Here is a 230,686-nt window from a genome sequence, read left to right as displayed (position 1 = left end):
AAATAAATATATTAATAATATAATTATTACATTATTTATAATTATTATAACTAAAAGAAATGGTAAAGTCTTTAGTGCAATATGCTATCATTAACAATGACCTCTTCTTTTTATTAAGCGTTAATTTAAAAATATCTAAAATAAAAATCATTTCCGAACTTAATAATCTTATAAATTCTATACATGGTATTGTTTAACTGAGTAGATAAAATATATACTGAAACGTTTATATATCAGGTATTTTGTACATAGTTGTATATTTATGAAATATTTTATTACTAATATACTTCCAAGTAATTTTCTCAGAAAGAGTGATATATATAATATTGTAAACTCTTAGACAGAGAAATATTAAAAATTTATCTTTTTAGATAAAACGTTACAATTTAGTTCACGAAACTTATTTAGGTAATCTTCAAACCTTGAGAAAATTTTATGATGATCGATGTGAAAAGAACTAAGAGTACATATACATGCGTTCGACAGTTCATGAAAATCTTATTATGCGAGTATAAGTTATACAACATAAAGCTATATATCTCGATAAACAATCAAGGTATATGCTATGAAAGTATAATGTAACGTATAAAATATTATTTATAAAAAATGATCTTAATAACTATAATTTTGTACTACAAAATTACTTTATATATAAAGTATATTATTAATAAATACTAGCTATAGAAATTTAAAATATTTTCAGATAGTGTATATAACACACTGTGTGCAATTTTATAATCGCAAAATTATACTTTCAATGTAATGTTCAAACATTAATTTATTGAATGTTTATTTAGTTGGCGTGAAAAAACTCGTTGAACCTCCTAACTAATAATGAGGGGTATTTTAATTTCTACTTGTAAGTTTGTCAATGTAGAATTTTGTGTTTTTCTGTCAACTAACAACACAATAATATTCTCTAATATGTAATAAGTTCTAAATAGACTGAAATGTAGTTTAAAAAATGTTTCTTAACAATATAAATAGTTGTAATAAAGAGTTTTACAGTTTATATTATTCGTTTATTCTTTAGCTGTAATAAATAGTAACAGGATAATTATGCCGTATTTATAATTATAATAATTTGTAGATGTATAGTTATTTTATTTTTGATTATGTCGGATTTTCTTCATAAGAAACTTATATAAAAATAGTTTTCTGATTTACTACTATTATTAAATATTTAATTATATAATAAAGTTCAAGTTACTTTTTATGATGTGAACGGACTAGTTTATAATCTAATATTATTATATTAAGATTCAATATTTATTAGTATGTCATTTTTTCTATATACTACCTCAGTGGTAGTAGTTGAGCACCTATTATTTATACATTTTGATCATTAAGTTAACGTAATGAAGTTATTGTGTTATCTAAGTGTATTACTCATGGGGCTGTCTATAGGGCTGTCTAGTGACATTAACATGATATATATAGTGGTAGGTATTATTTAGTTATGTTGTGCTTTTTATATTCATATTATGACATATTTTTAGATTTCATTTATTGACCACGAGCTTAAAAATAAAACTTTAAAATCTATTTTATATGTATTATCTTATGATAATCGTCAAAGTTAATAGGCTTATGCACTAAAATTAGTGTCATGTTACCTTAATATTATGTATAAATTTTTTATTTATATAGATAATATTTTCAAATAAAAACGGTAGTGATAAATATGCATTTATATATGATAACATGGTGTGTTTACATTATTTTATTTTATATATTTCTTTTAAAGAAAATAATAAAACAGTCGGATAGTTGTTCTCGTAGAGCAATATTATTCTTATAATAATTTTTACGAACTATTTTACAAAATAACTTATATTATCTTTATTATATAAAATAAATGTATCTAAAAGTTTATTCAGAATGATTTAAAATCAACTGTGATCATATGTTTGATTGAACAAAGGTCTATATCTATGATCATACGCAAATAATATTTGAATATGTTGCATTAGTGTTCAAGTAATTTAAAATACAAATGTCTTTTGGATAACTTGATGTGTATAAATTGTTCTTTAAACTATTATATACCCTCAATAGCTACTGTCAATAACAGATGTACGGAATCGTTTCTTAGAAAAGAAATGTATATTATTGACGCACAATAAAAGAATTAGAATGATGTGAAGCTAGCTAAAACGCTATAATAATGTGATGAGCATTTACTATAATACGGCTAAGCATTATTTGTATCCCTAATAGCTGATAGCACTAATAACAGATACTGCAAAAAATCATTTGCTTTTTTAAATGTTTGTTAAAGAATAGTAATGATTATAAGAAAAAAGGATTACTAGATACTATTGAGTATATATTCGCTTTATTCGTTAAAATAATGCAACGTAATGAACTGTAACATTTAATATCACCTTCAAATATTAAGTTTTGAAATGTCTATAGATAAATTATTAAAAAGTCAGTGAATGAAAAAGAATAGTGCAAAATATTTTAGCACCTGATTTTCAGGTTTTAACCTAATGTTTAGGGTCTTGTCATTTCGAAGAAAATACTAAAGATATTATAAATATTAATTAATCATTTGCATTCTAAATCATTCGTTTCATGCATATCAATTATTGCTCGGATTACGAATAATTTTAATATATTTTGTTATGTATTGACCTTAAAGTGAATATAAATTTTATTTATTACTTGCAAATTTATTGAATAATTTCTTAAAATATTTAAAAACAAATGAATTAATCTAGTAAAGATATTCGTTATAATAACATAGTAAATATAGTGAAAATAATCGCTTAGTTTATTTTAGGTGAATTACTAACTATCTTAAAAATAAAATAATGAATAAATATTAATCTATTTTTTTATACTACTATGATTATAAAATAACAGCATAGTGCGTATCTTACTATTTTAAAATAGTATTATACGATAATACTAATTAAATCATAAATTTTTTCTCTACAATCATTATTAAAATTATAAATTTTGTAATGATTATTATTATTGATAATATCTCTTTAAGATACATAAAAATCAATAATAAAATAAATCTTTTATAAAATAAAAGATTGTTATATATAAATTATAAATAATGAAATTAATTATAAAATAGTATTTTATACAATACGCTTTTATAAAAAACTTCAGAAAGTTAAAGTTAATTAAAAATGTTTTAAAATATGAATAAAATCGATAAAAATAAAAGCGACATAACAACTATAAATCTCAGAAAAAGTTAATAATAATCTTAATTCAAGAGAGAATCTGAAAGATTTCTCAAGAATTAAAATATCAAAGACAAGCGCCCTTCTTTATTACATAACTCAAGAATTGGACGCTTATGCATAATTATTGATTACCTGGTTGAATCTTTTCATCTTGGATTCGTTGATAAATTTCTTCACGGTGAACAGAAACTTCTATTGGGGCGTTAATACCAATACGTACTTGATTTCCTTTTACTCCCAGTATCGTTACTGTTATCTCATCGCCTATCATCAGTGTTTCACCTACCCGACGAGTCAGAATAAGCATTCTTTTCTCCTTGAAATATTAAAAAAAGTCAAGTCTTTAACTTGCCACTTGTTCTTGTCCATTACACACTGTGAAAACGTGAAGCAATAATATAACACACCTACATCTTTAATATCATCAAAGATGTAATTTTATTTATATAACTAAAAATGATAATATTACATATCATATATTAATTGTGTTTTAACAAGAACAATTACTTCAAGGTATAAAAGTAATTTTGTGAAGTTTTTATAGCTTTGAGCTTACCCATTTTTCTACACTGATCATGGCAATTGGTAAGGCGCTTACATTTGTACCTCCAGCTTGTGCCATATCAGGACGACCGCCACCGTTACCATCTATTTGCTGTGCAACATAAGATATTAAATCACATGCTTTTATTTTAGTTGTTAAATTATTAGTTACACCAACAATTATACTGACTTTCTCATCATTAACTGTGGAAAGAACAATAACAGCAGAGTGTAGCTGACTTTTAAGTTTATCAACTATTTCTCTTAAATTCTTAAGTTCTGTATTGTTAAGTTGACTAACAAGTAATTTCACTCCTTTAATATCTTTTGCTTGACTAGTTAGTAAAATACTTTGTTGTGATGCTTGTTGATTTTTTAGTTGTAAAATTTCTTTTTCTAATTCGCGAGATTTATTTAACATAGATTTTACTTTTTTAGCTAAGTCAGAAACATTTCCTTTCATTAAATGAGAAATAGTCATTAACTGATCTAATTGATTATGTATTTTTTCAATAGCATATGCACCTGTTATCGCTTCTATACGACGTACGCCAGAAGCGACTCCTACGTCACTTAGAATATGAAATAAACCAATGTCTCCAGTGCGGTTAGCATGAGTGCCACCACATAACTCAATAGAAAAACTACCTATAATTAAAACACGTACACGTTCTGCATATTTTTCACTAAATAATGCTATTGCACCTTTCGATTTTGCACATTCTAAATTCATAATCTCCGTTTTGATTAGCATATTCTTACGAATTTGTGCGTTGACAATATTTTCAATTTTATGCAGTTGTGGTGGTGTTATTTTTTCAAAATGTGAAAAATCAAAACGGAAATATTGCTCATGTACTAAAGAGCTTTTTTGTGATACATGCCCACCAAGAACTTGACGCAGTGTGGTGTGTAATAAATGAGTCGCAGAGTGATTTAAACGAATAGCCTCACGTCTTTCTACATTAATTTTCGCAACAATACTATGGTTGGTAAATAATATACCTGATTTTACTTGACCTATATGACCAATAGCTTGACTATATTGTTGAGTGTCTGTGACAATGAATCTACCACTATCATTACATAGAACGCCTGTATCACCAACTTGACCACCTGATTCTGCATAAAATACTGTTTTATCAAGAATGACGAGGCCTTTTTCTCCAGATTGCAAAGAATTAACTAGGTGACCATTTTTATAAAGAGCTGTGATAGTTGCTAACTGTTTATTGTTAGCATATCCTAAAAATTCGCTGCATTCTTTGATTTTAATTAATGTATTATAATCAGTGGTAAAGTGACTAGATTTTCTAGCACGACGACGCTGATCTTCCATGGCTTGATCGAAGCCTTTTTTATCAATTTTAATATTCTGTTCATGACACACTTCCATTGTTAAATCAATTGGAAAACCATAACTATCATATAAACGAAATACTGTTTCACCTTCTAGCGTATCACCTTTAAGTAAGGTTAACTCTTTATCTAATATTTGAAGTCCACATGCTAATGTTCGAGAAAACTGCTCTTCTTCTTTCTTTAAGATTGTTTCAATATTAACTTGTTGATCTTGTAGATCAGTTGCGGTTGACCCCATAACTTTAATGAGTGGCGAAACCAGTTTGTGGAAGAAGCTATCCTTTGCGCCCAGTATATAACCATGACGAATAGCACGACGAATAATCCGACGAAGAACATAACCTCTACCTTCATGTGAAGGGATAACACCTTCACTAATGAGGAATGCACAAGATCGAATATGATCTGCAATAACTCGAAGTGATTTATTAGACGCGTCATTTGAACCTATGATATTGTTTATTTCTATAATTAAATAATGGAAGATATCTATATCATAATTAGACTTAACATGTTGCAAGATTGAAGCAATACGTTCGAGCCCCATGCCTGTATCAACAGATTGTATGGGTAATGGTGTCATGTTACCATTAGATTGATGATTGAATTGCATGAAAACAATATTCCAGATTTCAATATAACGATCACCATTTTCCTCTAAACTCCCAGGAGGTCCTCCATAAATATCATCGCCATTATCAAAGAAAATTTCTGAACATGGACCACATGGACCGGTATCTCCCATCTTCCAGAAATTATCAGATATATAAGGTACATCTTTTTTATCACCAATGCGGATAATGCGTTCGAGTGGAATACCGATTTCTTTGTTCCAAATTTCATACGATTCATTATCATTTTTATAAACTGTGACACATAATTTTTCTTTTGGTAAGCTAAACCATTTCTGGCTTGTTAGTAGTTCCCAAGCGAAGTTGATTGCATCATGCTTAAAATAATCACCAAAGCTAAAGTTTCCTAGCATTTCAAAAAATGTATGATGGCGGTTAGTATAGCCTACGTTTTCTAAATCATTATGTTTACCACCTGCTCGCACGCATCTTTGTGCGGTTGCAGCTCGAGAATATACTATTTTATCTAAACCAAGAAATATATCTTTAAACTGATTCATTCCTGCATTCGTAAACAATAAAGTTGGGTCATTTTTTGACACTAGCGAACTACTCTTTATCACCTGATGACCTTTTGTATGAAAAAAGTCAAGAAACGCTTGACGAATCTCAGCAGTGCTTTTACTCATATTTATCCTAATATCAAGCTAAAAACTGGAACATGAATTGTTGAGATTATTAATAGTGTCAACTCTGATAAATGCTCCAATTCAAAAAGTAACTGAGAAAATATAGTATTCTTGTATGCGAGTGAAATTAAAATATGTCTATTATGATTATGATTATAAAGTGTTTAAATATGTTCTGAAAGTATCTTTATGTTTTGAATTGGCAGTTTTTTTTGCAAACAACTACCCGGACTTTTATTAAATAAACAACAATAAAAACAGCACACATTTTTCAAGATCTTAATCTTGATTCTTTACTATATAAATGAACATTATAATTTCTATAGTGATTTCTACTTAATCAAAGTAAAAGATAAAACCCCTTGTAGAACAATCATTCACATTATTATTGAGAATTAATTGAAATGTTTATTGAACAAATAAAAAGTTAATAGTCAGAGGTTAATATTATTTTTGGCAGCCTATCATTAATCTGTAAAAATTAAATCTGATACTACGTCACTTCACAGACCATGCATATTAAAATTTTTTTTGATAACATTAACTCCTTTTTTGAGTAATCATTACGTAGATCGTTAAGTAATAAATAAAATCTTTGTTGTCGTCATAATGATTAATCTTTCGTTGTAAAATGCTAACTCTCCCTTGTAAGACTTTACAAGGTATAAATATAACTTAAGCATGTTTTCTTCGATTCAGAGTATCTAAGTTTGATCCATTTTTAGCTTATCTATACTTAATATACTGTTGCATAATATACCTTAAGATATCGTAACTTAAATAACCTCCGATTAGAAAGTAAACTGTACTAATCTTCAGAATTACAAGATTAATAAATGAAATAATTTCTAAACAACTATTCGTAAGTCTAACAGACTATATCGATAATATCCAATGTGTAACTCATTTCTTATGATAGAATCAGACATAAAAGTTATTATATACTATTTTATTTAATTTGTTCAGTGCTAGGACTACCTCTCTTTATTCGTGAAAATAATAGATTTTTTTCAGTAAATAATCCTGTATTGTTTTTTATTATAAGAACGACTGACTCAGAAGTTTTAATGTATCGCGATAAAGTGCAATATCGCTAAATTTTAGTATATCGACTTATCAAGGACTGTAGAAGAAGATTTGTATATTGTGGTTTGATACTACTAGATCAACTTTTCTAAGCAACGCTTACTATATAGTAGATTATGTTTGGCAATTAAAGTGCTGTAAATTATATGAATGTGAGATTGCATTTACTTATAGTAATAATAAATATATTTTGTAAGAGGATGACATATCAGACTGATTTTAAATACGATATTTAAAATATTCTAAATTTTTATGAAATATCCACGCATAGTACATTTAAGATAATCGTTGTGTATAAAACAAATGATTTTTTAAAGCTCACAGAATTTTTTTCTTGAGAGATTTCATATTATTAAGTTTTTCTAGTAGAATAATTTGTTAATTCTAACATTACATGAAACATGTAACAGTATTTTACTTTAATGCACTTTTTAACTATGTTGACAATATATATTTAGGGAAATTTTATTAAATATCATAATATATCTCAATAAAAGAAATGTTATCATTTAAATGAAGATTGATCATTAGGAAAGAGCTAATGCAATACTGATTGCATAATGCGGATATGACTTACTTAAATCATCTATTCTTCTAATGAAAATAGATTCATTATCCAAAAACATCGTAGTAACGTTGAGTGTTATTTACGTAATACTAGTGAAGGTTAAAATTTGAATAATAAAAAAGGTAGCTAGATATTGGTTAACATTTAGGAAAATTACTACATAAAAATAACATCAGTTAATAAATGGCAATGATATAGTTAAATATTTTTAAATAGTATATTTATACAATAAATATAACAGTTTAGATAGAATTATAATGCTTGTAATACTTTTAGTATAATAGTTAATCACTGTGTAGTTTTCTGTTTATTAAGTTCGTGGAGACTATGCAGCTAAATGTGAAAAATTATATAAGTATTTAAATATCTTACTTTAGTTTTTGTATTTAAAATAGATTTTTTAAATTATATAATACTTAATAGACATTAACATAAACTTACTCACATCGACTAATTATTAATAAAAGTAATATTTCATATTTTAATTAAATGAACATATAAAAGCAGCTTAAGCTGTCTTTATATGTTCGGTTGTACATTAGTTAGCATTTGCAGAAATAAGATTTGAAATCTTATTGGCTTCTATGTTTAATCCCATTTTATTATAAGCTATTTGCATATATTTCAATGCATTATGAGTTGATTTTGTATCTGAGTAGTCTTGAAGCATTTGTTTTACACGATTGACTACTGCAACATAAGCGCGACGATTGTTATAATATTTAACAATAGAAAAATCGAATTTTGATAAACGATTTTTTAAATAAATAAGTCGTTTATTAGCATCATTTGCATAAAAACTATTAGGATAGTAGCGTGTCAATTGACTAAAATCCTTGAAGGCTACTTGAGCGTGTTGAGGGTCACGATCTGAACGGTCTATGTCAAAGAAGTCTTGCAGTGCACTGTCATCTAAAGCCATTGCTGATAAGCCATGCATATATAGCACATAATCAATGTTAGGGTGAGTTGGATTAAAACGCATAAAACGGTTAATTGTCGCTATTGCCATTAGCATATCTGCTGACTTATAATAAGCATAAATTAGGTCTACCTGTACTTGCTGAGCGTAAGGACCAAATGGGTAACTATTATTTAGCACTTCCAATTGTTTAATAGCTTCTTTGTAGTTTCCATCTTGTAATTTTTGTTGACTAATATTATATATTATGTGAGGCGGTGTTTTGTCAGTGATTACGTCGTTATTACTAGAGCATGCAGTGAGCGCTAAGCTTAACGTGATAGTTGTCATTATATAATTAATACGTTTCATTATGTGTAATTATCCTCATCAATATTTTTAAGGAATACTATTATACTTAGATCTTTTAGTAGAAAAGATCTTTTAGTAGAAAAATTAATTTGCAATAATATTTATTTTAAATAAACCAAACTTCTGGTGACAATGAAAATACTAAAAGTAGATAAATTTATGGCTCAACAAATCAAACTTAATGCGACTGTTTTTGAATCACAGCTTGGTGAGCGTTTGGATCAAGCTTTAGCAAAATTGTTTCCTGATTATTCACGATCAGATATTAAAAAGTGGATTTTAGATTATAGAGTGCAGATTAATGGAAAAATAATCAATAAACCAAAAAAAAAGTTTTAGGTGGGGAAAAAATTTTAATTTATGCATTGATTGAAAAGAATAATAGTTGGGAGCCGCAAAATATTCCCCTTAATGTGATTTATGAAGATAAAGAGATTCTTGTTATTAATAAAACACGAGGTTTGGTTGTGCACCCAGGATCAGGAAATAGAGATAAGACTATTTTGAATGCACTACTCTATCATTACCCTGATCTTGTGAATGTTCCACGTGCAGGCATTGTGCATCGTCTCGATAAAGACACAACAGGGCTAATGGTTGTGGCAAAAACCTTTCTAGCACAAACTCAATTAATAAAATCATTACAATTACGTGAAATTACTCGTGAATATGAAGCGATTGTCGTTTTTCGAATGACTACTGGGGGGGTAATTGACAAACCAATTGCGCGGGATCCAATAAAACGAACTTGTATGGCTATTCACCCAATGGGAAAACATGCTATTACACACTATCGGATCATAGAACATTTTAGAGACCATACACATTTGCGTGTACGTTTAGAAACAGGTCGCACTCACCAAATTCGAGTACATATGGCGCATATTCATCATCCACTCATTGGCGACTCACTCTATAATAAACGTTCTTGTTCATTCAAAGGTGTGAGTGATGCATGCTTTAAGATCATTGATAAATTTGATCGTCCTGCTCTTCACGCAACAATGTTACGTTTATATCATCCTATTTCAGGAATTCAAATGAAGTGGAATGCAACTTTACCTAATGATATGATTGAACTAATCAGCGCTTTAAAAGCGGACTTTCAATTACATAAAAATAATTGAATTAATGATAAATTAATTGATTCTTTTAACTATTCAGTATCTGAAAATATATTAAAATATGAGAGACCAATAATTTTAATCATGTAATCTTCAAAGTGTTACTAGTTTTAGTGATATACTCATAAAACCTGTTCTCACTTAAATAAATTTATCATACTTTTGCGTGAGGTTTAAAAGTCAATATTCTAAAATATATAGAGTAATATAATTTTATTAATTTACGGTATGAGTTTGTACGATTATTTCAATAAATTATTTATTTTATTTCTATTTTTTAGTAAAATAGTATTAAAATTGCATCTTTTTATTCTGTTGTTAGAATAATGCCATGCTAACTCTATTTAACTCTCGAGTGCATGTATAAAATTTTCATTTAGTACGAAGGTAAGAGATGTATTTTTAATGACTTGAACAAGTGCATTTTTATTATTCATGGTGATCAATTTCTAGTAAAAATCCATTTATTCACTAATACAATATAAGAAATTAATTTTTATTTATTTAAAATGTTATTGTGTACAGTAATTGAAAATCAATGCTTTTTCTATCATTGTCAGTTTAAGATAGTACGTATAATTCCATTGATATAAATACTAATTATTAGAAATGTATTACGAAAAACGTATATAAAAAAAATAATTACATCTTAAACTTGAATAACTAAAAATAGACCTTATTTTTAGCATGCAAAGTTTTATATTATTCCCAGTGGAGGTATTATGCACTTAGATCGCTTTACTAATAAATTCCAGGAAGCTCTTTCTGATTCGCAGTTGTTGGCTTTTCAGAACAAGAATCAATTTCTAGAACCTATTCATTTATTAAGTGCACTGTTTAATCAAGAAACTGGATCGATTCGATTAGTTTTAACTAAAATCGGTGTAAATACAGTCCAGTTTCAACAAAAAATTAGAGATGCACTTGCTCGTTTACCTCAAGTAAAAGGTAATACTGGAGATGTAAAACCATCAAGTGATTTCATTCTACATTTAAATCTATGTGATCAATTAGCAAAAAAACAAGGGGATGCATTCATTGCTTCTGAATTGTTTCTTCTCGTAATTTTAGAATCTAATACATCTCTTTCAGATATGCTTAAAGCATCAGGTGTGAATAAAACTAATTTAAATAAGGCAATAGAAAATATGCGTGATGGAGAAAAAGTAAACGATCAAAATGTTGAAGACCAACGTCAAGCGTTAAAAAAATTTACTGTTGATCTAACAGAACGTGCTGAACAATGTAAACTAGATCCAGTTGTTGGTCGTGATGAAGAAATTCGTCGTACTATTCAGATATTGCAACGTCGTACAAAAAATAACCCTGTACTTATTGGTGAACCTGGAGTTGGAAAAACAGCTATTATTGAAGGGCTTGCACAAAGAATTGTGAACGGTGAAGTACCTGAAGGGCTAAAAAATAAACGTGTTTTATCTCTTGATATGGGATCTTTGATAGCAGGTGCAAAATATCGTGGTGAGTTTGAAGAACGTTTGAAAGGTGTATTAAACTACATTTCTAAACAGGAAGGTAATGTCATTTTGTTTATTGATGAATTACATACAATGGTAGCTACCGGAAAAGCGGATGGAGCCATGGATGCTGGTAATATGTTAAAACCTGCATTAGCTCGAGGTGAATTACATTGTGTTGGTGCTACAACGCTATATGAATATCGCCAATATATTGAAAAAGATCCTGCCTTAGAGCGTCGTTTCCAAAAATTGTATGTTTTAGAGCCAAATATTGAAGATACTATCGCTATTTTACGTGGATTAAAAGAGCGCTATGAATTACATCATCATGTACAAATCACTGACCCAGCAATTGTTGCAGCAGCAACATTATCACACCGTTATATCACTGATCGTATGTTACCTGATAAAGCTATCGATTTAATAGATGAAGCAGGTGCAAGCTTACGTATGCAAATGGATTCTAAACCAGAAGCACTAGACCGACTAGAACGCCGTATTATTCAGCTAAAATTGGAGCAGCAAGCACTAAAAAAAGAATCTGATAATGCAAGTAAAAAACGTCTTGAAATGCTCGAAGAAGAATTGTTAGAAAAAGAACACGAATCTTCTTTACTAGAAGACGAGTGGAAAACAGAAAAAGCTTCATTAACAGGTACACAAGATATTAAAGCAGAATTAGAAAATGTTCGCTATGAAATGGAAAAAGCACGTCGTAGTACTGATCTAGCGAAAATGTCTGAATTACAGTATGGTCGCATTCCTGAGTTAGAAAAAAAACTAGCATTAGCAACAAAATCAGAAAATAACAGTATGAAATTGTTGCGTAATAAAGTTTCTGATATAGAAATTGCTGAAATCCTTTCTCGTTGGACTGGTATTCCCGTATCGCGTATGTTAGAAAGTGAAATAAAAAAATTATTACATATGGAAAAACAATTACATCAACGTGTAATTGCTCAAGATGAAGCAGTCTTTTCAGTTTCAAATGCGATACGTCGTAGTCGTGCAGGTTTATCAGATCCTAATCGTCCAATAGGATCATTTATGTTTTTGGGACCTACAGGGGTAGGTAAAACTGAGTTGTGTAAAGCACTAGCAAATTTTATGTTTGATAGTGATAATGCAATGGTTCGTCTTGATATGTCTGAATTTATGGAAAAACATTCAGTTTCTCGTTTACTAGGCGCTCCTCCTGGCTACGTAGGTTACGAAGAAGGGGGGTATTTAACTGAAGCTGTTCGTCGCCGCCCTTATTCAGTAATTTTATTAGACGAGATTGAAAAAGCGCACCCTGAAGTTTTCAATATTCTTCTTCAGGTTTTAGATGATGGGCGTTTAACTGATGGGCAAGGAAGAACTGTTGATTTTCGTAACACATTGATAATTATGACATCAAATCTTGGTTCGGATTTAATTCAAGAACGTTTTGGAGTGATTACTTATGCAGAAATAAAAGATATGGTGATGGATGTGGTAATACATAGCTTTAGACCTGAATTTATTAATCGTATTGATGAAGTGGTAGTCTTCCATCCATTAGGAAAAAAACATATTGCCAATATTGCAAATATTCAACTTCGTCGCTTATATAAACGTCTTGAAGAGCATGGATTTGAAATTATAGCAACACCAAACGCATTAGATAAAATTAGTGAAGCAGGATTTGATCCAGTATTTGGTGCACGTCCGTTGAAACGTGCTATCCAGCAAAAAATAGAAAATTTACTAGCTCAAGAAATATTGTCTGGTAAATTAGTTCCAGGTAAAATCATAACATTAGATGTTGAGAATGAGAAGATTATTGTTAAGCAGTAATAAAATAATTATTAATAATAAGATTAAAAAAATTTTAAATGTTATCTTTTTGCTAAAGTCTACATTAGACAGGTATTTTATAATCAATCACTAATTAAGGAAAATAATCATTTACATTATTAAACATGTATTAGAATTGCCTTTCCTTAGGATTTATATCTACTAATTTATCATAATTGCACTCAGAATACTAAGACTCATTAACAACTTTTCTTTCAGTTTAGTGAAAAACATTTAAAAGATCAACAAAAAATAAGACTGACGTCTTAACAAAGAAAAATAGTGCGTGACAGCTTAAACGATTATTTAAAGTTTATCTTATAATTTATATGATAGCAAAAACTATCAACAATATTTAGAGTGGTGAATTAATTAATTTATATACATTCATCAGTAAATATTCGATTTGTTAAAAACAAATAATAATATTAATTTTTATTTAAATATCTAATACTTTTAATTAATAGTAATAGAATTTAATTTAATTTAAATTACATTGCTAAATGACATTATAATAGTTGATTAACTATGCGTCTTTCTAATAAAATGATATTAAGTACTAAATTTATAAAAAACAAGTAAATAGGTAAATATATTTTAGAATGTTTGTAAATTTAGATATATATTTTAGTCAATTCAATCTTCTTTCAAGAATCTTGAAAGAATCTTGCATGTATTGACTATATTAAAATCGGCTATATTTTATATTTTATTATCTAAAAATGTCATTTAATATTTAAGAAATAATATCTGCTATCTACTAATATATTTTCACAAATATAAATAATTTTATTATAATCTAAAATGATTAAAACGCCTTTCTATCTTGTCTTTTGTTATAATCTTTTTACCTGTCCTAACTACAATAATCTCATAGGATAAACTGTAAGCATTTATAAAATATATTATTTTATACCGGAAACCTTTTTTGTTTAAATTATGGATCTTTATGGATCTTTTTACGAACGTTATTAGTTTTTTTATTTTTTTCAAAACTTGCAAAATAAAAGCAGTATTAGTATTGTGATTTCTACTGTAACGTCTTGCAGTAACTATATTTTAAGCCCTTTCTTTAATACAATAATTATATTTTTAATTATTTTTAAAGCTCAAAATAGTCATACATGTTATTTTTCTGAAAATCATTGTACTATATCATACTTACAACTATTTTAAAGAATATATAACAGAAGCATATAAAATACTTTATATAAAATTAACTACCTAGTTCTGCAGTACGTTTGCAATGGTAAAAAGTAATAATGAATTTTTTAAAATAGTTATCAAAATTAAAGATTACTATTGTAGACTATACTTATTTCGAGAGAATATATAAAAATATTTTCTTCTAGAAAACATTTTTAATAATGAATTTGGTAATAATCTTAGAGAAATTATTATCAAATTCATTCTCTAGATTTCATGATTTACTACTCTTAAATATCTTTAATACTTAACTTAACTATATTATGTTATCATTGTCCTTACTCTTTAATTTAGTCTTTGATAAACCTATTAATATTTTATTTTTCTATTATACCGGCAAATTACGATGTATCCATTCTTTGAATTAAAAGATTTTAATAGTTTTGCTATTTCAGCTAAAGCGAAAACAATATCTACCGCTGAATCAATAAAATTTCTTTATCAACAATGCCTATATGCAAAAAATAATCAATTGCCAAGCTTGATTCTTGGTGAAGGTAGTAATGTGTTATTTACTGAAGATTTTGATGGAATGGTAATTTTAAATAGAATTAAAGGTATTCATATTAGTAATCAGTTTAAATATTGGCATGTTTATGCAGCATCAGGTGAAAATTGGCATCATTTTATCGAATTTTTAATGAATAATAAAATTTATGGTGCTGAGAATTTAGCATTGATACCTGGTTGTGTAGGTTCAGCACCAATTCAAAATATCGGCGCATATGGGTTGGAATTAAAAGACTTATGTGAATACGTAAATGTTTTAGAGTTATCTACTGGCTATATATTAAAAATTCAAGCTAAATCTTGTCGTTTTAGTTATCGTGATAGTATTTTTAAACACGAATATCAGCGTACACATGTCATAATTGGTGTTGGTTTTAAATTTGCTAAACAATGGTCACCAAGGTTGACATATGATGAATTAGCATTATTTAATCCTAAAACAGTCACACCACAACAAATTTTTGATTTTGTTTGTAATATACGTCGGAAAAAATTACCAGACCCTATCATAACAGGCAATGCTGGAAGTTTCTTTAAAAATCCAGTGATTTCAAAGAACAAAGCAGAGAAAATTAAAAAAATTTATCCAAAATATTTTCCTCAATATCACCAAGTGAATAGTGGAGTAAAATTAGCAGCAGGCGCGTTAATTGATCAATGTGGTTTAAAAGGTTTTAAGATAGGCGACGCAGCAGTCCATATGCATCAAGCCTCAATTATTATTAATCAAAATCGAGCAACAGGTTCTGATGTTGTAAAATTAGCGAAACATGTTAGCCAAACTGTTGCTAAATATTTTAATGTAGTACTTGAACCAGAGGTTAGGTTTATTGATAGATATGGTGAAATGAATCCTATGGACTGCATGTTATGAAAAATTCTGGCATTCTCTTAAAGTTGATAAATATTTTATCAACTGCTCAAGTCTATTCAAGACAACAACTATGTAATAGATTGGGGGTAACGCACGCAGAGATAAATAAACATATTCAGATACTACATTCTTGGGGTATTGATTTACAAACAATAGCGGGGAAAGGATATCAATTGCCTCATCCTATGCATTTATTAAACGATAAATTAATTAATAAATACCTTAAAAATAGTAAAATAGTTATTGAACCTATCATTGATTCAACAAATCAATACATCTTAGATCGAATAACTCACTTTTCATCAGGTGATACGTGTGTAGCAGAATATCAAATTTCAGGGAGAGGACGTAGAGGACGTCAATGGATCTCACCATTTGGTTGTAATCTTTATTTGTCAATGTACTGGAGACTTAATCAAGGTTCTTCAGCAGCAATAGGTGTTAGTTTAGTTGTAGGCATTATAATCGCAGAAACATTGAATAAATTAAGCAAAGAAAAAGTAAAAGTTAAATGGCCAAATGATCTTTATCTTAATAATAAAAAACTAGCAGGAATTTTAGTTGAATTAACAGGAAATACCGGTAGTGCTGCACATATTATTATTGGTATTGGAATTAATATTAGTATGGAAAACAATAATATTCAAACATGTAAATTAATTAATCAAGAATGGACATCATTATCTGATGTCGTGAAAAACATTGAACGTAATATACTTTCTATTAATATCATTAATGAATTAACAGAAGCCTTAATGATTTTTGAAAAAAAAGGATTGTTACCTTTTATTAATCGTTGGTTTAAACTTGATATTTTTTTAGAAAGAAAGGTAAAATTATTTATTGGTGCTAAAGTGATTTCTGGTATTGGAAAAGGTATTAATCAACAAGGAGCGTTATTATTGCAGAAAGAGAATGGTGAAATTATGTCTTATATTGATGGTGAAATATCATTAAGAGAGAATGAAAAATAAGAATATCAATTAGATTGTTGTAGATCATATATTATTTTCTTAACCTAATATTTTTTATTGAATGGTTTTGATCTTTTGTTATTATTAAATTCGCTCTTTCTTTTGTCGGTAGAATATTTTCTTCAAGATTTAATCTGTTAATTTCCTCCCAAATTAACCCCGCAATATTAATAATCTCCTCTTTACTAGATTTAGAATAATGATGAAAATAAGAATCAGGATCTAAAAATCCCTCTTGACAAAATTTTAAAAATCTGTCGATAAACCATTTTTTTAATAATGCATATGTAGCATCAATATATATTGAAAAATCAATAAAATCAGATATGCATACATGATGATAATTACTTGGATGTTGCATATGATTTTGTAATATGTTTACCCCTTCTAAGATTAAGATATCAGGTTGATCGATAACTTGTATTTTTTCAGGTACGATATCATAAGTAATATGGGAGTACACGGATACAATGACATTACGAGCGCCAGATTTTATTTTTGAAATAAAATTTACAAGCTTACACATGTCATATGATTGAGGAAACCCTTTTTTTTTCATGATATTGCGATCTTGTAATAATTGATTAGGGTATAAAAAGCTATCTGTTGTAATTAAATCTACTTTTCTATGTTTAGTCCAGTGAGTTAATAAAGCTTGTAATAAGCAAGCCATTGTACTTTTTCCTACTGAAACACTGCCCGCAATTCCAATAATATATGGAACTTGAATTTCATTTATGTCTAAAAATTTTTCTAATACTGATTGGCGTGATAATTTAGAACTTATATAACAATTAAGTAAATAAGATAAAGGTAGATGACTTTTAATAACATTGTCTGTATAAAGTTCTTTGTTAATACTTTTTAACTTTAAAATGTCATTATCTGTTAATGTCACAGGGGCTGATTTATATAATTCAGCCCAATGTTCTTTATTAAATTCTAAATATGGCGTAGTAATCACATCGTCTGTCTGTTTCATAAACTAAAAATTTTCCTCTTTTCTATAGGTTAGATTAATTATATGAATATGCATATTCATATAATAAAATATAGCATAGAGCATAAAAAAGAGTCGGTTTAACACTTTTATCTTATATGTAATTTTAATAGAATAATAAAAATCAAGTTATTAAAAGAGTAGAGATTATGCATATAATTTGTTAATTACTATATACTATAAAAAGACAACAAATACTCAGTAAGTAGACTTAAGGCAGCATTTATATATCTATTGATATTTTTATATTAAGCAAAAAGTTTTTAGTCAATTCATGTCAGTAAAAAAACTTAGTATATAGCAATTATTCTTAACTTTAACATTCATAGCATTTTACAATCTTAATAATTAAATAGTATACATGATACATACTATATGTAAATTTTTACTTAAATAATTTTATTTAAATAATTTTTATTTAATTATATATCGATATGTTTAATTGATTTTTCTGTAATTTAAGATCTATCAAGAATTTTTCCGTTTGTGAAATTCTTTCTTGTTAATACAATTTAATATACTAACCTTTGAATTATCTACTGAGATATTGCATTTAATATTAAATACGTATTAGTGAATACATATTTATTCATATCATAGATGTTAGGAATCTTATATTCGTTTAAACAATTTACACACATAAATAATTACTAAATTTTTTGTATTTAAACTATTTTTAATGTATTATTATCTTTTAACTATATTTTATATATTATCTTCATAAGCTATGTCTGTTTTTATTATTTTTCTTTCCAATGTTTCATATAGTAATGTATGGTCATGTTGTTGGGAAAATCTCTAGAAAAATTTTACTAGAAACACTTTTAAAATCTATAGAAGCAGTATATAAATATTTTATCTATATTCAGTTTTCTGAAATTAGTGCGTTTTCAGATGCTGAGGGGTAAGGTTTGAAAGATTTTTTGTGATTGATGTCAATTATGCAGTTTTATTTTAAAAAAAATACATGCATAATGATCATTCAAGAAACGTGTCAATATGTTTTTTTAAGATAAATTGATAAAAATTTATTTTTATTTTTAATAAAAAATAGTACAATTATTTTTTAATGCAACATGTGTTGTTATTTCTACAATGTACAGAGCTCTTAATTCTGCGCATATCTTAAAGTATTAAATAACCAACTGATTATTAGTGAGTTATTGAGTATGAAGTATTACTATTTCTAATAGCAATAATTATAATTTAGGTAGGTGGGATACCCAAGCGGCCAAAGGGAGCAGACTGTAAATCTGCCGTCACTGACTTCGAAGGTTCGAATCCTTCTCCCACCACCATCTCTATAATGATGTAAAGTGTCATTTAGTAAACATATTAACAGCTAAGAATTAAGTCTTTTATTGTATCGCGGGAATTGTATAATGGTTATTACCTCAGCCTTCCAAGCTGATGATGCGGGTTCGATTCCCGCTTTCCGCTCCAATATACGCTGATATAGCTCAGTTGGTAGAGCACATCCTTGGTAAGGGTGAGGTCGGCAGTTCAAGTCTGTCTATCAGCACAATTTCTGTTCAAATTCTGAAATATCTCTATAATTTTCTTTTTAAAAATCAATGTTTTTATTACTAAATATTAAATGATTATTTATGCTATGCCTTAGATATTATTAAGATTTTTAAAATGTTATTGTTTTTACATATTTTTTCGAACTCACAAAGTTTGTAATACATAAATGTACATACTCTTAAGAATTAATACGTACAACTTGTACTGTTCACTGCAATACATACCATTAAAAAATTACTCATAGCATATATTTTGTAATGATTGTTCTAAAAAATGCCAGATATAAATTTATCTAAATTTTAAAATATACAAGTTTAAAACAAAGAAGTGAGTTAAATAGAAAAGTGAAACATTCTAGTAAGAACAGTATACATCTAAAGTAATTGCTCGGTTGAAGGTAACTGCCTTAATTACTAATGCTTCTGTAGCTTTGGAAATACAAATACGATTTGTAAAAATATTACAATATGAATAAAATATTTTAGAATTAAACGACATATTTTATGCAAAAACTCAAGGTATACTATATGCAAAAGCACATTTTCCTACTATTTTACCAGGAAAATATTTTAATGATTTTGCCTTTAAACATTCATTACATATATAAAAATGTGTAAATAAGTATAGGTAGAGAAAATATTATAAAGTCACATGTTTATTAAATTAACTAAACGAGATAAGAAAATGTAAAAACTTTTTAAGAAGTATTTTTATAAATTTTTATTTTATAAAGTTAATATTAATTGGGTAATTTTGTATAGAAAATATTAAAAACCTATTATGTACTTTATGTTATTTTATTTTGTTCATCTAAAATTTATACTTATTGTATTATTTCTATAAATAAAGCCTATAATAATCTATTAGAATTTTCTTGCCTCTATAATTACATTTTATTACATTTCTTTATATGTACCTACTGTATGAAATATCGCGATGTCTTAATCTATTAGTGTAGAAATAGGGTCGAAATGTCTTCGTGTATTTTGGGAAACTATAGTTGAATAGTTTTATGTAACCTAAATTTTTAAGGATTTTTCTTAACGATTGAAATGTTTTAAATGTTCTATAAAATTTGATATACTCATGGAAATAACAAATACACTGTATTAGTATATGGGTAATAACGCTATTTTGGTGGATAATGTTCTATTTTTTCAATGTGTTACGACAGAGTCATACTATTGATCAGTGGAATAGTTCTATCATAAACTCTATTATGATATATATTTTCATTTTATGTTCAATAGTATTGAGAGATATTAATTATAATTTTTATGTCAAAAGTAGTTAAGTTAAATTTCATCAATATCTTAAAAATAATTTTATTAAAATTCTCATTATAAATGATCAGCTAGATTACATTAGGTAACATTACGTTACATAAAATAAAAAATTAACGAATAAGCTTTCTAAAAAAATTATCCAGTGATACTGAGATTAGAAAAAATAAATTATAAAAATTGACTGAGTGAACATAAAATTATATGTAATTAGTTTTAAATCTCTCTAGAAGACAATCTAAAAGAAACTCAGAAAATACTTAAGAAGATAAATTATTATATAATAACTGAATGATTTAAAAGAACAAGCTCGTTTTTAAAATTATAGAAATTATTTTTTAATTTTATTAAAATAATATCGTCGGTAATAAAATTTACTAATTATAATCTAAAAATAAACAAAATAGTGACGTTAATTTGCTTAATTAGAATTAGTATTGAAAACAATATAAGCACCTTACTATTAATATTTCATTAAATATTACAATATTTTTCATAAAATTAAATATCATCTCATCAATGGAATTGTATAATTAAATAATATTAATTTAGCACTTATATATATTGTAATAAAATTACTAGAGCTATTAGTATGACCGGTAATATGTTCCAACATATGTCATATATTATCAGAAAGTTATATAAAAATATACAGTATCTAGCAAAGAGTATATTGAGTATTTTTTTCGTAATAGAAAGATAATCAATGAATCATTTTATATACATATTCAAGATAAATATTAAAATATTTATACAGATTTTAATATTTACCATAACTATTCCATATAAAAAATTAAATATTTAATTTACCTTACACTTAATAGATAATATTTCAAGTATAAAGTTAATTTCGTTTTTGATTTGAACAATGTATCTAGACATCTTATCTAAGATATGTTACATACATATAACCATAATTTATGTGCATATTTTTATGTATGTAAAATGATTTTTTAAATAAAATTATTCTACATACATGAAAATATGCGATATATAGATTTCGTTATTTTTTTAATTATAAAAATTTTTATTTCTTTTATTTCTAAAAAAAAATTATAGATAATATTTTATACTGTTCAAGGAAATTTATGCTGATCATAATGGTACTCACTCTATTTTATAGTAACTGTTATAGAAATAATTATATAGAATATTATACATGAGGTATTCTATCGTTATTTTGAGAATTATAAGATTATATTCTGTATTTCTTGATATTAGTTTACGAGATTATTTTAGAAATTAACTTATTTTTGGTAGTTGATTGTATTTATTTTATCTGTTAATAAGAAGAAAAATGCAAATTAGCGACTCATGACTCAAGCAACACTTTGGATGTATTATGTTTTGTACTATATAATTAAAACCTATTTTAAAAATACTTTAAAATAATTGATTGATACATACTTTTCCTTAATATCAAATTTCTTTCAGAAAAATATTAACATTTTTAATAATGAAGAATTACAGTGATTATGATTTAAATATTTGTAATAACTAGTGCAGACGAGGAGAGATATTAAAAAATTGCAATTAATTTTTTATTTAATAGCGAGATTTTTCTGACCTATTATTATAGGTATTACGATGTTTTATGTTGTTGTTCTTATTATTTCTTATATTTATGAATATTGAAAATTTATTATAGCATTATTTAAAATAATAAATCCACAATTCTGTTATTAATTAGAATAAAAATATTTAGTAACGAAATTTATTTCTTACAGAAAAATTACTACAGCACGAAATAACATGATCTTTCTAGAAGAGATGTTTTAAACAGTTTGTGCTGTAGTTGTATTAAAATTTAACTTTACATATATCCAAATGCTGTCAAATCTCATAAAATAGATAAGATCTAGCATTTTTTTTGAATACATTTTTGTCTATTAGAAGTGTGTTTTTAAATAATGTTTATTATATTCTATTATAATAAAATTATATAGCATATATTATTCAATAACATTAAGAAATAAAATTAAAATTTTTTAGTGTTCGTGCTTAAAAAATCTTCGCTTTAGAATAATTAAATACACTATAATATATCACAATATATTTATGATAAAATTTACTTTACACTAAATACTTAAGAAATTATTCTATTGATTTCTCATTGAGTTAGTTATTTTAACATCAGTTTTTAATCATATTGCAAGAGAATGTTTCCCCATAAATTTTATTTTTAGAATGACGTATATACAGTGTATACTCAAAGTAAATACAATTAGTATTTTAGTTAATACTCTATATTTTGTTTTTATGAGAATAGATTAGAGATTAATCCCTAAAAATATTTAGTAGTTTTGATCAACCTTTTTTAAAATATTCAACACATCAATTTATAATTAACTTGTTTTTTTGATCATGTTTATTTTCAAAAAAACAGTTTCTAAAATTAAATATTTCAAAATAAACTAATGAATTTATTAGTTATACTTATCGCTCTAGAAACTGTTCTATATTTTCTGCACAAGAAAAAGACAATATATTCTAGGCTGTACATTCATAACGAGTATTTAAGTGCTGCTCGATACTGTTTAATAATGGTAATATTTTCAAGCTAACTCAGTATAAATTTAACGACTGAATGCTTTAAAGTTACATTAAAAACATCAAGTATATGGCGTTTATAATCTTGAGTGTAATATTAAATAGTATAAATATATATCATATAAAATATTTAACATACATAATTTTCAATCTATTAATACATTAATTATGTATTTTAGTTACTATTATTATAAAATAATAAGTTATTAAGACATTGTATGTCTGTGATCTCCCCATATAACTACATTGATATGGGGTACACTTTGAATGTATATATTTATATATATCATCGTCTGAACCGAAAAACCTATCAAGCTTACATTATAAGTATTTTTCAGAAGCAATATCCTTATTCTTTATATTTTATGTATCAAAAAATTATGACATTAGTGTTCACGTTCCTAATTTATACTAAGACAGATCTTTTGATAAATATTTTAACACTGATGTTAGTGAACTAAGATAGGTTTGTTATAATATTTTATTGTTAATAATTTAACATATTAATATACTGTATTGTTTAAAACAATTCCTAGAGTGTATATTATTACTAATAAACACTTTAAGGAGGTATAGCGATAATATACACAAAATTTATATATACACTTCTCAGAGTTGATTTGTTTTAATTTTTTAAAATATTTTTAATGAATCATAGTATTGTTAGATATGATTATTTTCATAAAATATATAAATAATCACTACAATTGAATAAGATTTTAAGTAGATTCTTAGTGGTGATGTATTAAACCTTATTAAATTAATACACTAATATAAATTAATTTATATTACAACATAAAATTTCTTGTTGTTTATATTTATTAATTTTAACTAACATATAGTGTCATGCAGGTATTAAAAAATACCTTTCATCACTACATTATTCAACTAAGTTGATAAGTAATAATATTACCTACAATAGTTATGAAAACTAATAGTGTAGATTTTCATATAGCATAAGTATATTAAAAACTAAGTTAAATTTTAACCACACTAGTAATGCGGTTACTATATTGCATAGTGTCCAATAATTTGTGTAGGTTCGCTTATTTCTGAAATTTTAAATACACAAAAATATACAATAGTTTGAAGGACAATCACTGAGATTATCAATTAAAATACTGGAATTCTCAATAAAAGCAAGTAGATCTGTTTTCTTTAATATATGACACATTTTTAAAATAGTGATTTTGATAAAATCATTTTAGTTTTTCTTGTAGTTTTAATAACTAAAAAAGTGCTACTAAGAACATGCATCAAAATATGTGACATACTAATCAATGAATCAACTTTTTGTGCAGTTACTATCTAAACTATTTTTAAATTATGAGTACTTTCTTATACAATACCGAGGGTATTTAATAGTTTTGTTAACGTAGGATCAACTATCATTAATACATCTAGACGTAAGTAATGTAAAGTAATTAAAATAAACATTACAATCATCGAAGAGAAATCTAACCCCCCAACTCTTGGGATAATTCGACGAATGGCTAACATTAAAGGTTCTGTCAATTCATATAACAGCTGATCAATAGGATTATGAGCTTGTCGGACCCAACTAATTATTGCTCTCATTAATATCATCCAAAAAAATAATTTACCAATATAGGTAAGTAGTAAAATAATTCCAATTGGAATGATGCTAATTTTTAACATTAATAAGGTATTAGTTACCCATAAGCTAAAAACAACATTAGCAATGCATAAGATTAATGCAACAATAACTGTTGAGATATTTACAGAACCAATAACAGGAATTACACGACATAATGGTCCTACAATAGGTTGAGTAACTTTGAATACAAATTGAGAAAATGGATTATAGAAATCTACTTGTACACATTGCATCCAAACACGTAACAATAAAATAAAAATATAAAGTTGAATAATCGTTGTAATAACAAAAAATACGGTATGCATACTTTCCTCCTTGTTGTGAATTAAAAAAATTTTTAGTTCCTCGATCTTTAAGAGAGAACTCTCTGTATAACATAGATTACTATATTGAAAAATATTTTACTCATAACATTTTGCCAACGTTATTTTCTATTATAAGATCTGTAGATATAATTGTTACTTAATAGTACACATGAGTTTATTTTATTGTGCACTAAAAGACAATCAGAAGCATATTCTTACATTGAATATTAGTTTTATGTATGTATATTAAAGAATAGAATTATTGTTTAATTAATAAAAAATACGCAAGCAATGCACCAGAAAACCTAATAATACTATTAATATTTGTAATAATATTGTATGATGAATCACTACTGAAAATTCACACTGATGTTTATTGACACTCAATAGATTTTTTTAAAATACATTTTCAGCGCATTATACTTTAGTGATTAGAGATTAATAACAAAAAAATAGTAAGCATGCTTGAGAAGCTCAGAATGCAATAAACTTAGTTATTTATTACAACACTTGTAAACGTGAGTTTTAGATATTTTATGCTATTTCTCTGTAATTTCTTCTAATGAATAAATATTAAAAATCATAATAACAATTAAAATAAAGTATAATCGAAAATAAATAGTAGCAGTTCTATTGATGTACTATTCTTTTTATGGAAATCTATACATTCAAAAAACTGTGAACTACGTTAATGATTAATAAAACATTATTCTATTTTAAGAACAGCGCATTAGTAATTACGTAATTTTCTTGAAATATATAAAATAAACATCACAAAAGACGAAGTTAAATTTAGTATTGTATTAACCTAACATGACTTATTTATATAGCGCTTAACATTACTAACTAAATTTCTAGTTTTATTAAAAAGATTAATTTCCATAAAGAAATTAAAATTATGCTTTATATTATTTTAAACTATTCGTAAAGACATGAAATAATTAATTTTATGAATCTATAAATTAGTACAATTTAAGAAGGAAAGCACTAATCTTGAATTATAGTTAGCTAGTAAAATAATAAGTAATATAATCTGTCTCGAAAGAATTAATTTTTAATATCGTATTTAGAATAATGATTAACGAATTTACTCTGTGTTTTATCAAGTACATTTTAAAGGAATTCATGAAGATTAATTTTACTAACATAAAACAATATGTTATCTCGATTAAGAGTGATCAAACCAAGTAGTCATTTTTTTTTAATATAATTTTACATTAAAAAATTATTTTGAATAGTAATGATGATATGAAGCTAATAATCAACAATGTTCATAGAACATAAAAAAATATTACTTAATCGCAATATCTATTATGAATAGATAGATAAATTAACATTTAATAATAAAATTACGATTTTAAATCGTGTCGTTTAAAGTAGCTCTCAAAGATCACTATAGTAAAAATAAAATAAACTTTATCTTTTTTAGTATGCAATAATTTCCTGCGTTGAATACTTCGACTTTTATATCAATGAAAGTAATTACGATATCCTTTAGTTTTTATATTAAATCTATTATTCATATAACTTAGAAAATTATGAATTTTCCTAATAACAAAGTCTTCTACAGTTTCATGTATATTCAAAATTCAAATAAGTAAATACCTAATTAAGCTTATTAAGCTTTAATAAATCTTTTATTTTCGCTAAATTTTCAGAATGATCAGTTTTTATAAGATAACCTAGACCACAGTTTGATACTTTTTATTTAATAGATAATACCAATGTTTTTGTATTAAAAAATCAATACAATAAGACTTTCTTTGATAGTATTTGTCTGTTATAGTATAGAATATAAAGTAAAATTAATTTTTAAAAATTTTAAGAAACTTATCAAAGATCTTTTATAAATGTATTAAGAATTAGTTCACAACTAGTTTTGATAATTCATTAACTGTTTACTATCATCTTAGTACTTAACGAATGAAATTTTTAGCTTAATCATATCTCAGATACTAATAAAAATATATTCAATATTTTTTGCTATTTAAATGATATTTCATATTTTTTATCAAAAAGATAAATATAACCTATTAAGATAAATCAAGAAATATTTTAATAAATTAATCTTGTTTATTAAGTAGTCGAAACTACATATTTACTAAAAAATTTATGTGTATGCAATATTTTTTTTGAATATTTGTGTATTTTAAAATTACTAATCAGTGGTGCATAAATTCTAAAAATTTTTCTATAAAGTATTACATATATTAATATTTTAATATCTACAAAAGAAACTTTAATAAAACAGAATAAAAACTATTACAGTGAGAGTGAACAAGGTAATTGAAAATCTGTATTAATATTAGTCAAAATTTTAATACTACTTTTAAATCATTACTTTGTTATCAACATTAAAAATATAGACATATTCCATATAAAACGAGTATGATAGCGCAAAAAATTCTAACCTAAAACGATATATCAGAATTAATTTTCAATACTTTGTTCATGAAATTTTAGAAACATGAACTATTCTCACCGAGAAAATAATTTCTTGAATAGCTTTTATCTAGTATATGCATTACTTTCTTATATGAAAATATATTTTTAAATGAAAATATAATATACTATATCTATCTTTTAAGATAACAAAATTCAAAGAATTGTATATTTTTAATATACAGTGAATGTTTTGTTTTCAACTATACATTTTTACTTAAAAACATATTATAAATTATCAATGCGCACTACTTTCTCTATTGACAAGTTCATAATCTGCCAGAATAATTAGAATTCAACTGAATTATGATGTACTTATATTATGCATACTAATAAATAACGACAAAATTATTTTGAAATGAATATCACGCTATTTACTAAAAAAAATTTTTCTGTACACAAATAAAATTATGAAATGAATTTTAAATTAATTTAATGAAATAATATAAAGTGGATCTTATATGTATATTTTTTATTATTATAGTGATTTTAAAATTTATGCTATCATGTTACAGTTATGAACTGAGTCAGTTAGGTTATATATCTGTTAATTATAAAGCTATTATCATGGTTCTTTACTTATAGAGTAATACTTTATGCTTAATGACGAGACTGTAATTTCCAACAAATGAGTAAAATATTAAGCATATATATTAGAAATTTTATAAAATCCTAAAAAGTCTACTGAAAAAACATAGCGTATGAGAAAAGATTCAGTTATATAATAGTAAAATTATAAGGTATTTAAGAGTACAGCTAGTATTTTAATAAGAACAATTAATTTAAGAGTGAATTTATTCACACTAGTTAATAAGGTAACTCATCATTCATTTAAAGAATATCATCGGTAAACATGACTAAATTAACTCTGCTTGTACAAGGTTTTCTAAACTAATCCTATACAACTGAGTCAGAGTAAATATTAGTTATACGTATCTTTATTATAGTTTCTACTTTTGTATTTTATAATGACCTACAACAACTATAAACAAAAGGATTTTTAGGGAAATAAAATATTGTCGCTATTTCATCTTGTTCTTTCATATAATACAAATAAAACCTACATAATGATTAGAATTAATTATAAATATTATAATTAATAGCTATAAATACTGTTAACTAATAAACGAGATATTGTAGTTATATGATATATATACTTATACATTGTTAATATATATACCTAAAATGAAGATTTTATCTGAGGTATTTTTTTATTGAAGATTTTAGTAAGATTCAGTTAACTATATTAAATTACAAACAGATCATCGTAAAATATGTATAGTATTTTTCAGATGAAGAAAATTGTAACTTACTAAAGAATTAATTGATTAATAATTCTATAATCTTAGTAATTTGTATTAGTCAATCGTTCTATATTTCAGAAACAAGAAATTATTTTTTTCAATTATTTTTTTAAATTAAAAATCTCCGAAAACAAAAACAGAAAATCAATGCTTTATTAATTAATATAAATATAAAGCATAATTACCTACCAACAAAAAATAATTATATACCTTTAAATAATCGTTACCTTATTTTTTGATTTATGAAAAATCACTATGCTTCAGAAAATTACAAAGCAGTATAGATGATCATAATACTTTTTATTTATTTTAATTAATTCATAGACTTTAAAAATATTTAAATTCGAATTACTGCACTTAATTATATGATATTTTCGAGAGAAATGTGTTTGTATTTTATATTTTAATTTATTATAGCATATTATAAATATTTTATTTTTACTGACAAGTAAAACTTTAAGTATTAATATTAATGACAGTAAATAGTGTATATTTGTTTTAGTGGTTAACTTAACAGTAAACAGAGTTGATGCATATACTTCTAGTCGTTATATAGATCTAAAATCTAAATATATTTTTTATTATATAATTTATACCATGCAATAGTAAATTATTTTAATTATACTCAATTATTGGAAGAAACACTATTTAATTTATTATGTATAATATTATTTTTTTGTTAATAATTATCAAAAAACTACTGAAATTTTTATGTATTTTAAAATTAGTATTGACAACTTAGGTGAATAAGATTTTATTCTAATGAATATAAATCATTTATAAAACTAATTTTAGTGTCTTTTAATAAAGAATTTAGTGATTTATTTATAATCAATCTAGTTTAGAATTTTAGGTAATACAAAGAAAATGTTCTATATAAACTAAAAAATATTTAAATATTTTTAAATTTAGCAATATTGTGACTTATTTTAATGACTAAATATTTAAAAAGAAGTTTTAAAGTATAAAGTTTATGACATTGTTGTGATCTTAATCATGATTGTGTTATGTTATTATATTATATACACTATGTGTCAACAATTCATCCATATAATAATTATTTACTAATAAATCCTGACATAAATAAGCAATTTATTTGTGCACACTCAGAAGAAAATAAGATTGATTTTTCTTTTTAGAATAAGTATATGATCACATCAATTAGATGAATAACTATTAACATCCTTACTGAGAGGTGTTCTTTTATCTCAAAAACTTTTATCTAGATCGTAGATTTTTTATGATATATATCTATTTCTAAAGATTTTGATATTAAAACTATTTTAATATTCTGACTTCTTTTTTAGAGAGAATTTATTAATCAAATTTAAACGTTTCCTCAAAAAATCTTTTATTTTAACAATGTTGTTCAGTCTACAATAGGAATAATAAGAAGACTTTTTAATAACAAATTAACAAGAATTAGTATTATTAACAAATTATTTTAAATATATATAGATAAATACATCAAGCGACTTATATACTACCTTTAGTGATGAAATATATTATTTTTGTATAAGAAATAAATGTTTATTTTATTGCAGTATTTTTAGATCGATCTCATTTCTGCAAGAAGTTCTCATTCTAATAGGATATAGAAACATCATTTTTCTTGAAAAATATTCTGGATAAACCTTATGACAAAGAAAAGTTGAGAAAATATATTGTATTGAGATTGTCAATGTTTACCAGAGAAGACAGTGAGACCCCATTTTACTTAGAAATAATCTTAGTAACACAACAACAGTTAGAGATTAAAATATATCAAGCAGTTAATTATTAATTTTATTGATGAATAACTGAGTAACAGATGTTATCGTGATTATACATTTAACATTCCAAAATTACTGTAGCATATAATTAAAAATAGCGTATTAACTATTTTTCGAAGGTTAGTTACTAATCTAATTAATGTATTTGTTTAAATACATTATTATATTGTGCATCTGAATCTTCAAAATAAGTACCCCAACCATCATAATGACTCCCTATTGATTCAGCTAATTGCATTAGTTGATTAACTTGTAAATTAATTAATGTTGCACTTAATGTGCATTCTATGATGAAGTCATAACACATTAATGTAATCCCAAGTTCTAATTCAATCTCTTCAGTATTACTGACTCTGTAGCCTAATTTATAAGCTTCTACTAATGCCTTTTGAAGTAATGCAAAAGTATTTGCTGAAAAATGATGCTCAATAGCATACAATGCATCAGGATCACTACCATCATTCAATAACTCTTCAATAATTAGACTAGTTTTTTTGTACTGTGCTTTTAATTTTACTTTATCTATCATATTCATGCCTATTTTTAGTATCACTATGTTCTCATAATGGTTGGTTAATAGAGCTTTCTGGTAATGTATATTCAGATTATGCATTATTTTTTAATAAAGTTTATTTTAAATTTTTTATAAATACAAAGTAAATATTCTCTTCAATCATAACAATTTATATTATTATTACTTTGTATAAAAGTAATTTTCTATAGTTGTAAACTTTACACCTGAAAATTTCAAACTGATTACTATTAAACTATCTAGATTACTGAAAGTAATAAAAAAAAATTGAAAGCTACTCTTTTCTAAAAATATTGTCTTAATATTTTGACAAAATTTTACACGAATAAGTTATGATTTTGATATAAACATTATGAAAGATATAATAATATTATCGTGAGTAAAAGAAAAGAGAATTCAATATCCGAGATTTAAAAGTTATTTAGTATTTTTTAGAAATCAGAAGAAATAGATGCTATATTAATAAAATGCAATCATGCATTTCAATACTTTTCAGATTTTTTATGAAATTCAATTTTCTGCATATGAGTAAAAATACATTTAATGATATAATACTTTAAAACAAAATTAACAGTATGAGTTCATTTTTTATTTATACACATACCTAGTACATTATGCAACACTATATGAAAGTAATATGTATATTGCTAATTTTATATATACTACAAACTATCACGTAAAATTTTCTATTTTTAATACTATTCGTCACGATTTTACTCTCAATCAGGTTCTATTAGACTTGTACCTCTACATATTATTTTACATCTAAAAATTTTATTCATCTCAATATTTTATAAGAAATATTGATATCTTTAAAGCTATGTTCTTTAATAATTACGCAATGTTGTGTTTTATTCTAATTAATACTAAGCTGACTGTTTCTAACCGTCATTTTAACGTATAATCTATGCAGACTTTTTGTTTTTATAGTTTATTTTTCTAGATCTTGATCTAATAGTATATGAGACTCTGTCTTATTATATTATTGTGAAATTAACAGTTTCACTAAAAAAATAATTTTAAGTAAATTAGTTAATACATAAATATCTCATATATGTTAACTACTTAAAAGCCTCTTAATTATTAGATTTTGAGAAAAATAAATTTATTAAAATATTTCTTGACTGATGTTATTTATTTTAGATTTTTTATCTCAAGAAAATATATACAAGAATTATGTTGAAAATTATAAATGAATTTTTATAATAAAGAAGTGAAATAAAATTCCTGGAAAGTCGCCTATAAAGAGCATACATACGATGTATCTTCAGTGATACACTGGTTTTAAATTATTTATATTGTATATATAAAATAATAAATTATTAAGATTATTTTACTTTTAGCTTTTATATATATTTTTTGAATTTCTCTGAGTACAAACTGTATATTTATTCTGAATTATCGGTACATGAATAAACATTTAATACATTATTTTTATTATTTTTCTCTTTTGTATTGGAAATTTCATCGTGCTCTATTTCAGCGATACGTTGCAAACAGACTACTTTTTCATTTTCAGAAGTTCTAATTAAGGTTACACCTTGAGTATTACGACCAACAATGCTTACTTCAGAGACACGTATACGAACTAATGTGCCAGCGTCTGTAATTATCATAATTTGATCAGTGTTATCGACTTGGATAGCACCAATTACATGACCATTGCGCTTATTAACTTTAATCGAAATCACTCCTTGAGTGGCCCGTGATTTTTTTGGATACTCTTCTTCAGATGTTCGCTTACCATAACCATTTTCAGTCACAGTAAATATATGACCTTCGCTGCGTGGAATGATTAATGAAACTACTTGATCGCTTTCCATTAAGCGAATACCACGAATACCTGTTGCAGTACGACCCATCGCACGAACAGTATTTTCTTCAAATCGCACTACTTTACCTTGTGCAGAAAATAACATAACTTCATGAGAACCATTAGTCAAATCAACACCAATTAATTCATCACCCTCGTTAAGATTAATAGCAATGATTCCAGAATTCCTTGGACGACTAAAGTCTTTTAAAGGGGTTTTTTTAACGACACCACTTGCAGTAGCCATAAAGACAAAATAACCTTCTTTATAATTGTGCACAGGTAGCATGGCAGTAATTCGTTCATTTTGTTCCAGCGGTAATAAATTAGCAATTGGACGACCACGTGTATTACGGGCGGCTTCTGGTAATTGATATACCTTCATCCAATAGAGGCGCCCGCGACTTGATAAACATAAAATAGTATCATGCGTATTTGCCACTAACAGACATTCAATAAAATCCTCTTCTTTGATGCGTGCAGCTAACTTTCCTTTACCACCACGGCGTTGTGCTTCGTAATCAGTTAATGGTTGATACTTTACATAACCTTGATGAGACCAAGTAACAACTACATCTTCTTGGCTAATTAAATCTTCAATATTGATCTCAGACAAATTTTCAGAAATTTCAGTACGACGCGGATCATTATAAGTATCGCGAATCGTTTCAAGTTCTTTACGAATAATTGCCATTAAACGATCTGGGTTACATAAAGTAAATAGTAACTCTTCGATTTTTTTTACAACATCCTTATACTCTTTTAACAGTTTTTCATGCTCAAGACTAGTAAGTTTTTGGAGACGTAAATCTAACACAGATTGTGCTTGCTGTTCAGTTAGTAAATACTTTCCATTATGCACACCAAATTTATTTTCAAGCCACTCAGGACGCGCAGAATTATTTTTCACATCCTCCAGCATCACTACAATGCCTCCTAGTTCCCAAGGGTGGGTTATTAAATTAGCTTTTGCTTCTGCTGGTGTTGTTGCTTGACGAATTAATTCAATAATTGAGTCGATGTTAGTTAAAGCAATAGCAAGTGCTTCAAGAGTATGTGCACGGTCACGAGCTTTATGTAATTCAAAAATAGTATAACGTGTCACAACTTCACGGCGGTGTCGAATAAATGCGGCAATCAGATCTTTTAAATTTAAAATTTTTGGTTGGCCTTGGTGTAAGGCAACCATATTAATTCCAAAAGAAACTTGAAGTTGTGTTAATGAATAAAGGTTATTCAAAACCACTTCACTCACTGCATCGCGTTTAACTTCAATCACAATACGCATACCATCTTTATCGGATTCGTCACGCAGTGCACGAATACCTTCAAGACGCTTATCTTTTACAAGTTCAGCAATTTTTTCAATTAATCGAGATTTATTGACTTGATAAGGAATTTCATACACAATGATAGATTCTCGATTATTTTTTTTATCAATATCAATTTTAGTACGTGCACGAATATATATCTTTCCACGACCAGTGCGGTATGCATCAACAATGCCATGACAACCATTAATAATTCCAAAAGTTGGAAAATCAGGTCCTGGAATATGTTTCATTAGAGTTTCAAGACTAATATCTTCATCATCTATATAAGCCAGACAACCGCTGATGACTTCCCATAGATTATGTGGAGGGATATTAGTTGCCATTCCAACAGCAATACCGGATGATCCATTAACTAAAAGATTTGGAACTTTCGTTGGCATAACTTCTGGAATTTGCTCTGTACCATCATAGTTGGCTACGAAATTAACAGTATCTTTCTCTAAGTCTGAGAGTATTTCATGAGCAATTTTTGCCATACGAATTTCTGTATAACGCATTGCTGCTGCAGAATCTCCGTCAACTGAACCAAAGTTTCCTTGACCATCTATTAGCATGTAACGCATAGAAAAAGGTTGAGCAAGACGAACAATTGTATCGTAAACTGCACTATCACCATGCGGATGATATTTACCGATAACATCTCCAACTATGCGTGCAGATTTTTTATAAGATTTATTCCAATCATTTCCCAATATATACATCGCGAATAAAACTCTTCGGTGTACTGGTTTGAGTCCATCTCGAACATCTGGAAGAGCGCGTCCAATAATAACAGACATCGCATAATCCAAATATGAACTTTTCAATTCTTCTTCAATATTGACCTGTGTGATTTTTCTAGCAATGTTACTCATAAAGCCAGTATTCCTCATGACTGCTGATGCAAAAAATTAAAATTATACCACAATTTATTGATTTAATAAAAAACTAAAGAAGTAAGTAATGATCTTTTAAGAGATATATATATTAGCTAAACAATATCTGATATATCGTTAACCTGTGACTTTATTATAGCATAACAGAAAAAACATTCGGTGACGACTCACTATGATACCTTAAGTAATTTAAGTAGTATGTAAATTAATAGAAAATCTATTGTATATAATACAAATCTAAAAGCACCAAAAGTCTATAATTTTACATGTAGTAAATACAACAGTGATGCAACTCAAAAGATAACAGGGTATAATCTTAATTAAGCTATAATTATTTATTTTATTATAGGAGTTCTACTTATGAATAATGCTCCACGACCTGACTATCAAAATTTCGATAAACAGGAAATTGAAAAATTTGAAACTGTCGCTTTACGTTGGTGGGATCTCGAAAGTAAATTTTCACTACTACATCGTATTAATCCTTTACGCTTGAGTTATATTATGCAACGTGTAGATGGATTGTTTTCTAAAAAAATACTGGATGTTGGTTGTGGTGGTGGAATTTTATCTGAAAGTATGTCTCGTGAAGGTGCGATAGTCACTGGAATTGATATGGGAGAAAATCTGTTAACGATGGCTCGTTTACGTACATTACAGTCAGGAATTCCTGTTAACTACATACAAGAAACAGTGGAAGAGCATGCTGATAAATATTCACATACTTATGATGTCATAACCTGCATGGAAATGCTTGAGCATGTTCCTAGTCCACAGTCGGTTGTACATTCTTGTGCTAAATTAGTAAAGCCTGGTGGAAATGTAATCTTTTCCACTATTAATCGTAATATGAAGGCATGGTTAATGGCTGTTATTAGTGCAGAATATATAATGAAAATAGTTCCAAAAGGTACCCATAATGCAAAAAAATTTATTCGTCCTTCTGAATTAATTGGTTGGATGGACAACACTGTTTTAAAAGAACAACATATTATTGGATTGCATTATTCTTTAGTAAAAGATATGTTTTATTTCAGTCCAAATGTAGACATAAACTACATACTTCACGCATGTCGTGAATAAATAGAAAGTGTTACATTTAAGAGTTTATGTAGTATTTTTTTATACAAATAAAATAGTTTTGCATGTAATATTAATTTTTATTATGGAAATTGTATTAGTTAAATTAGATACTATTTAAAATTAAAGCATGATTTAATTTTGAATACTGTTTTGATAGTCTTATAGCTTTTCTCAAGAGTTATATCTGTAGTCTTCGCTATTTTTTTATCAAATAATTATAAGATTAGCATACTGCTCTGAATAATGTTATCCTGAATAATTAAGCACTCAAATGTTTAAAAATTATTTTAGAAGCTGTTTAGAAGGTGTAATGCTATTTATTATGACTTCTTTCCTGGAAATTTATAATAGTAATATATGCAATTTTTTAAGGTAAAATTTACTAACATGTGTCTTATGAAAACTCATTTTGAAAATATATTGCAATTTTATAACTAAGTTCATGGACATTAATATGCCTATTCTTATATATTGTTTGAATTTCTTAATAAGGATAATTGAATCTATTGCATTTTTTTTGAACAATGCCTAATATTATAAATTTATTATTTTGATCAAATGCATAAACAATTATGATGTTTTAAAAGATTCTGATAAATTTTAAGAAAATAACAAATTATCTTATTATTATAAAATAAAATTTTATCTTAATTTTATTTTTTTTCAACTAACAACATTATTTTTATAATGCACTTACTATAATAATATGCTCACCGTTTATTTATGAATTATCTATGAAGTTTCTACAAAAAATTCTGATTTACACACTTGCTAAAACCGTATATTAGCATTATCTTGCTATTGTAGAATTAAGAAACTAATACATATAAAATATTTTTTAACTTTAATACTATCATCCTTATGGCATATATTTGTGGTGTGTTTATTGTAGCCAAATTCTATATTTTTGTAGGTTTAACAAGGTGTATTGATTCATGAACAATGGTTTATTAGTTACTAAACGTGATGGACATAAAGAACGAATTAATCTCGAAAAAATCCATAAAGTAATAACTTGGGCTGCAAAAGGCCTGTGTAATGTATCTGTTTCACAAGTGGAATTACATTCACAAATTCAATTTTATGATGGAATAAGAACGTCTGATATTCATGAAACCATGATCAAAGCGGCAGCTGATCTCATTACTTCTGAAACACCTGACTATCAGTACCTTGCTGCTAGACTTGCGATATTTAACTTGCGAAAAAAAGCGTATGGTCAATTTGAACCACCACCACTGTTTAAACACATTAAGCATCTTGTTTCTATCGGTAAATATGACCAGCAGTTGCTGGAATATTATACTCAAGAAGAATTTGAGAAAATGAATAGTTTTATTGATCATTGGCGTGATATGAATTTATCCTATGCTGCCGTTAAACAACTTGAAGGTAAATATTTAGTACAAAACCGTGTAACCGGTGAAATATATGAAAGTATACAGTTCTTGTATATTTTAGTTCCGGCGTGTCTGTTTTCTGATTACCCGAAAGAAACGCGCCTACATTATATTCACCGTTTTTATGATGCCACTTCAACTTTTAAAATTTCTCTACCAACACCCATTATGGCAGGTGTACGTACACCAACACGTCAATTTAGTTCTTGTGTACTAATTGAATGTGGTGATAGTTTAAATTCAATCAATGCAACCTCTAGCGCTATTGTTAAATATGTTTCTCAACGTGCAGGAATTGGTATAAATGCTGGTTGTATTCGTGCACTAGGCAGTCAAATTCGTGGTGGTGAGGCATTTCATACGGGTTGTATTCCTTTCTATAAACATTTCCAAACTGCTGTTAAATCTTGTTCACAGGGTGGTGTACGTGGTGGTGCAGCGACACTATTCTATCCCATTTGGCATTTAGAGGTTGAAAGTTTATTAGTCTTAAAAAATAACCGTGGTGTTGAAGGGAACCGTGTCCGTCAACTTGATTATGGTGTTCAAATTAACAGATTAATGTATGAAAGACTAATCAAAAACCAAAATATCACTTTATTTAGTCCGTCAGATGTGCCTGGCATGTATGATGCATTTTTTGCTGATCAGAATAAGTTTGAACACCTATATATTATGTATGAGAACGATGAAGATATCCGAAAAACGACTATCAAAGCTGTGGAATTGTTTTCATTAATGATGCAAGAACGTGCTTCCACTGGTCGTATCTATATACAAAATGTAGATCATTGTAATACACACAGTCCATTTGACCCACGCATTGCGCCAATACGTCAATCAAACCTATGTTTAGAAATAGCGTTACCAACTAAACCGTTAAATAATATTAATGATGAGAACGGTGAAATCGCATTATGTACTCTATCTGCTTTTAACTTAGGTACAATTACAATTGAGACTCTAGATGAATTAGAAGAGTTAGCCTTACTTACTGTTCGTGCACTAGATGCTTTACTTGACTATCAAGATTACCCAATTCTTGCAGCAGGAAACGCTGCAATAGCTCGTCGTAATCTCGGTGTTGGTGTGATTAATTATGCGTATTATTTAGCAAAGCACGGTGTACGTTATTCTGATGGTAGTGCAAACCATTTAACACATAAAACTTTTGAAGCAATTCAATATTATTTATTAAAAGCTTCTAACGAATTAGCAAAAGAGCGAGGTGCTTGTGCTTGGTTTAAAGAAACTAGATATTCTCAAGGGATTTTACCTATTGATACCTATAAGAAAGAGTTAGATCAGTTAATTAATGAACCATTGCATTATGATTGGGAAACTTTACGTAAAGATATTCAAGAATATGGTCTACGTAACTCAACACTATCTGCATTAATGCCGTCTGAAACCTCTTCACAGATTTCAAATGCTACAAACGGTATTGAACCGCCTCGTGGTTACATTAGTATCAAAGCGTCGAAAGATGGTATTTTACGTCAAGTGATTCCAGATTATGAAAACCTGAAAGGTGCCTATGAATTATTATGGCAAATACCTTCCATGACTGGTTATTTGCAATTAGTTGGAATTATGCAGAAATTTATTGATCAAGCAATTTCTGCTAATACTAACTACGATCCCACTCATTTTGCTTCTGGGAAAGTACCAATGCATCAATTACTAAAAGATTTATTACTCGCATATAAGTTTGGTGTTAAGACACTCTACTATCACAATACTCGTGATGGATCAGATGATAATATTCAAGATGATTTGAAAGAATATATTAAGTCAACTGACTCTAATTGTGAAAGCGGTGTATGTAAAATTTAATAGGATTATTATGTCACATATTTACACTACTTTTTTTCAAAAAAAGAATAATCAATTGCAAGAGCCAATGTTTTTAGGAAAACCTGTCAATGTTTCTCGTTATGATCAACAAAAATACCCAGTTTTTGAAAAATTAATTGAAAAACAACTTTCATTCTTCTGGCGTCCAGAAGAGATTGATGTATCTCGTGATCGTATCGACTATCAGTCACTATCTAATCATGAAAAGCATATTTTTATTAGCAATCTAAAATACCAGACACTTCTCGATTCAATTCAAGGACGCAGTCCTAACGTGGCATTACTACCACTAATTTCAATTCCAGAACTTGAAACTTGGATTGAGACATGGTCATTCTCAGAGACTATTCATTCACGTTCTTATACGCATATTATTCGTAATATTGTTAACGATCCAGCAATCATTTTTGATGATATTGTTGAAAACGAGGAAATACTTAAACGTGCTCGTGATATTTCTATTTACTATGATAAATTAATTGAAATGACGAATTACTACCACATACTTGGTGAAGGTATTCATATTTGTAATAGTAAAAAAATAACAGTTTCGCTACGCGCATTAAAAAAGCAACTTTATCTATGCTTAACAAGCGTTAATGCTTTAGAAGCTATTCGTTTTTATGTAAGCTTTGCCTGTTCGTTTGCTTTTGCAGAGCGTGAGATCATGGAAGGTAATGCTAAAATAATCAGGCTAATTGCACGTGATGAATCACTTCATTTAATAGGTACTCAACATATGTTAAATTTGTTACGCTCTGGTCAAGACGATCCTGAAATGGCTGTAATTTCTACTGAATGTGAGGAAGAATGCTATCAGCTATTTTTTGATGCTGCAGAGCAAGAAAAAGAGTGGGCAGATTATTTATTTAGCAAAGGTTCAATGCTCGGGTTAAATAAAGACATTCTTTGCCAATATATTGAATATGTTACTAATATACGTATGCAAGCTGTTGGGCTAAAGCGACCATTTAAATCTCGTTCTAATCCAATTCCTTGGATTAATTCATGGCTTACATCTGATAATCTTCAAGTTGCACCACAAGAAGTTGAAGTGAGCTCTTATCTAGTCGGACAAATTGATTCTGAAGTTAATACCAGTGATCTAAGTAATTTCAAACTTTAATTATAGAATATTATCAAATCACCTTTCGCCTGACGAAAGGTATCTCAATTATTTACTATACTGAACTTTATATTTTAATTTCTGTGTTTTAAAAGAGGTGCATCCTTTATTGGAGCTCAGTATGTAAAGATTTTCTGACGTATCTGACATCATATTTTTAAGAAAATTCAGTGTGTAGTTATCTAGAAAAACCTTACTAAACTAAATCTCATTAAACTATATTCAGTTAAAAGATTATTTCAATTATTATTTTATGTTTTTTGGCACTATGAACACAAGAGATAACAGAGTTAATCATTGGATTTAATATCATTTCTTAATTAGATTAAGATAAAACTATAAATCTTGATACCCCTAATGCATCCCTACAAAAATTAGGAAAAATCTAATTTTAAAATTCATAATAAAAAGTATAATATTCTGTGAAGTGATGTTATTATTAATACTAAGCAGATTTCTCAGTGAAATAAATCCTAATTTTCACGATTAATTAAGAAAATACTTTAACGGCTTTATTTAATATATTTTTTAACAATACTCATTACTAGACTTTAAATTCTTATTTATGTAAGTCATTAACTAATAACTCAGATTTTTGTTTTTTATAATTGTTTAACTTTCTAAATTTGAATTTTAATCTTATTACTGAGTATTTGACGTTACTTTTGTAAAATTTAAGAATGGTAACTTACCTACTTTTCAGTTAAACTAGTTAAAATATAATAAATTTCTGAGTTATATATACTCAATGTCTTGTTATGATCGACGTTAAGAAATCATTTTTCGCTAAATTTTATCACGTAAATAAATCATTTTGATATTTTCACATAATATTAGTGCATATCATAAGCTACATATTTTTGGTAAGTATAAATAACGATCGTATAAGCTTCAAGCTTATCACTACAACAAACTAAATATAAGATGAATTTTATGGTATTTATTCGATTTATAAAGAACTCATACCGTAGTATATTCGTGAAAATTTAGATTGAATTTTAGTAAAAATAATTTATTTTTCTCTATTTTATATCTACTGTTCTATTCAAATATATAAACTGTTTTACGTTTGTTGAAATTTAATTAAATATTATCATGATGTCAGTACATCGACCTAAAAATAAACTATTCATACATAAACATACTTTAATAACCATGAAAGTAAAATTTTTGTAAATTATATTTATTAAGTTTCAGCATCTGTAGATGCTTTTATGAAGTGTTATATGTTTATAGTAAACGTAGTGCATATTGTATAGTTTTGTTCTTGTTTATACTAATTCCTTTTTTATAATACTTCTTAACTCTTCCGAGTTTTCCTCAACTATATCAATGAAGTATATCATTTTTATAATCAAAATAATATTCCAATTAAAGATATAAATTTAAATTTTTCATGGAAAATAGTAAAAATTTTAAGTTTTGATTATTTCTGAGATAGAAAATGTACTCAGGATGTGTTATTATTTAGCTGTATATCAGTTATTGAATAAAAATTACTATTCATATTATCATTATAATTTCTTCTTGTAGGTATACAAATTTTACTTTTAAATAACATTTCATGAATAAAATTGTAATAGAATTATGTGCATTAGTTAAAATTATTAAGAATGATTTATCTTAATCTATTTATATTATAAATATAAAAATTATAATTTTAGTAATAGACTTTTCAAGTCAAAACGAAAATTAATATTAACGATCATATTTATACAATATGAAGAGTAATATTTTTCGTTAAGTACTGATAATAATAACTAATAAAACTGAAATTTAATAACATTATTTTCATTATGTTGAGGATATTTAAAATATTATTAGTATATAACATAGTACAGTTAATGTTACTGATATTAAATAGAGCATTATAATTGTATTACTTTTCTGATTATAAAAAATAAATTACACTTCACTACTTAAGTATCCGTATGTTAAACATATCTGATTATAATTAATAAAGGTTATAAATAGATTTTTGACTCATCAATACATATTTAAATCATGTCAATTAAGCATTGATTAAAATCATAACATATGAATATAAATTATTAATTATTTTAGAAAAACTCTAAAAGAAACTGATGAAATACTTTAGAGAATCAATGACATGTAATAGTGAAATACGTAACATTAGAGTATCTTTTTAAAAAAAATAAAAAACATTTATTCGGAGAGTGAATTTTAAGATATTTGTGAAAAGAAAAAATTTTACTATTATCTTATCTTATTAATATTTGTTAAAAATATAGATTAAATTTTAGTGATTTTTTGTTTTTATGTTATTATAATCTGTACAAGTATAACAAGTATCATAACCTGCACGGAAATTGAGCATGAAATTAATTAATAAGTAGCTTATACAAAATAGAAAAGAAAGCAGCATAAGATTAGATTTAACAACAAAGTTATCTTTTTAGTTATTAGTTATAAAAAATTTTATATTAATAGATGATAATGACAAATAATACTATGAATTAAAGAATTTTTATTTGTGATTAAATATTTATAATAATTATCAGAGCATCAAAAATAATTTATGAAATATTTCGCAAAATAAAATAAGATAATGACTAAGATAATGCAAGATATGAAGTGCTGTGGTTTATTAAATTAAAGTTGATACATCAAATGATTATTGAGATTGTTTTCGCAACGAAAATAATCTCATGCAAAATTAATAAACTAAATAAGTATCCAGCTAACTTGTATTATCTTTCAAATTTAGCCATATATTCTCGTTTAAGTTTAACGCACAGTTGATATCTAATTATACTGTAAGAATAGGCAATATTGTATTGTACGATCGTGATGATGTGTTTTATATTTATAATATATCTAACCTGAAAAATTGCATTTATGTATAAACTGTTATCTATTAATACATTGCATGCATATAAGTAATTTTTCTAAAAATAAAATTTATTTAATTATTTTTTTATATGTGGTATTTTTGACGATATATTGGAATTATATGAGGTAAATTATTAGTACTATTCTACTACATGTTATTAATAATAATTTGAAATTTTTATTTACTTTGCAGACTTTTATAAACTGTATTCCATATTCTAAGGATATTATTTTATATTTAATGATCATGAAATGTATATTGGTGTTCTTGGAATGCATTACGCCGCACTCAATAATCATATTTTAATGTTTAGACGTTTAGTTAAAATCTATTTCTAACAATTTCTTTAAATAAAGTTTAAAATAGTCATACACATTATTTTCTAAGAGATATTAAAAATCATCCCTGAGTAAAAATGTTATTATTCTGATAATATATATAAAATCATTAGATTTTAAAAATATTTATATAACTTTTAGAGTTTTTAACAATGACGGGAAAAATAATATTTATCAACATTATAAGATAGTTAGCTTTATATACTAGCTTAATTTGATTATATGTGTTTTGTAATCAAAATAATTAATCAACGCCATAATTTATAAAAATTAATCAAATTATTTGTTGAACTGTCATGCCTATTAATAACATCATTATTCTCTAATTCTGGCAAGATATTACTTGCTAACTGTTTACCTAGCTCTACTCCCCACTGATCGAACATAAAAATATTTAAAATCGCTCCTTGTGTGAAAATTTTGTGCTCATACATTGAAATTAATGAGCCTAAAGAAAACGGGGTAATCTTTTTAAGTAAGATCGAATTGGTTGGACGATTACCTTCAAAGATTTTATATAATTTAACAGATTCTATATTTTTTAAATTTTTTTCTATTTTTGAATATTCTGATTTAACTACTTCTTGAGCATTACCAAATGCAAGTGCTGCAGTTTGAGCAAACACATTAGAAAGAAGTTTGATATGATGATCATTTAATGGATTATGAGTTACTGCTGGTGCAATAAAATCACAAGGGATCATTTTTGTGCCTTGATGAATTAATTGATAAAATGCGTGCTGCCCGTTAGTGCCAGGTTCGCCCCAAATAATAGGACTAGTTTGGTAAAATACTTTCTTACCATCACGGTCAATATACTTACCATTTGACTCCATATTACTCTGCTGACAGTACGTCGCAAAACTATGCATATATTGATCATATGGTAAAATTGCTTCAGTTTCTGATTTAAAAAAATTATTATACCAAATACTAATGAGAGCAAGAATAACGGGAATATTTTTTTCAAAATCTGTCTCGATAAAGTGCTTATCCATCGCATGAGCACCTTCAAGAAGCTGAACAAAGTTATTATAACCTATAGACAAAATAATAGAGAAGCCAATTGCAGACCATAATGAATAACGCCCTCCTACCCAATTCCAAAACTCAAACATATTATTTGGATTAATACCAAACTTTACAACTTCTTCAGTATTAGTAGATAATGCAATAAAATGATTAGCGATATATTTTTTATCTTTTGCTGTTGCTAACAGCCAATTACATGCAGAATGAGCGTTTGTCATGGTTTCTTGCGTCGTAAATGTTTTCGAAGCAATTAAAAATAAAGTTGTTTCTGGGTTGAGTGGTCTTAACGTTTCAACAATATGTGTGCCATCGACATTGGATACAAAGTGCATATGTAAGTGATTTTTATAAGGACGTAAAGCTTCAGTTACCATAAAAGGACCTAAATGAGAACCACCAATACCAATATTTACAACATCGGTAATAACTTTACCTGTAAAACCTTTCCATTCACCTTGAATAATGCGTTCACTACATTGGTGCATTTTTTTTAGTACTCTATTTACATCTGGCATCACATCTTTTCCATCAACATAAATTGGCTGATTATCGCGATTACGAAGTGCAACATGTAACGCTGCACGATCTTCAGTACGGTTAATTTTTTTACCTCTAAACATACTCTCCATTGCATATTTAAGCTCAGTTTCTTTTGCTAATGCGATTAATTTATTTAACGTTTCTGTAGTAATGCGATTTTTAGAATAGTCTACTAAAATTTGATTATTGAATATTGTAGAAAATTTAGTAAAACGCTCATTATCTTGTTTAAATAAGTCGCGTATATGAATATTTTTCATTTGAGAAAAATGCTCTTCTAAGACTAACCATGCTACTGTTTGGGTTGGATTAATACTTTTCATGTATAGCGCTCTTTAAAGTATTGCAAATAAAGAATTAGAATCTACGAAGGAAATTCTACTGATTTATTTTACATTTTAATTCTTTTAAGTAATTTTATTACATTGTTATATTGAATGAGAGATTTCTCAGAATTTATTGATACCTTATGATTTTATATCTCCTATAAAAAAATGATACAATCTCTCAAGAGTTAGAGTAATTGCAAAATATTTAAACAAATACAACTTTTATTTTTCAATAATCAAAAAAACAAAAAATATCGCTAAATATTAAAATGATAATAGTGATACAATTCTTGACAAACCCACAAGTATCGATTCATATTAATAAGATTATAAAGCTTTTCTTAGAAAAGTATTGTATATTATTATTTTAAACTTTATAAAGAAAAATGATCAACAATAATATTGAGCTCTTAATAGAAAAATATTACAAATATAGTTGACGTGATGTATGTTAGTATTTCTCTAAATGATAATATAACTTTAACGTTTTTAAATGTGTCAATAATTAAGAATAAAAGATACTTCTTATAAAAACCATGATCTAAATAGATAGTTCTGATATTTAACAAAATATTACAATAGATAAAAAGTTTACCCATACAATCTTGCACAATAGTTAAAGTATCACAACAATGCAATTTAATAGTTTGAAACTTGTATAAAAATTATTTGCACATATCAATATGTGTTATTTTATGTTATTGAATATATCAGTGAAATATTCTCGGATTTTATGTATGAACTAATAGTGTAATAATGAAAATTACAAACGCATTTCACTTAATCTTGGAAATATAAGTTTGAATTATTAGATCGTTTTATTTGCATTATATTTTAGACATATATGGGCGAATATAGGAAGAAACATAAGACGTGTTTAAATACCTATCTTTAATTTTTACGCACTTTAATTGTGATCTTTTTATTACATAAAAAAATATTAAGTAGGTTTTATGAATATTGAAAGTATTGTAATAATATTATTTATACAATCATGAGTATCAGTATATCTAACAATAACTAATAACATAAATTTTATATTAGCATTTTTTTGGTATCTATTTTATTATTTCATAATAATTAGTTAATATTAACAATATAAATCACAGATTATAAAGAGAGTTACATAGATAAAGGATTTTTCTAAGAATTTCGCATTCATCATTTTATGGAGTTAATTATTATAGATAATAAATATTGCAAGATCATTTGTACAATATGTAAATACTCAGTTATGTATTAAAACCTTCTCAACTAAATGAAATTTTGTTGTATAATAGGGTATTCTCTCTTTGAGATTGATAATGAAATTTTTTATAAAAATCAAAATCATATTACAAGATATGTTATTTTTAAGTTAAAAAATTTTTTCTTGCGAAATAAGCTCAAATAGATTAAATATTATAAATATTTTTATTGATAAAAATTAAGACAATATCTCATTTAAATTTATTATTATTAATACTTAGCAAATATCACTAATATATTTTACTCATTACGTTTAAAGCTTTCTTTTCTAATTATTTTTAAATTTTCTTGTTTGAAATCTTATTTTTTTCTTAATACCTTATGGATCTTTTTCGGTTGGTACGTTTTGTATAAATTTAATAGATTTTTGACGTGTTATATTACAATACAACACTTGCGTAATGACGATTAGTATATTATGACTAACATAGTTTTTAGTAGAAATCGATCACTATTATCATGATACAAAATAATGAATGTAACAAACTATATCGCTCAGTTTGTTATTATAAATAACAATATAATAAAACTTAAAAGCATTACTAAAATACATTTATATATAATCTTTTCTTGGTTTTTTTGTATCTAATTCATATATTAATCGCGTTATACTTTTATTCACATAAAAATGACTAATACTAAAAATATTGCATTCATAGCGCAATCATGTTTTTACTTTATATAAAATATTTAGGTAGCACTTGATATACTTTGACTAGATATGAAATATTATTGCGATTTAACATATCAACTTAATGAGATCAAGGCGTAGTGTATCTGTATATTTATGTTGATTATATAATAAGTATTTAAAAAACCAGTAAGACTATTTTTAACACTTTCAATCTTCGTAGCGATGAAATCTATATATTGTATAATTGTATTTTTAACGAAGTCCCACCACTTGAGTACAAGTTTATCACAGAAGAATTAAGTTTTTGAACTACAACCAACATCTATATGTGTTATAATCTCTCCTATTAAAATAATCATACTAATCAAAAGTTCAAATTAGTATTAATTATTATACGTGGAAATTTTAAATAATAATCGTTTGTTTTCTATAATACATGGAGTAAAGATTAAGTAATATAATTATATTGTTTAAATATATTTAAGTGATATAAACTATTTTTTCGTCTATAACTCTGACAATAGAGATAAATATATCAGTATCTCAAAAGAAAATTTCAATTTTATCATGAGATAGATTGCAAAAAAAATTAACTATGATCAAGTAACAGATCTATTTCAATAATACAACAAAAAAATTAACGAAAGATTATTAATAGATGCTTACATTTCAACATAATTATAAGTAAGAAAAGTTGTGAAAATCAGTACGAAAAACAAAAGCATGTTAAATAATTTTTTAGTTGTTGTTTAAAAAACTACAACTAACTAAAGTAAATGTTCTAGAGAAAATTTTATATAAAAAATTTACTGTGTAAGAAGAATTTTTATTTTTAACATCAAAAACATCGCTAAATTGAGAGATGTTGTATCATTTTAATACACGTAAAAAGGTAATAAAAGTAACTCATTGAGATATAATTTTGAACAAAACCGTCATTATGAAACTATTATTTTAATATTTGAAAATATTCGTTCATATTAGTTTGTTAGTGCATACCATAGCATGTTTAAATACGATAAATATTTATTCCTAATACACATTACAGGCTATCTCATAATTTGTATAAGTACGTTTCAAATATATTAATCACTGTTTAGTGATCTTGGAATTTTAAATTTTGTAGTAATAAACATGTCATTAATATATACAATATCTTTCTACTAACAAAACTATTTTAGGCGTATTTTATTAAGAGTATTACTCACTTTCTTTTAAAAACTACAATAATGATTATGAAAGAGTTTTTTAAAAAATTGTACTTGAAGATGACTGTGTCAATAAAACATATTATACTCTTTCTTTCAGTAAAACTACTTACATTATAAACAATTTAAATAGTATATTAAGGTTAATATAGTATTAAGTAAAAACATTAAAGATATTTTAGTTTTGATGTTATTAAAATAAAAAATTATAGTAAAACAAAAATAAGGTTTGGGGAAACCTAAATTAATTAATATAATAATCCTTCGCGTATTCTGTAAATTAAAAATAAAAGTTATTTTTTTAATAACGACTAATTTTAACATGTTAAAAAAGTCTATTTTAATGACATTTCCCAACTGCTAATAACAACAGTTATTAACATAAAAAAGATACTTCGTATATTCTAGATTAGCGTTGTTGTACAATAGCAACCTGCTATAAGTTTCTAGCATTATTAAATGTTTAAAGACAAACAAATGATAATATGGACATTATATGTGTAATACTGCAATGACTGTATATTTTAGTGAAGTAGACAAAGTAATTAATTGTTTAATAAAATCAAGTAAAAGTGAAATAATACATAGTATTTTTGTTTAAAATTTTTATAAAACTGACATTGATTTTGTGCTAGTCCTTGTGCTCTATTAGTAAATCTTATTACGAATCTAATTAAAAAAAATTTCCAGATAAATTTTTTACATGATATTGAACAATGTGGATTTTGTAAAATCCTTGGTGGATAGTATTTTGTATCTTACTTTTTTATGTAAGATATGTTAACATTTCTTATCAAGATGTACCAATTCTTATATGAAAATATAGTCTAGTATGCAATTAAAAAAGTGCATGCCGTTATAATAATTAGCAATCTTCAAGTAGTCTATAATACGTATAATTTTACTTAATATTCTGTGACTATAGTTAAGATAGTGGCAATCATGATGATGTTGTTCATACTGTATCGAATGATTTTTGTAATCTAGTGATGATATGTGGTTAAAAATAACGTATCAAATATTTTAGAATTTAATTTTTAAATTTATATTATTCATAATTTATAACAAGCATTATTAAGTCAATAAAATAATTACATTGTTAACAAGTCTGGATATAATAAAATTAGTGAAATTTTTCTTTAAGAGAAATTAATGATTAAGATTTTATGTACTGATCATGGAAGTAATAAAATAATATATAATTAAAATATAGAGTTACATCTAGTCACTCTAATCACTCTAGTCACTAAGAAAAATTATTATCTCTTTTAAGTACAAATAAAAGGTTTATAATGAAAAACATAATCTTACTATTTATTTTCACTGTAATTTTAGATGTCAACTCAGTACTAGCTAACGCTAGCCAAGAACTTCAGAATCGCTTGAATAAGATAAAAAGCTTTCATTCCAGTTTTTTGCAAAAAGTAATTAGCCCAGAAGGTGATATTATACAAGAAGGTTCTGGTGAGTTATGGCTGCAACGTCCTAATCGCTTTCACTGGAAAATGATTTCACCAGATCAAAATATTTTGGTTTCTAACGGTAAAATTTTATGGTTTTACAGTCCATTTGTTAATCAAGTAACGGTGACTAACCTATCAGACGCAACGCAAGATACTCCGTTTTTATTGATTACACGTAATAATCCATTAGATTGGGAACAATACTGTATTATGCAGCATGGTGATACTTTTGATTTAAAATCTAAATGGATTAACGGAATAGTAAAACATTTTTCAATTACAGTCTCTCCGAAAGGAACGGTCGAAAAATTTTCTGCTATAGTTCAAGATGGACAAACAAATGATTTTCAACTAAAAGAACAAAAAAATTGTAATATAGATAAACGTAAATTTTTATTTATTATCCCAAAATCAGCAAAGCTTGATGATCAACGCGCTGCTAAAAAATAATAAATAATAATGTGTAGCTTATACTCTATTGTTTATACAATTAATTTTATCTATGATAGTATCTTATATATCTGAAAATTCTTAAATAACATATTATTGTAGAATTTCTTTTTAAAAAAGAAAAAACCATTAAATTATTTTTGAAATATCTAAGAAGAAAAATCCACTAAGTGATAAAATAATATTTATTTCGCATTAATTTTATCGTTACTTTTGAAAAAAACTTGTATTTTTAAATTCATAAAATTATAGTGATATTTAAAATATATTATGACAAACTATAAAAATAAGATATGTCACTAAGATATGCATGTTATTATTATAATACTCATAAATTAATGGTTAAACTAGTTAAATAACATACGAAATTCACTCTGAATATTTTAGAAATTACACTCAATATATCAGTAACTAATTTCTATGAAAATGTACTGAAAACTAGAAAATGATTACAAAAAAAGTGATTAACTTATTGTGTGTTATTTATAGTAAAAGTTATTGCTATTATGATTTAATTTTTTATATACATGATCATTCGGTTGAGTATATAGTAATTTACTATCATAATATGTCTAGATTATAAAGAAAGTAACTATTATTTATGTATTGTTTAGTATTATTAACAATTTTCTTTAAAGATATTAACAAATTTTCATCCTCAAATTACGCGCGTTGTTTATTAACGTATGAGGCTCTCTTTTCTTATGTTGGTTTTTTTAGAAAGTTAACTACTAGTTATATATTTCGTTTTATTCTTATCAGAATATGAACAATAATAATATAGATTTGACTGTTTATAGAACAGTGCTAGCAGTTGATAGAATATAATTTATATTAAACATTTCTAAGTGTTAAAATATATTAACACAACTTCTTTAAGCATTGAAAGTAAAGAAAAAATAACACATTTATCTATCATCCACGAAAGATTGATATTATTAGTGAACTATTTTTACTTGAAATATAAGCAATTAAATATTAGAATTTAACGCACAACGCTCTAAAAGTAGTTAGACAATTCAACTGCTTCATAAACAGAATCAAATAGTTTCACACAACACTATTACTGATTTAAACGATACTTACATTAGAATAATTCTATATTTACTAACATACAGATGTAATAATTTAATATATATTATAAGTAACGAATATCATAACCCGACAAGTATATATTATTAAGTAAGTCAGACAAAGAAAATTCAAGTATTATAGATATAATATAGAAGCAAGTTATATTAGGTGATATTCATTATTACAATAATAATTACAGGATAAACATGCTTGATCCAAATTTATTGCGTACAGAATTAGAAAAAGTTGCTAAAAAACTAGCTCGTAAAGGCTACATTCTTGATGTGAAACAATTTCGTGCATTGGAAGCACGCAGAAAAGTATTTCAAGTTAAAACTGAACGTCTACAAGCAGAACGTCATCTACACTCTAAAACTATTTGCGCTGCTCAGTCGCGTGGTGAAGATACTCACACTCTGCGTCAAGAAATGAACGAATTAGCTAAAAAATTAAATGCTTCTAAATTAACGCTATATAAGCTGCAACAAGAAATCCGCGATATTACTTTAAACATCCCAAACATACCTAATGATGACATACCGGATGGTAAAAATGATTCTGATAATATTGAAGTTTTGCGCTGGGGTAAGCCACGTCAATATGATTTTGAAGTTAAAGATCATGTTAGCCTTGGTGAATTAATAGGAGGTTTGGACTTTCCAGCAGCAGTTAAACTTACCAGCGCAGGTTTTGTCGTTATGAGAGGAAAAATTGCTCAACTGCATCGTGCACTTGCACAATTTATGCTGGATTTACATACAGAGCAGCATGGCTATGAAGAATTGTATGTTCCTTATTTAGTTAATCATCATACTCTCTATGGTACTGGTCAATTACCAAAATTTAGTGAAGATCTTTTTCATACAACACTAATCCAAAAAAAATCAAAAAATGCTTATGCATTAATTCCAACAGCAGAAGTTCCTATAACTAACTTAGTCAAAAATACAATTTTAGAAGAAGATAGACTGCCTCTGAAAATGACAGCATATACTCCTTGCTTCCGTTCAGAAGCTGGGTCTTATGGTCGTGATGCGCGTGGTCTTATCCGTATGCATCAGTTTGATAAAGTAGAAATAGTACAAATTGTTCATCCAGAAAAATCGACGGAAGCATTAGAAGAATTAACTGGTCATGCAGAAAAGGTTTTACAATTACTAAACCTACCATATCGTAAAGTAATCTTATGCACTGGTGATATTAGTTTTTGTTCACATAAAACATACGACCTAGAAGTCTGGTTGCCTGCTCAAAATACTTATCGTGAAATATCCTCTTGCTCTAATATGTGGGATTTCCAAGCGCGTCGTATGCAAGCTAGATTCCGTAGCAAAAAAAATAAAAAACTTGATCTAGTACATACTATAAATGGTTCTGGTTTAGCTGTTGGTCGCACATTAGTAGCTGTACTTGAAAATTCACAATTATCAGATGGTCGCATTAAAATTCCGGATGCGTTACATCCATATATGAAAGGCTTAAAGTATATTGGTTAATTTCTACTACAAAGCCAGATAAATTATAAAATTATTAGTTATACAAATTAATCTTTTGAATAAAATTAAATAATAATTTAATACTCAAATTTTACATTAAATATTAGGTTGTGTATTTCTATTTAAAATATATTAAGATTTTTAAATATTATGATTTTTCCTATATTTGATTTAAATAATAAAAGTTTACAATCGTGCATTTAATCAAAAAAATATTTTAATAAATTAAATTCTTTTTTATTTAAAATTTAAAAAGACATATACACCTCAGTAATTAATATATTCATAAAGTATTTTTAAAACTATATATCTTTGAATATGAATAAATAGTATGCTATTTACTCTTGAGTATTCTACTCCAAGAAAAAGAACTTATATTATTCTTTTAAACATAGAAAATAGAAAAATTGTTAGAAGTATAGGAAAACCCGCTAACACTATGTTATAAAATATGTTTAAGAGATTCGTATAAAAATGTTAATAGTGTTTGAGTGAATACTGAATATTTTGTTCTGCGCAATGACAGAAAAGACACGTAACATTAAGAATAAAATATGCCTGCACACACTTTTATTTATAAAACATTATTTGTATGAAACATTTTTAGTAAATAACATTTATACTGAACTGTCGAAAATCTATACATTGTGTACAACATATACTACACTAAAATGCTTATGATAGAAAAAATCATAAACTTTATCAGTTTAATATAATTCTTTAAACATAAAATTCTCATTTGAACATTAAGTGATGAAGAAAATCTTGCTTGATATAGACGAAAATGTCAAGATATATCAATATCTCTTAAATTTTGCATTTAGCCTTGATTGTTTTTGTATGTTTAGAAAATATATTGATTATCAATCATCATATACATTTTATTTAGACGATATATTATTTTATATAATTTCTTATGTAATATTCACACTTTTATCCGAATATCAATTACCTTTGCAGACATTGCTTTTGTATCCCTAACGTTTTATAAGTTAATAATAACAAAAATGTTATTAGTATATAGACCGCTTCTAAGGCGACTTTTAAGTAACTACCTTATTGTCACTCCGGATTCTTCACGTTTAATTTTATTGTTAATTATTTTCTTTTTCTAAAGTTTAAATAGTAGTATAAAACATTTTTTACAAAATCGCTGTATGTTTGAATGAAAAAGTGTTTCGGATATATAAAGTATACACAACATCTTTGAGAAATATTAAATTTTTTTTTGCACTGTGTGAGTTTTTGAAAATTCTGAATAATAAGGATTGCAGTTATTAAAAGATCTCTTAATTAATATCACTGAAATAACTGTATTTTATTCCAATATCATATATAAAATATATGATATTGGAAAATTATCAATAGACTTTTTAGTAAAAAATATGGTCTGAATAACCATGTTATATTTTAATAATATTTTTCATGTTCTAAATACTTTTATTAATGATCTTCATATTTCCTTACTGGCTATTAAGATCGTGAAATCACAATAAACTAAGTTGATTTTCAGTACAGTGTTCATTATAATCATCTAATTAATAGTTTTACAGTATTATAGTTTGAAGCTAACAATGCTAATATATCTTATCTTGATAAGATAAAATTCTTGTATCCATTATAAAAAAATTTATTTTTATTAGCGTAGAAATTTTGATTATGCATTTTACCTGCATTAGTCTACTGACTAGACACTTAATAATAACCCGAGTACTCTAAAAATAATTTGCAAACTTATTTTCCTTTGAAAAGTGTTTTACTTTATAAAAATATTTTTAATTTTTCTTATTTTTTTGAACACACTTACAAAATGTGTTATTTTTAAAATTTTATCATATCATGTATTATATTAATCTTAGTTATATCTTTTATTCTTAATGTTATCTTAATTGATGAAACTTAGATTTTTAAGATCTATGTAATTCTTGAAAAAATCATTACACTATAGATATATCATAATCAATTTAATTATTATTCAATCTGAAGTCTGGATTAATAGTAGTGTACTTAAAGTTATATCTTTCATATCATCTAAATATTTTAGATATTAAAATGAATAAAAAAAAGTATTTTGATACTGTGTTTTTCTTATTTTCGATTTCATATTCTGAATATAGACTTATTTTTAACTTAGTATGATTATGTGAAACGAACTTTATAAAATATTTTTATTTCAGGTGAATTTTATTATTCATGCTTAAAATTTACATTAAGTAAAGCTTTACAACTGAAGATGTGATAATAGCAACATGCATGCATATTACGTTCAGTAAAAAGAAAAGTACAAATAAACAGTTGATATATAATCTCACTTTTAGATACGATAAATGTTATTTTCTAAAAAAATAAAATAAATAATATTTTTTATTTCAGTAACTATGCAGAAGGATACGGTGAAGTGTCCGAGAGGCTGAAGGAGCACACTTGGAAAGTGTGTATACGTGTGAACGTATCGAGGGTTCGAATCCCTCTTTCACCGCCATAATTAATGTATCTAATTTCTTTGTTTTTTAATGTCTATTTAGCTGTGAATTTGTAATAATTTATTTAGTTCATATAATGAATATATTTTGTTATAGTATATATACAATCTTTATTATCTCACAAAACGATTTGAGTTAAAGCACTCAAATTTAAATGAGCTTATTGTGTAGTTTATTATCATAAAAAAGAAATGTAGATTTCAATAAAATTATTATTCTTAAATTAAGATCATCTTCATAAGATTGCTACGTTATTATAATAATCAATTTTGCAGCGTAAAAATACATACAGTTTGCTTGCAAGTTATTTAGTATTTTAAATACTAAAAATGATACATACTAAATTAGTATACTTAAGATTATTATTTTAATGTTTTTACTTTCCAATTATTTTTAAAAATTTTATATCAACTAACTTCATACGCGTTACATTATTAACTTTTTGAGTTTTTTATTAAAAGTGATGATATATATTATCTAAAATATTTTTCTTGTATCGCTTTTATTGAATAATATATGCTTTTCTGTCTATAAAGTTATCCATTATTACTAATAGTTTGATAGAGTCAACAACGTTGAGATTCTCGCATAATATTCCTTTGGATGTTAAAAAGTGTAGCGATCTATATAATACTCTTAACCGTGTAAGTCATTCATGTTATTAAAATTATTTATAATAATGATGAAGAAGTGATATGAATATTCTGATCACTATTATCGAAGATAGTTCTTACTTTTTTAACAATTACTGCTGTAGGAAATTTAACTCTATTTCTTATGTTTTTGTTTTTAAAATTAAAAATAGTAATAGTAAATTTTCTATCACTGAGAATTTTTAAGTAGTCTATCTCATTAATAACTATTTTTAAAATATACACTAATGCATAAAACATCAAAATATATCGATTTTAAAAAATATTTTATATTTTCATTTTTTTTTGAGGAAAAATTCAATTTATGATATATATGTTTTTTAACTGACATTACTATTTTATACTTTTAATTTTAAGCAATAGTGTAAAATCGTTATATTCTAAAAAAATCTCAATAAAATTTCGAAATTAAAGTAAAATAGTAATACCTGATTATTAAAAGCTAACTGTTAATGCTTGTTATTGAATAGATGATGCAATCTAACTTCATTTATATATAATATAAAAATTTACTATTTCTAACTTTTAATTAAGTTTATTTTGAATAATACTATTCGAAGAAGTTTTATTTTTATAAAAATAGCATAGTCACGTATAAAAATTTAATAGCTATTAATATTGTTAATGAATAACAAATTTATTTGTTATGCATTTTAGTATATAACAAACATTATAACACATCTTTTATGATAAAAATTTAATCTACACATCTATTAAATAAAAATTAAAAAAATGTGTTTTGGTTTATCAAAAATAATATTAATTTTACTTATTAAAGTTTTTTGATTTGAACTTATGAATAAATAAGTAGCACTTTTTAGGTTTAAGTATTAATCTAATTATTAAAATATTTAATTACAATCTTCAAATCCTAAGGTATTAATCTCATGGTTACACATTTTTTTACTTCTGAATCTGTATCGGAAGGGCATTCAGATAAAATTGCTGACCAAATCTCTGATGCAGTACTTGATGCCATTCTTAAACAAGATCCAAAAGCTCTTGTTGCCTGTGAGACATATGTTAAAACAGGTATGGTAATAGTCGGAGGAGAAATTAGCACCAATGCTTGGGTAGACATTGAAGAAATTACACGTAAAACAGTTAGTAAGATTGGTTATACTAGTTCAGAGATGGGTTTTGATTCTAACTCATGCGCAGTATTAAGTGCATTAAGTCAGCAATCACCGGATATCAATCAAGGTGTCTATCGTAAAGATCCGCTAGAACAAGGTGCTGGCGATCAAGGTATTATGTTTGGTTATGCAACAAATGAAACTGATGTTCTTATGCCAGCCCCTATTATTTTTGCACATCGTCTAGTACAACGCCAAGCAGAAGTTCGTAAAAATCATATTCTACCTTGGCTACGTCCGGATGCCAAAAGTCAAGTGACTTTTCAGTATAACGATAATAAAATTATCGGTATTGATACTATTGTCTTGTCAACTCAGCACTCTGAAACAATTACTCAAAAAGAATTGCATGAAGCAGTAATGGAAGAAATTATCAAGCCAGTATTACCTCCTTTATGGTTATCTTCAACAACAAAATACTTTATAAACCCAACAGGTCGGTTTGTAATAGGCGGACCAATGGGAGATTGTGGATTAACTGGACGTAAAATTATTGTTGATACCTATGGTGGAATGGCTCGTCACGGTGGTGGAGCATTCTCTGGTAAAGATCCATCAAAAGTTGATCGTTCTGCAGCTTATGCTGCACGTTACGTTGCAAAAAATATTGTTTCAGCTGGTCTTGCTGACCGTTGTGAAATTCAAGTTTCATATGCAATTGGTATTGCTAATCCTACTTCTATCATGATAGAAACATTTGGTACAGGTAAAATTACAGAAGAGAAATTAGTGTTATTAGTGCGTGAATTTTTTGACCTACGCCCATATGGTTTAATAAAAATGTTAGATTTACAACATCCAATCTATCAAAAAACTGCATCATATGGTCATTTTGGTCGCACTGAATTCCCATGGGAAAAAACAGATAAAGCAGTAGTTTTACGTGATGCGGCAGGTTTAAAATAATGCGCTAATATATCGCAGTGTTTTACAATCAGACACTTTATTCAAATAGAGATATAATGTTATAATTTATTAAGTGACATGTTTTTCTATTTTCAGTGTACTATCATGTTTATCACATTCTTTTGTCATAGTGATATTAACTATGCAAAATATAAATTATAAATTATTTATACTCTCAATAATGTGAATGATTTTTTTAGAAAATCAGTAGCTTTTTTAGAAGAAACACAGAGGGTTTAGCATTGACTGAAAATTTATTTTAAACGTAATAATTTTATATTTCTTATCGAAATACGTACATCTTACAGTAGCAAGAATATCAATTCAAAAATATTTTAATATATTAAACTTTGATCACTTAGTAACTAAATCGCATACCACTTCTAGAAAGCTATGTATATGAAATTTTTGTATACTGCTTTGTATCCTAAAATCAATTGAAAAGAGAGCCGATCCTTCCTTGTTAATTTTACCAGAGAAAGTTGTGCTTATGACTATTTTTGAATTTTAAAAACATTAAAACAAAATTCAATGCACTAGAATCAGTTTTTCAAAATAAGTATTATGATACTTCTTAAAGTAATATTCAAAATCTCATATCTGTATTATAATATAATACAGATATAAAGCTTGAAAAACCATAATTTTAATAAAAAATTTTCAGAATTAAACGACATATTCATTCAGATACTTAAAGTTTATTTTTAAAATATCAATATTGATAAACAATATCACAAACCAAAAATATCTTGATAATTTTTAATTCATACAATACAGCACTTACATGAACAAAGAATATATCAATAGACGGTAGTAATAAGTACAAAACATTGTAAATTATATATATTTTATATTTGATATACAGTTTTATGAAGTGTAGATAATGTAATATAATGTATACTGTTAATATCATTTTTAAGATTTTTTATACAAAACTAATATTTGTTTTTCAAAAAATGTCACTAGATATTAGCTAACCAATGAGATATATTGAAGAGTATTAACCGTTAGTTTATTACACAAGTATTTTTATTTTATTTTATTTAGTACAGTCTAAAATAGACTGATACAATTTGATATAACGAATATAAATTTAATCTAATACATTATAATCAATGTAAAGATAAATAATGAAAATGAATAATTATATAACGCTAAAAATAAACAAAAATAATCTTAGTCTTTTAAAAAAATGTACATCGTTAATTTATTAATTGAATACCATCATCTATAGTATCATTAATTTAAGTAATTATTCAATATATAGAAAATGATAATGCTCAAAATGTAATTAGTGCAACTACAACAATAATTATAAAAATCAAATAAATATTTCGCACTCAAAAATGTTATCGCTAAGCCAGATAGAATAGAAAAAATAAATCTTACATTTTTGAATATTATATAGCGAATAAATAATTTGAAATTATATTAGAAAAGTATTATACAATTATGTTAATATGATTTATAATTATAAATTATACACATATTATTTTACTTACTCATCTAATTTCATTTTAAAAATTACAACGTAATAATAACTTTATTATTTATATATAAATAAAATATTTAATTTATTACATTATTTAATTCGCACAAGAAAATGTATGAATAAATAAGTATGCTTATTAAGAATGAGATAATCTATCTATATTACTTTCAGGGAAATAGAATTTAATTGTCAGTTTTAAAAAAATATAAGAGCTTTATTGTGTAAACATTAAAAGGTATTCTCTAGTTTGTTTTACTTAAAAGAAAATCAATATTTCTTCTTGGTTTTTTAAAGACAGACGGAATCTCTTATAATACCTTTCAGTGAAAGTGTTTCGGAATAATGTATAACTACAATAAAACACAACATGCTAATGATATTTATATTTTCTAATCATATTATTTATCATAGATGTTGAAAATTATTCTACAGTATACTTACTTTAAAACTAATTAGCTAAATTTAGATGCCTAAAATGTTAGTACCCAAACTTCAATCGATTTGATTAAAGTGATGATTATTTTAAAATAATTATTAAATATTAGTAAGTGAAGTGAGCAGACACATAATAATGTTCTAAAACGCTATTATAATGTTACCTTGTTCATTCCATGCTGGTTAAAAACTTGTTGTTATCAGGAAATTTCATGGAAAATCAACCTAAGTTGAATACTAATAAAAATATTATTATTTTATTGTCTGAACGTTTTCCACGCTGTTTTATCGTGGAAGGTGAAACACGTCCTTTAAAAATCGGAATTTTTCAAGATATTGTAGAATGTTTATCAGAGAAAGACGGTATTAGCAAAACGCAATTACGTTCTGCTTTGCGCATGTATACATCTAGTTGGCGTTATCTTTATAGTGTAAAAGAAGGTGCTAAACGCATCGATTTACATGGTAATGTTTGCAGTGTATTAGAAAAAAAACATGTTATCCATGCACGAGAACGATTAATAAATGCAAAATCTAGAGTTCAAGCACAACATATAGAGAAAAAAGAAAAAAAACAACCTATTAAAAAAAGCAGAGATTATGCAAGTACCCATAGTTTTAGAATAACAAAAGAAAATTTTTCACACCATAACCAGTTAAAAAATAAAGAACGACTACAGCATGCATCTATTAAATATACTCACTGTAATGATAGCAAAGCTCTAAATACAGAACAAAAATTAGAATCAGTTACTGATATCTCTACATTACAGATCGGCCAAATATTAAAAGTGAAAATTGGTAAAAGTATATTAGACGTATCTGTACTAAACATTTCAAAAGATGGTGTCAGAGTGCAGTTACCAACAGGAATTGCAATGATTGTATTTGCAGAACATTTAAAGTTCTAATTAAGAAATCAAGAAAGACATAACAACATTTTTTAACATTATATTACCTCTATGTTAAATAATTTTACTAATGCACACTGTTATATGTAAACAAGTACCTTCAGTGACTACTATTAGTTATATATTTGTAAATATAATATACCCAATATAGTACTGTAAGTTAAAGCATCATATTAAAATTTTTTCATTCTGATGATGGTAAATTAAATAACACTTAAGATTTTTTTAAAAATTTTAATCGTTATTTGAATATACTCAATGATATCTATCATCTTTTACTTTTTTAAAGTTCATCAATCGGTCATAAATAGAGGTTAAAATAAGGAAAAGACATGATAACATTTCATTAGAGAAACTTTATCGTCATGTAATCTATCGAAAAAAAAGGCTTTCAGTATATATTGCCTGATCTTGATCAGGTAATAGATTTTTAATGATTGTATGGAAAATAATCATTTTAAAATACTTTGGCTAAAAATAATGCACATTTGAATAAAATTTAATATAAAATGCAAGAAGTAATTAGTTAAATCTAACACTTTTAGACAAAGAGATAATATATATCAAGAACACACTAACTCAGCACTACCATTATGCGTTATAACTTTTTTTTAAAAAAAAGTCAAAATGTATTCTGATGTATGTGAAATATTTTTCATTAAAAATAATATTATAATACACCCTAGCTTTCGACTAAAATATAGAATGAATTTTATTCTAAAATTCATGATATTGCAAGGGATTGGAGTGGTATTACAAGTAAGAAGATAAAATATAATAATTAATGCATTTTTCTGTAGTACTCTTATAGGGAAAATACAATAGTTAAAATTTTAAATAAAATCATAATCGTTAGTTACATTGAAAGTCTTATAGTAAATATGATGAATTTTTAACTTACTATTATGGTTACGCTAACCAAAAAACCACAAAGAAGTAAAGTTCATGTAACAATTACAACTCATATAAAAGTGCTAAATTAAATACGGTTACTATGATATATAAATATTTTAATTTAAAATATAAATTTCTAAAATTAATTATCAAAAATATAAATACAAATAGCGTAATATAAAATATTTATAGCTGCTATTGTAATTTAACAGACCCTATTAATAGAACTAAAACAGAAAAATATTACTCTTTTCGTTATCTCTTTTAGAGACAATATGAATTTTGAAACTGCAACTTGTTCATTATCTAATCCGTTAAATTTCAAAAGTTAATTTTTTATTTTTTAATAATATTAAAAGCGTATTAAAATATTGATAATAATCATATTTTTATAAAAAGTTATTTATTTATACTTTTGAATCACTTAGTGTGTCTAATTCTGCAATTTTTTTTAGTGTTATGTGAGACCATAAACAAATATTAATAATTAATAAAATTATTTTAGTCAAGTAATTTTTGACTCACATACAGTGTAGTTCTTATTTGTTACTACATGATATAACGTCACTAACTGTTTTCAGAATGTATCAATCTATAATTCAAAAAATTTTCATATTCATCATCATTATAAATAACGTAACATTTTGATCAATAAAGTAATTACGAGATAAAGTAAAATCTAATTGAAACAAGTAAAAAATTTTACAGATAATTAATTACGATGGCATAACATCTTATACTATAAACTATTGTAACTACTTAATACTTGAAGCATATGTATCAAGATACTAAATTTCAGTATATTAATAAATTGATTTTTTATTATACAATGAATGAAAATAATAAAATCTTATTTCTTTAGATTATCATTATTTTTTAAAAACTATAAAATTGAAGTGATAAAATTGAAATACTAAATGAACGTAATCAAACAATGAACGCTATTTTAATTTATTGATAATACAATTAAAAGTACAATATACCAGACTCTCATGTAGATGATATAATTAGTTTACAATTCATAATTAAAAAAATTGGCATTACAGACTTAATAATTAAAATTTCTAATTTATTTTTATTACAGTATTTTTTATTTTTTATATTAAAGTGATAATAAGCATCTTCAATAAATATTAAAGTTCTTCCATCTCTAAGTAAGTCAATTAAATCCTTTTTAAGGACTAAAATTATTATTCATTATAATTAATATAATAAGAATTTAAATGCTAAAATGATCACTGTCTATGTCTCAAAAAAACATGAATGTGTATTCAACAAAGTATATGTCATCACGTGTTATAAATGTCTTCCATTAATAAACCGGCTAAAAAAACATAGGCACCCATTTAGAAAAACTTTTTAATTATTTATAAAATTAACAATATAGAAAACGTATGAAACCTTCATACAATAATATTAAAATCTTATCAAGACTTTTAAATATTTACTTTATGTAGTATCAGTGAATTTTTAGGAACCTTTATCTTTAGTGATAATAATAAAAAGAAAATAGAATAATTATCTAATAGAATATTTTCAGTATCTTTAACATGAGAAATTGTGTTCACTATTTGAACTAGCATGATGATAAAGTTCTTTTCTCTTTGCTATGTATTTGTACAACTATATCTTTTATCATATTGATAAGTCAATAAAAAACTTCTATGCTAGGTTGAACAACCAGCTGTAAGCTTTAAGAGTCAAGTCATGGATCACACTTCTTTATTAAAAATCATTAAGTTTTTAATAATCATTTCGTTCTCATTCATTTATTAATAAAATATATTAAAGCTCTATATACCAACATATTCAGAGCATGTCTATATTTTAATATACAATGGTCACAATGATAAATTAACAAGATTATTATTATCATATTCTATGATAGTAGTATGTTACTTAAATTTTTAGCAGTACCTGTTATAAATATCTTATTTTTATAGATCTTAATATTCACAAATATTTTTTAATATTTATTTAAAATGATATTTATCATCTTTAAAAGCATAATTTTTTTAATATTCTCTCATAATGAGAGAAATTTTTAGCAGTGACAAAAAGCGCCAATGACTTACACTCTCTCTGTAAGTCATTTATGTCTAAGATATTCTGTTTATTGATAATATATCCATAGAAAAATATTAGTAAATAATATTACTCAGCTAGTAATGTTTTTAAAAAAGTATTAGAGATTGCTCTTGCAAAATCTTGCAAAAAATCTATTAAAATAAACTCACTTCTTCTAGAAAATGTTAAAACGTACTTACACGTTTTGTGTCAAGATTATTTTTTAAACATAACTAACATTTTTTTGTAATGATTGATATTGAAAGCTTTAAGAATATAAATTATGATATAATGGTTATACCATTCTAGTAGAAAAGATACATTGTAAGCCAATACTCACATTATTGCATAGTGCAATAAGAATGATCCTAGAAAAATTACAAAAATTCTCTTGGAAAAATTGCATTCTATAATGTATTACTCACATGTTAAATGATCTAGCTTCAAAAACATTATCAAAAATATGTGAGTACTAATTTGTAATTTATTAATATGGTATAATTATTTTTTTATTCAGAAGCTATATTGAATAGGTTTGAAAGTAAATTGAAAATTACTGCTTAACGATATTACTCAATCTAACTCTAGTAAATTTCTGATTCAATTTTCTCAGAAGACACATTAAGATCATTTTTTTTATTTATTTGAGTAATTTTCTAAATAAATACTAGAAATAGTAGTAGGAATTAATGTCACATAAAAAAACTAAAAATATCTAATTTTTCAATAATTATAAAAATATACATATTCTATTTAGTAAGATGATTGTAAATGCTTAGTTAGCTATAGGTAAGATAAATAATTAGTTCTAGCCATTGCGAATTAAATAATTAACAACTTACGTAAGGCGCTTTTAATAAAACTGATAACTTGGTATTCAGTAGAGATTACAGATTGTAAAATTAAAATTAAACATGAATGTTAATCGTTAAATTTTTAAAGATATAATAGCTAAAATATACGTGCTGATATTTGACACAATAAACATATTACCTTTCAGTATTTTATAGCATTGAACGATTATTCTAAGTAAATAATATTGTAGATAAAACTATTAGTATCTTAAAAGATAAGTAAGATTTTATTGAAATATGAATTGAATAAGATAAATCAGGACTCACTGCGTGAGTCGATTTTCAGTATATCTATAACAGATTAATGAATACTCTTCATCAATTTTTCGCACTCTATATAAAAGAAACAAAAATACATTACTCTAATGAGGTGAAAAATGAATATAAGATAAAATGCAGTTAGTTTTTTTTAGTTTTTCGTTGGAAAAACTCAATATAATTAAATATAATACTCTAAAGAGTAAATTTGATATAATAATCTTATTATATAGTAATATGCTCTTATTTATAAATAAATTATAAGTCATTCTCTGTCATTTAACGTTATTCAGGTTGTATCATTAGTAGAAGTCACTAATTTCACTATAATCATAAAGAAAAAACACACACTGTTAATGAATTTTTCTAGGTATAGTAAAAGTATACATTCAGTATTACTATTTCAATTACAGACAGTAACACCTTTAAATAAAATAAGAACTATAATCTGAGTAAATATTGATAATTAAATAACATTTATTTTTTATTTCTTATCTGATTAATCAATAAGTATTTATTTCTCAATACAGATTCACTCATATTATTATTTTAGGTTTTTATTTTAATAGGACATATGAAAATCATTACACTTGAAAAAAATAAGAATAGGTTATAATATTATATATAGTATAAAAAGTAGTTGTCAAATTATTGACATATTTCACTAAAAACAAAGTATAATTAGTGTATTGCTATTAAAATTTTCCTACGATCTCATCAAAGAAACGTTTCATAACCATGTTTAACGAAAAAAGAGTTAAATATAATTTTTTAAAAGGGCATATTTTGAACGGAGAATTTCTATGGGTATTAAGCCTGCTTCTAGTTTCAATGGTATTGTTTACTACAAATAAAATTCGTATGGATGTAGTTGCACTACTTGTTATAGTAACATTTGTTTTAAGTGATACTTTAACATTAGAAGAAGCAATATCTGGTTTTTCGGATTCTAATGTTTTATTAATAGCAGCATTGTTTGTAATTGGTGATGGTTTAGTACGTACTGGAATTGCCCTTCAAGTGGGTAATTTTCTATTTAAGATTGCTGGTAGTAGTGAAAAGAAAATGTTAGTGTTCCTAATGCTTACAGTTTCTCTCCTTGGTTCTTTTATGAGTTCAACAGGAGTGGTAGCAATCTTTATTCCTGTTGTGCTCAGTATTTCTAAACGTATGAATATTTCTCCTAGTCGTTTCATGATGCCATTAGGGTTTGTTGGTTTAATTAGTGGTATGATGACGTTAGTTGCAACACCTCCTAACATGATCATCAATAGTGAGCTGGTTAGAAAAGGCATAACAGGTTTTCAATTTTTCTCAATTACTCCGATTGGTATTACTATTTTATTGGCTGGTATTGTGTATATGTTGATTACAGGCCGCTACTTAAAAAGAAATAAATTAGATAAATTAGCAATACGTTATCAACGAACTTTCTGTGATTTAATTAAAGATTATAAATTAACCGGCAATGCTCACCGCTTAAAAATTCAAAAAGGTTCTCCGTTAATTGGTATTTCCCTTAATAAAGCGCGTTTGCATTCACGTTACAAAGCTAACGTAGTAGGGATTGAGCGTTGGCGTAAATTTCGTCGTGTAATGATCAGTGCAACTGGAGGAATAGAATTAAAAGAACAAGATATTTTGTTCATTGATATTAGCGTTAGCGATCATCAATTAAAATTATTCTACTTTGAACAAAAGTTAAAACCAATGATTTTAGGTGGTCACTACTTTTCTGCGCATTCTCGTTATATAGGCATGGCAGAAGTGTTAATAAACCCAGACTCTGATGTAGAAGGTAAAAGTTTACGTAATATCAAGTTTCGTACTTGTTACGACTTAAACGTTGTAGGGATTCGACGTAATGGGAAAATTCTTGAAAATAAACTCATTGATCAACCTTTGAGACTCGGTGATATTTTGCTGGTAATTGGTTGTTGGAAACTTATTCAAATGTTATCGACAAAAACCCATAACTTTATTATTTTAAATATAGCAGAAGAATTTGAATCTGTTACACCCGCATCTTCTCAAGCTCCTCAGGCATTACTGTGTCTTTTTCTTATGATTGTTATGATGGTAAACAACGAAATCCCTAACTTTATTTCGGCGCTAATCTCTTGTTTATTAATGGGGAAATTTCGCTGTATTAATCTGGACAGCGCTTACAAGGCAATTCACTGGCCAAGTATTATTTTGATTGTTGGAATGATGCCATTTTCATTAGCCTTACAAAAAACAGGAGGGATATCATTAGCGGTGAATTTTTTAATGAATATTGCTGGTAATATGGAACCACGCATAATGTTGTTATGTCTTTTTATACTTTGTGCATCGATTGGCTTATTTATCTCAAATACAGTAACGGCCGTACTAATGGCCCCTATCGCAATTTCAGCAGCTAACCATATGTCGTTATCGCCATTACCTTTTGCTATGATAGTAGGTATCGCTGCGTCATCGGCATTTATGACGCCCATTTCATCGCCGGTAAATACTTTAGTTCTTACTCCCGGTAATTATAAGTTTAGTGATTTTGTAAAAATAGGTGTGCCATTTACAATGATTGTAATGCTTATTAGCGTACTTATCATACCTATCTTATTTCCTTTTTAAATCTTATTGATAAAATCAATGCTACTATACTTATAGTAAATTTATATTTATTTTGATAAAATTTTCTAATATGATAATTTTACTTTTTAGTTAAAGTTAATAAAAAATATGTAAAATATAAGTTTATATCTCATTGATAATAAAGTGATACTCAAAAATGATTTTATAATAATATTAAAAATTTTTAATTAAAATTACTATTTTGTTATATATTAATATAATAATTAATGATAAAAATGTAGTTCAGTATATTATAATGAATAAAATATTATTAAATAATTTTAAATTTTATTATCAATTAAATAATATATATATTTTATAGTATAATATAATATATATTACTGCTAATTTTAATAAAGCATAAGTAATTTTTAAAATTAATTATTCAACATCAATATGTAATACAAAATTTATATTGTATTTTTTTATTATATTAATAATATTCATAGAATTCATTCGAAGTAAATTAGAAATATAATATTTTAATTATGATTTTAATAATTTTAAGATCTTCCTATATATTAAAAATTATTCATATCATTTAATATAATTAAATTATTAATAATAACATGAATAATAAAATAGTGTAATTCTCAGTATGGATGCTGATATATATAAAAATATATATTTTGCATGCTATTTTATGATAAAAGTACAATACATTCAATTAATGTACTAATCGTAGGAATGATTAATCACTCCTACGATGATAGTAGTTAATAATTAATTACTAATTTCATCCAATGAAAGTTTAAATCCGGAAACAAAATTTTCCATAAAATAGCTTATTTCTAAACTGTCGCTGTCAGAGAGAGTTTTTTCAAGACGTTTTTTGGCTAATTTAAATTCATTATTTCCAGCCGATAACTCTTCTAGACATTTTAAATAAGCACATAGCGAATCTGCTTGTTTAATTATTTCATATTCTTTATTATTCTGCAAAGAATTCATAACCAGCTGTTTAAAATCCTCCAGTAACTCTTCAGGCAACATATCTAATAATTTTTTCTGAGCAAACTGCTCAATTTTTTTATATTCATGCGCTATTTGTGAATTATGGTATTTGATTGGTGTGGGTAAATCTCCAGTAATAACCTCGCTAGCATCATGATATATCGCTAATAATGCAATACGTTCAGGATTGACATTACCACTAAATTTTCGGTTTTTAATAATTGCAAGTGCGTGAGCAATCATAGCAACTTGTAAACTATGTTCTGAAACATTTTCAATACGTACATTACGCATCAAAGGCCAGCGATTAATTAGTTTCATTCTGGCAAGATGGGCAAAAAAATAACTCATATAACCTCATAAATTTAAAAAATAATTTTAATAAAACTAGTAAAAATATATCTGATTTAATTTTTAAAAAATAATAACAATGTTTTAAAAACAAATAATAAAACTGTGTATTTATCTATAGATTTATTAAATTTTTTATAATTATTATAACATGAAAACAACTTACATGGTTAAGTATAACATATTACTATTATTAATATAAATAAAATTAATTAAAATTAATAATATTAATACATATCAAAAATAAAATACTTAAAATATATGTTAAGATAAATTATTAGTTAAGTATAAATGTTTTAAAATACTTTATATATATTAAATAATAAATAAAAGAAATATATATAATAAATTTATTATTTTAATTCATTTCACTTAATTAAATATTAATAATATAACAGTATTTGAATATATATATCAAATATAATTAATTAATATTTTTATATAAAAACATATTTTTAATTATTCATTTATAATTCAACATAGATCATAACATTATGTTGAGTATAGATAGTTTTATTATATTATTATTTAACAGGTAATTTAAAATTAATATCATAATTCAAATTATCATGATAATATTAAATAGAATTCAAGAATGATTTTTAAATATTCATCCTATTTATTGTGAATAAAAATAAATTCTGTTTGTGTATTAGAATTAATTAAATAAAAATATCATCTATTTTAAATGTAATAATTTTTATATATAATATCGATATACTAAAATATCAAAATAATAATGTAAGTTGATGCATATTTTACACATTCAATGCTTATTACTAAAAACTAAAATAAAAACACTTAGAGTAGTCTACAGATGCATAATGTTTAGTATTTACGATATTCACTAAAAGTGATTTTTAGGATAGTAATCCCTAGTACTTTTTCTCAAAAAAGCAGTAGGGATTACTATGTAAAACTTTTAAAAAAATTATCAGTAAAAGATTTTTGTAACTAGCGTTAAAAAACTGATAGAAAATTTATATGAAGAGTAATTACATATATAAAACTTTATTTCTTATTGATTAGACAAGTATCAAGAAATTCAGCGATCACCAAACTTACTTAATTACTAATTATTATCCAGTGAATAGCATGTATTTTATTTGAAGGTATCATAATATCTACTAAAAATATTAAAACTTAGCAAGTATTTCACACACTACAAAACAAATTACGGTAACCATTGCGTTGTTCAAAATGATATCGAAGTAGTAACCTTTATGCATTGTAATAAAATGTTAACAAAATTAAAACTCGAAGAAAATTATTCACTGTTTTTTAAAATAACGCTAAATCAGCGTACAGTAACATTCCTATAGCCTATTCATTATTTATATTAATTAGCAAAATACAAAAGACTGCATTAACAAATCTAAAAAATCTTTAAATACCTTTTACCATACTTCTGAATTTAAAAAATTTCCATATAATGTAATGTACTTATTAACGAGAAAATACTTAAGATTTAGTTGAAAACTATACAATATATTGAGCTTCGATATACTTAGTAATTTTATTAAAGATACAAATTTATTATTTATTTAATAATATCTGACCTATAATAATAGTTATTTATTATATAGGTAATTTCGCAGAAAATGTATAAATATCTAATATAATATTTTTTTGATTGTAAGATTTTACTGTAATAAAGAATTTTACTAAAACATTTATATTTTAAACAATTGAATACATTAATGAGCATGATAGTAGCGTTAATGTCCTGAATATTACTGAGACAAATCTCACTAACACTTATTTTAACGCATACAACTGTGTATAAAACATTTAGCATATACTGAGTTCTAAAAAAACTGTAAAACTACAGCTATTAAGTAGCCAGGCTTCAATGTACTAAATCTTTTTAACTAATTATTAATAATAAAAATTTTATTTAAATAATATAAATAAAAGTATGATTAAAAATATCTTAAAATTATAAAAAGATTTTTAAGTGCAGAGAATGTTGAAACTATTTTAGCCTATACTGTTACTAATAGTAATTCTTAATACAACAACTCAATTTATTAATAAAGATTTCAATATTATTTTTTTAATGCAAATTATTAATACGCAAATTAGTTTAACTTAGAGCAAATTAATCACAAGAATCAATACATCAGCTTTTTTTGTATTAATACGTTAAACATTGTTTTTGTTAAAAACATTAATTTTTTTATTGAAACATCTTAAAAAAATAAGAAATTATCATCTAACAAATTGAAATATAATTGAATATAAATATAATAGTTTTTTATTTTTAAAGATTTATGTTAAAATAATTTTAATTAAATTCAATACTTTATTATCTAGAAATTTGTTTAGACTATCTTTAAATAAAAGTTATTTAAACGGTTTTTGAAAAAATTTCATCTATCTTCCATTAAATACAATCTCAGTAAGATATTTTGAACTCGACAGTAAACATAATAAATATAAATCTAAATACAATACGCATATATAATAAATTATTTCAATAATTAGGCAAGCTCATTACAAAACGGAATCAAGAAGCACTAAGTGTTATAACATTATATAATAGAAAATCAATGATGATTCATTTTGATTATCTTATAATAAATCTAAATTTAGATTTTCTGTGCACTTTTATTACTATAGTCAATCTGTATACATTTTTCTGCAGTCTTGATGATATACTAAATTCAGTTCGCACTATTAATGAATAAATTAATCGTTTGAAATTAATTATAGGTCACAAGTGATTTTCTCCTCAATAGCCTCAATCAATTACTTACTTGATATGATTTTCAAGAATTAAGTGATACAAGAAAACTTCTTTATGCAAATAAAGATGCAACAACATCCTTACCTTATCAAGATGTTAAAACGTATTTAAAATCAGTGTATCTGACGATATTATTGATATTTTACTCTCCTACTGATTAAATCTTATTACTTAATATTGTCCTGCTTTTAATATTGAACTACGCATGAAGAAAAGTATGTTTATCTAATCAATGTTAAATCATTATAAAATTGACTTAGTATGGTGATCAATGCACACATATTGAACATTATGCAAAATAATCCTACAAACTTACATTAGTACAGTACTTATAATAACTACACATGATTTAGTTACGCTCAAATACGTTCATTGTACTTTTGCAAGAGATAAAAAAATTTATTCCATCAATAAAACTTGGATATATCTGAGAATGCAGATTGAGTGTGGTATATCAACCTATAAAGTAACTTCTTTGTCTATAAAAATCAGTTACGTCTAAAGTTGTAGTGATATAAAAGCCAGTAGAAATACAGAATATTCATCTGAATATTATAAACGAAAATAACAATTTTTACGTTTACTAGATGTTGAATATTAATTATATAAAAACACAGATGACAATGTGTTCTAAATATGTTTAATATTATTAAGAACAAAAAATTTTTATGCAATTAGTCTTTATGAATAAAATACAGTAGGTTAACAGGACATCGTAAACATTTATTTTAAATAATACATGATTAGTATATACTGTATAAACTTTTATATCTTTAAAATATACTATTAAAAATAAAAATAACATTAATAAATACGGTAAAACTCAAATTAAACACTTTAATTTAAGTCGTCATATTTACAATTTATAATCCAGCTAGCAGACATGCCCATGCTTAATATATTGAGCAAAACACGTTAATAATGTTAGGATTCGATTGAAAATATTTTCATACTGAATAATTGTTTGATGATTTCTTAATAACAAACATTAAAATAATAATATTAATCTAGCAATATTCAATACATTATTTTTTTGCTTTAAAAACACTAAAAGATCTTAATAATTTAATCTCTCTAAAGTACGTTTTTTACTATTACCTATCTGCATCATCGATTTTTAGTCAAACATAATTATGAATAAATTTTCTCAAACAGTACCATATATTATTTTTAAAATTTTTCAAAGATAAATCACTCACAACAAAGCTCAGCATTGTTATGCAATAATCTATAATATTAGTCAAAATTTTTCACTATCGAATAGTACATTAAATAGATACTAACACTTTACCAATGATAATTAAAATTAAGACTGACAGATATCATAAAAACAACTTCATTACCTCTAATACCCGAAAATTGCTTATATACATTAAATATGCGTTCATAGACATTGATTATAGGGGTTCAGCATTTTCGGATAGCGTATATATCTTAAATTTAGTATTATCATTAAAATAATAAAAGATGATAAATTGAGTATTTTTAATATTATTTCAATTCTAAGTCTATAAACATTAAAAATTTTCAAGAGTCATTTAAACTCTCGTGATGAGGTAACAAATCCAGCAATAATTATTTGTATTGTTAAGACAAACTAAATAAACTCTATATAAAATGCGTTTAATTATATTCAGGAGCATTAGTACAGTATATTAAATTGACTTTCGTATATTGATACACGACAAACAGTAGTTAAATAGTCAAAATAAGAACACATGTATCTAGTATTGTGTTCTTTAGACGAACAATAATATAAGAAATTAAAATTATTTTTTTAATATAGAACGTATCTTATAAAGAAAAAATTATTATTAACACTAGAGTAATATTCTTTCTGAAAATATTGAATATTTCAAACATTTTAGCAAAAATAAAAAATTACTGCGTGAAATAGATTTTTATATGTAAAATAAATACTGTTCACTTTTATTTCTGAAAATATATAGAAGTGTTAATGTGTTATTCTGTATAATCATACTTTCGAATAAAATAAATAACGTAACTCAAATATAATTTAATAAATCTTTTAACAAAGCTAGGTAAGCACTTATATATTACAAAATATTTTTTAAACATATTTTAAATAACGACAAAAAATAATGTTTTTAAAAGTTAACCAGTGAACTTACTAAACAATATAAAATAAATTATAGAGTTATGAGTGGTGTGAAATCTTGTTTAAAGATGATAAAGAATTTATTTCATTAATATTAATTTCAAAAATAAGGTATCGCATATAACAATAAAACATTTATTATTTTCTATAAAAAATAATAAATGTTTTATTGTGAAAATAAGTAATTAAAATAAGATTAATGATAAAAATGCTATTAAATGTATTGAGAATATTAAATAAATTTCAAATGAAATTTTAAACCAATACAACACCTATTCATAATACTAATTCACAAGATATCACATATTTTATAATGATCGAGAAACAACTGATATTACCAGTATAAAACTTAATCTATAGTATATTGTACTTTCAAAATACGAAATAAAACTACGTATCACACTTAAAATATTTTTATGATTCATCATCAACCGATTCTTTTATTTATATGAAAGAACTAAAAAAAAGAGAGATGATATATAATGAAGATTATTAGTATTATCTTTTATCTAAAATATTTTTAACGTTTTAGTTTGTATCCAATGACAAAGTTTATAACGCACAGCATTAATAATCACTAAAATAGTGTTTTATATAGTTGATTAATTTAAATATCTTTCATTACTTAATATAATAGATAACAAACGTATCTAACAGATCAATGACCTACTTTTGTGCTACTCTCGTGTGAATACAATGCTTTTATTTTACTATTTCATCTTTAAAGTTTAGCTGTTAACTCTATATTATTTGAATAATTTCATATAAAGATGCGCGTAATAAAAATATTTAAAATATCTTCTAGAGTGAGAGATATTCAGCATTTTTCTAAAAATCTTTATTTTAATATTATAAAGATAAAAAAAGTGTTGTAAATTTATATAAACAATTTAGATAAGTAAAAATCATTTTTAATAACAATACAGGTTAGGAAGAAGCCAACTCTTATAATATTTTAAAAAACTATTATATAAAATTTACAATTTAAATTGTACAATTTTATAAATAACTTTAATATCTCCTTAAATAAACTATTATATTCAATAATAAAACATCTATAATCAATTAAATTTTCATTAAGTTCTAATATTCTAACATAATAATATTTCTTATAAAGAATATTTTTTAGTTTTGAGAGAAATTAAACGTTTATTTTTAACAAAAAAATAATACAATATTTTAATTGTTATTACATTTCATGCTATAAAATTATTATTAAATTAAAACAATCGTAATCGCTATTTTTGTAAAAAACATCTTTGATAATATATACAAAATAATATAAAAACATACTCAAGAAATTACATTGTTATTCAAATACATAAAATACTTTTACTCATACTCTGGCTAAAATATATGTAGTTTAATGAAATTACTATTACTCTTAGTAAACACTTAAATTCTTCATATGGTTTGATTTAAAAAAGATTGCAGTATTTTTTTAGATTAGTATACTAAAAACTTTACTACCAATAAGAAATCTTATGACAATAAACTATTACATTAATTATATGTTAGGTATAGTTAAAAATCGCTCAGAAAAATATTATAATGACTTGGTATCTTTCTAACTACTAGAAAAAATTCTTAAGCACTTTATTACCTTGTAAGGTGCAATAATGTTGCAGATTATTAATTATTAAGTATTCAGTTTGAAAATGCTTTGAAGTGTAAAATGATAGCTAAAATAATAGTAAAGATTAATATTATTTCAATGAGAATGCTCAGAAAATAATAGTTCTGCTAACCGAGTAAAGATACATCTTTTTATTTAACCGATAATAAAAAGGTAAATATATTCATTGAATAATATGATTATTAACGCTTAATGGACTATATTAATATAATTTAATAATTTCGATCATTAGAGTCATACAAGTACTTAACAGCTTACTTTAATTATTGTTGAACAATATTAACTATTGAATATAAGTAACGATTAACATACCTTAATCAACTAATTGATAAAATTATGTTTTTAATAATTATATTAATTTTTATATTTAAATTTTGGTTTTCTTATTTAATAACGTGTAACATTTTGATAAAATAATTTTACTTTTAACTCAATTTTTTAGGTATTGTTAGATTTCAAAAAAAATTTACTTACTTATATACTCAAAATTCTACTGATATAATAACTAACACTAAATAAAAAACCGTGATAATCACAATAATTTTGTTGAATGCGACAAATTTTACCACTCAGTCAATCAACCATAAAAGAAAAAAGATTAACCGTGAAATGATCACAGTGATATAAATTTATATAAAAGTGATTTTTAGCATTGATTTTTCTTCAAAAAAAATAAAAAACTACACAATCTCAATGAATAAATATACTATTGAAATACATTTTATTATTTTTTCAACATTGAAAGCGTTTTTCTAAGCATCTTAATATATTCTTACGCTTATCATATTGATTATATTGAAAGTATTTGGTCTATTACATTGCACCGTCTTAATGATGATGTTTAGTATATTATATATACCTTTTATCTAAAAAAATTTTTACTTATATATATCGCTATCCGCTAATATATACTGTATACATATAAGCGATTTTTATACAAGTTAAAATTGTGCAGTTATTTGTTTGATCCTTGAAAGACCCCTATTTTATTATACTTAAATAAAGTAAACATTTAACATTATTTATCATAATATATTCATCTAATACTGCAAACCTTTTCAATGGAATTATATTTTTTATGATGCGTACGTATGTTCTGAAATACTTTATATTTTATAATCATTACGACAATAGTTCTTCGCATAGTAAAACTACTATACAAATTTTTCTAACAACATTTTAACAGATAATTTAACAGACTTAGATCTCTTTATATCAATTTTTCTTTTTAAAAATTTAAAAGAATAATATACAGAATTTTTTCTAAAAAAATTACGGTAACATGCTCCAGTAGAAATAAATAGGAAGAATAGATAATAGTACAAAAACAACTTAAACCACTTTATTTTCTCTGAGTCTTTTGTGATTAAGAATTTTAAGCAATAAAAACTCAATCTATTGAAATTTTTTTAACTTTTGTCATTATTGAAAGCGTGTATAATTCTGATAGAAAATATGAAATAATAATATTTGAAATGTGTGTATAATTTTTTAGTGTTCATATAAACTATCTCATAAAAACTCTGAAAGGTTTTTCAAAAATACTGTATAGTAAATCAAATAAAAAAATAATTTTCATCTAGTACATCAGTGGTTTTTCTGAAACAATGACGTAGTAAAAGTTCATAACGAGTGAAACTAGTTAGTGCATTGTCATGTTAATATGTTTTAGCTGTTTTATAAATGTAAGTTTTATTTTTCATTATTATTTTTCATATTAATAAAATGTACAAATATAGTTAATGCGCTTCACTAAAACTCAGTAACTAGTCAAAGACAGGACAAATCAACTACAGGTCTTGAGTTATTTTAAGCGTAGTGACCATTTACGTTTTGCTTTTTGACTAATTAAGTAATTATAATATTCAGACTAATTAAATATTAAATAAGAACAGATTTACGCGCTATCTGTAATGAGTGATTAATAAATATGTCTACATCTACACTAGCTTTAGCCCATAATTGGGGTTTTGCAATATTCATTATCGGTATCATTGCTTTTTGTTTCGTTATATTGCTCATTAGCTATTTCCTTGGCGGCCGAGCCAAAGCAAGAACAAAACACGTCCCTTATGAATCCGGTATTAATTCTGTAGGAAGCGCACACCTTCGCTTATCAGCTAAATTCTACATGGTAGCTATGTTTTTTGTTATTTTTGATGTTGAATCTATATTTCTATTCGCATGGGCAATCTCCGTGCGTGAGGTGGGTTTTTTAGGTTTGATCGAAGCAGCTATTTTTATTCTGGTATTATTATCAGGGCTTTTTTATCTGAACCGAATTGGTGCATTAAGCTGGACGCCTATCGGTTCACATAGCGTAGTTAAAGGTCCTAGTGAAATTATTAAAATTAGGAATCGTTATTCGTAATAAAAAAAAGTGAGGAATTATACAATGAATTATACACTCACCCGCATAGATCCACACGGAAAAAAAGACCATTACCCTCTACAAACTCAAGAAATCGTTGACGATCCACTTGAGCAGCAAGTTAAAAACAATGTCTATATGGGGAAGCTTTCCCATACATTACATAACGTGGTTAACTGGGGACGCAAAAACTCTCTCTGGCCATTTAACTTTGGTCTCTCATGTTGCTATGTAGAAATGGTTACGTCATTCACATCAGTTCATGACGTAGCCCGTTTTGGATCAGAAGTACTGCGTACATCACCTCGTCAAGCGGACTTGATGGTAATCGCCGGAACCTGCTTTATTAAAATGGCCCCTGTTATTCAACGACTTTATGATCAGATGCTAGAACCTAAATGGGTTATTTCCATGGGTGCATGTGCCAACTCCGGTGGTATGTATGATATTTATTCAGTTGTACAAGGTGTAGATAAATTTCTTCCTGTAGATGTTTACATTCCAGGATGCCCACCACGTCCTGAAGCTTATATACAAGCACTATTGCTATTACAGGAATCTATTAGTAAGGAGCGTCTTCCTCTCTTATGGAGCATCGGTGATCAAGGGGCGTATCGTCCTAAGATGCAATCAGAAAAAACAAGAAAGTACGGTGAACGCATCGCAATAAAAAATCTACGTACTCCAGACGAAATTTAAGGCTTAAAAGCCACACAGCGTAACAGAACAATGTGTTGCGAAATAATAAAACTGACCAAGCATTATGGTAAAGAATTATGACAGATCAGATAGCATACGTGAATAAATTGTCTGAATGGCAAACGCAAGATCACTTAAATGATCCTGTACTCTTAGAACTTCGTAATCAATTTAATCCTGATGACTTTTCTGTTCAAGAAACACGTACTGGTATGCCGGTGATCTGGATAAGACGGGCACAATTATTAGAAATCGTAATTTTTTTAAAATCACTATCCAAACCATATATCATGCTATTTGATTTACATGGAGTTGATGAGCGCCATAGAATTCATACACAAGGTTTACCAAAAGCAGATTTTTGTGTTTTTTATCACCTAATTTCTCTTGATCGTAATCGCGATATCATGTTGAAGGTTGCGTTAAACGAAAAAGACCTCAATATACCATCTATGGTATTGCTATTCCCAAATGCCAACTGGCATGAACGTGAAGTATGGGATATGTTCGGAATTACTTTTCAAGGTCATCCAAATTTACGTCGTTTACTCATGCCTATAGACTGGGAGGGTCATCCACTGCGTAAAGACTACCCAGCACGCGCAACTGAATGTGACCCATTTAAACTGACAAAACAAAAACAAGATCTAGACATGGAGGCTCTTACTTTTAAACCAGAAGAATGGGGTATGGCACGTAAAAAAGAAAATGAAGATTTTATGTTTCTTAACTTAGGTCCTAACCATCCATCATCACATGGCGCTTTCCGTATTGTGTTACAACTCGATGGTGAAGAGATAGTGAACTGCGTTCCTGATATCGGTTATCACCATCGTGGTGCTGAAAAAATGGGCGAACGTCAATCATGGCATACCTATATTCCTTACACTGACCGAATCGAATATCTCGGTGGGTGTGTAAATGAGATGCCATACATCTTAGCAGTTGAAAAACTAGCTGGTATTGAAGTACCAGATCGTGTCAAAACGATTCGCATTATGCTTTCTGAATTATTCCGTATTAATAGTCATCTTTTGTATATCAGTACGTATATACAAGATGTAGGAGCGATGACACCTGTATTCCTGGCTTTTACTGACCGCCAAAAAATCTATAACGTCATTGAAGGTATTACTGGCTGTCGTATGCATCCGGCTTGGTTCCGTATTGGTGGAGTTGCACATGACCTACCACGTGGTTGGGATACACTACTGCACGAATTATTAAATTGGTTACCCAAACGAGTAGAATCTTATGTGACTATAGCGCTTAAAAATTCTATATTAAAAGGACGTTCAAGCGGCGTAGCTTCTTATACTAAAGAAGCAGCATTAGCTTGGGGTGTGACAGGTGCAGGTTTACGCGCAACCGGGATTGATTTTGATGTACGTAAATGGCGTCCATATTCTGGTTATGAAAATTTTGAATTTGACATTCCTATTGCCCAGAACGGTGACTGTTATGACCGTGTGATGATTAAAGTTGAAGAGATACGTCAAAGTCTTTGTATTCTTCAGCAATGTTTAAAGAATATGCCAGAAGGACCTTTTAAAGCCGATCATCCGTTGACTACACCGCCACCCAAAGAACGAACATTGCAGCATATTGAGACTCTTATTAACCATTTCCTTCAAGTATCTTGGGGACCAATTATGCCTGCCAACGAATCATTCCAGATGATTGAAGCAACTAAAGGAGTTAATAGTTATTACCTGACCAGTGATGGAGGTACCATGAGTTACCGTACTCGTATTCGTACGCCCAGTTATGCACATTTACAACAAATTCCTTCGGTAATCAATGGTAGCTTAGTTTCTGACTTAATTGTCTATTTGGGTAGTATTGATTTTGTAATGTCAGATGTGGATCGCTAACCATGTATAATAAATATAATAACCAGACTCATCTTAACTGCATAAAAATTTTTGAGAAAAAACCAAAGGCGTATTATGGTTTTACCTTAACTGAAATTGAACGTTCAGAAATTGAAAGCAAAAAAAAACATAATGAAAATTCAGCTGCTGCGTCAATTGAAGCATTAAAAATTGTACAAAAATATCGTGGATGGGTTGAAGATGGGGCTATCTACGCTATTGCCGAGGTTCTAGGGATACCCGCAACTGATGTTGAAGGTGTAGCGACATTCTATAGCCAAATATTTCGCCAACCTGTTGGTCGACATATTATTCGCTATTGTGATAGCGTTGTTTGTCATATCACAGGTTATCAAAGTTTGGAAACTAAAATGATTGACCACCTCAAAATTTTCCCAGGACAAACAACATCCAATGGTCAATTTACACTATTACCAACTTCTTGTTTAGGTAACTGTGATAAAGGTCCCACTATGATGATTAATGAAGATACTCACAGCTATGTACAACCAGAAGATATTGAACGTTTATTGGAACAGTATCCATGACATATTCTTCCGTAAAAAAAGTGATTCGCTCTGCTGAGACACATCCTTTAACATGGCGTCTACGTGATGACAGACAACCAGTTTGGTTGACTGAATATCGTTTGACTAATGGATATGAAAGTGTGAAACATGTACTACAACATACAACACCGGATGAAGTCGTTAAGCTTATTAAAGATTCCGGGTTGAAAGGTCGTGGTGGCGCAGGATTTTCTACTGGTCTTAAATGGAGCTTAATGCCAAAAAACGAAAATATTAAAGTGAGATATTTTTTATGTAACGCAGATGAAATGGAACCTGGAACTTATAAAGACCGTCTATTAATGGAGAAATTGCCCCACTTATTAGTTGAAGGTATGATCATTGGAGCATATGCGCTAAAAGCCTGCCGTGGGTATATATTTTTACGTAATGACTATGTTGAAGCAGAAAAAAATTTACGCCGAGCCATCAAGGAAGCCAAAGATGAAGCTCTGCTTGGTAAAAACATTTTAGGTTCAGGTTTTGATTTTGAATTATTGATTCATATTAGTGCAGGACGTTATATCTGTGGTGAAGAAACAGCATTAATTAACTCTTTAGAAGGTCGCCGTGCTAACCCACGGGCTAAGCCACCGTTTCCTGCTACATCTGGAGCTTGGGGTAAGCCCACCTGTGTTAATAATGTTGAAACCATCTGTAACGTACCCGCAATTCTTGAGCATGGTGAGAGATGGTATATTAATCTTAGCGCCGGGAAAAGCAAAGATGCTGGGACTAAATTAATGGGCTTCTCAGGTCGTGTTAAACATCCCGGCTTATGGGAATTGCCATTTGGCACAACAGCACGTGAAGTATTAGAAGATTACGCTGGAGGTATGCGGGATGGTTTAGTATTAAAAGCATGGCAACCAGGTGGTGCAGGTACCGCATTTCTTATGAATGATCACCTTGATTTTCCTATGGATTTTGAATCTATTAGTAAAGCAGGTAGTCGCTTAGGTACTGCACTTTCCATGGCTGTTGATAATGAAATTAATATGGTCTCTTTAGTCCGAAATCTTGAAACTTTTTTTTCACGTGAGTCCTGTGGCTGGTGTACGCCTTGTCGTGATGGATTACCATGGAGCGTTAAAATTTTACAAGCTTTGGAAAAAGGAGAAGGGCAACCGGGTGATATAGAAATACTTGAAAAAATATGTCACTTCTTAGGCCCAGGGAAAGCTTTCTGTGCTCACGCGCCTGGTGCAATTGAGCCATTACAGAGTGCAATGAGATATTTTCGTAAAGAATTTGAATCAGGTATTTCATCAAAAGATTTACGTAATATTGTCCAGATTGCAGGTATTCAACCTAATCTAATGAAATAAAGTTGCGAATATTCTTGTACAGACGTAAACGTAAAATAGATATTCACAAAGAATATATTTTGATGCACAACTCCTCTTTAGCGGGTTCTTAGGAAACATTCTGATTATGGCTATTATATATGTAGACGGAAAAGAATATAATATAAACGGGACTATGAATTTATTACAAGCTTGTTTGTCTCTAGGTCTAGATATTCCTTATTTTTGCTGGCATCCTGCGCTAGGAAGTGTTGGAGCATGTCGACAATGCGCGGTTAAACAATATAAAAATGCAGATGATATCTGTGGTCAGCTTGTCATGTCTTGTATGATTCCAGCGAAAGAAGGTACTTATATTTCTATTAATGATCAAGAAGCCAAACAATTTCGTGAAAGTGTTATTGAATGGTTAATGACAAATCATCCACACGACTGTCCAGTCTGTGAAGAAGGTGGCAACTGTCATTTGCAAGATATGACAGTCATGACTGGTCATAATATCCGAAAATACCGTTTTACAAAACGTACTCACATCAATCAGAATCTAGGGGGATTTATTGGTCATGAAATGAACCGTTGCATTGCATGCTATCGATGTATACGTTATTACAAAGATTATGCAGATGGTCATGATTTAGGTGTGTATGGTGCACATAACTATATCTACTTCGGTCGTACTGAAGAAGGTGCACTTGAGAATGAGTTTTCAGGTAACTTAGTGGAAGTGTGTCCGACAGGAGTCTTTACAGATAAAACTCATTCTGAACACTATAATCGTAAATGGGATATGCAATTTTCACCAGGTATCTGTCAGCAATGTAGTATTGGCTGTAATACAATCCAAGGTGAACGCTATGGAATATTACGCCGGATCGAAAATCGTTATAATGGTTCAGTAAATCACTATTTCCTCTGTGATCGTGGACGCTTTGGTTACGGTTATGTTAATCGTAAAGATAGACCACGCCAACCTATTTTTAAAAAAAATGGTGTCAAACATACTATTTCTGCGATTGAAGCAATAGAAACTGGAGCTCAGTTAATTAAACAAGCAAAAAAAGTTATTGGCATTGGTTCTCCGAGAGCAAGTGTCGAAAGTAATTACGCACTTCGTGCACTAGTTGGTGAAAAAAACTTCTACTCCGGCATATCAACTAATGAAAATCATTGTTTAAATTTAATGAGTAATATTCTACAAAATGGTGGTATTTATACGCCCAATCTACGTGAAGTAGAGAGTTATGATTCAGTGCTAATTCTTGGTGAAGATTTAACTCAAACAAGTGCTCGTATGGCTCTTTCCGTACGACAAGCAATAAAAGGCAAAGCACGTAAAATAGCTGCAGAACAAAACATTGCTGATTGGCAAAGTGAAGCTATCATGCATATTAGTCAAAACGCAAAATATCCACTATTTATCACTAGCGTTGATGAAACTTGTTTAGACGATATTGCAGAATTTAACTATCGTGCACCGGTCGCAGATCAAGCGCGATTAGGTTTTGCTATTGCTAACATGATTAATATTAATGCACCAATAGTTGATAATCTTTCTAATCACTTGAAAAATAAAGTAAAAACTATCGCAAAATCTCTATCTATCGCGAAGAAACCATTAATTATCAGTGGCAGTCACTCTGCAAGTACTGCTGTCATCCAAGCAGCTGCAAATATTGCATTTGCACTCAAAGAAAACGGTACTGATGTTGGTTTATCTTATTTGCCTTCAAACGCTAACAGTTTTGGCTTAGCGATGATGAAAGCACAACCGTTAAACAATGCTTTTTCTTGTATTAATTCTAACGAAGCTGACGTTGCTATCGTAATGGAAAATGATCTGTATCGCAATCACCATAGCAGTAAAAATGTGGTTGATAGTTATTTGGAAAAACTAAAACATCTCATTGTTATTGATCACCAGTACACTACTATTATGGACAAAGCAACAGTAGTGTTGCCAACAGCAAGCTTCGCTGAAGCAAACGGTACGCTGATTAACCAAGAAGGCCGAGCACAACGATTTTTTCAAGTATTTGACCCATCTTTCTACGATAAATCTATTGTTATGAATGAAAGTTGGCGCTGGTTACATGCACTAAAAATTACAGTGCAAGGAAAAAGTGTAAATTGGTCACAGCTTGATCATGTTATTGCTGATTGCGTAACTGCACTACCACAATTTGCAGGTATAGTTAACGCAGCACCAAATGCCTCTTTCCGTATTCGTGGACAAAAGTTAGCACGTGAACCACATCGTTATAGTGGACGTACTGCAATGCTATCGAATCAAACTATTCATGAACAACGCCAACCACAAGATATTGATACACCATTTACTTTTTCAATGGAAGGAAATAACAACCCAGACGCACCGCGCCAGCAAATTCCATTTGTATGGGCTCCAGGTTGGAACTCACCGCAAGCTTGGAATAAATTTCAAAACGAAATAGGAGGACATCTACGTTATGGAGATCCAGGTGTTCGTTTATTTAATTCAGTAAAAAGAGAATTACCTTACTTCTCAAATATTCCACCTGCTTATAAGGCGTTAAAATCAGAGTGGATTATTGCACCTTACTATCACTTATTTGGTAGCGAAGAAATGTCTCAGCGTTCGGACGTAATCCAAACACGCATGCCAGAGCCTTATATGATGCTTAATATGCAAGATGCAGAAGTACTAGGAATTACAGCAGGAACAAACGCAAAATTTAACTATGATGGTCAAGTGTTTAACCTAATAGTTCGTCTTAGCACACATCTGTGTTGTGGTCAAATTGGTTTACCATTAGGTATGCCAGGTATTACTCCCGCAATGGCTGGTGTATCAGTCAATAATCTGCGAAGAGGTGCATGATGGATTGGATACCTCCATGCGTAATAGAAGTACTGATTTCTGTATTTAAATCAATTGTTATCTTATTAATTGTCTTAACCTGCGGTGCATATATGAGTTTAGGGGAACGCCGTATGCTTGGACTATTTCAGAATCGTTATGGTCCCAACCGAATTGGTTTATTTGGCACAGGGCAATTAATTGCTGATATGTTGAAGATGTTGTTCAAAGAAGATTGGATCCCAAAATTTGCCGATAAACAAATTTTTACGCTCGCGCCAGTGATTGCATTTTGTTTATTGTTTTTTGCATTTGCAATTATTCCTATTAGTCCGACATGGTACGTTGCTGATTTGAATATTGGAGTCTTGTTTTTTTTAATGATGGCAAGTTTGTCTGTGTACGCTATATTGTTCGCGGGCTGGTCAAGTAATAATAAATACTCTTTATTAGGTGCAATACGTGCTGCTGCACAAACCTTAAGTTATGAAGTATTCTTAGGTATCTCACTAATGGGAGTTGTTGCTCAAGCAGGTTCTTTTAACTTAATTGATATTGTGAATTCTCAAGAAGATGTATGGAATATCATTCCACAATTCTTTGGTTTTATCACTTTTGCAATTGCGTGCGTTGCTGTATGTCACCGTCACCCACTAGACCAACCGGAAGCAGAACAAGAAATCGCAGATGGTTACCATATAGAATATTCAGGTATGAAATTCGGCTTATTCTTCATTGGTGAATATATCAGCATGATCACAGTTTCTGCACTAATTGTAACACTCTTCTTTGGTGGTTGGCATGGACCAATCTTACCACCTTCTCTCTGGTTTATTATTAAAACTGCCTTCTTCATGATAATGTTTATTCTAATTCGTGCATCTTTACCACGTCCACGTTATGATCAAGTAATGCACTTTGGTTGGAAAATCTGCCTACCGTTAACTTTGCTTAACTTGCTTGGAACTGCGGTAATAATTTTATACAACGTTTAAGTAAAGGAGTGATTAAACCATGACATTGAAAGATTTATTAGTTGGTTTCGGAACTCAAGTACGCAGTATTTGGTTAATTGGTTTACACGCATTTCAAAAACGTGAAACGTTAATGTACCCAGAAGAACCAGTTTACTTATCACCCCGCTATCGTGGGCGTATTGTCTTAACACGTGATCCTGATGGTGAAGAACGTTGCGTTGCTTGTAACCTATGTGCAGTTGCTTGCCCTGTTGGTTGTATCTCACTAGAAAAATCTGAGACGAAAGATGGGCGCTGGTATCCTAAATTTTTCCGTGTTAACTTCTCACGTTGCATATTTTGTGGTCTGTGTGAAGAGGCTTGTCCAACAATGGCAATTCAACTAACACCTGATTTTGAAATGGCTGAGTGGCGTCGTCAAGATCTTGTTTATGAAAAAGATGACTTATTGATTTCAGGCCCAGGAAAATATCCTGATTATAGCTTTTATCGTAAATCAGGTATAATCTTTACAAGTAAAAATCAAAGTGAATTGGATAATGAAGCTAAACCTATTAACGTTAAAGATCTATTACCATAAGGAGCGATATTAATGGAATTTACGTTCTATATCGCCGGTTTGCTTGCTATTTTAGCAACTTTAAAAGTAATAACTAATACTAACCCGGTACATACTTTATTATATTTTATTATTTCTCTTCTAGCACTGTCTATGGTGTTTTTCTCTCTTGGTGCATATTTTGCTGGTTCATTAGAGATTATAGTGTATGCAGGTGCCATCATGGTACTCTTTGTTTTTATAGTGATGATACTCAATCTTGGGGAACCTATACAAAAGAAAGAGAAATGGTTAAAACTAAAAAACTGGATTGGACCTGTAATTTTATCCGCAGTACTATTAGCTCTCTTTGTGTATGGTATAACAACCTTATCATATCAGAATTGTATTTCTGATATAGTTATTCATTCGAAAAACGTGGCAATTACTCTATTTAGCTTATATATATTTGCTGTTGAATTAACATCTTTATTACTACTAGCGGGTCTAGTTGTTGCATTCCACATTGGACGTGATCGTCAACAAACCTATACTAATATAGTAAGTAATATGAAAACAGAGAAAGAATAATGATACCTCTTGAACACGGGCTGATTTTAGCAGCAATTCTTTTTGTAATGGGATTCAGCTGTCTTGTTATGCGCCGCAACTTCTTTTTCATATTAATCGGACTAGAAATTATGATTAACTCAACTGCTTTAGCTTTCGTTGTCGCAGGTAGTTTTTGGGGGCAATCAGATGGTCAGATCATGTACATTTTTACTATTGCACTCGCTGCCGCAGAAGCTAGTATCGGATTAGCATTTTTACTGCAACTCTATCGTCATCGTCAAAATCTGAATATTGATAAAGTCAGTGAGATGCTTGTATGAACTTACTTTATTTAATTATTTTTTTTCCACTATTAGGTTTTGTGATACTCGCACTGTCTCGTGGTTACTGGTCAGAAAATATTACTGCAATAATTGGTGTTGGATCTATAGGGATAACTGCTATAGTTACAAACTATGTAGGTTTTGATTTCTTAGAACACAAAGCATTGATTTCTAATACAGAAAACACTTTTGTTTACAAACAACTTTTATGGACTTGGATCTCAATAAGTGATTTTATAATACCCTTTACTTTACATCTTGATGGTCTCTCATTGACAATGATAAGTATTGTTACAAACGTTGGTTTTCTGATCCAGATTTATGCTTCTTGGTATATGCGTGGTAAGGAAGGATATTCGCGTTTTTTTACTTATACTAACTTATTTATCGCGAGCATGATAATTTTAATTCTCGCAGAGAATATGATGTTAATGTATCTCGGTTGGGAATGGGTAGGGTTATGCAGTTATCTGCTAATTAATTTTTACTATACAAAACCAGATAACGGCACGTCAGCAATGAAAGCCTTTTTTATAACACGTTTAGGAGATGTATTTCTTGCTATTGGCATGTTTATTCTCTGGAATGCACTGGGTACACTGAATTTTAATGATATAGCAGTCTTGGCTCCACAAAAAATCACACAAGATAGTACAACTATCATATGGGCAACCGTAATGATCTTGATTGGTGCAGTTGGAAAATCAGCGCAAATTCCACTTCATACATGGTTAGCAGATGCAATGGTAGGTCCTGCGCCAGTATCTGCGCTAATTCACTCAGCAACCATGGTAACTTCTGGAGTTTACCTTATTGCACGTACTCATGTATTGTTCTTAATGGCACCAGATATTTTGAATTTAGTAGGAATTATAGGTGGAATCACCCTTCTACTTGCAGGTTGTGCAGCACTGGTTCAAACTGATATTAAACGTATACTCGCTTACTCAACTATAAGTCAAATAAGTTATATGTTCTTAGCACTAGGTGTTCAAGCTTGGGATGCAGCAATTTTTCACTTAATGACACACGCTTTTTTTAAAGCTTTACTTTTCTTGTCAGCAGGTTCTGTAATTATTGCGTGTAATCATGAACAAAATATTTTTAAGATGGGCGGCTTATCTAAACAAATCCCTTACATTTATATTCTAATGTTAATTGGTGGAAGTGCATTATCTGCTTTACCATGGTTCACTGCAGGTTTTTATAGTAAAGATGCTATCTTATGGGGTGTAAACATTAATGGACAATCTATTTTGTTATGGTTAGGGCTCATCGGAACACTACTGACTGCAATGTATACTTTTCGTATGATTTTTATTGTTTTCCATGGTAAGAAAAAAATCAAAGCTCAGAAGGTTAAAGGCTTTACTCACTCTATACCACTAGGCATCTTAGCTATCTTAGCAACATTCATTGGTGCTAAAATTAATCAACCATTAGATGGTATATTTCCTTTAAATTCAATAGATTATGTATCTAATAAAGTTAAATTAGAAATTCTTTCAGGTAGTCTTGCGATTATAGGCCTGCTAATTGTAGCATTTATTTATCTATTCAGATATTCGATAGTTAACACACTTTCTAAAAATACAATAAGTCGTTTTTTTTTAACATTATGCTATCATGCGTGGGGCTTTGAGTGCTTGTATAATATAGTCTTTATTAAACCATTCAAATCTGTTGCATGGTTGCTAGAAAGTGATCCTGTTAACTCTTTAATGAACCTTCCAGTTTTTTTTTGTCGTTGGGCAAATAAAGGATTAGCAGTGAGTGAAAACGGACAGGTCCGTTGGTATACAGCCTCATTAGGGCTGGGTGCAGTGCTTATTCTTGCTCTGCTACTTTTAGTTTAATTAAGAGACACATAGTGCCATGTTATTACCCTGGTTAATACTCATTCCCTTTATCGGTGGAATACTAAGTTGGCAGGCTGATCGGTTGAGTCATTGCTTACCTCGTTGGATTTCTTTAGCTGCAATGGGATTAATATTTATATTATCAATTAACTTATGGTTACAGGGATATGACTCTTTAGTACAACCACAAAGTGCTCCACAATGGAAAATGGTTTTCTTTATCCCATGGATCCCATCAATGGGTATTAATTTCCATCTAGCTATTGATGGTTTATCTTTATTAATGATTGTGTTAACTTCGATTATGGGCAGTTTTTCTGTGCTTAGCTCTTGGAGTGGAAACGAAGCTAATCAAGGCGCTTATCACTTTAACTTACTGTGGATTATCTCGGGTGTAATGGGAATCTTCACTACTGTTGACTTGTTTTTCTTTTTCTTCTTCTGGGAAATGATGTTAATTCCAATGTACTTTTTAATTGCAAACTGGGGATATAAAAAGACAGAGAATAAACAACATATCAACGCAGCAATTAAATTCTTTATCTATACACAAGTCAGTGGTTTAATTATGTTGGTCTCAATTATTGGATTAACATTAATGCATTTTTCTGAAACTAATGTCTGGACATTTAGTTATAATAGTTGTCTACATACAACGATGTCTAATACCTGCAGCTTTATGTTGATGCTAGGATTTTTTATCGCTTTTGCGGTTAAAATGCCTTTAGTTCCTTTTCATGGATGGATAGCGGATACACAAGAGTATGCACCAACCTCTGGAGCTGTTGATATCTCAGGTATTATGCTGAAAACCTCGGCTTATGGCTTGCTACGTTTTACATTGCCACTATTTCCTGAAGCATCTATCCGATTTACTCCAATCGCAATAACTCTTGGTGTAATAAGTATTTTTTACGGTGCGTTGTTAGCTTTTCAACAAACAAATATAAAACGTCTGATAGCATATAGTAGTTTATCACATATGGGATTGGTAACTCTAGGAATTTATGCAAACTCCGTTCTCGCATATCAAGGCGTAGTAATTCAAATCATCACCAATGGCTTATCAGGTGCGGCATTAAGCATTATCAGTGGACAACTATACGAACGCACAGGTACGCGTGATATGCGAATGATGGGTGGTTTATGGAAACGTATTAGATGGTTACCAGGTCTATCTTTGTTATTTGCTTCGGCTACTTTAAGTATGCCAGGTACAGGTAATTTCATTGGTGAATTCATGATTCTGTTTGGTTCTTTTAAGCAGTTTATGCTTTCAACCTCTATCGCAGTCTTCTCTGCAGTATTCGCATCAATCTACTCATTGTGGATGATGCAACAGATTTATTATGGCACACCAAAATCTAACAGTGACATGAAAGGGTTAACGATACGAGAATTTATGTTACTACTATCTCTAGCTATTTTATTGGTGATCATTGGTTTTTATCCTCAACTAATTCTCAATACTTCAACAAACGCAATGTATACATTACATAACTTATGCAACACTTAACTGAAAACATTTAAGAGGGTAATATGCTATGGTAATAACACCTCAAGAATTTATCTCAACACTCCCTCTGTTAATCGTCGGATTAACTACAATAATTGTGATGTTATCTATTGCGTGGCGACGTGATCACTTAACAAGTGTTATATTAACTATCTTTGGCTTCTGTCTTTCATTACTATCTTTATTTTTTATTTCAAATGATTTTCCAAAATCAGTTACCGCGTTAATTCGTGTTGATAATTATGCGGTATTTTATAGCACACTAGTTCTGATTTCAGGCATAGCGACTAGTATCTTTGCTTTTCATTGGTTAGAAGAATTTCAAGACAATAAAGAAGAGTTTTATCTACTTCTAACGATCTCAGTTACTGGCGGTATTTTGCTATCAATGGCTGATCACATGGCGTCTATGTTTATTGGTATTGAGTTGGTATCCTTACCATTATTTGGTTTAGTCAGTTATACTGTTGAACATCAACATTCCATTGGAGCCGGTATTCAGTACATGTTATTATCTGCAGTATCGTCTTCTTTTTTACTATTTGGTATTGCTTTGCTGTACGCGGAATCAGGTAATATGAGTTTTTCTGCAGTTGGAAGCAGTTTCTCTGATAACCATATGCATGCGCCATTAATTTTAATTGGTTTAGGTATGTTAATTGTATGCTTTGGCTTTAAGTTATCACTGTTCCCATTCCAGCTATGGACTCCGGATGTTTATCAAAATGCGCCGGCACCAGTCTGTGCTTTCTTAGCATCAGCCAGTAAAATTAGCATATTCGCAGTATTAATGCGTATATTTATTGAAACATCAATAGGACGCAATAATGCAGTCCTGAGTCTCATTACTGTAATGGCTGTTGCATCAATTTTTTTTGGTAATTTAATGGCCATTACTCAAAAAAATGTCAAACGTCTTTTGAGTTATTCCTCAATTTCGCATATGGGATATTTACTGATTACACTAGTTGCGCTACGGATTGACCCAATTAGATCACAAATGACTGTTGCTATTTATTTAGCAAGTTATTTATTAGCCAGCTTAGGGACATTTGGTATTATTAGTATTATCTCTAGTCCATGTTGTAGTAATGACCAGGGTAATTTTAACATATTTCGCGGCCTATTTTGGCATAAACCAGTATTAGCAATTGTGCTAACTGTAATGATGTTGTCTTTAGCAGGTATACCGATTACATTAGGTTTTATTGGCAAATTCTATGTAATCTTTTCTGCTATAAATGCAGAATTATGGTGGTTAACAGGAGCGATAATTGTAGGTAGCGCGATTGCTCTATTTTATTACCTACATTTTATAACGAGTCTTTACAGCCATGACACAAAACATACAGATAATTTTTTTCGAAAAGAACAAGCAAAATGCAGTACGATCGTTTCTGTGGTGTGTGCTATTATTGTTATTCTGATAGGAATATGGCCACAACCACTAATTACTATCGCGTCAACAGTGTTAGTGAATTTTTAGCTGATGAATAATCAACTAAAAATTATATAAATAAAATAATATTAAATGCTATTGTTTTATGAACTAATCTACTAAACGTTTATTTGATATTCATTTTAATGTTTAGTTTTGATGTAAGGTTCTTTCACTTTACTTCATTAGCAAACATAATTTGTATGATCATGTTTAATGTCCAGTAAGTCTCGTAATGTTGAATAAAAATATTCTATATTTAATATTATATCACAATTAGTGGCTATTACTACTGATAACAAAATTTAAGAATAGTAAGTTACTTGAATGACAGTTTCTATAATTTTACAAAAAAGTAGTTGGTTTTTATATGATTCAGTTGTTATATTAGATTTATCTCTACAGAACTTTTGTAAATATCTATAAAGTTCACTACTACAACAACACAACTTATCTGAATACACCATTTTATATACATGCCAAGTTTAACTATTTATTTTATTTTAGTTATAAAATATATATGAAAATTTATACATCATTATACTTGATTATTTAGAATATATCTAAGACATATCTACTCAGTAAATCATGTATTTTTACAAAAAAACTTTTAATAAAAATAAAATGTTTTAGAATAACAGTAGCTTTTTACTTTATTATCTTCTACTAAAACATAGTGTTAATTTCTTAAACCTATAAAATTATGCTATTTATCTTAAAAGTTTTAAATTGATTCATTATAATCATTACTTAATGTTGAAAATAAACATAATTATATATTATAAAGTACTGAAAATTAACGGTGATTTCTGATCTGCATTTTAACTTATGCAATTCTTTATGTGTTGCAATATCTTGTGATATTCATTAGGCGACAAAATAATAACAAACTATCCTAAGAAAACTTAATGACTAACAATAGTTTATTGTTATAGCTGTTTAATAAAAAAACTAGTTAAAATAAGCTTTTATTTTTAAATGTAAGAAACGATAACGCTAAAAATTAACATTAATATTAATATTTAGTTCAGAAATTGAATCTTAATAAATCTAATATTTGAATCATTCCCTGATATTTACTAATCTATATTTTATATTTTCTTCTAAAAATACAGATCATTTAGAATATTATTTAGTATTCGCTTTGATAATTTTCTATATAGAATACAGAAATAATGGTACTCATTAATATTACATGTAAAATAGTTCATTATCATTTTTTAAAGATTAGTATTAAATATGTCTTTTAAAAAGATTAAGAAAATTAAATTTTTAACGCATGGTAGAAATTTATATTCTTTTGATAATATTACGTTCCATATTTAGCGAGCCATAACTGATATGGATTTTTTTATTTTATTTATGAATTAACTCAATACTTAACTTCTTACTCGAGACACTTGTCAATTTAAGTAAGTTATGAATTTTTTATTGTTGTTATTGTTATTGCCTTTCTAAATTTCAATTCTGCTTTATTACTCAATATCATACAATATTTCGATATAATATCAAATTTTTACAATTGGCTTTTTTGCTAATTTTTTTTGGAATTCAATACATTGTAGATGTATATATACAAAAATGCTATTTTCTTGATGAAGATTAAACTATCGTAACCCGCGTAGTAAATTTTAATGTAATAGCAGCACTAATCACCTAAATATTAATGAACGCAACTATTGCTATACATCTTAGTAAGTGATTGTAAACTCTTATAAAATCATACTAAAACTCACTGAGAATTAAATACAGATAAATATCTTTCATAATATTTTAAAACTGTCATTGCTTGATATATCTTTTGTTATTTACAAAATCTATAATATTAAAATGAATCAAAAAAAATACTACAATGAATGTAAGTATTTGTTCTTAACAATTGAAAACTCAATTTCTTTCTAGAAGCTAGAATATATTAGTTGTTTTATATATTTCTATATCTTTTAAAAAGTAATTGTCAATGAGCCTAGATTCTTAGTTTGCATCCTAAATTAGGAGTATCATCGATTAGTCTTAAAAGCTCAAGAAAGATCAATTGTAAGAAGAAAAGTAAAACTGGTAAGTAGTATTTTAAAAAATATGTAGTAAACACAATAATTGTCAGTAAGAGAATCTATAAATGAACATAATCATTCGTAATAATTAATTTTACCATCGTTAAGAATATTTAAAAAACTAGTGAACAGATATAATATTAGTAAAAAGCTTTAGTTGTTAAATGATATACTGAGATAGATATTTAAGTTTTTTCTATTCTACCTTAAAAAGGTTGTTTGGGACAAAAAATAATATTAATAGCGTTTAAACTGCATCAAAAATACTTTCTTGTTTCTGTATGCAATATATATTCATGTATTACAGTTATACCAGTGAAATATTTTTGAAAAACATATTGTATTATAATCTTATGGATGAATATGAAAACACTCATATGCAATAAAATTAATATTTTATTGCACACAATAAGTATAGTATGATGTAAAATAAATATTGTTATTAAATAATCTTATTAAATACTAAATATAGAAAATTTATAAAACATTTTTTTAATATGGACTTTTATATTAATAATATAGCGTTATTCATTTTTTATAACTAATAAAATATTTTATATGCTTGATAATATACTTTATTTTTTATTTGATTTATGTAGAATTTATAGTATAGTTATTACATAATAAGATTAAAGTTTAATCATGAAATAGTGTACGCTTTATTTACGATGATATCTATTATATTAATTAGATCGCTATATACACTACTAGTTTAGTAAAAATAACTCAAATTAATTTAATATCAACAGACTTTAAAAGTGTTGATTAAGTAATAGAGCTACACAGTGTTATTCATCACCTATTCAAGAAATAGACTTCACAACTTTATCAACATGAAATTTCGTGAATGGAACCGGTAGCATCTACATCATTAAGAGATGTTTTTTGAATTACTATGTATACTGATAGTTATAAGAGATATATTTTCATTCTTATTATATACTAAAGTATTTTTTAGTGAGATAGATGTAATCTATCTAAGTTTTGTCGTCATGTTTATGCATTAGATAATCTTAGGAGTCATAATAACGTATATTGAAAATATTAATTTTTATGTTTAGAAAAAAATGATCAATACAAAAAGTGTAGAATATTTTATTATACTGAATGCAATTCTATAAAAGAAGTTATTGCTTTGTTCATTCTTATTAAAAATATTTTTAAAATTTCTTATAATGCTTAAAAAAGCATTTTACTTTACTTGTTTAAAGTTTCTGAACTAGAAATAAGTATTACTTTTTAACAATTTTATCTTTTCCTACTCTACTGAGTAGTCAACATTTTTTGTTTAAAAAAATTTTTTCTTGATTTAATGTCAATAGTATTTTTTAAAGTTATTTAATATCATTAGGAAAATTGTATCTATGTTTTCGTAAACATCATGAGCATAATCTAATATCTAAAAAGATTATTTAACTTTAAAGTGCTTGCAGCATTAACCGCTATTATTGTATCTTTAAAGAAGATAATAGATTGTTTATAATCAATATACAATCCCGATTAAAAAGATTCTTGAATTAAAATTACGTAATATAATCAGTATTATTTTACTAAATTTAAAGTATGTAAATCATTGTTTAGTTGATGATAGTTGAGAAGAAGCACTATCATTCTCAAATAGTATTTCAATTTTCTCGTTAGAATAATCAAAAACAATAAATTAGCCTTTATTAAATAAATTTATTTTCAGCATATTTAAGAGAATTCATAAAAGACTATCAATAAATTGCATATATATAATGAAAATTAAGTAAATGTCTGCGCGAAATATTAATATTAGAGCATATTTATCGAGTTATTTAATGATTTTACAATACATCTAAAATTACTAAATGTAAACTTTCAGCCTTTTATTTAATACAATAAAATAAAATATAAAATATACACTGCACTTTTAAAATCATTAGAAGATATCTCTCAAATGACTTAATATTATTAATTTTTTATCGTTAGTAGTGACAGTGATTCACTTATTATACAGCTTGAACGAAACAACACTGTTATTGCATAATAACTTTATAATTAAGTACATTTAGTTGAGCACTTATATTGCATACAGAAACTTTAAGTTGTTATTATAGTAATGTGCTTATCGATTACTACGTAAGTCACAATAGTTTCACGCTGATGAAATCAATCTGATAATAGTTCATGCGCATCATAATATATTTGAAATCTAAAAATAGACAAAGAAAAAGTGAGATATATGAGAAAACTTAAATTTATATCAAAATGCTATATGCTATTAAACAAGAAAGGTAAAATTTCAATCTAAAAGTTAATAATGCAATAAAAAAAATCATGAGCACTTATTTAATGTGTATTAATTACTATCTAAAATCAAAGCCTTAGTATTATTAAGAAGTATGTTGAGTAAAAAGTATATCATATTTATTAGTGAACAGATAAAAAATACATCACCTATCTTAGTAATACTTTTTAAGTATTGATAAGATATCACTAAATAGAATTTATTACATCTTTACTGTAGAGTTAAAGCTCTATTTGTTGATTAATTCAGACAAAGCTTATTACGAGAATGAATCCTGTAGCTTTCTAATAACTTTTCATACAAATAATATTCAATTTTATGTTTTTTCTACTATCGGTTCAGTAAATCATGAAATAAAAACTAAATAATAATCTGAATAATCATCTACCTAATAATATTAGATTAGGTCAAAATAAATACAATATCATTGTATAATGAATCGCTTATATCATTACTGAAATTATATCGTATCAATCTTAAATTTTATTTACTGTAATAATTTTTTGATATTAAAATTTTTAGCTGAATACAAACATCATTTATAATCCATCTTTTTATTATTAACTCTTTTGAATATCAAAAATAAAAAATTGCATGCATTGTTAAATAAGTTTTGATATACACAGTACCAAATGGATTGTTAAATTTTCTTGAGTATAAGTTTAGTCTGATATCTCCAGATTTTATCTATTAATATATAATGATTTTTCTAAAAAATATTTAAAAACATATTCTGTCACAAACAATTTTGATGATATATAACGGTGCATAAAACATCTCATATGCATCAATATCTAGCGAGATAACGGGTGCATTTTAGTTGTGAATCACAATTGATTTACTGTGTTGACATATTCTTCAATCAAATTTTGATATTAAACTCTCATTACTTAATTAGTTATATTAAATATATATAACGTTTAAAAATATTTAAAAATAGATCTATAGCCAAATAATAGCTTATTAATTGTAAAAAAGTTCTTAATAACAATATGTTATTACATCGTTGATTTACGTGATTTAATCTTCTGTAAAAAAGTATACATAATATTATATAAATACTTTAACAATTGACATTCATGAAAATTGCTTCATCTTTTCTTAAAATTACTCTTTCTGATAAATTATATTTTTATATTATTAGTTTTAAGTCTGGATTGATATAACAATATTTGTTTTACCATCAACTAGTTCTTTTAATGGAATCTATATAATGCGTACTACTAAATATCTATTACTAACTCTAAAAGACACTCCTGCAGATGCTGACGTAATTAGTCATCAATTGATGGTTAGAGCAGGCATGATTCGTAAACTTGCATCTGGTCTTTATGATTGGCTACCAACGGGTGTCCGCGTTTTGCGCAAAATCGAAAATATTATTCGTGAAGAAATGGAAAATATAGGTTCTATTGAAGTTTCTTTACCTATAGTCCAGCCAGCAGATCTCTGGCACGAGAGTGGTCGTTGGGAAGAATATGGTCCAGAATTACTACGTTTTACTGATCGCGGTAAGCGTTGTTTCGTTTTAGGTCCAACTCATGAAGAATTAATGACTGATTTAGTGCGTCATGTAATTACTTCATATAAACAATTGCCAATTAATTTATTTCAAATTCAAAAGAAATTTCGTGATGAACTTCGTCCTCGATTTGGAATTATGCGCTCACGTGAATTTATTATGAAAGATGCATATTCTTTCCATGCATCACAAGAATCGCTTCAAGAAACTTATGATCTAATGTATAAAGCTTACAATAATATTTTTACTCGTATTGGCTTAAAATTCCATTCAGTATTAGCAGACACAGGCTTTATGGGAGGTAGTAAATCCCATGAGTTTCAAGTGCTGGCTCAAAACGGTGAAGATAATATTGTCTTTTCAACATGCTCTGATTTTGCAGCTAATATCGAAGTTGTAGCAGCTAGTACGCCATTTGGATCACGCTTAACACCAACTGAAGAGTTGCGTCTTGTTAATACGCCTAACGTCAACACTATTCTCGAGCTAGTGATAAAATTTAATTTACCTATCAAAAAAATTGTTAAAACACTAATTGTTCATGCAAAAAAATATTCGGGCCACATATTAGTAGCTTTATTAGTTCGTGGCGATCATGAACTTAATAAAGTTAAAGCAGAAAAACACTCATTGATTGCAAACCCACTAAAATTTGCCTCTAAAGAAGAAATTATAAATACTATTAATATCACTTCGAATTCATTAGGCCCTATAGATATTCAATTACCTATTATCATTGATCATAGTGTTGCAGTGATGAGTGATTTTGTTGCTGGATCAAACATTGATGGTCAGCACTATTTTGGAATTAACTGGGAACGCGATTTACCTCAGCCAGAAACCTTCGATTTACGTAATGTCGTTAATGGTGATCCCAGTCCCGACAATAAAGGTACATTATTTATCAAACGTGGTATTGAAGTGGGACATATCTTTCAAATAGGTACAAAATATTCACAATCTATGCAGGTATTTATACAAAATAGAAAAGGTCATAACCAAATCGTCACCATGGGTTGCTATGGAATTGGCGTGACTCGTATTGTTGCAGCAGCTATTGAACAAAACCATGATGATCGAGGTATTCTTTGGTCAGATGCAGTTGCACCATTTTGCGTGGCGATTTTACCAATTAATATGTATAAATCTTACCGTATTAAAAAAGTCGCAGAGCAGCTTTATGATAATTTAAAAGCACAAAATATTGACGTCATTTTAGACGACCGTCAAGAGCGCCCTGGTGTAATGTTTTCTGATTTAGAACTCATTGGTGTACCATATATTGTTGTTATTAGTGATCGCAATCTAGACAACAATCAAGTGGAATATAAATCCCGCCGAAATAATGAAAGTATATTTATTCTTCTTGAGAATATTGTAAATTTTTTAACAGAGACGCTTTCTAAGAGCACCAATTAAGTATCTCTTCATAAAATATAAAATTATACAATGAGCATTACAGAAAAAAAGATATGTTTACTTGTTAAGTATATACCATTTTAATTATTATAAATATAAATAAAAGTACAAATATAATCACTCAATAAATTTCAGCTAATAAATTAGACTATTTTTAAAAAGTAATACTTGTTACTCGAATTTGTCATGTTATTCAATAAAATATTGACATTTATCGTATATTTTTAAGAAATGTAATAAAACTAATTAATGTTAGCTGTTTTGTATTCAAGATCATCATAAAGTTAGTAACGTGCATCACTAATCAAAAAATCTTAATAATCTTAAATGATCTCATAGCATACTTAATATATTTTTATAAAATTATAGTATTGTTATCTAGCATAAGATATTACTTTGAGTTGATCTTTTAAAGATTTTAATTATTGATTTTTAAAATTACTTTCCTGCAATAACTATAAAACTTGATGTAATAGTTTTTATGTTAACACCTACCCTTACAAATTATTTTATTTCTAGTTATACATACATCTATAGATTTATTGATGATATATTGTAGATTACCTAATGAATATACTAGACATCTATTCATTCAATATAGTGCATTTTATTGTTCTCTCAATCAAATCTAAAGATTATTTAAAAATAACAATGACTTTTCTTTACTAGAATCGACTAAAATACTGTAAATATTTTTAATCCAGAGAAATTATACTGATTATATCACTCAGTTTCAGCTCAAGTATCTTTATAATCAGGATTCAATATTGAAAATAAGTAAATTATTTACCTCAAAAAAATAAAACTACAAAAATTGAAACTGCACAACGATTTTGATTGAAATGATCTTTTGCGTATCAAATTGTTATTATAATCCTAATAAAAAACAGATAATAAAATTCTCTTTATGAGCTTAATCATTTTAAACAATACTATTCATTCCCATTGGTAATAATGTTATTAAAATAGAATTTTGATTCTCAATGAAGAGAAATATAATAATTCTTAACAATCAATATTAACTGTTAATTAAGTAGAACAAACTTAGTAAAACAAAATACTCCCACGCACAGTGAACTAATTCTGATGAACATATTTAATATATCTAACCACTAATATATTACATATATTTTGTAAATAAATAGAATAACAGGACTACAGATACTCCCTAAAGTTAAATAAAACATCTCATAAAGTCACTTGAATACACTGCACTATAAGTGTTTTTAACTATAAATTTTATCAATCTAGCATGACAATTAAAATAGTTTACATTTCTCACTTAAAATCCGTTGTATATAATATAAAATACAAAATATAGTTATTCTTTTCGTGATCACACAAAACTTTACAGTAAAATCTTCGCAATACTAAAGAAATAAACTTGATCTCTAAAAGTTTAATTTTTAGTATTGTTCGTCATATCATTATAAGTATTGAAAATTAAGATTGTTATACTGCAAAAATATTGTAATTTAAATATTGCATTCAGTCGACAAGTCAACTTGTTTAATAATGAGATATAGCTAGAGAATAAAACGGATTGTATAATGAAAATATTTAGTATGTTAACTAGAGAAAACCCTATTCTAGGACACTTACATGATAGTAATATAACTAAATGAACGCAGTAAAATAATATAAAATAATTCTTGCATACTCAGTTTATCGTATTAGTTAGTATAACATATATCTTATCGTTACTAGAAATGATCAACCACAATGCAGAACCTCTTAAATCCATAAATTTTCAATATGTATAACACCTACTTATTGAGTAGCCTCTAGGTAGGTTAGAGGATTTTTATTTCCTTTGGCTAGCGGAGTTTTAAAATATATATATCAAAAAATTATTAAAATCTTCACTAATTAATCTTAACGAAAAGATAATGTAAAAACATCCTTAATTTATATTAAGATATTATATAATATTAAAAATATAGATTAAAATACGCAAAATCGTCAACTATGATAGTAATAAAACATCAGAAGTTAGTTAAAATTAAGAAATTCGTATTACTACAATAACTTTGGTGAATAAATAATGAAATCAGTTATCTATGTTATAGATAATACGTTGAATGTTAGAAGAGTATTATTAAACAGAATATTGTTTATATGTAATACAAATATAAAATAATGTTTTCTAATCTATTAATTAGGAAAGCATGAGTACTAATTTTATAGTTTTATGCTTATTGTTTCTGCTAATAATATGCAGTTTGTACGGGATTACGATATCCGTTTAGTAATAATACCTAAAAATATAAAATAATCATCTGAACTATCTTGATGCTAAAAGATAGTGTTAAATTAATCGATTGAGACTGATTACAGACTTCAGTATTTAATCTTTTTTTAAAAGAGTCTTTTAATTGATGTAACATTCATTTTTCAAACTTCTTTTCTCTTTACGAGAAGATATTGATTTTTTTAATATCACAATAATAAATAAAACTTGGGTGAGATATAGTTTTCATAAAAAACTACTGTATTTGAAATATTCAACTATATCAAAAATAACAAATTCAATATAGTATCACTAGCACTTAATCTTGTCAGAATTAGGAAAAAACATTAGCATACAAGAGTCTTGATGCAATATCTAATAAATTCATAAATATTATAAAATCATATATTTTATAAATTAACTCAGTCATTAAAAATCATGTGTTTAAGTTATGTATCATAATAATACATAACAGTAATATTACTGTTAGTTTTTTCTATTTCTTATGTGTCTACATGATGCTACGAATACTTTTACTACAGTATTAGTTTTTTTAATACTTTATGTAAACTTCGAGGAGTACGATCAACATTAAATGTGATCATTTGGTACTTTATACATCAGATAAGTATATTCGATGAATTTTTTCTAACACTTGCGAGTGTATAAAATACATTTTAATATTTTTTTTAAAAATATAAAAGAGTAATTAAAATAAAATTGTCCTTTATTAATAACAATCATTGTTTAACATAAAAGAGAAAATGAGCACTGAATTTACAGAAACATCATATTTTTAAAAGATTTTAAGAGAAAATTAGTATAATATATATAATTTTTATTATAAGAATTAAAGTATGTTACAAACATGTATTTTTAAATACATAAGATGATCATTATATAATCTTAATTATATTCATATAATGTAAAATATTTGCGATCGTAAACATCATTGTATGATCTAATATATATGATTTATTAATCTTATAATTTATTTTGTCTTCAGAGGTTAATAAGATAGTGCTGAGAATAAGTTGTATTGTTTTATTTATCACTTTTCCATCTCAATGATCAGTATTACACTCAGTTTTCTTGAGAAAGGTAAATTATATCAGCAGTAAAAGTTGTTACAACACCCAAAAGCATAATTTTTATGTATTATTATGTTCATAAATACATTGTATGTAATATTAAAAGTATAGATGATAAAATTATAAAAAATTAAAAGATTAAAGATAGCAATTTAAAGTACGAATTAGATTTGAGTCAGACTTTCATATGACACAGAATAATTATTAATATTATAATCAAATTCTTACATCATAAATAAAGTTATAGTACTGTATCAGATCTAAGGCTTATTTTAAATCAAAATAGAACAAACTTTTTCTAAAAATTTTTATTAATTTTATTTACTTAATTCAAGAATTGGAATCTATTTTTTTAAAAACCTATCTAAGTGTTCACGATCTAGAACGCTAACTGAAATTAATGAGTACTTATTCTTATTAAAAAGCTAATAATCTAACATTTGTAACTTAACATATAAGTAATTATCATCAGTTTATTTCCTAAATATTAATGTTGAAGTATATAAAATATAACAATGGTTTTATTTTTATAAGTATAAAAGAATAGTTACAAACAAAGATATAAAATATTTAACAAAAAAAATTTTAATTATATTGAAAATATGTTTTACAGACCACAGAAATCTGACGTATTGCTCAGTCAGAGATATTTAAATATATTTTTATAATGAAATCAATAATTTAAAACAAATTATTAATTAGAAAGATGGCATGTTATTCATTCTACATATTTCTACTGAAGCACAGTTATCTTAATCTATTACTTTTTTGATTAAGATCAGCTTAAATTTTTATGCACCGCATGTTTTAAATAATTTAATTCGTCGTTTAAAAACATAAACCAATTCAAAATTATTACTTTTCTAAATATTGCGACTATCTCTTGATAATGTGTATTTCTTTAATATATTCACTTCACTTATCATAATCTATTTTGAAAGACTATTCTTTATCTGAAAAATATGAATGATACTTGTAAGTATTCAGTTTCTACAAAAATAAATAAAAATAAAATATTTTACTCATAAATAAATACGAACATCTTTAATAATCTTCTTTCTATAAAAAATATGTTTTTGTTACAAAAATACATATTCTGTACGCATTAAACTTAAATGAGTTTGGTGTTAAATCGTCACACGTTTTGAAATTTTCTATTCTTCAGATATATTTTTAAAACTAACGTTAATTTTTCTATATTTTTCTGAAAATATTTTTATAATAATAACTTACAGTTTTAATTTCTGAATATTAAATTTATAAAGATTAAATCTGTAAATATTAAATACACATTGAATCTACATTATTAAAAGAACATACTAATTATTAATCTATCTATAGTAACTTAATTTTTTATCGAATCTTTAAGATGTTTAGAAAAATATTAATACTAAAATAATCTTTAACAATATTTTTTATTGTTATTTTCAATATAATTAACTGCACTATTACATAGATTAGTAGAATATTAGCATACAAAAGAAATAGTAATGAGAAAAAAATATATACAACATAAATACATTCAATTTAAAAAATTCATTAGTAAACAACTAATATTTAAAGTTATTTTTATTGTTATTGGTTTGAATACTATTTTTTTTATGATTGCATTAATGAGTTTTACATCTTCAGATCCCAGCTGGTCACAAACAACATGGAATACAACAATAAAAAATTTAGGGGGTAATGTAGGGTCATGGAGTGCAGATATTCTTTTTTCAGCTTTTGGAATTGTTGCATTTTCTATACCACCGCTATTATTATTTGGGTATTGGATAATTTACTATCATGTAAATCAGCGAAATTATATTGACTTCTTTTCTCTCTCATCACATCTAATTGGCAGTCTGTCACTCATCTTGTCCTCTTGTGGGTTAGCTGAAATTCACTTTAATGATTTGCCACATTTTTCTTCTGGTGGTGTCATTGGCAGTATCTTCAGTAATCTTATCTTGAGATGGTGTAATTCTTTCAATGCTACGCTAACATTATTATTACTGTTGTTAATTGGTTTTACATTACTTACTGGTTTATCATGGTTGACTATTTCCGAGAAAATCGCTGCTATAATTTCGTTTCCTATTAACTTGACAAGAAATCGATCTAATCGTAATAACATTAGTCAGTATGATGTAAAAAAAACTGAGCATATGCTGAAAAAATCACAAAAATCTGAGCACCAAACTAATAATAAAATGTATTTTAACAAAGAAGATTCCTGATATTCTGTAGGCAGTATTAATGCATAAAGAACTATAAAGATAAGATCTTGTAGCCAATCAATACTTAGAATAAAAATCATTAAAAACCACTACAATGCATGACTAACCATATCAGGTGTGCTAAAACTTAAAACTAAATTTGCAATATTTAATCGTATTTTTATCTAAAGAAAAAGTGATCACTTTATAAGTGCCTAATAATGATCAGAGTGCTCTATATAATAAAGTTTTTAAAAATCAAGATAAAAATATCTAATTACCTAGTTCTACATACTGGATACTGATTGTGCTCTATATAATTAACATGCTCTTATATACACTCTGAAAAAATAAATTTTAGTAATTAGTAATTTTTGGTATGTAGGAAACACTAAATGCTGCAATACTTAAATAAATAACACTGTAATAAAAATTCATATTATATCTCGTTCTGATTGATCAGAACGAGAACTGACTCTATAACGCTAACATTACTCTAATTAGTGAAAGCATATCTTTTATTAACACGTACTTAATGAAAAAAAGTATTTTAACTAAAAATATAGTTCTAATGTATCTTCATAAATAAATGTTGTAATATACTCTCAGTTCAAGAACTATTGAGCTAGCACAGGTTGACTCTCTAAAATGACTCCTTTCTAGTATACTCATTTTTAATGTAAATAATTTTAACTTATCTACCGCTATGAGTAATTAAATTATTAAGACTTCTTTTATTGATTGATATATAAAAATTATAAATACAGATGATAAATATTTAATATTTTCTAATTTTATTATGGAACATCTTAAGTTAGTAGTTTGATGTAGTCTATTTTAATGAAATAATAAATAATAATTATTAGATGGGATTCATTGTATAGAATAGAAAATTAAATAAGCAGAGATAGAATATTTAAAAAAATTAAACATTATTCAAGTGGAATACAATCTTTTTGATTATTATTATTTTGATTATTATTATTTTATTTACGCTTAACGAAATAAGAAATATCTATGTTAATAATATTGCTGTAAAATGTTTCAGTAAATTGCATGCTTTTTGATACTCTAAAACGCACACATTCCTCAGGAATTTATTGTATATTCAATGCATCTGCTTGCTATATATACTGATCATCGATTTTCAGTGGAAAATACCACAATGATTTTCTCAGAAATAGTGTTTATATGTGATGATTTTAAGCCTTAAAAAATTAACATAAATATAATTACTAATACCTATCTCGATAATTATTGAATATCAAAAAAACTTCTGTCAGGACAGATGAGATAAACATTAAAAATATAAATTCGATTTCTAAAAAAATTATTATTCAGATAAAAAATTGCTAAAAGCATAAATTATAAATCGTTTTAAACACCTAAAATTAACTTTATGAACTTCCAACCATAATACGTAAAATAACTTCTAAAGCATATTAATCACTTGAGTTTATACAAAAATTACTAGAGTTCTTAAAAAATATCTTAGAAGATAAAGACTATGATAAAATACATTTCAAATAGTTTATACTATTATATTGTAAACTCTTATTAAGATAACGATAACGTAATCAGTACAATTTCCACACCTTAAATTGTTAAGGTGAGGTGTATTTGATTAAAAATACACTAAATCTAAACACTCTTCAAAATATTAAAATAGAATACTTTTCCACTTCTTCGCAATAGCATTATGTTGTATAATAATATCATAACAATACTCAATCAATTGTTAGTCTTAGTTTTTTTACGTTATTTCTTCCTAAAAATTTCAATTCGTCATGTATAGCATTCTAAGTGAAAAATTTTTTTACAGAATATTTTACTAGAAATCACGTGTCAATATACACCGAAGTTCACAAAATACTTCATGTATATCGATTTTGTATAAAAATATATTTTTACTTGGTAAGAAATGAAAATGCAACTTCTTGAAATATTTTAACTAATTTTATTGTTATTTTCTTTTATTATTCTAATAAGATACATAAAATAATAAAAGTAAAAATTCTAAATAAACTTGTAAATATTATTTTCTAATCATCGTCATGAAACATGTATTTCTTTAAAAATAAATTATTTAATGTCATATACTTAAGTATGGTGATCACTTGTAGTAAATTGATTTATTTAAAATTTATCATTCAATACTGACATGAACAGAAATAGAAACTATTCGTTCTTAAAAATAGTTCTATGAAAATTGCGTAATAGTAAAAATCATCTACTAAAAACTATTGAATTGTATAAAATAAATTGCTTGTTTATATTGTATTTTAAAACTTCACAAAAGATTGTCAAAAAGTAACTTATTTTTAAATAAAAACCACTGAAGTATCTTAATATTTATACGATAATATAAAAGACAACTAGTTATAAGAAACTTTAATGACATTTACAAATTCTAATCTTTATATGCTCGAAAAACCATATTTTTATATATAGATTGGATATCAAATAACTTTAATAATAATTAACTATAAGTTATTTTGGAAAACAAAAAACATACAATCACCGCATGAGCGTGATTATAATTCAAAATGAAAATAGCTATTAATCTGATCTTAGATTTAAAAGAAATACAATCTAAAATATCCTCATGCAATGCTCTAGAAACGCTCTTAATAAGTAAACTAAGTTTATTATATCTAAGTATTATTTTTATTATTGCATGAAAAATAACAACAGATACACTACATATGAACAGAGTAAAAAAAATAAATAAAACACTCAGGTAATACATCTTTATTCTTTAACGAGAAATCTATAATTAGATTGCGCAAAGATCGCTAACATAATATCTCATTATAAACATATATTCATCAGTGATAAGTTAACTATCTATTATCTATAACATAATTAATTTCATCTAAATAAAAGAAAATCTGTTACAATAAAATCATTTACATAATAGATGTAAGATACTTATAGTAATCTACTATTAAAGTTAAATTAATATCTGGATTTTTTAAACTTTAACAAATGCATCTTTTATCATATTTAAAAAATTTAACGAAAACAGAAGTTGATACCGTTTTAATCTTTATAAATAACATATAACTCTTTTTTTAAAAAAATGTACACATATCTATATTTAGTATATATAATATGAGTGTTTTAGTTTAAACTACCGTCATAGGTATATTCTATGAGACTTAACTCTCTATTAAGATCTTGTAGAATATAGTTAAATATTATAAAATGATATTTATGTCATTTAATAAATTTTATTTTATATTATTAGATAAAGTTTTATATTGGTATACAATATAAGCATATCCGCTTATACATTGAATAAAAAGTTCAATATATCACCGTCTTGAACAATATAATCTTTACCTTCTATACGCATTTTTCCTGCTTCTTTAGCGCCTTTCTCACCATGAAATTTAATAAAATCATTAAATGCAATAACTTGCGCGCGGATAAAACCTGTTTTAAAGTCAGTATGGATTTTACCTGCAGCTTCTGGTGCTGTTGAATTAATAGAGATTGTCCAAGCACGCAGTTCTTTGACTCCAACAGTGAAATAAGTTTGTAAGCTTAATAAATCATAACCTGCATGGATCACACGGTTAAGGCATGGCTCTTTATTTCCAAGAGTAAGCATAAATTCATCACGATCTGTATCATCTAATTCAGTAATATCAGATTCAATAGATGCACAAACAGGAACAACCATAGAGCTTTCTTCTTCAGCAATTTTATAGACCGCATCTAAGTATAAGTTGTTTTTAAAGCCATCTTCATTAACATTTGCAATGTACATTGTTGGTTTGAGAGTTAAAAAACTTAAATAACGTATAATTGATTTTTCTTCTTTACTACAGTTTAAAATACGTAGCATTCCTACTTGTTCAAGGTGAAGTAAGCATTTCTCTAAAACTTTTAATTTTTCTTTAGCACCTTTATCACCACTTTTTATGCATTTTTTCATTCGAAAAATAGCACGTTCGCAAGTATCAAGATCAGCCATTATTAGCTCATTATTAATAATCTCAATATCTTCTTCTGGATTAACTTGGCCAGAAATGTGAATAATATGATCATTTTCAAAACAGCGAACAACATGACAAATCGCTTCAGTCTCACGAATGTGAGAAAGGAATTGATTACCTAATCCCTCACCTTTAGATGCACCTTTTACCAGACCTGCAATGTCAACAAATTTCATCGTAGTCGGTATAATACGTTGTGGTTTTGCAATTTCAGCCAATTGTTTGAGGCGTGAGTCTTGTATTGTTACAACACCTATATTCGGTTCAATTGTACAAAAAAAGAAGTTTTCTGCTTCGATGCCTGCTTTAGTTAAAGCATTTAATAAGGTAGACTTACCTACATTAGGTAAACCAATGATCCCGCATTTAAAACCCATATATCCATTACCTCAATAATAAGAGTTAGGGAAGCTTTACTATTACATCTTGAAAAAATACCATTACTTATACATAAAAGTTCATTTTTATAAAATCAACGCTAACAATTGATTGATAATATTTTTAAATATTATTATATTTAATTTATCATATCGAAGTAAGAAAAAAGACTATAGTAATAATATAAGTTAAACAATATCATAATACATTGAATACTGCATTACTCACTAAACAAAACTAAAAGGAATTTTATAAAATAAATCTGTCTGAGGAATTTTCAAACTGATATGTTCCTGAGAGTGAATTTATAGTAATCCTGTTTTTAGTGATCAAATTAACAATAAAAATCTACATGACGATTTTAAATTTTTCAAATAGCATAAATAGAATCAATTCTGCTAGAAAAATACTACAATGTGATTAGATAAGGACATATTAAAAATCTTCAAAATACCATTAAAACTGTTTTAATTATGTATGCACTAGTTCTTACATCAAATATATTTAATCAACATACTATGATATCAATAAAATTTTTCTTATATTTAATATAATATATCATAATTTCTATTTATCAAACGTCACATTAAGGCTCGAAGAAGATTGTTCATAACTTTCCTCTTGAACAAAAAGAGTTTCAGGTATGAAATATGTGTTAGCAGATAATTATGATAAGTATAACATATATACATATAATTTTATCACATACTAAATGAAAGCATTTATATAACAAAATTGCAATACATTCTATAATATTAAATGTAATTATTAAATTTTGTTGCAAACCATGTGTTCAGTTAATTAAAAAGATAATGTACTCACATTTAAAAAAACTAAAGATATTTTTTGATACTCTTCTTTAATTTGTAATCTAGTATTTATTATTTTTTATTTTTCAATATATAATACTACATAAACTGTAATTCTTATTTTTTTCTATTATATATGATTTATTTAACACTAGTCTATTTAGTTATTCTAAAAATATGAGAGTGTCTGTTAGTTAATAGTACTTTCGTCACTCTACAAGTTAATATTATATTTAACGTCTATCACGCAAACAGAATAGTCAATACATATATGTTGTAAAATACATTAAAACCCTAAATACTAAACTAATAAATAAACGAGTAAACAATACTAAGTTATATTAAATGTTCTAGATATAAAACGAAAGAACTCCAATTACATCATAGAATATCAATAACAATTTAAATAATGAAAGATTACTAGTTATTGGATTAGGTTCATCAACGGCTACTTAAAAAGTAATGCGCTAATACTGTAAAAACAACTATTCATTAATATATGTATTCATTAGTGATTAAAATTAAATTAATTTATATTGGTTATAATGAACTGGATATTGACAAAGAATGTAGCTTAAACTGATTGTTTTTAGTGTACTCTCAGCTGAGAAAATAAATGATTTTCAATCCGTCAAAGAGCCTTCGCAAGTATGAAGCTTAATAATTTAGTAATGAACTATTGTGAGAATAATATCAACGCTTATGATTACTCTGCTAGCTTTTTAGAAATTACCAAAAACAAAAGTAAATAATGCATTGAACGATCTTTTACTCTAGAATATAATTCTAGATTAAATTAAGTCATCTTTGACTGGATAATAAAATTATGTTGAGTGTTATTAGATTTAGCGCTACTATTTTACATACTGTTTAATATCCATCTTAACTCATATTAATCAATCACTACTTAAAATAATACAAATCCATTTACTTAATACCTTGCAACAAATAAACGACTATTTTAAAAGTAATTAAATATATTATAGATAAGTTTAAAATAAATGATAAAAGATCATAAGCTATTGTTATTGAATAAAACTCCTAATGTGAATATAATATAAATCTCTGAAAAATTTTTTAAAAATACCAACATAATTATAAAATACTTATAAAATTACATCGGGTCTTGGTGCTAGTTATTAAAAAATTATATAGTTCTTATCGTGTGTTCATAAAATCGCATAAAATTATTTTACACATTGATAAAGTTGTAGTGTTTATACTTAAAATAATAAAACTTTGTAGCACTTAAAACTAATAATGTCTCACAACAAAGCACCTTTATAGTATTAAAGTGGTGAATATAAATAATGCTCAAAAAATTTTGATATAATCTATATTATTTGTGTGCTCTATAATTATCAAGCTTGTAGAGCTTATAAATATTTTTAATAATACTCATTAATTTATAATAGTAAAATTTTTTAAAATAAAAATAAATTTTTATTTAACGATATAATCCTACATATATTTTTCACTCAAATCCTATGTATATAAAATTTTCAAAATATAAACTTTGACATGGGAACTGATATAAACGTAATATACATACTATAAATTTATACTTAAATTTTTCCTGATTAGATCACTACTTATATAACTACTATTCTTTGAATATAATTATCTTTGTATTATTGATAATTAATTAAAACCATATATTAGCATACTATTAGCATTAAACTGACTAAACTATTATCAGTATCATTTATTTAAATTTTGTTATAAAGATTCTATAATCAAACTAAAATATTATTATGTTATAATTTAGTTTTATAAGAAAAAAAATCAATGACTAGTATTTAATTCAGGAAGACTCTTAACTATGTCGTCAACTGCTTTAATTTGTCTTAAGAAAGACTCTAATTTATCAAGAGGTAATGCTGATGAACCATCACAATATGCATTATCAGGATCTGGATGAGCTTCAAGGAATAATCCAGCCAAACCTACGGCCATTCCTGCTCTTGCTAATTCAGTCACTTGATTACGACGACCATTAGAAATGGCACTAAACGGATCACGACATTGCAATGAATGCGTGACGTCAAAAATTACTGGGCAACCTTTTGATGCTTTCATCATGATACTAAAACCTAGCATATCAACGACTAAATTATCATATCCAAAATTAACACCACGCTCACATAAAATTATTTTATTATTTCCGCTATCTATAAATTTATCAACAATATTAATTATTTGCGTTGGACAAATAAATTGTGGTTTTTTGATGTTAATAATAGCATCTGTTTTAGCCATCGCTAAAATAAGATCAGTCTGACGAGCTAAAAATGCTGGTAATTGAATAATATCGACTACTTCAGATACAGGTTTTGCTTGAGATGGTTCATGAACATCAGTAATAATTTTAACGCCAAAAATTTTTTTCAATTTTTGAAAAATTTTCATTCCTTCATTAAGGCCTGGACCGCGATATGAATGAATGGATGAACGATTAGCCTTATCAAAAGAAGCTTTAAACACATAAGGAATACACAACTTTTGTGTAATATTAATATAATGCTCGCACACTCTTATTGCCATATCGAGGGATTCAAGAACATTTATTCCACCAAAAAGCACAAAAGGTAAATTATTTGCAATTTTTATATCACCAATGCTAACTATTTTTTGTTGCATACTATTACCTTTTATATCAAGAGAGATTGCTTTCTCTAGAGAAATGTATATAATACTAAAGAGTTATATAGCTAATATAATATAACTGAATCTAAAATCTTTTTTAGAAATAAGATTTTCCAGATTATGTTGAATTAAAATAACTTCAATAACTGAATATCATTGCATTATAAATTAATAGAATTTATTCATAATAACGGATTGTGTAAGGATTTTTTCAATCCACTACTTTTCAGCTAAAAAAAAGACAACTTATTATAAGAAATATCTCACCTCCTCAAGAGATAAATAAAAAAATTGTAAAAATTATGTTTAATTAATAATAAAAATGAGTTGAGAAATAACATATTTAATATTGATTTTTAATTTTTTTAAAATATAGATAAAAGTAACATTCAGTAAACTAGTGTATTATATTTTTTATATATTAATATCTTATCGTACTAAAGAATATTAGATAATGTACAGAAACTAATTTTTCTGAATGATAATTGATCACAAAAAATCTTCACTGCTTAACTAAATGTTATTATTTTATAAAAATATCACTCTGATATTAGTTAATTACATCAAGCAATTTAATTAAACGAACACTTGAATATTCACTTGCATATAAATTTAATTTTTATCAAAAGATTCATCTACTTAATAAAGAGAAGAAATTATTATAATATCTTCGATATAAAGTATATTGATAGTTTATATTGCTATTTTATTTCAATGAATCAATACCATTGACCAAGTATAATTCTGTCTTGACCACTGTAATCTTGACAACTTTCAATATTTTTATATCCATAATGTTTAAATAATTTATGAATTTTAACGCTTTGCTGCCATCCATGCTCGACAAGTAACCAACCTTTAGATTTTAAGTATGATCTTGATTTATCTATAATATGTGATAGATGAGAGATGCCTTGTTTATCCGCCACTAATGCAGTCAAAGGTTCAAATCTTACATCACCTTGCTGTAAATGACAATCTTTTTTATCAATATAAGGAGGATTGCTTACAATTATATCAAAATATTGACCTGACAGTGATGTGAACCAATCACTTTGTAAAAAATGTACATTATTGATTGCAAGACGTTGCTGATTCTTCAGTGCTAAAGATACTGCATCAAAATTAAAATCAAGACCAACAACTTTACTTTTTTGACATTCAGAAGCAATAGCTAATGCAATTACCCCTGTTCCTGTACCAAGATCCAAAACACGACTAGTGTATTTTGGTAAACGAGCGAGTGCTTGTTCAACAAGACACTCAGTATCAGGACGTGGGATTAAGGTAGCAGATGACACGTAGAAAGGCAAGGACCAAAACTCACGCTCACCAATTAAATAAGCAATGGGTTCTCCTAATTCACGACGCTGTAACAATAATGCAAGTTTAACTTCTTCCTTTATATTAATCTCAGTTTCTGGGAATGCAAAAATAAAAGTACGACTTTTCCTAGTCACATGCTGAAGCAAAATTTCAGCATCACGTTTTGAGCTATCACTAGCTAGCAATTTTTCTACTGCGAAGTTGATCCATTCACTGTATTTCATTAGTTTTTTTCTCAGAGAATACAGACAATTGATCAGCTTGATATTCCTGAATAATCGGCTGAATTAAAGTGTTTAATTTTCCCTCCATAATTTCATTCAAACAATAAAGCGTTAAGTTAATACGATGATCCGTTACTCGTCCTTGAGGAAAATTATAAGTACGGATACGATCAGAGCGGTCTCCTGTACCCAAAAGATTTCGACGTTCAGATGCTTCTACTAATTGTCGTTTATTTATTTCTGCTTGACGAATACGGGAACCTAATACAGACATTGCTTTTGATTTATTCTTATGTTGCGAGCGCTCATCCTGACATGCAACAACAATCCCCGTTGGAATATGGGTAATACGAATTGCTGAATCTGTAGTATTAACGTGTTGCCCCCCAGCACCAGATGAACGGAATGTATCAATGCGTATATCTACAGAACTAATTTCAGGTAAATCAGATTTTGGCAGTTCAGGAAGTACAGCGATAGTACATGTTGAAGTATGAATACGCCCTTGCGATTCAGTTTCAGGGATACGCTGAACTCGATGCCCACCAGACTCAAACTTTAATCGTTGATATACACGATCACCAGAAACTTTTGCAATAATTTCCTTAAAACCACCGCGTTCACCATCACTAGTATTCATCAGCTCTATATTCCAGTGATTAGCTTCTGCAAAGCGACTGTACATACGGAATAAGTCACCCACAAAAATAGAAGCTTCATCACCACCTGAACCAGCTCGAATTTCTAGAAAACAATTATATTCATCATCAGAGTTTTTAGGCAGTAACAGCAGTTTTAATTTCTGTTCAAAGTCTTGATTCCGTACTTTTGCATTTTTTAGCTCTTCTTGAGCCATTTCTTTCATTTCAGGGTCATCTAGCATCATTTCTGCTGTTTCGATATCTTTCTGAACACTACACCATGCACTAAAACATTGTGACACATTTGCTAATTGAGAATATTCTTTTGATAAAGCAAGAAAACGCCCCTGATCAGAAATTACACTTGCATCAGCTAGGTGTGCTTGAAGTTCTTTATAGCGTTCTTGTAATGCTTCTAGCTTTACAACAATAGAAGGCTTCATTAGTTATATCAGACCTATAATTAAATGTTGGTTAATGACAATTAACTCCAATCTGTATCTAAGCAACTATAAACATTCTAAATCACTATACCACAATCATTTGATTGGTAATGTTACCAGTGAATAACTTAAAAAGTTAGTCAATATTTAAATCAATAATGTAATAATTTATTCAGAATCAGTACTCTGTCCCATTTCTGTTAATGCTAATTTAGTCCCATTTCTGTTAATGCTAATTTAGTCATTCTCTCATAGATTTTTATTCTTTTTCTATAAGTGTAAATTATAAAAACTACAGATTAGGAACGCAACTCATCCTATAATATCTATTCTCTTATTCAACAATAAATTTAGCTTTCATAGTTTAGGCTTTAGATGGAAAGAGTTTTGTTAAATAATGTATACAAGATCATTTGACAGTATAAATAATAAATATTTTTAATTTTTAATATTTTGTTTTATCTTTCAAGATAAACGATATCATTTTAATAAAGTTGGTTTGTTTCACTATGTTTTCATCATATATTTAACTATGGATTTATTAATAATCATAATAAAATTGTTGTCATGCTCATAATATCATATTAAGATATTTTTTTAACAATATTCAATTATTTAATCACTTCAGTATTTACTCTATATTTTAAATATTCTTGCCACTTCTACATTCAGTTTTCTATTATTTTATGTACCGTTCAAGTCACTAATTTTTGAGAAATTCGATTATTTTCCTTCTTTTATTAAAAAAATATTTCACTATTTAAGTAATTCAAACACTTTCTTTTTCGGTTTACAAATATAAAACACAACTGATATAATACGTTATAAATATTTATTTTAAGATACAAAGATTTTTCCATGATAAATGATTTTTAAAATAAACATTTTAATTTACTTAATAGAAAATAATTATTGAAAAAGCACAAATATAATTTTAACTTATCTGAATATTTGTGATTCGCCAATACTAAAGAATCTTCTTTTCTTTCAATACATATTAAAGAACTTACTAATTAACCACCGTGTGTTAATTATACACTTATTTAATTTTGCATCAAAGATATTATAAAACCACATCACTATTAAATGCATTACTCTTACACTTTTGCTTCTCATTAAGACTCAAATACCATGTTATTTTTTTATATGTAGACTATGCAACACCACTGTAAACTTGAGATTTCTTTAATAAATCTTGACGTGAATGCTTGATTTTCAGAACTGAAATTTCCTATTCACAAATATGATACTAGCTATTTTATGATTAGTGATGCGGGCTAATAAGATTTTTATGTTTAATTATATTTATAAATTAAAAATTATTTCTTTTATAGAAATATACTGTTATTATCTATTTACTAACTATTATAAATAATTAAATTATAACTTTCTGTTCTTTAAAAACGAAAAATTCAAAAAAATAATGCCTATAAATATTTGATTTTACATCTACATAAATAAGATAATGTTAATAACATACTTAATTTTATTTACACTATTTATAAAAATATATTATTCTGATTCAGACTAAGACATGCGCAGCTATTATAAATAATAAGTATAAGATATAGCTATATAGCTTGTTAATAAATAATTATTAAAGAATACAAACTATATTAATTAAATTACTGAAATCTGATTTATAATTTCTACTTCAGTCTACTAATAATTTTAAATCACAGTATTAAAGACGAATATTAACGTACTTTTCTATAACAAAGTAACACATTGTACTTCAATAAGTATTAATAATAAAATATTATTTAAATTTTTTAAACTGAATTATTTATATACATTCTATTACAATTTGATAATTCTACAATAATAATATTAGCTAAGAATGCTTTTAAAAATGTCACTGTATTTTTTCATAAATCTGCAAAATAAACATTCATAACAAATTAATATGTATCTAGAAGCGTTAGATAAAATTATATATCTTGAAAATGTATTAGTAATGAGAAATATTCTCCTAGAACTTTTCTTAGCAAAAATTCAATATAATGACTATTGCACAATTCAGTAATTTTTAATTTAAACATTATAAAAATACTAATATAAATCGTAAATATAACTATAATACAGGTAGAAGTTTATATAAATTAAGCAATCGATATCAGTAGACACTTAAAATATCCTCATCAAGTTATAGTAATGACAGAAGAAAACTTTACAAATATAAAATACACCTTAATAACTTTTAACCTACACAACATTGCTTACATTTTTGAAATATATTAAGAGATCTAGATTATACAAATTAACAATATAAGTGGTATCTATCATATATGCGTTTCAATTATTACAATAACAAAAATGAAAAATGCTCTATACGTATGATTTAATCTCCCAGAATTCAGTGTTTGAACATATAATGATATTGACTGAAAAATATTTTTACATGCAGAACACGCTATAAGGTTTTTTAAAAACTTGCTTTTAGCTTGTTCATCTAGTATTTACTTCATTTTTTGCAAAAAAAATACTGAATAAACTCTAAGAACTCATTATTATATTATATAATAGATTATATTTGAGAATAATTATGCAGATTTCTACTATTTTTTCTTCATATTACTCTTTAATCACACGTACTTTTTGGTTTCTATTTCTTGTATCTTGCCTGTTATTGACTAATTGTGTAAAAAATGAATACAAAAAATCTAGTACAGAATTAATCTCTGATCCACAATGGGAAACGCATCAAGCAAAACTAAATACACTTCATGAATATCAGATTCGTGGTTCTTGCATGTATCAAGAAGATCAAAAAAAAATTTATGCAAACTTCTTTTGGCATCAATATTCGCTAAAAAAATACCGTTTATTAATAATTAATCCATTAGGTATTAAAGAGTTAGAAATTATTGTGAGACCTAATATATCATGTCTAAAAACTAAAACTGGACAGAAACATATAAGTCATCTTTCTTCTGATCTAATGCATCAATTCACTGGAATGATAATTCCTCTAGATGATTTAACAGCATGGCTCATTGGTTCTCCTGGGCGCGCAAGAGAATTCGAACTTGATAAAAATCATTTACTAAAATCTGTTACTTTTGAAAATAACAGTGGAAAATGGCAACTTAGTTATTTATCTTATAATAAGAATACTATACCAATATTACCGAAAAGCTTAGAGCTATATCAAGGAATTCGATTAATTAAGATAAAAATAGATAATTGGACTTTAAAAAGATGACGTTAACTTGGCCCTCACCTGCAAAATTAAATTTATTTCTCTATATTATTAGCCGTAGATCAGATGATTATCATGAATTGCAAACATTATTTCAATTTCTTAATTATAGTGATAAAATAATGATAACAACCCGAAATGATAGCCAAATTAATTTGTTAACATCTATGCAAGATATTGATCCCAAAAAAAATTTAATCATCAAAGCTGCGAGATTGTTACAAAAGTATTGTTATGATAATAAACTAGGCTATCAAGCAAACCTGGGTGCTGATATTCGGATTCGTAAAATATTACCAATAGGAGCTGGTATCGGTGGAGGTTCATCCAATGCAGCTACAATTTTTATTGCTTTAAACACACATTGGGAGTCTTCAATTTCTGATGATATTCTAGCCGAACTAGGTATCAGTCTAGGGGCTGATATTCCTATATTTATTCAAGGAAAGGCAGCCTTTTCTGAAGGTATTGGGGAAATTTTAACTCCTGTCTTTCCTCAAGAAAAATGGTATTTAGTTACACACCCTAAAATTAAAATTTTAACATCAAAAATCTTTCAAGATCCAGAATTAAATCGAAATTCCGAAAAACGCTCATTAGTCTCATTACTGCAGACCCCGTATTTTAATGACTGCGAACCAATAGCCAGAAAGCGTTTTTATAAGATTGAACAACTGGCTTCTTGGTTGCTACAATATGCTCCTTCTCGTTTAACAGGAACAGGAGCTTGTTTTTTTTCTGAATTTAAAACACAAGCTGATGCTCTGAAGATATTAAATAAGACCCCATCGTGGGTGCATGGTTTCGTCGCACAAGGAATAAATGAATCACCTTTGCACAAATTCCGCGCTGGGATAACTGATATATCACACTAATAAGTATACCTTTAGTTATATATACTATAATTGGTCAAAAATATATCTCTAGACGTAAGCCTGAGGTTTTTCTCATGCCCGATATGAAGATTTTTTCTGGTAATGCTATACCGGAACTAGCAAAACGTGTTGCTAATCGTCTTTACACTAGTCTTGGAGACGCTGTTGTGAGTCGTTTTAGTGACGGCGAAGTTAGTGTGCAAATTAATGAAAATGTTCGAGGCGGAGATATCTTTATTATCCAATCAACTTGCGCACCAACTAATGACAACCTTATGGAATTAGTTGTTATAGTGGATGCATTGCGCCGTGCATCCGCTGGTCGTATTACCGCAGTTGTTCCTTATTTCGGTTACGCAAGGCAGGATCGTCGCGTACGTTCTGCTCGCGTCCCAATCACCGCAAAAGTTGTCGCCGATTTTCTGTCTAGTGTTGGTGTTGATCATGTTCTGACCGTTGATCTCCATGCAGAACAAATCCAGGGGTTCTTTGATGTATCTGTTGATAATGTTTTTGGTAGTCCTATCCTTTTAGAAGATATGTTACAAAAAAAATTAGACAATCCAATTGTTGTCTCTCCAGATATCGGAGGTGTGGTACGTGCTAGAGCAATCGCTAAGCTCTTAAATGATACTGATATGGCTATAATTGACAAACGTCGCCCACGAGCAAATGTTTCTCAAGTGATGCATATTATTGGTGATGTCTCTAATCGTGACTGTATCTTAGTTGATGATATGATCGATACTGGAGGGACGTTGTGTAAAGCAGCTGAAGCTCTAAAAGAACGTGGTGCAAAACGTGTATTTGCATATGCAACTCACCCAATTTTTTCAGGCAATGCCGTAAAAAATATTACAAATTCAGTTATTGATGAAATCATTGTGTGTGATACAATTCCACTTTCATCTGAAATTAAAGCATTAAATAAAGTTCATACATTAACACTATCCGGTATGTTAGCTGAAGCTATTCGACGCATTAGTAATGAAGAGTCGATTTCAGCGATGTTCGAGCATTAAGGATGTCTTAACAAAATATCTCAACATTATCTTTTCATATAAACAAAGCTTCTATAGTTGAAAGCTCACTATAAAAGCTTTGTTTATATTTATTTTAATAAATATTCATTTTTAAATTTCTAGTGACATTCATTTAAAATAACAAACAATACAAATCACTTGAAAATGACTAATATTCTCAAATGTTCAAGAAGCTACAGGGTTTAAAAAATATTTTTGCTTTCCAATAGAAAAATAAATACTAAATGCATAAACTAAAGACGCTCATTTAAATAAGTATCATGTTTACTACATTTGGAGATGTTATCTTTGATACGTCAAATAATAAAACTCTCTAAAATGACATTAAAAACATAGATTATATAAATTTCTCATCTTAATAAGTACATTAAAATGTCTAAAATATATCAAAGTGTATTTTATTCCTGATATAAATCATGTATGTATATAATTTTATAGAGTAAATATTTTATATCTTTCTATCGCTATATTTTATTTTATGTTATAATACTTTTATTCATATTATAATTTTTAAGCTGGATCTGTATTTTATGTATTGATAATCACGAAAATTGTGTTAACATTTCGATAAGTTCTGATAAAATTTTTTCTAACCACATTGTTTTCTACCTCATCAAGTAAGCTTAGGTATATTGTTGACGATGTTTTAAAATTTTCAAGATAGTATATCAGTACCGTTTCTAAGGTACTGTATAACATACTTTACTAATCCCTGCTGTTAAGCATTTATACTCGTATAAAATAAATTTATACACATTTATTCCTCAGTAGTTTGTCTTTAGATCTTGAGTAATAAAAGTTGCATTGATTGAAATTATCTGTTGAATATTACTATATAGTTCTTTTCTATTTAGCAAATAATATATAAAATGATCATATTTAAACAATTTTGACAAGTTCCCTTAAATAAAAAAATAAAAGCAATTTTATATTATAGTCACATCATTTTTAAAATTAGTAGCTTTTACTAAAAATTAATACTGAATCTTAATTTAAAGCAATATTAATTTTATTTAACATCATTATACTTTTAGTTGTTGATAAAACTTAACTATTTTAGTATACATTTAATTAAGACATAAATAATTTTTCTAACATTATAGATAAAAATGACACTTCATACATTACTTAAATTTATTTTGAGTATTTTATATACAACTATTTGAAATAATTAATATTATTTGTAAAACAATGATTATCTTTTTAGTTGAAATGAAAATATTATAATATTAACTTATGATAGTCAATATTTTTTCGCACACTCATTTTTATCAAAAAATACAATTATTGCACTAATAATAATCCTAAATATATACTGACCTTAATAGAATTCAATAAAGAATCACATAAGCACATAAAATAATCAAATGCAATACTAAATTTTTAATTATAAAACTAAGTCATACTCATTAAATATTGAGTATAAAATAAGCTATTTTATTTTTTATATTTACTTTAATATTACCCAGATTAACATGTTGGCACATTTAAAAACTTTAGAAAATTATTTTTTATTTTTATTGATAGTATAAAAATATTATTTATAATAAGAATTATTTTAATAAACTTTATTTATGATTTGTATATAAGTATTAATTTTTTAAAAATATTCATCTTAACCATTTACATCAATATAAGTAATGTTGTTTATTTTTATTTTACACACTCTACTCTTATACAGTACACTTAAAAACAGTTTTTTATTAATTGTGAAATATATTCCATGAGTAAAATTAAGTTAATTGTTGGGCTTGCAAATCTAGGTGTGGAATATGATAAAACGCGTCATAACGCAGGTGCATGGTATGTGACACTTCTCACTAATCGCTATCATAAAAAACTTAAAAAAGAAGTAAAATTTTTTGGTTACACTTCTTGTATTCATATCAATAGTAATGATGTTCATCTTCTTATACCAAATACTTTTATGAATTTAAGTGGTAAGTCAATTTTAACAGTTGCTAATTTTTATCATATTAACCCTCATGAGATTTTAATAGCACATGATGAATTAAATTTTCCTCCTGGTGTAGCTAAAATAAAACTAGGCGGAAGTAATAATGGTCATAATGGTCTTAAAGATATTGAAAACAAATTTAATAATACAAATTTTTATCGCTTACGAATTGGTATAGGTCATCCTGGTGATAAAAATAAAGTTGTTGACTTTGTTCTTAGCAACCCAACTATTTTTGAGCAGAAATTGATTAATCAAGCTATCGATGAATCCGTAAGATGTACCGATATTTTTCTGACTGATAGCATGGATAAAGCAATCAGTCGTCTTCATAGCTTTAAAGTATCTGCTTAAAATAAAAAAAACCCTAAAACCTATTGGATATATTTCTAAAAGAGTCAGACAATAATACTAGATGAAGCAATATAAAAACAAGTATCAAATATTTCTTAAAATTTTTATATTTGACAGTCTTTAGCTTTAAATGATAAATTTATTAAATAAAATTAATCTTTTAAAATATTAATAAGTATCTAGAAAATGTTTTATTATCGCGACTCACATTAATAAATGAAATTATTTATTAATTTTTCATTTCGTAATTCTTTTTTTAAGTTCTAACGTTACTGATACAGAAATTTATTAATGATACTTTTGATTTTCTCGAATTCATTTAAAATATAGATATTTAATAATTCTGATTAATATCATATAGTCAATCTCATCATTAAATCTATTTTTACAATATCAATAATATTTATACTATAAAATCAGTATCTATAAAAAATAATTAAAACAATTTATATCTATTAAAAAGTACGTAATTTTATACAACTAGATTTTAGTTATATAGTTATAATGAAAGAATTATTTAAGTATAAATAAACTAACACGCTACTAAAATAGCGAAAAGTATAATTCATTAATACTGAGTATTACTTTTAATTTAAATATTTTTTGTTATTACATCAACTGGCATCATCATGTTCATGATCAACACAGATACATAATAGATTTTATTAATTATATTATTGTAATATCAGTAAAATAACAGCTTAAAATAGATTTTTACAATTACACAAAAAAATCATAACATCACATAATGTTCAATTTTATTTAAAAATCTTAATCATGAGTTAATGTAATAGTTTTCTCGCTATCTAAACCATGGTAAAAATCATCGTTAAATGTTCTGAGTCAGAAATAAATTATTAAAAATTTCTGAATGGTTACAATAAAATTTTCAATGACAGTATGACAGGTATATAATTGAAAGTGTATTTTGAATGTAGATCACTATTAATATTCTAATTATTAAACTTATTCATATAGATTATAAAACTTTAAAGAATAAAGCATTATATTTATATCTTAATAATTAATTTAATACTTAATGAATAGAGAAATATACTTGTCATCAATATGAGTATTTTAAGATTACAGTAAAATCTTCACTCCACTACATAGTGCTAAATATAATCTCAATTATCCTAGACTACTAAAAGCACATTCATTTAATCGCCACATCGAGGCACATTTAAACTTCATCACATACATTAAGTAACTCTGAATGCGTACAAACTATAATACAACAGGTAGTATTTTAAAAAGAAGACAACAATATTTTACTAGAACAGTTCTTCTTTTCCTAAATGAAATCTCTGGAATTCTTCAATACACTACGTACACGATATTAAGTAAGTTATATATTAATGTATCATCACGATAAGTATAAAAGTCATCATATCATAATTTACAACGATAACTAGCCAAGCTTAAATAAAATTTTACTCATTAATTGCTGAGTATAATTATAATCATTGTTTGTAATAACTAGATTAATTTTCGATACATTTTGACGTTCACTTTATAATTAAGATACTAGAATATATAGAGATTTAAAATTCATTCTAACTTAGAAACTAAACTAAAAAAGTTTGTAATATAAAAGATCTTCATTATATCAAAAATTATACAGCCTTAAAATAAAACAACGGATTTTAAATCCGAAAACTTATGAATTACTATGATCATTACAAACTCAGCCATTATTTTATAAGTTAGATTACGTTTCATGCAAAATTAAAATATTAGTTTCAGATAAACATTATTTAAGTAAATGTCTCAACTATCTTATCAATTAATATTAGAAATAGCGATATATGTTAATTTATAATAATTGAAATATCTATGATCATGTTAATATGCAAAATTATACTGCTTTTGTCACAACATCAAAATTGTTAATATCTAGCATTTATAGACGAATATGCTATGAAAATAATTTCAATCTTTACGAATACTGTAACTATTTGCTTAAAATATTAAGAAATACTCGATACTGATGTAAATAATCTGGCACTCTAGAATATAAAATTTAGTTTAATTATATCAAAACATAGAAGATGATTTGGAAGTTGATAATAACTCAAAGTTATGTTAACATAAATACATTTAGATAATTATTATATTTCTCTACAATATATAGAGTATATCAACAATTTTAAAAATTGATTTAATATAACAACTTTATTATTTAATAACTTACATTATTATTTCATACAAAATTCAGGAAGCTATCTTGTAGGCTTATTAATGTTCTTGAATCTTTTATTACTATTAGTAAAATCACTCATTTCGATATAATGTTCAATAAAAAAACTACAATAATCATAACTTATTTTCTTGAAATTGAAACCAATACATATAATAAGTTATAATATTTTTATTTAGTGTTATCATACTTCTAGTAACTATAATGCTGCTCTTTAAATAATAATTAGGATTAAAAGTAATTGCTTTCATGAAATTTGTTTATATACATAACAAGTCAGTGTCAGTTATAAAGTGCAACTAGTCAATCTTAATAACAATAATTAGTCATTCATTTTTGGAATATTCTAGTTGAATATTTCATTTTATTATTTTTATTAATTTAAAATATTTTCACACTGTGTTTATTTTCTTATTAAATCAAATACAATAAAATCAATTACATATTTTAAATATTACTATGATAGTAATATTTAAAATATACAACTGAGAAATATTTAATTTATTAATCTGTTATCAAAAAGAAATCTTTATAATATTTTCTACAGGATCGTACTGAAACTATTTCTATACTAAACATTATATTAATGATTTCATAACATATAATATAATGAAGGTATTATTAAAATTATAATATTATTTATAAATCTAAAATACGATAAAATGATAGCTTACCTAATTACTACTATATACTTTTAATGATGACGATCATATAGATCTCTATATCTTCTAATATTTAATATTAAATGAATATTTAACAAGTATTTTAGTATTTGAAATACTATTATTTATAATAATAAAATATTTTACATATATAATATTAAATTATTTAATCATAACATGATCAATAAACTTATTATTTATATAATCTATATAATTATAAACAAACATGTAAATCTATGTATTTATCGTTTTTTAAATATATATAAATAAAATTATGACTTATATTATTGCTCTAACAGGTGGCATTGGTAGCGGTAAAACAACAGTGACTAATGAATTTACTAATTTAGGGATACGCGTTATTGATTCCGATGTTATCGCTAGACAACTAGTTACATTTGGCTCCCCCGCACTTAATGCTATTGTAAACCAATTTGGCGTCAATATTATTCATTCTGATGGTTCACTTAATCGAAAACGTCTTAGAAATATAATTTTTTTTGAAAACAATAAAAAAAAATGGTTAAATAATCTACTTCATCCATTAATTCATCAAGAAACACAAAGACAATTACGGGAAAATGATACCAATTATATTTTATGGGTTACACCGTTACTCATTGAAAATCATCTATCCCATTTGGCTAACCGTATTCTTCTTATCGATGTGACACCTAAAGAACAAATTTCACGTACTATGAAAAGAGATAAGATTAGCAAAAAGCATGTAATTCAGATTTTAAAATCGCAAGCACATAGAGAAAAACGTTTATTGTATGCTCATGACATTATACATAATTACAATGGTAGATTCAATATCTCTCATACAGTAGCTAAATTACACAAAAAATATATGTTATTATCTCAACAGAAATACAGAAACCTACTGTAGGTAAATGAAATTCTATACACTTTATCAATTATGAGTATTTTAAATGCACATCAATTTATAACTTCAATGCAAAATACTATTATAAAAAGTTCATAAATTTACTAGATTATCTTTTTATATTCAGAGATTGTTGTTTCTATTCTATTACTGAATTAATTAAAATAGTTCACAGAGATGATTTGCATGTGATTATATTAAAACATGAAAAACACATACACAAGCTTTAACCATATATGACAGTTTATAATATTAACAATTCATTCATTTGTATTTTTAAAAAATAAAGCGGGAAATAGAAAACGTTAATTTAGCAAAATATCTTAATATTCTTGTCAAATATTGTAGCCTTAAATTTCTAAGAGCTAAATTATAGTCTATATGTGTTTAAAAAGAGAATATTCAGCCATCATTAACAAAATGGACTTGATAATTCTCAATATATCTTATAATTATGTTATATTTAATTATAATAAATAAAAATTTAGAATTTAAAAGTAAAATTTCACATCATAGATTGTACTAAAATAAATTTTTTATAATAAACAACTACTAAGATCTGATGCGATACTTTCCTTAAATAATATAAATATATGTTAGATTGATCATTTAAAAAATAAAATTCAAACACTTGATACGGCTCTTTCGCGTACTGTGAATTTTGTTTTGCTAATTTTATGTATACAAGTATGTTTCTGTGCGATTTAGGAGATATAAAGACATTTTTCTCTATATCTATTACTATCAATTAGTATGATCACATAAGACAAACTATCAATGTCTAATACAACGTATCGTTTGATACTAAAGAGTATCAACACTTATATAATAGTTTTACAATCTGCATCTGCGAATTAAGACTTTATGCATTAACACTTTAAAATAGTATATCTGCTCCTAAATACTGCTGATAAAAACTCAGCAACCATATGCATTCTATTAATTATAATTGAGTTAACTATTTTTCTGATAGTTTCTCTTTTAAACTTACAAGATAAATATACAATATTTTTATTAAAAAGTACTGAGAGAATCTTAATCTTGATAAGTAATATTTCGCATATGAAGTAGCGAACAAATACGTATATATTAATTTTCGTGTATGCATTGTTTTACTTCTAAGAAATACGTTTTTACATTATTATAATTTTTTGACTAAAATTACTAATAAATGTATTCTACCATTCTAGTGAAATACACACAATAATCATACTTAATAAAAGACCTAAATAAACTTTAGTCTAATTATTAGACTATCTAGCGGAATAATGACATTTCAATCATTTAAAATTTTACCTATCTAATCTCTATCAATAATAAAAATATTGATAATATATTAACTAACTCTTCTCTTCAGAACAGTGTTAGTATCTAGAGTTTTTTATTTACAAAGTAACTACCTAATAACATAAAGTTTTAGACTTATCTTTACGATTGACAGTGTGTGTCATGCGGTTTATAATAAAACAAAAATTACTAACGCAAAATTATATATAATAGATATCCATTGTTACTAAAATAAATTTCTATTGAAAATTCTTATAACGTATTATCTGCAACATTACGTTTTAAATAAATGTAAAATTTTTAACTGAGTTTATAATGATAAGTGTAAAATAGAAATTAATGATTATAAGCAAGAAGTAATTCAAATATCTAGATTATTATCTTGTCTCTAAGTACAGAAAAAATATAAATAACAAAACAAAACATAACACACAAAAGTTCCAGAAAATTATTTTAATAATTCTGAAATATCCAATATTTGCTCATGAAATATACTGATTAAATCAGGTAAACATCAGTCTAAAACATGCTACATTCTTCCCATTATTTTTCAAGAGAAAAATTTAATGAAAATATTAGACAAGTAAGTAAAAGATATACAAGAAAATCTTATATTTACCGTCTATATTATAGCTATATCAGTAAAACTATTATTTCTTGATTTCCTCAAAATAAAAGATATGCTTTAATGACTCTGACTAAGTAAGAAAAATAAGTTATACAAACATTTTTGTAAACAGATCTATTTGATCTTTTGATATCTAAAATAAAATGGTTTCTAAAAATAACAAGAATATTTCAAGTTATTTTATAAGTATCAATATAAAAAGAGCAAGAATTTTCGAAATATGCGTAATGCATTACTATAATCAGATAAACATAGCGGAACTGTATATTATGCACAGTTTTTTAAAAAAGATATTATTTAATTATATATTTAAATATATCTATTAATATTAATGAATCATTATTTAAGATCAATTACTCATACTGAAATAAGGATATCTTTACTTTAGTAACAAGATTTTATATTCTCAATTATTTAATGATAAACGCTATGGTATCATGATTACATTACATAACAAGAGTAAATAATAATCAAGAAAAATAAAAACATTTAAAAATTTTATTAAAAGTTCAGAACATTAAATAACAACATGAAAATCTTTTTATTTAATTGTCTTTATGAATGTTACACTTAACTAATAGTTTTTAGCTTAATTCATATATTTATAGTTTGTGATTGTTTTAGTTAGTAGACTATTGCAATATCTGTAAAATACACAAAACACTCAGCATTATACATAGCTTATATAATATATGTTTTTAATCACAAACGAGATAATATAAGTAAAATTTATTTATAACTAGAATAGATTATATTTACACAAAACAATGATCTTCTTTTTTAATCAAAATCTATCAAAATCTTTTGATTCCTCTTACAATTATTTCAATATAAGAAGTTCATTAAAGATAAAAACATAGCAGAGCTGTAATAGTATTCAGAATTTTTAATTAATTTCATTAATAAAACATTACACATCTAATACGTTTCTTTATATTTCACTGAGGCGATCAGAAAGTGTCTGTAGTGGTAATAATTTATTTATTGCTGAAAATGTGGACCATGCAAACATCATATATATATTCATATATTTATTAAAAAAATAAAATAAAATTTTTTTTGATAAGTTATTCTCATGAATCATGCACATTTTCCATATAGCGTTGTTTTATATTTAAGCTGTAAAAATTACTAAATCTCTCATTCAACATCAGTAATGTATTGAAGTTTTTAAATGTATGATTTAAAAAGTGAATTATGCTTTTTAGAAATTTTAATAACTTTTAAAAGTACTCTGTAATTGTATTAAAATTTATATATCAATACAAAATAAGATTGAATAATGATGAGTAAAATACACAATCGATCACCTTTTATCTCATTAATTTAACAGCATTTTATTATAAATAATAAAACAATTATTTTATATAATATATTGTAAGAAAATCTAAAAATAACTGTTAGTGATTTTCACAGTAGTACTTTCTAATGCAAGGATATAGGTCATATGATTTCAAATCAACCTCTGATATTGATATTATTGCGAACTAATAACAAAGTTAACAGCAAGCAACATTGATAATAAATTTAATAAATTAATAGTATATTCATCTTTACAATCTAAAATCTGAGGTTTTACTATAGTTTTGTCAAATAGTATTATATTAAAAATTTTAGACAATTTAGTTGATTTATTCTTTTCATTTTAAGTCTATTTCGCATAATTATCGTATGATGCTGATGATCAGAATTTTTATACTGGGAGAGTATACTACTGACGCATTTCTTTTAACTAAGGATGATAAAGATAATTTTATAGATTTAGTACATATTTAAAAATATCATAAGAATAATATCTTAAAGAATAAATGGTATATACATTGTAGTATGTATTAATTAACATAGACTATATATTTTAAAATATAATAAATATCTTGTCTAAATTAGTTCTGTCTATAAACTTTAATACCTTCAATATAAATACCCTACGTTATCTATTGTAGTAAATTATACTATAAAATATACATTATTATGAGAAATAAAAGCATAGCATACATTTGCATTTTAAGAACAAAATATAACCTTTAATAATTCAGAAAGTTTAGCTAAAATTTACGATTATTTATATTGCATAAATAATCGCGTGTATTAGTATAATATAAAACTTATAATATTGCAAATGACTCTCAAGAAAATAAAAAAATAGGTGTATATTGAAGTACTAAGTTATATAATTTAAAACATAAGAAAAGAAATATCAAGTAGTAAAAAATTATTTTAGCATTAAAGAATAAGATACTTAGCTTTATGATTATAAACTCGTAAAATTATAAGTTGTATATTTGAGTCACGATGATGATGAGATTTCTACAAAATAAAATGCCTTATTTATTTTATGAGTATTAATAAATTAGTAATTATTCAGACCTCATTTATACTCACGATCACTATAGAAAAAGTGAAAATGATATTATGTAAGTAAATTTATAAAATTGCTCGAGTGAAACATAGGCATTGAAAAACGTATCTCTTCTTTTAAAGAAATCTACTAACGTATTTCGCTGAATAGCAATTAAGAATATTAACTTTTTACAAATATTTACATCGTTTCTAGAAAAATTATTTTTCATAACAAACTTTGTTTAAATGACTTGTATAATAGTTAAAAAATCTTATGCTGATATAAAATTCTTACAAATATTGTAGCATCATGAAAAACTATTTTATAACTATCTGACTAGAAATAAGTGACTCCTATCGGCGATAAAACCTCAAAATATTTTTGAGTCAATGGGATATTATTTCTGTTATTAGATACAAAATTTAGTTACTCAATCACTTAGTGGTGCTTAATTCGTTATCATCAGATTACTGTTTTTATAATTATAAAAACGCATTCCATTTTAAAACTTTATTAATTTCAATGTTTTGTGGATTATAAATCCTAACTATTAAATATTAATACTATTTTATAGTTAATCATATTAGTAACTTGCATCTCAAGAACTAATATCTTAGACAATTATTCATGATCAATATAATTTATAATATCCGTTATTTTTATCAAGATTAGATGGTGACTTTAATACACTATTAATTAACTACAGCTATGATTCTCACTGTAATAGTCTGTACTAATTTTCTTACACATTATTTATATCATAGAATCAAAATAGTATAACTCTCATTGAGAAAAGCATTTTTTAATAAACTTAGTTTCTTATTTCATAATATTAAAACATTAAACAATGATCATAAAACTTTTTAACAAAGCGATTGAAGAACATTTACTCACACCACTCGATGTGCAATTTGCTTACAACATCACAAAATGTAAAAATCCAGCATTACTTTTAATCACTGCACTCTTGAGTGCAGAAACGATCTCTGGGCATGTTTGTTTAGCATTGTCAGACATTGTCCCAGACAAATTATTCTCTGGTCGTTCTTCTGAATTAGCAAAAGAATTTTGGTGTGCGATAGGAGCACTAGATGCTAAAGAAATATATTTAACTGTTAAAAATGCACAATCTGTAGCATTAGCCGGTGAAAATAAACTTTCACCTCTTGTATTGTCAGGAGACTTTTTGTATTTCCGACGTCTTTGGCAGGATGAGCAAAAAGTTTTTAAATATTTTTCATATCCTATTGAACAGAAGTATGATACGCAAGCTATAAAATTAATTTTAAATTCTCTCTTTCCAAAACACGATAAAGAAATTAATTGGCAAAAAATTGCTACTGCTATCGCTGTTACTAGTCAAATATCTATAATATTAGGTGGTCCAGGTACAGGAAAAACAACAACAGTTGCACAAATATTAATTATTTTAATTAAACTATCTATTAACAATAATAAAAATATTAAAATTGAATTAGCAGCACCTACAGGTAAGGCTACATCTCGCTTAACAGAATCTTTAGGAACTGCATTAAATCTTTTATCATTGACCCATCAAGAACGTCAAATGTTACCTAATAAAGCTAAAACATTACATAAATTACTTGGAGCTAAACCAGAAAGTCAACATTTTCATTATAATCGAGAAAACCTTATTGAAGCAGATATTTTAATTATTGATGAAGCCTCTATGATAGATTTATCAATGATGGCAAATCTTATTGAAGCTTTGCATGTCAATACAAGACTAATCTTTTTAGGTGATCAAAATCAGCTAGCTTCTATAGAGTCGGGTGCTGTTATTAAAGATATCTGTGAGTGTACGAGTATGGGATATAGTTTTCAACGTACTCAAGAACTTACCCAGCTAACAGGCTATTCACTTAATAAGTTTATAGCAAAGAAAGGACCGTTAATTAGAAATAGTATTTGTTTTTTACGTAAAAACTATCGTTTTTCGTCTTCTTCAGGTATTGGTCAGTTAGCTGTTTTAGTTAATAAAGGCAATGCAAAACTCGTAGAAAGGTTTTTGAAAAAAACATTCAGTGATATAAATAGTTATGTACAAAATGATGAACATAATTATTCTCAGATGCTATTAACAGCAACAGGATTGTATCATAATTATTTTTTGAAAATCAAAGAGAATAATTCACCTGAAGAAATTTTACGTGCATTTAACCATTACCGTTTACTTACTGCGTTAAGAGAAGGCCCTTATGGGATGATAGGACTGAATGAAAAATTAGAAAAATTACTTTGTAAACAAGGATTTATTTACTGTCCTTTTAATAGATGTAATAAATATTATGCGGGTAGGCCTATTATGATAAGCGGTAATGATAACGCACTTAGTTTATTTAATGGTGATATTGGAATTATTTTACCTGATAATGAAGGTGTACTTAAAGCATATTTTCAGTCTTCAGATGGTAAAATTAAGGATATTCAATTAAATCGTTTGCCTTTACACGAAACAGCTTATGTAATGACGGTACATAAATCACAAGGTTCAGAATTTACGCATGCCGCATTAGTTTTACCAAAATCATATTCCCCCATCATTACTCGTGAGCTTATATATACTGGAATCACAAGAGCAAAAAAAGAACTTTCTTTGTACTATAACTTAAAAATATTACGTCGAGCAATTGAAACACCAAGTAAACGACGTAGCGGATTAGTAATGCAACTAAACAGTTTAAACTGAGCTTGATCACGCTCTTAACATCAAATACCTAAATATTAATGTAAACTAAAAATTATAATAATATATATACAGAACAATACAACGATAAGAATAACGCTAAAATCGAGTATTAAACTAACAATACTTAATAATTTTAAGTATTTTACTACATATTATGTCTAAAGATGAAAATATTTTAGTATGTTTAGAACAATAAGTATTTCATTAGATACCAATAAAAAGTTTACGTATGTAGTGAAAAATAAAATATCAGACTTATTATTCAACTTATTTTGTGCAAAATACTGTCTAAAATTTTTATATTTAACTATGTATAATGAGGATCTTTTGACTCTATTGAATTCTCAAAAATTGTAACACAGTAATTTACTTAGTACTAAATAAATGATGTGCATAATAAAATAATATTAATACAATTGATGATAAACTTAATACAAAGAATTAATATATTATAGTTATCTATATTATTAAAATAAAACTAATTAAATTTCTATCATATTATTCTAAAGAACGTTATCTAGAAAATATTTATACAAGTACTACCTTTATAGAGTGGTAATGAATAAAGAAACTCATTTAATATAGAGAAAGATGGTGATCATTCAATTATTCATTTAGAACTCTTATTCTAAAAAAATTTTTTCTAATTTTATTTATTATTAGTTTCAGTAATTTCTATATAAATAATAGCAATAATAGTAGTTGTTAATATCATTTTTTCGAAATGTTTATTACTAAATTTTAATAATGAGTAATTATAATTTAGTGCCTAACATAAATACATCGTCAAACATTTTATTTTAGTTCTATAGTAAAAATAAACGATCTCATTTCATTCACATTACTATTGATAATCACTTAATGATTACCAATGCGGGCTAATAATTCAATAATTTATTAATCAAACAATAAATACCTGTAACTAAATATTTTTCATCATAGTAGTTACTTAATGACCAGTAGAGATTTATGAAATTTACTAAAATACTATATCAGATTATTTTTCCTAATTATTTGAGAAATGATACATTGAAATTTTAAGTTTTTAAATTTAACGTCTTGAGAATACCATCTGATATAATTTTTATACGAAAACATTTATTATTATTGAGATACCTCATTTAGCTTAAATTAATTTTTTAACTTACATCTTTTTAACATTTTTGAGAGAAATTAAAATACCGTAACTCTCGTAGGTATTAATAAATCAATAGTAATTGTTCTTCATCAATAAAATAAATCGATACAATAATTAACACACTCGTTAATAATGTATATAACATTCAAATAAATTTTACACTTATCGTTGCATCGATATCTTAAATATATAACTCAGTGATATTCAGGGTTTATGCCGTTGTTTAATACTCGATAATAATAGCTATCTTTAATCTATGGCGATTTATCTTCTTTAAAATAATTCTTATTTTACTAAACTTTAAAGAATTATTGTCTAACTACATCACGGTTGAGTTATCTCAACTTAATGATAGAGAAACAATATATATATTGTTGATCAGAAAAAAATAAAGATTACTCTCAATCTTAGACCCTTCTCGAAATAACCTAAGAAGTTTTATGTTATAATATTTCTCTATAATACTCTATATCCTAACTTCAATAATAGACATATTTTATGTTCATAATATATATGAATATTTTTAAGATAATCTAAAATTATTCTAGATTTTAATACACTCATGTAATTTAAAATAGAAAGATTCACAATAAAGAAGTATACTTAAGGTATATATTTAAACTTTACGTTTATAAAGGTTATCGAGGAGTTTATAGCCTATATATTATGTTAATTTAGAAGTGTTCAATAGGTTATTTTTTGATCTTTCTGAAAACTCCTACCCGCATTGATTCACTTAAAACCGAATAACCTTGCGTGGCTATAATACAGTTACTTACTAAAGTATTAATATTAATTTTAGCATGATGATCTCTTTTGTTTTAGTATTAACTAAGTTATTTAAAATGCTTTTATTTCTTACAAGATAATAGCATCGCTTTCTGTTCTGCAACATTATATAAACAATCTATCATTGTTTTTTCATATCATTCATGTTATATATAAAAATATAACATGTAAAAGGAATACTGAAAGTCAAAAAATAAAATCAATAGTAACTATTGCATTCCTTAGATTTTTTTTAAACATATATCAGTCATAGACTGAACTTTGAGTGCTAACAATCAATTAATAGAACTAAAATTTATTACCATCTCTTTAGTATCCTAAAAAACTTTTTATTTTATTAATAAGAAAATTTAATAAGCTAAATCAATAATTAATTAAATTAATCTGATTTAAAAATGTACAACCATATTTAGATAATGTTTATGTCTCAAATTAGAATACGTGTCAGAAAATAGAAACACATACTATGTGAGCACACTGAACGTAAAACTTATCTATTTAAAAATATTTTTTGTTTTACAACAAGCATAAATTTTTTTCAATCATTAAAATTTTCTTCACAATACTAGAAATTATTAACTATAATATAATTCTTAATAAGAAAATTATCTACAATATATTTTATTATTATATTTAAAAATATATATAATAGCGCTATTGTTATTCATTATAGCAATAACTTCACATTTCTAAATTCTAACAAACAGTAAATAAATAGATAGTATTCATGTAATTTTTTTTAGAAAAACGCTGAAAGTAATGAAAATATAGTTTAAAAATTTTATATAGAGATTCTTAATATAACTCACATCCTTATGTCATCTTAATGCACACAATATCAAACACAACAATACAAATCGCATACAATGATCATCTATATAAAAATTACTTCTATTAAATATAGTATTCTAAACCTTGACTTTATATATTTTCAGTAGCAGCGCTTACTTTTATGGATATCCAAGGTATTTTCTAGTTTAAAATAGATCTATAATCACGTTCATACATAAATATAATACTTTATCCAATAACAATGATATATTGAGATCATTTTAAATTATATATAATATTTACTAAATAAAATTATTGCAATGGAATAAGGAAATAAATTTTATATCTTATTATGCGTGTAAAGTTTTCAATTTAAAAAAACAATGTTATTAACTAAAAAATATTTATTAATATTAATCTGTAATGAAAGATAAATTATTTCAAATTTTTATATTAAATTATTAATTATTTTAATCGACCATGACACTGTTTGTATTTTTTATGAAATCCGCAAGGGCACGGATCATTACGACCTATTTTATTTTTTTGTTTTATAATTTTAGATTTTAGTTCAGAATTGAGTGATTTTTCAGGTGATTTATTAGTCCAATTTTGACTTTTTTTTAATTGTTTTACTTCTTTTTTACTACAGAGTGCTAAATCTTTCATTTCTTCTGGTAAACACACTTGCACTTTAAACAGTTTGCTTATTACTTCATACTTTAATGTTTCAAGCATATCAGAAAACATATGAAAAGATTCGCGTTTATACTCTTGTTTTGGATCTTTTTGTGCGTATCCACGTAAGTGGATACCTTGACGTAGATAATCCATAGATGCTAGGTGTTCTTTCCAAAGAGTATCTAATGTTTGAAGCATAGCAGCTTTTTCAAAATTGCGTATGATTTCAATGCCAAGCACATCTTCTTTTTGTTGATACACTTCAATTACTTTAGTACAAATACGCTCACGAAGTATATCTTCACATAATTGAGGTTCTTTTTGTAACCATTCTTTTATTGGTAGATATACATTAAAATCATGTATAAAATGTTTTTCTAGACCTTCAATATCCCACATTTCTTCTAAAGATTTTTGTGGAATATATACATTGATTGTTTTATTGAATACGTCTTCACAAATACTCTTAATAGTTTCTTGGATATCACCAGAATTTAGTAAATCATTACGCTGAGCATAAATAACACGGCGCTGATCATTAGCAACATCATCATACTCCAGAAGCTGTTTACGAATATCAAAATTACGATTTTCAACTTTACATTGTGCATTAGTAATTGCCTTCGTGACCCATGGATGTTCAATAACTTCCCCACGTTTCATCCCTAATTTACGCATAATACTAGTCATTCTATCCGACGCAAAAATACGCATTAACCCATCTTCCATTGAAAGATAAAAACGTGAAGAACCAGGATCTCCTTGACGACCTGCGCGACCGCGTAATTGGTTATCAATACGACGAGATTCATGACGCTCTGTACCAATAATATGTAAACCACCTGACGCTAATACCGCATCATGACGAATTTTCCACTGAGCTTTAATTTCATCAATATGTCTTTGAGTGGGTTTTTCTAAACGCGCAACATCTGACTGCCAACTACCACCTAGCATAATATCTGTACCACGACCAGCCATGTTAGTAGCAATAGTTACTGCACCGGGTTGACCTGCATTAGCAATGATATCAGCTTCCATAGCGTGGCTTTTCGCATTTAAAACATTATGTCCAATCTTTTCGTTTATTAATGCACTAGAAATTAACTCTGATTTTTCAATTGAAATTGTTCCCACTAAAACTGGCTGCCCATATGCTGTCCTGTTTCGAATATCTTGAATAATTGCATTAAATTTTTCTGCTTCATTTATATAAACTAAATCAGGCAAATCTTTACGTATCATAGGACGATTTGTTGGAATAACAATTGTATTTAACTTATAGATCGCACTAAATTCAAATGCTTCAGTGTCTGCAGTGCCAGTCATACCTGCTAGTTTTTGATATAAACGAAAATAATTTTGAAAGGTAATTGAAGCTAATGTTTGATTTTCATTTTGAATCTCAACGTATTCTTTCGCTTCAACTGCCTGATGCAAACCATCTGACCAACGACGCCCTTCCATTTTGCGGCCAGTATGCTCATCAACGATAATAACCTGACCATCTTTAACGATATAATCAACATCACGCGTAAATAATGTATATGCACGCAAACCCATCATAACATGATGCATAAGTATAATGTTCTTTTGACAATACAGAGATTCTCCCTGCTCCATTAACCCTTCTTTTATTAGAAGATCTTCCACTAAGATTAAACCACGCTCAGTAATTGTTACTTGACGTGATTTTTCATCAACAGAAAAATGACCTTCACCTTGAAAAATATCTGAATCATCTTTTTCTTGACGTTTTAATTTTGGAATCAATTTGTTAATTTTTTTATATAATACTGAGCTATCTTCAGATGGACCTGAAATAATTAGTGGTGTACGTGCTTCATCAATAAGAATAGAATCTACCTCATCAACTAAAGCATAATACAATTTACGCTGTACACGTTCTTCATGGCAAAATATCATGTTATCACGTAAATAATCAAATCCAAATTCATTATTTGTACCATAAGTCACATCAGCAGCATAAGCTGCACGTTTCATACTAGGAGTCATACCTGGTAAGTTGATTCCAACTGTAAATCCTAAAAATTCAAATAAAGGGCGATTATTTTCAGAATCACGTCTTGCTAAATAATCGTTTACAGTAACAATATGAACACCTTGACCTGTCAATCCGTTTAAGTAAGCAGGCAAAGTTGCAGTCAATGTTTTACCTTCACCTGTACGCATCTCAGCAATACAACGTTCATTCAAAACCATACCACCAATCATTTGAACATCAAAATGACGCATACTGAAAACGCGTTTACTAGCTTCACGAACAGTCGCAAAGGCTTCAGGAGTAATGCTTTCAAGACTTTCATTCTTGTTCAGACGATTTCGAAACTCTTGTGTTTTTGATTTTAGCTCATTGTCACTAAATTTTTCAAAATCAGTCTCAAGAGAATTAATTTTTTCAACTTTTTTACGCAGCTTACGAAGCGTATGATCATTACGACTACCAAAAATTTTGGTAAGTAGTTTTGTTAGCATCTTTATGTTTTCTCAGTTAATTAAAATAATTACTAAATAGTATAATTATTTATTATAGACGATATACTTTATATCAAAGACGAAAAAATAGTTATTCGCAGAAGATAAACAGTTATTAAAATAAAAAAATACTTTATACTTGAGAAAACTAAATCGTAAACTAATAAATATCAGTCATAAAAAAGACCAATATATCTATTAAGTGAAGTCACGTTTCATCTCATTGCATGCAAAACACTACTAACATCGCATATAAAGTATTTAATACAATTTTTTATAAAACAGTCAATTTTCTTGTTTATTCTGTTTCATTATATAATCATTTTCAATTGCAAAAATGCAAAGGTTAATTTCCTTATCACATTTTTAATATTAATATTGTTATGGATAATTAATAGAAAAAAGATTAATGAATAGCATTGAAGTTGTTGCTGAAAAAATAAAACATGAAACGTATTGATCACTTGATTTTTCCAATTAATAGAAAAAGAATTAAATTGGGTTTTACCTGTCTGACAGAGTATTATAATAGCAGACATACTAAAATTTGTGCCAGTACTTATAATAAAAGTGAAACAAGAAATATTGTGTACAAAATTTTTTTCAAAAGGTAAAGATGTTGATCAAATTCTTATGCTTTTCTTTGATACAGTATTTTGAAGTTATTACGATATAATACATAAATTACACTTTAGTATTTTCTTAACTCATGAAATGGAGATAAAAAAATGAGAGATAGTTATCCAAAATCACTGCTTTCTCTTCTCAAGAATTCTCTCGTAACTACCCATCACCCATTACAAATAATTCAACACAATGCTAAGATAATAAATAAATTAAATCTAATAGTAAAAAGCTTGTTACCTTCTGAAACAAAACTTATATGCCGCGTTGCACATTACCGTAATAGTATTTTAATAATCGAAGTTGTTAACGCGAGCTGGTTAATGCGATTAAATTATGAAAAATTCAATTTAATTTCTACACTACGTAAATCTATTCTACCATCTTTATTTTCAATCGATATCAGAATTAATCCTCTTCTCATGAAAAAAGCAGTTGAAAATAGTTCACTTAATAATCAAACAGTTCAATATGCAATACTTTTAAATAAACGAAAAATCAGTACGGATACAGCACAACATCTACTTCGCTTAGCACAAAACAGCTCAAAAAAATTAAAAGAAAGATTAGAAAGATTAGCTGCCTTGGCTGATAAGCCAGAGCATTTTTAAACACAACATATCTGATCATTATAAATCTATTTATGATTAATTAAATATGTACAAAATAATAAACTGTAATTAAATCTTACTACCTAAATAAAAACAAAATTTTATTCACTGTCTACATCTTTAAATAGAAAATAGAGATCTAGGAAAGATTTTTAACGAATTTTACCATTAAAGAATTTCATATGTAATAAATTGTTTATATCTAAGTATTATGCTGCTGATATTTATTACTATTGAAATTAATAATTATTTATTACTCTCAAAGTTGAATATCTATATCAATCTTATAAAAAGTGATTATCCTAGACTAGCATGCATTGAATCGGAGATTACTTTTTCTATCTTACGAATAATAGAAAACAATATTAATAATTTATTTTGATCCTCCAGGAAACGCACTTGAGTCATATCAATAATAAGCCACTTTTTAATACAAATTTTTTATAATATTATTCTTTTCGTTTACTTTATTACTACTTAATTTTATTAATTATTTAAAATTTTTCAGAACTTTTATCCTCTTTTTTAGAATTGTTACATTGAATTATTTCATGTGTTTTGTTTTAAAAATAAAAATTAGCATAGTAATATTCAGTGAGCAACACTATAATAAAGTAACTATTACCGATCTCAGTAAATAACGTAGATATGTTCAGAAAAAAGTAACTTTAGATGCGATATTTTATGCATAACTATGCTCTTTAAGACATACGTAACAATCACAAATACTCCAGAGTATATTTTACTCGAAATATCATACATTATTCTTTCACACTTTGAAAAGAAAAATAATTAAATTGTACTTCATTTTACTAGGATTAGTATTTAAAAATGATTGCTTAAGTTAATTTAAATAATAATTAAAAATGTATAACTATTTCATGATGATTAATGCATAAAAACTTCATTACATGAATCCAATTAGTCTTACTAACTACATTAAGAAAAAAAGTTTTTATCATCAAACAACAGATTACGGTAAGATTTTTAAGGATATTTTTCTATTGAAATGACAATATGTTGTATGTAAGAGGTAATATACCTTGACAACTTTTAGTCCGTACATAAAATACTTATAATATGTTTAAAATATGTTAGTATTCAATATTAATGAAGGTAAAGTATGTAAAAATACTAGTTATTATATATTAAAAGCAATCATTAAGAGAGTAAAATACAATACATTCTATATTTAGAATATAATATCTAAGAATTGAGATGTTACTGTACATTTTTTAGTCTAAAAATATCTAGAATATAAAAAATCAGTAAAAAAAATTTAAATACTTTTCTAAAATTTATCTTCATGATTACATGAAATAAATTATTAAATTTTAATATTGAAGATTGTGATTTTAAGTTATTGAGTTCCATTTTTATCTACATCTTAAATTACATGAACAATTTAATTGATAATGTATCAATATACTTTATTAATACAATCGTCAAGGATAAATTTTATGATTGTATTAAACAATAAATATTATGAATAAAATAATTTAAAAGACTGATAAAATAGCTATTTACTAACATACAACATATCTTAGTATTCAATAGAAAAATATTACACACTATATATAAGATATTTTAGAAAACTACTTAAATTTTTACATTAATTTATCTGCATTTCTTTTAGATATTTTTTGACCACACAATTATTATAACCATTATGATTCATAATAATTATAATATGAAATTTATTAACCACCATTAATACGTATAAAATTAATCTATATAGTTTTATATTAATTTTATTTGTGTAATAATATTATTAATTCATACTTCTACTCCAAGATTAATGCATTAACTTGTTTTTGTGAAATGAATGTTTAAATGAGATCATAAAAATCACTTTCTTTAATTATTCAAATGGTTATATATCTAGTACAACAGAAATCATGACAAAAAATATATAATTAAACGTTCAGAACATACTCATCAGCTTTCTATGACCATTATCATTATTTAACTATTATTATACTCAAGACAATTATACTTTTGCCGATACTGTTACTAAATTAGTGCGTAATTAAGATTACTAGAATTAGCATCAACATATCTGAAGTATTTTTTATTAATTATATAGAAAATACGATCGTTAAGCAATAATCATGAACCACAAACTATTTTTGAATTATAAATTACAATAACCTCTTGAATTTTAAAATTCATCTTGTTCACAATATTATTTTTAGCATAAAATATCTTATTAATTTCTTTCAATTCTATGAAATATAATGAAAATCTAAAATTTAAAAAAGACATATTACGCAATCTTTTATTTTTGAATGATGTTGATTTTTATTTCAACATGTAATGTATTTATTTTAATAACAATAGTATTAGATAAAGTAGATAATTGTTACTGATATGATCTAATTAATCATGAAAATACTGTTATTATATTCCTTTAATTAGCATATGCATATTGTTTAAATAAGTGAGTTAAGTATATTTAAATAAAAACGTTTCATGCTATTGCTCGCTGGTGTATAACTTCATTATAAATATACATATTTAAATTATTCTATTATAATTGAAATTAATTTTTATGAATCAACATTATAATAAATTTTTTATTTATTGATTAATCTATTAAATTGTTTTTTAGAAAATAGGATTCAATATATGAAATACATTGGAGCGCATGTCAGTGCTTCTGGAGGTGCTGATCAAGCCGTTATTCGTGCTTATAAAATTAATGCCACTGCTTTTTCATTATTTACAAAAAATCAACGTCAGTGGAATACTCCCCCTCTAACAAAAGATATAATTCAAAAATTTAAGACTAATTGTGCTAAATATGGCTATGGTAAACACCAAATTTTGCCTCATAACAGCTATTTAATTAACTTAGGCCACCCCGAAAGAAAATTATTAGAAAAATCACGAATAGGATTTATTGATGAAATGCAGCGTTGTGCACAACTTGGAATTAATTTACTGAATTTTCATCCTGGAAGTCATCTCAAAAAAATTACAATTAATAATTGTTTAGCTCGTATCTCTGAATCAATTAATATTGCATTAAATGAAACACAAAATGTGATTGCAGTTATTGAAAACACTGCAGGTCAAGGTTCTAATTTAGGTTTTCGTTTTGAACATTTAGCAAGCATAATTGAAGGAGTACATGATAAAAGCCGCGTAGGTGTTTGTATTGACACCTGTCACGCTTTTGCTGCTGGTTATGATCTGCGTACAAAAGAAAATTGTGAAAAAACCTTTAAAGAATTCTCTGATATTATTGGTTTTAAATATCTGAAAGGTATGCACTTAAATGACGCAAAAAGTCAGTTTGGTAGTTGTGTTGATAGACATCATAGCTTAGGTGAAGGTAATATTGGTTCTACACCTTTTATCTATATTATGCAAGATGTACGTTTTAATAATATCCCATTAATATTGGAAACAGTTAACCCAGACATCTGGCCAAAAGAAATTGCGTGGTTGAATTCTCATCAAAGTTACGATTTAAAATAATATATACACACACTGTAAATCAATTAACTTTATGTTAATTTGCAAGTTAAAAAACTTTAAAAATTGTAAAATATAAAACAATTTAAAATCAATTATTAAATAATTTTTTATTATCATGCTATATAATCATTTTCAGAATGCGAGATACATGTATATGTGAAACACACTACTTATCTCTTCGAGATCAGTACAATATTTTACATATAATTATGCTATTCACATTTCATATATGTACTGATATTCATAATCTCTAATAATTTTTTCATTCTTTATAACAATATAAAGTTATTATAATTAAAATATGTTCACTAGTCTTTTGTTTAGTTAGATACTTTTATTTTTAAATCAATACCAGATCAAATAATGTTACTTAACCAACGAATCTTTTATTTATTTTATATGATACAATAATGGCTAAATATTTACGATTCGATTTTTAAATATATTTTATAAAGATATTTAAATCATGATATTAACAAAAATCAGAAGATTATCTTTCAACTTTATTGAAAGTATTATTTTTATTGTTCATGCATGTCAATTATGAAACACCTATTAAATATTTTTTCCTGAAAAATAAAACAAATAAATAATTAAAAAACTAAAGTGGAATGCATCTAAATATCTTTCATAAATTTTTATATGTAACAGTATTTGTGAATAATAAAATATATGTTCGCTCAGTAAACACTTGAAGATTATATAAAGTATCAAAAGTATACTCTATTTTCGAATACTCTGTATTACATTTAGTATAATATATCTAAAATAGAATACATATCTTTGTTATCAGCAACATTTTACTAACAAAAGTTAACATATGGCAGTGTTTTTATGAAAACTTAAAACTACTACGGCGCTGTGTCTATTTAATACTCGTTCTAGACATCTGGGATCTATTTATATGAAATTATCCTTTTGAATTTTTGAATAGCTATATAAAAGTATGATTTTAAAAAATTACTCAGGAGTAAATGTTACTACATACTGATTTTAAATATATATTAGTATGTAAATATCTTAAGCCACTGAGTAGTCATTAGCTCATTCATAACAAAACTTTAGCTGATTCCAATACTTCTCAACTAATATTCATGCTGTAGAACTTTATGCTGTCAATAAAATATATAAAAATTATGTTTAAAAAAATCGAAATACATTTTAAAAATAAAGCTAAATATAATGAGAAAGATTAAAAATAAATATACAACTTACTAAATAATTTTAGTGGATTCATTAATTCAAATGAATCATTTTAAAGAAACGCTATATGTTAAATAAAAATAATATATTCAGATTTAGGTTTCTTTTTTAGAATTATATAATAATTAATATGAATACTGATGTTAAGTAGGCATACAGGTTATTTGATTGAAATGTGTCTAAAATACAATATGACAATATCTAACTATAACATTCATAAAAAATGAATTTCAAAACCTTATATTAATATCTCCAACTGAGTTTCTAAAAGATTATATTTAGTTAATCACAATATTATTAATCTTTAGATTATATCAGAAACGAGAAAATATGCTATAATTAATTATCAATTTTAGAAAAGTATATTATATTATCTATATAATTATTATGCTAATTTGTCGTATTAAAATTACTTTATTTTTCATTCAATAATCATAGTATAGATAAAATCATGATTATATTTTTTTGATAGTATAAAAAAAATTAACGAACTATGTGAAATGCACAGTAGCTGAATTGTTTTAAAATATCATTTAATATATTTTATCGATAAAGCTTACTGTAGAAATAGAATTATATTAAACTTTATAATATGTATTATCTCTGATACAAGCAATATCTTCAACAACTATTGTATTAAAAAATTCTAGACATCTCATTAGTCAATATTTTGATATCTGTATAATATGACTATAACAGTTAAATATATGAATATTTTTAATAATATTGAGAATATTTTATCAAAATATTGATATTCAAAAAAAAGAAATGTAAAACTTATAGCTTGATCGAATAGCGCAGTAAAAAGACAACCATCTTTTTTAACACTGCTTCTAGAAGGTATTTGACTAACTACTTTTTACATTAAGTTAAACATCATAACAAAATTGAAATGTTTTTGAATAGATACAATTTAGTTTTAATTTTTAACTTAGCATAACAGTAAAATTATCACTCTCACTAAACTAAAAGTATATCTCTAGTATATAAAGCTATTACTTATGCGAAGAATGAATTCATAACATATCAACATTAATAGTACACTGCGTTTGTACAGTTTCTTATAAAAATAAATAGAAACGTATATCAATCAATTACATAAAACTTTTTTTAACTAAGATGAATAAACATTATCAAAAAATACGCTCAAACATTTTTTATTTCTTTACAGATTATTCCACAACTTCTATTTAAAAAAATAATTGATAATGATTTCTACTGAATGTTTACTTATTTTTTCGTTTGCAGAAAGAGTAAAACACACGAAAATTTTTAACATTTATAATCTTGATAAAATTAAAACAATAATACTGTCTTAATTTCTAAAATCATAATTCATATTATATTACTTACGTTTCTTTATTATGCATAATATAATATTATCTTTTTAAAGTCATAATTCTAAAAACTGACTAGTATTGGTAATAATAATTCTCATAATTCTAGCTTGAGTAATAATCAAATTAGCTTCTAACGTCAGATTGACTTTATCTATAATGTTCTGAATCTCTTTTTTACATTAAAACATTCAATAAATTATTTCCTTAATACAAGTTACACTTCATCATTATCTTAATAACATACACATCAGTAAATTCTTATAATTATTGATCAGTTACAAACATTCATAAAAATTCTATTTAATGATACACTTCAAAAATTAAGAATCTGCTAATAAGAAAGAGATAACTTACAGTAAATTTTAATATGAATATGTGATATTATATTTTTCATGTAATAACTTTAACTAACATTCTCATTAAGAAATATGTTTTTTATTAAAGTGCATCATCACTGACATGATTTGTAACGATACAGGTAATAAAATAGCATTTTTAAAAAATATTGTATTATAAAGGCCTTTTAATACTCACTAATATATTTAATATGAAGTTATAATATCTTAGGTGTATTAAATATAAATTTCTCACGAACAATATTAACGTAGAATGCATTATGTTAGCCAACACCTATCGCACACGATCTATGTTATTATCTTCTACAATTCTCCTTATCAATTTTCTGTTATCGTATGAATTTTCAACTATTAAGAAAAAATATATAATTTTGAAAATATTTTTAACTATGCATTACTGTGAAAATATTCTATTTATGAAATATATAAAATAATTATGCTTAAAAAAATTTTCACTAAGCTCTATAATATAATTATTAATTACAGCTATTATATAGTGTATATATTACTAATATACTTTTAATTTTGAGTGCTATACACTGTTTTAAGTATTGCATAATTTTACTACTTTCCCCTAATTTAATCTTTAAAAAATACAAATTAAAGTCACAGTAAATATTTTAGAGATAAAAATTGCAGAATTTCAAATATTATCACATACTAAATATTAGTGATGAATTTTTTCTAAAGTATTAAAATCAGTAAAAACTGATTAAAATCTACTGCTATAGCGCTATTATGATTAATCATCAATGTTAATAAAAAACAAGATAACTTATTTAATATATGAGAGCATATAAACGTCTAAAAGAGAATTTTATAAAAAAATCCACAAAAACTTTCAAAAAAACTTACATTGATACTGACGAAATTTAGCTAAACTTTTACTAAATAAACAAAAAGAAATAACCACAACAATGGTTGATACAATGCTATCAATCTAGATATAAATATATTTACATAATTCATGGAATAAAAATGACAGATCTCAATCACGCTGAGATTATTATCGCATCATTTATTTCAATTCTTCTAACCACAGTTTTATACTTTTACTGTTAACCTACATATGTTATTGATAATGCTCATAATGTTTTGTGATTTTTTCTAGGATTTCAATAGTACTTTAAAAGAATTTTCATTCATAACTCATTCATTTCATAATATACGCTAAAATTTATAAAAATATAATATAATTACTAATTATTATCTAAGAAAATCAACTAATATAGTTAGATATTGTACTTTTTCAAGTATTGAGATTAACAATAATACAAGCCTATCAAAGGATATTATTAACTTTAAAGATAATAAAGATAGTAAAAATCTTAAAAAAAACCATCTAAGATAAGGAGTGATCAGTAAAACGTTTGCTACAATATCAGTATGTTGATAATCATTCTAATTATCAGTTATAAATTCAACTTACATCAAAAAATTAATTTAATATCATTATACAATACATGCACAGGTGCTACAATGTAGGATTACAAATCAATAGAACTAAATTATTCATATTATTTATAGAGATGATTTAATTGATAATATCTCTAGTACTTATAATTAGTGATTTTTGATATACATTATTATTTTTATTTTTTAATAAGATATTATTCACTAGAAATAACTTATTTTAGCATTATCATTTCCATTCTTATAAATATAGTAAGCATAATACCTCACACAAAAGGTATTTTTGTTTTAATACTGTAAGAAATAGAGTATCAGATGGTTAAATATTTAATTCTTAAGCTAATATTTTATTTTTTAAATCAAGGTACTCAAAAAAATTATTTTCAAAACACTGAATCTAGCAATTTCTTAAAAGTAAAATAGACTAACAGTCTGGATCTAAATATATATAGATTTATTAAATATAATTAAAACGATAATGCATTATTATCAATGCTTTTACTAAAAGAACAACAATAATAATACAAAACTAAAAAGATAGACCTCATATAAGATAGTAATTTTTATAATTTAAAAATGTATATTTCATCACTCACTGCAATAAAAATGATTTGATTAACTGAACTTAAAACAAAAAATGAAATATATGGTGGATAGGAAAGTAAAAAAAGTTATTTTACCTGTATATGACACTTATTGAATATTCGCTAAACAGGTTGTTTCCATGAATATAAATAGTGTTGATATTTTATTTTCACTAAAAGAAACAGAAATCGTAGATTTCCTACAAACACAATAAGCGTACTAACGTCATTAACCGGTAATCAATCTAGATTATGTCACAATGCAAAATTTTTTGAACAAGATAACAATATACTGTAAATATTAAATGTTAATTCAATAGTGTATTGCTCTAATTCAGTATAACTATGTTAAAATATCTCTTAGAAAACCTTAAGTAAAATTTTTTATGAACTTAAATTGATTGTCCCAACTTTATTAACTATATTAACTGAGTTCGTTAAACTAATAATTATGTTTAATACGTTGAGGAATAATTTTTCACTGATTAAAATATCGTTAAAGAGTAGGGATTTTATAATCGTTTGATAACAAAAATAAACAATTTTCTTTAAGAAGATAATAGAAATTCAGTAATATTTCTTTACTCATTACGCGATAACTGCTAATCTTTGTTATTCTTAAGAATGGAAGTTAATACCAATCTTTAAAAACTGCGTCTCTTTAATTAAATAATAACTCTCACATATAACTATTTAATGCAAAGTAACATATCATTTAATAGTTACTTAAGTAATATGAACAAAAACATAAACTAGAACTGAGTAGTGAATCTCGAAAAGAAATAATCATGCACTTATGTTGATAATATATGATAATATTTTCAGTTAAAATAGCAATAAAACCTATTTCTATTAGCTTTCTTGAAAATACTTTAGGTTTATACCTTAGATTTTTTAGATTAACTAGTAACTATAGCAACGTTTATCTGTACCAGCACGAACTTTCTGAATAAAAAAAACAGAAAATGCATGTTATTTTAGTTTTGTTTTATATATGATTGTAAGTATTATCTTTCACTTAAGTTAAATGATAGATTATTAAAATCTATCAAAGAATTTTTAAACATAAAAATGTTCAATACACCAAAACAAGTAAACATTATTTATATGTTGTATTAATTTATAATTGTCTTAATAAATTTATTAACGACTTTTAACTGAGAAGATAATGAATTAATGTATTATTATAACACAAATATTATATATATCTTTGTAAAATAATAGAAAAAATAACTTTTACATTGAATTATACTTTATAAGTTATTTAAAAGGTATTACAAATACCCGTCAAAATAACAGTATTTTAAGTTTTTATATACTCTTTCTTTCTTATCTATATTCATAAATTTTTATGCATGAAAATTTAAATAATATTTTATTATTTTATGATTTCAGGTGAATTAAATTTATAGAAAAGTATTTTTTTCTTTCTATATATTGTATTTTAGTGATGCGATATCATTAAATTTTTAATACATATCAAGATATTAAAAATAACTCTATAAAATAAAAATCGCCTCATAGTCATGTTGCTTTAATTAAAAAAAAATTTTATAAAAATTTATACGGGAACTATTAATTCAGTATTCTTACATACGAGTAGCATTTCGTTAATAATTAATACAATAAGTAGTTTTTATCTATGAAATTACCAACAGTGTTTGTTTCCTAGCACAGTATTTGTTTATTTTAGTCATATTAATTTATAAAATTTTAATTCACTATATTAGCTTATTGCTAAGTGTACATTTATTCAGCAGTGCTTAAAATTAATTATCACTACGGCAATTTCGCACATCAATTGTATTATAAATGATATTAGTAGAATATAGAGATGATAAATATTAAAAAATAAGATAATATCTCATGTAATAGTTATTTTATTACATCAAGAATTTCCTTAATATACAAATTTAAAAAATGCATTTGCTATAAAAGTAAAAAGAAATATAACGAATTTTCTAACAAAACTAATATACTATTATTATATACTGTGCAATTATTTGTAATAATTATAAGAATATTATATCGATAAAAAATTTATCTATTTTTATGATAACAAATGACAAATTAACAACATAGGGTTATGTTATTAATTTATTAACCTATCTCAAAATAAATAACACGATAAGAAAATATTCATATTTTACTCCTAATAGACCTAGGTTAAATTCATTAAAAATATAAAAACTATATAAGGATTCAAACTTAAGACTTGTGAAGTATATTACACATTTAATAAAACGTATTATCTAATAGATAAAATGTATTAATGTTTAGTTCCAGTATAGAATACAGATCCATTAATATAATTGAGGACAAAAGAGTACGTAAATGTTATTCTGACGAATCGGGTTATATTTACATATATGAGTTATTGCTGTGCATTAGTATATTAATAGTATCTACAATGGTAATTCATTAAAATTTATTTGTCTAATCCTCATGATAAAATCTTGACATTTTAGTCATCTCTCTAAGGTAAAGCTGTTCAAATGATTTTTATTTTGTTGTTAATAGTTAAAATTGCTCTCAAAGTCTGCAATCATCCATCTCTTATATACCTAAAAATATTTAATTTTAATCTAGGTATCAAGTGAAGATTTATATTATAAACACAAAATAAACTATCTGATTCAATATTTTAAAAATGTAGTAACAATTTGAAGTATAAAATGGCATGTATCAATTAAATCAAAATATAAGAGTACGGAATCAGATCTATGGATATTCGTAAAATTAAAAAACTAATCAAATTAGTTGAAGAGTCTAGTATTTCTGAACTAAAAATTTCTGAAGGTGAAAACTCTGTATGCATTAGTCGTATTGTATCTATTTCTCCACTCATACCACCTGCTCAACAATTTTCTTCTACACCTCTTGCAGAAGAAAAAACTACATTAGCAAGTACCGTAACACAAATAAAAGATACACAAGTATCTGAACAAACTATAATATCTGGTCATGCGGTACGTTCTCCAATAGTTGGAACTTTTTATAGCGCCCCAAGTCCAGAAGCGAAATCTTTTGTTGAAGTAGGTCAAACTGTTAGTATAGGTGATCCTCTTTGCTTTGTTGAAGCAATGAAAATGATGAATCAAATTGAAGCAGATAAATCAGGTGTTGTTAAGGCTATTTTGTTAGAAAACGGCGATACAGTAGAATTTAACGAGCCATTGCTTGTTATCGAATAATGAGGATTCCATGCTAAATAAGATTGTCATTGCTAACCGTGGAGAAATTGCACTGCGTATTCTTCGTGCCTGTAAAGAATTAGGTATTAAAACTGTTGCTGTTTATTCTACAGCAGATAGTGATTTAAAGCATGTTTTACTGTCGGATGAAACTATTTGTATAGGCCCGGCTATATCTGCAAAAAGCTACTTAAATATTCCTGCAATTATCTCCGCAGCAGAAATATCAGGTGCTCAAGCTATTCATCCAGGCTATGGGTTTTTATCTGAAGATGCCGATTTTGCAGAACAAGTAGAACGTTCAGGTTTTATTTTCATTGGACCAAAATCTGAAACTATCCGTCTAATGGGCGATAAAGTTTCGGGTATTGCAGCTATGAAAAATTTTAACGTACCCTGTGTACCAGGCTCTAATGCACCACTCAGTAATGACGGAGAAAAAAATAAAACTATCGCGAAACTCATTGGTTATCCTGTGATTATTAAAGCATCCAGCGGTGGTGGTGGTCGTGGTATGCGCGTTGTACATAACGAAAAAGATTTAGAATCGTCAATTCATTTGACTCGTACAGAAGCGAAAACTGCTTTTAATAAAGAAATAGTTTATATGGAAAAATATCTTGAAAATCCACGTCACGTTGAAATTCAAGTGATGGCTGATGGTCAAGGTAACGCTATCTATTTAGCGGAGCGTGATTGTTCAATGCAACGTCGTTATCAAAAAATTGTTGAAGAAGCGCCAGCACTAGGTATTACAGCTGAAGTTCGTCATAGTATTGGTAAGTGCTGTGCCAATGCATGTATTAAAATTGGCTATCGTGGTGCAGGTACCTTCGAATTTTTATATGAAAACGGAACATTTTACTTTATTGAGATGAACACCCGTATTCAAGTTGAGCATCCAGTCACTGAAATGATTACTGGTATTGATTTAATCAAAGAACAGCTCAATATTGCTTCTGGCTTACCTTTGTCAATTAAGCAAAAAGACGTAGTTATTCATGGTCATGCTATTGAGTGTCGTATAAATGCAGAAGATCCGAGTACTTGTTTACCAAGTCCAGGTAAAATCACTCGTTTTCATTCTCCAGGTGGTTTTGGTATTCGTTGGGAATCACATATCTATTCTGGTTATACAGTGCCTCCGTACTATGACTCGATGATTGGTAAACTTATCTCTTTTGGGGAGACTCGTCAAATTGCTATAGTACGTATGAAAAATGCACTGAATGAATTAATTATTGATGGCATCCAAACTAATATTGAACTTCAAAAGATGATCATAAATGATAAAAATTTTCAACAAGGTGAAACGCAAATTCACTATTTAGAAAAAATACTAGGTATTTAAGGGTTATGTTTTTACTCATTATTAATTACAAAATATAACTTGCAGGTTTTTTTTATGCGCTGAATACAGTTTTTAATGCAATTCTTAATTATTTTTTATATTTCTAAAAAATAAATACGTATATATAAATTTTTTTTAAGCATTCAATCATTACATGAAAATTGTGTTAATCAAATTTAAGCCCATATTCAGTATTCCAAGACGGAAATCGTTCAAATAATTATTCAGTACTCAGTTCAGTATTTTAAGTTATAAAATTGGCTCTCTTGATATTTTTCTCATTTATTAAAACATATTTTATTGTAAATCTTTAATGAAGAAAAATATCCAATTTAGAAAAAATATTAAATATCGTTAGTCGACCATTATTAATTTAAATAACTAATTTTATTTTTTAAAATAAACAGCGTGCAACATCATTTAAAAACACGTTTTTTATGAATGCTAATTGTTTATTTCAAGTAGCTATTAATGTAATGTAATTCAATTACAGATAAAATTTTATTACGGTAATTCTCATTCAGTTTCTATATTTAAATCTTCTATCATGAAATATTTGAATATTACTAACGACCTTCTTACGCTTAACGCTTCTTTTGGTTCAGTGTATATTAAGGTGAATAGATTTTTAAAATGCACGTCTTACTATTCTTCTTATGTGATAAATTTCAAGAAACGTAAATACTGTCATTGCAAGTAAATGAATCACAGTGACAATCATTTAAAGCATAGCTTACACAGCATGTGAAATATAATTTAATCACTGAAAATAATAATCGAATAAAATTTAAATTAAAAATGAAACAAGTCTACACACATGTCTAACATTACTTTATACTGCTCAACTATTTTATTTTAAAATTTTACTTGATTGCATTTATCTACAACAATCAACAATTTATTATCTCACTACACAATACTAACCGTGTATTATATATCATAACTTTAATTTAATCTCTCTGCACTGTTAGTATATTAACTAGACGATAGAAGGAAAATATATCTATAGCTTATCTCGTAGCATAGTGAAAAACATTTAGACAGACTAAGATATGAAAAACATATGTATTAATTACAGTCTACTTGCAGTGCTATTAGCATTATTCTATCAAGTTTTTATATTCTTTATGATACAAAATATATTATAGCATTATAATTTATGATACTAATCTTTTTTTCGAGATCATTACAACTCTCTTTCAAGGTATTCTCTTTATGTTAATACAGTTTATGATTAGAATAATCATAATTAAGTGCATTTAACATATCTCTTTAAAGAAACATCCAAGCGTTCAAGAAAAAAGTTTCAATCTTTGTATTGCAAGACTACAAATATTAAGTAAGATATTGTATCATTGTTCTAGTGAAAATTTTTTTAAACTTACTTACCTTGAGGAAAACATTTAAATTGAATACAATTAATAACTTAAAACTATGTTAATTTTAGAACTGTAATATCTGTCATTTAGTATTGAATTTTAACTTTAACAGACTGTTTTGTTGATTAAATTCTATTATAATAGTGCGGAGATTTTAGTTATTTCAGTATATTAAAAATACATAATGTTCTATTTGATCATAAATATTATCGCGATAGTATGATGTATAAAAAAATCATTTAAGTTAAAAGTGCGAATAGAATTAACTTTTAATACTTTAAGTCTATTAATAAATCATAGGCTTATTTATATTTATATCGCGTTTTAATCAAAACTTAAGGATGCTAAAATTTAGAAACGTACATAATGTACTTTATGTGTGTTGTAATAATTTAAAACTCTTTCTTAATCAAGAAAATACTAGAGTGAAACACATGAGGCTCTTAAAAGAAAAATATAATTTGATCATATAAAAATTTTAGAAAATAAAACAGACACTAAAAAGAAGAACTATATCAAAAACTCTTAAAAAATCAATAAGTAACATAAAAATTTACACATGTCAATAGAACTAAATACAAGTTAAATTACCGAGATTTATAAAATTTGTATTAATATATCATAAATGAAATCGTACAATTTTTTAAATTTTAATAAATTAGACAAAAGAAGCCAATCTATTAGCTTCTTATATTTTTACAATAAATATTAGCATTTACTGCACCGGCATAAATCAGTGCAATAAGATTATTACTGACTTCATTAAATCAGTCCATAAACTAGATTAAGAAAAATAGAAATATTAATGCAATTAATGAAAAACTGATAGTTTATAGATATTCATGGCTCGATAATATACAATCAATGTTTTTATGTCCAACTGATTTATTAATCATAAATCACTAGTATAATACTAATCTATATTTTTAAAATATTTCCTTTCTCTTCATCTTGTAATATACTAATTAAGGTTAAATAAATTCATTTTACATACAGTAATTTTAATACTCCTGATTATAACTAATATATCAGTTGTTTTTATAATTATAATATAGTATTTAGTATATGCATAAATTCATTAATTACTCATTCTATTCAAACGTTATCATAGTAATTTATTAAACTAATTAAACTGTCATATCATTATCATTACTTGATATTACTTCAATCAAAATCAACTTTTTACTCAATCTCATTTTTAATATAACGAGCTATAGTTCTTAATATGTTTAAGACAATTAACGACATTACCTGTGACTTTCTTGATCTATCGAATACCAGATTCATAATATTAAATAAAATAAATGAATATGAAATTTAATATTTCATGATCATTCATGATGATCTATTTTTAATATACCATGCATGTGAATAAACATTAATAAAAAATTAACTAAATAATTGCTTAAAGTTCAGTTAAGACTAAAAACTATAACAAATATCAAATATTTTACTCTTATATAACACATATAATCTATATAATATAAATAAAGGATCATACAACATCTCAAAATATTGCATTTCATAATTATTACTACTTAATGTCTTTTGTAACTAAGAAATGTATTTATAAAAATAATAGTAATTTTTTTATTTTATATTCATTTTTAGTATAGTATGATTTTTAATCATTAATGATTAATCAATTATTGATTTCAACTAAACATGAAAAAAATCAAGTATTTACTTAAAAAATTACGCACAAAATATATGAGTGATAAAGTGTATCTCACTAATAAATTTATAAAAAAAATAGGTTATACTCCCAATCTCAATTATCCAAAAACTTTTAATGAAAAAGTTAACTATAGAATTTTGTATGATAACAATCCATTATATACAGAATTAGCTGATAAATTAGCAGTAAGGAAATATGTTTCAAAAAAAATTGGTAATCAATACCTAGTACCAATTTTAGCTATTTATAATCATGTAGACGAAATCAATTTTAATCAATTACCTGAAAGTTTTGTATTGAAATGTTCTCACGATAGTGGTAGCAGCATAATTTGTCAAGATAAAGCACAATTTGACTTAAAGAAAGCAAAAGATACTTTGTCATTTCATTTAATTAAAAATCTATATTATATAACAAGAGAGCGACATTATAAAAATATTCCGGCAAAAATTATTTGTGAAAAATATATTGATATATTTTCTAATAAAAACAGAAAGATAGTTCCAGAAACTTACCGTATTCACTGTTTTTCAGGACAACCAATGTATGCAGAAATTGATTATACTGAAAAATGTGGTACTGAATATATTAATATTTATGATACAGAATGGCAACTACAACCTATTATGTTTGGTTATCCCAATATGTTACAACCCATTGATAAACCAAAACTATTCCAAGATATGCTAAATCTTGCGAAACAATTAGTAAATCCTTTTGATTATTGTCGTGCTGATTTTTTAATATCTAGCCAAACGCTTTATTTTAGTGAACTGACATTTTCACCCAACGCAGGTCGCACTAAAATAGAACCACTGTCATGGGATTTTAGGTTAGGTTCACTGTGGAATCAAAAAATTATTAGTGCAACTGATTCTGAAGAAATTGATTAAGCACGCAGTACACGTAATAGTTAATAACGAAAATATCTTACTATTTCATAACTAAATTAAAATTAATAAAACTGTGATGACATTATATTGCTATTGTCTGAAAAAATAAAAGTACAGTAATACTTCGAATCACATCATTCTTTATCTCATAAAATAAATTCATTTAGTCTATATAGGCTCAAACTATTTAAGACTATAAATATTTTATAACTTTGTTTGAGATTTTTTTAAACACGCTCTATTCTTTTAAAATAGTTGTTTATGACAAAAAATTTAAAATTTACGATGTAAGTTTTCTATTTATTAAGATAATGAAAAGAAGTTAACTAATTCATATTTTTTTTCTTACTATCTAAATATATGCTCAATTATTAAATAATGATAAATCATATTCACATTATAAAGCACATTTCGTTATAAAATTTTCATAATTTTTTTATTATAAAATATATACTATTTAAAAAATTTCACTAATACAACTACTATTTTAAAATAGATTTTTCATATATTGTGATTCTGTTATTATAAAATTAAAAAATATTAAGATGCTTTTTCTATCCATAACAATATCTTTTATCCCTTTGGTAATAGCAGGTAAAACCTTAAGTATTTATCACAGCATCAAATTTAATGCTGAAAAATCTTTTGATCAGAATTATAACTTTTTTAAAAATTGTATCTGTATTATTAACACTTATGTATAAATATTACAAAATTACATTTGAAGTTGTAATTCGTTCAAAAAGCTCATTATTTAGTAAAATCTTTTGACTTCACTAAACGTAATACTGTATTCTAAAGAATCTAATTATTTAGAATATTATTTCTCTGTATATTAATAATATTCTAAATAAATAGAAATATAATAATAGAAAATTGATCTTATTTACGTAGAAAATTATCAAAAAAAACTTAAAGCTTAGTGTTTTCAATATACGTTATGCTAGATCAGATAATCGCCTGACTTCAGTTCTTGAATAAAAGAATAATACCCCATTAATTAATATTATTATTCATATATAATATTACTTGATAAGATCAAATACTAATTTAAATAATTAATTGCGAAAAAATAGTTGATGAGTGTTACCTAAAATTAATTAGTAATTCTCTTATAGAGAAATTGAAGTGATTCATGAAGATAATTAATTAAATCATGTTAGAGATTGTTATTGTCGTAATTATTCTGAATTATGCACATTTTAATAATAATTTATCACTAAATACTACATAATATATAATATTCTGATATCACTGAATCATTCTCTGAGTTGCATACCTTCTCTGATTAATATCGTTAGACTTTAATAAATTTCTACTTTATACATGTCTATTCATCTCCTTCACATGCTAAAGTTTAGTATATAATTATTGTATAGATATCGATAAGACATTAGCGTAATATTTACCTAAAATCACTAAACATAATGAACTACACGAATAGAGTGATAACGTCAATTAAAAAAAATTAATTATAAATTTACCGAAATAATAGATATAAAATATAAGACTTACTTAATACTTTCCCTTTGTTTTATTGAGATATTTATATTATATATTTATCCGCTAAAATAAAAGCTTTGATGAATAATTCCCGTGGAATTTTCTTTAGGATATTTTTAATTGTATTCTCGATCTCAATCTATTAATTAGTTAATCTAATTCTACCGAAACTAAGTGAAATATTACTATGTTTAAGGATATTAACTTTAAAATAAAGCAGAATATATCTACATCTTTTATTGATTATAGTCCAACATACTTCTAGAGAAGTAATAATTTTCTAGATCATAATTATTAATTTCGTTATATGAAAATTACTCTATAAAGCTATATACTCTCACAGTAACACAAAGTATGTTTTGTACTTATGACATCACATTACACTGTTTTTTAAAAAATGTTCAACTCTTAAAATTTATCAATACTAAAAGCATCTAGTTGATTTCTTTAATAGTCATCAAAAGATATACTTTAAATGCATACTTTTAAGTACACATTTGAAAGATTCAGGAAAAGAGTGTTATAATCTTATTTCACTGAGTTATCAATGTTAGAGGGCTATTTTATTGTTTAGCTTATCCATATATATATCTTTTGTATATAATTTATTATCTCTTGGAATGGGCTTATATTTCCTTTAATTATTCACAAATATTCTATAGATCTATTGTACATGTTTTAAAACATAATGATTTTACATATTTTATTAAAACAATAACATCTACAGTCGTGAGATGACTCGTAAAATATTATAAAATTCAATATTAATTTCTCAGAAGATATATATATCTATAGTAAAACTAGGAATATGCAATATTTTATATATTACTCTACATCCTTAAAAACTGTATCCAGTAAAATGAGCAATAATCATTTTACAGAAGAATACGTATGTTACTATTTTACACCTTAAACAGGTTTACTATTACAAACTCTATCAAACTTTCTACAGAAATTATTACCACAATCTCATTGTTTAAATTCTATATCAAAATTTATCGCCAAACTATATTAGAAAGTAAATTATTTTTGACTCAGAAAGTACTGCAATAATAATATGATGTATAAATACTATGATTCAAGTAAAAATCCTACTAACATCAAAAGATATATTATAGTACATACTGAACATTTAACTCTTTAACTTTCCGCTATCATTGATAATCTTACTAAGATAAAGTAGTCGTAGTAATTTTATTTCTATAAATAATAACTAATATCCATGATGATATTTCTAAATGAGAATTATTCTAGTGAAAATCTTCAATATCATGTAGATAATATACTGAACCCAATCATTAAATAGAAAAATATAATAAATTCTATACTTATGATTTAATAAAAAATTTATCATAAAAACAAAAATTTCATCATCAAAAAAATCCTCTTGAGTGTAACAGAACGATAAGAAATATTTAAAATTTTTTCAAATTATTACTTGAATATTTACTATTTATTTATTATATAGAATCATACTAAATAGTCTCTTATCATTATTTGATCTAAAATAAAAGTATTTTACTTTAAAATAGCGGTCTTTTACTTAATTATTTAAGTAAAATTTTCGAGATTATTAATTATAATTCTATGATATTTTAAGTAATATAATATATATTATAGAAAAATTCTGAAACTATACTAACTAAATCAAATAGCTTTCCTTGAAAGAATTTTTCTTAGCGTTCTTTAGTTGCGACTCTTAACATATTATCAAACTATTAAGTTATTTAAGATATCATGAAGTTGAATATACTGTACTGACATTGTAAAATATTTTCGTCGAACGTATATCCGAATTATAAATTACTTTAGATAAATACCTGGGACTATATTAGAGGAGCTGACATTACAAAAAACAATAAGTTTACGACTTAATATATTACAAATATAATAAGTAATTGATTTTTAAAAATTATTTATAACGAGCGCTAGAAAAAATTGTATTTTAAATATAATTTTCTTTCTATGCTTATGTATAGAATTAAAGATTATTACATCATCATAAAAGCTTAAAACTACTTTTATAATTATAAAATTAACTATTCATTGCACAATTACTGAATTAATAGTATGTATAATATATTATTTTATTTTTTTTAAAAGAGTTAGTGTAACACTTATCTATTACTAAAGGAACGTATAGTAAAATCAAATGATAATGAAAATAAAATCATTAACACTATAAATATATAATGAATTTTACTAGATCCAGAAATAATTAAACACATCTGCTTATTTTATAAATATTAGTAATTCATTTAATTATCTAAGGTATGAAATGGAATGCCCAATTACGAAACTTACGAAAGCGCTAATAGCTCGTCCATCCATTAGTCCTGATGATCATGGGTGTCAATCTATACTCATTGAACGTCTTGAAAAGATTGGTTTTACAATTGAACGAATGCCTTTTGGTCATACCAAAAACTTTTGGGCTCATCGTGGTAAAAATGGTAAAACACTAGTATTTGCTGGGCATACTGATGTAGTTCCTTCAGGCGATTATATGCAATGGAGCACTTTCCCTTTTATACCAAAAATTATTAATCAATATATTTATGGACGAGGTGCAGCAGATATGAAAGGCGCTATTGCGGCGATGATTATTGCTGTTGAAAACTTTGTTAAAAAGCATCCAGCACACTATAATAGACTAGCTTTTTTAATTACTTCTGATGAAGAAACGAAAGGAACATATGGAACAAGAAAAGTTGTTGAGAGTCTAATAAACCGTCGTGAAACTTTAAATTATTGTTTAGTTGGTGAACCTTCTAGTCAATTGAAATTAGGGGATATTATTAAAACTGGTCGCCGTGGATCTATAACTGCTAATCTGATAATTTTAGGCACTCAAGGGCATGTTGCTTACCCAGCTCTTGCTGATAACCCAGTACATCGTGCTACGAATTTTTTACATGATCTTATCAAAAAAAAATGGGATCAAGGTAATGATTTTTTTCCTGAAACTAGCATGCAAATTACCAATATTCACGCTGGCATAGGTGTAAATAATATTATCCCGGGAAAAATTTTTGTTCAATTTAACTTTAGATTTAGCAATGATCTCACTGATATATTAATTCGTGATACAATTAAAAATATGCTTTCATATCATCAACTTAAGTATGAAATAAAATGGGAACTTTCAGGTCAACCTTTTTTGACGTGTCATGGTAACTTAGTAAATTCTGCAGTTCAATCCATTCAAGAACTGACAAATCAAAAAACTAAGTTATGTACTAGTGGAGGTACTTCTGACGGACGCTTTATTGCACAAACTGGAGCTGAAGTGATTGAATTAGGCCCGATAAATGCAACTATCCATAAAGTAGATGAGTGTGTAAGCATTAATGATCTTAAACAACTCTCCTTAATTTACCAACGCATCATGGAATTGCTGTTATTATAATTTAAATTCAAATAGTTATAAACTCATCTACTAACTTCCGAGAATTTTTCTGAAAATTAGAACTTTTAAAATTTAACGATACTAAAGCTTTTAGCAATATAATAAGTATAATCTAATTTTTAATGATAACAATTAATCTAAAATAAGATATTTTAATCATACAAATAATCTTATTAATGAGCATAATTAACCAGTAACATTATTCTATTGAAAAGAAGTTCCCTATATAAAGTAATATTGTTTTGATTTATCTATAGCTTAAAAGCTATTTATTATTATTATTTAGTGACAGAGATTAATATCTACGATCTTTATACTTCTTTAAATAATTAAAATTAAAACTATAAAAAGATAGAGTTAGTAGTTATTTTACATTTAATTAATAAATAAGCGCTACGATTTTATTTATAATTTTTACCGTTGATTACAATTAAAATACTGATATTAAATAATTTATTTTAGTATATGCACTATTAATTTCTTTGTCATAAGAAAAGTCAACTATATCACTCTAAATGTAGTTAAAATATATATACAATAAATAAAAATAGATTATTAACTAATAATAACTATATCCTCAACTATTATATTCAACTATATAACTACGATTGAAGATGTTTTATGTAAGAGAGCATCTATAATTTAAACTTGTAATCTACCTTCAAGGTATTAAGAGTATTGATATTCTATTTATATTTATTAATTAATTTTTGATAAATTAACAAGTAACTGAGACACAAAAATCATAAAAACCAAAATAATATAAATGATCTTATCTTTAACCACTAATATTAATTATCTAAATCAATATTACATTAATAAAAATTAGCAAGATAACAATAATTCTTTTTATATTGGCTATTGATAAATCTTTTTAAGAGACAATCATGAAAATATAATTACCTACATAGGAAAACTTTAAGTAAGAATTATATTCATTCCAATGAATTATAATTCTACCATTTTTAGTAGAATCATTTTTTATATGACATTATAATGTATTACATCGAATTTAAATATCAATACTAGTATAAATTTTTTGCAATAGCATAAGTACTTTTTAATGTTATAATACATCTAAATAAAAATCATTCTACCAAAATAAAATATAATAATTACATTATGTTAATACAAAGTGATCATTACAAGAATCACTGAAAGAATACTCAGGCTTTATTACTTACTCTTAAGTAACCACAGTTACGTCAGTGGAAGAATAACAAAACAGTATTCTCATCATACTTAATGTAAGGTGTTTACTGTGATAAGAAAAACTCAAAATATTATGCGTAATTACCTCATTCACTTCTGTTCTACTTTTTAACTAAGTTTCTATAAAATGCATTTATTAATAAAAATATATATTCTAGTAATAATTACAGTTAAGAACAAATATAGTAATTTCAAGTGTTTTCTAGATTAACTAAAAAAAATCATAGTATTTTCAGAACTTATATCTAAACTATGATTTTATATTATTCAAAATTCAATAATGCGATTAATGTATTGACACAGAGGTCAGTTTATGATTATAGCTATATTAGCCATCTGATATCCACTCAAAGAACGCGCTGCAATTCTATATAACTTCTAACTTTGTGAAATTACAACCAACTACTGTGAAAATTTATACATAATGTAATTTAGTATTTTACATAAAGTCATAGTAAACTATTTATTACTCTTGAAAATATTAATATTATAAAAATAATTATAATACGATATAAGTATATTTAAATATTTACTAGATACTATCTATAGTAGATAAAAGTAACGTTACTATATTTTTTGACCCATGTATATCAAACTCAATGTTTTTACTTCATACTATGCATTTTATTAGCTTTTCAACAAGCTATAATATATAACTTAATTAAATAACATATTCTACTATTATAAATAGTTATTATTTTATACTTAGTAAGCTTTATAAAGAAAGAAAAGCATTGAATAGTATATACCCATGGATCATTTCATTACAACAGAATGATCTAGCTTTGGCTAGATTTTAAATATTCTGCACTATCATATTTTGTTTTACATATAAAAAAGATATTTTTCAAAATTAATACATAATTAAAGTCATTTTTATAAATGTTATTTACGAAATCGCAGTTCAATGTAAATATTAAAATAGTATCAAATTATTAATCTGAGTATAAATACATTAATCAAATTAAATCTAGACTTATTTATAATCACAATGATGAACTATCATTTATCATAAAATATAAATAAGTATTTTACTGATTTGTTGGTAATGAATCCATTTTCTTTAATTTTAATATACTTATTAATATAAGGAAATAATTTATTAGATCCTAAGATTTAAAGACTAGCATAGATTTTCCGAGCTTAGTATTAATATTCACTTTATTATTAACTACACAAACTCAAAGCTTAAATTTACAAGGGATTGTCAGAAACATTAATGCCTAAATACGATATTCAAACGATATTAATTCATGCAGTATGTATGTTAAAATGAATATTACTATACATAATGATAGCTCACATTTATATCTTTCTATCACTAAAAAATTGCAAATATCTTACCATTTTATATTCAGGATCTAGATTTAATTGGCATTCGTTTTATGGATAATGCATACATACGCGATCTAAGATGTATCTTCTATTGTACACTTTAATAAAAAACTATCACTATCGAGTTGTATTGTATCAACTACCTTAAATTATAATATATAAATCAGTTAATTATCTATTTTTAATATTTACAAAATATTTTTTATAAACTTACTACACAATTTACTTTTACGTTAAAATAACATATATAATTCTCTATCTAAAAATATAAACTTCATTTTTAACTATAACTTTCATGATTGTACTCAATAATATCAGTTAATCACTAATGAGTCTATTGTAAATTTATTCATTTTCAGCGAAAAAATTCATAAACAAATATAAGTAAAAAACTAAATGAAGAAAAACTGCTAATAATAAAATATTCATAGATTATAGCTAAGACTTCCCAAGTAATAATGATAATATTCCTGATGCAATTAATGGTCCTACAGGTACTCCACGGAATAAAATCACCCCAATTATAGTACCAACCAGTAAACCTGAGACCATGGACGGCTGATTTCTCATCAGAAATACACCACGACTACCTAACCAAGATACCAAAATCCCAATCAAAATCGCAAGAATAGATTTCCAATTTAAGCATGAATTAAATATGTCTTGCGCTGAAATTTTACTATGTGCAATAGGAGACATCGTGCCCACGATTAATATAATCACACCTATCGGTAAGCTATATTTTTCCACCCAATAAAAAAAACTATTTAACGGTGTAATTCTCATCAGCAGCAAACAGAACATTGCTAATGTTACTTCTATATTATGGCTAATCAAGCCAAGACCACAAAAAAACAATAATACTATTAATGTAAGATCAACTTGGCTCATAGAAAATTCCTATATAAAACATACTAATATCTTTATAAAACTAACTAAAATCAATAAGTACAACTAATATTATTAACTAATTATCTAAGAAAAAACCTAACCGTGTTTTATTGATTTCAACACCGTTGAAAATTGTATTAAGATCAAAGACGCATAAACCTAAGCTAGTTCTTTCACTATGTTTAGAAAAAGTAATTTAACCCAAAAGTATTATTTAGAACCAATAAAAAGAACTAAACTATATACATATTTTATGTACATCAAAAAAATAATTCACAATAGCTATGATTGTATAATAAATTATATGACCATTTATAATTTCTAATACTAGAAAGAAAAACAATAAAAATATTACATTATTTTAGAGAATTCTTTCTTATGATTCTGAAAGAATCATTGTACTTTTAAATAGTAAAGTTATCATAATAAATTTATTTTTGTGTTTTAAAAACAGAAACCTATAAATTCTTCAATAAAAATAACTAAAAATTAACTACAATGCGCCCTTATATTAAGTAGGAAATTTTTTGATTTACTAATTTTATTTATCAATAAATGCGAAAATTTATTACGAGATTTGCATACTATTATAAATATACTAAAAAGATCTGATTAGTGAAGCTTTGTGAATTTTCTGCAAGAACAATTATGATTATATTAAAATTTTCTTTTCTGTATCGTTACTTTTAATTTGAGTGCCGTAAACTGCAAAATGAAATAGAATTTTTTACAAAGCTAAAACTTAGTTAATGATATTACTAAATTTTTAATAAGAGTAGCTATGAATTCAAAATCAATCTTCAATATAAACAAAATATACTCCTTTAAAATAGCACAAAGTGTAACACTTCATATTAACACGCACTTTTCATTCGTATGATTTTTATTTATCAAATTCTCATAATAATCTTCATAAGATCAACAAATTATAATAAATTCACTAATAATATTGAGTAACTATAATGTATTCTAAAGTAATACCATAAATAACATAATCTACTCAATCAAATATTTAATATTAAAATAGAAAAATAGTATCTATAAATATAAAAAAAATTTTAATTGAGAAACCTAATTTTAAAACTTCTTCAGTATTTTTACACAATAGTTAGACAATAAAAACTAAAGCAACAAACTCTAAGTCTGTATTCAAATACTTTTAAAATTCTCCTATATTTAGCAATATTTTTCTAACATACATTCATATATATTAATAATTTCATATAAGCTAAAAATATCAAAAATTTTGCACTCTTGATTATGAGACATAATTAGTAGCATTACCTAATATAAAACATGAGTATCTATCATGATGTCCTGTGTTGTTTTATGTAAGATATTCTTAACCTGCACTATATTTTATAAATTATATTCGTATTATTTACGCTTGTATATTAATTATTATACAAGTGCTATTTACGTTATTTTTATTGCTGACACTAGGCTTGTTCACTACATTTTTAACGTTGATTTTATTTAGTTTGGTTTGATTTCAAAATTGATCTGTCTAAATTTTAAACTAATAATATAACATATTATTTTTGAAACCATTTCTAAAGAAAATGCATGATAAATATTTATTTTAATAAATTTACAATAGCACAGAAAAACTAATATATGTTTACTTTATAAGAGTTTTATATGCTTTCTCTTACTTAGAAACAAAGATTCAATTTATTGAAAGATTTCTTTATTGATATTAAAATTATAGTTTTTGTAATTTTTAGACAAAATATAAAATAATTTTATACAATTACAATATTTTTTAAATAAAAATAATTTTGTAATTGTTTCTTTTAAAATTAAAAGATACTACAACAAAAAACTTATTAGAACAATTATGAATAAGGAATTTAATAGACACTGTATCTAAAATTTTAACTAACGCTTTATATTAGACAAGAAAGAATTTTAATTCATTTTAAAATCCTACTACTCTCTTAAAATTGAGCTATAATAAATAATTCACTTAGTATGACTATTTTTTTTATGCACAAATTAAACTATGAGCTTACTTAAAATTCTTGATGTATTATAAGCATTACAAAATCTTAAAATCAAACAATCAGGATGTTATGTAGAATCAATGGTTTTACTTACGCCAAAGACATAACTTAATTCTTACAGCTTATATACTTTTATATAGATATATAATAATTAAATTAAAACATTAACCTGAGTCATGCAATCTTATGATTTAAATAATTAATAACAAAAATCTAAAAACATAGAAATTGATTTTTCTACTCTACTTTATCTCAAAATAACTTTTAAAATAACATCAATAGAGTAAAGTAAATATTATTTAGTATATTAATTATTACTTTATGTGATCACTGCAAATAACTAATAAATAAAATAATTGTAAATCATAAAAGAGATGTTTTATCCATTAGTGACTTGCATTTTTATGATTTAGCTATCATGTTATTTAATTACTCATATACAATAGTAAAATAAACTAAAAAATAGTTTACGATGCATTTTGTAAATGACTTAACCGCAATTAACCTGTAAAATATATTATGCCATATTATACAACAATCACGCATCTTCATGAATAATAACTTTCATAAATACTAATACAATGATTGTATTTGATGTTACTGAACTAAAATTTAATTTCGTAAATCATTTAAATGTTTTATTTTAAAGTTAATAAAATTTTTTTTTAAAAATACTATAAACTATTATAGTCATTAAAAATATTAACTGAATTTTATAAGCTTATTCAAAGCAATATATATTTCGTACGTAAATTTTTCCATTTAGAGCTATTAAAAATATTATATTACCATAAAGTAAAAAATAGCTAAAAAAAAGTAAAACCATTAATTTATAATGTATACATTAAAAGCTATATATAAAATATATTTATACATATAAATATATTTATCAACAATGAAAAAAGAAAATCTAGTCGTATAAATCACTATATACTCTTTATTTAAGCTATTATATAGTTACCTATACGCTGTTTGAATTTATTCAATAATAAATTATTATAAAATTCATGGACTGATTAGTGAGTAAGTCATTTAGTTACTTGACACACATAGAGATTAAATGACTGTTAATTATATTAACGCGTTCTCAAAATACCTTTAGTATTTATAGGAACTTAAGAATATTTATGTTACTTAAATATATTTATCAGATCAATAATATTTTATTTCATCTGTTTCAATTGAGCAAAGATAATGATTTTAAAAAATAATAAATACCTTTATATCGAAAAATTATCATGACGTAATAGTCATAGTAGATTATTTTCAGCTTTATTGAATATTAATAAATAGATTGACTATAAAATATTTTTAATACATAAATTTTTCTACTTATTTAATTTATTAATTCTGGCGGATAAATATCAAGTGCTTGACCTACCGGCCCTGATGAAGTGATTTTAGGAAGATCATACTGTTTATTTTTCAATGGCAATGTTACTCCATGAGGTATATGTAATGCTTTCAATGGATCAGCATCAAGATAGTCTTCATTACTATTAATTTGATGTTTATAACGTTCTTCACTGGAACATGCCGTCACTAAAAAAATAAATAACAAGCTACTAATCTTCATGACATTTAATTGTTTCAAAAATATCAACATTAAAATTCCTTAATTTTTATAATAGTCTAGCTATTTTTAGAGCTTCTTCTATTTTTTTTTGACCAAATTCCGTAAGGGGTATCATTGGTAATCGTAATGTATAATCTGAAATTAACCCTAGACGATAGCAACCCCATTTTACTGGCGTTGGATTTGGCTCAATAAATAATTGATTATGTAGTCTCATTAGTATTTTATTTAATTCATATGCCTTAGCATACTGCCCAGTAAGAGCTAAATTACACATTGTTACCATTTGTGTTGCAGCAACGTTAGATGTAACTGAAATGACGCCTTGCCCACCTAATTGTATAAAATCTACTACAGTGGCATCATGACCGGTGAGTAAAATAAAATTATGATTGACTAGCTCTTTGATTTGATTGACTCTAACTAAATTTCCTGTTGCTTCTTTAATGGCAATAATGTTAGAGAGTAAAGCTAAACGTCCTATTGTCTCAGGTAATAAATCACATCCCGTACGTAATGGTACATTATACAGAATTTGAGGTAAGTCTGTATTTTCGGAAATTGCTTTAAAATGCTGATATAACCCTTCCTGAGAAGGTTTATTATAATAAGGAGTTACTGTAAGACAAGCAACAATACCTGAATTTTCGAGATCGTTTGTTAATAAAATTGCTTCTGCTGTCGAATTAGAACCTGTGCCTGCAATAATAGGAATACGTCCACTTGCTATCTCAAGCGTTGCACGCACAATATCAATATGTTCTTTATAATTTAGCGTTGCTGCTTCCCCAGTAGTTCCAACAGAGACAATAGCAGAAGTGCCACTTACTACATGATAATCAACTAATTTTTTTAAGCTCTTTTGATCTAAAAGCCCATTTGAATCCATTGGTGTAATCATGGCAACAATGCTGCCAATTAGAATTTTTTTATAATTTATCTTTGTTTTACACATAACTACACCCATAAATAACTTTCTCTTGATGCTGCTTATATTATTCTAAAGCATATACATGCACTCAAATAGAAATACTTGATACATATGATGTATATATACTATAATTTATTTAAATAATAACAACAATTTTTGATATTTTAGCAGGGTAAATCTATTCAGTGAACTGACTAAAATTTTATATCTTTATCAACAACAGAAAATTTTTCATATTTTATGGTTATAGTAATCTATACGACAAGTTTTATGCAATATGTTTTTTGAACATGTATAGACTAAATCTTTTAGCTATAATTATATATATTTATATTTATATTTATATTTATAAATTTTAAAGTATTTTTCTAATCTCAAAACTCTTGATTGTAATATCTGAACTATAAATAAATATGCTGATTTAACAATAAAAATACTGATTCTTAAAAAAAATAGAAAAGCCTTATAATGATAAGGCTGTATAAAATCTTTTAAGAATTTAAAATAAAAATAGCACACTCTGATTAAATCAGAGATCATATACAATATCGAAGATAGTGTTATTGAATTATATTACAAAAATATTTTTATAAAAATATTCTAAAACAGTACAATTCGCTTGCTGAAATGAAATGTATACTATCTATTTAAAATTACGAACTAGACCTACTGAATTTTATAAAGCGAATTAACACTACATAAACAATTGAGTATTGATCAATAACAATAGTGAACATTATTAATTAATAAAGTAATATACATCACAAAATATTCATATATTGATATCTTAATAATATTATATTTCTGCACTTATATTAAAAATAATCAGTAAGTATGATATTCCTAAGTACTTGTCAATACAAATCATTATGCACAATTTAGTATAGTATAACAGCGTTATTATACAATAAACTTTAACAACCAAACTAAATTCTAAAATAAATATCGATATTCTATATTGAGTTTATAAAAATGTATATAATACATTTATTAAAATTCTGCTGATCAACTAGCTTGATTTCACTTTTCTATTCACAATAGCAATAACTATTAATGTTTCAGATTATTAAGATTAATAGGTATTAATATACCACATGTCCTTAGCTAAAATCGCAGAATATTTTCTTTCAGAAATATTATCTTTAAAATAAAATTAATAAACTTAAATACAAAGTGTGAAAGTTTAAATATTAATAGAAATGAATATATAGTTAACTCATTAAAGTATTCTTAAATAAATGTTGATTTTTTAATATTACTATATAGTATATTTAAAACTTTTGTACAATAACAATAATTAATTTTAGAACATAAAAACTAGAGTGATATTAAAATACTTCTAATAGTTGTTTATATTCAAGGTTATTTTTAGTTAACTTAATATTAAAATATAATACTTTTGAGAGTTATATTAAACATATGGAATTAATTGTATTTTATTATTTAACAATTTAGTCCAGTACATAATATGTAAGATTAGAATATATTTTACTTATATCAGTATGGTATACTCACATCTTTTGATGCATACACGCGTTTAAAAGATACAACTATCCAGTGTCTTTTTTATCTATAAGAACAGAGATCATTACCACTATCACATATATTGTTTAACAATAAAACTGTTTCCATATCATAGACTTTTACAAAATCATATATTTTCTTATTATTGTTTATCAACAATTACGACAACTATACTAACATATCAACAATACTAAACGGACATCTCCAAAAATATTTTAACCTTTTCTATGATAAACTTGTATCTTTTTTCTAACAGTATTTTTTTTCTAAAGCTTCAAGTAGTGATATGGTACTAATTTCTAATTATATTATTCAATAATATACTATACAAGAAATAAAATTTCTAATAAACATCAGCGTACAAAACACCTGACAGATATTAAGTGTTCATAGAGGCATGAGTTCTTCTTGGTATTATAAAAATAATTTAATTTATTAAAATACTTCTCGACTAATTTCACTTATGTATAATATTAATGTTTCCCATAGGAAACATTAAAGTAATCACACACTCATTAATCGTCTGAGTAAATTTTTTAAAAATCTTAATTTATTAAATTTAAATGTTAATTCATAGATATTATAGTAACTTTATGAAAATATAAATTTCTTTTAAGATAAATTACTTTACAGTAATAATGGTTTCATAAAAAAACTGAAAATTTATTTTTAATTTTATTAAAAGTAACACAAAGCAATAATGTATCTTGCTAACTCAACAGTCTAACTAAAAAATACTGACAAACCTGAGTCTTAACGCTGATTATACATATATTTTACAATTCAAAGATTATGATACAAGAATTCGATAACTCATTAGATTGAAATCAGCACACCATTAATTTATTAGTTATTATTCAACAAAAGAGATTAAAATTGTAGATACAATATTTTTAAATATACTTTATATTAAACCACTAGAGACATTGCACATAGTGAAGTAATCTTATTATTAAAACTTATTCTGATATTTATTGTATAGAGGTCTCGTATTCTACTTAGGTCTTTTTATCTGCATAAAAATAAAGATTAATAAACCTCTATAATATTTTAAAACATTTCTCACGTTACTTAACGCCATATAGCATATTTAATAAAAGAGTTAAAAACATCACTATATTAAGTATTTAAGAGGTACAATGAATTATTGAGTAACTAATTTAAATAAGAAAACTTTCAAAAAAATTTTTTATAACTAACATTATATTAAATATTTAAAAATCATGATAAGCTTTAAATAAACTAACTAAAACAATTAATAAACTATAGATAATTCAAATATAATATAAACACACTACAAAAATAGTTTCACATTAAAATTTTAAAAAAAGATACAATATATAAAATAAAACAAAATATTAACTAAATTTCTTACAATAACCAGACAAAATCTCAATTATTAATAAAATACTAATTTTATACTAATCAGATTTGAATAAATAAATCTATTCTCGATATTATAGATTTATTGAAAAATAACTAAATTACTCCGCATTAGAACACATGAACTTTATCAATTAAAAAAAGACAGCATAACTACAAACAAGGTAGTGGTTACCTTCTCGATAGATATTGAGGAAAATTAACCTACTATTTAAATGGTTGTGATGTTTTTACAAGATTACTCATCAATCAGATAGCCATAATAAAGAAAAAATTAATGATTTTGAATCAACAACATAACAAAGACATGACGTCAATATAGACAAATATATAAGTACGGAAAGTCATAAAATTTACATAAAAAAAGTGTAAAACTATATTATAAAATTTGTCTTCATCCTTTAGAAAATCTATAACGACAGTATAATAACAGAATTTAAAAAAATTCAACCGACAATTATTAAACATGCTAATAAAATCCTAAATATTACTAATATTAAAACTATTATAATACTTAAGATTCGTTAACACTTTAAAATCAATTAGAATCAAACACTTTTCGATGAAGATACCAAAAACTTATTCACGAAATGTTAACATAAATATAGTTAATCAAAGTTTTACTTAATTAGATAAAACTTATAATATGCTCTTGTACTGTTAAGAGCAATAAAGAAATATTATCTCTTTCACTAGAAAAAACGTAAATTATCATATATGTTAAACAGAACATAATAGTTATTTAACTTCTGAAATATTATAATTGCAAAATGTTTTTAACAAACGGAATAGTTACTTTACGCTGTGCTACTATTGATGCATGATCTAATTTATTTAATATATTAAACAATGTACCAATCTTCCTATCAAGACGTTTTAACACAAAACGACAAACATCTTCAGGTAATTCAAATCCTCTAATACGGGCCCTCAACTGTAATGCATGGATTTTATCTTCATCACTCAACGGATATAGTTTATAAGTTTGCCCCCAATCAAGACGAGATCCTAAATCAGGCAAAGTAAGCTTAATTTGACGTGGAGGCCTATCGCCTGTAATCAATAAACAAGTTCGACCTATTTCTAAAATGCGATTATAAAGATTAAAAATCGCTATTTCCCATTGAGGATCACCAGCAATGCATTGAATATTATCAATACAAACTAAAGCTAAATACTCCATATCTTCTAAAACTTTAGGTACAAAGTATGTACTTTTATCTAAAGGAACATATCCTACTGCTATATTCCGTTCAGACAGTTCAGCGCAAGCTGCATGCAATAGATGACTTTTACCTCCTCCTTCACGAGACCAATAATAAATATAACTCCCTACTAACTGGTTAATTGCTAATTTAATAGCAGATAATAATGTCTCATTTTTCCCTGAGTAAAAACTAGAAAAAGTTTTGTCATCAGGTAAATAAAGTGGTAGTGAAAGCTGCAATGGTATGTTCAGGATTACCTCTAGACGTACAAATTAATTAACAGTAACAATGTAGCATAAATAATGAAATTAGATGAAGAGTAAGAACCTATAGAATATCTTTTCTGCATAAAAGAGACCATCTTAGATTAGAAAATAAAAGAAAATAATATGCAGACTACTAAAATTTTTTTATATTCTTCAAAGCTATTCTAGACCACTTAATATACATGAAGCACACTTAACACTTCAGGATCATATTAGACAGATTGCATTTATTCCTTGTCATAATTTCAATGATTCTCCTAGCATATTCTGCATCCTATAAGAAAATATTTATATCTATCGTTGCTATTAACTAACATATGTTTATACATACTAATAATATTATATTCAGCCTAAAATATAAAAAAACTTATTTGTCTGTGACGTTTACTTTTATCACTTAAATAGTACGAAATAAACTTGTAATGTCTACTATGATATTAGTGGTACTCAAAATGAGTAGTAACATAATAGTATTGTAACGATCTATAAACATATTTTAAACACTATTCGTATTAATGATACACTAAATTTATATTTGCGTGCTAATCAGTAATAAGATTTTCTTCGAAAATTATATTTTTAAAATCTAATCAATAAGCTTACTTTTATTTCTTGAAAGTTTTTTAAAATTAGAGAATAACTAAAAAATATATCTTTCATTGGAATCTAATTTTTAGGTGCGTAATATTAAATAAAATATTTAATCTATATATAAGTTTGAATAAAATGTATATCTTAGATGCTAAAAAAAGAGTTTGATCTATTAAAATATTTACTAATTAATAACGTCATGACTATAAATTATACTTATAATAAGAAATAAATCAAAAATAATAGCAGACAAAAAGATTCAAAATAAACTATCAGAAATTATTATTGAAAATTATTTTTTAATAAAACTTTTAAAATAGAAATGTTTTACTATTCAATTTTTTATATTTCTCATTTGAATTATTTAAAATACTTTTATCTAAACTAGAAAATAAAATTTCTAAACGTAGTTAATAAAAACAATAAAGTTTATTGATGTAATTTTAAAGATATAGTTTAATTTAATAGTAAATATTCAAATGATAGTAAAATTTACATGATTCAATTTCTTATAACTGTATGTTTTAACTTGCAATAATAAGTTCTGAATCACAAACGTTCACTCTAATATTATTAATATTTAACATTTATAAAAAACATTAATCTACTTATAGATACTGATAGAATAGACATTAAATAAAATATAATCCATCATCATCACAGTCAACTTTATTTTAAAATAAAGATTGTCTCTAAAAATGTTTCACATAATCTATCTATTATAGATTATGTCTCTCTAAGAGTAATAATTTAAAATTAATTATTTTAAAAATAAAAGTAAGCCATTATCATAATAATCAAATAACGACTTACTTGTTGTAATTATTTTTCGCAAAACTTAACATCATCACATTCTGGTAAGGTCACATTCAGTTCTAACACTGAAATATCATCATTTTTTTGTTCAAATTGAACAGAGAGCATATCTGGGTCAATGTGAATATATTTACAAATCACTTTCAAAATGTCTCTTTTCATATCAGATAGATATAATGGTTCACTATCGCCACGTCGACGTTCTGCAACAATAATTTGTAATCGCTCCTTGGCGATATTTGCTGTCGGCTTCTTTCTCGACAGAAAAAAATCTAATAAAGCCATTATTTACTCCAAAATAAGCGTTTTAAAAAACTTTTCTTCTCTTCTTCAATAAATCGTATCGGACAATCTTCACCTAAAATACGATTAACACAATCACTATATGCTTGTCCTGCATCAGATTCTTCGTCTAGAATAACAGGTTCACCTTGATTCGATGAACGTAAAACAGATTGATCTTCAGGAATTACACCAATTAATGGAATACACAATATTTCAAGAACATCTTCCATGCTTAACATATCACCACGAGTAACTCGAAAAGGATTATAACGTGTAAGAAGTAAGTGTTCTTTAATTGGATCTTGTCCTTTCTCTGCACGGCGCGATTTTGATGCAAGAATACCTAAAATCCGATCAGAGTCACGTACAGACGACACATCAGGATTAGTTATAATAATTGCTTCATCTGCAAAGTATAATGCCATTAAAGCGCCGCTTTCAATACCGGCTGGTGAATCACATACAATAAAGTCAAATAATAAGTCCCTACTTAATCCATTTAAAATTTTTTCAACACCTTCAACGGTTAAAGCATCTTTATCTCGAGTTTGCGACGCAGGAAGGATGTGAAGATTTTCAGTACGTTTATCTTTAATCAAAGCTTGATGAAGAGTGGCGTCACCTTGAATAACATTAATGAAATCATATACTACACGGCGTTCACACCCCATAATAAGGTCGAGGTTACGTAAACCTATATCAAAATCGATGACAACTGTTTTGTTTCCTCTTTTCGCTAGACCTGTAGCTATGGCCGCGCTTGAAGTTGTTTTACCAACTCCACCTTTACCAGATGTAACAACAATTATGCGTGCCATAAATAATTCCTTGTAAACAATAAAGCCTAAAATAAGTTTTTAATATTTAATTTATTATCAACGAGACAAAGTTTAACTGCTTTACCAAGATATTCAGGTGGTATCTGCTCACTTAGCCAATATTCACCTGCAATTGATAGCAATTCTGCTTGTAGATGAATACAATAGATTTGACTTTCAATATTTCCTGAAGCGCCTGCTAATGCTCGACCTCTCATAAAACCATATATATGAATATTACCATCTGCAAGTAATTCTGCACTCACACTGACATTACTTGTGACAATAAGATCGCTATGTGGTGCGTAAATTCGTTGCCCTGAACGAACAGGGGAATTAATAATACGTGTTTTGCAGTAATTAAATGCATATTTAGAAGATGTAGATACTAATGTAGTTGATGACTGAATATTAGTAGTTTTTTGTTTTTTACCTTCATTCAAAATAGGTAAACCAGCATCATTAACTTTTTGACGTAAAACACAATTATTACAGTCGCTAAGTCCAGCAACTCTTAAACCAGTTGAAATAATTGCTTTATAAATACTATATATATCAGCATATTCTGTTAAATCAGCAACATTAATAACTACTGGTGCATTTTGAAGTAAATCTGGTGCTTGATTAATTTTATCTTGTAGCGCTTTTTTGATAAGTATAGGTTCTTCACTTCGAAGGTAAAGAACTGTAAGAGTAAAGATACTACCTTTGAGTTCTATGGGCGACTTTAACATCTATTGTGCTCACAAAATTAAAATATCCGAAACAAACTTCGGGTGAATATATCCTGTAAAATAATAGCATATTACAGTTACTGTCTTATCCAAACAAGACAATGAATCAAGAAAAATTCAATATAATAATTTATATGATGTATCGCAGTGTTAAGTATAATTAAAATGTCTCTATATTGAAACGAATTATGATCTTGCTTGTTCTCCAAAAAAAACAGCTAATACAACAACTGAGTTTCCCTGATATGTAATAATCTTATCCTTTTATAATTTAAACAAACTGAAAATATAATATTAAAAATTAAATAAAATTTAATTCATGTGAGTTGTGATCTTTAATCTTCACTTTCTGTTAAGAAGTATTAACTTGTTTTTCTGGTTAGAAAAACAGTGCTTATAGTTGAACCTAACTAAAAAACTCTATTTATTATTTACATTGCTAAATCTTAACTCTATTGGTTATGAATACTCTGAAATATATAAGGCAATATATTAATGCTACAGATAAGTAATAATACATCATTTAATGATTTGAAATAATTGAATGCAATTTATTTCAAGTGTATTACAATACTATATGACAAAAAATATTTATTGCTGAAAAGAGCAACACTAAAAGATCAACATTAGTTTCTCAGATTAAGAAACTTAATTTCAATATATTTTAGCATTTTACGCAAAGTAAAACAATCTTTATAGGTATACTAAACAAATTTAAACCATAAAATTACTTTCCTATATTTTAGAATTGAGCACAACGAAAGACCATACAACTTATTGACATCCTTAAATATAAAATTAAAACAGATACTTTACATACAGTTAGTTGTGATTTTTTATTATTAATGAACTGAATTAATATAAAGTAAAATCATACAGAAAAGTTCACATTATCCCGTAAAATCAATTTAATTATTATAAATATATAAATATACATATAATCACTTTAAATATATAAAACTTTACAAAACATTATTAAAACATCAAGCTGCTAAATATAATTTACAAAAATTTTAACTTCCTAAAAATTTTTTAGAAACAGTAATCAAAATACCTCAATACAATGCTAATTTATAGTCTAGTATATATCTCCTATAAAGAGGAAATATTAAACTGAGTTTTGATATATTGTTAATTACATACTGTTTAAAACTATATAAATAAATAATAAAATAGGGTTTGTTATACATAAGTTAACAACATATAATTAATTTATAAAAATGATATTTTTTGCAGATCCATATAATATGAAATAACTATTTAAATCACTATAACGTCAGTTTTTAAAGACTAATTTGTTTTTAAACTCTAGTATCTTATTTATATATCAGAAAAATCAACTACAATATATAATATTATAAAAATATTTTAACAAATTAAACAGTGTTTTCAAGATCTAAACATTACATACACTAATGGTATGTGTGTAAGTTGTTTTATATTATGTCTATCTATACAACAGAATTCAGTAGTAAATATCGCTACTAATTGATTTACTAAGAAATTCAAGTAGAATACTGCCAATATAAATAACATGTTGAGATTGACATAAACAGTTCTACTTCATAAACTGTTAGTCACTATCAGCAATGTTATGCATCGAAAAATACATTAATAGTTTTACACTAAATACATCTAGTATCTATAACAAAATTTTATAGGATAAAAATTAGAGTACAGATGAAATGTTACAGTATAGTTTACATCATATACTGTTCGCAGTCATTACGATAAATAATACTATAAACTCAATAGAAAATAGCGAAAAAATTTCAATATTTATATTGAAATTATTAATTTCGTATTTATGATCTTACTGTTACACAGAAAGATATCACATATATTTTAAGGAACTTAATTTTTAAAAATCACAAACTATTGTACAATATTAACAATACTAACAGCGTGATTAAATATTTTTACAAATATACTATTTGACTATAATTTATTTTAGAAAAGTAAAGTTAGTTAAAATACATATTCTTCATAATATTGATTTTAAATATAAGTTAATTATTTTTAATATTGAAACACCTGCGATCTTATAAAAATTTTTATATAAAATCCTATCTGATGAGAACTGCTTGTCATTGTATACGTGCCGTAATAATGTATTTCATGTATCTTAAAAGATATTAACAAGAGGTGGTTTTATTTATAAAAAATAAACAAAATACTACATATATAACCTATAAAAAATAATCACTAATAAAACAAACCTAACATTAGATGAGTTTTCAATCGCTAAAGCTTGCTTAAAATCAATTTTTTTCTTTTAAAATTATACAGTTAAATATTATAAATTATTTTATATAGAATAATAATGTCTATTGAAATCAACTCTAAATTATTAGAGTCATGAATTGATTTTAAATTTAAAATATAATTATATATACTAAAGTGTTACTGAACATTCTTCTCCTATATAATGAAAATTCGCATAATAATCATGAGGATTACTTTTCACTCAATTCTAGAGAAAAATAATTATTTTTATAAAATAAAATGACTGTGGATTCTGTAAAGAAAATATTGTCACATTACTTCACAAATACTCATAATTAAATACATGATAAAATTATATTCTCTTACCTGGAATTAACTACCGATATATACCTTATAAAAATATAATGATATATTAGAAAAAATATTTAGATAGGAACTAAATATACTGTCCTTTTTAAGAAAAAAACTTAAAACTTCATACAGCAGATCTAATAATTATAAAAAACATTATACATATACGTTCTCTGTTTTTTAAAAGTAAAGAGACACACATCTTTCAATAATATTTTACTAAAAGAAATATTAATTTTCTATTGTCAAGAAATTAATAAAAATTCAGCACACTATTTAACTTTTATTTTGTTAAAAATTGCATGAATATTATATAAACTATGCCAACAAGCAGCTTGTAAAATCAAGGACTAATGTTATTATAAAATATATTTTAATTTTAGCGTACTAATGTACGCTTTCTGAAAATTACAATTAATTAATAGTTATATTGTTAACTAACAAACTGTATTGCATTAACTACACTATGTATTGATACATATATTATCACATGTTTATAGAAACAATGCAACCGAAATGAAAGCAATAAACGCAAATTATTTACTAGATTGACAAACTAAATTTGAGCATGTGAATAGAACTAAACATTTTTCTATATTTCTCAAATTTTTTAGATAAGTTAATGTGTGTTTAACTACTCACTACTCATAATGGATATTAATTAGTATGAAGATTTTAAGATTATACTATATCAACGATTGCGCACAGCATCAAGTATATACACTATCTGAAAAGTCTTTACTATTTATCAGTGTCGTCTTTGTTGACAAAAAATGAATATATGCAAGCCTTACCTCTTTAAACTGCAATCATCAAGGTATCTTTTTATGTTCAATTTATACCCATCTTAACTAATATCATATTAAGAATATATTTAATATTTCACCTGAATTCTGATATGTTCATGCACTATATCTACAAAATTTAATACTGTTCCGCATAAATAATTATAAAAGTAATATTTACGTTTTAGTATTTTTGCTAGTATAAACATTAAAACTAAGAATTTTAACGTTGAAACCAACAGATTTAGAGCTATCTTTAACAATCTCTATTTTAACACATTTAAATAATTAAAAAGTATTTTTAAAAAATAACTACAAAGTAATTTTTGATTAAAACTCTTTAAATAAAATATATAAGTGTAAAATACTTATATATGTTAATTTTTTGAATGATATATATTTTCAGTTTCTAAAAAAATCAAAGTGTAATGTATTACAAGATTTCTCATCTAATGTAATACTATAAGTTTTTCTCATCCTCAAGAGGATATATTAATTATAGATTATGAGTAGTAGCTGCACTGTATTCACAATCACTGTAATAAATAATTATTATATATAATTATAATAATAGCTATATCATGACGATTAATATGATAATACTTTTGTAAATTTTCACATAAGTAATCTATAGATTTAAATGTACATATTTGTAATTATTTCAAAAATTTAAGTACTTTATTATCTTATAATGTTATAAAATTTTTGTATAACAAACCTTAAGATCTTAATATTTAATAACATTATTCATAAAATATTATCAACATGCTATGTTGATGTAACTAAGCTGCTAGACTGTATGCTGCATTATCTGAACTAGAAATACTAATTTTTAAAACTAGTGTTATAACGTATATTGAATACAAAAATTGTCTTACGACAAATACTTTTCTTCAGTTATATTTTAAAGACCTTTTTAATAACATATATAGCATAATTATGCTGTAAACTTTTGACAGAAAAAATATATTTATACATCATCTCTATAGAATTTTATTCTAATTTCACAAAACGACTCTCAATAAAATTTTCTTAATAAGAAATTAGATTTAGATTATAAATAACAATAAATGTAATTATTAATTTAATATTAAAAATTACTTTTTATATAATTATATAATTAAATTAAACATATAATATAACGACTATCTAATAAAATATTTTATTATAAAATAACTAAGACAGTATAATTTTCACAAGACTTTACAAAAATAATATTTTATTTCAGTTTAACATGACTCATGTTAGTATAGTAAATTAAAATAATATTTTAGTAATCTATTTTTTTAAAACATGCTATCTATATACATTAAATTAATATTATATTATGCAATTTTATTTACTGTATTATAAGCTGTCGATACTATCTGCAACACGATGATAGTATTTAATACTTATATTGCCTACTTCTATACACATTAAAAGAATAATTATTATACTCTCATGTATTTTATCTTACCTACTAATGTTAGATTTATCAATATTATTATTAGAATATATCATCTTTAAAATAGAAAAAATAAAGATAATATGATCTCAATATATTGTTTTTCTAATAAAAAATTTTTTATTATGATGTTTACACAAACGCTTTATGTAATCTATGATAAAATCTGTTTACTTTATCGTAAATAGATATTAAAAGAAGAACATTATGAGAAAAGATGATGATCTTTATAATTAAAATCAATATAATTATCACAGAAGATATTGTAAAATAATAAAGCTTAGCGTCCTGGTAACTTTTTCCAGGTGACTTCATTACGAAGATAAATTGGTTTCACTTCTTCCACTGACTGAATTTTTCCTGATAACCACAGACGTTCAGCAATTGGTAACATATCTTGTGCCCTCGGAAAGCTTACTGTACTTTCTATTAATTTAATCGTGTTCTCATGAAGCTGCGGATATATTGTCCATCCATTACCAGCATAACCCCATATGCCATTTAAATTTGACAAAGTATCTTTAAATCTCTGGGGACTCATAACAGCTTCAGTATCTTCACCAAACCATACTCCATTCTCTTCACGTTGATATTGAGCACAATAAATTTCTAACATGCGAGCATCGATAGCAACTAATACTTTTGATTGCCCGTTAACACGATAAGCACCCTCTGCTAATGTCATTAGTGATGAAATTCCGATCATAGGTAATTTTACACCCACTGCTAAACCTTGTGCAATCCCAATGCTAATACGCACACCCGAAAAACTACCAGGACCTCGACTAAATGCCAATACATCTAATTGTTTTAGATGAATTTCTGCTTTCCATAATACTTCTTGAATCATTGGTAATATTTTTTGAGTATGCTCTCGAGGTGCAATTATAAAACGAGAAATAATTTCTCCATCGCACAATACTGCGACTGAACATGCTTCTGTTGTTGTATCAATAGCAAGAATACGACTCGACATGCAATGATCCTAAAAATAATTAAATTTAATATTACCATCCTGATACAGGATAATCCAAAACTTTCATTTTCAAATAACATATACTAGCGATTAAAAGTATAAAATACTCCAATAGACTAAATTTAAATACCATTATTAATGTTAATTTTTTTCTCAAAATATTCAGCTATTTTTATTAAAATGCATATACTTTAATAATAATGCAAAAAACTCCTTTTGCATTATTCCTACAAGCACGAATAACTAAATAATTATCATCAATCATAATGATTCCATAATTGTTAACATGACAGAGATATCCTTGCCTTAACCCATTCCAAAGTAACACCTGAGTTTAATCATTAAAATTCAGAAAATACGCATAATTATTAATAGTAGAAAAAATACAAAACAGTTCGTCATACAATATAATAAAATAAGTTAATTACTTATTTTATAAGTAAGCGCATTCCATATGATGTTAAACGTTTCTCAAAGAGCAATAGTAGTGATAAAACTATAATGATAGGATCCAAAAAAATTAAATAATTTATTTTATTACTTTTATTATATATAAACACTAGCATAATACACATTTTTAAAATTTTTAGCTAATTTATACGTTATTATGTATTTGATGTGCACAAAAATAACGTCTTCAGATAATAAAATTAATTTTCAATTAATCACTTATTATCTGAAGATAAATAAAATCTATTCTTAAAATATTTAATTGCTTATTCAGCAATGTTGTCATGAAAATACAAGATCAGAAATGACGATATAAACATTATTTTTCTAAATTTTCTTTAATTATTAAAAATATTACTAAAGTAAAAATAGACCCATCATTTTCAAACTTTCAGGCATATCCTGAAATTGTAATATATTGAAAAATTAGATAATAATATATAAGATTGCACTCTCAAAAAAATTTATTATTTACAGCGAGCCAATAATGATTTAAATACTTAATAAAAAATAAAAAATCTTTGAACAAAATAAGACATTATTTTGCTATAGAGATTTTAATATATAATAGAATTTATTATAAATACTTTTACTCACTACACGAAAAGCTAATATAATTAAGTAAATATATCATCACTATTTTATAATTTAATCTATTTTAATGTTACTTCATCAGTCATTATAATATTCAATATAAAATCAAGTAATTATTTAATTCTGAGATTTAACAAAGTATTCTTCACGAGATCTAAGAGAAGCTATTTTAATTAGTTAAAAACATTTATATTAACTTTCTTTATGTATTTGCAACACTAGTCTTTTCAAACGAACGTTTAACTAACAATAGATTATGGATGACTAGCGGAAGATGTGTATCCTAATCCTTAATATTACACTTTAAACACACAACATTTTTTATAACTTAACGACATTGCGCTTAAAGAATTATTTATTATATTATCACTAATACCTTATTAATATAAGGTTTCGTAATACGAGGTTAATGCTTTATTATATATTTTAATACAGGGTTAATAAACTATGCAATAGCATCATAAAAATATTTTTTTGAGGTTTAATACTATAATACTACTACTTTTAATATCTATTAATTGCACTATTTGAGACATAAGTAATTTCAACTACTTTTTAGTCAATAAATTTATCTAACAGCATTATTTTACCTTCATAAGGGTAGATCAATCAAAAATGATACATCTAGTTTTTTAGTAATATTTAATTTACTAACATTACCTTTCCCCGAACATGAGTACATAAGCTAAATACATATAAGTTTACCCATGCATACACTTCTCTAATCTATTGATACTTCATGCTATGCACTGATATTGGTGAGCGTATTCAGTATAGAAACTTATGTTCTATAAGTTAAAAAAAATTATTTTACGAAAAAACGATTTTAACCTATTTAAGCAGATATTTAAAAATATAATTTATAAGATGTAGGTTAGAATTTATTGAAATACTAACACTATTTTCATTATTACTATAATATACGAAAAGGTATTAAATAATACTAATTAAAAATCAAAAAGTCTATAATTTTACTAAAATTATGACATCCAGCACACTTATCACGGTAATCACATAAAATTTATCTTATTGAATTCTAGAAATAACAAGAAATATTATAAGATAAAATAGCCCGAAAAAACATTTAAACTACATAAAAATAACTTACTTGTATAAAGCATATATTATTAACATAGAAAATATGCGCGTATAGTATATAATATACTCAACTTTAACAGTTATCAAAAAATACTAAAAACTTTTTACTTGCATTGCATTAATTTAAATATAAATGTAATTCTTTAGCACTCTATAATCAACAATATATTCAGTGAATTAGAATATATCACTCAACATAAAAAACTATGAAACCATTGAACACTTGCATTGAATCTATTTATTTAGATTACTTTGTCTTATACTAACTTATTAAAAAAATAAACAGTTTCTAAAAAATCATTCGATCTTATTAGGATAATGTGATCATGAGATATCACATGTAGAAAGAATAGTCTATTGTGTTATATAACATACCACTACATTCCTTAAAAATAATTTGAACTATAATTATTCATCTTTTAAAATATTGACATTATAAGAATGTCATTAAAATAATACATATAATTTTTGGAGTATAGTGCTAAAAAAGAATTTGATCAGTTGATCAAATGAATTTCTATATAGTTAACAATTTTTTTAAAAGTGAAAAATTATATACTTAATACAACAAAATACAAATATTTTTTCTAATTTTTTTACAAAGCATACTTTCTTATCTTATAAAGATATATAATTTATTATACTGTTTTTAAAACAGAATCTCATGATAAGTATCAACACATCATGAATGATACTATTTTTTAATATTTTGTTCAATTATGTCCATTAACATACCAGTAATAGAAATACCATAAGCTGTTTCAATTTCACGTGCGCAAGTTGGACTGGTTACATTGATTTCTGTCAACTTATCACCAATAATATCAAGACCAACAAAATATAGGCCTTTTTCTTTCAAGATTGGTTTAACGACATGTGATATTGCCCAATCACTTGTGCTCAAAGGACGTACTTCACCATGTCCTCCTGCAGCTAAGTTACCACGAGTTTCTCCGTGAGATGGAATCCGCGCTAAACAATACGGAATAGCGTCACCATTAACAACTAAGACTCGTTTATCACCATTTTTAATTGCAGGAAGATAATTTTGTGCCATACAATAACATGTTGCATTCTTCGTTAAAGTTTCAATTATAACATTAATGTTTAGCTCATTTTTTTGCAAACGGAAAACAGACGCACCACCCATCCCATCAAGAGGCTTTAAAATAACATCACCATATTTTTTATGGAAGTCACGTAATTTTTTAGGATTACGTGTTACTAAAGTCTCTGGTGTTAATTCTGGAAACCATGCAGTAAATAATTTTTCATTACAATCACGTAGACTTTGCGGTTTATTAATAATAAGAGTACCTTCTTTTTCAGCTATTTCAAGAATATAGGTCGCATATAGAAATTCAGTATTAAAAGGTGGATCTTTACGCATCAAAATAACATCTAGTGTTTCAAGAGCAAGATCTTGTTCATCATGACATTCATACCATTTATTTGAGTTTTCTTTTACAGTAATCATTCTGGTTGTTGCGCGACTTTTACCTTTATACAAATAAAGATCATTCATTTCCATATAATAAACTTCATAACCACGACGTTGAGCTTGCAGCATCATAGAAAAAGTAGTATTTTTTTTAATTTTAATGGATGAAATAGGATCCATAACGATACCTAGTTTAATCATTTTCTCTCTTTCAGCGAAATAATAGAAGCACAGTTTCAATAAAGCGATTGATTAAAATTGTAATCATTTTTAATATTCTTAAAATTTATACTCTTATTTAATATTTTTCTTCAACTGACAAACAATAACTAGTTTGAAAAACTAAAAATAAGATTTTGAACTCACTCGATAATTTTTTATCTTTAACGATATCTTTAATGCTCCTAATATGCAATCAATACCTCAGAACTTGAGAGAGAAACATTAAAAACATAGAGTTTTTTGTATTTTTCTATCTCGATAATATTATCTAATATATATTACAAATTATTTAAAATATTTACCCTACATACACAGAAAGTGCTAATGTACTTTATACATTTAAATAGTTTTTGAAATACAAAAACTATCAAAGTATTTCTTTTATTAATGACCTGTGTTGATTGTTACGCAATCTTACCAAAAAATAAATCTTAAAATCCTGCTAAGACGTGTTATGTAATGCTAGAACATATTTTATAATATCTGTTTTAATAAAGTTATCTCTATTTGTTCATAATTTTTATTCATAACATTTAAAATGATAATATGCATTAATTTTTTTAAAAATTAATGCAATAAATAATACTATCGTGATAGATGTGAGGATATATAACATTACATAAATAATTAATATAAATTAACGATTCATAGATATCTCAATATTTGACTGATGCCAACACTATATAAACTTCACTTATTTTTAGAGAAGACATAAATAATAACGTTAAAAATACTTAATAAACTATTTAATATCATTAAAACTATCTCTTATGTATTTTGAATGGTCTATACAAAAACAATAAAAAACAAGTCAATATTATTTGCATTAATGTCATAATAAAAATTTAAAAATAAATATGTAGTTAATTTAATAAATGCACTAAATATATTATTTATTATTATAATTTTCTAAATCTTCAACTATTGTTATTTAAATATCATTATTACTTCTTTAATCAGATCATTATTTTTCTTACTAATAGCTCATCAATCAATTATGATCAATTGCAATTAACTTGTATTTCAGTATATACATACATAACAAAATCACTAAAAATCATGCTTAATAATATGCTCTATTTTAATCACTACGAAATACTTGTTAGTTTTATTAAAGCTATTTCTTAATTATTAAAAATTATTAGAAACAAAAAGATAAAATTTCCTATATAATATTTAATTTTTATCATTATTAAGTTTTAAAAAATACTAAATTCCTGCAGAAAGTAAACTTTCAAGCAGATGAGCAAAAAAGGATCTTGTATGCGTACTAATTATTGCGGGCATTTGAATATTGCTCATAAAGGCAAAAAAATTACTTTATGTGGCTGGGTGCACCGTCGTCGAGACTTAGGTGGTTTAATTTTTATTGATATGAGAGACCATGAAGGTGTGGTCCAAGTTTTCTTCGATCCTAAATCTAAAGATCTTTTTAAAAAAGCCTCAGAGCTGCGTAATGAGTTTTGTATTAAAATCACAGGAACAGTACGAGTTCGCCCTGAAAAACCAAAAAATAAAAATATGCCGACAGGTGATATTGAAATTTTTGCTGAAGATCTCGATGTTTTTAATAAATCAGAACCATTACCTATTGATATTAATCAAATTAATACTGAAGAACATCGTCTAAAATACCGTTATCTTGATTTGCGTCGTCCTGAAATGTCAGCACGTCTGCGTACTCGTGCAAAAATTACTAGCTTTGTCCGTAATTTCATGGATAGTGAGGGATTTGTTGATATTGAAACTCCCATCTTAGCTAAATCAACTATAGCAGGTGCACGTGATTACTTAGTGCCAAGCCGTATTCATAAAGGTAAGTTCTACGCATTACCACAATCACCACAGTTATTTAAACAATTTTTAATGATATCTGGTTTTGATCGTTACTACCAAATTGTTAAATGTTTTCGCGATGAAGACTTGCGCGCAGATCGTCAACCTGAATTTACGCAAATAGACGTTGAAACGTCTTTTATGACAGCAGATCAAGTGCGTATACTTATGGAACGTATGATACGTCAATTATGGCTAAAAATAAAAAGTATTGATTTAGGCGATTTCCCTGTCATGACTTTTTCTACAGCAATGCACCGTTACGGTTCAGATAAACCTGATCTACGTAACCCACTGGAATTAGTGGATATTGCTGATATTGTTAAAAACACTACTTTCACTATTTTTACAGTCCCAGCCAATGATCCTGAAGGTCGCGTTATTGCATTAAAAGTACCTGGAGGCGCTAAGATGACCCGTAAACAAATTAATCATTATAGTCAATTGATTGGTATTTATGGTGCAACAAACTTGACATGGATGAAAATTAATAAACTCGAACAAGGTTTATACGGAATCCAAAGCCCAATAAGCAAGTACTTCAATGAAAACATTATTAATGAAATTTTAGAAAGAACCAACGCGAAAAATAGTGATATCCTCTTATTTAGTGCTGACAATAAAAAGATTGTAACTAATGCAATGGGTGCATTACGCTTAACAGTTGGTCGTGATTTTGAATTGACAAATCTAAATAAGTGGCGTCCATTATGGGTGATCAATTTTCCTATGTTTGAAAAAAATGAGGAAGGCGTTTTCTCTTCCATGCATCATCCGTTTACCGCTCCACTTAACTTATCAATAACAGATTTAATAAATAAACCTCAAGAAGCCTTAGCTAATGCTTATGATATGGTCATTAATGGTTATGAAGTCGGAGGCGGATCAGTTCGTATTCATCAGCATGACATACAAAAAACAGTATTCAATATTCTAGGTATTAATGACAAAGAACAAGATGAAAAATTTAGCATCTTACTTGATGCGTTAAAATATGGCACTCCACCACATGCGGGTTTGGCATTTGGTTTAGATCGTTTAGTAATGCTGTTAACAGGTACTGAAAATATTCGTGATGTTATGGCTTTTCCTAAAACAGCAACAGCGGCGTGTTTGATGACTAATGCGCCAAGTCATGCAACCTTTAACTCACTAAAAGAGATAGGGATTGCAATTATAAAAAAAAACAAAGAAATATAATGAGTTAACGATGAGTAGTTATAAACGCCCTGAGTCAATATTAGTCATCATCATAGCTGAAAGTACCGGGAAAGTACTTATGTTAAAACGCAAAGATGATCCAGACCTATGGCAATCTGTGACTGGAAGTCTTGAATTTTACGAAAGTACATTGGAAACAGCGACGCGAGAAGTGTATGAAGAAACAGGATTTTTTGCAGAAAAAAATCAATTATATGATTTATCACGCGAAATAATTTTTGAAATCTTCGAGCATTTTAGACATCGTTATGCACCCAATATCACTCATTGTAAAGAACATTGGTTTAAAATGCTTCTTAATAAAGAGCTAAGACCAACATTAACTGAGCATACTGACTTTTGTTGGCTTACCCCGCAACAAGCAGCAAAATTGACAAAGTCTTGGAATAATAGTCATGCTATTTTAGAATTTGCTGTTTAATTATTTTTATTAACGTTATTAGAGGTTTTCATGGCAGGTCATAGTAAGTGGGCCAACACCAAACACCGTAAAGCAGCGCAAGATACTAAACGTGGTAAAATTTTTACTAAAATTACTCGTGAACTATTGATAGCTTCTCGTTTAGGGAGTTATGATCCTGTTATTAACCCGCGCTTACGTGCTGCTATAGATAAAGCGTTATTAAACAACATGAATCGTGAAACTTTAAATCGCGCAATGTCACGTGGTGTAAAAAATGATAACAATAATAATACAGAAACAATTATTTATGAAGGTTACGGTCCAGGCGGTACTGCGGTAATAGTAGAATGCTTAAGTGATAACCGTAATCGCACAGTTTCTGAAGTTCGTCATGCATTTACTAAAACAAACGGAAATTTGGGAACTGACGGATCAGTTTCATACTTATTTACAAAACGCTATGTAATAACATATGCGCAAGGTGTTAATGCAGATTCTCTAATTAATAACGCATTAGAAGCAGGTGCTGACGATCTAAAAATTTATGATAATGGCACTATCGATATTTACATAAAACCAGAAATATTTAGTGATGTTAAAAATAACCTTAATGCAGCAGGATTTACCAGTAAATCTGCAGAAATGTCTATGGAGCCACTAATTAAAATAGAATTAACTATTGAAAAATCACAAAAATTACTACTCTTAATTGATCTTCTAGAAGATTGTAATGATGTACAAAAAGTCTATCATAACGGTGTTATATCTAAAACAATAATAGAAAAACTATAAAATAATATTCTTATAAAAAATAGACTAGTGCTGATCTCTTATTTTTTTACTCTCCCTTATTTTTCTTTTAATTTTTTAGCTGAAATTTTAAAATTCACTCAGTAATTAATTAAAATTTTAAAAAATTATAATAATATCTGATATATCGTATTATAATTAATATATTCAAATATTATAATAGGTAATCTTAAAGAAATAAAAAAATTTTATATAGCAATTATTTTAATATTGACACGATTATAAAGTGATAATTTATGATGTTCTCTACTGTTAGAATTAACAATCTCTGTATATTGAAAACAAATGTATGAATTCTTAAATTGATTATTTTATTCAGATATCTGAGAAGTGTTTATCTAAATTATCAGCGTTAGTAATTATTACTTAACAATAGATAGAGACTTTGTTTATTAAAAATAATCTTTATAAAAATAAGACAAATTCAAGAATTAAACTTAGTCAATCATGTTCTGCCACGATTTAACTAGAATAAATTAAAATGCAATTTCATTTAAGTCTTTAAGACTAAAAATAAAATAAACTTTTCTAGAAACAAATTCTAAAAAAGACATATTCAGTATTATAGTTAAATTTATTCTAAATCTTTTAACCAATGTAAAATACAATGTACAAAATTTCTTGATTATCGTCATCACCGTGCATTATTTCAACTAAAATATATTTTTAGTAATATATCATAAATACACTGTATCTTTATTAAAGATCAAAAAAGACTAAATATATATTAAGTATTTTATAAATAAAGTGATTCATAAAATTGACAAAGCTTAGCATCATATTGTAATAACCGTATAACACAAATGACTAAATATATATATTATATAATTCTATAGCTTCGATAAAAATAAAAACAAGAACTAATGTAACAAATCATTACAATAAACTGTACTAGTCCTCAGACTAGTAATCGCATCATGATATTATTATCTATAAAGCTAATAATACTAACTATTCTTTTCATATAATATTTATAAAATTAAAAATTATTTTATTAGTACACTTTTTGTATTATCAACATTCAAAACCTTGACCATATAAATATAAATTGTTTAAAGGTTAAAATTATATTATACAATACAATTTAAAATATAGCTAGTAATATTATTAACCCAGATAACAATTACGAAACACTAAATTCATGATACTTTACGCGCAACACGATGCGTCAGAAAATAAAAACGATAAGTGAATCTGATTGTTTACGTTCTGCTAAAAAACGTATGACAAAAAAGATTAACTATAATATCCATACAATTTTAGATGCAGTCTATCTTAGCCTGCTCATAATTTAAAGAACAAATAAAAATTTTATTTAAACCACTACATTACCTAGAAATATAATTCATGATCTGTGATATTTTTAGTCCATCAGAATTAGAATTAAAAACTATACTTATAGATATAGTTATCAAGTAATTTAATTTAACATTATATGGTACTTTAGAAAATGATATCAAAATATAATGTGATTTATCAGTAATGTGTAGACAGTGCAAATCTCATGCTTTATTATCTACTCAAGAAATTTACTACCTATCATCTATAATAGAAAAGATAATCAATTTAAAAATAAAAAATACTTATTAAAAAATATTATTAATAAATACATCCTGCAATTTTTATTATTATTGGCTTCCCGTTTTTATACTAATATGAAACAACCTCATCTAGTTTATTCACTGCTTATTTTAATAACTATTTCGAGATTGTATAGAATTTTTAGTTCTAAGATGTAAATAATCTATCATATGTAAAAATTTTATTTTTAGGAAAACTTTATGTAATCTGATCTCACAGTATATCACATAATAAAAAATAAACTGATTAGATCAAAGTTGCGAAGTATTCATTCAATAATTGCAGGATAAATTTTAAAAGTTAAAGATATTAAATGTTAACATGATACACATCTATAATATAATCTTAAATAAAAAATAACAAAAAAACCCTGATTAGTAAATTTCTAAAAAAATAAAAACATAAAATGTTTTAATAGCAAATTCTAAAAGCATAGAAATGTATGTTAATACATGTCTATAAAAACTATATTAATTAATATATAGTTATTATTAAAATTTACTTAAAAATTTTATTCCTGTTACTTTATATGTATTTATTAATATTCAAGAATATTAAAATGTTATTGGATTTACTAAGATTATACGTATTATTTCGCCAGAAATTTAAATATCAATAATATTCATAAAGCTTTAACGTATATTATACAATATAAATTTAGGTGTTTATTTTGTTCAAATGATAATATTTTTAAGGTAATGAAGAATTCATCTTATTACCATAAATAGCTCAGTTAAAATAACTTTATTATTGATATAATTAAACATTAGATAAAAATAAAATACTTAAAATCTATTAAATTACCATGAGCGTTGTTATATTAACTTTAGATAATTGTTAATTGAAATATAAATTAAAATACAGGTATAAAAAATTTCACAAAAGAATGAAAAATTTCTAGTGGAAGAGTGTGCAATAAATCAAGAATTATTATATACTTATCTATCTTGTCGGATTCTCATTTTATATATTGTAAATTATTGATAAATTAAGTAATATTCTAATATATTAATTAATAATTTATATACTGTTATGCTATAGATAGTATATTATTAATTACACTTACCTATTTAAAGTCAGCACTGATGCATGTAATTTAGATAGTTTCATTCACTTTCTAGGTGACATGGAGAATAACTGTGATATATATCAAAATCACATTATTTTACAAAGCATTTATCCAAATTATCTAGCTTTTATATGCATAAAATATTTTTATAAGACATTTAACTGCATGCTGACACATATTGTAAATCATTAAAGATATTAAATTACAGTAATCTCACTTAGATAATAACACACCTCAATTAGGCTGATTAGATGTAATTGAATTATAATTTTTGGAAAGTTATCTTCAATAATATCATTTTCCTTCATTAAATAAAATATAGAACAAACATAAACAACAATTAAATTTTTGATTGGTTTAAATTTTTCCTTTTATAAATAAACTAAATATAAAAAATATTGCCGATACTAATACGACAGATGGACCTGATGGTGTATCATAAAATGCAGAGAATATTAATCCACCCGTAATAGATAACATACCAATCGCAATTCCTATAAACGCCATTTGTTCTGGCGTTTTAGAAAATCTTCGAGCGGTAGCAGATGGAATAATCAATAATGATGTAATGATAAGTGCACCAAAAAACTTCATCGAAATACCAATAGTTAATGCTGTTAACAACATCAATAATAAGTGCACACGTTGAATATTGAAATTATCAACAAATGCTAGTTCTTGACAAACTGTCATTGAAAGAAATGCTTTCCAGCGCCATACTAATAAAATACATACGAGAGCTACACAAATTAAAATCGCAATAGTATCATCATAAGTAACTGAGAGAAGATCACCGAAAAGATAGCTTATAAGCTCAAAACGTAAGTTATCTATAAGACTAAGAACAACCAAACCTAATGATAATGACGCGTGTGCTACAATACCTAATAAAGTATCAATAGATAGTTGAGATTGCCACTCTAACCAGACTAAAATAAAAGCTAACAATAGTGTTGTTGTAATCACGGTATAGAAAGGATTAATATTCAGTAATAAACCAAATGTTACCCCTAACAGTGAAGAATGAGCAAGAGTATCACCAAAGTAAGACATCCGACGCCAAACAATAAATGATCCCAGAGGACCTGCAACAATAGCTAATAACATGCCCGCTATCCAACCGGGAAGTAGTAGCTCAATCATGGTTATATTCCTTAATATTTGTATACATTATCACAATATTACTTTATAAACCATGTTGATGATTATGATCATGACGGTACACACTTAGTTGCGATACACCTCGGTAATTAAACATCGCAACAAATTCAGGATGATTAGACACCGCTTCCGGTGTTCCTGAACAACAAACATGACCATTAATACATAGCACTTTGTCTGTTTTTGCCATTACTAAATGGAGGTCATGAGAAACCATTAAAACCGCGCACCCAAGTTCAGAACGTAGCTGATTAATAAGATCATACAGTGCTACCTGACCTGTAATATCAACACCCTGCGCAGGTTCATCCAATACAAGAAGATCAGGCTTAGCAAGTAGTGCACGTGCAAGCAATATATATTGTATTTCTCCACCTGATAACTTTCGCATAGGCTGTAAAAGTAAATGAGTGGCTTTAACTCGATCGAGCGCAGGTAATAATTGCTCTGAACAGACATTTGGCTTCAGCATCAAAAATCGTTTAACCGTTAAAGGCAGTGTAGTATCTAAATTTAGTTTTTGTGGTACATAACCAATAGAGAGTCGTAATGCACGTTGAATAGTTCCTGAACTAGGTACTAAAAAACCGAGAACCACACGAACAATTGTAGATTTTCCAGCACCATTAGGCCCTAACACAGTTAAGATATCACTTTTATTTAAAGTAAAAGTAATATTCTCAAGAACAAATCTGCCACCAAATGTGACAGATACTTTATTTAAATTTAGTAATGGTTGCATGTGAAAAATATTTCGCAGAATTTTTATTATGTTATAGCATCACAAGATTACAATTACGGAGAAATACAATAATGATACATAAACTTACATTTAATGCTTATCACCATATCTTATGGGCAGTTACTACATTAATTATTAGTATAACTTTTATAACAACCGTAAAAGCCGATGTTGTTGCATCTATCCGACCACTTGCTTTTATTATATCAGGCATTGCAGATGGTGTAACCGATACCCAAGTTCTAGTACCTAATGGTTCATCACCGCATGATTATGCACTGAAACCGTCAGATTTAAAAAAAATTCAACAAGCTGATTTATTTGTTTGGATTAGCCATGATATGGAAATATTTTTAAATAAACCACTTAAAACATTATCACAGAACAAACAGCTAGTATTATCTGAACAATCAAATATTCAATCATTATTAATAGTAAGTAATAAGACTGGTGAACATAATTATGACTACATTCATTCAACTATTAACAAACATCACAAACATAATCATGGTAAATATAACATGCATATCTGGATGTCACCAGAAATAGCAAAACAAGCTGCTTTAGCTATTCATAATCGTTTAATCGTTCTATATGCTAATCAAAAAGAAATATTAGACATAAACCTTCGTAAGTTCAATCGAAATATAGCAAAAACTAATAAAAATATTATTAAAATATTAAAACTAACTAAGAAAAAAAAATATTTTGTTTTTCACGATGCTTATGGTTACTTTGAAAAATACTATCAATTAGCTCCATTGGGGTATTTTACAATAAACCCAGGATTGCAATTTGGTGCAAAGAAATTGCATAGAATACGAACTCAACTAATAAAAAATAAAACAAAATGTGTTTTTTCTGAACCACAATTTAGCCCTACTATTATAAAAACTATAATAAAAAATACAGGAACTATCATGGGTACTCTTGACCCGCTTGGTAACAAAATCAAAATAGGACCAGAAAGCTATATGCAATTTTTAACTCAACTTTCACAACAATATGCGACTTGCCTAAATTAAAAAACAAAAATTCTATAACATAATAAACAGTTAAAAAACTTAAATAAATTCACAGTAATTTTCAATCCTTCTAAAGTAGTATTGAAAATAATAGTAATCACTAATATTGCTTATAATCATCTCTCGACCAGTAATCTGTTTATTACGACCAATTTTAACACTAATAATTTTTATTAAAAAAATTCTTCCCATCTCTGATATATTGTCATTAATTCAATAAATAAGATTTGTGTAAAATAGCAGTAGTTATGTAGTTAATAAATATTTTTAAAATACTTTTTCTGAAAAATATCAAATGATATTTTAATCTCAGATCGATATATTTTTAGTCGTAGAACAACCCATCTAGTGTTAAAACTCAGTTTTATAATGATTTTCACATCATTTCAAGATTAATGTAATACTAATTAGACTCTCAAAAATAATAATACATTATAAGCACTAACGTAAAATTTTTGGCATAAAACATGTACCTACACTTACGTTAGAAATATAAAAAAATTAAAAAAACTTAAGATAGTAAATCTAGTAAATGGAATCATAGTGTTTTAATAAAAGATTATTAATGAAAGATTCGCGCAAAGTATATTTTAAGAAAGCCTCAAAATATAGCGAAAAACGTAAAATGTTTATACTATAGTCAATAACAAAATAATTTTGTAAATTCAAAAGATTTTAAATTTATTTTTTAAGCTAATTGTTAAATAGTTAATAGCTTAGTGAATAAAACTAGATTGTTAGTACAAGTTTTCATAAAAATAAGAACAATTTCTAGACATTTCGAGTAAAATATTTGTGTTTTATATAATGTAGAAAGTCATTGTTTAAATCTGAGTTTTTATAATTTTCAATAATAAAAAATTTTATGTATCATAACTTGTTGTTTTGTAAAAAATATTATATAAAATATATAAAATTACACACAGTTTTAATTTTATAACCTAATAAGTAAATTAGTTGTATCTGTAAGAAAGATTAATAATAGTGAAGTCATTATTTCTAAATATAACAATGCAGTAGTAACCGTATTACTATTTCAACTAGTTTAAAAATAAAATAAAGTATTTACATTATTCTTTTTTACAAAATATTTTACTTTTGATGAGTCTAAGTTTTTACTTTTACACTCTAAATAACTAAGAAAACTACTAATTTATTAAAAATAAGTTATTTTTAGAAATTTAATCAGTGAAGAATATAAAATTATTTATTGATAATCAAAAAGGTATAATCTCAGATCAAGATATAACAACCTATCCATGACTAGTAAGTAATTGTCATCTAATAACTTGCTTAGTAAAAATTTTTTATGATTTTTTTAGCTATAAAATAGTGGTGATTATTCTTTTAGGTATGCTATGTATAAAGATACAGATAGTAAATTGGGCTACATACCTACCTTTCATAAATCTTATTTACATCCAAGATATTGGGGTGTATGGATAGGAGCCGGTGTATTTGCTACTTTAGCTTATATTCCTGTACACATAAGAGATCCTATCCTTGCTAAAATTGGTAAATGGATAGGAAAGTTAGCTAAAAATGCTAGACGCCGTGCAAAAATAAATCTTTTGTATTGTTTTCCTCACTTAACGGAATACAAAAGAGATCAGCTCATTGATAAAATGTTCGGAACAGCTCCGCAATCATTCATGATGTTAGCTGAATTATGTTTATTTGATGTAGAAAAAACCTTATCAAGAACACTGTGGCATAATGAAACGGTAATTAACCGTTTAAAGCGACAAGGTAATAATGTTATTTTCATGGTGCCACATGGCTGGGCTATTGATGCTTCTGCAATGCTCCTTTCAGCGAAAGGACAAAATATAACAGCGATGTTTCACCATCAAAAAAATCCTGTGGTAGATTTTTTATGGAACAAAGCACGTTACCATTTTGGCGGACGTTTACACTCTCGAAAAGCTGGAATCAAACCATTTATCGATTCAATACGACAAGGATATTGGGGGTTTTATCTCCCTGACCAAGATTATGGCGAGGAGAAAAGTAAATTTGTTGATTTTTTTGCAACCTACAAGGCCACTCTTCCAGCAGTCGGACGACTAATGAAAATTTGTAAAGCAAAAATCGTACCATTATTCCCAGTTTATGATCACTATAATCATCAATTACATATCTATATTCGTGAACCAATGGATGATATTGCTGGAAGAGATGATGAGTATATTGCACGAAGAATGAATGAAGAACTTGAACACCTTGTAGCCCCTTATCCTGAACAATATACCTGGATACTTAAGTTACTAAAAACGAGGAAAGTAAATGACATAGAACCCTATTTACGAGATGATTTATACCGTTAATTATAATGCAATAACTCAATAATTTATTAATATAAATAACAATACACCTAAACTAAAGACTATTGAGTGAAGGTGTATTATTATCAGTCATAAGCTAACTTATTCAACTTCTAAAATACGACAGGTATTAGTACTACCAATTGTACCCATTAAATCACCTTGAGTGACTAAAACAAGATCACCACTCATTAAATATTCATTATCACGCAAACAAGTTACAGCTTCATTTGCCGCAGCAATACCGTCAGTATGCAAGTTACAGAATACTGGTGTTACACCACGATACAAAGATGATTGATTCAATGTTTTTTCATGACGTGACATAGCAAAAATAGGTAAGCCTGAGCTAATACGCGACATCATACGTGCAGTACGACCTGATTCTGTCATCGCAACAATCGCTTTTACTCCCTTAAGATGATTGGCGGCATACATAGTTGACATCGCAATAGCATCTTCGGGACTATTAAATTCAGTATCTAAACGATGTTTAGATACATGTAAACCTGGCATTTTTTCTGCACCTAAACATACCTGCGCCATAGCAGAGACAGTTTCTACTGGATACTGACCTGTTGCAGTTTCTGCTGAAAGCATCACTGCGTCAGTACCATCAAGAACTGCATTAGCAACATCCATAACTTCTGCACGAGTTGGCATTGGAGTGGCAATCATTGATTCCATCATTTGTGTTGCAGTGATCACGACACGATTTAACTGGCGAGAACGACGAATTAATTTCTTTTGCACAGCCACAAGCTCAGGATCACCAATTTCAATACCTAAGTCACCACGTGCAACCATAACTACATCTGAAGCAAGAATAACTTCGTCCATAACTTCATCACTTGAAACAGCTTCTGCACGTTCTACTTTAGCAATAATTTGACACTCACAACCTGCATGACGTGCTAAACTACGTGCATAATTTACATCTTCCCCAGAACGAGGAAAAGAAACAGCTAAATAATCAACGCCAATTTTAGCTGCTATAATAATATCTTCTTTATCTTTATCTGTTAAGGCTTCGGCAGATAAACCTCCACCTAATTTGTTGATACCTTTATTATTTGATAACTGACCACCAACAATAACGTCAGTGAAAACTTGAAGCCCTTGTACTGTACGAACTTTTAATTGTATACGACCATCATCAAGCAATAAAATATCACCAGGTACTACGTCTGCAGGTAAACCTGTGTAGTCAATACCTACTTTTTGTTGATTACCGTCACCTTGGGAACAAGTAGCATCAAGGATAAATTCATCACCAATATTTAACAAAACTATTCCATCTTTAAATGTAGATATACGAATTTTAGGACCTTGTAAGTCAGCAAGGATTGCAATATGACGACCTAAACGAGCAGCAATTTCACGCGTTTTCTTTGCACGAATAATGTGATCAGTTGAAGTTCCATGGGAGAAATTAAGGCGTATAACGTTAGCTCCGGCATTAATAATTTTTTCAAAATTATTATTATGATCAGTAGCTGGACCTAGGGTAGTAACAATTTTTGTTCTTCTAAGTCGTTTAATCATTTATTACTCCGTTAACCTATAAATAGTTTTTATTAATTATATATAACTAATTTGTTCTATACTTGTGTTGATTCCACTGTTTACTTACTATGTTTATATTTTCAAAACTACAACTGAGTTCGTTCAACATTTAAACTTACATCGATGATAAAGGTTTGTCTAATATTCTCAAATAATTTTCAATTTATCTAATATTTCAATCTTGTACTATAAATCTTGATGCATACACAATTATAATTATTATATACTTCTAATTAACTTATACTATTAAGCATATAAAAATATAAAACTTCAGATATAGAAAACTTTTTAATACACAAGGTGTATTGTAAATGATGTAACACGTTTTGAAATCTTGTAAATTTTTTTATAAAACTTTATCCCTTTTAAAAAGATAATTCAGAATTTACTGTAAAGCTAATTATTTTATAATTCTCTCGCAATAAGAGAGGTCTACAGTAGTAGTATTGTAAAAAAAATATTTAATAAAATTTCATTTTTTGTTACTCGGAATCAAAATATATACACTTAAAAGTAGTCAATACATATGTATTTTTATTCGCTACTGCATCTGTTTTAAAAATTAATTTTAATAGACATAATCTATGAAGAACATGTGTTAACTAGCAATGGTTTTTGAAATACACTTAATTATCTCATAAGCTTAATTACTTAGTAATACAGCTATTTCCAGTATAGTGTGTTTTTGCTTAACGAAATAATTATATGTAATAACAAATATGAATATTTAATTTATATTTTACTTCACTATCAAGAAAGTTTATTCGAACTATTTGCATATTAAAATTATATTAAAACAGACAATAACTTTTTCCACTCATGATGTGGCTTCATAATATTCAGTTACCAAAAAGAAATTTTCTTATAATTTTTAAAATAGCTGACTTTATATCGTCAAGCTATTATATTCAATATTCTATTCTAGAATATTCACTCAGTTATCTACATTTTATACTTCAAAAATTAAACAATGAATTAAATATCCTGTTATATTCATACATAAAACTCAAGATTTCACCTTGGTTCAACTAATGGAATAAACTTTACAAATCTATTAACACCTTTCAGGTAACTATATCAAACGTTCTTAATATGTACTTACTTAATAATTGCTAGTTTTTATTTTACAATCAACCTAATGATAAAATTAAAATTTTTACAATACGAATAAACTTATAATTCTACTATAATAAACTGGAAAGAAAAAATAAAATACCTTAAATGCATGTTAAAATTATATTATTAATAACAAAATAATGTTAATTTTATTTTCTATTATCAAGACTTAAAAGTCAGTACTAATTATGATGATTATACTTTAACAACTAAATACTATCATAACTAACTCTCTTTCTTATTATTAACTTATACGATGTATCTATTATTATATTATTAGTTCATCATTCAAGAAAAGAACAAATAATACAGTTGGTGTAATGATATTAAACATTACAATCAATACCATTACAGATTTATTAAAAACGTTTCCCTTTAAATAGAGACTCCAGAAATACAAACGTAAGACACAATAGCATTTCAAAATCAATATTAGATTTTATCTAAGCAACGTTATTTCAGTAAATATACATTTTGCACGAAAAGTTAATAAATCCTAAAAAATTCAAAAAAACAAAAATGAAAGAATAAAAAAAACCGACCTAAAACTGTGAAAATTAGTACAATAGAAACTAAATACCCTCTTTCTAATATCCTAGAATAAAATTAACACTGACTATTTTGTTAATGAAATATAGTAAAAATAGATTAAAAACTTTAAAAAAGTTAAAATGATTCTCAAAATTAAAGTAATCAGGTATAATCATACAAAATATAGTTTACATTACTATAAGCGTATAAAATATCACAACACAATACTCAGGATCTTTAAGACGCTTAGTATATTTATAGATTTAGAAAAGTCATGATTTTTTGATAATTATCACATGTATATCTAGATACATGTTATTTTATCATAATTCGATATGCTAAAACATAGGAACAATAAATTTGCCTAAATAATTCTCCACTTAACATAAAAGACCGCAGATGAAAGACAATTATAGTTATTGTCATAAAAAATAAACACTGTTACTAAAAAAGTAACACTTCTTTTTATTAATAACAATATTTCACATGTACTGAGTAACATTTAAAAAACAATATAAGATGAAACTAATATATACTCACTCATAATAGTGAGTTTAAAATTTATCTTATAGTCATCTCTAGTTATTATCCAGAAATCTGCATAAATGATTCTATCTACTAAGTGTTTTAATTGATTATTACACTTGATTCACTTACTAATAACATATGAATGATAATGTTGTCTCATTCACTCAAAAAACAAGATTTTAAGAAATTTCATTCTATTTATTAAGTAATTAAAAATTAAAGTGAAGACAATTGACAAGATAATAGTAAAAAATTTGAATCTCTATATTGATAGTACTATTAATGATCATTTAAAACCAAACATACGTATTATCAACATACCTTACTTAAGCTATTAAGTATTTACTACATTAATAATCTGACATTAGTAATTGATATTACATAGTATAAATTAAAAAAGCATCAATAACATCATCAATGAACAAAACGTCCATTTCTTTACTACAAATTAAAATGCAAATATTTTTTAGTAATTTTACAGCATCCTTTCAACGTTTAAGTTTTAAAATTTTATAATTACCTAAAGAACTAACATTATTAATCCCTAGTCTTTTAGTTATTGATTTAATATATTACTAAAATAACATATTGAATAATAATCTAAACGTTCTACTTCGGTTCATTATTTAATCTAATTGCGTCTTGTTAATATCTTGCGTAATATAAACATTGTTATACACTAATCATTTCAATATACTTTCTTCAATATGTACTTAATCTACAAAATTGAGAAAGTTATGAAAACATGTCATATTGATCTATGTTTATCAAATTATTTATGCTTTTGTCAATTGACAGTCATATTTAATTAATTTAGACGTATTTCACATATCAATATTACTTAGTCATGTGATAAAAAACATTAAGTTCAGACAAAAACACTGTTCAGACTTACCTAATGATTTAAGATAATATATAATAAATACAGCTAAACCTATACAATATGAAGATACCTTAGGTTTCATAAATGTATTTACGAGAACAGGCTTTATATGTAAAAATTATTATTATCATTAATCATAGTAATTCTTCAAAAATTTATTGCATTGTTAAAATATTATAAATGTATAATCAATTCATTTAATTAATGTTATACTGAAAATACTACTAATGTAACACATTAATTTTTTATTTTTTCTCTATATCAAAAAAATACTTTCAACTAGTAGAACACTTGACGATTTTGTAAGTGGTAAAAAACCACTTAATTATACAGCTAAATTTTGGAATAAGTATTGAATGTTTCCAATCTTCATTTTTAGATAAAGTTGTTAATATATCAAGAAAAAATAGTAATACTGATATAATACATGCGCCACGCAATACTCCAAAGCAAACACCAAGAATACGATCTATCCCAGACAAGCTAGTTTTTTGTACTAAAGAGCTAATTGCAGAATTAAAGATAGCACCTACAATTAACGTCGCAATAAACAATACTGCAATAGTAATTCCATTTCTCACATGTATGTCATCAAAATAAGCAAAATACTTAGCTACAGAATGATAAGATTTACTAGAAATAAAAAATGCACAGCCCCACACAATCAATGATAATGTCTCTCTAACAAACCCACGGATAAGACTTAATAATGCTGAGATACTAATAATGACGATAATTACATAATCAACCCAAATCATATCTTATTCCAAAATTTACGTCTATGACAAAAACAATTTATATCCTAAAAACAAATACGTAACTAATTGTAATACAATTTAAATATGTGTTAGTAAAAATATCTTTACTTCTATAGTTATTTTTAAAAATAATTTGTATAATTAAAACAATTTGATAACATGCAAATATCTCATATTAAATACTCTATAGAAACACTATGATCATCTGATTCAAAAAAATAATTTAATTTCTATACGACATATCCAAAATTTTAAATATAAGAAAATATAGTTAAATTATTATCAATAATTTTATGGTTTTAAGTTCTTCATAACACCACGTAACTCGGTTATTACATGCAGTTTAAGTAAAATAACTTTTAACGACTGTAGTCAAATTTCAAATCCTGCAAAAAAAACACGAGTTAATTTTCCAATAACGAGACACACAGGAACTGTATAAACTTAACACTACGATAATTTTAATTGCACAACCATTTTATGCTACTTTAACTATATATTTTTAATACACCAAGTTGCATTACAAAAAAATTACCTTGCGCTATTTTCACTTTAAGTTTAGATACTGACTTTAGTGCTGACTTTTTAAATAAACAAACCTAAAATATTTGGTATACTGTAAGCTGTAGAATTGACAGATATTTCTTTCATATCCGACATTGATTCAGAGCGTATTATTTCTGATATCATTCCTGTTTTAACTGTCATAATTAACGGGTCATCAATAATTGTAATACACTGCTTATTATCTGGTTTTAAAATAAGAGAAATAGCTGGAGATTTATTTTCATAATTTTTCTGATCACTATAAAGTAAGGAAAGCAATACAATTACTCTAAAGACCACTAAGAGCATCGCCCCGACGAGACGATCCTGAAATTTATTTGTCATTAACTCTATTCATTTATTTGTTTTTAATAGCATTAGTACGTGTGCAACAGTATAAAATGAACCGCAAACAATAATAATATCATTATCTGTTGCATCAAGGCATGCTTGCAACCAAGCTGCGCTGACAGAATTAAAAACACGCGGAGAATCTAAGTATTGGTTTAATTCTAATACTGATGCGCCACGCAATTCAGTCAACGGAGCAATATACCAATCAGTGATTTTCTTAGACAAACACGCCAATGTACCTTGAATATCTTTATCACTTAACATTCCTATAACTGCACGAATGCGGCGACCATCAACAGGTGATAACTTTCCTAAACGCGTGACGAGATAACTCGCCGCATGTGGATTATGCGCTACATCTAAAATAATTAATGGTCTTTTATTAATAATTTGAAAACGTCCAGGTAACTGTGCAGATTTTAAACCATTATATATTGCCTGATTGGTAATTTGACTGCCTAGTTTATAATCACGTGTTTTAATACAAGAGATAACACCTAATGCAGTTGCCGCATTATCTAATGGGATATTAGGTAACGGTAAATTATGCCATTCATCTTTTATACTTTGCCAAGTCCACTCGTAATCTTTCTGATAAAATGACCACTCTTTCTCCCTACGAAATAATGAAGTGTTAATTTTTTTAGCATATAGACCAATAGATCTTGGCATATCTGGTTCACCAATAACGCTATAACAATTTTCACGAAAAATGCCTGCTTTCTGATAACCAATACGCTCTCTATCAGATCCTAACCAATCTGTATGATCTAAAGCAATGCTTGTAATTGCAGTTACATCAGAATTAATAATATTAGTTGCATCCAAAAGACCACCTAATCCGACTTCAAGAATTACTACATCAAGTACAGATTCCTTAAATAGCATTAATGCAGCAAGCGTGCTATATTCAAAATAAGTTAATGAAATATTACCGCGCTCAGATTCGATATTCGCAAAGACACGACAAAAAACAGATTCGGGAAGCTCTTGACCTTGAATACGCACACGTTCAGTATAGTTAACAAGATGCGGAGAACTATATACACCTACTTTTATACCTGCAGCTATTAAGATAGATTCAATTGCATGACATGTTGTGCCTTTACCATTAGTTCCCGTGACTGTAATAATTCGAGTCGCAGGCTGAGTTAGCTCCATTTTTTCCATAACTTGTCTAACTCTCTCTAGTCCCATATCTATACTTTGACTATGCAACTTTGTAAGATAAGATAACCAAATATCTAAAGAAGACTCAGCTTGAGGTATAGTGAATAAATTACTTATCATTTTATGTTTAGTAGAATTCTTTTTACTGATAAATCTCAGCAACTATATTATTTTTTGATAATATCAATTTTTTTATTTTTCGCAACAGCAGGAATGGACTTTGAAACATTAAAGCTAGATTTATTAGTTAGCATTGCTAATATATCTGACACCTTATTTCGTATATCAGGTCTGCGAAGAATCATGTCAATAGCACCTTTTTCTAATAAAAATTCACTACACTGAAATCCTTGAGGTAACTTCTCTCTTACAGTTTGTTCGATAATACGAGGCCCAGCAAAACCAATCAATGCTTTTGGCTCAGCGATATTAATATCACCTAACATTGCTAAACTTGCAGACACACCACCCATTGTTGGGTCAGTTAAAACTGAGATATATGGCAGACTGCGTTCTTGCATTTTTACCAGTACTGCGCTTGTTTTTGCCATTTGCATTAGCGATAATAGCCCTTCTTGCATACGCGCACCACCACTTGATGAGAAACAAACAAATGGACTATTATCTTTGACAGATTGTTCAACAGCTCGTACGAAACGAGCACCAACAACTGACGCCATAGATCCTCCCATAAAAAAAAACTCAAAAGCTGCTGCAACAATCGGCATATCTTTTAAGGTTCCTTTCATTACAACGATAGCATCTTTCTCTCCAGTATCTTTTTGAGCTTCAGAAATTCTTTCTTTATATTTTTTTGAATCACGAAATTTGAGAATATCTTTTGGCTCAAGTTCACTAGCTAATTCTATTGTTGAATTTTCATCAAAAAAAGCTTTAAGACGTTGGCGTGCATGAATACGCATGTGATGATCACATTTAGGACAAACTTTTAAATTACGTTCTAATTCAGCCTTATACAGTATTTGCCCACAACTATCACATTTAGTCCAAATACCTTCAGGAATATTAGCTTTACGTGAATGAGTTAAGCTATTTTTCTTTAATATTTTTTCAATCCAGCTCATTATAAATCTTGTCTCTAATTAATTGTCTAATATATACTTATATGCTTTAAATTCTTAGTTATTAGTTAGCTTCATAAGAAAATTACTAAATAAACTACTTTATATACTTGTAGAGATAGGTTATCGCGAATAACACTTAATGTATAACTCATGCATATAATTTTCAGTATATTCTCTTTATAATTCGAACTATACTGAATCCAGTATAACTGATATTGTGCAATATGTAGCTCTATTATTTTCATTATTCGTTATGAAAATATAATGATATGTTCTATTTTAGGTAAATTTTTAATTTGTTATAAATTATTACTTTTGTATCACTATATTTTTTAGTTGTTTGTAAAAAGATAACAAATCGATTTATTCACCCTAGAAAAAATTGTAATAAAGACAATTGTATGATCAATAAATCGTTGAAAAATAACTTACATAAATCTATGAATATACTAGTCATCATACCTCATCTATAATGATTACTAATAAGGTTAGAAAGTTCTCATATTGAACGATACGTCAAGAAAAGAAAAACAGATTTACAATAATATATTAATAAAAATTATATAATTTTTATAATTAAAATTGCTAGAAAATTTTTAATTGATAATTTTGAATAATTTTACTAAAATAAAAATAGTGTATTTTATTACAACATTAGTAATTTCTGTAATATTATTAATAATGTTATTAATAAATATTGAAATCATCACCTTATAGATGCAGTATAATATATAAAAATATCAGTGATATGTGTAGGTAAAAAGAGTAAATAGCTAATATAGTTTACCAAAGAATTCAAATATAAGATAATTATATACGCAGCTTACATACTCAAAGAATAAAATTTTCTCAACAAGTAATGATGTACAAAATAAAATCCATAATAACACTCATGAATTTTATAACAACACTCTATTATTAACTAATTTTTCGCTATTACTGTTTAATAACCTAAACTTTTCATTATATTAATGCATCCGATAAAAATACAGGTACCATGATATTTAATGGCAATGAAAATTTGTTAGGGTAATCAACAGAGACTAAATAAAGACCTCTAGCTTGAGCGGTTTCTGCTGCCTTTGTTCTATCTTTTAGTACTAATAATTTTTCTATCCAGTTAATATCCTGGTAACCACGACCAATTTCTAGTAAACTACCAACAATATTTCTAACCATATGATAAAGAAATGCATTGGCTTTAATATCTACTATAATATAGTTACAATAACGAGTCACATGAACATGCATCACATGACGCCAAGACGTTCGAGACTGACAATTAACGGATCTAAATGAGGTAAAATCATGCTCTCCTAACAAAGCTTGAGCTGCTTGATCCATTTTTTTCTCATCAATTGGATAATTCACATGCATTACAATATTTGATAATATTGCCGGACGATAAGGATGATTAAAAATTATATATTGGTAACGACGAGCGATCGCACTAAATCTTGCGTGAAATTCATTACTAACGGTTTGGTACCAACGTATTGCAATATCTTCTGGACAATATCTATTACCACCAACTGTCCAAGCAGATTCTTTGCGCTTTATAGATGTTTCAAAATGAACTACCTGCCCTGTTGCATGCACACCCGTATCAGTACGCCCTGCACAAAAAACATTAATGGGCTGATTAGCAATTTTTGATAAGGCTTTTTCAAGACAGCCTTGCACGCTTTTAACTTTTTGTTGACGTTGCCAACCATGATAACGACTACCGTTATATTCGATACCTAAAGCAATACGAAATAACGGTGCTGACTCAAGCATTACGAAAACAACTCCTAAATTAATATCTTTTCTATCTTCGCTATGATAAACTTTTCATTAGAACCAAAACGATTAAAAACGATTTAAAATTAAAAATTTTTAAAATACCATTATGCTTACTGATATCATTAAAGCTTAAATAATTGTTGTTTAATTAAATAATTCACCTGAGTTGCATTATTTATCTAAGCTAAAACTATTAATATTATTAATAAATTCAAGATCATTATAAGATCTTCCTGCGCTCATTATCTGCAATACTTAAAGATAAATAACTTACATATTATCAGAACACGCTGAAAATTCAATAAACATTAATAATATAAATACACAATTATTCTATAAGATTTAATTAACTAAAAATATTTTTCTAAATAATATTATCCATATTAAACAACAAAATTAACATATTAAAATAAAATTTTTAATAAAAATTTTATTTTAATATGTTAATGATACTATAAAGTAGGTAAGAATTCTATCGAATTGAAACGTCCAAAACTACTTTATGATATGTAGAGATACATAGTATACTGTATTAATTTAAACTCAACTAAATTTATGACTTTTATCATATATTTTATAAAATTATTCAGCTGACTTACAATGCTATCAGTTAACACAACAAGATTGCAACTATTACAACAGTCCACTCCAGCATTTTTGCTTAAGATAGATACAGCTCCAAAAAAAATATATTTGTCTATGTAATCTAGCGTACTTGCATTGCTCATTTTTTATATTATAGAGTGTTAATTTTCATGTTACAAAATTTAGCTATATTTATTTTACTTTCAAAATACTAAACTTTCAAACTAACAATGATAATTATAAAATGCATACATGTTTAAGTATTGTATTTTCTAAATAATAAGCAGATTTACCAATAAGCTATTTACTTTCATATGAAAATACTATAATGCTTTTGCTAATTTAATCAGTTCCCTTAGAAATCATACTCAACTTCAATTTTCGATTGTTTTTATTATTTTAAACGATTTAAAAATTAAATTAAATTATTCACTCATTAAATTAGACAAACTAGTTGTCTTAAATAACAATAATAGCAAAACGTTTTGAGTGTCTATATAGCATTGCGTTGTCCCTAGAAACGAATAACGATTTACGTCATAATCGTTCTCTCACCCATCTATAACAATCAAATACTTAAAGTATAATAAATAACAGAATAATTAACTTTATTTAATAAAGTAAGCATGAAAACCTAATAAGCTTAATTGAGTTGCCATATATTCATTGTCACAATGTATATTAAAAAATGACCACTCACGGCGTTCTTGATAACATTTTCGCAATTTATCAAATTCACCAGGAATCGCAGCAACTTTACGTAACGCTGCATCATCATAACGCACATCATAAACAAGATGAATTAACTTATTAAGTTGACTTTGCGATAATTTTCCCTGAACAGTAATTGTACTTATTCTAGAGGATGGTAGAAAAGCAGACAATGTAATACTGTCTTCTTTCCTTAAAAAATTGCAATAATCTGTATACACTTGTATCGTACCACGAGCTCTGCCTTCGAGTGTGTAACCCGCAATATGTGGTGTAGCTATATCTACATACTGCAAAAGCTCAATGCTTAAATTAGGCTCCAGTTCCCACACATCTAAAACAACACTTAGTTTTTTTCCTTGTTTCAATACGGAAAGCAAAGCTTTATTATCAACCACTTCACCACGACTAGTGTTAATTAAAATAGTTCTATCACGTAAATTTTCCAGACGATTTATATTCATTAAGTGAAACGTTTTAGCAAAACCTTCCATACTCAGTGGAGTATGGAAGGTCAAAACATCTGCTTCAGGTAATAAGTTGTCTAATAATAAAAAATTTTCTTGATCTCCTTTTTTAGCACGTATAGGATCACATAATAACGTTTTTACACCCCAAGAAGATAAGCGATCTGCTAAACAACTTCCAACGTTACCAACACCGATAATGCCAACAGTTTTATCACGCAAATCAAAACTATCTCGCTCAGCTAACATTAGCAATGCTGACAATACATATTCAACTACTGCGATTGCATTACAACCAGGCGCAAAAGAAAAACCGATATTTTCTTCAGCCAACCATATTGTGTCTATATGATCAAAGCCTGCTGTTGCTGTACCTACAAATTTTACTGGCGTTTTAGTTAACAACGTGCTATTTACTTTTGTAGTTGATCGCACTATTAATGCATCTGCATCAAAAAGATCTATTTCAGAAACTGCACGCCCTTGTACTCTTGTAACGTGACCTAACCTACTAAATAATGTCTGAGCATATGGCATATTTTCATCAATCAGAATTTTCACTTAAATTGTCCGATGTTGTTTTTTATATTAACTTTATTTTAGAGATTAATCCATTCTTGACTTTAATATCATATTTCTTGTGTTATGTTCTTACAACATTGCCTATTTAAAATTATTGAATATTTTACTAAAATACATCTCAAAAAACTAATGCAAAATCTTTTTCCAAGAAACATCTTATATATTTTCTCAAAATAATAAAATATTATATTCTTTATATTAATTAAAAATTTTTAAAAATGAAAACTTTATTAATCAGAAACTAAAGTGCATATACATTAAACAATAAATGTATATCATATGTTTTATTCACTGCATATTTTCATAGATGTTTTATTAAAAATATTTCACAGTAACTTTCCAAGAGAAAATTTCATATATAATTATTTTAAATTTTGAAAATTTTTAGCAACATTTTCATGAATAGTAACTAGAATACCAATACAATTTTTATGATAATTCATACACTCAGCATTCAAGCTATCTATATATCTCATTAAAATATTACAATATAGATAGAAAGGTTATTTATATTAAACGACACGCACAAGAAGACAATTAAGGTTTATGACGATATCTTAATCAGTAACAATAATGAAACTCATGAATAGATAAACTATATTTAATAACTTTAATGAATTATGCAAAAAATACTTACATATATGAAGAATCTATTATCAAAAACAGTAATGCAAGTGAAATATTTAGATAATATGTATTATATTGCTAACTTTAACAGTAATCATCGTGATAACAAAAATGCAATAATTTTTAATGTTGTTAATCTGATCTTAACAATAGGATTGTTCACTATAGAGTAGATATTTTAAATACATCGTTAAACATAAAAGAAATATGAAAAATATTTAAATAGTTTTTATTTTTTTATTAGTGCAAAAAATATAATTTACTCTCTTTCTGGTATATAAATAATACTGAATCCATACTTAAATAATAATAAATATTTAGTTTATTAGTAAATTTAGATATATTGAAAATTCATTGGAGTTATATTTATCTAGTCAGAAACAAACAGAATTTTTTCCAAAATCGCTGTAACTCTATAATTTTAATCACTAAGAATATCCAATAAATTTTTATTTAAAGACAACAACTACTTATTTATATTATGATTACATATAATCATTCTTGCATGCTGATCTCATATTTATTAAATAATAATTTTGATATAAAAGACATTTTATTTTTCTTGAAACATATAATTATACCATTACTATATAGAATAATTGTAAGAAAAGAAATTTACGAAATAAAAAGTTCTCTACTTAGAATATGTTCTTCTTTATATGAAAATAATAAAACATGATATGAGCATTAAATACATAGATAAAATATATAATAAGCATGTTAATTATTTTTTTGTTATCTCATTATGGCTTATTGTATTCAGAAGCTTTTAATAAGTTGTATTAAGTTCTGTTGAATTTTTTATAAAAACAATTACATAACTAGAGTTATGTTCTATCACTCTTAAATAAGTTTATTTAGATAGAAACTCGATACTAAGTATGAAAACATCTTATTCCGCATAGCACAACCATAAAAATCCCTATAGTCAAAAAGACATCTATAAAGATATTCTATAAAACATAATGAATTATACGATTATAAATGTTACTTGTATTTCTATATGAACAGTTGAGAGATGTTGTATCTGAATAATAGAAATGTAGCTGTAAAAATACAATTAAATTGATAAATACAATGCATATCATTCATTATTATTCATGAACAATGCTATTATGCTATTTATTATTAATAATACTTTAAATACCAGAAGAGATAAAATGATTAATATTTAATATTATCATTCATATGTATGGCATATATAGAAAAATATTTTAAATATAAAAATACGAATACGTTTAATGATTAGCTCAACATTTTGTTTTCAAAACCAGAAAAGACCGGTTACAATAATAAACTCATTGTCCTATCAGGACATTTAAACCATCGTTATATAATTTAAATACTTAACGATTCTAGCATAACTAACTGAATTTTTAAAAATTAATGATACAAGCGTTAAAGTTTAATAAAAGTTTATTACACCCTCGTTACTGGCTAATTTGGCTTGGTATTGGCCTATTATATTCCCTAGTTCTTCTTCCATATCCACTAATTTATTGGATCGGAACCAATTTAGGACTGCTTTCTAAACGTTTTTTAAAAAAACGGGCAAAAATCGTAGATCGCAATTTAGAATTATGCTTTCCAAATATGAGCCTTCAAGATCGTCAGCACTATATTAATAAGAATTTCGAGTCAGTAGGCATGGGCATTTTTGAAACAGGAATGGCCTGGTTTTGGCCTGAATGGCGTATACGTTGGTGGTTTAAAATTAAAGGATATAAGCATATGATTGCAGCTCAAGAAACTGGTGTTGGTGTTATTGTATTAGGTATTCACTTTCTAACACTAGAGCTTGGAGGACGTGCATTTGGTATGCTGAACCCAGGAATTGGTGTTTATCGACCGAATGATAATCAATTAATGAACTGGCTACAAAATCGCGGACGTTTACGATCTAACAAATATATGCTGGATCGTAAAAATATAAAAAGTATGATTCGTGTTTTAAAAAAAGGAGAAGTTCTATGGTATGCACCTGATCATGATTATGGTCCTCTGAATAGCTCTTTCGTGCCGTTTTTTGCCGTAAAAAACGCAGCAACTACGGATGGATCAGCAATGTTATTACGCCTTGCAACACCTATAATTGTTCCATTTATACCTCGTCGGTTACCTAATGCGAAGGGATATGAATTAATCATTCAACCTGCAATTCATAATTTCCCGATCAATGACGAAATCGCAGTAGCAACAAAAATGAATCAAATTATTGAACAGGCTATCTTGTTAGCTCCTGAGCAATATATGTGGCTACATCGACGGTTTAAAACTCGCCCTCAAGGTGAATCCTCATTATATGGGGACTTAGATAAAATTCATCATTAGATTATATACAGTCAATTAAAAATATTTTGATAAATTTCATTTTTGTTTAACAACCGAAAAACACGACAATAACAAGTAAAAATATATGAAACATGTATTACTACGGTATATATATTCAACAACTATTTTCAGTAAAAATAATCCACAGAATTTTCTTAGTACGTTAGTCTATATAACTATTTTAAGTTTTAAAAAGAAAATCTGTTTAAAAAACATAAAACTTCTAAAGAAAATATTGTCAAAGATAATTAATAAGATATACATTAGAAACACTTATAAGAACGCCAATATAATTTTATTCTTATGGATTCTTAAAACATTCAAAAAAAACAAATAAATCTTGTAAACAGTTCTCATACAATTAAAAGTTTTCAGCATCATAAAAATAACGAAATATGAAGTTGGTTGTATTAATATCATGATAAGAACTGATGACGATGTTATAGAAAAACAAATACCTTCATAAGTTTTATCTTTTTAATAATTGCTATTATACGCTAAGATCCTCTTAGCGCATAATAGCTATGCAGATAAAATATTTTCGAATAAGATAGCATAACATACCAGACACATTTTTTTGAGATAACAAAATTCCTTAAACTACATACTTTAATGTTATTCCAAAATTTAGGGTATCGTATGTACATTACAGTTGCTAGGTAATCTCAAATATATAAAAAACGATTAGAGGTATTTATTAATATCGCTTACAGATTATAAGTTTGTCATTTATTTTACTTCATTTTTGAAAAATATACTAAATGAAACTCTTAAAGTTAATATTAATACTGCTATAGATAGATCAATTTTAAAATATTCAATATCAAAAAATCTTTACAGATTCGTTTTAAGTTTATATTAAACTTTATAGAATGTATCATTTTTGCAATATTACTGTAATTGTAATTAATGACATCTTACAATCGATTACAATTTTACATTTTTGAAATATATAAATATCATATGGTATATATCTTAATTATTAGTTATTATAATTAACTACGTTTTCTTGCAGTAATAAAATCCAGACGATCTTACATATATAAAATAACTTGTGAATAATTGCTAATGTTATACTAGTGATTATTCAATATTTTGAATCTATATATCTTATATATTCATTAATTAATTTAAGTTTTACTTCAAAATTCATCATATCATTATTCATAAAATTTAAAATAATATATGCAATTCAAAATTAAATGATTATATCAAAAAGTTAATATAACAAAATTAATCTTTATCTTATTGATAATACTACGTATTTGCTTTTCATATAATTTAAATTAATCTAGTACAGAGTCTTAAATTTCAAGTTGTTAAATCAAACGGTAGAAAGCTTTATAAAAACTAGATAACATTTTTTAGTAACCAGATCTACATTTTATTCATGAACTGACCCAACAACAAATAAATATAGAATTTTTTACTGGTTGATTTTTCTTTCATAGACTATAATTTTTGCTTAATGAATAATACTAATGTTCTGACAAACTAAATTTCATTCAGCATAAAATCAATATTATGTATATCATACAAATCAATATATAGATTATATTCAACTTTAAAGTATTTTAGAATCGAACTAATACACTAACTGATCTAATCCGAATCACTAAAAAGTACTTTTAAATAGTAATAAATTTTTAAACAAGATTCATCACTCAAATTCCACTAGTAATATATGATTCTCTAATTATCTTTTATACCAGCTAAAAATAAAAATAATGATACTATTGATCATAATTAAAACTTATATAATAGCTATTACAAAATTATACCAATATAAATAATTTCATAATAGGTGTTATATATTTAAATAATATATTAAGATAAATTGAGTAAAATGGAGATAATACTATGCGTCTCAAAAACAGAATAGCAAATCAAATTCGCCCAATTAAAATAACACGTTCATATACTAAATACGCCGAAGGCTCTGTTCTAATTGAATTTGGAGATACTAAAGTGTTATGTAATGCAACTGTAGAAACAGGTGTACCACATTTTATAGCCAACCAAAGTCAAGGTTGGATAACAGCTGAATATAGTATGCTTCCTCGTGCAACAAGTTTACGTAACCATCGTGAAGCAGTAAAAGGTAAACAAACAGGTCGTACAATAGAAATTCAACGCTTAATTTCTCGTTCATTACGAGCAGCCATTAATCTTAAAAAATTAGGTCAGTATACTATTATTTTAGACTGTGATGTGATACAAGCCGATGGAGGTACTCGAACTGCTGCAATTTCAGGAGCTTGCATTGCATTAGTGGATGCTCTTAATAATATGGTTTCAAATGGTAAATTAATACGAAGCCCATTAAAATCAATGGTGGCGGCAATTTCTGTTGGCCTTGTTCATGGTGAAGCATTATGCGACCTTGATTATTTTGAAGACTCATCCGCCGAAACAGATATAAACGTGGTAATGATGAGCGATGGTCGAATTATTGAAGTGCAGGGCACGGCAGAAGGTGAACCATTTAGTCATGAAGAGCTGATAGATCTTTTATCGCTTGCTAAAACGGGACTAATATCTATATTTGAATCTCAAACAGAAGCTTTAAAGTAAAATAATTTTTAATAAAAAGTTAAAATAGTTTTATATTTTACAGTTAGTAACCTAGTCACGAGTAATAAAATCATCATACTTCAAGTAATATTTAAGTAATAAATTTTATGATGCGCCAATGTAACTCTATAATTTATATTATAAATTTTTCTTTTATTTAAAATGAGTAAGTACTTGATTATCATATTAATTTCAATCTCTAAATTTTATAACATAAATATATGAATTAATATAAGTTAATTAGTACGAATTTATAAATTTTCCCATAAATAATATTGCGCCATAAACAATATTAATATTTTGTGAATCTATGCTAAAATCAAGTAAACAATTTCCTGACTATCTTAAATGTATAGTTGCTGCATCTAGAAAACAGTTTAATGTTTATTAGTCGATAATATGTAATCGTACGCCTGAAATTTCAATCTCTTTGAGGGTTCTTCATAAAGATATATCAATTATAATTGATGTAATAAAATAAAAATTTTTAGCGTAATGGTATCCATGCACCCAACTAATTTCAATTATAAAAAAAGATTCTAATGACGGTGTAGTGTTAGTTAAAGTTTCGTTAATAATAACAAATTATTATTTACTACATTATTATTGCGCCCTACACTACATATAATAAATAAACAATATTAGAAACAAAATAATATATTAAACATACTCTTGTTATATTTAAATTATCAAGAAATAAAAAGTACGTTTTCTATCAGAAAAATTATATCTAATAATAACTATAAAATTTATTCAATATCATCACAGCAAGTAATTTCATTACTTATTTAATTTTCCATATGAAAATATGTAAAATAATATTATAATTAATAAAAATGAATCCATAAAACTGCAGAATATTTATACTTAGAACAACTTAAATTAAATACAGGAGATATACTAAGATAAACTAAAAAGCATAATATGAAAAACGTTGATACATATTATTATGTGTATGCACAATTCTAAAAATAATTATAGTAAAATCTTTTATGGCTACACTTATCTATAAGCGTGAATTTTAAACTTTTATTTTAAATAATATTAAAAATAGATATATAATGTATTACATTAAAAAAAAGCTACAACAATAAATAGTATAAAAATCTTAGCTCAAGAATGAGCTGGATGATAGTTTTGAATTTTTCTCTACTTTCATATTTTAAAGAAAAATTTCTGGGATATTATATAGTTTTTAAATATTAGAAAAAATAAATATTAAATTTATATACTAAATGAGTATTATTTAAATGTTTCTAACAATTTTTCTAGCATTAGCAATATGTCAAATAAAAACATATAAGTGTAACGGTTTAATATTTAAATATTATTTTGTAATATATAGTTTATTATATTTTCTATCTTAAAATTAAGATTGGTATCTAAGATATAACTTGACAGCATTTATTCATATTATCGCTATCAGGTAGCATATTCTTACGTATATAAATTATTTTATCCAGATGAAAACTATTAACAATACTTATTCTACCCATCAGATTATGATCATTACTGTGAAAGCATAGGATAAACTTTTTAAATATCTATAGCTATGACTTTTATATCATGCTAGACACTTTTTTATTTGAATCACAGTGCTTCCAAAGACTATACTTTTTCTTTTAAGTGTTATAAAATAATAATATCAAAGTAGTATTGACGTTCCGACGACTACTGATATACAACTTATCAATCATATTTTTGTAATTTTTCTCCAGAATACTGGAATTTATTTTTAAGTATTACTATTCTTACAACTTAAAATAATTATTTTAGCCACTCTTACTAAAAAATTAAAAAAAAGAAGATTATATTGCATTTTTTTAAATATACACTAATAAAGTTAAAACTCATGCATATCAAATTTTTGAAAATATTGATATTTTCAATTCTTAATAATTTAACCTGAATGATACTCTTCACTTATTAACCTAGATTATAGATATAATTTTTTTATTTAAAGGTATATTAAGATTCAATCAAACATTAACAATAAGCGTATATTTCAAATAATATAAAATAAATGAAACAAACTATCTCATATTAAAAATAATTTTATAAGTAAGTAACTTATATTACTTAAAACAATTTCAAAATATTAAATTACCATAAAATCACTATCTGTAGTGTTATAAAAAAAATTTATTTTTACATTATTCATTTTCTATCTTAAACTCACTCTTTAAGCTGACTACTCTATTGAGTAGTAAATGACTTACACAACAATTAAAAACTATCTACATTCTCTTTTATATTCATATTACACTGGGTACTTTATCGCATTTTTTTGATTATACAAAAAATCTTACAATACATTGATTGTATTTCTTTAATTATCTTAAATATACTTAAAATAAATATACTGATTGTATTTTTGTATTTTCAGTAATCAGATTTTCGATACAATCTAATTACTGAATCATCCAGTCATTACTAACTCAACCGCATTAAAATACAGAATCTTTGAAAGCTAAAATTACAGTAAGGTTATATTATATCATTTTCACATTATATCATAATAAAATGAGAGATTAACAAGATTCTATTTAGAGTAATTAAGACGATATTAAATTTTAAAATTATAATATAACAATTAATATTACTATTTAGTAATATATTGTCTAATACTTATTTAAGTATCACTGATGTAATTCATTAATTTAAAATTATGAATTAACAAAAGATTTAATGACTTTACAAAAAACACTTTTTAATAAACTAACTGCACGGTTTTAAATAACCATTCATTCCTCTAATTAAGAAAATCTAAGATTTTTATTGCGGTAATCATTGTAAATTTCTAGAGCATATATTCTAGATTTTTCTCAAAACTATGCAATATCTAGATATACCTATTATTTTTACTATCTAGATTTGTTTCTTCAATTGTGCCTATCAGACTTTAATAAATTTGTAGTACAGATACTCTTAATAAGACTCTCTCTCTTTGTATGACAGATATTAAGATAGTATAATTAAATATCTATAAATTAATTAATAAAATTGATAAGTAGTTAAAAATAACTTATTGTATATTATTTATTCAGTAAATTTAAAACATATATTTTCATTTTATCCTTGTATGTAATATATGAGAGAATCAATCGCGTGTTATTTTCTCACAAAAAACTTTTACTTTTACAGATACAAACAAACTAATTACTGAATATGTTTATATCTAAGTGTAATATTGTGAAATTTTAAGATACTCACTTACCAATGGAGCAAATTTTATTTGATTCTTTTTGACGATCACGGTAAAAATTTTAGGATATTTTAGGATATATTACACTGTATGGATAACACTTAACATTTTGAATATAGTCAAGATTTTTTATAATATTTTACATATACACAGTGAGAAAATAGATATTTTATATACTTATAATATATTATACTAATTATTAAAAAATAATTTTACTTTTTTAGAGATTATTAATTATATGACACAGTCTATAATCGTCAAAATCAATGTGAGATATATTAAAAATATATATTTGATCTTAAATTTCAGGGTTTAAATAAAAGTTGTAGTCTTGTTGATATTGAATTAAACACTTAAACAATATGTTTCATTCATTAAAATGATTAAATATATCTTTTTAAAAATCGTTCACTTTTCATAAAATATTTAGATGTACTAAAATTAAGTTGTGTAATATACACTGATTAAAAATCTAATAACATACTTCTATATTAGAAGTAATAAAATATTAACTCACTGCAATAGTAATTAATATGACAAAGTATCTATATAATTTTAATAATTTATAATTTATATAACGAACAAATAAAACATTTTAATCACTTTCAGTTTATCTACAACTTCATTTCATACATAACATGCTCTATAAAGTTAAAGTGATACCAGTGAAATATTTTAAATGGTATCAAGTATATATATGCGCTCGTATATATATACGTAATACAATAAAATATATACTACTATTACAATAATTGAAAATCAAGTCAACTAATATAAATTTAGCTATCCAAAAAAGATTACTAAATCTAAAAAAATAGTAACAGGGTATATTTCAATACACAATTTAGTGTATAAGTCTAGTACGTCTTATCTTACAATAACATAGAAAAATTCTACATTATTTTTAGTAAGATTACTTTTATTTTCTAAGATTTTTTAAAAAAATAAAACAGCTCAAATAAAGTAAACATTTAGCCTTGGTGAAAAGAATAATAAAATAGATAAAACTTACCATTAATATTCTAAATATAAAGAAGTAGGTATGGTTTTGCCTAAAATAAGCTACTAAAACATACTAGTAATTAATTTGCACGTAACTAAAAAAAAGTGTAAAATCATACAAACATTCCTATAATTCTATTTCTTGTATAATTCTGTTATGTTTAGTTCTAAACTATTAAGCTCAATTGTTGAAATAAATTTTTATTTACCCATATATACGTAAACTTTAAAGAATGTAATTACTCTATTATCATCATAATAAAATAAACTATTTTACATATATGCATAAATAAAAAATAATAATGAAATTGAACTAATATTAACTTAAAAAATAGTAACTAACTATATTAATTTACTAAAAAATTTTCATAAGTATCATAACATTAATAAGAATTATCAAAATATAACAATCTATTTTATCACAGTACAACATGAGAACATAAAATAGATAATATAACAGATGATATAAACTCAGTAAACAATCATATAATTATCATAACTTTTTATTCACAAAAATCAAAATAGATAAATAACTCTTTAAGTATAAAATATTTCAATTCTGACAACATCGAGTACTAAGCATTGTTATCACGTAAACATGCAGTTTAAATAGCAACTTTCTGTAAAAAATTTCGCAAGAACAAGATAAAGCTTTTATTAGATTTTAGTATTTATAACAGATCTTATTTAAATGATATTCACTCATACTTAAAATTATATCTTTTATACTATAAATAATTTCAATATCTAAAATTTATTACGATGCTAATAAAAAACAACTATAAACAGATATCGCATAAGAAAGCATTTTGTATAAATTTATACTATACATTATTTTAATAAACTTAAAGTAATATTATGTAACAATCTTTTATCTATCCATACGTCTCTCATCAATAAGTCAAAGAAACTATTAGCATGACTATGCAAAACTGATGTGTGCTTCTTAGAAGAACATAGCACCGATGCATGTAAACTATTAACAGACATAACACTAAAATAAAAAAAGTAGATATTACGAAATATAATAGTATAAATACTAATTATTTATTAGAAAGTTGATTAAATAGTTTCTTTTTACTCAAGACTTGTACTCCAAATAAATCACTAAAAATCTACTTTTAATACTGTTTAAGTGAATATAATTATATGTTCAAAAAAACTACATTAAAAATTTAAATTATTCATAAAAATTTAATGCTATACCTGCAAGAAACTCATGTAATGAAAAATCTCTTTTAATGTAGATTCCAAGCTGTATTAGCAGTTATAACATGACGTATATTCTTTTAAAGAATTAAAAACGAGCGATGATACCTTGTAATAACTTCATAAATGTCACCTTTACTTTTTCGGCAGTTTTCATTACTTCATCATGGCTTAGTGGCTGTTCTAAGATGCCACATGCCATATTAGTTAAGCAAGAAATCCCAACCGTTTTAATTCCTGAATGATGCGCGATTAGAGCTTCAGGGACAGTAGACATACCAACTGCATCTGCACCAAGTGTTCTAATCATTCGAATTTCAGCTGGTGTTTCATACGTGGGTCCAGAGCACCATGCATACACACCTTGACGCAGAACAACATTTTGTTCTTTCGCAACATTTTGGATAACTTGACAAAGTTTTTTATTATAAACCTCACTAACATCTAAGAAACGTACTCCCCATTCTGGGTTATTAGGCCCAATTAATGGATTATTTCCTGTTAAATTAATGTGGTCAGTAATAATCATTAAATCTCCTTGATTAAAACTAGTGTTAACAGCACCACATGCATTAGTAATAATTAATTTTTCTACACCAAGTGTGTTCATTAAGCGAATAGGAAAAGTAACCTGATCAAGTGAAAATCCCTCATAATAGTGCAATCTACCTTTCATTACAATGATATTTTTGCCTGCAATAGTACCAATAACTAATTCATTTGCATGACCAATAGCTTGTGATTTTACAAAATGAGGAATCTTACTATAAGGGACAGTCACTATATTTTTTAGTGTCTCTGCAAATGAGCCTAAACCAGAACCTAAAATAATACCAATTGTAGGTTTAATATCTGTATATGATTTAATAAAACGCAGGCTTTCTAAAATATCATTAATGCTATGCATGATAATCTCCTAAAAATAATAAGACAATAATAAAGTTATTTAAAAACTAATCAACGATCTTAATCTCATTTTAAAATTTTTTGATGTAATCGTTAATAATGTACAAAATTTTACTAGTAAATTTATTCATCTCTATCTTAGAGAACTTTGTAAAACAAAAGTGATACTTTAACATATATGATTAAATAAATTTCGAGCATCAAACAACTCACAACACTCTATAACCTAATTATACGACAAATATCTCTCTTAGCTACATAACTAGTCTCGCTATTAGCGAGCATAAAATCTTTATCTATACAGAATAGTGACATGCATTCAGTAAAACTCATTTAGCGCATGTCTCAATTCTTCCATTGACTAGTGTGGACATCTTATCTTATTCTACTTCAATGAAAGAAATCACCATTATTAAAATCAAATCAGTAACTTTTTATTCCATGAATATATTGTTCAACTAAAAATTGTCTTTTAAAATATAATTGCGATTCAAGATCAAAAAACAAAAATTATCAAAGATCTTTAACAGTAAATCAATAATTATCAAACTAGTATTATAAAATAATTTATTACTGACACCCACTTCAAAATAGAATAATTATTAATTATTATTTAGAGTTACATGTCATTACCTTTAATTAAGATAGTTTAAAGATTCATCAATACTTTAAATTAATTATTAATAAAATGTAATATTATTATATTAAAAATTTCATAGTATTTTTAGGTATTAGCTAAATATCACTTAAGAACCTACTTATTATTTGTATACAAAAATACTAAGATAAAATAAATTAAATTTAAAACTTCAAAGAAAATATTTAACTATCTCTTCAAATGCTTTAAAATTTAACCATGTTTCATGTAGCTTAATATATGATAGATGACATAATGCTTAAAGATTATATTAAAATATAAAGTACATAGCGTGTTCTATTGAAACGATTTCGATAGGATTATAGTTATACACAGTATCCTAAATTGTCTCACTAGCAAACAAAGTATTTAAGAACGCATTATTCATACATACGAATAATGTTTAAATAGACTCAAATTCATCAAGATCATTTTTCTATTTGTTATATGATCTTTTACTGTAGATTTATCCGGTAAATATCACATATCTACCATAATGCGTAATTCATTTTACAATCTTCGACCTCTATTATATTTTTTTGCAATAATACATATATACTCTTATAACTTTAGCATCAATAATTATGAAAGTAAGATTAGAATTATAACTAATTCTAATAAAGGCTTTTCTAACCTAATATTCTGAATACTTTTTAAATTTGATATGCTCTATTGCTAATTATTTTAAAAATTTCAAAAACATTATATACAATATTCTTACTAAAAATTATCAGTAAGAATTTTTTATGAGCAATTTCAGTACTGAATAAAGCTGATATGACTATTAAACTTCGTTTAGAGTACACTATTTTTTACTGAGAAGTATTATAAAACTTAATAATAACATTAATACTCCGATGACATTTTTCACAAGCTAACAAAGCAATGTAACTATATCATTTCTTCTCTTTAGATTATAATTTTAGTTAATAACTTTTATTGCTAGTGGTTAAAACTTAATAATAGTAAATCTATTCTAGATAATGTTTACTATAAATTTTAAAAATAAAAACCTGTTTTATATAGTTAAATTATTACATTACATTTTTTTAAGGTATTTTCTAATTTACTCAAAGATTTTTAGGAACACTAAAAATTAAGCAAGATGCTAGTCTGATCGTTAATTTTAATCAAATTATTTGAATGGTTGTCAACTATATTTTAATAACGAAATATATTAGTAATATTTTACTGATTGTTTTAAATGCACTTTAATGAATCTATTGAGTAAAACAAAATTTATCTAGTGATAATGAGTATAAAAATAAAATTAAAACTCTCTTTTAATACAATACATTTCATATGAATCATCAATAAATTATTGAAATTATTTTATTTTCATATAAACAGTTTCAATAACTTAGCTTTACTAAACATAAGCTATTTTATTGATAAATCTTAGTTCTATCGACTATTTTAACTCTTAATCTCCAGCATGCACAAGGAAATTTCCCTTAAAAACAAATATATATATGATAATTGATATTAATAAATCATTTTTAATTGAACCATCTTGTTCTCTAATTCATCTGATGTAATAATATTAAACTTAAAGTAATCCACTTCTACAGTTTTATCAAAAATAGTGAATAAAAACATACTGTTATATTTAAAAAAAATTTTATAGTCTTAAAAATCAATATCAAATTTTAGTTAAACAACTTCATTTTAGTAAACGTAAATATTGTTTATACAAAGTGTATCTGTCTTTCAGAACAACCTTAACAGAAAATTGTAATATCATTTATTCAGTATTCATCTACTTTATAATTTACTAAATAAACGGAAGAATAATACAATCAACGTTGATATTATTCGTCTGTAGATTATTACATAATAATAAATTTTACACTTTAATAACTTCTTAATATAGATTATAAACAATCTATTATTTGAAAAATTGTATTAAAGAGATAAACTACCCTATTTAATAATAAGGTTATTAATAGTTGAGAAGCTATTTTTATACGAGCGTATTAATTCCTAACACCTAACACAGTAAATCATTTATAGCTTTACCTAATTTACTTTTTAAGAATTTTAAAAGCTGAATTTAAGTAATTATCAATCCAACTTATAAAATAATATTTACGATCTTAATTTCTATAATAATTTTTAACTTCCGTATATAAATAGTAATTCTCCTCCTTAATATTGTAAGATATACTAATACAATGTAATCTACTTCCACACATACATTTTTTTTGATTCATCTTTGACATTTTCAATACATTTTAATATCGATGTATTTAATATTTTACTCGTATAGTAAAAATCTAGACATCTCTAATCTGCCTACCAATCAGTAAATAAATATACTTTTAAAATCATTAAAATATCTGAAAACCTTCAACAACTGTAGTTAGTAGTTATTAATAACAAAAATAATTTTCACATTCACTATAAATAACAATTGAATTTTCTACCACTTAACTCAATGTCGAGATGATTAATAAATAGTGATTAACTATAAATAACAGTATATGATATAATTTTTAATGACACTTACACAACAGTATTTTCATAAACACAGACTTTTTAGTCTTATCCTTTTTTATGGATTTTCCGTAAGATTTTACTATGCAGATGTGTAGAATAACAGTGATGACAGACATATCTTATCTTTTTATAAGAAATTACAATAATTTTCTTTACAAATAATTTTAACTTTTTTAAACATTTTCAAAATATCAAATATAGTCCATTACAGAAAAAGTGATATTCAAGTGTATTTAATATATGCGTTTCAACTTCATATTCAAAATTATTAAATAAAGGTTTCAGAAGTGTTTGTTGCACTTCGCTAGAACTTTTAGACAAACCTAATACTATTTTATAGTTAGCTTTATTAAAATACCTATCAAGACTGATTCATTTTATATAGAATCATGTACTTATATTTATTTCATAACATTGTTTCACTAAAAATAATATTAAAATTGAAAATTATCCTTGCTTTTATTTAATTATAAAGACTCTGTTTAATATATTTTTTAACAAAACATTAATAATGATCAGTATTCATGTTTTACATTATTAGAAAATTGTTATTATTTTTCTTCTCCTTCAAATGAGAGTAAAAATTACCTAAAAAAATATTGTTAAAGTTAAAAGTTTGAGATCAATATTCATCATTAAATTTTGAAGTCTTTTAAAGTATAATTAATTTATTTATTTTTAAATATTTAAACCTGTTAATAATAAAGACTGATTGTAGTGAATAAAACAAAAATTTAAACTATATACATTCATTTTATTTAACAAAAATTACCTAAAATCTGTTGTTATTAAAAAAGAATTTTAATTTTATTACAATATTAATTTTAGAAGATAAACTACACTTCACTAAATAAATCTATTTAAAAGTATACAAACATAATTAATAAAATGTTATTCATAAACTCATCTATTTAATACAATTACAAACTACATAATTGAGATTGGTATTAAAAATTACACTAGATTCTTCTAGTTTTTAGTTAGTTTAACGTAAATCTTTAAATAAATAAGTAGATGTTCCATACAATACATTTAGTATCCTTTCTAAAGATGTAAAAGAAACTATTAGTTTTTCAAAAACTATAAGAGCTACAATTTAAAATCAATCAATGTTGTGCAGTTTTATTTCTATTAATAGAAATCATCAGTTTCAATATAACGTTTAATATAAAAACGCACATTATTAAGTTACTTTATTATTACTGTGTAAAATATATACAGAGTCTTATAACTTAAACAAACTAGGTTCTTAAATAATTGTAATATCTCTATTATAGTTTTACTGTATATTAAGAGTCGGATACAATCCGATTTAATTTTTGTGTTACATCATTATTTAAATCAATTTTTTTTAAAAATTTTTTATTCTACTCTATTATAATATATGCTTATTTTTCTTAAGAAACTATATTTATAAAACTAAGTTTAATTAATAAAATTTTACTTTCTAAAATATCTTAGTGAAATATTTTATTAATTATTATCTCTAATATTGAAATTATTTATTTAAAAATAAAAAATTTTATTTAATACTTATTATCTATAACGGAGTTATTTATAGAAAATTAAATAATTTACTATAAAAATATAAAAATAAACATCACTTATATATTTATATAATTCATTATAATATATTTATATTAAAAATTCTATAATTACAAAACATATATTAATTTTAACCTAGAGATAACTAATAAAATTAGACTTATTTTTTTTAACTACAATAAATAAATTAATAAAAATATTTTTAAAATTAATTATGTGTAATTTTATATTATATTAAATTTAATTTTAAAAATATTAAAATAGTTTATAAAAATTAAATTTTTATTTAATGTAATCAGTTTCTAAAAATTAGAATATAGAAATTTAATATTAGTATTAAATGAAATATTTTATTATTAATAATTTAAATATTTTCATTTTTAAATATACATAATAATAAATTTGATATTAATATAATTTAATTAATAGTTTCAATATATAAATATTAATTAAAAATTATTTAAAATAATTCATAAAATATTTATTTATAAAATATTTTTGTATACAAGAGAAAAGATAACAGTTATTACAATAATCGAATCTAGAGTTTTGAGTTTTATAATAGCGTGATATATATTTCAAAAAATATGAAATTATTATTTTAAATAAAAATATTTCTAAAGAAAAATTCTAGTAATATAAATAGTATTACAAAATAGACTCCCTAAAAATAAA

79 protein-coding genes, 4 tRNA genes and 1 pseudogene are annotated in these 230,686 nt (G+C 25.9%); 51 read left to right on the top strand and 33 right to left on the bottom strand.

All coding sequences use genetic code 11. The features are described 5' to 3' along the window. Window positions 1–3,330: 3,330 nt before the first annotated feature. The 3 genes from csrA to bamD form a co-directional block, all read right to left on the bottom strand. Window positions 3,331–3,516, bottom strand: coding sequence for a carbon storage regulator CsrA (gene csrA / locus GFV14_RS02045; protein WP_457914025.1), 186 nt, complete (start codon window positions 3,514–3,516; stop codon window positions 3,331–3,333). A 231-nt stretch (window positions 3,517–3,747) separates the two neighbouring features. Next, window positions 3,748–6,375, bottom strand: coding sequence for an alanine--tRNA ligase (gene alaS, locus GFV14_RS02040; RefSeq protein WP_457914024.1), 2,628 nt, complete (start codon window positions 6,373–6,375; stop codon window positions 3,748–3,750). 2,192 nt (window positions 6,376–8,567) lie between these two features. Next, a complete protein-coding gene (gene bamD / locus GFV14_RS02035; RefSeq protein WP_457914023.1) occupies window positions 8,568–9,302 on the bottom strand; it encodes an outer membrane protein assembly factor BamD in 735 nt (244 codons plus the stop codon). A gap of 159 nt (window positions 9,303–9,461) precedes the next feature. Between bamD and rluD the strand changes: the two are divergent. From rluD to birA, 4 genes and pseudogenes are all read left to right on the top strand, one after another. Next, a pseudogene (gene rluD, locus GFV14_RS02030) lies at window positions 9,462–10,429 on the top strand (23S rRNA pseudouridine(1911/1915/1917) synthase RluD). 719 nt (window positions 10,430–11,148) lie between these two features. Further along, complete coding sequence (gene clpB / locus GFV14_RS02025; RefSeq protein ID WP_457914022.1) at window positions 11,149–13,722, top strand: ATP-dependent chaperone ClpB; 2,574 nt, start codon at window positions 11,149–11,151, stop codon at window positions 13,720–13,722. Window positions 13,723–15,274: 1,552 nt separating this feature from the next. After that, complete coding sequence (gene murB / locus GFV14_RS02020; protein ID WP_457914021.1) at window positions 15,275–16,312, top strand: UDP-N-acetylmuramate dehydrogenase; 1,038 nt, start codon at window positions 15,275–15,277, stop codon at window positions 16,310–16,312. Next, the gene (gene birA, locus GFV14_RS02015) at window positions 16,309–17,286 is read left to right on the top strand and encodes a bifunctional biotin--[acetyl-CoA-carboxylase] ligase/biotin operon repressor BirA (protein WP_457914020.1); all 978 of its coding nucleotides are present in this window, start codon (window positions 16,309–16,311) and stop codon (window positions 17,284–17,286) included. The genes murB and birA overlap by 4 nt, the downstream gene beginning before the upstream one ends. A gap of 31 nt (window positions 17,287–17,317) precedes the next feature. On the opposite strand, the gene coaA is transcribed toward birA, so the two are convergent. Next, complete coding sequence (gene coaA, locus GFV14_RS02010; protein ID WP_457914019.1) at window positions 17,318–18,268, bottom strand: type I pantothenate kinase; 951 nt, start codon at window positions 18,266–18,268, stop codon at window positions 17,318–17,320. Window positions 18,269–19,499: 1,231 nt separating this feature from the next. Between coaA and GFV14_RS02005 the strand changes: the two genes are divergently transcribed. The 3 genes from GFV14_RS02005 (at window position 19,500) to GFV14_RS01995 (ending at window position 19,808) form a co-directional block, all read left to right on the top strand. Next, window positions 19,500–19,584 (top strand) — tRNA-Tyr (locus tag GFV14_RS02005). Between the two features lie 70 nt (window positions 19,585–19,654). Further along, window positions 19,655–19,729, top strand: a tRNA-Gly gene (locus GFV14_RS02000). Window positions 19,730–19,735: 6 nt separating this feature from the next. Beyond that, window positions 19,736–19,808, top strand: a tRNA-Thr gene (locus tag GFV14_RS01995). Between the two features lie 5,176 nt (window positions 19,809–24,984). Here GFV14_RS01995 and GFV14_RS01990 read toward each other — a convergent pair. The 3 genes from GFV14_RS01990 to gyrA form a co-directional block, all read right to left on the bottom strand. After that, a complete protein-coding gene (locus GFV14_RS01990; RefSeq protein WP_457914017.1) occupies window positions 24,985–25,569 on the bottom strand; it encodes a YggT family protein in 585 nt (194 codons plus the stop codon). A gap of 5,654 nt (window positions 25,570–31,223) precedes the next feature. Then, window positions 31,224–31,616: a ribonuclease E inhibitor RraB gene (gene rraB, locus GFV14_RS01985; protein WP_457914016.1), complete on the bottom strand. Its 393-nt coding sequence runs from the start codon at window positions 31,614–31,616 to the stop codon at window positions 31,224–31,226. Window positions 31,617–33,007: 1,391 nt separating this feature from the next. Further along, a complete protein-coding gene (gyrA, locus tag GFV14_RS01980) occupies window positions 33,008–35,620 on the bottom strand; it encodes a DNA topoisomerase (ATP-hydrolyzing) subunit A (RefSeq protein WP_457914015.1) in 2,613 nt (870 codons plus the stop codon). Window positions 35,621–36,001: 381 nt separating this feature from the next. On the opposite strand from gyrA, the gene ubiG reads away from it, so the two are divergent. The 3 genes from ubiG to nrdB all read left to right on the top strand — a co-directional run bounded on the left by ubiG (window position 36,002) and on the right by nrdB (window position 41,107). Beyond that, window positions 36,002–36,724, top strand: coding sequence for a bifunctional 2-polyprenyl-6-hydroxyphenol methylase/3-demethylubiquinol 3-O-methyltransferase UbiG (ubiG, locus tag GFV14_RS01975; RefSeq protein WP_457914014.1), 723 nt, complete (start codon window positions 36,002–36,004; stop codon window positions 36,722–36,724). Between the two features lie 935 nt (window positions 36,725–37,659). Continuing rightward, window positions 37,660–39,960, top strand: a complete 2,301-nt coding sequence (gene nrdA / locus GFV14_RS01970; protein ID WP_457914013.1) for a class 1a ribonucleoside-diphosphate reductase subunit alpha — start codon at window positions 37,660–37,662, stop codon at window positions 39,958–39,960. Between the two features lie 10 nt (window positions 39,961–39,970). Then, window positions 39,971–41,107: a class Ia ribonucleoside-diphosphate reductase subunit beta gene (nrdB, locus tag GFV14_RS01965; protein WP_457914012.1), complete on the top strand. Its 1,137-nt coding sequence runs from the start codon at window positions 39,971–39,973 to the stop codon at window positions 41,105–41,107. Between the two features lie 3,440 nt (window positions 41,108–44,547). On the opposite strand, the gene pgi is transcribed toward nrdB, so the two are convergent. Beyond that, on the bottom strand, window positions 44,548–46,194 hold the full coding sequence (pgi, locus tag GFV14_RS01960; protein ID WP_457914011.1) for a glucose-6-phosphate isomerase: 1,647 nt from the start codon (window positions 46,192–46,194) through the stop codon (window positions 44,548–44,550). A 4,388-nt stretch (window positions 46,195–50,582) separates the two neighbouring features. Between pgi and lolA the strand changes: the two genes are divergently transcribed. The 6 genes from lolA (at window position 50,583) to GFV14_RS01930 (ending at window position 68,478) form a co-directional block, all read left to right on the top strand. Further along, on the top strand, window positions 50,583–51,203 hold the full coding sequence (gene lolA, locus GFV14_RS01955) for an outer membrane lipoprotein chaperone LolA (RefSeq protein ID WP_457914010.1): 621 nt from the start codon (window positions 50,583–50,585) through the stop codon (window positions 51,201–51,203). 1,280 nt (window positions 51,204–52,483) lie between these two features. Next, window positions 52,484–53,773 (top strand): serine--tRNA ligase, encoded by a 1,290-nt coding sequence (gene serS, locus GFV14_RS01950; protein ID WP_457914009.1) that lies wholly within the window; start codon window positions 52,484–52,486, stop codon window positions 53,771–53,773. A gap of 2,392 nt (window positions 53,774–56,165) precedes the next feature. Next, window positions 56,166–56,255 (top strand) — tRNA-Ser (locus GFV14_RS01945). A gap of 1,541 nt (window positions 56,256–57,796) precedes the next feature. Continuing rightward, window positions 57,797–58,951 (top strand): methionine adenosyltransferase, encoded by a 1,155-nt coding sequence (gene metK / locus GFV14_RS01940; RefSeq protein ID WP_457914008.1) that lies wholly within the window; start codon window positions 57,797–57,799, stop codon window positions 58,949–58,951. A gap of 2,139 nt (window positions 58,952–61,090) precedes the next feature. Then, window positions 61,091–61,789, top strand: coding sequence for an RNA chaperone ProQ (gene proQ / locus GFV14_RS01935; protein WP_457914007.1), 699 nt, complete (start codon window positions 61,091–61,093; stop codon window positions 61,787–61,789). A gap of 4,859 nt (window positions 61,790–66,648) precedes the next feature. Beyond that, window positions 66,649–68,478 (top strand): SLC13 family permease, encoded by a 1,830-nt coding sequence (locus GFV14_RS01930; protein WP_457914006.1) that lies wholly within the window; start codon window positions 66,649–66,651, stop codon window positions 68,476–68,478. Between the two features lie 723 nt (window positions 68,479–69,201). Here GFV14_RS01930 and yfbR read toward each other — a convergent pair. Further along, complete coding sequence (yfbR, locus tag GFV14_RS01925; protein WP_457914005.1) at window positions 69,202–69,783, bottom strand: 5'-deoxynucleotidase; 582 nt, start codon at window positions 69,781–69,783, stop codon at window positions 69,202–69,204. Between the two features lie 8,428 nt (window positions 69,784–78,211). On the opposite strand from yfbR, the gene ndhC reads away from it, so the two are divergent. The 15 genes from ndhC (at window position 78,212) to GFV14_RS01850 (ending at window position 105,977) form a co-directional block, all read left to right on the top strand. Beyond that, entirely contained in the window at window positions 78,212–78,658 is a 447-nt protein-coding gene (gene ndhC / locus GFV14_RS01920) for an NADH-quinone oxidoreductase subunit A (protein ID WP_457914674.1), read from the top strand. Window positions 78,659–78,682: 24 nt separating this feature from the next. Beyond that, on the top strand, window positions 78,683–79,357 hold the full coding sequence (locus GFV14_RS01915) for a NuoB/complex I 20 kDa subunit family protein (protein WP_457914652.1): 675 nt from the start codon (window positions 78,683–78,685) through the stop codon (window positions 79,355–79,357). 77 nt (window positions 79,358–79,434) lie between these two features. Continuing rightward, window positions 79,435–81,231: an NADH-quinone oxidoreductase subunit C/D gene (gene nuoC, locus GFV14_RS01910; RefSeq protein WP_457914651.1), complete on the top strand. Its 1,797-nt coding sequence runs from the start codon at window positions 79,435–79,437 to the stop codon at window positions 81,229–81,231. A 2-nt stretch (window positions 81,232–81,233) separates the two neighbouring features. Then, window positions 81,234–81,779, top strand: a complete 546-nt coding sequence (nuoE, locus tag GFV14_RS01905) for an NADH-quinone oxidoreductase subunit NuoE (RefSeq protein WP_457914650.1) — start codon at window positions 81,234–81,236, stop codon at window positions 81,777–81,779. Continuing rightward, on the top strand, window positions 81,776–83,128 hold the full coding sequence (gene nuoF, locus GFV14_RS01900; RefSeq protein ID WP_457914649.1) for an NADH-quinone oxidoreductase subunit NuoF: 1,353 nt from the start codon (window positions 81,776–81,778) through the stop codon (window positions 83,126–83,128). Before nuoE ends, nuoF begins: the two co-directional genes overlap by 4 nt. Before the next feature lie 106 nt (window positions 83,129–83,234). Next, on the top strand, window positions 83,235–85,964 hold the full coding sequence (nuoG, locus tag GFV14_RS01895) for an NADH-quinone oxidoreductase subunit NuoG (RefSeq protein ID WP_457914648.1): 2,730 nt from the start codon (window positions 83,235–83,237) through the stop codon (window positions 85,962–85,964). Continuing rightward, complete coding sequence (gene nuoH, locus GFV14_RS01890; protein WP_457914647.1) at window positions 85,964–86,938, top strand: NADH-quinone oxidoreductase subunit NuoH; 975 nt, start codon at window positions 85,964–85,966, stop codon at window positions 86,936–86,938. The genes nuoG and nuoH overlap by 1 nt, the downstream gene beginning before the upstream one ends. 19 nt (window positions 86,939–86,957) lie before the next feature. Continuing rightward, window positions 86,958–87,500: an NADH-quinone oxidoreductase subunit NuoI gene (gene nuoI, locus GFV14_RS01885; protein WP_457914646.1), complete on the top strand. Its 543-nt coding sequence runs from the start codon at window positions 86,958–86,960 to the stop codon at window positions 87,498–87,500. A gap of 12 nt (window positions 87,501–87,512) precedes the next feature. After that, entirely contained in the window at window positions 87,513–88,049 is a 537-nt protein-coding gene (gene nuoJ, locus GFV14_RS01880) for an NADH-quinone oxidoreductase subunit J (RefSeq protein WP_457914645.1), read from the top strand. Then, window positions 88,049–88,351 carry an NADH-quinone oxidoreductase subunit NuoK gene (gene nuoK, locus GFV14_RS01875; RefSeq protein ID WP_457914644.1) on the top strand — a complete coding sequence of 101 codons (303 nt, stop codon included), beginning with the start codon at window positions 88,049–88,051 and terminating at the stop codon, window positions 88,349–88,351. Before nuoJ ends, nuoK begins: the two co-directional genes overlap by 1 nt. Continuing rightward, the gene (gene nuoL / locus GFV14_RS01870) at window positions 88,348–90,210 is read left to right on the top strand and encodes an NADH-quinone oxidoreductase subunit L (RefSeq protein ID WP_457914643.1); all 1,863 of its coding nucleotides are present in this window, start codon (window positions 88,348–88,350) and stop codon (window positions 90,208–90,210) included. The genes nuoK and nuoL overlap by 4 nt, the downstream gene beginning before the upstream one ends. Window positions 90,211–90,229: 19 nt before the next feature. Beyond that, window positions 90,230–91,729 carry an NADH-quinone oxidoreductase subunit M gene (nuoM, locus tag GFV14_RS01865; protein ID WP_457914642.1) on the top strand — a complete coding sequence of 500 codons (1,500 nt, stop codon included), beginning with the start codon at window positions 90,230–90,232 and terminating at the stop codon, window positions 91,727–91,729. 28 nt (window positions 91,730–91,757) lie between these two features. Further along, window positions 91,758–93,215 carry an NADH-quinone oxidoreductase subunit NuoN gene (nuoN, locus tag GFV14_RS01860; protein WP_457914641.1) on the top strand — a complete coding sequence of 486 codons (1,458 nt, stop codon included), beginning with the start codon at window positions 91,758–91,760 and terminating at the stop codon, window positions 93,213–93,215. 5,491 nt (window positions 93,216–98,706) lie between these two features. After that, window positions 98,707–100,434: a proline--tRNA ligase gene (locus tag GFV14_RS01855; protein ID WP_457914640.1), complete on the top strand. Its 1,728-nt coding sequence runs from the start codon at window positions 98,707–98,709 to the stop codon at window positions 100,432–100,434. A gap of 4,811 nt (window positions 100,435–105,245) precedes the next feature. Further along, a complete protein-coding gene (locus GFV14_RS01850) occupies window positions 105,246–105,977 on the top strand; it encodes a DNA translocase FtsK 4TM domain-containing protein (protein ID WP_457914639.1) in 732 nt (243 codons plus the stop codon). Between the two features lie 3,268 nt (window positions 105,978–109,245). Here the strand turns inward: GFV14_RS01850 and ychF are convergent. The 4 genes from ychF to prfA all read right to left on the bottom strand — a co-directional run bounded on the left by ychF (window position 109,246) and on the right by prfA (window position 116,427). Further along, complete coding sequence (gene ychF / locus GFV14_RS01845; RefSeq protein ID WP_457914638.1) at window positions 109,246–110,337, bottom strand: redox-regulated ATPase YchF; 1,092 nt, start codon at window positions 110,335–110,337, stop codon at window positions 109,246–109,248. A 2,595-nt stretch (window positions 110,338–112,932) separates the two neighbouring features. Beyond that, window positions 112,933–113,787, bottom strand: a complete 855-nt coding sequence (gene kdsA, locus GFV14_RS01840; protein ID WP_457914637.1) for a 3-deoxy-8-phosphooctulonate synthase — start codon at window positions 113,785–113,787, stop codon at window positions 112,933–112,935. A gap of 725 nt (window positions 113,788–114,512) precedes the next feature. After that, window positions 114,513–115,343, bottom strand: coding sequence for a peptide chain release factor N(5)-glutamine methyltransferase (prmC, locus tag GFV14_RS01835; RefSeq protein WP_457914636.1), 831 nt, complete (start codon window positions 115,341–115,343; stop codon window positions 114,513–114,515). Continuing rightward, complete coding sequence (gene prfA / locus GFV14_RS01830; RefSeq protein WP_457914635.1) at window positions 115,330–116,427, bottom strand: peptide chain release factor 1; 1,098 nt, start codon at window positions 116,425–116,427, stop codon at window positions 115,330–115,332. Before prfA ends, prmC begins: the two co-directional genes overlap by 14 nt. A 2,545-nt stretch (window positions 116,428–118,972) precedes the next feature. On the opposite strand from prfA, the gene lolB reads away from it, so the two are divergent. From lolB to recD, 6 genes are all read left to right on the top strand, one after another. Beyond that, entirely contained in the window at window positions 118,973–119,632 is a 660-nt protein-coding gene (lolB, locus tag GFV14_RS01825; RefSeq protein WP_457914634.1) for a lipoprotein insertase outer membrane protein LolB, read from the top strand. Then, entirely contained in the window at window positions 119,629–120,504 is an 876-nt protein-coding gene (ispE, locus tag GFV14_RS01820; RefSeq protein ID WP_457914673.1) for a 4-(cytidine 5'-diphospho)-2-C-methyl-D-erythritol kinase, read from the top strand. Before lolB ends, ispE begins: the two co-directional genes overlap by 4 nt. A 74-nt stretch (window positions 120,505–120,578) precedes the next feature. After that, window positions 120,579–121,526 (top strand): ribose-phosphate pyrophosphokinase, encoded by a 948-nt coding sequence (locus GFV14_RS01815; protein ID WP_457914633.1) that lies wholly within the window; start codon window positions 120,579–120,581, stop codon window positions 121,524–121,526. 1,744 nt (window positions 121,527–123,270) lie between these two features. Next, window positions 123,271–123,858 carry an aminoacyl-tRNA hydrolase gene (pth, locus tag GFV14_RS01810; RefSeq protein ID WP_457914632.1) on the top strand — a complete coding sequence of 196 codons (588 nt, stop codon included), beginning with the start codon at window positions 123,271–123,273 and terminating at the stop codon, window positions 123,856–123,858. 3,136 nt (window positions 123,859–126,994) lie between these two features. Then, a complete protein-coding gene (gene coaE / locus GFV14_RS01805) occupies window positions 126,995–127,612 on the top strand; it encodes a dephospho-CoA kinase (protein WP_457914631.1) in 618 nt (205 codons plus the stop codon). 5,100 nt (window positions 127,613–132,712) lie between these two features. Further along, the gene (recD, locus tag GFV14_RS01800) at window positions 132,713–134,575 is read left to right on the top strand and encodes an exodeoxyribonuclease V subunit alpha (protein ID WP_457914630.1); all 1,863 of its coding nucleotides are present in this window, start codon (window positions 132,713–132,715) and stop codon (window positions 134,573–134,575) included. A 3,163-nt stretch (window positions 134,576–137,738) separates the two neighbouring features. Here recD and secA read toward each other — a convergent pair. Next, on the bottom strand, window positions 137,739–140,450 hold the full coding sequence (secA, locus tag GFV14_RS01795) for a preprotein translocase subunit SecA (RefSeq protein ID WP_457914629.1): 2,712 nt from the start codon (window positions 140,448–140,450) through the stop codon (window positions 137,739–137,741). Between the two features lie 728 nt (window positions 140,451–141,178). Here secA and GFV14_RS01790 point away from each other — a divergent pair. The 6 genes from GFV14_RS01790 to dapE all read left to right on the top strand — a co-directional run bounded on the left by GFV14_RS01790 (window position 141,179) and on the right by dapE (window position 163,471). After that, the gene (locus GFV14_RS01790) at window positions 141,179–141,685 is read left to right on the top strand and encodes a DUF721 domain-containing protein (protein ID WP_457914628.1); all 507 of its coding nucleotides are present in this window, start codon (window positions 141,179–141,181) and stop codon (window positions 141,683–141,685) included. A gap of 2,628 nt (window positions 141,686–144,313) precedes the next feature. Beyond that, window positions 144,314–145,168: a deoxyribonuclease IV gene (gene nfo, locus GFV14_RS01785; RefSeq protein WP_457914627.1), complete on the top strand. Its 855-nt coding sequence runs from the start codon at window positions 144,314–144,316 to the stop codon at window positions 145,166–145,168. 7,619 nt (window positions 145,169–152,787) lie between these two features. Beyond that, window positions 152,788–153,258, top strand: coding sequence for an acetyl-CoA carboxylase biotin carboxyl carrier protein (accB, locus tag GFV14_RS01780; RefSeq protein WP_457914626.1), 471 nt, complete (start codon window positions 152,788–152,790; stop codon window positions 153,256–153,258). A gap of 10 nt (window positions 153,259–153,268) precedes the next feature. Beyond that, a complete protein-coding gene (gene accC, locus GFV14_RS01775) occupies window positions 153,269–154,609 on the top strand; it encodes an acetyl-CoA carboxylase biotin carboxylase subunit (RefSeq protein ID WP_457914625.1) in 1,341 nt (446 codons plus the stop codon). A 3,044-nt stretch (window positions 154,610–157,653) separates the two neighbouring features. Next, complete coding sequence (locus tag GFV14_RS01770) at window positions 157,654–158,559, top strand: ATP-grasp fold amidoligase family protein (RefSeq protein WP_457914624.1); 906 nt, start codon at window positions 157,654–157,656, stop codon at window positions 158,557–158,559. Between the two features lie 3,781 nt (window positions 158,560–162,340). After that, on the top strand, window positions 162,341–163,471 hold the full coding sequence (gene dapE / locus GFV14_RS01765) for a succinyl-diaminopimelate desuccinylase (RefSeq protein WP_457914623.1): 1,131 nt from the start codon (window positions 162,341–162,343) through the stop codon (window positions 163,469–163,471). A 2,985-nt stretch (window positions 163,472–166,456) separates the two neighbouring features. On the opposite strand, the gene GFV14_RS01760 is transcribed toward dapE, so the two are convergent. The 9 genes from GFV14_RS01760 to gshB form a co-directional block, all read right to left on the bottom strand. Continuing rightward, complete coding sequence (locus GFV14_RS01760) at window positions 166,457–166,909, bottom strand: DUF441 domain-containing protein (RefSeq protein WP_457914622.1); 453 nt, start codon at window positions 166,907–166,909, stop codon at window positions 166,457–166,459. A gap of 3,342 nt (window positions 166,910–170,251) precedes the next feature. Further along, window positions 170,252–170,521: an outer membrane protein assembly factor BamC gene (gene bamC, locus GFV14_RS01755; protein WP_457914621.1), complete on the bottom strand. Its 270-nt coding sequence runs from the start codon at window positions 170,519–170,521 to the stop codon at window positions 170,252–170,254. 16 nt (window positions 170,522–170,537) lie between these two features. Further along, complete coding sequence (gene dapA, locus GFV14_RS01750) at window positions 170,538–171,416, bottom strand: 4-hydroxy-tetrahydrodipicolinate synthase (RefSeq protein ID WP_457914672.1); 879 nt, start codon at window positions 171,414–171,416, stop codon at window positions 170,538–170,540. Between the two features lie 3,670 nt (window positions 171,417–175,086). Further along, a complete protein-coding gene (hda, locus tag GFV14_RS01745; RefSeq protein ID WP_457914671.1) occupies window positions 175,087–175,791 on the bottom strand; it encodes a DnaA inactivator Hda in 705 nt (234 codons plus the stop codon). A gap of 1,425 nt (window positions 175,792–177,216) precedes the next feature. Then, entirely contained in the window at window positions 177,217–177,495 is a 279-nt protein-coding gene (gene minE, locus GFV14_RS01740) for a cell division topological specificity factor MinE (RefSeq protein ID WP_457914620.1), read from the bottom strand. Then, on the bottom strand, window positions 177,495–178,313 hold the full coding sequence (gene minD / locus GFV14_RS01735; protein ID WP_457914619.1) for a septum site-determining protein MinD: 819 nt from the start codon (window positions 178,311–178,313) through the stop codon (window positions 177,495–177,497). The genes minE and minD overlap by 1 nt, the downstream gene beginning before the upstream one ends. A 26-nt stretch (window positions 178,314–178,339) precedes the next feature. Next, complete coding sequence (gene minC / locus GFV14_RS01730; protein WP_457914618.1) at window positions 178,340–179,047, bottom strand: septum site-determining protein MinC; 708 nt, start codon at window positions 179,045–179,047, stop codon at window positions 178,340–178,342. Between the two features lie 5,089 nt (window positions 179,048–184,136). Further along, the gene (gene tsaB / locus GFV14_RS01725) at window positions 184,137–184,832 is read right to left on the bottom strand and encodes a tRNA (adenosine(37)-N6)-threonylcarbamoyltransferase complex dimerization subunit type 1 TsaB (RefSeq protein WP_457914617.1); all 696 of its coding nucleotides are present in this window, start codon (window positions 184,830–184,832) and stop codon (window positions 184,137–184,139) included. A gap of 2,836 nt (window positions 184,833–187,668) precedes the next feature. After that, a complete protein-coding gene (gene gshB / locus GFV14_RS01720; RefSeq protein WP_457914616.1) occupies window positions 187,669–188,616 on the bottom strand; it encodes a glutathione synthase in 948 nt (315 codons plus the stop codon). A 1,284-nt stretch (window positions 188,617–189,900) separates the two neighbouring features. Between gshB and aspS the strand changes: the two genes are divergently transcribed. The 4 genes from aspS to GFV14_RS01700 all read left to right on the top strand — a co-directional run bounded on the left by aspS (window position 189,901) and on the right by GFV14_RS01700 (window position 194,202). Further along, window positions 189,901–191,673, top strand: a complete 1,773-nt coding sequence (aspS, locus tag GFV14_RS01715; RefSeq protein WP_457914615.1) for an aspartate--tRNA ligase — start codon at window positions 189,901–189,903, stop codon at window positions 191,671–191,673. Window positions 191,674–191,683: 10 nt separating this feature from the next. Then, window positions 191,684–192,115 (top strand): dihydroneopterin triphosphate diphosphatase, encoded by a 432-nt coding sequence (nudB, locus tag GFV14_RS01710; RefSeq protein ID WP_457914614.1) that lies wholly within the window; start codon window positions 191,684–191,686, stop codon window positions 192,113–192,115. A 30-nt stretch (window positions 192,116–192,145) separates the two neighbouring features. Next, a complete protein-coding gene (locus GFV14_RS01705) occupies window positions 192,146–192,889 on the top strand; it encodes a YebC/PmpR family DNA-binding transcriptional regulator (protein WP_457914613.1) in 744 nt (247 codons plus the stop codon). Between the two features lie 1,181 nt (window positions 192,890–194,070). Further along, entirely contained in the window at window positions 194,071–194,202 is a 132-nt protein-coding gene (locus GFV14_RS01700; RefSeq protein ID WP_457914612.1) for a hypothetical protein, read from the top strand. Between the two features lie 1,712 nt (window positions 194,203–195,914). Here GFV14_RS01700 and znuB read toward each other — a convergent pair. Then, complete coding sequence (gene znuB, locus GFV14_RS01695; protein ID WP_457914611.1) at window positions 195,915–196,700, bottom strand: zinc ABC transporter permease subunit ZnuB; 786 nt, start codon at window positions 196,698–196,700, stop codon at window positions 195,915–195,917. 43 nt (window positions 196,701–196,743) lie between these two features. Next, window positions 196,744–197,460, bottom strand: a complete 717-nt coding sequence (znuC, locus tag GFV14_RS01690) for a zinc ABC transporter ATP-binding protein ZnuC (protein ID WP_457914610.1) — start codon at window positions 197,458–197,460, stop codon at window positions 196,744–196,746. Window positions 197,461–197,531: 71 nt separating this feature from the next. Here znuC and znuA point away from each other — a divergent pair, with 71 nt between their 5' ends. Beyond that, window positions 197,532–198,485 carry a zinc ABC transporter substrate-binding protein ZnuA gene (gene znuA / locus GFV14_RS01685; protein ID WP_457914609.1) on the top strand — a complete coding sequence of 318 codons (954 nt, stop codon included), beginning with the start codon at window positions 197,532–197,534 and terminating at the stop codon, window positions 198,483–198,485. A 1,358-nt stretch (window positions 198,486–199,843) separates the two neighbouring features. After that, window positions 199,844–200,812, top strand: a complete 969-nt coding sequence (lpxM, locus tag GFV14_RS01680) for a lauroyl-Kdo(2)-lipid IV(A) myristoyltransferase (protein WP_457914608.1) — start codon at window positions 199,844–199,846, stop codon at window positions 200,810–200,812. A gap of 99 nt (window positions 200,813–200,911) precedes the next feature. On the opposite strand, the gene pyk is transcribed toward lpxM, so the two are convergent. The 7 genes from pyk to GFV14_RS01645 form a co-directional block, all read right to left on the bottom strand. Beyond that, window positions 200,912–202,354, bottom strand: a complete 1,443-nt coding sequence (pyk, locus tag GFV14_RS01675; protein WP_457914607.1) for a pyruvate kinase — start codon at window positions 202,352–202,354, stop codon at window positions 200,912–200,914. A 3,354-nt stretch (window positions 202,355–205,708) separates the two neighbouring features. Then, on the bottom strand, window positions 205,709–206,191 hold the full coding sequence (locus GFV14_RS01670; RefSeq protein ID WP_457914606.1) for a CvpA family protein: 483 nt from the start codon (window positions 206,189–206,191) through the stop codon (window positions 205,709–205,711). A 585-nt stretch (window positions 206,192–206,776) separates the two neighbouring features. After that, window positions 206,777–207,082: a hypothetical protein gene (locus GFV14_RS01665; RefSeq protein WP_457914605.1), complete on the bottom strand. Its 306-nt coding sequence runs from the start codon at window positions 207,080–207,082 to the stop codon at window positions 206,777–206,779. Between the two features lie 9 nt (window positions 207,083–207,091). Further along, window positions 207,092–208,381, bottom strand: a complete 1,290-nt coding sequence (gene folC, locus GFV14_RS01660) for a bifunctional tetrahydrofolate synthase/dihydrofolate synthase (protein WP_457914604.1) — start codon at window positions 208,379–208,381, stop codon at window positions 207,092–207,094. 47 nt (window positions 208,382–208,428) lie between these two features. After that, a complete protein-coding gene (gene accD / locus GFV14_RS01655) occupies window positions 208,429–209,346 on the bottom strand; it encodes an acetyl-CoA carboxylase, carboxyltransferase subunit beta (RefSeq protein ID WP_457914603.1) in 918 nt (305 codons plus the stop codon). A gap of 963 nt (window positions 209,347–210,309) precedes the next feature. Next, on the bottom strand, window positions 210,310–211,125 hold the full coding sequence (gene truA / locus GFV14_RS01650; protein ID WP_457914602.1) for a tRNA pseudouridine(38-40) synthase TruA: 816 nt from the start codon (window positions 211,123–211,125) through the stop codon (window positions 210,310–210,312). A 1,199-nt stretch (window positions 211,126–212,324) separates the two neighbouring features. Beyond that, the gene (locus GFV14_RS01645; protein WP_457914601.1) at window positions 212,325–213,455 is read right to left on the bottom strand and encodes a 4-phosphoerythronate dehydrogenase; all 1,131 of its coding nucleotides are present in this window, start codon (window positions 213,453–213,455) and stop codon (window positions 212,325–212,327) included. Window positions 213,456–215,489: 2,034 nt separating this feature from the next. Here GFV14_RS01645 and GFV14_RS01640 point away from each other — a divergent pair. Together GFV14_RS01640 and rph are read left to right on the top strand one after the other, a co-directional pair. After that, a complete protein-coding gene (locus tag GFV14_RS01640; RefSeq protein ID WP_457914600.1) occupies window positions 215,490–216,434 on the top strand; it encodes a Kdo(2)-lipid IV(A) acyltransferase in 945 nt (314 codons plus the stop codon). Between the two features lie 1,860 nt (window positions 216,435–218,294). Continuing rightward, window positions 218,295–219,008, top strand: coding sequence for a ribonuclease PH (gene rph, locus GFV14_RS01635; protein ID WP_457914599.1), 714 nt, complete (start codon window positions 218,295–218,297; stop codon window positions 219,006–219,008). A 5,504-nt stretch (window positions 219,009–224,512) separates the two neighbouring features. Here the strand turns inward: rph and GFV14_RS01630 are convergent. After that, complete coding sequence (locus GFV14_RS01630; RefSeq protein ID WP_457914598.1) at window positions 224,513–225,331, bottom strand: purine-nucleoside phosphorylase; 819 nt, start codon at window positions 225,329–225,331, stop codon at window positions 224,513–224,515. Window positions 225,332–230,686 lie beyond the last annotated feature (5,355 nt).

The organism is Candidatus Hartigia pinicola (assembly GCA_020541205.1).
GTDB classification, from domain to species: domain Bacteria; phylum Pseudomonadota; class Gammaproteobacteria; order Enterobacterales; family Enterobacteriaceae; genus Hartigia; species Hartigia pinicola.
Note: the sequence above shows the minus strand (reverse complement) of the source record. Positions and strands in the feature narration are given on the sequence as shown.

Coding starts and splice junctions, on each gene's coding strand:
- GFV14_RS01815 (WP_457914633.1), top strand. CDS start 120,579: ATGCCCGATATGAAGATTTTTTCTGGTAATGCTATACCGGAACTAGCA.
- nuoM (WP_457914642.1), top strand. CDS start 90,230: ATGTTATTACCCTGGTTAATACTCATTCCCTTTATCGGTGGAATACTA.
- GFV14_RS01630 (WP_457914598.1), bottom strand. CDS start 225,331: ATGCATAGCATTAATGATATTTTAGAAAGCCTGCGTTTTATTAAATCA.
- truA (WP_457914602.1), bottom strand. CDS start 211,125: ATGCTTGAGTCAGCACCGTTATTTCGTATTGCTTTAGGTATCGAATAT.
- clpB (WP_457914022.1), top strand. CDS start 11,149: ATGCACTTAGATCGCTTTACTAATAAATTCCAGGAAGCTCTTTCTGAT.
- znuA (WP_457914609.1), top strand. CDS start 197,532: ATGATACATAAACTTACATTTAATGCTTATCACCATATCTTATGGGCA.
- nuoE (WP_457914650.1), top strand. CDS start 81,234: ATGTATAATAAATATAATAACCAGACTCATCTTAACTGCATAAAAATT.
- accC (WP_457914625.1), top strand. CDS start 153,269: ATGCTAAATAAGATTGTCATTGCTAACCGTGGAGAAATTGCACTGCGT.
- gyrA (WP_457914015.1), bottom strand. CDS start 35,620: ATGAGTAACATTGCTAGAAAAATCACACAGGTCAATATTGAAGAAGAA.
- birA (WP_457914020.1), top strand. CDS start 16,309: ATGAAAAATTCTGGCATTCTCTTAAAGTTGATAAATATTTTATCAACT.
- accD (WP_457914603.1), bottom strand. CDS start 209,346: ATGAGCTGGATTGAAAAAATATTAAAGAAAAATAGCTTAACTCATTCA.
- rraB (WP_457914016.1), bottom strand. CDS start 31,616: ATGATAGATAAAGTAAAATTAAAAGCACAGTACAAAAAAACTAGTCTA.
- znuC (WP_457914610.1), bottom strand. CDS start 197,460: ATGCAACCATTACTAAATTTAAATAAAGTATCTGTCACATTTGGTGGC.
- lolB (WP_457914634.1), top strand. CDS start 118,973: ATGCAGATTTCTACTATTTTTTCTTCATATTACTCTTTAATCACACGT.
- minD (WP_457914619.1), bottom strand. CDS start 178,313: ATGGCACGCATAATTGTTGTTACATCTGGTAAAGGTGGAGTTGGTAAA.
- nuoF (WP_457914649.1), top strand. CDS start 81,776: ATGACATATTCTTCCGTAAAAAAAGTGATTCGCTCTGCTGAGACACAT.
- GFV14_RS01915 (WP_457914652.1), top strand. CDS start 78,683: ATGAATTATACACTCACCCGCATAGATCCACACGGAAAAAAAGACCAT.
- secA (WP_457914629.1), bottom strand. CDS start 140,450: ATGCTAACAAAACTACTTACCAAAATTTTTGGTAGTCGTAATGATCAT.
- ychF (WP_457914638.1), bottom strand. CDS start 110,337: ATGGGTTTTAAATGCGGGATCATTGGTTTACCTAATGTAGGTAAGTCT.
- GFV14_RS01705 (WP_457914613.1), top strand. CDS start 192,146: ATGGCAGGTCATAGTAAGTGGGCCAACACCAAACACCGTAAAGCAGCG.
- nfo (WP_457914627.1), top strand. CDS start 144,314: ATGAAATACATTGGAGCGCATGTCAGTGCTTCTGGAGGTGCTGATCAA.
- nuoL (WP_457914643.1), top strand. CDS start 88,348: ATGAACTTACTTTATTTAATTATTTTTTTTCCACTATTAGGTTTTGTG.
- GFV14_RS01700 (WP_457914612.1), top strand. CDS start 194,071: ATGCGTCAGAAAATAAAAACGATAAGTGAATCTGATTGTTTACGTTCT.
- csrA (WP_457914025.1), bottom strand. CDS start 3,516: ATGCTTATTCTGACTCGTCGGGTAGGTGAAACACTGATGATAGGCGAT.
- prmC (WP_457914636.1), bottom strand. CDS start 115,343: ATGAAATACAGTGAATGGATCAACTTCGCAGTAGAAAAATTGCTAGCT.
- coaA (WP_457914019.1), bottom strand. CDS start 18,268: ATGAAACAGACAGACGATGTGATTACTACGCCATATTTAGAATTTAAT.
- nuoH (WP_457914647.1), top strand. CDS start 85,964: ATGGATTGGATACCTCCATGCGTAATAGAAGTACTGATTTCTGTATTT.
- ubiG (WP_457914014.1), top strand. CDS start 36,002: ATGAATAATGCTCCACGACCTGACTATCAAAATTTCGATAAACAGGAA.
- znuB (WP_457914611.1), bottom strand. CDS start 196,700: ATGATTGAGCTACTACTTCCCGGTTGGATAGCGGGCATGTTATTAGCT.
- nuoJ (WP_457914645.1), top strand. CDS start 87,513: ATGGAATTTACGTTCTATATCGCCGGTTTGCTTGCTATTTTAGCAACT.
- kdsA (WP_457914637.1), bottom strand. CDS start 113,787: ATGCAACAAAAAATAGTTAGCATTGGTGATATAAAAATTGCAAATAAT.
- accB (WP_457914626.1), top strand. CDS start 152,788: ATGGATATTCGTAAAATTAAAAAACTAATCAAATTAGTTGAAGAGTCT.
- nuoC (WP_457914651.1), top strand. CDS start 79,435: ATGACAGATCAGATAGCATACGTGAATAAATTGTCTGAATGGCAAACG.
- serS (WP_457914009.1), top strand. CDS start 52,484: ATGCTTGATCCAAATTTATTGCGTACAGAATTAGAAAAAGTTGCTAAA.
- nuoN (WP_457914641.1), top strand. CDS start 91,758: ATGGTAATAACACCTCAAGAATTTATCTCAACACTCCCTCTGTTAATC.
- GFV14_RS01850 (WP_457914639.1), top strand. CDS start 105,246: ATGAGAAAAAAATATATACAACATAAATACATTCAATTTAAAAAATTC.
- GFV14_RS01770 (WP_457914624.1), top strand. CDS start 157,654: ATGAAAAAAATCAAGTATTTACTTAAAAAATTACGCACAAAATATATG.
- lolA (WP_457914010.1), top strand. CDS start 50,583: ATGAAAAACATAATCTTACTATTTATTTTCACTGTAATTTTAGATGTC.
- pth (WP_457914632.1), top strand. CDS start 123,271: ATGAGTAAAATTAAGTTAATTGTTGGGCTTGCAAATCTAGGTGTGGAA.
- alaS (WP_457914024.1), bottom strand. CDS start 6,375: ATGAGTAAAAGCACTGCTGAGATTCGTCAAGCGTTTCTTGACTTTTTT.
- dapE (WP_457914623.1), top strand. CDS start 162,341: ATGGAATGCCCAATTACGAAACTTACGAAAGCGCTAATAGCTCGTCCA.
- GFV14_RS01640 (WP_457914600.1), top strand. CDS start 215,490: ATGATACAAGCGTTAAAGTTTAATAAAAGTTTATTACACCCTCGTTAC.
- nuoG (WP_457914648.1), top strand. CDS start 83,235: ATGGCTATTATATATGTAGACGGAAAAGAATATAATATAAACGGGACT.
- recD (WP_457914630.1), top strand. CDS start 132,713: ATGATCATAAAACTTTTTAACAAAGCGATTGAAGAACATTTACTCACA.
- GFV14_RS01665 (WP_457914605.1), bottom strand. CDS start 207,082: ATGACAAATAAATTTCAGGATCGTCTCGTCGGGGCGATGCTCTTAGTG.
- minE (WP_457914620.1), bottom strand. CDS start 177,495: ATGGCTTTATTAGATTTTTTTCTGTCGAGAAAGAAGCCGACAGCAAAT.
- tsaB (WP_457914617.1), bottom strand. CDS start 184,832: ATGTCGAGTCGTATTCTTGCTATTGATACAACAACAGAAGCATGTTCA.
- aspS (WP_457914615.1), top strand. CDS start 189,901: ATGCGTACTAATTATTGCGGGCATTTGAATATTGCTCATAAAGGCAAA.
- pgi (WP_457914011.1), bottom strand. CDS start 46,194: ATGAAAAGTATTAATCCAACCCAAACAGTAGCATGGTTAGTCTTAGAA.
- murB (WP_457914021.1), top strand. CDS start 15,275: ATGTATCCATTCTTTGAATTAAAAGATTTTAATAGTTTTGCTATTTCA.
- prfA (WP_457914635.1), bottom strand. CDS start 116,427: ATGAAGCCTTCTATTGTTGTAAAGCTAGAAGCATTACAAGAACGCTAT.
- coaE (WP_457914631.1), top strand. CDS start 126,995: ATGACTTATATTATTGCTCTAACAGGTGGCATTGGTAGCGGTAAAACA.
- folC (WP_457914604.1), bottom strand. CDS start 208,381: ATGATAAGTAATTTATTCACTATACCTCAAGCTGAGTCTTCTTTAGAT.
- GFV14_RS01760 (WP_457914622.1), bottom strand. CDS start 166,909: ATGAGCCAAGTTGATCTTACATTAATAGTATTATTGTTTTTTTGTGGT.
- nudB (WP_457914614.1), top strand. CDS start 191,684: ATGAGTAGTTATAAACGCCCTGAGTCAATATTAGTCATCATCATAGCT.
- metK (WP_457914008.1), top strand. CDS start 57,797: ATGGTTACACATTTTTTTACTTCTGAATCTGTATCGGAAGGGCATTCA.
- bamD (WP_457914023.1), bottom strand. CDS start 9,302: ATGAAACGTATTAATTATATAATGACAACTATCACGTTAAGCTTAGCG.
- minC (WP_457914618.1), bottom strand. CDS start 179,047: ATGTTAAAGTCGCCCATAGAACTCAAAGGTAGTATCTTTACTCTTACA.
- rph (WP_457914599.1), top strand. CDS start 218,295: ATGCGTCTCAAAAACAGAATAGCAAATCAAATTCGCCCAATTAAAATA.
- gshB (WP_457914616.1), bottom strand. CDS start 188,616: ATGATTAAACTAGGTATCGTTATGGATCCTATTTCATCCATTAAAATT.
- nuoI (WP_457914646.1), top strand. CDS start 86,958: ATGACATTGAAAGATTTATTAGTTGGTTTCGGAACTCAAGTACGCAGT.
- GFV14_RS01990 (WP_457914017.1), bottom strand. CDS start 25,569: ATGCATACCGTATTTTTTGTTATTACAACGATTATTCAACTTTATATT.
- pyk (WP_457914607.1), bottom strand. CDS start 202,354: ATGATTAAACGACTTAGAAGAACAAAAATTGTTACTACCCTAGGTCCA.
- yfbR (WP_457914005.1), bottom strand. CDS start 69,783: ATGAGTTATTTTTTTGCCCATCTTGCCAGAATGAAACTAATTAATCGC.
- nrdB (WP_457914012.1), top strand. CDS start 39,971: ATGTCACATATTTACACTACTTTTTTTCAAAAAAAGAATAATCAATTG.
- nuoK (WP_457914644.1), top strand. CDS start 88,049: ATGATACCTCTTGAACACGGGCTGATTTTAGCAGCAATTCTTTTTGTA.
- GFV14_RS01855 (WP_457914640.1), top strand. CDS start 98,707: ATGCGTACTACTAAATATCTATTACTAACTCTAAAAGACACTCCTGCA.
- proQ (WP_457914007.1), top strand. CDS start 61,091: ATGGAAAATCAACCTAAGTTGAATACTAATAAAAATATTATTATTTTA.
- lpxM (WP_457914608.1), top strand. CDS start 199,844: ATGTATAAAGATACAGATAGTAAATTGGGCTACATACCTACCTTTCAT.
- ispE (WP_457914673.1), top strand. CDS start 119,629: ATGACGTTAACTTGGCCCTCACCTGCAAAATTAAATTTATTTCTCTAT.
- GFV14_RS01790 (WP_457914628.1), top strand. CDS start 141,179: ATGAGAGATAGTTATCCAAAATCACTGCTTTCTCTTCTCAAGAATTCT.
- GFV14_RS01670 (WP_457914606.1), bottom strand. CDS start 206,191: ATGATTTGGGTTGATTATGTAATTATCGTCATTATTAGTATCTCAGCA.
- nrdA (WP_457914013.1), top strand. CDS start 37,660: ATGAACAATGGTTTATTAGTTACTAAACGTGATGGACATAAAGAACGA.
- bamC (WP_457914621.1), bottom strand. CDS start 170,521: ATGTTGATATTTTTGAAACAATTAAATGTCATGAAGATTAGTAGCTTG.